At 60.8% G+C, this 200,703-nt stretch carries 198 protein-coding genes (1 of these 198 running past the window's edge); 124 read left to right on the top strand and 74 right to left on the bottom strand.

The features are described from left to right. Together AC0IZS_RS34445 and AC0IZS_RS34440 are read left to right on the top strand one after the other, a co-directional pair. A partial coding sequence (locus AC0IZS_RS34445; RefSeq protein WP_471639799.1) for a VOC family protein occupies window positions 1-456 on the top strand: 456 nt, incomplete at its 5' end. Window positions 457-911: 455 nt separating this feature from the next. Further along, on the top strand, window positions 912-1,223 hold the full coding sequence (locus AC0IZS_RS34440) for a hypothetical protein (protein ID WP_436220327.1): 312 nt from the start codon (window positions 912-914) through the stop codon (window positions 1,221-1,223). A 166-nt stretch (window positions 1,224-1,389) separates the two neighbouring features. Here the strand turns inward: AC0IZS_RS34440 and AC0IZS_RS34435 are convergent, their stop codons facing one another. Together AC0IZS_RS34435 and AC0IZS_RS34430 are read right to left on the bottom strand one after the other, a co-directional pair. After that, entirely contained in the window at window positions 1,390-1,677 is a 288-nt protein-coding gene (locus tag AC0IZS_RS34435; RefSeq protein WP_436220328.1) for an H-NS histone family protein, read from the bottom strand. A 42-nt stretch (window positions 1,678-1,719) separates the two neighbouring features. Then, complete coding sequence (locus tag AC0IZS_RS34430) at window positions 1,720-2,592, bottom strand: PD-(D/E)XK nuclease-like domain-containing protein (RefSeq protein ID WP_436220329.1); 873 nt, start codon at window positions 2,590-2,592, stop codon at window positions 1,720-1,722. Between the two features lie 82 nt (window positions 2,593-2,674). Here AC0IZS_RS34430 and AC0IZS_RS34425 point away from each other — a divergent pair, with 82 nt between their 5' ends. From AC0IZS_RS34425 to AC0IZS_RS34395, 7 genes are all read left to right on the top strand, one after another. Further along, complete coding sequence (locus AC0IZS_RS34425; protein ID WP_471639798.1) at window positions 2,675-3,634, top strand: hypothetical protein; 960 nt, start codon at window positions 2,675-2,677, stop codon at window positions 3,632-3,634. A 45-nt stretch (window positions 3,635-3,679) separates the two neighbouring features. Then, window positions 3,680-4,567, top strand: a complete 888-nt coding sequence (locus AC0IZS_RS34420) for a recombination directionality factor (protein ID WP_471639797.1) — start codon at window positions 3,680-3,682, stop codon at window positions 4,565-4,567. Window positions 4,568-5,692: 1,125 nt separating this feature from the next. After that, window positions 5,693-6,082: a bactofilin family protein gene (locus AC0IZS_RS34415; RefSeq protein ID WP_471639796.1), complete on the top strand. Its 390-nt coding sequence runs from the start codon at window positions 5,693-5,695 to the stop codon at window positions 6,080-6,082. After that, the gene (locus AC0IZS_RS34410; RefSeq protein ID WP_471639795.1) at window positions 6,079-6,909 is read left to right on the top strand and encodes a hypothetical protein; all 831 of its coding nucleotides are present in this window, start codon (window positions 6,079-6,081) and stop codon (window positions 6,907-6,909) included. The genes AC0IZS_RS34415 and AC0IZS_RS34410 overlap by 4 nt, the downstream gene beginning before the upstream one ends. 346 nt (window positions 6,910-7,255) lie before the next feature. Continuing rightward, window positions 7,256-8,158, top strand: a complete 903-nt coding sequence (locus AC0IZS_RS34405) for a carbon-nitrogen hydrolase family protein (RefSeq protein ID WP_471639794.1) — start codon at window positions 7,256-7,258, stop codon at window positions 8,156-8,158. Window positions 8,159-8,255: 97 nt separating this feature from the next. After that, on the top strand, window positions 8,256-9,116 hold the full coding sequence (locus AC0IZS_RS34400; RefSeq protein WP_471639793.1) for a hypothetical protein: 861 nt from the start codon (window positions 8,256-8,258) through the stop codon (window positions 9,114-9,116). Between the two features lie 57 nt (window positions 9,117-9,173). Continuing rightward, window positions 9,174-10,943, top strand: a complete 1,770-nt coding sequence (locus AC0IZS_RS34395; RefSeq protein WP_471639792.1) for an ATP-dependent helicase — start codon at window positions 9,174-9,176, stop codon at window positions 10,941-10,943. A 46-nt stretch (window positions 10,944-10,989) separates the two neighbouring features. Here AC0IZS_RS34395 and AC0IZS_RS34390 read toward each other — a convergent pair whose 3' ends face one another. Beyond that, window positions 10,990-12,129: a hypothetical protein gene (locus AC0IZS_RS34390; protein WP_471639791.1), complete on the bottom strand. Its 1,140-nt coding sequence runs from the start codon at window positions 12,127-12,129 to the stop codon at window positions 10,990-10,992. Window positions 12,130-12,482: 353 nt separating this feature from the next. On the opposite strand from AC0IZS_RS34390, the gene AC0IZS_RS34385 reads away from it, so the two are divergent. The 17 genes from AC0IZS_RS34385 to AC0IZS_RS34305 all read left to right on the top strand — a co-directional run bounded on the left by AC0IZS_RS34385 (window position 12,483) and on the right by AC0IZS_RS34305 (window position 31,606). Then, a complete protein-coding gene (locus AC0IZS_RS34385; protein WP_471639790.1) occupies window positions 12,483-13,760 on the top strand; it encodes an EAL domain-containing protein in 1,278 nt (425 codons plus the stop codon). Window positions 13,761-13,800: 40 nt separating this feature from the next. Further along, window positions 13,801-15,723 (top strand): TraI domain-containing protein, encoded by a 1,923-nt coding sequence (locus AC0IZS_RS34380; RefSeq protein ID WP_471639802.1) that lies wholly within the window; start codon window positions 13,801-13,803, stop codon window positions 15,721-15,723. Then, window positions 15,723-17,663 carry a conjugative transfer system coupling protein TraD gene (gene traD, locus AC0IZS_RS34375; RefSeq protein ID WP_471639789.1) on the top strand — a complete coding sequence of 647 codons (1,941 nt, stop codon included), beginning with the start codon at window positions 15,723-15,725 and terminating at the stop codon, window positions 17,661-17,663. Before AC0IZS_RS34380 ends, traD begins: the two co-directional genes overlap by 1 nt. Before the next feature lie 15 nt (window positions 17,664-17,678). Then, on the top strand, window positions 17,679-18,287 hold the full coding sequence (locus tag AC0IZS_RS34370) for a hypothetical protein (protein ID WP_436220341.1): 609 nt from the start codon (window positions 17,679-17,681) through the stop codon (window positions 18,285-18,287). A gap of 6 nt (window positions 18,288-18,293) precedes the next feature. After that, window positions 18,294-18,935: an IncC plasmid conjugative DNA transfer DtrJ family protein gene (locus AC0IZS_RS34365; protein WP_436220342.1), complete on the top strand. Its 642-nt coding sequence runs from the start codon at window positions 18,294-18,296 to the stop codon at window positions 18,933-18,935. Between the two features lie 415 nt (window positions 18,936-19,350). Continuing rightward, complete coding sequence (locus AC0IZS_RS34360) at window positions 19,351-19,497, top strand: hypothetical protein (protein ID WP_471639788.1); 147 nt, start codon at window positions 19,351-19,353, stop codon at window positions 19,495-19,497. Between the two features lie 81 nt (window positions 19,498-19,578). After that, a complete protein-coding gene (locus tag AC0IZS_RS34355; RefSeq protein WP_471639787.1) occupies window positions 19,579-20,289 on the top strand; it encodes a hypothetical protein in 711 nt (236 codons plus the stop codon). A 14-nt stretch (window positions 20,290-20,303) separates the two neighbouring features. Next, window positions 20,304-21,269: an AAA family ATPase gene (locus tag AC0IZS_RS34350; protein WP_471639786.1), complete on the top strand. Its 966-nt coding sequence runs from the start codon at window positions 20,304-20,306 to the stop codon at window positions 21,267-21,269. 1 nt (window position 21,270) lies between these two features. Beyond that, window positions 21,271-21,948 (top strand): hypothetical protein, encoded by a 678-nt coding sequence (locus AC0IZS_RS34345; protein WP_471639785.1) that lies wholly within the window; start codon window positions 21,271-21,273, stop codon window positions 21,946-21,948. Between the two features lie 62 nt (window positions 21,949-22,010). Next, entirely contained in the window at window positions 22,011-22,961 is a 951-nt protein-coding gene (locus AC0IZS_RS34340; RefSeq protein ID WP_471639784.1) for a hypothetical protein, read from the top strand. Next, a complete protein-coding gene (locus AC0IZS_RS34335) occupies window positions 22,958-23,470 on the top strand; it encodes a single-stranded DNA-binding protein (protein WP_436220348.1) in 513 nt (170 codons plus the stop codon). The genes AC0IZS_RS34340 and AC0IZS_RS34335 overlap by 4 nt, the downstream gene beginning before the upstream one ends. Before the next feature lie 229 nt (window positions 23,471-23,699). Next, complete coding sequence (dnaN, locus tag AC0IZS_RS34330) at window positions 23,700-24,827, top strand: DNA polymerase III subunit beta (protein ID WP_471639783.1); 1,128 nt, start codon at window positions 23,700-23,702, stop codon at window positions 24,825-24,827. A gap of 304 nt (window positions 24,828-25,131) precedes the next feature. Next, the gene (locus AC0IZS_RS34325) at window positions 25,132-27,153 is read left to right on the top strand and encodes an adenosylcobalamin-dependent ribonucleoside-diphosphate reductase (protein ID WP_471639782.1); all 2,022 of its coding nucleotides are present in this window, start codon (window positions 25,132-25,134) and stop codon (window positions 27,151-27,153) included. 204 nt (window positions 27,154-27,357) lie between these two features. Next, on the top strand, window positions 27,358-28,482 hold the full coding sequence (locus AC0IZS_RS34320; RefSeq protein WP_436220351.1) for a DUF3150 domain-containing protein: 1,125 nt from the start codon (window positions 27,358-27,360) through the stop codon (window positions 28,480-28,482). Between the two features lie 8 nt (window positions 28,483-28,490). Continuing rightward, complete coding sequence (locus AC0IZS_RS34315; RefSeq protein WP_471639781.1) at window positions 28,491-30,359, top strand: VWA domain-containing protein; 1,869 nt, start codon at window positions 28,491-28,493, stop codon at window positions 30,357-30,359. Between the two features lie 238 nt (window positions 30,360-30,597). Next, window positions 30,598-31,158, top strand: coding sequence for a primase-helicase zinc-binding domain-containing protein (locus tag AC0IZS_RS34310; protein ID WP_471639780.1), 561 nt, complete (start codon window positions 30,598-30,600; stop codon window positions 31,156-31,158). 16 nt (window positions 31,159-31,174) lie between these two features. Then, window positions 31,175-31,606 carry a toprim domain-containing protein gene (locus tag AC0IZS_RS34305; RefSeq protein ID WP_471639779.1) on the top strand — a complete coding sequence of 144 codons (432 nt, stop codon included), beginning with the start codon at window positions 31,175-31,177 and terminating at the stop codon, window positions 31,604-31,606. A 32-nt stretch (window positions 31,607-31,638) separates the two neighbouring features. Here the strand turns inward: AC0IZS_RS34305 and AC0IZS_RS34300 are convergent, their stop codons facing one another. Continuing rightward, on the bottom strand, window positions 31,639-32,322 hold the full coding sequence (locus AC0IZS_RS34300) for a hypothetical protein (RefSeq protein ID WP_471639778.1): 684 nt from the start codon (window positions 32,320-32,322) through the stop codon (window positions 31,639-31,641). A gap of 198 nt (window positions 32,323-32,520) precedes the next feature. On the opposite strand from AC0IZS_RS34300, the gene AC0IZS_RS34295 reads away from it, so the two are divergent. The 26 genes from AC0IZS_RS34295 to AC0IZS_RS34170 all read left to right on the top strand — a co-directional run bounded on the left by AC0IZS_RS34295 (window position 32,521) and on the right by AC0IZS_RS34170 (window position 60,134). After that, window positions 32,521-33,084 carry a hypothetical protein gene (locus AC0IZS_RS34295; RefSeq protein ID WP_471639777.1) on the top strand — a complete coding sequence of 188 codons (564 nt, stop codon included), beginning with the start codon at window positions 32,521-32,523 and terminating at the stop codon, window positions 33,082-33,084. A gap of 10 nt (window positions 33,085-33,094) precedes the next feature. Continuing rightward, the gene (locus AC0IZS_RS34290) at window positions 33,095-33,769 is read left to right on the top strand and encodes a FlhC family transcriptional regulator (protein ID WP_471639776.1); all 675 of its coding nucleotides are present in this window, start codon (window positions 33,095-33,097) and stop codon (window positions 33,767-33,769) included. Between the two features lie 366 nt (window positions 33,770-34,135). Beyond that, window positions 34,136-35,125 carry a CpaF family protein gene (locus AC0IZS_RS34285; RefSeq protein ID WP_471639775.1) on the top strand — a complete coding sequence of 330 codons (990 nt, stop codon included), beginning with the start codon at window positions 34,136-34,138 and terminating at the stop codon, window positions 35,123-35,125. Next, window positions 35,109-35,456, top strand: a complete 348-nt coding sequence (locus tag AC0IZS_RS34280) for a TrbC/VirB2 family protein (protein WP_436220358.1) — start codon at window positions 35,109-35,111, stop codon at window positions 35,454-35,456. Before AC0IZS_RS34285 ends, AC0IZS_RS34280 begins: the two co-directional genes overlap by 17 nt. A 1-nt stretch (window position 35,457) precedes the next feature. Beyond that, window positions 35,458-35,766: a VirB3 family type IV secretion system protein gene (locus AC0IZS_RS34275; RefSeq protein WP_436220359.1), complete on the top strand. Its 309-nt coding sequence runs from the start codon at window positions 35,458-35,460 to the stop codon at window positions 35,764-35,766. Between the two features lie 15 nt (window positions 35,767-35,781). Then, window positions 35,782-38,331 (top strand): VirB4 family type IV secretion system protein, encoded by a 2,550-nt coding sequence (locus tag AC0IZS_RS34270; protein ID WP_471639774.1) that lies wholly within the window; start codon window positions 35,782-35,784, stop codon window positions 38,329-38,331. Then, window positions 38,324-39,151 carry a hypothetical protein gene (locus AC0IZS_RS34265; protein ID WP_471639773.1) on the top strand — a complete coding sequence of 276 codons (828 nt, stop codon included), beginning with the start codon at window positions 38,324-38,326 and terminating at the stop codon, window positions 39,149-39,151. Before AC0IZS_RS34270 ends, AC0IZS_RS34265 begins: the two co-directional genes overlap by 8 nt. A 30-nt stretch (window positions 39,152-39,181) precedes the next feature. Beyond that, complete coding sequence (locus AC0IZS_RS34260) at window positions 39,182-40,597, top strand: type IV secretion system protein (RefSeq protein WP_471639772.1); 1,416 nt, start codon at window positions 39,182-39,184, stop codon at window positions 40,595-40,597. Between the two features lie 65 nt (window positions 40,598-40,662). Further along, window positions 40,663-42,726, top strand: a complete 2,064-nt coding sequence (locus tag AC0IZS_RS34255; protein ID WP_471639771.1) for an AAA family ATPase — start codon at window positions 40,663-40,665, stop codon at window positions 42,724-42,726. A 592-nt stretch (window positions 42,727-43,318) separates the two neighbouring features. Further along, window positions 43,319-43,702 carry a hypothetical protein gene (locus tag AC0IZS_RS34250; RefSeq protein ID WP_471639770.1) on the top strand — a complete coding sequence of 128 codons (384 nt, stop codon included), beginning with the start codon at window positions 43,319-43,321 and terminating at the stop codon, window positions 43,700-43,702. Window positions 43,703-43,811: 109 nt separating this feature from the next. Continuing rightward, window positions 43,812-44,447 (top strand): VirB8/TrbF family protein, encoded by a 636-nt coding sequence (locus AC0IZS_RS34245; protein WP_436220365.1) that lies wholly within the window; start codon window positions 43,812-43,814, stop codon window positions 44,445-44,447. After that, complete coding sequence (locus AC0IZS_RS34240; protein WP_471639769.1) at window positions 44,447-45,244, top strand: TrbG/VirB9 family P-type conjugative transfer protein; 798 nt, start codon at window positions 44,447-44,449, stop codon at window positions 45,242-45,244. Before AC0IZS_RS34245 ends, AC0IZS_RS34240 begins: the two co-directional genes overlap by 1 nt. Beyond that, window positions 45,241-46,455, top strand: a complete 1,215-nt coding sequence (locus tag AC0IZS_RS34235; RefSeq protein ID WP_471639768.1) for a TrbI/VirB10 family protein — start codon at window positions 45,241-45,243, stop codon at window positions 46,453-46,455. The genes AC0IZS_RS34240 and AC0IZS_RS34235 overlap by 4 nt, the downstream gene beginning before the upstream one ends. Continuing rightward, window positions 46,455-47,621, top strand: a complete 1,167-nt coding sequence (locus AC0IZS_RS34230) for a TcpQ domain-containing protein (RefSeq protein WP_471639767.1) — start codon at window positions 46,455-46,457, stop codon at window positions 47,619-47,621. The genes AC0IZS_RS34235 and AC0IZS_RS34230 overlap by 1 nt, the downstream gene beginning before the upstream one ends. A 218-nt stretch (window positions 47,622-47,839) precedes the next feature. After that, window positions 47,840-48,253, top strand: coding sequence for a TcpQ domain-containing protein (locus tag AC0IZS_RS34225; RefSeq protein WP_471639766.1), 414 nt, complete (start codon window positions 47,840-47,842; stop codon window positions 48,251-48,253). Further along, window positions 48,250-49,908, top strand: coding sequence for a secretin N-terminal domain-containing protein (locus tag AC0IZS_RS34220; protein ID WP_471639765.1), 1,659 nt, complete (start codon window positions 48,250-48,252; stop codon window positions 49,906-49,908). The genes AC0IZS_RS34225 and AC0IZS_RS34220 overlap by 4 nt, the downstream gene beginning before the upstream one ends. Before the next feature lie 55 nt (window positions 49,909-49,963). Continuing rightward, complete coding sequence (gene pilP / locus AC0IZS_RS34215; protein ID WP_471639764.1) at window positions 49,964-50,521, top strand: type IV pilus biogenesis protein PilP; 558 nt, start codon at window positions 49,964-49,966, stop codon at window positions 50,519-50,521. 9 nt (window positions 50,522-50,530) lie between these two features. Beyond that, the gene (locus tag AC0IZS_RS34210) at window positions 50,531-51,838 is read left to right on the top strand and encodes a hypothetical protein (RefSeq protein ID WP_471639763.1); all 1,308 of its coding nucleotides are present in this window, start codon (window positions 50,531-50,533) and stop codon (window positions 51,836-51,838) included. Between the two features lie 9 nt (window positions 51,839-51,847). Further along, window positions 51,848-53,839, top strand: coding sequence for a GspE/PulE family protein (locus tag AC0IZS_RS34205; protein WP_471639762.1), 1,992 nt, complete (start codon window positions 51,848-51,850; stop codon window positions 53,837-53,839). Window positions 53,840-53,844: 5 nt separating this feature from the next. Continuing rightward, window positions 53,845-54,915 (top strand): type II secretion system F family protein, encoded by a 1,071-nt coding sequence (locus AC0IZS_RS34200; protein ID WP_471639761.1) that lies wholly within the window; start codon window positions 53,845-53,847, stop codon window positions 54,913-54,915. Window positions 54,916-54,951: 36 nt separating this feature from the next. Continuing rightward, the gene (locus AC0IZS_RS34195; RefSeq protein ID WP_436220375.1) at window positions 54,952-55,518 is read left to right on the top strand and encodes a type IV pilus modification PilV family protein; all 567 of its coding nucleotides are present in this window, start codon (window positions 54,952-54,954) and stop codon (window positions 55,516-55,518) included. A 219-nt stretch (window positions 55,519-55,737) separates the two neighbouring features. Then, a complete protein-coding gene (locus tag AC0IZS_RS34190) occupies window positions 55,738-56,640 on the top strand; it encodes an ATPase, T2SS/T4P/T4SS family (protein WP_471639760.1) in 903 nt (300 codons plus the stop codon). Next, window positions 56,637-57,128, top strand: coding sequence for a hypothetical protein (locus tag AC0IZS_RS34185; RefSeq protein WP_471639759.1), 492 nt, complete (start codon window positions 56,637-56,639; stop codon window positions 57,126-57,128). The genes AC0IZS_RS34190 and AC0IZS_RS34185 overlap by 4 nt, the downstream gene beginning before the upstream one ends. Window positions 57,129-57,138: 10 nt before the next feature. Next, window positions 57,139-57,849, top strand: a complete 711-nt coding sequence (locus AC0IZS_RS34180; RefSeq protein WP_471639758.1) for a hypothetical protein — start codon at window positions 57,139-57,141, stop codon at window positions 57,847-57,849. Window positions 57,850-57,864: 15 nt separating this feature from the next. Beyond that, on the top strand, window positions 57,865-59,196 hold the full coding sequence (locus AC0IZS_RS34175) for a type IV pilus twitching motility protein PilT (protein WP_471639757.1): 1,332 nt from the start codon (window positions 57,865-57,867) through the stop codon (window positions 59,194-59,196). Between the two features lie 437 nt (window positions 59,197-59,633). Continuing rightward, window positions 59,634-60,134, top strand: a complete 501-nt coding sequence (locus AC0IZS_RS34170; RefSeq protein WP_471639756.1) for a hypothetical protein — start codon at window positions 59,634-59,636, stop codon at window positions 60,132-60,134. A gap of 10 nt (window positions 60,135-60,144) precedes the next feature. On the opposite strand, the gene AC0IZS_RS34165 is transcribed toward AC0IZS_RS34170, so the two are convergent. From AC0IZS_RS34165 to AC0IZS_RS34155, 3 genes are all read right to left on the bottom strand, one after another. Then, the gene (locus AC0IZS_RS34165; RefSeq protein ID WP_471639755.1) at window positions 60,145-61,146 is read right to left on the bottom strand and encodes a tyrosine-type recombinase/integrase; all 1,002 of its coding nucleotides are present in this window, start codon (window positions 61,144-61,146) and stop codon (window positions 60,145-60,147) included. A gap of 322 nt (window positions 61,147-61,468) precedes the next feature. Beyond that, the gene (locus AC0IZS_RS34160; RefSeq protein WP_471639754.1) at window positions 61,469-61,894 is read right to left on the bottom strand and encodes a hypothetical protein; all 426 of its coding nucleotides are present in this window, start codon (window positions 61,892-61,894) and stop codon (window positions 61,469-61,471) included. A gap of 452 nt (window positions 61,895-62,346) precedes the next feature. Then, window positions 62,347-63,171, bottom strand: coding sequence for a hypothetical protein (locus AC0IZS_RS34155; protein WP_471639753.1), 825 nt, complete (start codon window positions 63,169-63,171; stop codon window positions 62,347-62,349). Window positions 63,172-63,603: 432 nt separating this feature from the next. Here AC0IZS_RS34155 and AC0IZS_RS34150 point away from each other — a divergent pair, with 432 nt between their 5' ends. The 9 genes from AC0IZS_RS34150 (at window position 63,604) to AC0IZS_RS34110 (ending at window position 70,968) form a co-directional block, all read left to right on the top strand. Then, window positions 63,604-63,885 (top strand): hypothetical protein, encoded by a 282-nt coding sequence (locus AC0IZS_RS34150; protein ID WP_436220384.1) that lies wholly within the window; start codon window positions 63,604-63,606, stop codon window positions 63,883-63,885. 399 nt (window positions 63,886-64,284) lie between these two features. Next, entirely contained in the window at window positions 64,285-64,572 is a 288-nt protein-coding gene (locus AC0IZS_RS34145) for a hypothetical protein (protein ID WP_436220385.1), read from the top strand. 210 nt (window positions 64,573-64,782) lie between these two features. Next, window positions 64,783-64,965, top strand: a complete 183-nt coding sequence (locus AC0IZS_RS34140) for a hypothetical protein (protein ID WP_436220386.1) — start codon at window positions 64,783-64,785, stop codon at window positions 64,963-64,965. A gap of 390 nt (window positions 64,966-65,355) precedes the next feature. Then, window positions 65,356-67,161, top strand: a complete 1,806-nt coding sequence (locus tag AC0IZS_RS34135; RefSeq protein WP_471639752.1) for a PRTRC system ParB family protein — start codon at window positions 65,356-65,358, stop codon at window positions 67,159-67,161. 212 nt (window positions 67,162-67,373) lie between these two features. Beyond that, on the top strand, window positions 67,374-67,826 hold the full coding sequence (locus AC0IZS_RS34130; RefSeq protein ID WP_436220388.1) for a PRTRC system protein E: 453 nt from the start codon (window positions 67,374-67,376) through the stop codon (window positions 67,824-67,826). A gap of 10 nt (window positions 67,827-67,836) precedes the next feature. After that, window positions 67,837-68,046 (top strand): PRTRC system protein C, encoded by a 210-nt coding sequence (locus AC0IZS_RS34125; protein WP_436220389.1) that lies wholly within the window; start codon window positions 67,837-67,839, stop codon window positions 68,044-68,046. A gap of 106 nt (window positions 68,047-68,152) precedes the next feature. Beyond that, entirely contained in the window at window positions 68,153-69,298 is a 1,146-nt protein-coding gene (locus AC0IZS_RS34120) for a PRTRC system protein F (protein ID WP_436220390.1), read from the top strand. Next, a complete protein-coding gene (locus AC0IZS_RS34115) occupies window positions 69,264-70,076 on the top strand; it encodes a PRTRC system protein B (RefSeq protein WP_436220391.1) in 813 nt (270 codons plus the stop codon). The genes AC0IZS_RS34120 and AC0IZS_RS34115 overlap by 35 nt, the downstream gene beginning before the upstream one ends. A 76-nt stretch (window positions 70,077-70,152) precedes the next feature. Further along, complete coding sequence (locus tag AC0IZS_RS34110; RefSeq protein ID WP_436220392.1) at window positions 70,153-70,968, top strand: PRTRC system ThiF family protein; 816 nt, start codon at window positions 70,153-70,155, stop codon at window positions 70,966-70,968. Window positions 70,969-71,051: 83 nt separating this feature from the next. Here the strand turns inward: AC0IZS_RS34110 and AC0IZS_RS34105 are convergent, their stop codons facing one another. Together AC0IZS_RS34105 and AC0IZS_RS34100 are read right to left on the bottom strand one after the other, a co-directional pair. After that, window positions 71,052-72,443, bottom strand: coding sequence for a PKD domain-containing protein (locus AC0IZS_RS34105; RefSeq protein ID WP_436220393.1), 1,392 nt, complete (start codon window positions 72,441-72,443; stop codon window positions 71,052-71,054). Window positions 72,444-72,493: 50 nt separating this feature from the next. Next, window positions 72,494-73,819, bottom strand: a complete 1,326-nt coding sequence (locus AC0IZS_RS34100; RefSeq protein WP_436220394.1) for a type IV pilus twitching motility protein PilT — start codon at window positions 73,817-73,819, stop codon at window positions 72,494-72,496. Window positions 73,820-73,892: 73 nt separating this feature from the next. Between AC0IZS_RS34100 and AC0IZS_RS34095 the strand changes: the two genes are divergently transcribed. After that, entirely contained in the window at window positions 73,893-74,183 is a 291-nt protein-coding gene (locus tag AC0IZS_RS34095; RefSeq protein WP_436220395.1) for a hypothetical protein, read from the top strand. Window positions 74,184-74,185: 2 nt separating this feature from the next. Here AC0IZS_RS34095 and AC0IZS_RS34090 read toward each other — a convergent pair whose 3' ends face one another. From AC0IZS_RS34090 to AC0IZS_RS34070, 5 genes are read right to left on the bottom strand one after another with little or no spacing between them, the layout of a single operon-like run. Next, entirely contained in the window at window positions 74,186-75,532 is a 1,347-nt protein-coding gene (locus AC0IZS_RS34090; RefSeq protein WP_436220396.1) for a hypothetical protein, read from the bottom strand. A 44-nt stretch (window positions 75,533-75,576) separates the two neighbouring features. Beyond that, a complete protein-coding gene (locus tag AC0IZS_RS34085; protein ID WP_436220397.1) occupies window positions 75,577-76,014 on the bottom strand; it encodes a lytic transglycosylase domain-containing protein in 438 nt (145 codons plus the stop codon). A gap of 4 nt (window positions 76,015-76,018) precedes the next feature. Beyond that, window positions 76,019-76,378, bottom strand: a complete 360-nt coding sequence (locus tag AC0IZS_RS34080; protein ID WP_436220398.1) for a hypothetical protein — start codon at window positions 76,376-76,378, stop codon at window positions 76,019-76,021. Between the two features lie 30 nt (window positions 76,379-76,408). After that, the gene (locus AC0IZS_RS34075) at window positions 76,409-76,792 is read right to left on the bottom strand and encodes a hypothetical protein (RefSeq protein ID WP_471639751.1); all 384 of its coding nucleotides are present in this window, start codon (window positions 76,790-76,792) and stop codon (window positions 76,409-76,411) included. A 1-nt stretch (window position 76,793) separates the two neighbouring features. Next, a complete protein-coding gene (locus tag AC0IZS_RS34070; RefSeq protein ID WP_471639750.1) occupies window positions 76,794-77,939 on the bottom strand; it encodes a ParM/StbA family protein in 1,146 nt (381 codons plus the stop codon). A 1,244-nt stretch (window positions 77,940-79,183) separates the two neighbouring features. Here AC0IZS_RS34070 and AC0IZS_RS34065 point away from each other — a divergent pair. The 5 genes from AC0IZS_RS34065 to AC0IZS_RS34045 all read left to right on the top strand — a co-directional run bounded on the left by AC0IZS_RS34065 (window position 79,184) and on the right by AC0IZS_RS34045 (window position 85,359). Further along, on the top strand, window positions 79,184-80,680 hold the full coding sequence (locus AC0IZS_RS34065) for a tyrosine-type recombinase/integrase (protein WP_471639749.1): 1,497 nt from the start codon (window positions 79,184-79,186) through the stop codon (window positions 80,678-80,680). Window positions 80,681-80,745: 65 nt separating this feature from the next. Further along, window positions 80,746-81,315: a hypothetical protein gene (locus AC0IZS_RS34060; RefSeq protein WP_471639748.1), complete on the top strand. Its 570-nt coding sequence runs from the start codon at window positions 80,746-80,748 to the stop codon at window positions 81,313-81,315. Window positions 81,316-81,365: 50 nt separating this feature from the next. Further along, window positions 81,366-82,985, top strand: coding sequence for a hypothetical protein (locus AC0IZS_RS34055; protein WP_471639747.1), 1,620 nt, complete (start codon window positions 81,366-81,368; stop codon window positions 82,983-82,985). 127 nt (window positions 82,986-83,112) lie between these two features. Further along, window positions 83,113-84,660: a hypothetical protein gene (locus tag AC0IZS_RS34050; RefSeq protein ID WP_471639746.1), complete on the top strand. Its 1,548-nt coding sequence runs from the start codon at window positions 83,113-83,115 to the stop codon at window positions 84,658-84,660. 318 nt (window positions 84,661-84,978) lie between these two features. Then, window positions 84,979-85,359, top strand: coding sequence for a hypothetical protein (locus AC0IZS_RS34045; RefSeq protein ID WP_471639745.1), 381 nt, complete (start codon window positions 84,979-84,981; stop codon window positions 85,357-85,359). Between the two features lie 275 nt (window positions 85,360-85,634). Here AC0IZS_RS34045 and AC0IZS_RS34040 read toward each other — a convergent pair whose 3' ends face one another. Next, the gene (locus tag AC0IZS_RS34040) at window positions 85,635-87,419 is read right to left on the bottom strand and encodes a hypothetical protein (protein ID WP_436220406.1); all 1,785 of its coding nucleotides are present in this window, start codon (window positions 87,417-87,419) and stop codon (window positions 85,635-85,637) included. Between the two features lie 417 nt (window positions 87,420-87,836). Between AC0IZS_RS34040 and AC0IZS_RS34035 the strand changes: the two genes are divergently transcribed. From AC0IZS_RS34035 to AC0IZS_RS34005, 7 genes are all read left to right on the top strand, one after another. Continuing rightward, entirely contained in the window at window positions 87,837-88,625 is a 789-nt protein-coding gene (locus AC0IZS_RS34035) for a hypothetical protein (protein ID WP_436220407.1), read from the top strand. 607 nt (window positions 88,626-89,232) lie between these two features. Continuing rightward, a complete protein-coding gene (locus AC0IZS_RS34030; protein WP_436220408.1) occupies window positions 89,233-89,772 on the top strand; it encodes a helix-turn-helix domain-containing protein in 540 nt (179 codons plus the stop codon). Beyond that, window positions 89,769-91,100: a type II toxin-antitoxin system HipA family toxin gene (locus tag AC0IZS_RS34025; RefSeq protein ID WP_436220409.1), complete on the top strand. Its 1,332-nt coding sequence runs from the start codon at window positions 89,769-89,771 to the stop codon at window positions 91,098-91,100. Before AC0IZS_RS34030 ends, AC0IZS_RS34025 begins: the two co-directional genes overlap by 4 nt. Before the next feature lie 1,235 nt (window positions 91,101-92,335). Further along, entirely contained in the window at window positions 92,336-92,716 is a 381-nt protein-coding gene (locus tag AC0IZS_RS34020; protein WP_471639744.1) for a hypothetical protein, read from the top strand. Window positions 92,717-92,740: 24 nt separating this feature from the next. Then, entirely contained in the window at window positions 92,741-93,478 is a 738-nt protein-coding gene (locus AC0IZS_RS34015) for a GIN domain-containing protein (protein WP_436220411.1), read from the top strand. A 101-nt stretch (window positions 93,479-93,579) separates the two neighbouring features. Next, the gene (locus AC0IZS_RS34010) at window positions 93,580-94,269 is read left to right on the top strand and encodes a DUF6998 domain-containing protein (protein WP_436220412.1); all 690 of its coding nucleotides are present in this window, start codon (window positions 93,580-93,582) and stop codon (window positions 94,267-94,269) included. A gap of 18 nt (window positions 94,270-94,287) precedes the next feature. Beyond that, window positions 94,288-95,280, top strand: a complete 993-nt coding sequence (locus AC0IZS_RS34005; protein ID WP_436220413.1) for a dienelactone hydrolase family protein — start codon at window positions 94,288-94,290, stop codon at window positions 95,278-95,280. Between the two features lie 102 nt (window positions 95,281-95,382). On the opposite strand, the gene AC0IZS_RS34000 is transcribed toward AC0IZS_RS34005, so the two are convergent. The 7 genes from AC0IZS_RS34000 to AC0IZS_RS33970 all read right to left on the bottom strand — a co-directional run bounded on the left by AC0IZS_RS34000 (window position 95,383) and on the right by AC0IZS_RS33970 (window position 101,722). Then, window positions 95,383-95,721 (bottom strand): hypothetical protein, encoded by a 339-nt coding sequence (locus AC0IZS_RS34000; protein ID WP_471639743.1) that lies wholly within the window; start codon window positions 95,719-95,721, stop codon window positions 95,383-95,385. A gap of 118 nt (window positions 95,722-95,839) precedes the next feature. Beyond that, window positions 95,840-96,040, bottom strand: coding sequence for a hypothetical protein (locus AC0IZS_RS33995; RefSeq protein WP_436220415.1), 201 nt, complete (start codon window positions 96,038-96,040; stop codon window positions 95,840-95,842). Window positions 96,041-96,753: 713 nt separating this feature from the next. Next, a complete protein-coding gene (locus AC0IZS_RS33990) occupies window positions 96,754-97,218 on the bottom strand; it encodes a helix-turn-helix domain-containing protein (RefSeq protein ID WP_436220416.1) in 465 nt (154 codons plus the stop codon). A gap of 87 nt (window positions 97,219-97,305) precedes the next feature. Continuing rightward, window positions 97,306-97,608 carry an HU family DNA-binding protein gene (locus AC0IZS_RS33985; protein WP_436220417.1) on the bottom strand — a complete coding sequence of 101 codons (303 nt, stop codon included), beginning with the start codon at window positions 97,606-97,608 and terminating at the stop codon, window positions 97,306-97,308. A 92-nt stretch (window positions 97,609-97,700) separates the two neighbouring features. Further along, window positions 97,701-99,125 carry an Eco57I restriction-modification methylase domain-containing protein gene (locus tag AC0IZS_RS33980; protein ID WP_436220418.1) on the bottom strand — a complete coding sequence of 475 codons (1,425 nt, stop codon included), beginning with the start codon at window positions 99,123-99,125 and terminating at the stop codon, window positions 97,701-97,703. Window positions 99,126-100,017: 892 nt separating this feature from the next. Then, on the bottom strand, window positions 100,018-101,277 hold the full coding sequence (locus tag AC0IZS_RS33975; RefSeq protein ID WP_436220419.1) for a PDDEXK-like family protein: 1,260 nt from the start codon (window positions 101,275-101,277) through the stop codon (window positions 100,018-100,020). Then, the gene (locus AC0IZS_RS33970) at window positions 101,267-101,722 is read right to left on the bottom strand and encodes a hypothetical protein (protein WP_436220420.1); all 456 of its coding nucleotides are present in this window, start codon (window positions 101,720-101,722) and stop codon (window positions 101,267-101,269) included. The genes AC0IZS_RS33975 and AC0IZS_RS33970 overlap by 11 nt, the downstream gene beginning before the upstream one ends. A gap of 478 nt (window positions 101,723-102,200) precedes the next feature. On the opposite strand from AC0IZS_RS33970, the gene AC0IZS_RS33965 reads away from it, so the two are divergent. Beyond that, window positions 102,201-102,914: a hypothetical protein gene (locus tag AC0IZS_RS33965; protein WP_471639742.1), complete on the top strand. Its 714-nt coding sequence runs from the start codon at window positions 102,201-102,203 to the stop codon at window positions 102,912-102,914. 638 nt (window positions 102,915-103,552) lie between these two features. Here AC0IZS_RS33965 and AC0IZS_RS33960 read toward each other — a convergent pair. Both AC0IZS_RS33960 and AC0IZS_RS33955 read right to left on the bottom strand, forming a co-directional pair. Continuing rightward, entirely contained in the window at window positions 103,553-103,906 is a 354-nt protein-coding gene (locus AC0IZS_RS33960) for a hypothetical protein (protein ID WP_436220422.1), read from the bottom strand. A 65-nt stretch (window positions 103,907-103,971) separates the two neighbouring features. After that, a complete protein-coding gene (locus AC0IZS_RS33955) occupies window positions 103,972-105,096 on the bottom strand; it encodes a hypothetical protein (protein WP_436220423.1) in 1,125 nt (374 codons plus the stop codon). A 170-nt stretch (window positions 105,097-105,266) separates the two neighbouring features. Here AC0IZS_RS33955 and AC0IZS_RS33950 point away from each other — a divergent pair, with 170 nt between their 5' ends. Continuing rightward, window positions 105,267-105,791 carry a hypothetical protein gene (locus AC0IZS_RS33950; protein WP_436220424.1) on the top strand — a complete coding sequence of 175 codons (525 nt, stop codon included), beginning with the start codon at window positions 105,267-105,269 and terminating at the stop codon, window positions 105,789-105,791. A 384-nt stretch (window positions 105,792-106,175) separates the two neighbouring features. Then, window positions 106,176-106,883, top strand: a complete 708-nt coding sequence (locus tag AC0IZS_RS33945) for a hypothetical protein (RefSeq protein WP_436220425.1) — start codon at window positions 106,176-106,178, stop codon at window positions 106,881-106,883. Window positions 106,884-107,154: 271 nt separating this feature from the next. Here the strand turns inward: AC0IZS_RS33945 and AC0IZS_RS33940 are convergent, their stop codons facing one another. The 27 genes from AC0IZS_RS33940 to AC0IZS_RS33810 all read right to left on the bottom strand — a co-directional run bounded on the left by AC0IZS_RS33940 (window position 107,155) and on the right by AC0IZS_RS33810 (window position 122,942). Then, a complete protein-coding gene (locus tag AC0IZS_RS33940; RefSeq protein WP_436220426.1) occupies window positions 107,155-107,586 on the bottom strand; it encodes a hypothetical protein in 432 nt (143 codons plus the stop codon). Window positions 107,587-107,602: 16 nt separating this feature from the next. After that, the gene (locus AC0IZS_RS33935) at window positions 107,603-107,869 is read right to left on the bottom strand and encodes a hypothetical protein (RefSeq protein ID WP_471639741.1); all 267 of its coding nucleotides are present in this window, start codon (window positions 107,867-107,869) and stop codon (window positions 107,603-107,605) included. Between the two features lie 56 nt (window positions 107,870-107,925). Beyond that, window positions 107,926-108,222, bottom strand: coding sequence for a hypothetical protein (locus AC0IZS_RS33930; RefSeq protein ID WP_436220428.1), 297 nt, complete (start codon window positions 108,220-108,222; stop codon window positions 107,926-107,928). Next, window positions 108,215-108,337 carry a hypothetical protein gene (locus AC0IZS_RS33925; protein WP_471639740.1) on the bottom strand — a complete coding sequence of 41 codons (123 nt, stop codon included), beginning with the start codon at window positions 108,335-108,337 and terminating at the stop codon, window positions 108,215-108,217. Before AC0IZS_RS33925 ends, AC0IZS_RS33930 begins: the two co-directional genes overlap by 8 nt. Window positions 108,338-108,391: 54 nt before the next feature. Beyond that, complete coding sequence (locus AC0IZS_RS33920) at window positions 108,392-108,577, bottom strand: hypothetical protein (RefSeq protein WP_436220430.1); 186 nt, start codon at window positions 108,575-108,577, stop codon at window positions 108,392-108,394. A 49-nt stretch (window positions 108,578-108,626) separates the two neighbouring features. Further along, window positions 108,627-108,986, bottom strand: coding sequence for a hypothetical protein (locus AC0IZS_RS33915; protein WP_436220431.1), 360 nt, complete (start codon window positions 108,984-108,986; stop codon window positions 108,627-108,629). 104 nt (window positions 108,987-109,090) lie between these two features. Next, on the bottom strand, window positions 109,091-110,023 hold the full coding sequence (locus AC0IZS_RS33910; RefSeq protein ID WP_471639739.1) for a hypothetical protein: 933 nt from the start codon (window positions 110,021-110,023) through the stop codon (window positions 109,091-109,093). A 56-nt stretch (window positions 110,024-110,079) separates the two neighbouring features. Next, a complete protein-coding gene (locus AC0IZS_RS33905) occupies window positions 110,080-110,550 on the bottom strand; it encodes a DUF6283 family protein (RefSeq protein WP_436220433.1) in 471 nt (156 codons plus the stop codon). Next, window positions 110,547-111,230 carry a hypothetical protein gene (locus AC0IZS_RS33900; RefSeq protein WP_436220434.1) on the bottom strand — a complete coding sequence of 228 codons (684 nt, stop codon included), beginning with the start codon at window positions 111,228-111,230 and terminating at the stop codon, window positions 110,547-110,549. The genes AC0IZS_RS33905 and AC0IZS_RS33900 overlap by 4 nt, the downstream gene beginning before the upstream one ends. A 693-nt stretch (window positions 111,231-111,923) precedes the next feature. Further along, a complete protein-coding gene (locus AC0IZS_RS33895; RefSeq protein ID WP_436220435.1) occupies window positions 111,924-112,115 on the bottom strand; it encodes a hypothetical protein in 192 nt (63 codons plus the stop codon). Between the two features lie 533 nt (window positions 112,116-112,648). Next, window positions 112,649-112,882 (bottom strand): hypothetical protein, encoded by a 234-nt coding sequence (locus AC0IZS_RS33890; RefSeq protein ID WP_436220436.1) that lies wholly within the window; start codon window positions 112,880-112,882, stop codon window positions 112,649-112,651. A gap of 21 nt (window positions 112,883-112,903) precedes the next feature. Then, entirely contained in the window at window positions 112,904-113,740 is an 837-nt protein-coding gene (locus AC0IZS_RS33885; RefSeq protein WP_436220437.1) for an HNH endonuclease, read from the bottom strand. A 326-nt stretch (window positions 113,741-114,066) separates the two neighbouring features. Beyond that, entirely contained in the window at window positions 114,067-114,306 is a 240-nt protein-coding gene (locus AC0IZS_RS33880) for a hypothetical protein (RefSeq protein ID WP_436220438.1), read from the bottom strand. Between the two features lie 13 nt (window positions 114,307-114,319). Next, window positions 114,320-114,550, bottom strand: coding sequence for a hypothetical protein (locus tag AC0IZS_RS33875; RefSeq protein ID WP_471639738.1), 231 nt, complete (start codon window positions 114,548-114,550; stop codon window positions 114,320-114,322). Window positions 114,551-114,566: 16 nt separating this feature from the next. After that, a complete protein-coding gene (locus AC0IZS_RS33870) occupies window positions 114,567-114,845 on the bottom strand; it encodes a hypothetical protein (protein ID WP_436220439.1) in 279 nt (92 codons plus the stop codon). Between the two features lie 573 nt (window positions 114,846-115,418). Beyond that, window positions 115,419-115,880, bottom strand: coding sequence for a hypothetical protein (locus AC0IZS_RS33865; RefSeq protein WP_471639737.1), 462 nt, complete (start codon window positions 115,878-115,880; stop codon window positions 115,419-115,421). Window positions 115,881-116,230: 350 nt separating this feature from the next. Then, window positions 116,231-116,701: a DUF262 domain-containing protein gene (locus tag AC0IZS_RS33860; protein WP_436220441.1), complete on the bottom strand. Its 471-nt coding sequence runs from the start codon at window positions 116,699-116,701 to the stop codon at window positions 116,231-116,233. A gap of 83 nt (window positions 116,702-116,784) precedes the next feature. Continuing rightward, window positions 116,785-117,021, bottom strand: a complete 237-nt coding sequence (locus AC0IZS_RS33855; protein ID WP_436220442.1) for a hypothetical protein — start codon at window positions 117,019-117,021, stop codon at window positions 116,785-116,787. A 312-nt stretch (window positions 117,022-117,333) separates the two neighbouring features. Beyond that, complete coding sequence (locus AC0IZS_RS33850) at window positions 117,334-117,585, bottom strand: hypothetical protein (protein ID WP_436220443.1); 252 nt, start codon at window positions 117,583-117,585, stop codon at window positions 117,334-117,336. Window positions 117,586-117,764: 179 nt separating this feature from the next. Further along, a complete protein-coding gene (locus AC0IZS_RS33845; protein WP_436220444.1) occupies window positions 117,765-118,337 on the bottom strand; it encodes a hypothetical protein in 573 nt (190 codons plus the stop codon). Window positions 118,338-118,350: 13 nt separating this feature from the next. Further along, window positions 118,351-118,953, bottom strand: coding sequence for a hypothetical protein (locus tag AC0IZS_RS33840; protein ID WP_436220445.1), 603 nt, complete (start codon window positions 118,951-118,953; stop codon window positions 118,351-118,353). Window positions 118,954-119,058: 105 nt separating this feature from the next. Then, window positions 119,059-120,018, bottom strand: a complete 960-nt coding sequence (locus AC0IZS_RS33835; protein ID WP_436220446.1) for a deazapurine DNA modification protein DpdA family protein — start codon at window positions 120,016-120,018, stop codon at window positions 119,059-119,061. A 91-nt stretch (window positions 120,019-120,109) separates the two neighbouring features. Continuing rightward, window positions 120,110-120,532, bottom strand: coding sequence for a hypothetical protein (locus AC0IZS_RS33830; protein WP_436220447.1), 423 nt, complete (start codon window positions 120,530-120,532; stop codon window positions 120,110-120,112). Next, a complete protein-coding gene (locus AC0IZS_RS33825) occupies window positions 120,529-120,804 on the bottom strand; it encodes a hypothetical protein (protein WP_436220448.1) in 276 nt (91 codons plus the stop codon). Before AC0IZS_RS33825 ends, AC0IZS_RS33830 begins: the two co-directional genes overlap by 4 nt. Window positions 120,805-121,147: 343 nt before the next feature. Then, window positions 121,148-121,837, bottom strand: a complete 690-nt coding sequence (locus AC0IZS_RS33820) for a hypothetical protein (RefSeq protein WP_471639736.1) — start codon at window positions 121,835-121,837, stop codon at window positions 121,148-121,150. A 236-nt stretch (window positions 121,838-122,073) separates the two neighbouring features. Then, window positions 122,074-122,592: a hypothetical protein gene (locus tag AC0IZS_RS33815; protein ID WP_436220450.1), complete on the bottom strand. Its 519-nt coding sequence runs from the start codon at window positions 122,590-122,592 to the stop codon at window positions 122,074-122,076. A 107-nt stretch (window positions 122,593-122,699) separates the two neighbouring features. Further along, on the bottom strand, window positions 122,700-122,942 hold the full coding sequence (locus AC0IZS_RS33810) for a hypothetical protein (RefSeq protein WP_436220451.1): 243 nt from the start codon (window positions 122,940-122,942) through the stop codon (window positions 122,700-122,702). An 871-nt stretch (window positions 122,943-123,813) separates the two neighbouring features. On the opposite strand from AC0IZS_RS33810, the gene AC0IZS_RS33805 reads away from it, so the two are divergent. Beyond that, a complete protein-coding gene (locus AC0IZS_RS33805; RefSeq protein WP_436220452.1) occupies window positions 123,814-124,056 on the top strand; it encodes a hypothetical protein in 243 nt (80 codons plus the stop codon). 65 nt (window positions 124,057-124,121) lie between these two features. Here AC0IZS_RS33805 and AC0IZS_RS33800 read toward each other — a convergent pair whose 3' ends face one another. Then, complete coding sequence (locus tag AC0IZS_RS33800) at window positions 124,122-124,463, bottom strand: hypothetical protein (RefSeq protein ID WP_471639735.1); 342 nt, start codon at window positions 124,461-124,463, stop codon at window positions 124,122-124,124. 173 nt (window positions 124,464-124,636) lie between these two features. Between AC0IZS_RS33800 and AC0IZS_RS33795 the strand changes: the two genes are divergently transcribed. Together AC0IZS_RS33795 and AC0IZS_RS33790 are read left to right on the top strand one after the other, a co-directional pair. After that, on the top strand, window positions 124,637-125,362 hold the full coding sequence (locus AC0IZS_RS33795; protein WP_471639734.1) for an ERCC4 domain-containing protein: 726 nt from the start codon (window positions 124,637-124,639) through the stop codon (window positions 125,360-125,362). Continuing rightward, a complete protein-coding gene (locus AC0IZS_RS33790) occupies window positions 125,359-126,591 on the top strand; it encodes a hypothetical protein (RefSeq protein WP_471639733.1) in 1,233 nt (410 codons plus the stop codon). Before AC0IZS_RS33795 ends, AC0IZS_RS33790 begins: the two co-directional genes overlap by 4 nt. 251 nt (window positions 126,592-126,842) lie before the next feature. On the opposite strand, the gene AC0IZS_RS33785 is transcribed toward AC0IZS_RS33790, so the two are convergent. From AC0IZS_RS33785 to imuA, 4 genes are all read right to left on the bottom strand, one after another. Beyond that, on the bottom strand, window positions 126,843-129,479 hold the full coding sequence (locus tag AC0IZS_RS33785; RefSeq protein WP_471639732.1) for an AAA family ATPase: 2,637 nt from the start codon (window positions 129,477-129,479) through the stop codon (window positions 126,843-126,845). 150 nt (window positions 129,480-129,629) lie between these two features. Continuing rightward, the gene (locus AC0IZS_RS33780; RefSeq protein ID WP_471639731.1) at window positions 129,630-132,728 is read right to left on the bottom strand and encodes an error-prone DNA polymerase; all 3,099 of its coding nucleotides are present in this window, start codon (window positions 132,726-132,728) and stop codon (window positions 129,630-129,632) included. Window positions 132,729-132,742: 14 nt separating this feature from the next. Then, window positions 132,743-134,059 (bottom strand): Y-family DNA polymerase, encoded by a 1,317-nt coding sequence (locus tag AC0IZS_RS33775; protein ID WP_471639730.1) that lies wholly within the window; start codon window positions 134,057-134,059, stop codon window positions 132,743-132,745. Further along, the gene (gene imuA / locus AC0IZS_RS33770) at window positions 133,998-134,786 is read right to left on the bottom strand and encodes a translesion DNA synthesis-associated protein ImuA (RefSeq protein ID WP_471639729.1); all 789 of its coding nucleotides are present in this window, start codon (window positions 134,784-134,786) and stop codon (window positions 133,998-134,000) included. The genes AC0IZS_RS33775 and imuA overlap by 62 nt, the downstream gene beginning before the upstream one ends. A 416-nt stretch (window positions 134,787-135,202) precedes the next feature. Between imuA and AC0IZS_RS33765 the strand changes: the two genes are divergently transcribed. Beyond that, entirely contained in the window at window positions 135,203-135,451 is a 249-nt protein-coding gene (locus tag AC0IZS_RS33765) for a hypothetical protein (RefSeq protein WP_471639728.1), read from the top strand. 1,372 nt (window positions 135,452-136,823) lie between these two features. On the opposite strand, the gene AC0IZS_RS33760 is transcribed toward AC0IZS_RS33765, so the two are convergent. Continuing rightward, a complete protein-coding gene (locus AC0IZS_RS33760; protein WP_436220461.1) occupies window positions 136,824-137,126 on the bottom strand; it encodes a hypothetical protein in 303 nt (100 codons plus the stop codon). A 626-nt stretch (window positions 137,127-137,752) separates the two neighbouring features. Between AC0IZS_RS33760 and AC0IZS_RS33755 the strand changes: the two genes are divergently transcribed. Together AC0IZS_RS33755 and AC0IZS_RS33750 are read left to right on the top strand one after the other, a co-directional pair. Then, window positions 137,753-138,718, top strand: coding sequence for an SOS response-associated peptidase family protein (locus AC0IZS_RS33755; RefSeq protein WP_471639727.1), 966 nt, complete (start codon window positions 137,753-137,755; stop codon window positions 138,716-138,718). A gap of 514 nt (window positions 138,719-139,232) precedes the next feature. Continuing rightward, window positions 139,233-139,688: a hypothetical protein gene (locus AC0IZS_RS33750; protein ID WP_471639726.1), complete on the top strand. Its 456-nt coding sequence runs from the start codon at window positions 139,233-139,235 to the stop codon at window positions 139,686-139,688. Between the two features lie 84 nt (window positions 139,689-139,772). Here AC0IZS_RS33750 and AC0IZS_RS33745 read toward each other — a convergent pair whose 3' ends face one another. Further along, complete coding sequence (locus AC0IZS_RS33745) at window positions 139,773-140,183, bottom strand: hypothetical protein (RefSeq protein ID WP_471639725.1); 411 nt, start codon at window positions 140,181-140,183, stop codon at window positions 139,773-139,775. 440 nt (window positions 140,184-140,623) lie between these two features. Between AC0IZS_RS33745 and AC0IZS_RS33740 the strand changes: the two genes are divergently transcribed. The 7 genes from AC0IZS_RS33740 (at window position 140,624) to AC0IZS_RS33710 (ending at window position 145,060) form a co-directional block, all read left to right on the top strand. Further along, window positions 140,624-140,875: a hypothetical protein gene (locus AC0IZS_RS33740; protein WP_471639724.1), complete on the top strand. Its 252-nt coding sequence runs from the start codon at window positions 140,624-140,626 to the stop codon at window positions 140,873-140,875. Between the two features lie 461 nt (window positions 140,876-141,336). After that, entirely contained in the window at window positions 141,337-141,843 is a 507-nt protein-coding gene (locus AC0IZS_RS33735; protein WP_471639723.1) for a hypothetical protein, read from the top strand. Between the two features lie 424 nt (window positions 141,844-142,267). Continuing rightward, window positions 142,268-142,528 (top strand): hypothetical protein, encoded by a 261-nt coding sequence (locus AC0IZS_RS33730; RefSeq protein ID WP_471639722.1) that lies wholly within the window; start codon window positions 142,268-142,270, stop codon window positions 142,526-142,528. A gap of 60 nt (window positions 142,529-142,588) precedes the next feature. Then, complete coding sequence (locus tag AC0IZS_RS33725; protein ID WP_471639721.1) at window positions 142,589-143,311, top strand: hypothetical protein; 723 nt, start codon at window positions 142,589-142,591, stop codon at window positions 143,309-143,311. 328 nt (window positions 143,312-143,639) lie between these two features. Next, window positions 143,640-143,840, top strand: coding sequence for a hypothetical protein (locus tag AC0IZS_RS33720; RefSeq protein WP_436180358.1), 201 nt, complete (start codon window positions 143,640-143,642; stop codon window positions 143,838-143,840). Next, entirely contained in the window at window positions 143,837-144,298 is a 462-nt protein-coding gene (locus AC0IZS_RS33715; protein ID WP_471639720.1) for a hypothetical protein, read from the top strand. Before AC0IZS_RS33720 ends, AC0IZS_RS33715 begins: the two co-directional genes overlap by 4 nt. 117 nt (window positions 144,299-144,415) lie before the next feature. Continuing rightward, complete coding sequence (locus AC0IZS_RS33710; protein WP_471639719.1) at window positions 144,416-145,060, top strand: hypothetical protein; 645 nt, start codon at window positions 144,416-144,418, stop codon at window positions 145,058-145,060. 105 nt (window positions 145,061-145,165) lie between these two features. On the opposite strand, the gene AC0IZS_RS33705 is transcribed toward AC0IZS_RS33710, so the two are convergent. After that, the gene (locus AC0IZS_RS33705) at window positions 145,166-145,738 is read right to left on the bottom strand and encodes a hypothetical protein (RefSeq protein ID WP_471639718.1); all 573 of its coding nucleotides are present in this window, start codon (window positions 145,736-145,738) and stop codon (window positions 145,166-145,168) included. Between the two features lie 277 nt (window positions 145,739-146,015). On the opposite strand from AC0IZS_RS33705, the gene AC0IZS_RS33700 reads away from it, so the two are divergent. The 12 genes from AC0IZS_RS33700 (at window position 146,016) to AC0IZS_RS33645 (ending at window position 153,495) form a co-directional block, all read left to right on the top strand. Next, the gene (locus AC0IZS_RS33700; protein WP_471639717.1) at window positions 146,016-146,465 is read left to right on the top strand and encodes a hypothetical protein; all 450 of its coding nucleotides are present in this window, start codon (window positions 146,016-146,018) and stop codon (window positions 146,463-146,465) included. Between the two features lie 176 nt (window positions 146,466-146,641). Then, entirely contained in the window at window positions 146,642-147,109 is a 468-nt protein-coding gene (locus AC0IZS_RS33695; protein WP_436220474.1) for a hypothetical protein, read from the top strand. Window positions 147,110-147,124: 15 nt separating this feature from the next. After that, window positions 147,125-147,625, top strand: coding sequence for a hypothetical protein (locus AC0IZS_RS33690; RefSeq protein ID WP_436220475.1), 501 nt, complete (start codon window positions 147,125-147,127; stop codon window positions 147,623-147,625). Between the two features lie 168 nt (window positions 147,626-147,793). Beyond that, window positions 147,794-148,429 carry a hypothetical protein gene (locus AC0IZS_RS33685; protein WP_471639716.1) on the top strand — a complete coding sequence of 212 codons (636 nt, stop codon included), beginning with the start codon at window positions 147,794-147,796 and terminating at the stop codon, window positions 148,427-148,429. A gap of 26 nt (window positions 148,430-148,455) precedes the next feature. Beyond that, on the top strand, window positions 148,456-148,893 hold the full coding sequence (locus AC0IZS_RS33680; RefSeq protein ID WP_471639715.1) for a hypothetical protein: 438 nt from the start codon (window positions 148,456-148,458) through the stop codon (window positions 148,891-148,893). Between the two features lie 824 nt (window positions 148,894-149,717). Further along, window positions 149,718-149,900 carry a hypothetical protein gene (locus AC0IZS_RS33675; protein WP_471639714.1) on the top strand — a complete coding sequence of 61 codons (183 nt, stop codon included), beginning with the start codon at window positions 149,718-149,720 and terminating at the stop codon, window positions 149,898-149,900. A 106-nt stretch (window positions 149,901-150,006) separates the two neighbouring features. After that, window positions 150,007-150,618, top strand: coding sequence for a hypothetical protein (locus AC0IZS_RS33670; protein ID WP_471639713.1), 612 nt, complete (start codon window positions 150,007-150,009; stop codon window positions 150,616-150,618). Between the two features lie 212 nt (window positions 150,619-150,830). Further along, window positions 150,831-151,520: a beta/alpha barrel domain-containing protein gene (locus AC0IZS_RS33665; protein WP_471639712.1), complete on the top strand. Its 690-nt coding sequence runs from the start codon at window positions 150,831-150,833 to the stop codon at window positions 151,518-151,520. A 401-nt stretch (window positions 151,521-151,921) separates the two neighbouring features. Beyond that, window positions 151,922-152,176 (top strand): hypothetical protein, encoded by a 255-nt coding sequence (locus tag AC0IZS_RS33660; protein ID WP_471639711.1) that lies wholly within the window; start codon window positions 151,922-151,924, stop codon window positions 152,174-152,176. 77 nt (window positions 152,177-152,253) lie between these two features. After that, window positions 152,254-152,496: a hypothetical protein gene (locus AC0IZS_RS33655; protein WP_471639710.1), complete on the top strand. Its 243-nt coding sequence runs from the start codon at window positions 152,254-152,256 to the stop codon at window positions 152,494-152,496. Window positions 152,497-152,721: 225 nt separating this feature from the next. Continuing rightward, window positions 152,722-153,210 (top strand): thermonuclease family protein, encoded by a 489-nt coding sequence (locus AC0IZS_RS33650; protein WP_436220483.1) that lies wholly within the window; start codon window positions 152,722-152,724, stop codon window positions 153,208-153,210. Window positions 153,211-153,219: 9 nt separating this feature from the next. Then, window positions 153,220-153,495 carry a hypothetical protein gene (locus AC0IZS_RS33645; RefSeq protein WP_436220484.1) on the top strand — a complete coding sequence of 92 codons (276 nt, stop codon included), beginning with the start codon at window positions 153,220-153,222 and terminating at the stop codon, window positions 153,493-153,495. 82 nt (window positions 153,496-153,577) lie between these two features. Here AC0IZS_RS33645 and AC0IZS_RS33640 read toward each other — a convergent pair whose 3' ends face one another. Continuing rightward, window positions 153,578-153,907, bottom strand: a complete 330-nt coding sequence (locus tag AC0IZS_RS33640; protein WP_471639709.1) for a hypothetical protein — start codon at window positions 153,905-153,907, stop codon at window positions 153,578-153,580. A 319-nt stretch (window positions 153,908-154,226) separates the two neighbouring features. On the opposite strand from AC0IZS_RS33640, the gene AC0IZS_RS33635 reads away from it, so the two are divergent. The 3 genes from AC0IZS_RS33635 (at window position 154,227) to AC0IZS_RS33625 (ending at window position 157,266) form a co-directional block, all read left to right on the top strand. Then, window positions 154,227-154,670 (top strand): hypothetical protein, encoded by a 444-nt coding sequence (locus tag AC0IZS_RS33635; RefSeq protein WP_436220486.1) that lies wholly within the window; start codon window positions 154,227-154,229, stop codon window positions 154,668-154,670. Between the two features lie 276 nt (window positions 154,671-154,946). Then, the gene (locus AC0IZS_RS33630) at window positions 154,947-155,555 is read left to right on the top strand and encodes a hypothetical protein (RefSeq protein ID WP_436220487.1); all 609 of its coding nucleotides are present in this window, start codon (window positions 154,947-154,949) and stop codon (window positions 155,553-155,555) included. Between the two features lie 112 nt (window positions 155,556-155,667). Continuing rightward, window positions 155,668-157,266 (top strand): Tn3 family transposase, encoded by a 1,599-nt coding sequence (locus tag AC0IZS_RS33625; protein ID WP_471639708.1) that lies wholly within the window; start codon window positions 155,668-155,670, stop codon window positions 157,264-157,266. A 474-nt stretch (window positions 157,267-157,740) separates the two neighbouring features. Here the strand turns inward: AC0IZS_RS33625 and AC0IZS_RS33620 are convergent, their stop codons facing one another. Then, window positions 157,741-157,983 carry a hypothetical protein gene (locus tag AC0IZS_RS33620; RefSeq protein WP_436220292.1) on the bottom strand — a complete coding sequence of 81 codons (243 nt, stop codon included), beginning with the start codon at window positions 157,981-157,983 and terminating at the stop codon, window positions 157,741-157,743. Window positions 157,984-158,142: 159 nt separating this feature from the next. Here AC0IZS_RS33620 and AC0IZS_RS33615 point away from each other — a divergent pair, with 159 nt between their 5' ends. Together AC0IZS_RS33615 and AC0IZS_RS33610 are read left to right on the top strand one after the other, a co-directional pair. After that, on the top strand, window positions 158,143-158,616 hold the full coding sequence (locus AC0IZS_RS33615; RefSeq protein WP_471639707.1) for a hypothetical protein: 474 nt from the start codon (window positions 158,143-158,145) through the stop codon (window positions 158,614-158,616). Beyond that, complete coding sequence (locus tag AC0IZS_RS33610; RefSeq protein ID WP_471639706.1) at window positions 158,610-159,086, top strand: hypothetical protein; 477 nt, start codon at window positions 158,610-158,612, stop codon at window positions 159,084-159,086. Before AC0IZS_RS33615 ends, AC0IZS_RS33610 begins: the two co-directional genes overlap by 7 nt. Window positions 159,087-159,661: 575 nt before the next feature. Here AC0IZS_RS33610 and AC0IZS_RS33605 read toward each other — a convergent pair. The 5 genes from AC0IZS_RS33605 to AC0IZS_RS33585 all read right to left on the bottom strand — a co-directional run bounded on the left by AC0IZS_RS33605 (window position 159,662) and on the right by AC0IZS_RS33585 (window position 168,125). After that, the gene (locus AC0IZS_RS33605; RefSeq protein ID WP_023842651.1) at window positions 159,662-162,628 is read right to left on the bottom strand and encodes a Tn3 family transposase; all 2,967 of its coding nucleotides are present in this window, start codon (window positions 162,626-162,628) and stop codon (window positions 159,662-159,664) included. A gap of 166 nt (window positions 162,629-162,794) precedes the next feature. Continuing rightward, window positions 162,795-164,081, bottom strand: coding sequence for an arsenic transporter (locus tag AC0IZS_RS33600; protein ID WP_023842652.1), 1,287 nt, complete (start codon window positions 164,079-164,081; stop codon window positions 162,795-162,797). A gap of 1 nt (window position 164,082) precedes the next feature. After that, the gene (locus AC0IZS_RS33595) at window positions 164,083-164,556 is read right to left on the bottom strand and encodes a CBS domain-containing protein (RefSeq protein WP_471639705.1); all 474 of its coding nucleotides are present in this window, start codon (window positions 164,554-164,556) and stop codon (window positions 164,083-164,085) included. Window positions 164,557-164,815: 259 nt separating this feature from the next. Continuing rightward, window positions 164,816-167,731, bottom strand: coding sequence for a Tn3-like element IS1071 family transposase (locus AC0IZS_RS33590; RefSeq protein WP_003049965.1), 2,916 nt, complete (start codon window positions 167,729-167,731; stop codon window positions 164,816-164,818). A 118-nt stretch (window positions 167,732-167,849) separates the two neighbouring features. Beyond that, window positions 167,850-168,125 carry a DMT family transporter gene (locus AC0IZS_RS33585; RefSeq protein ID WP_471639801.1) on the bottom strand — a complete coding sequence of 92 codons (276 nt, stop codon included), beginning with the start codon at window positions 168,123-168,125 and terminating at the stop codon, window positions 167,850-167,852. Between the two features lie 301 nt (window positions 168,126-168,426). Between AC0IZS_RS33585 and AC0IZS_RS33580 the strand changes: the two genes are divergently transcribed. Together AC0IZS_RS33580 and AC0IZS_RS33575 are read left to right on the top strand one after the other, a co-directional pair. After that, window positions 168,427-169,683: a 3-phosphoshikimate 1-carboxyvinyltransferase gene (locus tag AC0IZS_RS33580; RefSeq protein ID WP_034127624.1), complete on the top strand. Its 1,257-nt coding sequence runs from the start codon at window positions 168,427-168,429 to the stop codon at window positions 169,681-169,683. Window positions 169,684-169,816: 133 nt separating this feature from the next. Next, window positions 169,817-170,206 (top strand): hypothetical protein, encoded by a 390-nt coding sequence (locus AC0IZS_RS33575; protein ID WP_034127625.1) that lies wholly within the window; start codon window positions 169,817-169,819, stop codon window positions 170,204-170,206. Window position 170,207: 1 nt separating this feature from the next. Here AC0IZS_RS33575 and AC0IZS_RS33570 read toward each other — a convergent pair whose 3' ends face one another. After that, window positions 170,208-170,807, bottom strand: a complete 600-nt coding sequence (locus tag AC0IZS_RS33570) for an NAD(P)H-dependent oxidoreductase (RefSeq protein ID WP_054898696.1) — start codon at window positions 170,805-170,807, stop codon at window positions 170,208-170,210. Between the two features lie 72 nt (window positions 170,808-170,879). On the opposite strand from AC0IZS_RS33570, the gene AC0IZS_RS33565 reads away from it, so the two are divergent. Further along, the gene (locus tag AC0IZS_RS33565; protein ID WP_471639643.1) at window positions 170,880-171,317 is read left to right on the top strand and encodes a TetR/AcrR family transcriptional regulator; all 438 of its coding nucleotides are present in this window, start codon (window positions 170,880-170,882) and stop codon (window positions 171,315-171,317) included. A gap of 42 nt (window positions 171,318-171,359) precedes the next feature. Here the strand turns inward: AC0IZS_RS33565 and AC0IZS_RS33560 are convergent, their stop codons facing one another. Further along, window positions 171,360-172,649, bottom strand: coding sequence for an ISL3 family transposase (locus tag AC0IZS_RS33560; RefSeq protein ID WP_023343400.1), 1,290 nt, complete (start codon window positions 172,647-172,649; stop codon window positions 171,360-171,362). 14 nt (window positions 172,650-172,663) lie between these two features. Then, complete coding sequence (locus AC0IZS_RS33555; RefSeq protein ID WP_032429244.1) at window positions 172,664-172,981, bottom strand: DMT family transporter; 318 nt, start codon at window positions 172,979-172,981, stop codon at window positions 172,664-172,666. A 176-nt stretch (window positions 172,982-173,157) separates the two neighbouring features. On the opposite strand from AC0IZS_RS33555, the gene merA reads away from it, so the two are divergent. From merA to AC0IZS_RS33525, 6 genes are all read left to right on the top strand, one after another. Beyond that, window positions 173,158-174,846: a mercury(II) reductase gene (merA, locus tag AC0IZS_RS33550; protein WP_353366658.1), complete on the top strand. Its 1,689-nt coding sequence runs from the start codon at window positions 173,158-173,160 to the stop codon at window positions 174,844-174,846. A 17-nt stretch (window positions 174,847-174,863) separates the two neighbouring features. Then, window positions 174,864-175,229 carry a mercury resistance co-regulator MerD gene (gene merD / locus AC0IZS_RS33545; protein WP_353364344.1) on the top strand — a complete coding sequence of 122 codons (366 nt, stop codon included), beginning with the start codon at window positions 174,864-174,866 and terminating at the stop codon, window positions 175,227-175,229. Continuing rightward, on the top strand, window positions 175,226-175,462 hold the full coding sequence (gene merE, locus AC0IZS_RS33540; RefSeq protein ID WP_003090697.1) for a broad-spectrum mercury transporter MerE: 237 nt from the start codon (window positions 175,226-175,228) through the stop codon (window positions 175,460-175,462). Before merD ends, merE begins: the two co-directional genes overlap by 4 nt. Continuing rightward, complete coding sequence (locus AC0IZS_RS33535; protein WP_001276635.1) at window positions 175,459-176,448, top strand: DUF3330 domain-containing protein; 990 nt, start codon at window positions 175,459-175,461, stop codon at window positions 176,446-176,448. Before merE ends, AC0IZS_RS33535 begins: the two co-directional genes overlap by 4 nt. A gap of 129 nt (window positions 176,449-176,577) precedes the next feature. Then, a complete protein-coding gene (locus AC0IZS_RS33530) occupies window positions 176,578-177,141 on the top strand; it encodes a recombinase family protein (RefSeq protein WP_019334898.1) in 564 nt (187 codons plus the stop codon). Between the two features lie 338 nt (window positions 177,142-177,479). Next, the gene (locus tag AC0IZS_RS33525; protein WP_471639704.1) at window positions 177,480-179,027 is read left to right on the top strand and encodes a hypothetical protein; all 1,548 of its coding nucleotides are present in this window, start codon (window positions 177,480-177,482) and stop codon (window positions 179,025-179,027) included. A 193-nt stretch (window positions 179,028-179,220) separates the two neighbouring features. Here AC0IZS_RS33525 and AC0IZS_RS33520 read toward each other — a convergent pair whose 3' ends face one another. The 3 genes from AC0IZS_RS33520 to AC0IZS_RS33510 form a co-directional block, all read right to left on the bottom strand. Further along, complete coding sequence (locus AC0IZS_RS33520; protein WP_471639703.1) at window positions 179,221-180,036, bottom strand: NYN domain-containing protein; 816 nt, start codon at window positions 180,034-180,036, stop codon at window positions 179,221-179,223. Between the two features lie 122 nt (window positions 180,037-180,158). Beyond that, a complete protein-coding gene (locus AC0IZS_RS33515; RefSeq protein WP_471639702.1) occupies window positions 180,159-180,815 on the bottom strand; it encodes a hypothetical protein in 657 nt (218 codons plus the stop codon). Between the two features lie 168 nt (window positions 180,816-180,983). Further along, entirely contained in the window at window positions 180,984-185,240 is a 4,257-nt protein-coding gene (locus tag AC0IZS_RS33510; protein WP_471639701.1) for an NACHT domain-containing protein, read from the bottom strand. 348 nt (window positions 185,241-185,588) lie between these two features. On the opposite strand from AC0IZS_RS33510, the gene AC0IZS_RS33505 reads away from it, so the two are divergent. From AC0IZS_RS33505 to AC0IZS_RS33490, 4 genes are all read left to right on the top strand, one after another. Then, entirely contained in the window at window positions 185,589-186,614 is a 1,026-nt protein-coding gene (locus AC0IZS_RS33505; protein ID WP_471639700.1) for a hypothetical protein, read from the top strand. Window positions 186,615-186,744: 130 nt separating this feature from the next. Then, window positions 186,745-187,242: a hypothetical protein gene (locus AC0IZS_RS33500; protein ID WP_471639699.1), complete on the top strand. Its 498-nt coding sequence runs from the start codon at window positions 186,745-186,747 to the stop codon at window positions 187,240-187,242. Between the two features lie 265 nt (window positions 187,243-187,507). Then, window positions 187,508-188,659 (top strand): RpiR family transcriptional regulator, encoded by a 1,152-nt coding sequence (locus tag AC0IZS_RS33495; protein WP_471639698.1) that lies wholly within the window; start codon window positions 187,508-187,510, stop codon window positions 188,657-188,659. Continuing rightward, complete coding sequence (locus AC0IZS_RS33490) at window positions 188,656-189,486, top strand: GSU2403 family nucleotidyltransferase fold protein (protein WP_471639697.1); 831 nt, start codon at window positions 188,656-188,658, stop codon at window positions 189,484-189,486. Before AC0IZS_RS33495 ends, AC0IZS_RS33490 begins: the two co-directional genes overlap by 4 nt. Before the next feature lie 71 nt (window positions 189,487-189,557). Here AC0IZS_RS33490 and AC0IZS_RS33485 read toward each other — a convergent pair whose 3' ends face one another. Together AC0IZS_RS33485 and AC0IZS_RS33480 are read right to left on the bottom strand one after the other, a co-directional pair. Further along, window positions 189,558-191,501 (bottom strand): hypothetical protein, encoded by a 1,944-nt coding sequence (locus AC0IZS_RS33485; protein ID WP_471639696.1) that lies wholly within the window; start codon window positions 191,499-191,501, stop codon window positions 189,558-189,560. Window positions 191,502-192,340: 839 nt separating this feature from the next. After that, window positions 192,341-194,689 (bottom strand): tyrosine-type recombinase/integrase, encoded by a 2,349-nt coding sequence (locus tag AC0IZS_RS33480; RefSeq protein ID WP_471639695.1) that lies wholly within the window; start codon window positions 194,687-194,689, stop codon window positions 192,341-192,343. A gap of 789 nt (window positions 194,690-195,478) precedes the next feature. On the opposite strand from AC0IZS_RS33480, the gene AC0IZS_RS33475 reads away from it, so the two are divergent. The 4 genes from AC0IZS_RS33475 to AC0IZS_RS33460 form a co-directional block, all read left to right on the top strand. Next, window positions 195,479-195,850, top strand: coding sequence for a hypothetical protein (locus AC0IZS_RS33475; protein WP_471639694.1), 372 nt, complete (start codon window positions 195,479-195,481; stop codon window positions 195,848-195,850). 172 nt (window positions 195,851-196,022) lie between these two features. Then, complete coding sequence (locus tag AC0IZS_RS33470; RefSeq protein WP_471639693.1) at window positions 196,023-196,385, top strand: hypothetical protein; 363 nt, start codon at window positions 196,023-196,025, stop codon at window positions 196,383-196,385. Window positions 196,386-199,208: 2,823 nt separating this feature from the next. Continuing rightward, window positions 199,209-199,889 carry an AAA family ATPase gene (locus AC0IZS_RS33465; protein ID WP_436220310.1) on the top strand — a complete coding sequence of 227 codons (681 nt, stop codon included), beginning with the start codon at window positions 199,209-199,211 and terminating at the stop codon, window positions 199,887-199,889. Next, a protein-coding gene (locus AC0IZS_RS33460; protein ID WP_471639692.1) for a ParB/RepB/Spo0J family partition protein crosses the window boundary here: on the top strand, window positions 199,889-200,703 show its 5' portion. Its footprint extends 217 nt past the window's final position; the window shows 815 of its 1,032 coding nt (coding positions 1-815); it begins with the start codon at window positions 199,889-199,891; its stop codon lies off the right edge, out of view. Before AC0IZS_RS33465 ends, AC0IZS_RS33460 begins: the two co-directional genes overlap by 1 nt.

Here is a 200,703-nt window from a genome sequence, read left to right as displayed (position 1 = left end):
GATGCCGAACGCTCGCGCCGATTCTACGAAGACCTGCTCGGCCTGCCACTGACCGACGCATTCGAGATCAGGGAGAGTAAGACTGGGCGAGAGGTGCAGGCTTTGCACCTTTTCTTCGCGCTCGCCGATGGATCCAGCTTGGCGTTTTTCGATGTGCCAGGCATGCCTTTCGAGTTCAAGGCCCAGCACGACTTCGACCTCCACATCGCGCTGGCCGTGGATACAGATGCGCTGCAGCCAATGATTGACCGTGCGCGGGCGATTGGTGTTGAGGTCCGCGGCATCAGCCACCACGGCCGAATGCGATCTATCTACCTGCGCGATCCTGATGGCTATGTCGTCGAGCTCGCTGCCCCAGTGGAAGAAGTAGCAGCGCTAGTGCCGACAGCGGACGCCCGCAAGACACTGGATGCTTGGCAGCAGCGCAAGTCCGAGACCCACCGGCTGCAAACATGAAGGTTGCAGGAGTCGTGTCGGAGGTCCTATCCCCGATGGTCAGGCACGTTGAATCCAACCGAAACTGAACGCTGCTGTGTCGGCAGTGTGAGCAGCACCCCTCAGTCTCGTCGATGGGTTATCAACATTCGATAGGCAGCAGGAATTCTTCCACAGAACAATGAGGGAAGTGACTGCCTATAAGCTTGCCCGAACACCTCAAAGCGCTTGTTGTCGGTGAGCTGATAGTCAAGAATTGGTTTAGCTGATCAGGTTCATCGGTGCGCGCATTCGAGGTCACCGTATGCACGCGCGTCCTCTACGGTCCCCTTGTGGGCCAGGAAAGGCGAGTTGTCGCCCGCGCGAACTGTGCCGTCGCCGGCTCCGGCCGCGGTGCCTAGTCGAGTGCGAATCGACATGCATTTCTTCCATGGCTCGCCCCTAGCGGGCGGCCTTCACACCCAAAGGAGTCTTTCATGAAGTCCATCAAGCGTTCTGCCTTTGCGTTGTCTCTCTGCTGCGCGGCATTTGCCGTTCAAGCTGGCGAGCTCGCACTTCAGGTCGGCATCGTTCGCGTTGCATCCGTGAGCAACGGCGTCCAGCACCTCAAGCTGGCCACCAAAGCTTCCGTCGACAGCCCCGAAACGGTGGTCTCCGTCACGCAGCCATTGCAGTCCCAAGCCAACCTGGCTGCGGGCGACGTGGTGATGCTGGTGGAGTCAGGTGACTCGAAGGTCTGGATCTTGCCCATGGGCGAGCGTACAGGCCCAGGAAGCGCCCGAAACTGATCAGCCCAGTACCCACCCACTACGCGCCATAGGTTCATCCCTATGGCGCGTTTTCATTTCTCCGTTTAACCCCGAACGTTCACGGTATGGGTGGCCCAAAAGTGGAAAAGGGCCCCAAGGGGCCCTTCGGTCCGCCGCATTCAGCAGCGCAACGGGGTTACAGGCCTCAGTCCGCCATTGCGAACTGGGACCGATCCTTATCCTTGATCCATAGTGGCGGCTTGCCACGGCCTGTCCAGGTCGCGCCTGTCGCAGGGTCCTTGTATTTGGGCGCAACCGAAGAACCGGCGGTGGTTCTACGACGAACCGGGAAAACGTCCTCGGAGGTCAGCCCGAACTCGGCAATCAGCGCACGTACTTGCGAAATAGCGTCCGACTGTTCCCTCTTTTTAGCTTCCTGAATTTGCTGATCAAGGCGCGCACGTTGTTCCAGAAGTGTTTTATAGCTGCTCATCGGTTAGAACCAAGTTTTTACGGTATTTCATCTTAAACCATATTAACTGAGCGCTGCAGCTGGTTTGCGCCAGGTTGCAAGCTCTGGTGTGAATGTCTGCCAATGGTGGATATCCATTTCATATTCTCCATCCAGGGATGGCCAGTGGTCGACGTCACTGCAGGCTTTGATCGTTGCAAGCGCGGTTGCATACTTCCTTTCACCGTTGCGGAGAAACTCGTTGCTGCACGGCATGAAATGGACGCCATGGGGGGTCGCCGAATCCACAGGCACCAGGACAAATGGCTTCGCAGTGGGGGTTTGCTCGTAGAGCACCCGGGAAAGTGTGTACATGTAGACCGAAAGGTCGTAATGCAAAGCAATCGCGTCCTTCTGGAACTGGGCTGGGGTGCTATGCCGCGTGGATTTAAGGTCGAACGTGAAATCGGGGTGCAGTAGGTCCAGGCGTGTGCGGCAGGCGATACCCGTGGTCGGGTCGTCAAAATAGAAGCTGGCCTCCACTTCCCCTTCCTCGATGTACTTCCAGAAGGGGCGACCCCGGAATGGCGCTTCCCGCACCTTGTCCGCCATGGCCTTGGCTGCAAAGAAGTCCGCCAGGCTCAGGCACAGCCGGCTCTCATTGATCTTGCGGAACTCCCTGGAAGCGGTGTCCTTGCCGAGCAGGCCGGGGTATAGGGCCACCACCTGGTTGACGGTCTCCGGCTCTAGCACCAGGGCGTGGATGAGGGTTCCAAACAGTTTCTGGGGCGAGGAGGTATTCAGCTCGGTGAGGCTCGCGATGTAGTGAGCGGGGCTGACCAAGGCCGTCTTGAGCATCGTGGATGACAGCACGTCCTTGTCCGCGTGGTACTGGGCATTCGACAGCGTGCGCTTTTCGCAGAGCTGGCGTTTGGTAGTGGTGGTGGCGTTGTGCATGTACTCAAAATACCCTGCATTGCATCCCTGTCCAGTCCCTTTGCGGGGTTGACCGAGCGATGACATGGGCTAGATTAGGGCAATGACCTTTGCACCCAGCCGACGAATTGAAACAACCAACGCAATCCAACTGCCCGAACTCTCGGACCTCCTGGCCGTGTCGCGCGCCGTAGCGCACGCCGACGACGTGACGCTGGAGGAACTGGTAAGGACAAGTCCTCAGCCTGAAGAGGTCTATCACCAAATCAGGCAGACGGCGCCGTTCGCATCGCACGCTTTAGGCAATGTCGACGCGTGCGAACACTCGGCGCTGTGGGTGATCCCCATCATCACCAGCAGGGGCGGCAAGCCCGCATCGCGCCAGGGAACAAACTCGCCGGTCCAGGGCCCGACACTCGTCGCCCAATGGATCAGCGACTGGTTCGGTTTCATGAACCAGGCCCGGTACTTCAACTTCACCCCAACCTACGAAGTCATCGCGCGGCTGACAGCAGGGGAGGTACGCGGTGCACTTGATGTCCTGGTGAGGCCGTCTGCATTCCCCGTCCCCCAGTTCAAAACAGAGGCAGGGGAACAGCCAGATCGATGCGCCGTTCCAGAGCTCGCCTTTCTGTTGGGATCGGTATCTCGCGTGAATGAGTTGCCAATCTTCCCAACGGGCGTAGGGGCTAGGGCACACGCTCTCAAAGAAAAGCTGCGCGGGGATATTGCTTTCCGATCTGCGGACCGTGCCGTCGACATGAATTCGTACTGGGCTGGGACACCGGCAAAATTCTCAGACGGGGTCTTGGAAGGATTGCTCCTATGGATCGCAGCGGTACACGCAGGATTTACGACAGAGGATTTTGATGTGCACCCGAGCGGCTTTGATGACGTAACTCTGGAGTGGACCGTGCGGTGCAATGAGAGCAACCAGCGATTGCTGCTCACGAAGCACCTCAGGTACAGCCAGCTTGGCGCAGACGGGGTCGAGTCGATTATTGCGGCGACGGCGTCCACGGAGCGCTCGGCAATGAAGGCGAGCACCGGATTCAACGGTTGACGAAAGCCCGGAATGTGTTTTCATGGTTTCAAGGAGATTTAATCCATGAACCTTTCAGCTGACAAGATTGGCCCATTCACCGAAGGCCGAGTGCAAATCGTCACACCCGAGGACGACGGTGAGTGCCATTTCGTTATCACTGGCCATGCGCATCAGAAAATGACCGATGGCGAGGTGCCCGCCTACGCTGAGCACCCCGTTGCCGAGAAGGTGGCGCCGCCAGGCGCACGGTTGCGAGAGATCCCGGTGAAGGTGATGTTCGACCAGGTCAACCACAACCTGTTCACCCGCTACGAGGCTTGGAGCCCGGGCGTGCCGGACATGCCTGTGTGCATCGGCGACGGCGCGATTGCGAACGCGGTCAACGTAAGCACCGGGCAACGTCATGCCCACGTCTGCAAGGGCCCATCGCTGTGCCGGTTGATGCTGGACAACAACCTGAACTGCTCGATCAGTGTGCGGATGCCGGTGCTGGTCCAAGGCGTTCCGCTGGAACTCAGGTCCAACGCCGTGAACACTCTTGCCGCCTTGACTGCCAAGCTGACCGAGCTGAGGGCGAGATTTGGTGGCCTGCGCCACCTGTCGCTCAAGCTGCGGATCTGGGAGAAGAGCACCAGGGCGTCGAGCTACCGTCGCTTCGGCTGCGCCACCATTGATCTGGACGCAGACGCGGAGCGAGCCGAGGTATGTGAAAGCACCGACGATCGCAATGACGGCTATGGCGGCGCCATGCAACGCGCGTGGGCGGCGACGTTCGTGCCAAGCGCTGCGGATATGCGTCCAGAGCCGGCATTGTGCCTCTCGGTTCCTGCAGGTGCACCACGCCCTGCTGTGCTTCCCATTAGGACAACACAGGCCCAGGCCGGCCTCGGATCAATGTTTTCTATCCCTTTGGAGACTGCCATGGCCTCCAATCAAATAAGCCTTCAGTAGAGCAATGAATATCGACAACGACGCGATCACCAGGGACATCGTCGGCCAGGCCATTGCGCTGCGATTTGGCCGGCCGCGGAGCACTCTGCGAGGTGCTCTGCTGCAGGCGCTGACAGCGAAGTCGGACCGTCTGTCGCGCGGGGACCAAGGGCGGGGCCTTCGGAGGGTGGTTGGGGCGAGTGTGCTCAGCGCAGTGCTACTGCCGCTGTCGATAGTCGGTGTATCGAAGGTGCTCACTTTTGTCCCTGGCCCGATCGCCAACTCTGTCCAAGGCACCGCTGAGGTGGTGGCTCAAGCTGAGGCGCCACGTAGCGCTGCGTCAGCAACCGAACGGCAGTATTCTGCCTCTGCACCTCAAGCCACGGCGGCGAGCCACACTGATGCGCAGGGAAGTACGGGGCGCCAACCGGTGGCAGCCTCGCAGGGCCCCACGGGTCCGTTACCTTCTTTCGCGCAGAGCCTTGCCGTTGCGCCGCCAGCTCGACCCGCCGCAGCAGCTCTCGCTCCCAGCACGATGCCTGCGCCAGTGCCTGCTTCACTGCGCTCGCCACTTCCGCCTGCGCCACTGCCGGTTGGTGAGTTGGTGGCGCCGCCGCCGGCGAAGCCAAAGTCGCCCGAGCCGGCCGCTGTTGGCAAGGCAGAGTCCAAGCCAGCGACTGAACCTGCCGCTTCTCTAGTTATCGACGTCGGAGAGCGCTCAGCTGCTGGGGCTGCGGCGCAGCCCGCATCGGCACCCGCCAGGACCATTCCCAAGGTGCAGCAGGCTCAGGCTACAGCGCCCCAGTTGCGGTCTGCTCCGCTGCGCGAGGAGTTGGCCACGCTGCCGGTAGTTCAAGAGGGTGTGGGCAGCGGGGTCAGCACTGGCGCGCGCTTTGCGGAGCCTGTTTCTGAGCGCTCGGCGGTGGCCGCTGTACCAGCCACGACGCAGAAGAAGCCAGGGAAGGTCACGATCGTAGACATCGCACCGGACGGCCAGAGCGTCCTGGTCACCGACCCTTCCACGCGACTTCCACTTCGCTTCCTCAAGGGTGACAAGCTACCAAACGGCCAAACACTGCAGGCCATAGATCCCACTGCCGGTCGAATCACGGCCGGCGGTGACGTGATCCGCATGGAGTAAACAGGATGAATGATTTTCTTTCCCTCGACACCGTGAGTGCGAACATCACAAATCGAGTTGCCGCTGGAGGGGTGTTGCGTGGTGATCTAAGCTGGAACGGCGGCCTGCTGGTGCAGGGACACGTCGACGGGTCGCCCCTTGTAGTCCACGGCGCACTCGTGGTGATGGACGGCGCGAGCATTCGAGGTGAAGTCACTGTGCATGGCGATGCCTTTCTCTTTGGCCAGGCCGGTGAGCACGATGTCCAGGGGGGCAATCTGCAGCTGACTGTCCATGGGATTGTGAAAATCGGACCTACCGCCAAGAGCTATGGCCGAATCCAATGCCAGTCCTTCGAGACTTATGTCGGCTCCCAGGTGAACAGCACCATTACAACCAACGTTGCCACGCAATGACCACACCTGCCAACGCGGAGCGCATCTGCATTGTGTTACGGCAGCGCGGCATTCCCGCCGCGTCGGTGCAGCAATACCGCAGCCTCCTCTCTCGGGCAAATGAAGAACTGAAGCTCACCGTTTCGCGGCACCTTGCCAAGGTGGCAAGCGCGGTCGACGATTCCCCAAGCATCAAATGGGTCTCTGCGCTCACCAAGATTGCTCGGGGAGAAGTGGTGGATACAGCGTTGTTCCAGGATCTTGCGCCCCTGGTCCCAGTGCTTGGCGCGCCGGCCTCGCCAGACACCTTGGATCCTTCCGTCGAATCCAATGCTCCCATCATGAAGACCAAGGTTGCACCAAAGAAGGACGCCGAACAGCGAGCGAAGGAGCGCCAGACCATCCACGTGTATGGGGCAAAGGCAGCGCTGTGCCTTGAACTTGACCGCTTGCGCCCCGACGACGCCGGCAGAGAAAAGGCGACCTTGACCATCGAGGCTGCGCTTCGCCGAGAGGACAAGACATATGGCTGGAAGGACAAGGTTGCCGTGCAACTGGGGCTTGCCGAATTGCCGGCGTTCCTAGGGGCCGTTATGGGCTGGGTGCCCGAATGGTCCGTCAAAGCCCACGGCTCTGAACACGACAAGGTGCTGTTTGTCAAAAGCCAGCCCGGTGGCGTTCAGATCCTCGTGGCCCAACGCGCGCTTGGACTTTCAGTGCCCGTGACCTATGCCGACACCTATGCCATTTGCAGCCTTGCCCTGAAAGCTCTCCTTGAAAACGATCCCCACCTCTCCAGTGAAACTGCCCTCCAGCTCTGCCGTCGGGCATGCGGAGGAACGGCCTGAAGCTGTTTCGAGCGCCTGGATACAGAGGTGGGCGTCTCTCGGCCGATACGCACCGCTGGCATGGGCGTTGGTAGGTGGACTTCTGGGAACGCTCGCATGGGGCGGTAAGGGCGCGCCTGCATTGGCGATCCTGGTGCCCGTGGCGGTAGTCCTCGCTCGGTCAAGGCTCGCCGTCTATCTCTACTGGGTGGCCTACCACCTGGCGGTCGTGCGAGCGTTGCCTGCATATGCCGAGGCGTGGTTTGACAGCGCTTGGCCCGGTACTGTGTCCTGGCTGCTGCTCGGACTCGTATGCGCGGTTCCCTGGACGCTGTTTTGGACTCGTAGCCAAGAGCAAGGCCGAACTGTGGTGATGGTCATCCTTGGCTTCCTGATCGCATTGCTGCCACCAATCGCAGCGGTCGCCCCTGGCCATCCGCTGGTGGCTTGGGGCTTCGTGCTCCAAGGGTGGGGGTGGGGCGGTTTGGTGTTTGGGGCCATGTTGACGGGCTACGCGGCCGCGGTGATCCGCACAAAGCAACCGAAGGTGGCATGGGCAATGATCGGTGCCGGTGCGCTGGCCCTGTGGCTTTGGGGAACCACAGTACCTCAGCTTCCAATGCGCAGCGTGGGCATGCTTCACCCCATCGGCACGAAGTTCGGGAAGCCGCCGGCCAACGATGAGGAAATGGTGACGCGCCTGGAAAAGGTCGGGACCATCGTGCGCCGCCTTGCCGCCAATCCAGATTTCGCTGGGTCTGTTCTGGTCTTCCCGGAGACGACTCTCGGTCGCTACGACGATACCTTCGCCCCGATCCTGCGCGGCGAGATCCTCGCCCCGGCACGTGAAGCCGGCATCCACTTGGTGCTCGGCATGGAGGTCAAGAACAAGGCGGGAGAGCGCTACAACGTGGCCACGCTGTTTCGGGCCGACCAGACCATGCAATCGGTGGCACAGCGGCAGCCTGCGGTTGTCTCGATGTGGGCGCCCTGGCGGGCTGGATCGTTCTCTGCTGACTGGACAAGGGATGCCACGCTGCGACTGAACAAGGACATCGACCTTCGGGTGGTCGTTTGCTACGAGGAGTTCCTGCCGTTTGTGCACCTTCTTGATGAGGCGCGAGGGCATTACATCGCCAAGGTCGTCATGTCCAACAACTGGGCGGCCAGCTCGATGGGATTGCCGATAGTGCAGCGGCAGCACACCGAGGGCATGGCCCGGCTGTTTGGGCGAACAGTGGTACGGGCGGAGAACCTGCCGATCAGCTAAAAATTTAGGGAGATACTGCCCGTGGCGGGTCGAATGCCCCCCTTCCGCGCGAGGGTCGGCTTCTACATTGATCGCAGATCATCAGTAGGAGCCAACAGTGGCAAACAAAGCGCAACACCCCTCCGAACTCAACACGACCAGTGATGAGCAACGCCAAGCCTTCATCGAGACGTTCGGTGGGGATTACACCCAGGGTTTTCAAGACCCGCTGATCTTCCGGCCAGCATCGTTCTTCAACCCGGCGGTTCGCCAGCAGTATAAGCATGACTTCAAGGTGCTCTCACGCTGCTTGTTTGCCGAGTACATCTACCGACGTCGCCCAGCGTTCAATCCAGCTGTGCTCGATCATTTCGCGAACCTGTGCACCACGAAGCTCGCCGGCATCAAGAAGCTGCTGACCCTCAACACGACTCGGGTGGAACAGCTCCTGGTCCAGAACGGGTACAAGGCTGACGGCGCTTACCTGAACTGTCAGAACAAGATCGTGCCGATCATTCACGCATCTGCCCTGCAGTACCTGGAAGTCCTTCAGTTACTGGACAAGCTGTACCAGACCACGGGCAGCGCGGTGCTGAACGGCGTGCTCTCCGCAGACCAGCGGAAAGACGCCGAGCTGACCTGCCGAAAGGCCGTGCGGGCTTTCGGATCCATGGTTCGGGCAGAGAGCATCGCCGTGCGCAAGGAAGCGCAGCGTCTTGATAGCACAGGGTCGGACCCCGAGCTGCAGCAGGCGCTTGAGATGCAGGCAAGTGCTGTTGCCGAGGCAGGCGCTGCGAGTGACGCCGAGGAAGCCGCCGACCAGACTCTTGCACTCGGCGGCGCACCTCAGGCGGTGCTTGATGGCTTGGTCGCCACAGGCGTTGCCGCAGGCAAAGGACGCAAGAGCGCTGCAGCTCCGGCGCCTGCGGCCGAGTCACTGGCAGCGGTACCGGAGAGCGCCGCTACAGCCGGTGCCTAAGCCACAAGCCATCCATCTGTTTGAGCACAACGCCCGGTCCCAGCCGGGCTTTTTTCTATGTCGCTGACACCCTCCCAGGTCGCCGCAATCGACTGCGACGAGAACCTCATCATCTTCGCAGGCCCTGGTTCGGGTAAGACGTCGACCTCGATCGCCAAGGCCGAGCGCATCCTCCAAGATCCAGCGCGTCAGCTGATCATGTGCACGTTCACCGTCGAAGCCGCAGGCGTGCTCGGTGAACGCTTGCAAAAGCGCTTCACCTCGTCCGGTGCGGACTATCCGAAGAATCGTGTTCGCGTGGGGACGTTTGACTCGTTGGCACTGTGGCACCTCAAGGACCAGGGCGCGATGAAGCACAAGCTGCTCAGCCCCAAGGCCCAGGGTCCGAAGCTGCGACAGCTAATCTTCGAGCATGGCCTGGGAAGCGCGGAAGAAATCCTGCCTTGGTTCGAGTCCTACCAGGCCACACTGGAACGCGACGAACTGGTGGCAAGAATGCGAAGGGAGATGGAGCCCGCATTCGCTCTCGTGCAGCTGTACTACGAGTGGCTACAGGCGAGTGCCATGGTGGACCTGGCAACTGTAAAGCGAACATGCGCGCTGGGCGTGTCTACCGGGCAATTCAAACTCTTTCCGTGCACCGACCTGCTGGTGGATGAGGCCCAGGACAGTGACGAGCTGCAGATGCTGATGGCCCGATCCCATGGTAGCCGGGGCGTGTGCACCACCCTGGTTGGCGACGACGATCAGACGATCTATGACTGGCGGGCGGCAACGGGCTACAAGGGTATGAAGAGGTTCGTGGAGGAATGCGGAGCGCAGATCGTTCGACTTTCCGAGAACTTCCGCTCGCATGCAGAGATTGTCGAGGCAGCGACTCGGTTGATCGCCTTCAACAATCCAGACCGGGTGGACAAGCAACAGATTGCTGTGAAGGGCACAGGCGGAAGTACGGGCGTGATGTCCTTCGGCACGCTGGAGGCCGAGTGCGAGTGGGTTGCAAAAGACATCCTGGAACGCCTGGTCGCACCCTATGACTGCGCGGTGATCGCCAGGCGCAATAGGTCGCTCAACGAAGTGGAGGTAGCGCTGACCTCTGAGGGTATCCCGCATCACAGGCCTGGCACGTCACTTTGGGACCGCGACGATATCGCGAGCTATCTCGCGCTGATGCGTTTTTTGGTCGAGGGTGCTTTGGATGGGCTGAGTCTGGCGCTCGGCTTCATGTCGGTTCCCAACGCGACGATCAATGAATTACTGTACGCACTGAGGGAGGACCCCGGCGGCTTCGCACAGGGCAGCCTACCCTCGCTGGGAACTGCGTCGCAGGAGGTTTTGAAGGTGCTCAAGCAGGTGGCTACGCAGTGCGCTCGATGGCGCAGGCGACTGGCCCAGGGCCAGCTGGTGGCGCTCATCGGTGAATCGGCTGGAGAGTATGCGATCTGGGTGCAGACGCTGGAGAACAAGGACGACAGCAAAAAGGTGAAGCGGCTGCGCGAAGGGTTGGAGTACGTGACAGCTGCACTCAATCGTCTAGAGGGAAAGATGTCCGCTCGGCTGCGCGCGCTGCTCGACCAAAAGAAGCGGGAGCCCGGTCCTGGCGTTGTGCGCTTGATGACGATGCATGCCAGTAAGGGCCTGGAGTTCGACAACGTCTACCTGGTGGACTGTGCTGAGCGGGAAGACGACACCACCCTCACGCAGGCACCGGCAGAAAGGCGCGTGCTTTATGTCGGCATGACCCGAGCGCGGCAGCACCTGCGCATAACCTACGGTGGACCACTTCCGCACTTCTTGATGGAGGCGGGATTCCAAGTCGCCAAATAGCAAAGGCCAGCCACATCAGATGTGGCTGGCCTCGCATTGTTGGATTTCAGTAGCGGAACATTCGCGGCACGTAGCCGTCAAGCATCTCGTTGCTCACGCTTGCCATCGCCGCGGCGGCGTAGGCTTCCTGGCCGGCGCGCTTGGCTCGCCGTAGCTCTTCGGAGACCGGAACATTCAGGTCTCCGAGCACCTCGTCAATCTCCGAAACGCTCAGTCGCTTTAGAAACTCTCTGCTCATCGAGGAGTAGTCCTGCAGCTTCACGTGTAGCGCTCGCAGCATTTCGCCGACCTGATGTGCTGGTGCACCTGCGACAAGCTTGCCGGCCGCCCCAGCGAGATGTTCGATCAGCTCGCTCTCGGCCATGGACAACCAGCGCTTGAGGACTCCAGCAGGAGTTGCTTGTTCGTCCAAGTCGGCGGCAGCTCGCAAGTCCCTGGGCGCGCTCCATCCACACGAAAGCATTGCCATCAGAACCGCGCGGTTCGTGGCCCGTGGCAGAAGAGACAGGTGCTGTACGAGAGCGGCCCGCCAAAGCCGGTCGCGCGAGGCCAGAAGGCCGTCTTTCCTTGCCAGCTCCACCTTCTGACCATGGCATGCCATGTTGGTGCAGACGTCCTCAAGGACGTAGGTGGGGGTGGAAACTGTTCCGCACAGCACGGCGCCGAATTCTTGGCATTCTTCTCGACAGGCCCTGGCCTGCTCCTGACCGAGGCCAAAAGGTCCCTCGGGCACGACGGATCGGAAGTGCTCGTGCTGGCTCACCGGAGCGATCCTGATGATGCGGTGCTTCGCGGCGAGTTGCTCTCGCTGTTGTTCCAAGTGGGTTTCCCATTTTGAGGTGGCGCACTCGGAGTTGACGCACATGCCCGGCTCGATGGATGTACCGAAGAGCTGAGCATGATTCGTGCTGTTGAAGCGGCATTTGCCGCAGTCGTCTTGGTTGAATGCGGCTTTTGACAGTGCTACTGCTTTCGCCTCGATGCCGCGCATCAGGTCCTCTACTCCAGGGAGCGAAGGTAGTGCGAGCAACGCTTTGAGGGCACCTTCCTGCGTCCCTGGGCGTAGAGCGCAAAGGAGGCTGGCGTGACCGCGAGAAATAGTGGCTGCGGCCATGGCGGCCAGCACACCTTCGGATGCGTACATCGCCATGCCAGGCGGCGCATCGGTTGACAGATAGTGGCCCATAAATTCCTTCGAATCGGATAGGGCCACCCATCAGGGTAGGCCCTGAGGAGGATGTTGGATGCTGCAATGGCAGCGAGGTTGAGTGCGCGGAAGTTAGCACGACTGGCCTCTTTGGCCAAGCCAATGCAGTGCTGGCCAGGTCAGAGGCAAATGCTGCCCGAAGCGGGCGGATCTGGGCCCTTGAGTCGTTGACTGCGCATGTAGTCTGGGCGGAGTAGGGAACCCAAATGCATCTTCACGACCCAGCCAGCCCGACCCCGCGCGCAGCGCGGCCAGCCACTACGCATGCAAGCGGCGTACTGTGGGCGCCGCAGGGTGGATGGGCCAGCGCTGCCGGCAGTCTCAAGCGCTTGATGGACCAGCACGGATCTGCTGCCCTCTGCCTCGTGCATCTCGACGCATCCGGGTTGCAACGCGTGCAGGAGCTCGTTGGAAGTGACTCCGGAGAAATGGTTCTAGCGGAACTCGTCTCGCGAGCTGCTCGCGCATCGCAAGCCGGCCCGTGGATAGCGTTGATGGTGGCGCGAGTTGGCCGGCACGAGTTCGTCGCTCTGTTCGGGGCTGACAGCGCGCACCTTGGCGTGGACGACCTGTTGAAGGTCATGGGCCGCCCTATTGACGGCGCAGTGCTGGGGTCGGACGCGCTGCTGACGCTGGGGTGTGCCTTTGCTCCTCCAGGCCAACCGACAGACTTGGTGGCAAACGCAAGGGCAGCTCTGGAAGTCGCCAGGCTGCGCGGACCTGGGTCTGGGTTGGTCTTTGACCCCAGCAGGACCGAGTTGTACTGCCGAACAGAACGCATGGAGGGACTGCTCGCTACGGCCATCAAAACTCGGGTCGGCCTCTCAATCGACTACCAGCCCGTGGTGGCTCGAGCCGATGTGCCGGGCGGGCCTGGCTACACCTTGCACGCGGTTGAGGCATTGGCCCGCTGGCGTTGCGCCGAGTTGGGCAAGGTCTCGCCAGCAGAATTCATTCCAGTTGCTGAGTCGGCTGGGCTGATATCTCCTCTCGGTCGCCAGGTCATGGACGGGGCGTGCAACTTCTTCAAAGTCCTGGAGCGGCTACCAGGCGCACCGGTGCTGCTGTCTGTGAACGTGTCGGCCGCCCAACTCACCCACATGGGCGTCGTCGCAGACTTCGTCGGCATTGTTCGAACTGCTGGCTTGTGGCCGAAGCAGGTGCAGCTGGAGATCACGGAAAGCATAGCGGTCCGCGGTCTAAGGGCGCGGGATCTGCTCTGTGCTTTCAAGGCGGCCGGGTTCCGTATAGCGCTTGACGATTTCGGGACCGGCTACTCATCGCTCGCCTATCTGAACGAGCTCCCGATCGACACCGTGAAGATTGATCGTTCCTTCGTCAGTGAGATCGAGTCGAGCCCATACCACCGCGCGATTGTTGAGTCCACGATCAGGCTGGCAGCTGTGCTTGGCCTGGACACCACGGCCGAGGGAGTGGAGACGGAGTTCCAGGCTGAAGTGCTCACTGAACTCGGCTGCAAGCACCTGCAGGGCTCGCTGTTCTCGATGCCTCTTTCAGAGCCAGCGATGCGGTTGTGGTTGGCAGGTGTTGCTTTGCGTGGCCTCCAGACTGGAAAGGACCCCCATACAGACCGAAACGGGCAGGTTTAGGCCACTGTTTGCCGCAGTCAGCCGTCAACAATAAGTGAACATGTCGATCTTCAATCTCTTCAAACGCGCCTCTGCGCCTGCGACAGCTCAGCACGCACCGCCTGCGGCCATCACGCCGGCTAGGGGGATGTTGGCCACGCCAGGCGCCGTGCAGTACCCACCTCACGATCCTGGTCTGCCGATAGCTCCTGTCGCAGAGTTGATGGAGGCGCAGCAGCCACTTATTCGGCGACTAAAAGTCCATGCCGCGCAAGACGCAAAGCTGTTCCAAACGCGGTTCCTGGAGCCGTTGTCCCGCGTCGCCGGCTATGTCTCCAACCTGCCCGCCGGCCCGGAGGGGATCTACTCTGGGCCAGGGGGCCTCTTCCGCGCCAGCGTGGAGCTGGCGTTCGGCGCGTTCCAGGCCGCGGACGGCCGGATCTTTACCGGTACGCTTGGGGTGGAAGAGCGTCATCGGCTTGAGGTGCGTTGGCGCTACGTCTGCTTTTTGGCCGGGCTACTGTGGCCGCTTGGCCGGACGTTGGAGCAGATCAAGGTGACAACCGCTGCGGGAGAGGCGTGGCCTGTGCGGGCGATGCCAATGGAGCAATGGCTGGCCCAGGTTCATGCCGATCGGGTCTACTGCGCCTGGCCAAGGGCTGGTGTGACGCCGGGTCCCGCGTCGACGAGCGCTGCGCTTGTGCTTGCCATTGCGGGCGACGCGCCATTCCGCTGGATAGAGGAGGGATCGCCCCAGTTGGCCACCGCGCTGCTGTCTATCGTCACAGGGGCTAGGACGGAGCAGAACGGGAATGCGTTTGACGTCGTGGACGGGATGTGGCGCAAGATCTGTGCTGCAGAAATCGCACGACAGCCCCAGAGCTATGGTCGCCTGCAATTTGGTACCCACGTGGGCCCGCACCTCGTGGACGCAATGCGCACCTTGTTGGCGGATGGCAAGTGGACCCTACAGAAGGCGCCGCTGTTCGTAGATGCGAGCGGGGTGTACCTTGAGTGGCCGCGGGCCGGTGAGGACATCCTACTGCTGCTGCAGAAGTCGGCGCCTCAGGTGGCGACGACGCTTGGCGGGCTGCTGCTTCATCTTGAAGATGCAGGCCTGATCCAGGTCTCTGCGGGTATGGGCCCGTTCTCGGAGATTGCCGACGAGGATGGCGAGGTGGTAGCTGCGGTTCGGCTTGCCAAGGCTGATAGCCTCATCGATGGATATTTGCCGAGCGACTTCTCAAAGTCGCGACCAGTGGCGATGTCCGTCGTCCGGCGAGACGATCCGCTGCCCCCTGTAGCCAGCGCGCCAGCGCCGCCCGCGGCGCCCAGAGTGGCGGATGGCCCTCCACCGCTGCAGGCGCCGAAGCCACCGGCGCCCGGTATGAGCATTCTGGAGTCTACGCTTGCAGTGGCAGCCCCGGCCGTCGCCAAAAGCCAGGATGAGGCGGTTGGGACTGCTGGCGATCCGGTGGATGCCAAGGTGGGTGAGGGACACGGCACCGCGAGTAGAGCTGGTGCGGCTACCAGTTCGGCACCCCAGACTGGCAACGTGGCCACGGACAAGCAAGTCAACCAACTCGCTGCGCCCAAGCCGCCAGCCCAGGACTCTGGAAGCGGGGGCGGCGGGGTGCCCGAGGGCGCTGAGGTGCGCCATGCTGAATCCCTTCCGAAGGACGTTCGTGCCGTCCTCAAGCCCTATATAGCCGAGCAGCTGGCCCAACTCGTGGCCCTGTGCAAGGTGTCGCAGGGGCAGACCCGAACTATGACTACCGGTGTCGCGGTGCCCATGGCAATGCTTGCCGAGGTCGTGGCGAGGCCGCCTGACTTCCTGCAGGCCTTGGTCAGTGCTGGCTTTCTCCATGTTGATCCGTCCACACCTGGACGCTTGGTTCAAGACATCGTCATACCGGAAGGCACGGCGAACAAGGCCGTGTGCTTCATCCTCTCGACTATCCTGACGAAGAAAGTAGGCCTCTGATGGCGAAGCCAAAGGAAATCGAGTCGCTGCTGCGGCCAGTGTTCGAGGCCCGCTCTTCCTTGCTGTGGAGTTTCGCATTCGTCTGGTGTGTGCTGGTGGGCGCAGTCTTTCAGCTGGGCTGGTTCGCTGTCGCCGGGCTGTGCCTTGTCACTGGAATGATGGCGCTGCGGCGGGGCGTCGTGGCCAGGACTATGGTGGTGAAGCAACTGGCGCTCATCGGCAGGCCGGTCGAGATCATGCCCGTGCGCAATCTACTGGACGCGATGCCAGCGATCGGGAACAACCTGTGGCTTGGCCGGGGATGGCGGTGGGAGCCGAGCCATACAGCGCTGGCATATGAGGTTAGCAAGCGCGATCTTTCTGAGATCTACCCGGAGCGCTGGATGCTGCGCTTGCTCGGCATCAAGCGGAACCCTGCTGACGAACGAGGCCTGCAGTGGATCCACGGGTTACATCCGGAGGAGAGCGATGTGACCGTGTCCATGGATGCTTTGAAGGGGCACTGCGCCATCATTGCAACGACCGGAGCCATCAAGACCAGGCTGGCGGCGCTATTCATCACCCAGCTGATCGCAAAAGGTGACGTGGTCATCGTCTTTGACCCGAAGGGCGACCATGAGCTGCGCGAGATCTGTCGCTTGGCTGCGGAGTACACGGGCATACCTGACAAGTTCATGATGCTGCACCCGGCTTTCGCGAGCAAGTCCATCAGGCTGGATATGCTCAAAAACTGGGATCGTGTGTCGCAGGTCGCATCGCGGATCTCCATGGTGTTGGGCAGCCAAGAAGGCGATTCGTTCAAGGAGTTCTGCTGGAACGCGGTGCACCGCATCACAAACGGCATCAAGTACGTCGGCCGGCGCGTGAATCTGCTCACGCTGAAGATGGCGATGGAATCCCGTACCTCAGTGGAGCGCCTGGCATACGAGGCGCTGAAGAAGTTCTTCACCGAGGAAGCTCCCCAGTTGCGCGATCGCGTCACTCAGGAACTCAACAAGTTGGCCGGGGAGAGCAAGCGCCCGCCCAAGAAGGGCGCTATCGAGACGGGCTCGCCGGAGCTCACCGCCATGATCATGGTCTTCCTCGCAGATGTGCCGGAGAGTCCGGCGGAGTCAGAGCGCGTCGGAGTCCCCATAAAGCCCGAGGAGGTGTCCGGGCTCGTGAACATCCTTGAGGCCAACAAGGAATGGTTCGGCAAGATGATCGTGTCCATCCTTCCAATGCTGACGAAGCTGACGACAGACGATCTGCGCGGGTTGCTGTCGCCGGACTACGAAGACCTCACCGACGAACGGCCGATCATGGACATGAAGCGCATTGTCGAGGGCAGGCACGTTCTGTACATAGGCACTGACGCCCTGGCCGATCCCTCGGTGGGGAAGGCGCTGAGCGCAATGTGCATGGCCGACCTGGCATCGGTTGCGGCGGAAATCTACAACCACGGGCTTGAAGGGGATGATGGAAGTTCTCCGCGGCGCATCCACCTGGTGGTCGACGAGTGGGGCGATGCAATGTGCGAACCGCTTGTGCAGCAGGCCAACAAAGGCCGCGGGGCTGGGGTCTTCATCTGGGCTTTGGGTCAAACGTTCTCGGACCTGGTGCATGCATTCGACGGCGATACAGCATCCGCCAAGCGCTTCATGGGCAATATGAACAACCTCATCATTGGCGCTATTCAGGACCCGGACACCCAAGAAATGGTCAGCGAGAAGTTCGGCCTGACCAACATCAAGGTCTTTGGCGAGTCCAAGGGCGTGGGGAGCAAGACCGAGGACACCGGCATGGAGTTCTCGGCAAACCATGGGCTGAGCGCGAGTGACAAGGAAGTGCCGCTGATCCCCCCTGAACTGCTGCCCCAGATGCCAGACCTTCAGTATTTCGCGCTGCTCAACCGGTCTTTCAAATTCAAAGGCCGGATTCCGGTCGTGCAACTCCAATAGACGCAATTCCAACCCATGGCAGTTATCCCACTACGCCCAGCAGCAGAACCATCCGACGTCGCCCAACTAGGCGCGCCTCTGACCCTCAAGGGATGCGACCGGATCTACGAGTTCGACGTCGATCGCCATATACCCCTCGATCTCCATGCAATCACCGAGAGCAGCGAAATGAAGAAGGCAATTCGGCTCCACTGGGTGGTGTATCCAAACCTCAAGGCAGCGTCCGAATCGATGGCCCGTACCGCGGGTGCGCAGTGGGGCAGGCAGCTAGGTGTGCCACTCCTGGTGGAAGGGTTCGAGGCCGCCACGCGAGAGGCGGTGCGCGCCGTGGGCGAAGGTGAGGGGCACCGGGCGGTGTTCAGTTCGTACTTGAACGCGCTGGCAGGCACCCTGAGCCAGTTGGCGGTGCATTCGACGATCGGAGAGTCTCCACAGGGAATCCTTGAGTGGGATCCACTGGCCGTGGGATTCGATGACTGGGTTGCCGGCGGAGCGATTACCAGGGTGTGTGTGTATGGCGCTCACACCGTGGATCGGGACATGCTCGCGGGCTTCAAGGTAAAGCTCCTGGCAATGGCCTGTTCTCCCAAGGATCTGGGAATCGCTTTGCGCTCGATGAGGTAGCACGCAATGGATACGAAGTCCCACATCCGCATTTGGCTTGCGCTGTTTCTCATCAGCCTGTTCATCAATCCATTCGTCCGCAGAGGTGACTCGATGGAGAAGTTTGTCGTGAGCGAAATCGAGGCTACCCAAGATGCTTTTGGGCCCAGGGTCGGAGGGTGGATCGTCAGCCAGGCTGATCTGCTCTTCCGTGACTCGCCGGTCAAGTACGCGGCCAATCTGGCGCGCGCAGGCACTGTCACCGGAGACGAGAAGCGGCGCCACGAGAAACAGATGGGCGACGGCGCAAAGGTTCTGATCGGAGTGGCTAACGGGATATTCACGGGCTTCTTGCAGTCGATGTACGTGGTGTGCCTGCGGTTCATGATCATGCTGATCTGGTTCGGAGTGCTGGCCCCCGTGCTGATCGCCGCAGTAGTGGACGGGTTTGGGCAGCGCGCGGTGAAGCGCTATACGTTCGGCTCCATGAGGCCGGCGGCCTTCTCGCTCCTGTCGATGATCATCGTGCCGTTCCTCTTCGCTCCCCTGTTCTACTTGTCCGCGCCCTGGGGCGTGGACCCTTCCATCGTTCCCATTTGGGTGCTTATCGGCTGCGTTCCTCTCGCGCTGCTGATTGCGAACACACAGCCTGTTTTTGGGAAACACTGAACTGCAGCACTTCATGTGGTTGACAGTTGCTTCATGACGGGAATAATTGAATCGTTGCAGGGCGAAGGCTCTGCAACCTTGCAGCTGGAACAAGCCACATTTCGAGCTCAACATTGCCAGGGTGCGACGGCGCCGGGCGCCACGAAAGTGAATACCACCCGGGTCCAATGGACCTGAACGCGGGGTAGGGAGCTGCACTAGATTGCTCCCTTACTTCCTTTTCGGTGAAAACGAAAGCGGTCACCCTCAAGACCACTTCCGTTTTCATCGCTGATGCGACGAACTAGGCTTCGTGCCTTCCCAACAGTGACGCCCTCCGGCGCTCCACCCCCCGACGTTTGACGACGTCATCACCCCTTGCGGTTCAGTACCGCAAGGTGGCTGCACCGCATTTTTTTCTTCCTTGGAGTTAAAAATGAAGTTCTTCGTAGCAGCCATCATTGCCGCAGCATCCTTTGCCACGGTCCTGTCCAACGCAGCTCCTGCAGTTGCAAAGGGCAAATCCGACCTTTCCAACCGCGCTCAAGCGGTCGAGAAGGCGATCGACGAAGCAGCGAAGTAATACTTCGCAGCTTCCAAAAAACATGGGGACCCACTTGGGTCCCCAGTTTTTTTCCAACACATCCCAAGATTGGAGCCTGTCATGGTGAATCCCATGCATGGCAGCAGCGTGATGCACCAAGCCCAGTTCTCCTTCTTCACAGACGAGGACGCCAAGGTGCTGAACGCACGGCTGCAAAGGCGAGGTCAAAATGCCGCCGCGCGACAACTTCGCGTGGTCTCTCCTCGCGTAGTTTGGGTGGATCCGCTGCAAGAGCAGCTGGAACTGCTCGAAAGGCCGCTCTACGAGGGCCCACCACCCGTCGATGTTTCCCCGGCCCTGAGAGATCTTCAGGAAAACCTGGGTGACGCCTATGGCGCCGGAGCGCCAAACATCCACTCGGACGCAGCTGATGCTGATGAGCCACTCCAGGCCGAAGAGGGTCGCGTGAGCGATCAGTTCACGGATCACGGCGTAGCGATCCTGCACGTGGGTTTGCTCGAGCACAGCCTTGCTGTGCTCGCCGGCAGAGGCAATCCGATGGAGAAGGCCGAAACGCTTCGGTGGTTCTTCCTTCCTGACATTCGTTATTGGGTCGAGAACAAGGTGAAACCCGACGAGGAATCGGCAACACCTCGCCCACCTCGGCCAATGCTCAACTCGGTTGCGAAGTACCGGCCGGTACACGCCTCCGAACTTCCGTTCACGTTCCAGCGTTGCTGCGCCTATGCAGGCGTCAGCCACGAATTGGTGCTTGAACGGCTTCGTCACATCCTGCGCAAAGCAGGGCTCGGGCAGTACATGCCCGCTTGAAAATGGAAATCCCCATGCACAACAACCAACTTCCAGTTCGCGAACTGGTGAAACGCAGCCTTGCTGCAGAGTTCAGTCTCGACGTGCCTCCTGAGGCCATGTTCGTAGGTGGACCAGACGATACACCGGACGTTCCGGCCAAGAAGTTCTATGCGTTCGAAAGGGCGCGACTCAAGGACCTCATGGTCTTTTGGGATGCCAAGGAGCCTGCACTGAAGCTCATCGGTGACCCAGCGGCGGGCAAGACATCGCTGATCGAGCAATTCCATGCACGCATGCGCTGGCCGCTCTACCTCATGTCCTGTTCTTCGGACACGCAGCCGTATCACCTCAACGGCCAACTCATGCCCCAATTGGACGGCAGCCTCAAGTGGGTTGATGGCCCGGTGATCAAGGCGGCTCGAATCGGTGCCTCGGTGCTCCTGGACGAGTACAACACGCTTGCGCCGAGTTCAGCGACGTCTTTGAATGCGCTGCTCGAGGGCTATAGCATCACCATCCCAGAAACGGGAGAGGTGATCAAAGCCGCGCCGACGTTCCGGGTGTTCGCGACTGAGAACTCCATTCACAGCCGAGTTGCCGTTGCGGGTCGCAACGTGCAGGACGCAGCGAACGACGAGCGTTGGATGGTGGTCGAGGTTGACTACCTCCGGCCCGAGCTCGAGCTTGCCATCGTGAAGGAAACGCTGATGAAGCGGGGTACTACCGAGGCGGATGCTCAACTCGTAGCCGACATCATCGTCAAGACTGCAATCCAGACGCGGACCCTGTATCGGCAAGAAGATCCCAGCATCGAAAAGCCAATGTCCACGCGCGTTGCGCTACGGTGGGCGCGCCTCCAGTGCGCTTACCAAAGTGTGCGAGCCCAGAATCTTTCGCCGCTGCACTACTCATTGAGTCGTGCCTTTCACACCCCATCACCCGCAATGCGAGCGAAGACCTTCGAAGTTTTCAAGAGCGTGTCCGGGCTAGATCACTGAGATGGTCAAAGTCTTCAATGTGTACGCGCGCCAGACTGCAAACGGCGTGGAACAGTGGGGTCTTGAGACGTCTGGCGCCAAGCGCCAAGCTATCCACGTAAAGGCTGGCACAGTGGTCGATGACCGGCTGATCGCACTCGGTGCGATTGGCCAACATATCGGGTCTTGGGCCAGGTCTGGCTTCAGGTGCTCGGAGGTCGCTTGCTTCTTCGATGAAGCGACGGGTGTCTTCGATGCAACCCATCCAGACTTCAGGGCAGACCCGGCCTACTTGGTCTTCAGCGAGCCCGTCGACGTTGAGCGAGCAGTGGCTGATCTTGAGACGTTGCTTGCGCGGGCCGCTGTGCAAGCCGGTGTGCCCCAGGACTATCTCCGCAAATGGCTCAGCCGCCAGGATCTGCACGCGCAGTACCTGGTGGCGACGGCCGAACATCCAGTGTTCGCGCTGGCAGTAAGCGAACAGGCGATCAACTCGGGTTGGGAGCTGTTCGGCCGCTATCCGGGTCTTCCCGAGCGGCCTCCTTCCGCTGCGCCCCTTGAGTGGGTGCAGTGGCTCTCCGGCAGCTTTGCTGAACCCCAAATCCACGAGGCCCAGAAGGCACTTGGAGGGGGAGTAGCAATGCTGCTAGCTAACCAATCTCCGGTCGCCATCGGCGCGCCGGCTTCACACTACCTGTAGGGTATTCAATGACTCAAAATTCAATCGTGGTGGGAGGCGACAAGCCTCCAATCGCAACTCGCATGGCCAAGCTGGCCATAAAAGGCCTGGCAGCTGGCTTCGCCCGATTCCTTGGCAGCAACGCTGAGCGGCCACAGCATTTCGAAGTTGAGCCTGCTCGGGAGGTCGGTCGTGCAGAGTTCCGCACAGCGAAGCTCGAACCTGGTAACGCGGTGTTTTGGCGTGCCGGCGAGATCGAAACAATGCCCGCCTCGCGGGTGGTTATTGTTCCGCTGGAGGCAGCTAAGAATGTCTCCGTGGGGAGGGTCTGGCTGTACCTGTATCCAGAGAAGCAGATCATTCGCCGTGTCTTTCGCGTGGAAGATCCGCAGGTGCGCGCGATTCTTCGCATGCGCAAGAGCAGCTACTACATGACGGACGTCAAATGGGATCCCGCGGACGACGATCACGCCATCGAGCGAATTCGTCACCAGGCCGCAGATGACGTCGTGCGCCTGGTTTCCGCTGCGTCCAACGAACGCGATACCAAGGACTCCAGGGGGAGCGTGTCGCGTACACGCAAGGTCACGCCTGCAATCTCGATCGCTCCACCGGCCCCGGCCGAAAGGGAGGTGGTCAAGGCCGCTGTGGCGGAAGCTCTGCCTCCGAAGGCGCCTGAGCCTGAGCCGCAAGCACCGGTTCCGCATCGCGTCCCTGCGACTCCAGTGCCTGCGCCGGTGCCAACTCATCCAGTTGCTGGTGAAGCGCGGGAGGGTGTGATTGTCGAGATGGGCAAGACACCTCGTCAGGGCAATGGTGGCACCTACGAAGCGTTCTGCGTGAAGCTTGAGGTGAACGGTGTTCATATTCCCTACTACGGTGTGGAACTCGAGCGTGAAGTGTTCGAGCGCCAAGCAAAGCCCGGCGATCGCGTCAGGATCACTCTGATGGACCGAATGGCCATAGGGCAGGGAAGAACAAAGAACCTGTTCAAGGTGGAGATGCTGCGTAAGGGCGCAAAGGGCGTTCAATGATCACCATCACCGCTAGCGGCTTTTGTCCTCGGCAGCCGGACCTCCGGCCGATCAGGGAAAACCTTTTCAAGTGCGAGTTCGACATCTGTTCGAGGCGGAACACCAAGGTCGACGGCGCGTGGACGTCAGTCGTCGAGTCGGTGACATTTGTTGCCTGGAATGACGAAGCGCGCAGACTCGCAGAGCATCTGACTGCAGGCAGCGAGATCACGGCCGTGGGGTCTCAAGAGACCTCGACCTGGGAGAAGGATGGTGTTCAGAAGACGCGAGTCCTCTACAAGCTGCTTTCCTACGATCTCAAGCGTTCGGGTAACTCCGGCGGCAAAGTGGGTCGTAACGAAGGCTCCCATGCGGGCGACTCCGACAGCCGCCGGCGCGAGCCTTTGAGGCAGGCCGCTTCGGAAGGTGTTGGCGGTCGCAGGACCGAGCCGGTACCGCAGCGTGCTCAAGCTCAACGCGAGAGCGCGAGCAGGCCCGCGCAAGATGCGGTGCCGAAAGTGGTCTACTAGACCCGTCAAGTGAACGCCCCTGGTCTGCGAAAGCAGCAGGGGCGTTTTTCATTGGGGACGCAGATGCTTGCGCTGAGCGCCCTGGCCTGCTCAAATGCCCTATCTCGCTCGCAAGCGGATCGGTGCCTCTGCGGTACCACCAACTTCATCGGCCGTGCGATCTGCACGGTCGTCTTCTATCCTTCGGGTACTTCCCGAGGGGAGGTGCCCGCCCATTTTGGGACCTCTTATGGAAACAATCATTTCGGCTTCGCAGGAGACCATCCTGGCCTGCGTGAAGGCCTCAGTCGGCGGTATTGACCGCAGGAGTGCGGACCCAGTGTCGGGCCTCTTCCTCATCGAAAAGCGTGGCGCCCTGGTGTCCATTACTGCCAGCAACACAGAGAGTCAGACCACCAGTACAGCCACCCTTGGCCCGCCGCGGGGCCACACCTCCCTTGCAATCGACGCAAGGAAGCTGGTGGAAATCATCCGCTCGGTTCCTGCTGACCAAGTCGTGACGGTCAAGTCGCATAGCGGCAAAGCCGTCATTCGCGCCGGGCGCAGCGAGTTCAAGCTGCAGACGCGCCCGGGAGAGGACTTTCAACTGTTCGTCCCTGACCCATACCTCGGCACCCTCACTATGCCCCAGCGCCTGCTCGCCGAGCAGCTGGAGCAAGTCACCTACGCAATGGCCGGCGCTGTCGATCATCGGCCGTACCTGCAGGGGGCTTTCATCCGCAGCGAGAAGCTTGGCATGTGTATGGTTGCATGCGACTCCCATCGGATGGCGTTCGCCGACCGGTTGGAGGTGCTCGTTACGGGTGCGCCTGGTGCCTTCGTATTGCCTCGCAAAGTTGCCCTTGAGCTTAAGCGGTTGCTCACCGTGTCGGATGATCCTGTGCTCATCTCTGTCGGTAGGCGCCAGGTAGAGTTCAAGTTCGCTGACGTGGTCATCATCAGCAAGCTCATAGACGGCTCACCCCCGGACTACCGGGCGGTGATACCCAAGGCGGTTGACGTCGAGGTGGTCGTGGAGCGGCGCGTGCTGGCTGATTCGCTGGCTCGAATGGCCGTGATGGCGGGAAGCAGCCCCCTGGGCGTCAACATGGCTTTGCAGAGCGGCGTGCTCGCTCTGGACCTTGCATCCGACAACGGTGAAGCACATGAGCAGGTCGACGTTGAGTACGCCGGTGCCGACGAGCAGTTCGCCTTCAACGTGCATTACCTGACGGCAACCATGGCGGCGATCCCTGCCGACCAGGTCGAGCTGGGCTTCAGCACGAAAGGTGGACCGCTGCTGGTGCGTAGCGTGGACAAGACCGGCCCGGTGCACCTGGTGATGCCTACGCGAGTTAGCAGCACCGCAGACAGTTGACAGGCGGGCACGCAGGCATATAGTCCAGTCGTCCAGAGGTACCTAGCCTCCAGTCAAGTAGCTGCGCTTTATTGCAGCCCCTTCAAAGCCGTTCAGTTCTTGCCCCTCGGGTGCATGAGCTGGACGGCTTTTCCATTTCTCTTCCGCTCCGTCCCTGTGCCGGTGCGCGCATCCCCATTGCTCCCAGACCTGGGCAGCACATCACGAGCTTTTCGGACCCTAGGGGCCAGCCTTTGCTTGCTCCCTCGGAGTTGGCAAAGGCGGGCGTCTGCCCGCTTTTACACAACTCAGGAGAGTCCTCATCATGAAAGTCGAAACGAATTTCGCGCCTGAACTGCAGGCGCTCAGTCAATCGCTGCTGCTGGAAAAGTACGCCCAGCAGGGGGAGTCCAGCGTAGCCGCAATCCAGGCACGGGTGGCCAAAGCGCTCGCAAGCGATGAACATCAGGAACGCAGGTTCCAGGAAACAATGCGGCTCGGGTTCGTCCCCGCCGGCCGAATCAACCGTGGTGCCGGTGCAGATCTCGCGGTGACGCTGCTGAACTGCTTCGTGCAGCCGGTCGCAGACACGATCTCAGGCCATATCGATGGTCAGCCAGGCATTTTCGAGGCATTGCGCGAGGCGGCAGAGACCATGCGCAGGGGTGGTGGCGTGGGCTATGACTTCAGTGGCATCCGTCCCGCCGGCGCGCGGGTTTTTGGCACCGCCTCCGATGCCTCGGGGCCCCTCAGCTACATGAGGGTCTTCGACAAGATGTGCGAGACCGTCAACAGTGCAGGCAATCGCCGCGGTGCCCAGATGGGCGTGCTACGCATTGATCACCCGGATATCGAGCGGTTCGTGGATGCGAAGAAGCTCCCTGACCTTGCGGCTCTTGGCCTCGACGAGAGGAGCTCGGAGCTAGTCCTGGGGCTGCTTCGCGACCAACCAGCCTTTGCGTGGGCGTTCAGGGGTGCCTTCGCGACCTTGAGCAACTTCAATCTCTCGGTTGCGGTCACCGATGAGTTCATGCGGGCCGTGGAGAGCGATGACGACTTTGACCTGGTTCACTCGGCACCGCCGAGTCACGAATGCGCCACTAAAGTGCTCGCCGATGGCCGCACGGTCTACGTGTACCGGACAGTGAAGGCCAAGGTGCTCTGGGAACAGATCATGACCAATACCTACGATGGCGCAGAGCCTGGTGTGGTGTTCATCGATCGCATCAACTGGGACAACAACCTTCGGGCCGTGGAAACGATCAGTGCCGTCAACCCCTGTGGTGAGCAAGGGTTGCCTGCCTACGGTTGCTGCGACCTTGGGTCGATGCACCTGTCGCGCTTCGTGCGCGAGCCGTTCACCGGTGAGGCCGCCTTTGATTACCCGGGCTTTCGTCGGGCCGTGGCCGGAGCTGTGGAGATGCTGGATCGTGTGCTTGACGTCTCGAGGTGGCCATTGCCGGAACAGCAGAGCCAAGCGCGGTCCAAACGACGTATCGGGGTGGGCTATTTCGCCATGGGAGACGCCCTGGCGATGCTGGGGCTGCGCTATGGGAGCGAGGCGTCGGTTGCCTTCGTAGACCGCGTTGGCCGCGAGATGCGTGATGCTGCCTACGAGGCCTCGGTGGAGCTGGCGCGCAAGTTCGGTGCATTCCCTCTGTTTGCAGCTGAAGAGTTTCTGGCCGAAGGCACCTTCGCAAGCCGCCTACCGGCACGCATGAAGGACATGATTCGGGAACACGGCATCCGCAATAGCCATCTCCTGAGCCTTGCTCCTACGGGAACGATCGCGCTGACGTTCGGCGACAACGCGTCCAGCGGCATTGAGCCGATCTACGCATTGAGCCAGGTCCGCAGTGTTCGCCAGAAGGATGGCTCGCGAGTGGAAAGCACAGTGTTCAACGCTGCCTATCGTGCGGCGCAGAACGCGCTGGGCCCAAAGGTTGACCCCACTGCGTTTCCAACGGTGGCCGATCTGACCGTCGACGATCACTTAGCAGTTATTGCGGCAGCTGCTCCGTTGATCGATGCCGGGATCAGTAAGACGGTCAACGTGCCAGCGAACTACCCGTTCGCCGACTTCGCCGGCGTCTACCTGCGGGCCTGGAAGGCTGGGCTCAAGGGCATCACTACCTACCGGGAGAACAACGTTCTGCTGGGATCGGTCATCGCAGCTGGTAGTCTGCCTGCGGCTGCGCCACCGGTGACTCAGTCAATGGTTCCCCAGGAGAGCGGCGCTTACTCGGCGATGGAACGCCGGTGCCCTTCGTGCAATGCGATGACATTGGTCAAGAAAGCCGGGTGCGACGGATGCGATTGCGGGTACTCGGCCTGCGATGTGAGTTGAGCAACAGCTTCTTCTCTTGCCCCCCATTACCGGGGGCTTTTTTTTTGCCCGCATCCGCTTGCCACAAGACAGCGGATCAATAGAATGGGCCCACGAATGCGCTTGCCGCATCCCCGGTGCACACCTGTGCACTACCAACAACCCCGAAGGGCATCACTGCCCTTTGGCGGTGGTGCCCTTTTTGACTTCCAAGAAGGCACCTCAATGAACTCCCAAGTCAAGCAAGTCGACGCAGCCAATCTGGTGTGCGTTGCACTGGATATCCACCTCTGGGGTGGTCGCCAGGCGCTCAAGCGCGAACATCTGCAGCAGTACGACAGCCAGATGGCTAACCTGCCCCCCTCAGCGTTGGCGTCGATGGGCAGCATCAAGATCTGCGATCCCGAAGAGGTTCGCAAATTCGCACGGATCAAGAACGAAGCCATTCGGCTGCTCGAAGACAACGGCCTGCCCCTCGTAGGTGCGATGGCCATTCCGAAGGACCGACTGGATGCGGTGACGCTCGAACTGGGCAAGTTGAAGGCAAAGTTTGACCACTGCGCCAATGACCTGTTCATGCGCTTTGACAACGAGATCACCGCATGGCGCAGAAAGTGGCAGCTCGAGAATCCTGGCAATGCGACGCTTTTGAAGCGCGTGCCGGATGCAAAGCAGGTGTATGGGAAGCTCAGCTTCGCTTTCCACCTGTACGCCGTGACAGCTCCTGTCGCCGGTGACGAAAGTCACCATGCGAACGGTGGCTACCACGGGCAGCTGCGCGGGCTCAAGGGCGAGCTGTTCAAAGCGGCAGCGGCCGAAGCGCACGATCTGCTCACAAAGTACCTGGTTACCACTGACCCGAACGGTGCCACTTCGAACAAGGATGTGATAACGCAGAAGACTCTGCGGCCACTCAAGCGGGTAGTAGCCAAGCTGCGCAGCTTTAGCTTCGTGGATCCTTCCGCTGGGCCTCTGGCCGATGTGATCGAATGGTCGCTCGACCAGCTGCCGGCAGAGGGAAAGATCGACGGCAAGGGGCTAGTGAGCATCTGGTCCCTGGCCCGCCTCTTGGCGAATCCTGATGAGGCGGCCAGGATCGCGCAGGTCTCGCTCGCAAACGGTGCAGAAGCCGCTTGGGTTGCAGGAACAGGCGCAGGCGCTGTGGCGGTTGATCTGGTTGGTGTGGTAGCAGCCCCAGCCACAGTCGCGTTGGAATTCGACGATTCCACAGGCACGAGCCCTCCAGCAGTGCAAGGAGGCGACCTGAACTTCGGCCTCGCGCTCGAAGGCAGCATTTCCATCGCCGCTGCTGCCGCAGCAGCGCCAGCTAACATGAGCTCGTGGCTCTGAGGTACAGCATGAGCAGTACCGTCAATCACGCTCTGATCGAAAGTCTTGCTTTGACGGCACAGGGGCGAAAGCCTCTGTTTTGCTGGGAGCAAGTTCCCTTCGGTGTACACCCAGCAGCAGAGGGCCTTGCAGAAGGCCGCCTGGTGCTACCCGCCCTGGCCGGCACCGAGCAGCAGCATGAGCTGCTCTCACGCACCGGGTTTGCCTTGGTGATGGCCAGTCTTGAGTCGGGCATGGATCCCACCGCCTGGCCCTCGAATCGCGAGGCTCGCATGGCAGCCGCGGCAATGGAAATCGGCGCCGCCGCTAGTCGGCGAGTTCAGGAGCTTTTCTTTCACGAACCCCACGTCGTGACGTTCCTGCAGGAGCTGGAAACGCGCCTGCAAATCCTGCGCGAGACAGGCGACCCGCTCCGGGGCGCCGAGGGCGTGGCCAGTCTCTTCTTCGCGGCTTCCGCACGGTCTGCATTGACCAACGCTGGAAGAGTTGAGGGGGAGTTGCTGAGCGTGCTCAACGCGATACTGGATGGATTTGCATGCGATGCAGAGCTTGCCGAACTGGCAGAGCACGTCAGTACGGAAATCCCGCATTGCAGCTGTTGGGCTGACTATGCGCGACTCGCCAGTAGCCTCTGGCCTGATGCGGCCGAGGAAGCTCCCACTAAAAAGGAGGCGAGCAACCAGAGCCAGCCTCGCGGCTCATGCGCTGGGCAGATATCCCCCGCTTCAGAACAGCGTGCACAGGATGGCGCTGAGGGCGAGCAAGAGCTTGCAAGCAAGGGCGCAGCGGGAACCGCAACAGGCGGTCAGCCAGGTGAAGGTAGCAGCGCTGCCGACGACGCGAAGTCTGACGCAAGCGAACCGGCAAAGGACGAATTGCACGAGGTTGGAGAGGACCTGGCGAACCAGGCTGATCACGGTAGTGCCATGGGGGCAGCCGACGAGATCACCGGCGAGGGTGAGGCTGCTCAGATCGATAGCAGCCGCGCCCCTGACGTCGAAGAGGTCCCGAGCCATTCTGAGTCGGCCAATTCGGTTGGTAGCGACGAGATCATTGCAGCGGTTCCTGTAGAGGACGAAGGTCCTGCGGGTGATCCCACGCTGCTAACCCTGGCTATCTCGGGCCTTGCCGGTGGCAGCGGCTTCGCCGGCGAAGCCGCTGGTCAGCAAGATCTGGTGTATGCAACCGATGGCCGGCTCATTGCTTCGCTGATGCGGGTGTTTCAGGAGCAGCGCCGGGCTCCAGTGGCCTTGGCGGCAGCTGGTGCGCGGGTGGCGACACCGCATTTCTGGCGCCTTCGTGCGCTGGGTGATGTGCGAGTGTTCCAGACGCCATCGCTTGTGTCGGGGGTGGATGTTGGTGTTCAGATCCTTCTCGATCGCTCCGGGTCGATGCGACACATTCTCCAAGAAGCGAGTCGGATCTCGCTTGCTTTGGGCGATGCGCTCAGACGCGTCACCGGCATCAGGTCGGCTCTAGCAGCCTTCCCTGGTACGTGCAGCGTGGTGCAGCCGCTTTTGGACTTTGGAGGTCAACTCAGTGCCGCCAGATCGGCGTTGCGCGGGCTGAAAGCAGACGGGGGTACCCCACTTGGTGGAGCCATGCAGGATCTACTCCCAGGGCTTGATGCCTTGGCCACCCGGCAGAAGTTTCTGATTGTGATCGGTGACGGAAGGCCGGACGACCATGCGCTCACGCAATCGATGCTCGTGAAGTACCGGGAGCGTGGCATTGAGGTGCTTGGTATCGGCATTGGTGAAGAGAGCCGCGACCTCAAGCTCTACATACCGCGGTGCGCGATCGTTGACGACGTGCGCGGCTTGCCCCCGGCAATCGAGGACTTGTTCAAGGCGCATGTCCTAAAAAAGGCTGCATAGCACCTCCGCTATGCAATCTTCCGTCCTCTTTAGAGGGCGGTTTTTAGAGTGAGTTCTGAGGCATTGAACCCCTTCTAAAAACCGTAACCGCACCCGCGTGACTCCGGGCGCCAGATCGTGCAGACTCTTGGGATCAAAGCGACATTCGCTTGGACGCTGAGCTTTCTCAGCCATTCATTGACCTCAGGGGGTGTCATCCCCAAGGGGTGATGCTCCTTGAATTTTTTAGGAGCATTTCATGCTTGCAACCGATCGCGTGAAGGGTCGTTGGCGCGACCTGTTTATCGCCAGCGGGGTTGATGAGGCCGTGCTGAACGGCAAGCATCACCCTTGTCCAATTTGCGGAGGTACGGACCGGTTCCGGTTTCCCGACAAGGGCACCAGGTTATGGGTCTGTACATCGTGCACTGACAGCAAATACTCCAGCGGGCTGCAGTTTTTGCACCTCTTTCTTCGGCATAGCTCGCTGAAGCAAACTGCGGCGTGGATCCACGACTACTACGATGGAAATCCAGTGGCCGAGGCTGCGATGGCAGTCAACCGCGCAGAGACTCCTGCCGAGATAGCAGCGCGGAACGAGAGGCGCCTCTGGGTGATGAACAAGGTGCTCTCCCAAACGGTGGACGTCAAAAGCGGCGACCCTGTAGACCTCTATCTGCGAAGCCGGGTGAAGGGCTTGCAGGCAATCCCCTCGGGGATCCGCATCCATCCTGGCCTGGAGTATTGGGAGCGGCCCACAGGGTTCTGGCAAGCCTACGCTGGTCGGGGTGTTCCCGGCCATGGTTCTAGCCGGTCGTGATGAGAACGACAGGCTGGTGCAGATTCACAAAACCTATCTCACGCCCGAAGGCGCGAAGGCGCCGGTCAGCAATCCGAAGAAGACCGATGTGGGGGTAGGTTGCAATTCCTATGCGTTCCGACTTCAGGACGTCGAAGGGGACACCCTTGGCGTCGGCGAAGGCGCTGAGAACTCGTTACGCGGAGGGCTGCTCTTCAACGTGCCTGCCTGGCCGTGTCATTGCGCAAGCGTACTGGCCAACTTCACGATCCCGGCGAGGCTGAAGTCAAGGATCCGCAAGCTGTACGTATTCACGGACAACGACCCCAAGGTCCGACCCGACGGCAGCCCATGGAATCCTGGCGCTGAGGCTGGCGCAACCCTAGCTGCTCGAATGCGCGCCGAGAAAATCAAGGTCATGGTCATTCGTCCCGCAAAGGGCGATACGGACATGACAGACCTGGCATAGAGAGGCCCGTCCCGATCGGGACGGGCCTTTCTTCATTGCGGCCAGGTGAAGGTGTGTGACATCCGCATGGTGCCTACGATGGGTCCCAGCGAGAAGATGCCCTCGCGCTTGAGGGTAGCGCTGCTAACTGCGTTGTTGTTCAAGAGCGGCAAGAGAAGATCGCGCGGCTCCTCGCCGGCGTAGTCCTTGAAGACGCCCATCCGGCCGTGGGAGTTCACGCACAGAACGGTTGTGAGCTCGCCATCCCTGTCGAGGACATAGGCGCGATCCTGGACAACCAATGGACTGTCACTCTCTGCATAGACCACAACGTCCGTTCGGCGGATGTTGTCGTGGGGCAAGAGCCCGCCGGACATCCATTTGAGAGATCCAATGGACTGGGGAAGGGTGCCGCCGATTCCATCAGGGGGGCACCAGATGATGTCTTCGCCGCCGGTCGCACCGCGCACCTTCTGGGCCTTGGGGTTAGGTGGTGCGGTCTCGGACGCGTCTAGAAAATATCCTGGCTCGACTTGGTACTTGGCACAGATGGCCGCCAGGACGGTCCAGGTCGGAAGAGAGTTACCAGAAAGCAGGTGGTCTGCTCGCGAGACGTCCACTTCAATATCCAACGCCAAAGCGCGACACATGTCAATCGCCCGGACGGGGTAGTTCAAACTGCGAAGCAGTCCCCGGAGACGGTCGGAGAAGCGCTTCGCTAGTAGAGTCTCATTCATGATCTGTTCTCAGAACGCAACATTCCTGGGGCAAAAAGTTATCCAGAGCGCCCTTCAAGTTGTGGTTTCCAGCACTTGACAATTGGGGGCTAAGTTGAGGTTATTCTTACATGTCGATACACTGCAGCAAAGCCAATTCGGCGATCCCGTTTCAGTAGTTGCGCAATAGTTCACAAAACCGGTCCGCTGCTTCATCCCATGAATCCAACATCCCTTGACCGCCCGATTCGGGAGGAGAACGTAGCTGCTCTTCTACGCCGGTGGCGCCTTGTTTGCCGAGATGAAAAGTTCCGTTTCGACGTCAACCTGGACTTCGATACGACTGCGGTTCTGAGAGCGATGACCGAGGAAGAGGTCAGGCTCGCGGCAAGCACGTTGGTGCCGTTGTTCGGCTTGAGTGTAGATGACTACGGGCTCAAGAACATCCTGGAAGAGCGCAATGGTCGGGAGCTGAGCCAAGTGGAATTGAAGCGGGCGGATGAGACGTTCATGGAGAACGAGGACTTCCTCCTCAATCGCTGGTCGGCGTCTAGGCTCAGCGACAACCGATCACGCATTCGCTACGCGCTGTCTCCGGGGACCGCAATGTTCCTGACGCGAGCGACCATCGGGGATCTGCGCAAGATCGCAGGCAACGGGCATTCATTGTGCAGTCTGCAAGTTCGTCCCCAGTACCTCTGGCAGGCGGGCAAAGCAAAGCACCTTGGGGATGCTCAGCGCGATAGCATGGCATTCAGCGCCAACAAGAAAAACTCAATCTGAGGGCATAGTTGTGGGTGAACTACCGGGACCAGGGAAGGCCAAGGCGTCTGGGAAAAAGACGCTGCGTGATGCGCTGATCGAGACGCGAGATACGCTCGAACAGTTCGAGAACCTTGTGATGATGGGCGCGCGGCCGGTCACGATCAAAACGCTGATGTCTTTGGACTACTCCGACAAAGAGATCCGCAACCAGGTGCGACAGGTTTCTGACCGCCTGGGCGTGCAGAGGGTTCATCAAAAAGGCAAGGTGGTTGCCCCCACCAGCCCTGATTTTCTGAAGAAGCTGATCGACCGCTACCATGCGACCGTCCTGATTGGCATAGCAAAACGTCTCGACCTCATGCAAACGGTGGTGGACGAAACGTACGTAGGGGCGCTGGTGGACATCTACCAAACCTACGTCTCAACTTTCAGGACAAACGTCGACGACGCGAGGCTAAGTTTTGAACTGGCGATCGTCATCCTTGCTGGCTGGCAGGCCGGCGATGTGGGTACAGCACCCTGTGGCAACTGCGGATCGCATTTCGTTGTTCGCGCCCATGATCTAGGGTCTAAGGCAGACTGCCCGGTCTGCAAAATGCATTGCCATCCCAAGCTCGATCTGCAAGAGCTCTGCAGTTCTGGAGAAGAATCACTCCCGAACCATGTCTTCGGCATTCCTTATTCCGCTCGCTTCGGCTCCTAGTTTTTCGCACTTCTGAAGAGCGCGAGGTGTGCAAGACACCTCGATTGGCGGCTGCACCGGCCGTCGCTCTTCGTGCTTCGATCAACTGGCAGGGGCGCTCTGCAGCTTGCAGTCCGCACGCACCGCTGAGCCCTCTCGCTGCCCGAGGGAGCCTAGCTGCAACAGCACATCAGCGGGGGCCCTGGCCGCTCTGCACGGCCTTCACACCGGTGAACTCTCCTTCGTTGCTGCCTCGGCCGTGCGCCGAGTTTCAGGACTACCTGCAGGCCCGCGCCATTCGGCCTTGCCGTAAGTTCTAGGGCGAACAGCCCGAATGGGGGCAGATATACCCCCCGAGCGAACCCTCGCCTCGGTAGATTCACCGGCATGAGTTCGCAGTCCACCTCTTACAACGAACGTTGCCTTGAAAGTGTCATGGCCGCGCTGCATCCCATCCGCGCGCAGCTCGATGACCAGTCCATCAATGAGATCCAGATCAACGGGCCGAGCGACGTGTTCGCTCGGGTCGGCGGAATTGACAAGCGTGTGAATGTGATTCTCTCGGCTGCGAACATCGCGACCGCGATCAGCGTTGTTGCCTCTATGAACAACAAGGAGGTGGGCAATACCAAGGAACAGTACGTGCTATCTGCGCGACTGCCTGGCATGCGCATTGAGGCCCTCTTGCCGCCGGTAGCTATCAACGGGCCAAGCATGTGTATTCGACGCCACGCTTCGCGAGTTGTGACGCTTGAGGAATACGTGCAAGGGGAAGTGATTACTCAACTCCAAGCGAACCTGCTTAAGAAGATAGTGGAGTCGAACCAGAATTTTCTGGTGATCGGAGGAACGTATAGCGGCAAGACAACGTTGGTTAATGCACTGATGAAGTTGATTCCTGATGATCAGCGGCTATTCATTATTGAGCAGGTGCATGAGCTTCGAGTTGAGGCTTCCAATCACGTGATATTGGAGTGCGATCCGGAGCAAGGCGTTACTGCACAGCGGGCTGTAATGGCAGGCATGAGATACAGCCCGCACAGGATCATCTTGGGTGAACTGCGCGGTAGTGAGGCCATCGATTTCCTGAATGCTTGCAATACCGGTCATCCAGGCTCGTGTACGACCATTCACGCAGACTCTGCCCGCGACGGCCTGTCGCGCTTGGAGGACTTAATTCTGCAGGCTGATCGGCTGCCACACGAGGCTATCCAAAGTCGAATCGCCAATTCAATCCAGTGGCTTGTGCATATAAGCATGGTCAAAGGAAAACGCAAAGTAGGGCAGATCGTCCGAGTTAAGGGGTTTGACCGAAATGAAAAGAAGTATGTGTTCGAAGACTTTTCTCAAGGAGTGGAAGATGAAGGTGAAATTTAACGTTGGCTCGTTCGCTAAATTTGCAGCAACGGCGGCCGTAGTGGTATCCCAAGCCGCGCATGCGGCTGCGGAGAATGAGATCAACAGCGAACTGCTGGGCAAGTTCGGCTGCTCGATCTATAACTTTCTTACCGGCCCTCTCGCTATCTGGGCGTTTATCCTCGTGGTGGTCGGAACATTGCTGGTCGGGATGATCGCCAAAATCGACTTTTCCAAAATCATCGTGGTCGTAGTGTTGTTCGCGCTGATTCAGGGGATCGGCACATGGGCAATGGGCGTGGACAGCATTGCCTCGAAATTGGGCACTACTAACTGCCTGACGGCGTCCTGATATGGAAGGCCGGCGCGGAAGCCGATTTCATCCGTCGCTGAATCGCCCAAAGCTTTTTCTGGGTGTCCCGCTCAACGCATTCATGCTGATTGTGTTGGGCGGCAGTTTCGCGTTTGTCGCCCGCATCTATTGGATAGTGCCCGGAGCATTTTTGCTTTGGCTTATTGCGAAATGGTTAACGAAGCGGGACCCAGCGTGGATGGACATCCTGGAACACTATCTGAAGGAAGAACACGTTTACGACAGTGTTCCTCGCGCCAAAGACTACAAACGCAGGCCAGAAGGTTGGGGCAGGGGACTGCCTTGGTGACCAGGGATAATATTTATGGTTAATTTGTCAGACCTTCTCCATCAGCCGCGACGAAGTGCGAGCAGCCTCTCCGAGCTGGCGCCGTGGTTCGGGATGCTGCCTGCAGAGAACATTGTGCTGTGCAACGACGGAAGCCTTTTGGCTGGATTTGAGTTCGAGGGTCAGAGTCTCGAAGGTGTGCAAGACGAGCAGTTGAACGGCCAAATCGATTTGCTTCAGCGCGCCCTCCGGGGTATGTCGGATCGCGTGACGCTGTGGTCTGTGCTTGAGCGCAGGTACATGACAGAGTATGAGGTCGCTGACTACATCTCGGCTGTGCCACGCCGCATTGATGAGGAGTGGGGTGCCAAGGTCTGTAAAACGCCGCACGCGCGTCTGACACATTTAGTTTTCCTGGGCTTCAGGATGGGCGCGCAAACCGATGCGTTTTTCGAGTCAGTGAAACACGAGTTGGAGCAGCCCGGCGGCAACATCGTGAAGGCTCTCTATCGGACTATCAAACGCCAGGTATCAACGGTAGGGACTGTTGCGTCGGTGCGCGGCCATTTGCTTGAGATGGCATCAGAGTTTGAGAAGATCGTCTCCAGCTTTGAATCCATCGCGGGTCCTCATTTAGGGTTTCATCGTCTTGAGGGTGAGAGTTTCCTGGGAGCCCTCTATTCGCGGATCAACCTTGCCTCGCCACCTGGCCCACTTCAGGTTCCGGATCGACTGTCGTACCTCGCTCAGGCGCTGGCCACCGATACCTTGGTGCGCCAAGGCGATCTTTTCGAATTCAGGGGACCGGCAAGGAATCGTTTCGTTGCGGGCCTATCCACTGTTGGAATGCCGGCTGAAAACTACAGTACGCACATTGATGACCTCCTAAGCCTCGGCTGCGAGTTCGCAGTGTGTCAAATGTTCCAGTTTCTGGATATTGAGACTGCTCAGTCTACCATCCAGAAGTCGGAAATGCATTATCGGATGGAGGTGAAAAGTCTCCCTACCCGCGTGGCGGAGAAGCTTCTCGGAAAAGAACTCGACAAGGTTAATACCGGTAACCTGCGTTTGGCGGAGGATGCCCAAGAGGCGCTTGCCGACCTCACCTCTACAGACATCGCATATGGGTACTATGCGATGACTATCCTTGCCTACGGTGACACGGCGATCGAAGCGAACCACTCCGCTGATTTAATCTCAGCGTCCTTTCGCGCTAATAGCTATTCCGTAACCCGTGAGGTTAACGGGCTAATGCCGGCATTCCTCACTACCCTACCTGGAAACACAAAAACAGCGCTGCGGAAATACCTTGCATCTTCTGCAAATGTCGCAGATTTAGTTCCGTTGAGAGGTATCCGTTTCGGAGAGCCTCACCACCGGCTCTTCTCTGATTTGCTGGGTCGGGAAGTACCTTCGTTAATCCAATTTATGACCGCGTATGGGGTGCCTTACCACTTCAATCCACATGAAATGGACCTGGGGCATACTGCGATCATCGGCGGGTCCGGTGCCGGTAAAACAACGCTTATGCATCTGTTCGTCTCGATGTTTCAGAAGTATTTCCCCGCCAATACCTTTCTGTTTGATAAAGACTATTCGATGATGCTGATCACCAAGTTACTTGGTGGCCAACATATCGACATCGCGCCGCAAGAGGGCAAGCGTGTAGGTATGAATCCTGTCCGCAGGATGCTTCAAAATGGCGACGAACTGGCATTGCGTAGATGGCTTGAAGTTCTCATTACCGCCGGATCTCCCGATCAGCCGTTGTCTGGACAAGAGAACGAGGAACTGTTTGCGTGCATCGCTAGGGTCAAGACCCTGGGGAAAGCGCATTGGCGGTTGGGGTCGATCTACACGGTAGTTAAGGGGTCCAACAAAGGACTTGCGATGCGGCTCGCCCCTTACGTAGATCGTAGTGACGATGCCGATGACGTCAGCCAACGTGGTGCCTTCTCCAGCTTCTTTGATAACGACGAAGATGCCTTTGAGTTGTCGTCAATTGTCGGTGTCGAAACCGGGAAATTGCTGGAATTGCCCCAGGTGGCGAGCCCGTTTATGGACTATGCGTTCTACTGTATTGAGCAGCGACTCGACGGTTCAACGCCGACAATGATCTATGTCGAGGAGGCCTGGTACATGCTGAGTAACCCGGTGTTCGCGGCCAAGATGGATGATTGGCTGCGTACCTTCCGGAAAAAGAAGGCCTTTCTGGTTTTTGCAACACAAGCTCTCGATGAGATTTCGCAAATGAAATCAGTCGGCGCCTTTATCTCAAACGTCCCGACGCGAATATTTCTCCCGTCAATCAATAAGAGCGTTGCAGCGAATGCGCATCTTTACAGGTCGATTTTTGACCTGAACGACGTGCAACTGAAGATGCTGAATGAGGCCATCCCAAAGCGGGACTATCTCATAGTGAAGTCGTCTGAGACGAAGTTGGTTTCGGCGGATATGCCAAAGATCATCATAAAAATCAATGAAGCAACCTCCAGATCGGAGGCGCGAGACATGGCGAATCGCATGTCACAGGACGGCGGGACGTATTGGGCAGAGGAATTTATCAAGGAGGTACTACATGCGTAAAAACATCGTGGCCGTCGCGTTTGCGATGGCGCTGGCCGTTGGTTCTTGGGTCATTGCGCCGGCGCCGGCCGTGGCGGGCGGGTCGGGTGGCGGAGCTACCGAGGTTACTCAGCTGCTGAATAACGGTCAGCTGTTGCTGCAAGTGGTTCAGGCCACGGCGACCACTGCAAAACTTTATCAGCAGTATGCGACCCAGCTCGAGCAGTTCAACGTGCAAAAGCTGATGCAGAAGTCCCTGGAGGGGGCGTTCCCCACTGCTGCCATCAAGGCCTCGATCGATGAGGTGAAGAAGATCAAGGAGGCCCGAGACTCCCTGGTCAAGCTGCGTGGCAGCCTTTCGCAGATCGAGACGAAGATGTCGGAGCGCTTTCAGGAAGCCACGCTGGGTGGCCTGTCGTGGGAGAAGTATGTCGAGAATGAAGGGCGCCTTCTGCGAGAGCAGAACAAGCGCGCGATCCTGCGGATGAAAGAGGAGCAGGCTGTGATGGCGGAAGTGGAGAAAGACCACCAGCTGGTCCAGCAGTTCGCCAGCAAGATCTCCAGCACATCGGGTGTGCACCAAAGCGTTTCGTTGCTGAACACGCAGATGAATAGGCTCATTCAAACCCAGTCCCGTGTCTCCGAGATTATGGCCAAGACCGTGGGCACCGATGTGGCGGTGAAAGAGGCCCAGGAAGCCGCAAAGCGAACCAACGACGGGAAGCTGCGCGACGAGTGGAATCGCAAGAACATCGTTGAGCGGGTAGGGCTGGAAGGTGCGTTCGACAACTTCGACCCGAGCAACAGCCCAGGGCTGTCTTCCGAGGCACCAGCCCGCTAGTCCTAGCTGAGCCATTATCCCCCACCCTCCATGCTGAACATTCCACCTCTCGCTGACCTGATCAGCAGCGCAAAGCAAGTGCGCCCATTCGCATGGGTCAAATGGCTCCTCATCGCCGCGGCAATGGTGTTCGTGGTGACGCTCACCAGCGCAGCCACTGATCCCATGGGCAACAGTACGGGAGGCGATGAGCCTCAGTACGATGTCCGGCCAGCTCCAGCTGTCGCTGCAGCGGCCGCTGCCCAACAGGTCATATCTGAGATCGTGAACGTGGTTGGCCAGGCCTTCCGAGCCGTTGCCAGTAACTCGGGCCTGAAAACCATGGGTGAATCAATCACCTACTTTCTCGTGATCACGGTCTTCGCTTGGGGACTGCTAAAGGCAATGGTGGAAGGGGGCGGGATCAACGCGGTTGTCTCGGAGTTGGTGCCACTGATGATGAGCTTCGCGGTCATATACGCCCTGCTCAATCTTGGTGGCATTGGGCACATCGTCGGCTTCATGGATGGCGTCGCTTCAGCCATCGCTGGAGCGCCCATGGGCACTTTCGAAAGTGCTCTCACCAACAGTGCGAGCATGACGTTCAAGATCGTCGCGGACATCTTCTCGATGCCTTCAATCGCGACCAGATTGAGCCTCACAGAACCAGGGCTGTGGGTGCCTATCCTGGCGATGTTTATGCTCCAACTCATCGCCAAGCTTGTAACCGCCTTCTTCGTGGTTTTGGCGCTTGGAATCTACCTTGCCAATATCGTCCTTGCATATGGCTCAATAATGCTGGCGTCGGCGTTGGCCTTCATCATGGTCCCATTCATGCTGCTCCCAGCGCTGAGCTTCATCTTTGAAGGGTGGCTTCGCTTTACGCTAGGGGCGGCGATGACAAAGGTTGTGGGCGCCTTCTTTCTGGCGTTCACCTCGAAGCTGATGGCGGGCATGGTTGTCCTGGCAAAGAAGGTGGTAGTTCCACCCGAGTCTGATTTCACCACCCTCTACGTCGGTAGCTTCATTCTGTACTGCGGACTGATTATGTTGGCCGTGCTGTGTGCTTACTTGATGATGCAGGTGCCAGGGCTGGCCACTGGATTGCTGAGCGGCTCGGCGGGCGCCGCGGGCTTCAAGGGCATGCGCGCGCTGACTGGGGGTATGGCAGGCGGTATCGGGCGCAATACAGCGATCTCAAGCGGGCGAGCTACGTTCGGCACTAAGGGCGCTGATGGCGCAAGAGTAGGAGGGGCGGCCGGCGCTGTGCGCGCTGCTGGAGGGGCACTCGTGAGTAGAGTCCAGAAGAATCCTGTTACTCTGCGCTCCGACCCGGCAAAGACGGTTTCTCAAACGTATGGCAGAACAGGAGCGAAAGTTTTCGGCGCACTGGGTGGCCGGACTGCGCAGCCCACTGTCAAAGCGCCCTCAAAAGATTCTCCAAAAACTCCTCCGCAGAAATCCTGAAGGCCGGCCGGAACTGGCCTTGACGATGATTGGCTTTGGGTTATGGTGAACTCATAGGAGATCGTATGAAGAAGTTCACCAGGTGGCAGATAGGCTGGCAGCGGATACTGGATACCCCTTCGGCAATTTTCGTTGTGTTTGGGATTTGGCTGCAAATTCCGGCGCTCGCCTTTCTCGCGCTGGTTCACGAGGCAAAATTGAAGGTATCTTGGGAGCCGTGGTCGATCGCGGTGCTCATTGTCGGCCTGTATCTCGTGGGTGCGACCAGCAAGGTCATTGGTTGGATTGCTCGGGTTTGGATTTCCCGCTGGAAGGAAGGCGGCAGGTCGGTCGCCTACATCACCGACCAGGATGTGGACTGGCGCAGTTTCGTCTTTCCGGCTTGCGCTGTGGTGCTGGTGCCATTGGTCTACCTCTCCGCCGTGCGGCCGCAAGACGGCACCAAGTTGCTCGCGCTCCCGATCGCGGCAGTTGCTGCGGCACTTTGCGATCTGGCTCTTCGTGTCCTGCGCATCGGCTTCGGCGCCACCGTAAAGTTGGTCAAGTCGGAAGAGTGGTACGTCGCCACTCGTGGGCTGCAGAGCAAGGCTCAGGCTTCACTGGGAAGCGCTGGCGAAGGCAAGTCGGTGGTACGGCCTGCGCGTGCCCGCTATAACTTCGATGCAGTGGACGGGATGCTCCCGCTGAAGCGCAAATTGGTGGAGGCAGGTGCGCCGGTGGTGCGCCCGCAGGTGCACGGCTTCACGGGGCGCAACGGCATCTTGCTGACGGGCGACCCTGGGAATGGTAAGACGTATTTTGCCGAGGCATTGGCAGGGGAGTTGAACGTCGGATTTGTGGCCCTTGACTATGGCATGGTGGTCAGCCAGTGGGTGGGTGAGACGCCAAGCAATATCAGGCGTGCGTTTGAGCAAGCTCGTGCCGTCGCTCCCTGCGTGCTGTTTATCGACGAGATCGATAGTTTCATCGTGAGTCGGGACGACGGCCACAGCGCGACGGCCGAGGCCGCCAACATCGTCAACGTCATGCTCACAGAGCTCGTCAATATCCGCGACTCAGGGGTACTGGTGGTCGCAGCCACCAATCGTCTGGCAAAGCTCGACACTGCGGCCATACGGGAGGGTCGGTTCGACTTCAAGATCGAAGTACCTTCCCCCGATGAGGCAGCACGGATCGCCCTGTTGACCAACTCGCTCCGGAAGCACGTAACGACTCCCTTCGATACAGATGCCGTAGTTGTAGCCGCGCGTCGTTGGAATGGTTTCAGCGTGAAGCGCATCATGGCGGTAGGCGAGCAAATGCCTACCTACCTGCGGCAAAGTCCCGCTGAGCGTATCGGCTATGACCAGTTGATGGGCGCCTTGAGGGCAGTGCAAGGGCGCAAGGGAACTGTGCCTACTGGATCGAAGAAGCTTGATCAACTCGTGCTTCCTGCGATAACCAGGGAGGCTGTCGACATGGTGGCTCATCGTCTAAAGGACGCGGTTCGCATAGAGCGGCTGGGCGGTACGCTTCCGACGGGCGTGTTGCTACATGGTCCTTCTGGCACCGGCAAGACAGCCGTGGCGCGCGCAATGGCTATCGAGTCCGGTTGGGCTTTCGTGGCCGTAGCTGGGCCTGACCTCCTGAAGGACCACACTGCCTTCGAAAAGGTATACCAGGAGGCAAAGGACCTGAGACCTTGCCTGATCTTCATCGACGAGGCTGACGCAGTTCTGCGTGATCGCAGCTACAGCCAGGCCAGTTCGATCACGGACAAGATGCTCTCAGTGCTGGACGGAGCTGGGGACAAGGTGAGGGACGTAGTGGTCATGGCCGCTACAAACAATCCTGATCAGGTGGACGCTGCGATGCAACGTCGCTTCACCGAGAAGATTCCATTCTTTGTCGCCGATGAGCACTCGGTGCGACGCCTTGTAGCTGAATGGGTAGAGGCAAAGGCGGTTCTCTTCGCGACCGAGGTGTCAACCGATGTGGTTGCAACGATGCTGGAGGGGCTAAGCCCAGCAGTGGTCGAGTCAGTGCTTCAGTATGCGCTGAACGCTGCCATCCACAGTGCTACGGGCGACAAGGTGCTGATCGAGCGCCAGCACCTCGACAGGGCATTGACGATCGTCGCCGCGGCCTGATCGAGCAAAAAAAATGCCCCGTGGTCCACCCTTTATTGGTGGCCCTCGGGGCACTCTTCCTGGTGCACGCTACCCATGTGAAGGGTCGTGCTGGAAGTTCGCTGCTCGCTGTCTTGCGAGAAACTCTTCATCCGATTCGTGCAGGCTTCCAGCAGGGTCAACTGGTTGGACCTGCATGGGAGCCGCAGGGACGTGCACAGCTGAGGCGCGACCCGCCGCTGGTTGAACGAGGGGCGAGGCCGCCTCGTCACCGCTGTCCGCCTCTTGCTTTGGCAGACTGAAAATCTTGGCTATGCGCCAGATCACCCATAGTGCAATGAGCAAAAGGGACGCATAGCCGACCGCCTTAGGGGCGAACGCGGCTGCCGCAAGATAGAGTAGGAATGCTAACCACCACATAAGGGTTCTCCGTAGGGGCGGCTCTCCCATCGGGAGAAGCCCAATGGGGTTGATGGGGCGTGACGTGCACGCACAACGCAAAGCGAAGTGAGACGAGTATAGCGAACCGTTTTACGGAGAACTAGCCCGACTCGGGCGCATATGCCCCCGGTTTGTGGGCGACCGCTTGTGAGAATCCTTGCAAGAGGTACCCATGGATTCACCATCTCAACAAGCCCAAGATATCCCCCCTGTCGATCAAACCCAGGATTCGCCAGAGCTCTTCGATGACCCTGAGCTAACTGCTTGGTGGTGGGGAAGCCTGAGCTTTCTGAATCTCGAGACCCGGCTCCTGGTGGTGCGCAGTGCGATCCCGCGCTGCCGCTCTGAGGAGTGCCTGGCAATGCTTCAAACGGTCGAGGCAGACCTCGCCCAGTTGCTTGGGCCGAGACCACTGCTGGAGGTCTTTCTCACCCACCTACGTCCCGTGGTCCGGCAACACCCATTGTTCGCAGGGGCGGTCGGTGTCAGCCTCGTCTACATGCTGATCCGCGCCGGTGGCGGACTCATGGAGCTAGCGCAGCGCTACGGCCAGTAGCGAAGGCGAGCAGCCATTCCTAGAAGTTTTGCATATACCGGAGAAATCAATGAATCCACTAGGCAGGAGGAAGAACGCCGACTTGGCGAGTCTCCCGCAGTCCCAGAACATGGCGACCGATCCGAGAGACGAGTTTGCCGAGATCTACGGCAGCGCCCTGGTGGGCCAGCAGCGCTGGTTCATCGTTTGCCTGATCTTGGGACTAATCACCCTCGTGGCCATTTTCGCCTACTGGCAGGCCTCACGGGACAAGGTGGCCATCCCCTGGCTTGTCGAAGTCAATCCCACCACCGGAGCGATTGCCAGGCCAGTGAAGATCGAGGCCGTCACCCCCAACCAGGCTGTCGTCAAGGCGGAGCTGGCCAAGTGGGTTGAGCAGGCGTTCACCATCGATCCGAAGCAGTCAATGCAGTTCTTGCGCGAGGCTACGAGCCGGACCAATGGCAAGGCCGTGGACCAGTTTCGGGCTTTCCGCGTTGAGCACGACATTGTGAACAAGATCAACAAGGAACCGAATTACTTGCGCTTCGCCAAGGTGGCCACGATCGATCTCTCCCAGCGGTCGCTCGCGTTCGTATACGTGAAGACGCACGAGATCAGCCTCGATGGCAAAGAGGTCAACCCGAAGAGCTTCCGCGTCCGTGTGGACTATGCGCTCACGCCGCCGAAGACCGAGGAGGAGATCTTTGCGAACCCTCTCGGTTTTGTTGTCACCCAGTTCTCGTATACCGCGGAGCGCCAGTAATGCTACGTCTGATTTCCTTCCTGATCGCGGCCGCGCTGTGGTACCTGCCAGCGGCCCATGCCGAGATGGTGGCCACGCCTCTATCCGGCGATGCGCGCCTGGTGACGTTCGATTACGACCCGGACAACACCTACCAGATCCTGAGCAAGCCGAAGGCGGTCACCCACCTGGAGCTGCCGGAGGGAGAAACCATTCAAACGGTGGTGGCCGGCGACACCGCTGGTTGGGAGCTGACGCCCTCACAGAATTTGCGTCACTTCTTCCTCAAGCCAAAGCACGACCAGCTGACCACGAGCATGACGCTCATCACCGAGCGCCGCAGCTACCAGTTCGTGCTGCGCTCGACGGGCGAAGGCTCAAAGTGGTACCAGCGTGTCACCTGGCGCAACCCGAACTCCAAGGTCCTGGACTTCAGTGGGAACGACCGGCATCAGGCTGAAAAGCAGGTATCCGAGGAGCCGACGGCACGTCCCTCCGAGGAAGCCATTCGCCCAGAGGATCTGCGCTTTGACTACACCGTCACTGGGGATGCGCCATTCAAGCCTCTGTCCGTATTCGACAACGGCAAGATGATCTGGCTGCGGATGCCGCAGAACCTGACCGAGCTGCCCGTCGTGTTCGCCGCAGACGGCAAGGACCTTGTGCTGGTGAACTACATTCCCAAAGGAGACTCCCTACTTGTGCAGCGCCTGGCTGCAGAGCTGATCCTTAAAATCGGCAAGACCGAGGTGCGCGTGAAGAAGGCCCAGGCAAAGCGGGGGTTCTTCGACTTCACCTCCGATCGGGGAATGCCGTGACTTCGATCATCAAGCCTGAAGATCCGAACGCGAAGGCTCCGCTCAAGAGGTCGACCATTGCCTCGATAGTTGTACTAGTCCTGCTCTTGATGGGTATCGGGGCGTACATGGTTGGCTCGGGGAAGCCCAAGCAGGCATCGAAAGCCCCTGAGGAGGAAGCTCCTTCGACGGTCCGCCGTGGAACGGCCCGCGACGTGGACGCCGAGTTCGCCAGGGGTGCGCAAACCCCGATGCCAGCACCGATTCCGCAGGATGCAAGGCGATCGGACAGCAAAGCTGCCGGCGTCGAGAATAAGTTCGACCCCGAGGCTGAGCGTAAGAAGGCACTGCTCGAGATGGAGGCGGCTGCCCGTGTATCGAAGCTCATGGTGATCAACGGCGGCAAGGCCCCCAAGGATCCCAGCGAGCCTGAACTGGTGGCCATGGAGCAGACCGTCACGGAAACCGGAGCCGGGGTACCCCCGCAGGCCCCGCCCCCCCAGGCTGTGCTGCCTGCGCAACCCCCTACGGCCCGCCAGGTCGAGCGCAACACAGAGTGGCGCCGCGACATAGCCAAGGAGGCGATCGCGCCGACGCTCAAGCCAAAACTCATCAAGGCGAAGTACGTCCTGACCCAAGGCAAGACGATTCCTGCCGTGCTCCTACGCAACCTCAACTCGGATCTCCCCGGAGAGGTGGTGGCAATGACCTCTGTGGACGTCTACGACTCGTTCGCTGGAACGCACCTGCTGATCCCCAAGGGATCGACGCTGGTCGGGCAATATTCCAACGACATAGCGACCGGCCAGGAGCGGATCATGTTCGCGTTCAAGCGTTTGATCATGCCCAACGGCTACACCTTTGACCTGCCGGGTGCGACTGGGATGGATACAGGCGGTGCCACCGGGATCACTGGTGACGTGAACAACCATTTCTTCAAGATGTTCACGACCTCCTTCCTGGTGGCGTTTCTGGCTGACCGGGTTGAGCGCAATGTCCCAGCGGCTGCTTCGAGTGCGGGTGTCCCGGCGATTCCAGGGATCACGCAAGGCTCGCCAGCAACGGGCGCGCGCACGGCGGCTGGCCAGGTGCTGGTGGACGTGTCGCGCACGGTGCTGGAAAAGAACCGGGTCATACCCCCAACGATCACCGTTGACGCGGGCACGCGCATCAACGTCCAGGTGACCTCCGACTTCGAATTTCCTCAAACATACACAGGCGCGCGCCAATGATGAACGCAATGAAACGAATCTGGACAGTGGATGCGCCGCGGGCCGGTGACAACCTTCGTGCCTTCGCTCTACTGCTGCTGGCGACAGTAAGCGTCGCTCACGCAGACCAGTATGGCCGCTACGACTTCGAATACTCGATAGTGGCCGACCCGCGCGTGCGGCCCATCCAGGTGTTCGACGATGGCACCAGCACCTTCTTTCAGTTCCCCAAGACCGACACGCTTCCCGCTGTGTTCCGTGTCTCGTCGAAGGGACCGGAACTGATGACGCTTCAGTTTGAGGGACCATACCTGAAGGCCAGCGGGGTTGCCGCCGAGTACCTGATCCGCTTGGGCTCTGCGAACGGCAGTGTTGTCTACACGAAGCCGGGAAGGTTCCAGCCGGTTGCGGCGCCAGCCAATCCGCCGCCTTCGCAGTGGACACCTGCGGCCCGGGCAGCTATGCCGTTGTCGCGAGCGATGGAGGAGCAGGGTGCGGTAGCGCTTGAGGCGAACTCGTATGCGACGCCGGTCAAGGGTGACCGTATGGCCTGGACGACGGGTGCTGCAAAGACAGACGAGATCTCGATCACCTTCCCGGCCGGTTCGAGCAAGTTGACGAGCGACCAGCTGCGCAAGATCAAGGCGCTTGCCGTGCGAGTCCAGGGCCAATACAGCGTGCGGATCACCGCTCGCGACGACGATGAACTCAAGGAAGGCGTCGAGCAGGCGCGTGGTGCTGTCATCCGGGCGGCGCTGCTGCAACAAGGGATGAAGGGCGAGGCTATCCGCGTGGAGTATGGCCACGGCGTCAAGGAAGGGCGCATGTGGGCTTCTCAAGTGAGCGTTATCTCTCATGAACTGCAAGCCAGGCAGCGCGATGCTGTAGAGGCAGCGCAGAAGACTGTGGCCGCCGTGTCCACTGAGATGCCACCGGATGGCTTCAGGCTGAGCCAAGCGGATACCACACTTTCGGGCGCAGTCAAGAGGTGGGCATCGGCCACCAACTACCAGGTGGTGTGGGATGCGCCACATGACCCTGTGATCGAGGGCGCCGCCACGCTCAGCGCAAGCTCCATGAAGGATGCCCTGCAGGTGGTCGTCGCAGATATGCGGTCGAAAGGATACGAGGTGGGCGTGACGATTTACGCCAACCGCGTAATTGCGGTCACTGCCTCCGGTAAGTAGCAGTTCCTGTATCCCGCTGAGGCCGCGGCTGGCGCTATTCGCCTGCCGCGGCCTTTTCTCATTGGACATTGCTTGCATAAAGGCTGAAGGAAGACCATCACAACACACATGAGTTGCAGAAAGGGCATTCCATCCCGTGGCGGGCGCTTTGCCCCCTATTTCTAAGTGCCCTCGCTCGTATCGTTAGAGCCATGACGAAATGTAGCCAAGGAGCACTCATGAAGGCAGTTGTGGTGGCGGCGCTGATATGCGCTGCCGGTGGCGCGATGGCCCAGGTCACCGTGTCTTCGGAGTCTTATCCGATGAAGGGTGCTGGAGGGGCACTTCCCATTGCAGGCCCGGCCAAGCAGGCCGCTCCGGCGCCCGCCGCCTACCAGATCGTCAAGGACGAGCCTATCCACTCGCAGATCGAAGCGTGGGCAAAAGGCGCCGGTTGGTCCTTGATCTGGCAGCCATCGGTGTCTTGGAAAGCAGTGGGTGACGCATCGTTCGCCCAGTTCTCTGATGTCACCCTGGCCGTTGCTGAGGTTGTGGGCATCCTGCGAGATGAGGGCAAGCCCATCCGACTCAAGATCGCCGAAGGCAACCGAATCATGGAAGTGGTGAGCAATGAAATTCGAGGTGTCGAATGATGACTGCTAAAAATACAAACAAGCTTCTGGTGGTCTGCACGGCGGCGGCACTCGCTGGCTGCGGGCAAATGCAGTCCACCCAGGAAAGCGTCAACTCGGTCCACAAGACGGCGATGGAGTTGCGAGACCAGAACGTGGCATCGGCGGCGCCGGCATCGGTTTCTCGGACCACGCGTCCTCGCCTGGCAGGCGATGAGATCGTGCTGAAGTCGCAGTCGGCGTTGCCTCCGCTATTCGCGAAGCGGGTTGTCTACGCAACCCAGGGTGCACAGAACCTGGCTGAAGTGCTCGATGCCGTGGGGGCGATGGCGGGAATCGTGATCAACTCCAGTGAGGTTGCCTCCAAGGGAGGTAGCAACCAGGGCGCACAGGGCGCCCAGGATGGTGGCCTTAGTGGGAAGGTCTCTATCGAGTTCTCCGGTTCGCTCAAAGCGCTGTTGGACGAACTGGTGCTGCGCAATGACGCCACCTGGCGCTTCAACAACAAGACCTCCACAGTGGAAGTCTTCCGGTACGAGACACGCACCCTCAATGTGCTCTTGCCGCCAGGCTCCAAGAGTGTCGCAGCATCGATTTCGCTCGCTGGTGTCAGTGGGGGAGGCGGCTCGGGCGGGTCCGGTGGCGGGTCGGGCAGTGGCGCAGGCAACGTGTCGGTCAGCCAGTCGCTGACGGTGAATCCGTGGCAGTCCATCATGACCGGTGTTCAGTCGATTCTGTCTGAGGGTGAGCAGGCGGGCCAAGGCTCGTCAGGCGGGGGCCGCAGTGGCGGCTCGGCCGCTGGTGGCGGTGGGGCAGGGGGTGAGCAGCTTGCTGCCTCTGGACCAGGCGGGCGGGCCGCCGCCACGCCCGAGTTGGGACTTATCACGGTCACTGCGAGGCCGAAGGCCCTAACACGCATCGCCTCGTACGTGGAGTCGATCAACGCTCGGTTCGCGCAGAACGTGCTTATCGACATCAAGGTCTACAGCCTCACTTTGAGCTCAACGGCCTCGGCCGGCTTCTCACTGGACACGATGTATTCGTTCCTCAATCGAAACGGGGTGTCAGTCGTGGGGCCGGCGCCGCTCAGTCCTGAGAACGGTACCCCTGGAACGCTGACGCTGAGCATGGGCGATCCCAACAGCAGGTTGTTCGGGTCGTCGCTGGTTGCCAAAGCACTGAGCCAGTTTGGCAATGTGGCATTGCAGACCCAGGGCCAGGTCCTCGCCGTCAATGGCCAACCGTCCCCAATACAGGTTGCCAATGAAGTGAACTACTTGGCCTCGAGCCAGCTGACGCAGTCACCGAACGTCGGCTCGACCTCGACGCTGACTCCTGGCACTCGCGTGGTGGGCTTCACGGCGAACTTCTTGCCTCTGATTCTTGGGGACAACCGGATCTTGCTTCAGTACCAGATCCAGCTCTCCTCACTGACTGCTTTGACGCAAGCCACAAGTGGGAACAGCACGATCCAAACCCCGCAGATCGCAAGCCAGTCCCTGCAGCAACAGGCCTTCGTGAAGGACGGACAGTCGATCGTCCTCTTCGGATTCGATCAGAACCGAGATACAGCCGACACCGCAATGAGCCTCGGCGGTGCGTCGAAAGCATCGCGCAGTGAGCGCCAGATGGTCGTGATCGTGATGCAGGTGAATGGGGGTAGCAAGAATGGCTAAGTACAACGGATTGCTGCGCAACGCAGCGGCGATAGCACTTGCATGTTGCGCTGGGATGTCCATCGCCCAGACGGTCGTGGACCGCACAGCAGAAATGCAGGCCCAGATCCAGTTGCTTGATCAACAGGCGATGCTCAATCAGGCGCTGCAGCGCGCCGCGGATCCTTTGCTCTCGAACCTGCCAAGGGTGCTCGCCATCAGTGGGATGGAAGGCGATCTGCGTGCGCGCCTGATCTTGGCCAACGGGACGGTCACGAGCTACCGCGAGGGTGATGTTGTGCGTGGCTCCATGACAGTGGCCGCGATCACCCCCCGCACGGTGATGGTCAAAGTGGGCAAGAAGAAGTCGTCCGTGCTCGCACTTGAGTTCGTGGCCGGCGCAACTACTGGCGGCGGAGCCGGTCCTGCCCCTGGCATGGCAGGGCCGGGCGTGCGACCTGGCCAGCCGATGCCCGTGCCAGTCGAGCTGCTTCCGCCTCCTCCGAGGGTGTCGCTGGGAGGTGCCGCTCCAGCGCCAATGACTGGTCCTGCAGGCGCGCCGGCGGGCGCCGCTACGCCCGCGCCCGCCGGCGGCGCAGCCCCGACGGCGCCCGTGGCCGCTCCAGCACGGTAACCACAGCCTATGCTGCTGCCATACAAGAATCGTTCTTACGCCATTGGCCTCACATGGTCGGTGGAGCCAACGAAGGCGAAGATCCGGGAGCGTCTAAAGGAGGCACCTGGTGCATCGTATGTGCGTGTCGACAAGCACTCGAAGGACGCCGATGCCCACCTGGGGCTCTTCAAGGGGCGCATCAAAGGGACTGTGTACTCCGCCGCCCTCGCGATCGCTGCCGTTGAGCCAAGCTGCATCGTGTACGAGTCGATTGCCGACGACACAGTGTGGGTGTGTGTTCTCGTCAATGGACTCCCGCTGCCTGGCCTGGATACCTTGGTCAAACCCGAGGAAGGCCAGAAGATCCTGCACGACCACATTGCGCACGCTGAAGTCATCATCGGTGACGAGGCTGGGTCAAAGTCGACTGTTGCGGACGTGCTGGACCGGTTCGACGCTTACTTGGCCTCGAAGCAACTCTCCCGCAAGCAGCTCGACTCGATCACCCTCAAAAACCAACCGCGCCTGATTGTGCGCTTGATGCTGGCGGCTGGTCTTGCCGCTGGCGCTGTCGCCGTCGCCGGTGGCCTAGCGTATGTGAACCACTTGCGCGAGCAGAACCGTCTGAACGAGCTGAACCTGCAGCGGATTGCACAGTCCGCCGAGGAGGCAGAGCGCGAGAGGCTTGCTCGCGAACGTCGCATTCAACAATTCCGCGATCAGGTGCAGCAGCAGCGCCAGGCGCTTAGCTCGGCGGTGGGCATCGCCGCGCTCCGCTGGAACCAATGGGAAGACCTCCGGCGCAGTTTGCCTGTGTCGAATTTCGGGTATCGCCCTGACACGCTGGAGTGCACTGAAAGCGCTTGTATCGTGACCTGGGTGAGCGGAGGGCACTTGGCACGCAAAACCGATCGGCGGCTACTCCCCGCAGTGGTGAATGCCGATGCGCTTGAAGCCGCGCCCCAAAGCCGCTTTCCCATGGTGCCAGTGGTGGGCAGCCCCGATGGCGGTGGGTATGGAACTGCCAGCGATCTTCGCTTCGCGCTACTACGTGCAACCGAGATCTCAGTGCCGAATGTCCTGGTTGGCGCACCTGTGTCCAAGACGCTGCAAGCACCTCCCGAGCTGAAGCTGCCACCTGAAACCATCGGTGAAGTGGGAAAGATCACCGCGAGCTTTAACGGCATCGCGGCTGCTGTCCACGCAGCAGACGCCATCCAAGTCCTTCGCGCAGCGCCAGTGATCCTGAAAAGCGCGAACTGGAGGGCCCTGTCCTCTACATCGCCCACGATCGACCTTGAGGCTGAGTACGTATTCGTCGCCTCTCGCATGTAAGGCAAGACAATGATTTTTTCGAACAAGCGCCCACCCGCGTCCAAGCTCCAGCCGGTTGCGCCCTCAATGGTGCCGCCGAGCGGGGTCGGCAGCAACGCCCCGCAATCGGCCGGTCGCTCACTGCGATCGATGCTGGTGCCGTCGACGACGGCCGCCTCTGCTCAGCGTGAAATGCTTGCGGCCAATGTGTCTGCTCAAGTGGAGCCTAGGAATGCGCGCGCCGCGGTGGTTGAGCCGCACCGGGTGGCCGCGGCCCCAGTCACTGCACCACGAGCGAGCGCAGCTGAGCTGGCCTTGAAGGAGGCAGCCCCGACCGCGGCACGCCCGCTGCTGGCGCGTGCGCCAGTCGAAATCACCTCGCTCGATGCTGTTCCTGCTGGCAACTACTTGCCCTTCGAGCAGCTGAAGCCGGAGATTCCCGAGAAGGTGGCGGAACACATGGTGTTGCTGAAGACGGGCATCTCCTCGGTGATCGTCTTGCTCACAAATTCCTTTCGTGTTTCGCATCTGTTCTTCGACGCGACAGAGCGTCTGAAGAAGAACGGCCTCACCTACGAAGTTGTCGCGGCCTCTCACCAAGTAATCGCTGCGTTGCACGACCAAAGCCGAGAAGCAGGCAACGATGCGGAAGACGCCACGCGCGATGAGCAATTCGCGTGGGAACTGATCGAGAGTGCCATCCGCAAGCAGGCCTCTGACATCCACATTGAAACCAATGGGGCCCAGGCCAAGGTTCTGTTCCGTATCCATGGAGAACGGGTGCTTCAGCCCAGCATGGCTTCGCGCACCGCAAACGCGATCTGCTCGACGCTCTACAACGTGCACGCTGACGCCCAGAACAAGGACACGCAGTGGGACAGCAAGCAGGTGCAGGACACGGTCATCGACAAGGTAATCGGCGGGGCCGCCTGTCAGATCCGCTTTCACACAGCGCCGATTCATCCCTCGGGGTCGTTCCATTGCGTGATGCGTCTGCTCTTGATGTCCGGGCAGTCCACGAAGCCCATCGAGGAGATCGGGTACACGGACGCGCAGGCCCAGAAGATCAATGAGGCCTTAAGCGGATCCAGTGGGCTCTTTGTCACGGTCGGTGCGGTGAACGCCGGAAAGAGCACCAGCATGCAAGCGTACATCGCACGGTTGCGGGAGCGCCGTGGGCCTTTGGCAAAGATTGTGACGGTCGAGGACCCTGTCGAATATGTGATCCCTGGTGCCTGTCAGATGGGCATTCCAAAGGGCCGCAGCAACCTCGTCGATAAAGACTCTGATTCGATCTACACGACGTTCCTCAAGGCCACGCTGCGCGAGGACACGGACGTAGCCATGCTCGGCGAAATCCGCGGCGTTGACTCTGCGTCGACTGTCAAGGACCTGGTGCTGACCGGCCGCAAGACACTGTCCACGCTCCACGTTTACGAGGCGTTCGCCACGTTCGCGCGGTTGCGCGAGTTGGGGGTTCCAGAGTCGCTGCTCACGACACACGGGTTCATCAGCGCGATCGTCTTCCAGAAGCTCCTGCCTACGCTTTGCCCGCACTGCTGTCTCGAAGCAGGTTCTGCACGTTCGAAGATGGTTCTGCCGCACGGCCTCACCGATCGCCTGGCCGTGATTGGCCGTACCCACAGCTTAGACGGGGTCCGCTTCCGAAATCCGAATGGCTGCTCGCACTGCAGCGATACCGGCATCGTCGGCAGATCGATGTGCGCCGAAATCATCGTGCCCGACGAGAGGTTGCTGTCGATGCTTCGATCTGGTGACCTGGTTGGAGCGAAGGAGCATTGGCTTGGAACCAAGGACCTGAACGTTGAAGGCCTTGGCGTGACAGCCCTTGCACATGCAGCCAGCAAGATGCTCCGCGGAGAAGTTGACCCGCGCGAGGTCGAGAACCAGCTCGGGCTGCTGTCCTTGTTGCAGCCTCATGGGCCAAGCATTGTTCAGTTGCCTGGACACGGGAAGCGGCAGCCTGAGTCCGAAGCGGCGCAACAGAGCTTGGTGGCATAGATCAGATGACGACCGATCTCACATTCATGCAGCGCATGCGAGTGACCGATTCGCTGCGCATCAAGTGGTACCGGACGCTCGCAAGTTTGATGTCCGAAGGGCACAACATCTTCGATGTTCTGGAAGACATGGGGAGGGAGTTCAATCGAGTTCGCAACCCCCTTGGCATCATCGTATCCGAGGTAAAGGCGCGTATGGCTGGCGGTGGAACGCGCGAAGGCCGCCGGGCTGGATCGAGGCGGTCGTTTGGCTCTGAGGTCGCCGGCCTTGTCCCGGATAACGAGGCAAAGCTGATCGAAGCCGGCGAAACGAGTGGATCGCTGAGCAATGGATTCACACGTGCCGCGATCCATCTCGAGTCCATGGGACGTCTTAAAAGCGAGGTGTACGGGCCGCTGCGCGAGCCAGTATTCCTGCTGATCCTTCTGCTGGGCGTGCTGGTGTTCTTTTCGGTAGAGGTACTCCCCGCATTCAATGGCATCGCCCCGCGCTACAAGTGGCCCGTCTACGCCAGATGGTTTGGAGCCGTCGCTGACGCCTCTGTGGTCATCGCAGTGACAGTAGCTGGCCTTCTGTTCGCGGCCGGAGCCTGGTTGCGTTGGGCAGCCGCGCGGTGGACAAACGACTTGCGATACGCGGCCGATCGGCACATCTGGCCGATGACGCTGATCTCGAAGGTGCAGGCAGCCGCGATGCTGACCTCGCTCGCGGGCTTCGTCGCGGCTCGCGTTCCGTTCGCCTATGCGGTGGAGACGATGAAGGAGGGTAGTAGCCCGTACATGCGGCAGGTCTACAACGACCTCCATTCGCTGCTCCGAAATGGTCAGTCACCGGCCGACGCCCTGACTGGGGTTCACATCATTCCTGTCTCACAGCATTGGTTGATCCGCATCAATGGGCGGTCCAAGGACTTTGCCAAGGCGATGGAGTCGATCTCGAACGAAATGATCGAGGCAACCCTTCTGAGCACGCGAGCCGTCTTCGGCGTGATCAATTTGCTACTCAAAGTGCTGGTCGCGGGATTCGTGATTTGGACTCTGGCATCGATGTTCGGTGTAGTGCAGACGGTTCGGTAGTAGGTAGTTTCATTAACCAAAAAGTGGAGTATTTTCATGCGCATTTCTCGTCCCAAGATTCGTTCCTCGAAGGGCTTCGTGCTGACCGAGTTGGTGCTGGGCCTGGCGGTTGTGGCCGCCGTGGTCGCGATCGGGGTCGGCGCCTACACGGTGATTCGTGGTGGCATCTCTGCCGATGACCAAGGCAACAAGATGATCTCGATGGCTGCATCGATCCAGAACAACTGGCGTAACGCGGGCTCTTATGCGACGCTGACTGGCGAGGAACTCAACAAACTCGCACTGATCACTGCGCCCATGAAGTTCGTGACTCCCGATGTTACCGACGGCTGGGGCAATACGATGACCATCAATGGTGGGCCTGCGTCGTTTGTGATGTCGGTCGGCGGCGCTACCGCACCCATCAACAAAGACGCCTGCGCATCCATTGCCAACCGGCTCTCGTCGGTAGCGCAGACCATTCGCATCGGTACCTCTGCAACGGGCGCCGCAGGGGTCGCAACCGGTGGCAACGTGTTCAAGCAAGGCGAGACCTATACCCAGGCCAGCTTGGGCACTGGCTGCAATGAACCATCAACGGTGATCGTGGCGCAGTTCCGCTGATTCAGAATGGTTTCGAACTCCTTCTTCGGTGCGCGGGCCCAGCCTGTGGGCGCTTCGGCTTCAGTCGTAGCGGTTCCGCCTTCTGAGAGCTCCGAGAGCGCTGGCCCCGCTGCGGTACCTGGAGTTGTCCAGATGCCGAGCGCGCCCGCCCTCCTGGCGAGCTCTAGAGGAGCAGCGACGTCAGCGTTCCAGCTGGCGCCCCGCTCTGAGCTTTCCGATGTGCACCTGAAGATGGGGGACCCGGCTGGATCGCTGGTTTATCCCGGTCCCCGGCGGCCGATCGGACCCGAGCTTGCGCTGGCCACTCGCCTCATGGAGGTCGTGGAGAAGGTGTCTCGCAAGGACTTCATGATCGACCACGAAGGTACGTTCTGGCGTGGGCGCAAGGACGGCCAAGCGGTCGATGGCTACTGGGTTCGGCTTCGTCGCATTCAGAGTGAGCCGCCCGAGCTGACTTCGCTACCCACTCCTATGGCCCGCGGGATGGTGGATGCCTTGCTGCATCCCTCGCTGGCCAAAGGCGGGCTGATCTACGTGTGCGGCTCCACTGGAGCGGGGAAGACCACCACGGCATCGGGCATCGTTGTGTCGCGCCTGAAGAAGCTGGGCGGGGTAGCCACCACGGTAGAGGAGCCACCAGAGATGCCGCTTAACGGTTGGCACGGGTCGGGCTACTGCACCCAGACCTGGGTAGAGGGCGACGACTCTGCAGACTGGCAAGAGTCGATGCGCGGAGTGTTAAGAAGCCAGCCGGCTAAGACGCCAGCGATGCTGTACATCGGCGAGGTACGCGACAAGGCCACCGGTCTGGCAATGCTGCGCGCTGCGAACAATGGTTTCCTGGTGGTGGCCACGGGCTTTGGGGCGGACATCAAGTCCGGCTTGGAGTCCTTTTGCAACCTGGTCGGACTGGAGAGCTGTTCGTCGGTTTCGGCTTGCTTGCGCGCTGTCGTGTACCAAAAACTGGACCCCAGGTTCTTCGCACAGATGGTGGTCAGCCCGTCCTTCACATCGGCGCTTGCCATCCAGATTCGCAATGGGAACTTCACCCAGCTCGATACCGAAATTCAGTCGCAGCATGTTCACATGATGCACGGCGGTGACGTCTGGAACACCAAATGATTCTCTTGCTCTTGCCCATCATGTTCGCGGTTGCGCTGTTCAGCTCGCTGTTCCAGGTGCATTCCAACGCAACCACGAACAACCCGAGGACCCAGGAGGTCGCCCACGAAGTGAACATGTACCGGCATTTCATGTTTGCTGCTGCTCAGTACATGCGTGGACCCGGTGCCGCGGTGGCACCTGGTGTGATCGACTGGGCGACTATTCGAACTGCAAAGTCGACTCCGCCAGGTCTGGCCGGACTGTCAATGCCTGTGTCCTGGCGCATCGTGAAGGGGCCGACGGACTGGGTGGCATGTGCCGAGGTACTGCCGGCGACGTCATCGGCGCTCAAGCAGTTGATGCCGAAGTCAGGATCGGCAGACAACGCCCTCAACTCCGTAGTGCTTCAGCCTGCAGCTGTGAGCGGTGGCCACCCAGGCGGCTACGTTGTGATGAAGGCGACCGACGCTGCCGGCGCTGTCGCACTGGCGGCGACCTGTGGATGAAAGGATGGCTATGAAATCGAACCAGCAGGGCAACTTCATGATTGAGGCGCTTCTGGCAGTGCTGATCGTAGGAATGATGGCCGCGGCCACTGTGCCGATGATGCAGGAGGGTCGCATCGAGCAAAACGCGCGGAGCGCGGCCGACGACATGGTCTCTTTCCAGCAGGCAGCTGCACAGCACTTCATCAGCAATCGGTCTGCCTATGAGACAGCGATGAAGGATGGCACCGGAGCGGACAAGCTCTGCAAGGTCGGGATCGATCCTGTCGCGGGCACCGGCGGGATGCAAGCGAACTCTGTTGCTAAGAAGACATGCGCGGTCGATGGCTCGATGCTCAAGTACCTGCTAGCAATGCCCGACGACATGAACCTGAAGAATCGCTACGGCGAATCGTGGGTAGCCATCTACCGGCTCATCTACGACACCGAAACCCCACCGGCGCCAACGGGCGCGGTTGACATGCTCGTCGTCAGCGCCGCGGTCGCTGGCGCGCCGGCGCCACAAGTGGTCCCCGATGGGCAACGGCACAAGGAAAGCCTGGCCGCTGCAGCCATCGTAGGAGGAAGTGGCGGGCTCGTGCCCGACGCTGATCGCGCTACGTGTGTGGCCAGTAAGACTGCTGGCAAGTACGAGGTTTGCGGAAATGGATGGCGTGTGAATCTGAGTGACTTCGTGGACGCTCCAGATCTCGCAGCCTTCGGTGATCGCCTGGCCAATTAACTATCAAGCTCCAATATGCAAGCTCAAATTGAAAGCGGTTCCTCCGCAGAGACCACCCCGAACGGCGCGGCTGACCGGAACCTCTCCGAAATCATTCTCGATATGGTTGAGTTCCAGCGCGAGTGGTCGGATATCCACGTGGAGTGCGACCAGCCGCTTATGCTGCGCAAGGGCGCCAATGAGTGGGATGTCGCTCTCGACCAAGAGGGAAGCCCCATTCAAATCAGTATGGGACAGATCCACGGATTTCTGAACGGCATCTTCGAAGATGAAGAGTCCCCTGTGCTGTTGGACGGCGGAGGCAAGGAGAAGCAGCCGGAATGGCGCGCGCGGCTCAAGAAGGACAACTCGCTGCATCCCGCGCTGTTCCTCGCCCGCGACTCAGGTGTGACGGCGCGTCTGCGCTGCTCGGTCCAGCGCCAGGGAATGGGGTCAGACATCTCCATCGTGATTCGCCACTTGCGCGATGTTCCCAAGGATATGGGCGAGCTCGGCCTTCCTCTTCAGCTGCGCAAGCTGGCCACAGCGCCGGCGGGCCTGCTGCTGGTGACAGGACCGACGGGGTCTGGCAAGTCGACCACCGTTGCGGCGATCATTGATCTGATCAACAGCACGCGACGCGCCAACATTGTGACGGTTGAAGATCCGGTGGAATTTGTACATGAGCGCAAGCTGTCGATCATCAACCAGCGCGAAGTTGGCACGGACGTGGCCAGCTATGCGGACGGTGTGCGGGATGCACTCCGCTTTGTTCCGGACGTGATCGTGATCGGCGAGATCCGCGACAGCGAGACAGCACTCGCTGCGGTACGCGCCGGTGAATCGGGACACCTGGTGCTGGCAACACTGCATGCGCCCACGACCATCGCCGCAATCCGCACCATGTCGAATCTGATCCGTACTCCTACGGACGGCATCGCACTGAGCAACGCCTTGCTCGGTGTGGTCGCCCAGGCGCTGCTGCGTGGCACGAATTCGGGTGGCAAGCACAAGCACCTCGCTTACGAGCTGCTGCATTGCCTGGATAGCAAGGTGCGGGATGCGATTGCGAACAGTCGAGACCCGGGTGCCCTGGATCGCGTGGAGGAACAGCTGCGCACCGGAGATCTCGGTGGCGAGCACATTCCCATGAACCGGGTGCTGACTGAATTGGTTGCGGGCGGGAAGGTGCCAGCGCGGATAGCGGCTACTGCTTCCCACCACAGCGAGGATCGGCTGAAGCTTCTCAGGATGGAGGCCCAAGAAGGACTCGCTGGGCCTAAGCCCGAGAAGGGTCGCAGTTCATTCGCTGGGCAGCCGTTCAACTCAACTGCCACCATGGTTTTCACAGCTCAACCTGCCAAGTAAAGCATCATGAAATTCATCGCTTCAAACTTTCGCGCTCTCGCCCTTGCGGCTTCCGTCGCGCTTGTGGCGCTGTCCGCCATCAGTGGTCCGGTGGTGGTGACGCCCGGGTCCAACTCGGGGTACCTGTATTTTCCTCCGGCGGCTGCGGGTGGTGGCCAAGCTGCGCCCGCTGCCCAGGGGGTGGGGGGGTCACCTACTACAACAGTCAACCTGCTTTGAATGTGACGGTGACGGCGCCTCAGTCCCCGGGATCGAGTTGTCCACCGGGCTGCAAAACAGTGAACTTCTCGACCGGAGCTGGCTTTGCGAAGCTAGTGGCGACCAGGCCTACTAGGTGGACTGATAACGGTGGAAATGTTTATCCAAACTGCGAGGCAGTCCTCGAATGCCAGGTTTGGGTTAACACGAATACCTCCATCATTGTTCGTGGCTACCCCGTGTGCTTTGAGCCAGAAATTGCAGAGAATCACGCGGCGACATGCTCCACCAGTTCCGGTAACGGTGGCAACTCGGTGTATTCCATTACGCTGCAGCGGATAGGCTTCTTCATCTTGGTCGGAGGCAGTCCCCGCACCATAGTTCCGACCGGGCGCTACGCAGCTTATGGTTGCTACGGGATTCCGCTCGGCGCGAATTCCGCGACTGACGGCAAGTTCAACACCGACAAAATCATGGCAGCGAGCTGCAACACTCCAGCCAGTGCGGCGAGCATCTGCGCCAACTGGAGCCCCGCTGGGACTTGGTACTTGCCCACGAATCAGGAACTTGGGGCGGTCAACATGAACATGGTGCCGATGGGCGGCTCGAACCATTGGTCGTCGCAGGAAGCTGGTAACGACTACGCCTACAACTGGAGGTACGACTCCGAGGGAGGCGGCTACAGCATGCTTCAACGCAGCTACACGGGTTACGTTGTGAGCTGCGTTAAAAAGTATTGAATTTAGTCGGTCAAGGCCTGGTTGACTTGCGTAGACGCAGTCGGTCCAGGCCTTTTTCGTTCTTGAGCCCGAGGTAGGGAACAAGGTCTGCCCTCCTCATTCCACCCCGGTACATTTCCACTATTGCTGTATTGCGCAGTACCTGGGGCCCAACCCTCATCGGCTTTTTCAGTTTCCGGTCTTCAATCGCAGGGTCTTGGCTAGCCCGAAGTACCACCGCGCTGACCAAGGTGAAAAGCGCCGGTACCGTCAGCTGACGGCCGCGGCTCGAAAAAAACAGCCAGTCCACCTCGGGCTTTTCCCGCGAGCAGTGCTTGGCTCTGCAGACGAGCCAGGCCTGCAGCGCGGAACTCGCGCCGTGCTCCAGCTGCAGGGTCCGGGACTGGTTGGCGCGCTTGCCGACGATACTGACGGCGCTTGGTGTTGACACCCCGGGTGCGCTGCTTCCGTGGTAAGCAAGATCAGCCGGGCGCAGATTGCGCACCTCCTCAGGCGCCAGCGCCAGTTCATACAGCAAAGTGAGCACGGCGCGATCACGCACGTCGACCAGCTCTTCGCCGGCCGGAAAGTGGGCAGGCAGGAGTTGCCAGAGTTCGGTAGCAAGTACGTGTCCCAGTTGCTCGACCTCGATGGGCGTCTCGCTCTTCTCTACTGCAGCAACTGGGTTGCTGGGCACCCAGGTTTTTGCGAAGGTGTAGATCCGATCAAGCAAGGTGTAGTAGCGCCGGCGCGTCACCATGCTGCGTTGGCGCTCGGTGTTGTGGCTGGAACGCTGTCCTTTTTCAGGCCCTACAAACCTTGCCACGTCCGCAGCCGTCGCGCTTGTCCACGCTGACGTTCTGCAAGCGGCCGCTGCTGTAACAGATTCGGACCGGGGCAGCTTCTTCAGCCAGGCCGTCCAGATGGCCAGGTAGGGCGCAGCAGATTCGACCTTCAGTGGGTCATCCGTTTTGCTGGACTCAACCGCCAGCCACAAATCGAACACTTCCAAACCGTTGGGGACAGCTTCCATTTTCTCTACTCCTAGGACAGCGCTCCGGCGTCGATAACCAACTTACATAGGTTTATTTTACGGCATAGCACCCCCGCCGTCCCCCTCTCCCTCCTGGCGAACTTGGGCCGCGGTTATGGCGCAGGCGGCGGGTGGGCGAGCGGGCCGCAGGGTTAGAGGGGGTCGGAGGGGGGTCGAGGGGGGACAGGTCGGCCAAGAACGGGCAAACCCTTAGAAGAGGGCGGGCGTGAATCAAAAACACCTATGTAAGTTAGATCCCCAAATTCTCGCTCAAGAAAATGCCCCCGGGCCGAAGCACCGGGGCAAAGAGGGGAGGGCTGGATCAGGCGCCGCTGGCCAGGGCGAAGACGTCGACGTCGGGCGCTGGCTGGTCGGCATGGACGAAAACACGCTTGCCGGCACGGATTACCAGCACGAACGTGCCCGGCTTGAGCTGGGTGTACGGTGGTTCCTGGAAGACCACGGCCACCTGCCCGTTGGAGGCGCGCACAGAGATCTCCTGCAGCTCACGCTCAGCGCCCCGGGCAGGGCGGCCGACGTCGTCGAAGCTTTCCGCGGAGACCACCAGGCGGGTGGCCACCACGACACCCTGCACTACAGGGCTTGCAGAACCGCGCGCCAGGTCTTGGGCGCGGGCCTCGCCGGCCAACAGGCCTACGAGGAAGACGAGTGCGAACGCGCAAGCGCGCAGGACGATCTGATCGGGGCGATCAGTTGTGGAGGAATCGGGATTCTTGAGAGTTGCCATGTCATTTCCTTGGGGAAAATAGGGCAGAGCTCTCCCCCAGCAGGTTGAGCCCTGCTGGGTGGTACCGCGTTGCGGTGGACGTGCCTTCGATGGAAGGCGGATGACGGCGCTGGCGCCGGGGGCAGGACTGGCCTGCTGCGAAAAGCCAAGGCAGTCTACGGCCTTTGAGCCCCACCTCCAAGCAGGTGTGGCGCCGCAAGCTGTCCACGGGCATCCCCGCCCGCACATCGCGACTGTGCTGCACGTCGAGAGCGGCCGTCGCGCGTCCGTCGTTCCGCACCGCGAGTAACGGTCAGCAGCCTGACGGCGAACAAGTCGATGTGGCACCTCAGGGCCGGTCGGCTTGTCCACGTCGCGCCCGGAACAGGATCACAGGCAGGGCTTCTCGCGGCACCCGATTCGCTCAGCCCCTGATCACTCGGCATTTTTGGCCGCACGCCGTGATGGGACTGTCAAAACAGATGCCAACTGAGTTTGCCTTGTGCTGTCATGACCACGAGCGCCACGACCAGCGCGCCTGCTCCCACCCTCGTCCAAAAAAGGCGCGCCCTGGCCCCTTCTCTCTCATGTTGCAGCTGACTGCGCTCTTCCTCAAGCTCCGCCAAAGCACGCTTGGCGTCCTCAAGTGCGGCCATGCATTCCAGCAGCCTCTGGACATCCTCGTCGCCGACCTCGACTACTTTGCGGTTGGGGGTGTGCCGCTGGAGCCCGTCAAGGCGTTTTGCCCAGAACGTACCCGAGCCGTCTTCGTTCACCCGGACTTCAAATTTACCGCCCTCGTAGAAACGCCTGCGACGTTCGGAGTTCTCGTCGCCGGCATCGACATGTGACAGCTTGCCACCCTCGACGGTCGCGTCGGGATGAAGACTCGCGACCCAGTCAATGAGCTCGTCTCGCAGATAGGTCCCAAGTCCTTTCGACGTCGGGTCCGTCCGAATGTGGCCGATGGGGCCGAGCCTGGCCACACGGCCCAAGCCATCAGGGTGGGCCGCACTGCGTTCGAGTACGCTGAAATGAAGGCGATTGAGGTCGCGGTCGCGGTCGAGAGCGGAGGTCGTCGGCACCGGAATCCAAGTGCCATTGAAACTCTCGCCCAGGGGCGTAAACCGCACTTCGTACCAGTGCCCATACCCGAGGCGGTCCGGTGGGGCGCTCCATTGGGCGAACTCCACCCAGCCGTATAGCGTGGTGTTTGCATCAATCGGTGCGCGAACGAGGCGGCGGCCAAGGACCTTTGCCGCAGGGCACGCTCGCAAATCAAAATCGGGAATGTGCATTCGCTCAGTTCTCAGGCAATGGATGGCAGCGACTCTTGGAATTGCTAGTGCAGTATGCCCGCCGCTGCATGCGCGAAATCGCATTGGGTGCAGCATCGAGCGCCAGTGTGCCGGCTGCGCGGCGGAAGTCGACTCACCGAGACTGGCCAGTTCGAATGCGTCAGCAGGCCGGAACTCCACTGGGGTTGATATGTATCTCCCGGCTCATCTTGCCCGCTGCACAACTGTCTTCGACCTGCTCGCCGCAGTGCCGCCATACGGACAGCCCCGATACGGCCCCTGCCGGGCCGTTTGCGGGCCTCCCTGAGGCATTCATCTGGCTAATCTACCCCTACCGAAACGAACCTCCATCCCACCATGCTCCGCATTCCATTGTTCCTCGCCCTTGCTGCCTCATCTGCGGCAGCCACCGCCCACGAATGGGAGCCGAGGATGGACCTGCTCACCGCCGGCGCCGCTGCATCCGTGGTGCTTCACCAGGCCTGCTCCGGTGACGGGGCGGCCCAGCGCGCCATGGAGTTCGCGAGCGGCCGGCTGCTCAGTGAGGCCAACGTCACATCGGCACCTGGTGAAGCCTATGGCTACGCGCGCAACGCCTACGCACTGAAAGTCCGCGCGATGTGGCAGAGCAGTTCCTCTGCTGGCTGTGCAGGGATGCAGCGTCTGCGCGAAATCGCTGATGGCACGGGGTTCATCCTGCCGGGGAGCCGGTGAGCGGTGCGGGGCCGGCAATTCTGTCCGGGCAGTCCTTCCGCGCAACGGCCGCAGGTCCCGCTCCAGCACCGCAGAAGGTTGACTCGAAGGCCATTTTTCATACACTGAAGGCTTGATCGCTCTTTGAGCCTTCGTCGCCTTGTGTGACCTATAAATCTCGCAGCACCACGCTGTGACAGCGTCCTTCCGACGCATTCAGATTCCAACTTCTGCTGCATGCGTTCTGTTTGCAGCTGCAACCACGACTTCGAAACGGCGGTGAGGACTGTCCCGCTTCCTGGCGCGTGTTTGCATTGATCGTTTTGACTTTTCCTGGCGGAACTGGCGAAACGCCCTCCACTGGCTTTCTCACGAATGCCAGTCCGGGGCGTTTTGCCTGTTTTTGAAAGGAGAGTCCTCATGATCTACCCCGCTGGCCGTTCGGCCCTGCAATTTCCGGCTCCGCAGGACCTGCAGGGCCCTCAGCGCAGCGCCTTCGCGGCGCCCGCGCATCCCAGTAGCCCCCTGTCGCCAGCGATCCTGGCACAGGCCAAAGTTCCACTGAACGATGCCATGTGGCTTCACTGCCACCCTGGCGCACCGCTGACCGCACGGCTTCAGACCGAGCGCGGCGCGTTGATCCTCAACAAGGTTCGCCAGTTTCTGAACCCAACACAGGCGGATACGCCAACGGCCTTGGCCGCATAACCCTTTGCCCACAAATGCAAAGATGGCCTTCCAGGGGCGGCGCCCCTGGCAGCCAACTTCCCATTGAGAACCCTTCAGCCTGGCCAAGCCAGCCTCAAGTCTTTTCGAAAGCTTTCCCCGCAGCTCACGCTGCAACGAGATGCCGCTGCATCACCAACATCCCACGGGCCCCTACCCGTGGGGAGTGGGCCCTCCACCCAGGAGCAACCCATGCTTGCAGAAGACGTGAAACTCGATGCCATGCGAGCCTGCCTCGCGGGCACATACGAACCCCCACCTGGTATTGCTACCGACCCAGCACTGCTAGCCGCCTGGCGCGATGGCACGCGCACGGTCGACTTCTACCAACTCGATCGCCTTGAGCTCGGGCACCGCACCGAGGCACCTTTGTAAAACTACCCCAGGATCAGCTGTATGGCCCGCACCGTTCGAGAGTTCGCCCTTGGCCTGGAACGAATCTTGATCCTGCAGGAGGAAGGCGAGACAGAGCTGGCCAGGCGCGTCGAAGCCGCAACCCGCAAGGGATGGCAACCCTACCTCGATGGCAGGGACCCGGGAGACCGAACGCACGTGGCATGGCTCATCAAGCCTCTCCAAGCGCCATCGACGCTGACGACACAGCCGCTTGCTCCGCACAGGGCTGCCAACTAGAATCCGCCGCAACTGGACCACGTCCAATCGCGAGCTGGCGCACTCCAGCGCCCAGTCGCACAGCGCGACTTTCAATACCCTACGGGAGCCTCTTCCCGTGGGGAGAGTGCCTCCCATTTTTCGGAAGAAACAATGGAAACAACACTCGCACACCCAACACCGGTCTCCACCGCAGTCGACAGCGTGGTCAATGCTGCCACCGCAGCCGCAGCCGCAGCCGCAGTCGCAGCCGCAGTCGCTGAGAGCGAGGGCATCACGCTGCCGGTCACAAGCATCGTGCGCGGAAACAATCCCCGCAAATCCTTCTGTCCAATTGCGATGGAGGAACTGACCGAGAGCGTACGAGCTCAAGGCATTCTTCAGCCGATCCTGGTGCGCCCCCTGGGCAACGGGGTCTACCAGATCGTCGCCGGCGAACGCCGCTACCGCGCCTTCGTCGCAGTCCACGGTGCGCTCGAAATCAGTCGCATCCCTGTGCTGATCCGGCAGATGAGTGACGAAGAGGCCGAAGCCGCCGCGTTGACCGAGAACATCAACCGCGACAACATGACCGCTGTCGACGAAGCCGAGGGCGCAGCACGAATCCTGGCCGACCACAACGGAGACCGCGCCCGCACAGCAGCATTCCTGGGCTGGAAGGTGCCCTTTCTCGATCGACGCCTGGCGCTGATGAACGCGATCCCCGCGGTGCGCCTGGCACTCAGCGAACGCAAGATTGACATTGGCCACGCCGAACTGTTGGCCGTGCTTCGCGCCGACGCTCAAGAGAAGGCCCTGCCCCTTGTTAGCGGAGCAGTGAACAAGCTCACTGTTGCTGCGTTTAAGGACCAGCTTAACCGGATGGCGCTGTCGCTGACGGCCGCCATCTTCAACAAATCGGACTGCTCGGGCTGCAAGTTCAGCACCGTCAACCAAAGTGCTCTGTTCGGGGAATCGCTCACCGAAGGGAATTGCACCAACAAGACTTGCTACGACAGCAAGACCGAGGCAGAGCTCAACGCGCGAGCCGATGCGCTGCGCGAGGACTACCAGGTCGTGCAAATCGTGCGAGTGGGAGAGAACTACACGGTGACTCCGCTGCTTGCCGACGGCCCAAAGGGCGTAGGGGAGCAGCAGGCTGCAAACTGCCGTTCCTGCAAGGATTTCGGGGCCGTCGTGTCGGCCGTTCCAAACTCGCTCGGGAAGACGTTCAAGGATCTGTGCACCAATGCAGTCTGCAATGTGCAGATGATCGCAGCCCACAAGCAAGCGCTTGCGGCCATCGAGAAAGCCAACGACTCGGCGGCAGCCGAAGCCAAGGGGCCCGGGGACTCCAAAGGCCAGGTCAAAAAGGCTGACGGCGGTAAGGCGAAACAGGCTGGCAAAGCCGCCGCAGCAAAGGACGTTGTCGCATCCAACGCGGTGCGCACGTACAGCGAAGGGGTGTGGCGGTCGATTTTCAGGGGCGTTGTCGAGAAGAGCGATCTGGTGACCAACCGCGCAGTCATGCTCGCACTGGCACTTCACAGGCCATCGACGATCACGACCACGACGCTGGAAGGTTCCCTGAAGGCGCTTGGGGTGGTCGACAAGACCCACAGCCGCCTGGGAGACAGGCTTGCCAGCGTGCTCGATCTGGAAAAGGAGCAGCTGTCGGCTGCTCTGGCGTACATCCCTGCCAGCGCAGCTGGTTCTCTGGAGATCCAGGACATTGTCTCCGTGCTCAAGTGCCTTGAAGTCAAGCTCGAGGACCACTGGGTGATCGACGCCGAGTTCCTGGGGAAGCTCACGAAGAACGAGGTTGACGCGGTCTGCGCGGACCTCGGCATCAAGACCGCCCTGGGTGCCGGCTACGCAAAGCTGCTCGCAGGTAAAAAGGATGATCTGATCAAGGCAGCGGTAGGCATCGAAGGCTATCCGTACCGGGGCAAGATTCCCCGAAGCATGAAGTGGAAGTAAGCCACTAAGTGCCATCAACTGAAAGGCCGGCCGCTCATTGAGCGGCCGGCCTTTTTTGTTGCGTGAGTCGCTGGGAGCCGATACCATTGCCGCACTGACTTTTGTCATGCCCCCTGCAGCTACGCAGGCCCAGCGCAATCGCGCACTCAAACCCCTCGGGAACCAGCTTCCCGTTCGGGTGAGGTGGTTCCCATTTTTTTTGGAACCACCGAATGTTTTTCTCTTCTCTCTTGCCGCTCTTGAACAAGGGCGTCACGGTTCAGCTCATTCTCCAAGCTCACGGCGATCGCATCCTTCTGGATGTGATGCCAACCGGCGAGGCAGGCACTCAGTACGTCCCGAAGCAATTCGCTGGCACGGCTGAAGAGCTCGACGCCGAGATCGTCTCGATCATGGGGGGCTACGCCCAGATCAACACAACGCTCTCGCAGCAACTGGCCGATGCGCAAGCAGTCGCAAACGCAATGGCCAACGATGCGGCAAAGGCGGCGACGTCGACGAAGAAGCCGGGTGCTAAGGCTGAACGTCCACTCCCGCAGTCGACCGACGGTTCACCCGCAGAAGACGGTGAGCCGGATGTTTTGGGCGGTGACCCGCCGAATCCCACAGTGACTGCAGCGGCCACCGCAGCTCCAGCTGACAGCCAGTTCACCTTCAGTCTGTAAGGAGAACAAGATGGCCATTCAGCAACTGAACCTCACCCGCGAGTTCTGGTACAACGGCGCAAAGCTGCACGACCCGGGCATCTCGATGACCGCGGAAAAAGTTCGCATGTTCTATGCGGGCAAGTTCCCGGAATTGACGACTGCTGTGGTCGAGGGACCAGTTACCTCCGCAGGAATTTCTCGCTACACATTCAAGCGCGCCGCCGGCACGAAGGGATGAAGCCGAGATCAATGGTGCAAGCAATGCACCTCATCGCAAATGGACACGCCTCGCCGGAGTCCATGCTGCGCTCCATAACCCCTACTCAACGTGAAGGCAACGCTAAATGCTCTTCGATTTTGCAGGAGGTGGTGTCGAGCAGGAATACGCTTTCTCCCCCGCTTCCAGTACCGCAACACCTGTTCGGGCTCTGGGGCTAAAGAGCTGTGAAGCTGGCCTCTGGACTATTCCAGAGATCAGCTCCGAGGTCCCCCCCATCTTTGAACTTGAAGGGGTGGTCGCCAAGCTCGCGGCAGAGGCGTCTATCACTCTTCACCGCTGCGGCCTTCGGATACCCGAAGGCACATTCACCACTTTGGACGCGGCGCTCGCCGCACAGCTGGTCAACTTGAACGCCACCAAAGGTGTGAGTCCGGACAACCAGCTGCCATTGCAGATCAGCGCCCACATCGACTCCAGCCCTGGCCGTCCCAACCGCCTGGTCATACGTGGACAGCCCGAACGGGGGCTGTCGGTTTTCAAGCTCAAGGCGGACGTCGAGCGAATGAACCAAGAGATGCCCGGCCTTGGCTGGCGCCTCACAGGCGCTCTCGCGAACTGCGGGAGATATGGCCTCCAAACATTTGAGCCTTGCTACCTTGGCTACATCGCCGAATTCGAACTCTTCTACGGCGCCAGCAACGACCGAGACTTTGCGGAAGAGGCTCTCGGCGGCCCGGCAAGCGAGGAAGAAGTCAATGAGTTCCTTGCCGAGTCGTTTTGTACTGTGGCCAGGTTCGTGGAGGCCTTCGGAGGCTATGGCCACCTAGTCAACCTCGGTGAGCCTGCTTCACGACCTGGTCGAGCGCCTGGCAAATCGGCCATTCGCAAGGCCGCCCTCAGCGAAAAGACTGTGAAGATGCTTCATGCCATCTCCCGGTTTGAGCGCTGCGGCGAGCGTGCGCGGGCCTGTCTCGCCGAGTTCATTCCGGACCCGGAGCAAGACGATGAGGACATATACGCCGAGGCGCCCATTCAGATAGGTGCACTGGCATTCGTAGTCTGGCAGGACCTCGAGATGATCGGCGAGATGGTCGAACACTACGAGCAGGGCGTTTACGAGAGCGGCAATGCCGACGAACTGCTCTTTGCCTACGTACTCGACCTCGCCAGGCCAGAGACCTGGCCAAAATTTGTGGAGGGCTACAAGTCGCTGCTTGCTTGCTACGCAGCGCTCTGTGACCTTCTTTCACTTCTTCCACGGGAGGATTGAATTGCTTCAATCATTCGCTTCGACCGGAGCCAGCTCTCTGAAGCTGAGTTCCGCAATCCTGCTCTACAGAGCAAGTTCGGGCAGCAATGCCCATGCCCATGCCACAGTGAACCCCATAGCGGAGCACGAAGGCAGAATGAGCATCCAACCTGGCCGGCTTGTTACCGAAGCAGACCTTGCGTCGCTGGTGAAGGGCCTTTCGCTCTCGCGAGAGATCGGAGGCATTCAATGGCTCGATCACTCGGTTCTCGCCCACGGTGGCGGCCGCACGATTTGGCACACCCCGGCTTGCAGCCGGACTATGTTCTTCGACTGCTCGGAGCACATGCGCAAGCGCTTCAAGAAGGCCGGCACGGCACCAACGCCAGCGCTGGTCTGGATGACCTACAACAACCTGCTGTACTGCTATGCAGTCAAGTCGGCAGGTCGCCCATCACGAGAAGATGCGCTCTTTCAAGCGCCATTCTTCAACGTCTGGAGCAATGGCGGCGTCTGCAGGGGCAGCGCCGACTTTCCCAAGCCGGACGGCGATGAAAGCCCCGAGAAGTGGGTGGACGCGTTCTTCAACAGCGTGTTCAGCCATCCCAACTTCACACAGAAGGACCGCCTGATCCTGGGCGAAGACCCAACGGAATTTTGGGAAGGCCTAGTCAGCGCACCACCGAGGGCGTTTCCCAAAAAGCGCCTCGTTCCTCTTCCTCTCAAGCTCGGAGACCTGCTTGAGCCGGAAATCGGCGAGCGGCTGAGATCGCTCAAGAACGCGACAGGCGAGTTTTAACGCCCAAGCGTCATCACAACATCCCAACACAGCGGCGGCCATTTGGTCGCCGCTTTTTCTTTGGAGAAGGACTTCAATGGAACACTTCATTCACGCCAGACTCCTGACTTCACCTGTAAAGGTGTTGCTCGTGGGTGCAGGCGGCACTGGCAGCCGAACTCTGGAAAGCCTCATGTGCCTTCACAGGGCACTTGTGGCAAAGGGGCATCCTCATGGCCTGGAGGTGACTGTGGCGGATCCCGACAAAGTATCTGCTGCAAACATCGGTCGACAGACCTTCTACGCTTGCGACGTTGGGTTCAACAAAGCAGTTGTACTGACGAACCGAGTGAACATGGCCCTGAACGGCGCTGCAGTTTGGAGGGCTAGCCCCTACCTTCTGGAAGCATCTGACGACCTCACCAACTTCGACATTGTCATTGGCGCAGTGGACAGTCGAGCAGCGCGGGCTGCAATACTCACTGCTATGACCAGGCGCCATGCGAAGGCCGCCTACTGGCTGGACTTTGGCAACAAGGCCGAGGTCGGCCAAGTCGTACTCGGCGAGGTAGAAGGCAGGCACTCGGTTGCGCGAACCGAGCCGCGTCTACCCCACGCCGGCGAGTTGTTCCCCGACCTGGTGGACCTTCAGGCTGACACAGAAGATGATGGACCATCCTGCTCCCTGGCCCAGGCCCTCGAGAAGCAGTCCCTCTTCGTCAACCAGGCGGTCTCGATTCAGGGCATGACTATTTTGTGGAATCTTTTCACCAAGGGCTCCATCGCCAGCCACGGGGCTTTCGTCTCTACGGAGAACTGCGAAGTGCATCCGCTCCTCGTCGAGATCGACGTTTGGAAGCGCTTCGGCTACAAGCCGAAATACCGCCGCCGCCGTGCGGCCGTTCCGGCCTGAAGGGCATCAAATGAAAAACCGCCAGGTCCTGTTCGCACAGGCCTGGCGGTTTTTTCGTTGGGGCTCGCCGATTGGCGCGGTGTTTATGGAGTTACGTTGACCACAGCATCAACGCTGCTGCCGGGGTTGCTGCCGGTGATCGCGGCCGTGCTGGCGCTCACGCGGAACACCAGTACCGTCGGTGCAGTGACGGTGGGTGCCACGAAGCCAGCCTTGGCCGTCTTATTGCCACCCAGGAACACCGGCGTGCCTGAGATCTGCGTCCACGAGTAAAACACCGTGGAGCCTGTGGCAGCACCGTTCACGGAGGCATCCAGGCTCACCGTGGTGCCGCTGGCCACCGACTGAGCCGCGTTCGAGATGCTCAGCTGCAGGGGAGGGGACACCGTTTCCTTGAGCGCGACCTCCACATCAGCTGTGCCCGTGGCGGCGCCGGCAGTGCCGATGGCCTGGCTCGAAACCGTGACACGGAAAAGCAGCTTGGCATCACCGGTGGCAGCAGGCAGGCGAATGGAAGTGGTTGCGGAACCGGGATTGACAATCGTGGCAGTCGGGCCGGACACCTGGCTCCATTGGTAGAAGAGCTGGCCAGCGACATCCTTGCCGTCGACGTCCACCAACTTGGACTTGGAAGCGGCGACCGTGATCAGCGATCCAGCCGTGGCGTCAACCGATGCGCCAGCATCGGCAATTACGGTGGGCTTGGGTGGCGGATTGATGACGATGCTGGCCGACTGAATGCCCGTGGCGTTGGAATCGTCAGTGACACGGCATGCCACGCGCACGGTGGTGGGAACGCGCACGGCCGGGGCAACGAATTTGGTGTCTGCGGTGGAAGCATTGAGCAGGCTGATCGCCAGTCCAGAGGCATCTTCCACCACCCACTGGTAGCGGTAGCGGGAGTTCGCGGCGAGCTCGCCACCAGCGCCGGCGCAGAACAGATCCACACTCGCGCCCGTAGCCGCGTTGCCTGGAGCGGTGACTGTGGCTTGCGGGGTCAGCGATCCACCTTTACCCGTCACGGATACTGTGGATGCGGAGGCCGAGGTGCTGCCATTGGAATTGGTGGCCGTAAAGTTGAAGGTGTAGGTGGCGTTCGCAGCGACATTGGCCGGCACGCGACCGCTCACCTCGCAAGTCCAGTCCGAGGAGGCCAGATTGTTCAGGCGCGGCTGGTCGAATTTCGTGGCCACGGCGCAGTCTTGGTTGGTGAGCGTCAGCGCGGGCGCGCCCGCAGTGGATGTCACGGACCACTTCGCGGAGGTCAGCAGGGTGTCAGGGCTGGTCGCATTCCCGGAGATGGTGAAGGTCTGGCCAGGCTCTGCGTTGAGGCTGGTTCCACCCGTGCCCTTGAAGGCCGAGTGGGTGTTTACCGGAGCGTTGCCGCCACTGCCGCCGCCGCAGGCGGTGAGAGCTGCAGCCACGCAGGCAGATGCGATGATGGTCGGGGACAGGTTGGCGTTCAAAAACTTCATGGGTGCCTTTCGGTTTGGCGGTTGGAAACTGTGAAGAGGGGAAAGCGATCTCAGTAGCCTGAATTGAGGGCCGTACCTACGAGGCGATCAATCCGGCGAGTTCTGACGAGTTCATTGACTGCTGCGACCTTGGGGACGAACGACTCAGTTGCCGTCTTGCTGCTGGTGAGCTTGTCCAACTGGGCCCACTCGCCTGCCTCGATGATTTTTCGAACGCTCTCGTCGGGCATGAGGACGTCGCAGACCATCGTGTAGCCCTGGCCATCGATGTGAGGAGCCAGCGACTGGTGGATTACTGCGAGCAGGCTGCCGGCCAGCACGGACCTCCAAGCCGCGGGCTGAGCCCCGGTCAGAGCGAGTACCTTGCGGAGGGCACCGGAAATACTGCGGCCATGGGTTGTCACGAGCATCAGCGCACCCGACTCGCTCCCGAGAATGGTTGTCTCTGCAGTGTCCTGGTCTCGCACTTCACCGACCAAGATCGCATCGGGCGCCTGGCGCAGCGCGTCGCGCAGCCCGGCAGCAAAGGACTCCACATCCGTACCGACCTCCCGCTGCGTGAACATTGACTGCTTGGAAACCATCGGGTACTCGATCGGATCCTCTACGGTGACGATGTGGCTCGCGGTATGTTCGTTCAGGAAGTCCAGGATTGAGTACGCGGTCGACGTCTTCCCGCTCGCCGTTGGGCCGATGATGGCGATCAACCCGGTTGGGTTCATCTGCAGGCGGTTCATGAGTGCCTGGGGAAGACCGAGACTTTCCAGTCGGGGAGGGGCGGTAGTCACGCGAATCACCATCGACACAAGCCCTCTGTCGGCTTGGAAGAGCGAGCAGCGCAGGTACTGGCCAGATGGAGAGGTGGCCGTGCGATCCACAGTCTTCTTTAGGCGAAACAGGGGCGCTACGTGCTCGGTCCAATAGGCGTCTGCGTCCACGTCGGGTCCGCGTGCATCCATGTAGTAGCAGAAGAAGTTCTTCAGGTCCTGCAGCTCCACCACCAGGTCGGTACCGGGGATACCTGTTTGATCGAGGCGCTGGATGCCGCCAGCAGACTTGAGCATGATTTTCTTGCCCTCGCCCAACATCAGGTCTGTGAACTGGCCAGCGAACTGAAGCGAAGCGTAGATGGCGCTCGCAAGGCGCGAGGCCGGATCGCCGGCGTACTGGAACTCTCCGATTTCCATGCCGTCGAGGCTCGCCCTGCCATCGCTGCTTTCATGACCAGCGTCCAGGCCAGCAGCCACACGGGCATGCGAGACCGCATCGTTGCCGGGCGGCAAGTTGCCGGCGGTTGATGTGGAGGTTGCGGCCTGCTGCAGGCCGTCGCCCACTGCTCCCATGGGAACCTCGAGCGCGGAGAACGGACTATTCATATTTGCTTCCTAGACGTACTTACTTGCACAAAAACCCAGATCAACCAGAATTGAGCTACCTCACCGCCCATCCATGTCAAAACACCGCCACGCCCAATCCATTTACTGCCCCAGTTGCTCTGGGTTGCAGGTCGTAGAGGGCCGGCTTGAGAGCAATCGCTTCTTCCCCAGCCGCAACATCTTTCGGGCCCTGATGGGCAAGCCGGTAGAGATGACGCGGCCGGAAACCTACGCATGTCTATCCTGCGGTCTGACCTGGAACCAGCTCGATCCGAGAGAGCTGGCTGCCAATGCTTCGCGCTTCGGCTTGGCGCCGCACCGCACTGCCGTGATGAAGGCGGTGAAGGTTCCCAAAAAGGCCTAGGCTCACGCTTGGCTCCATGGCCGTCCCGTCGCGGCCTGCGCAACCACCAAGAGGTTCTGCGCCTGTGGCGAACGTGAGATATGCGATGCGACAATGGAACTCACTGCACCCATGCGCCTCCCACTGATATCGCGAGCAATGGTCCGACCTTGGGGCGACTGCTTAGACAGATTCGAGTCCAGTCCAGCCACCTGCTCTGCAGTGAACAGCAAGCCCTTGGAGAGCATCGAGGCGCGGTCCACATTGAACGGGCCTACCGATGCACGCAGGCCACCTGCGGAGTAGTCGTCCGGCGACTCGTCGGTGATGCGCTGCGAAGGGAAGGCCGACTGTTTGCGCGCCAGTGCTTTGGTCGTGTGTGAACCTGGGCGGAACACCACCTCGCGGTCGCTGTCGTTGAGCACCTCTACAGAGGCCTTCAATGGTCCTGTGCCCGTCGCACGCGCTGCAAGAGCGCCTTTGTTCACGGTCGAATAGCCGTAACCCTTCCCGTTGTCCATGCGCTCGCCCGCATCGCGAAGGCGTTGCAGTTCTTGAGCGATGCGCGCGTCGTCGTCGGCGCGCTCCGGTGCGGCACCGGAGGAGCGAAAGCGCTCGCGCCCGGCAGCCCGAGATTTCGCCGCGTGGTACTCCTGAAGGCGCTTGGACCCGCCCGGAACGATCGCGTCAAGCTCGCGCAGGGTGCTTGCCGGCACGGCATCACCCTCTTCGGTGCCCGCAGCCATTAGCGCCCAAACCAGTCGCTGGGCGCGCGCCTGGTTAGGGTCGTTGCGAGACGACGAGTTGGCCACCGCGACCATGAGGTCTTGAAGTTCTGCCGGAACGCGTTCATCGGCCGGCCTGAGCACCAGAGCATCCCCGGCCACCGGCGCCGGCAGCGCCCGGTCCATGCACAGGCCGGTCGTGCTGTACGTGCAGAGGGTCTGGGGAGGGATCACGATCGCGCCGCCTTCGTTGCGCAAGGTGTTACGTGGAGTGGCAGTGGCGAGGGCAGGGGAGAGATCGGACTCAGCCGCAGATCGAAAGGTCGAACTGACCACCCGAGCAAAAGGCACGGCGAAGTCGTTGACCAGGCGGTCGGTGGTCGCTTGCCCCGAAGCGAGAGCGTTGATGTACACACCACGGCGATCGATGTAGTCCTTGAAGACCGCGTTGTTGGTCCGAGGCACGCTCATGACCATTTGCTCCAGCAGCACATCCTGGAACCTGTCGACAGCCACAACCGCGCCGTATTCGTCCTGCCCGGACAAAGCGGCCAACGCCCACCCGGGCAAGGCGGCGGAGCTTGCGGCACCCAGGCCAAGGCAGAACAGGGAGCGGCGATTCAAGGTCATTTGGAAGGCTTTCATGGTCAAAGTTGGATAGGACAAGGGTCTCAGAGGACGTTCACTTGTCAACGGCTTGCACCGCTGTTTTGACCGTACACGATGTCGTGGATGCGCCGGGCGTAGGCGTCTCGAAGAATTGGCGTTTCTGAGTGATATGCCCCAACTGCGGCCCATGTGTTGCCGTGCTTCTTGATCTTTCGTGCATACATCCAGGCGCCAACGTAGTCAGACACGCAGGCATCCAGCAGGTGCTGGGGGGTGATCCCGTATTGCGCGAGCTCCTGCAGGTGCACGCTGTTGGTCTGCATCCTGCCGATATCCACTGTGCCGTTGGAGTTGCGGCCGACTGCCGAAGGATTCATGCGCGACTCATGCCAGGCGATGGCCCTGAGGACCGCCTCGTTCACGCCATGGAACTTGGCTGCTTCCGGGATGCAATCCTGGGCCCGCACAACGGGGCCATGGAGTGTCAGCGCGGCAAGCAACGCAATGGAAGCTCGCACTGGATCAGTCCTCAAGTTCCGCCAAGGCCTGCAGCACCTTGAACTGGGTAGCGATGCGCTCCCAAAACACTGCAGGCAACGGCATCGCATCGATACCTGCGATGCGGCAAGTGCGTTCCAGGTGACCCAGCAGGCTGTCCGCCGAAGAGGGCAGGGAAGCGCCGTGGGCAGCCAGCCGCGTTGCCGTGGCCTGGACCACCAGGTGATAGCAGGCCACATCGGCCAGCACGGGGACGTGGGAGATGGGTCTCACATCGGCGCTCGGCGCAGCCTGCGCTGGATCGCGCATGTCGATGTAGGTTTGGCGGAACTCCCGGCGATCAAATGCGCGCCGGGGCTGAGAGGAGGTGGTGAAGGTAGTCATGCTTTCAAGTTCTCACGTTTCGCATCCCTGTCAAGGCTGCTTTGGGCCAGCAGCAAACTCCGACAGTTCGGATAAGTCGAACGAATCGAGAAACGCGTTTCCACTATGGGCCTGCGTCAAGCGCGGCTCAAGCTCGGACTGAACAGGGGTTTGGCTTCCAGCAGGTGTAGCTTCCAGCTGAGGGTTAGTCGTCAGCCGAGGGGTGGTGCCTTCCTGTCTGCTGGCCATGCCCACAGCATTGGGCGCTGCGCCTGGAACCAGCGCGCCCGCCTTAAGCGCCTCGTACTCGCCAAGCAACGAAAGCAGCACTCTTCCAACGCGGTTGGGAGGCACGTCGACAAGGCGTTGCCAGACGACGGGCAACTCGTTCCGGTAGACGATGATTTGTGAGCGCACGACGACACGCTCTTCCAAGCTAAGAGGTCTTGGCATCGTTCATCTTCTCGCCGAGGGCGTGGAACCCGTAGACGTTCGAAAATACTGGGTCACCGTCCAGCTGCATCGTGTCCTGCCGCTCAGGGAACATCACCGTCATCAGTTCGAACAACCGGCGCGCACCGCCACCTGTGAACAAAATGAGGTCCACGCTCGCCAAATTTTGAACGGACTGCAGCATCCGATCTGCGCATTCCTTCAGGATCGCGAGGACGACTGGCTCAAACGGGGCCATTTGAACTTGCTTGCCGGAGATCAGAACAGTGCTCGCGCGCGTGCGCAGCGCGGTGTCAACGCGCTTGACGATTTCAGCGTCATCCCGCAGTGACTTGTGGATGCGGTCGCACACGGCAAAAGCGCATTCAAGGGTCCCCTTCGGATAGGCGCCGCACCTCTCGTAGTGAACCTTCTTGCCGTGCATTAAGAACCAATCAACCGTTCCCCCGCCCACATCCAGCACCAAAGTGTTTTGTTCTCGGAGATGGGGAATGCTCGCGCCATGGTGAACGAGAGCGCCTTGAGGCTGTGCAAGCACTGTGCATGATTTCACTTCAACCTCCAGGCTTGGGCCGCCCCAAGGCATGGCGGGCACTTTGTGAACAGCCTCCAGAGTCGAGCGCAAGCTGTCCTTCTTCGTGGAGAGCGTGTGCAATGGGAGCCCAACCACCATGCGTTTCACCGTGACCTTAGTGATCGTGCTGAGTGGAGTCAGCAGCTCCCTGCAGATGTAGTGGAGCGCGCCTCTGAACAGTGCGAGGTACTGCTCACTATCCGCATAGGCGTCAGACACCACTCGCGCATTCCGACCTGAACCGCGAATAGCCGAATCTGGGCCGACGAAATATTCGGAGCCGTTGACCTCCACCACGACGCCACTGAGTGCAGAGGTGCCAGCACCGGCACTCACGGCGCCGTCGATCAGTGGACAGAACGACGGAATGCTCCGCGCCAAGATCGGCGAACCCTCCTTTGCTACATCGCGGCCTACGGTGTACTTCGTGGCGAAGTAGCCAACGTCCACTGCAGCGATGTCTATGAGTAGAGGAGGCTGCAGCGCAGGCTCAGGGTGACTCAGTACCTTGGGCAGCGCTGGAACTACGTGGGGGGCTTTTTCGGTGGTTGACAAGGAGCACTCCGGGTGGGGGATGTGCCGATTGTCTGGAGCACGACGGCGCCGCGAGGGGGGCATTCGGCCCCGTTGGGGCAGGTAATGCCATCTTTTACGCTCGCCTCGCAACCACAGGCGCTCATGGTGACCACGAGTTCTCGTCGTAGCTGTGCCGAAACGTTCGCTACCGCGCCGCACTGGGCGCCGCGAAATCTACCTACTCCTTAGGGATCAAGGCCGGCGCAACGCGCTTTGAGAGCCAACACGGGATGTTGGCTGGCAGTTTAAGGATTAACGTGCCACGCTTCGAAAAGCCGCTTAGTTCGAGCGCCATAAGGCGACTGGCTATCCCATTCAATGCCACAACCAGTACATAAAAGCGCACTTAGCATGGGATAGTCTGCCAGCTAATGCCACGGTAGGCTTATTATTCAATCGCGCAGAGGCGGGAATCGCATCGGGACAAATGGGAATAGGGTGGCCCCACTCCAATAGCGTTGCAGCTAGGGCGATTTTGCCTGGAGCGCGGCGGCTTCGCAAGGCATTTTCCGTCGAACTACCGGAAGGGGAAGGTCTACAAAAACGAGGCTGGAACTGGGCTGGCGGGGCGAAAAGGAAAAGCCACCCCGTAGGAGATTCAAAATTCCCCAACGAAGTTGTTGCGCTTCAGGTTTAAACCGAATACATTCTCCTCACTCGGTGAAAACCAGTGGCTCATCTCCATGGAGCCCCAACAGGTCCTCAGTGACCAGGCGCAATGCCACCAGGGATCACATCCCAAAGCCCGATGCAGCTAATGCATGCGGAGCCCCTCGCACAAACGGGGCACCAGTAAATCAACACGGCATGTCTATGCCAGCGGCCTTCGCGCTGCCCGGTTTTTGTTCTCAAGTCCCTCCCATGTGACCCAGCAGCCTACGGGCGTGCCTTGGGGCCCCAGCCAACCCGCCGCTCCTAGGAGCGCCCGGTGACCTGACGGCGGTCCACATGGAACTGCGCGCTGACCCAACGGGCGGCGAATTGAGACACATAGGTTTCCATCAGGAATCCAGGCTGATCACCCAAGCGATCACCACCCTTCCTCCGCGCTCGACCTTGCGCGGATGAACCCTGTCCTCAGGGGGCGCCATGGCTTGAACCACCAATGGCCGCAGGTTGATTTACTAACAGAACCGGTTCACTCACCCCTTTGTTTTTGAGACGCAACCCACCGTGGGGAGCAACTGAATGGGCACGCCCATCCGATTGCTCCTCATCAAGCCATGACGAACCCTTCTGCCGCCTCTTCTTCTGCCACCCCTGAGCTGCAACCCTTTGCGACAGGCGCAACCTTGCCGGCCGAACCGCAGCGCCGGGCCACTCCCCCCACGGCACGGTTTCGCCGCCGCCCTGTCGAATCCAGTGCGCAAGCCGCCATCGCACTGGCCGTCAGCCAACGGCCGGGCGATCCATGGGGACAGCTGGCCGTCTTCTTCAAGAACTTTCGCATCCCGGCCGCCCAGGGGCGCAAACGCTCCGTCAGTGCGGGCACTGAAACCAAGTACGTCCAGTCAATCACCCTCTTGATCCAGACCCTTGCCGCCCAGAACATCCGCATCCAGAACCTGCCCGAGTTGAGCCAGAAACACCTGGTGCTGGTCATGCAGGAGTGGGAAGCCCGCGAATTGAGTGCGTCCTCGCTGGCCACCCGCTTCAGCTGCATCGCGCGGTTCTACGGATGGCTTGGAAAGAACCTCTCGGTGAAGTCCGTCAAGGACACCCTGCAAAACCCCGCAGCTGGCATGCGCCAATACAGCGCGGTCCTGCCCAAGGCCTGGAACAAGGTGGGCGTAGACCTGGTAAGGCTTCTTCCACATGTTGAAGCACAGTGTCGCTACAGCGCCGTGTACCTGGCGCTGGCCCGCGAGTTTGGCCTTCGTGTGCAGGAGGCGGCTGCGCTGCGCCCCATGGCCAACGACATGGGCGTGTACCTGCACATCACCCATGGCGCCAAGGGAGGCCGCGGCCGGGCCGTCCCGATCGAAACACCAGAGCAGCGCCGCGTGCTCGACGTTGCGAAGGAAATGGCCCACCCGCGCAGTGGCTTGCTGCGGCCCAGCGACAGGACGATTAAGCAGGCCATCAAGACCTTCTACCGGGTCATGAACAAGGTTGGCATCACGCGTAAGCAGCTGGGTGTCACCGCCCACGGCCTGCGCCATGAATACGCCAACGCCATCTACGCTGCGCATGCCGGCGTGGACGCCCCAGTGAATGGGGGCTTGGCACCAGACCGGCAGACCGAACTAAACGCCCGCAAGGTGGTGACGGAGAACCTGGGCCACGGCCGCCTCTCAGTGACTACCGCCTACACGGGCTCGCACGCCAACATTGAGCGCCACGAGCTCAAGCGCATGCACCAGGTGCTGGACATGCTCCAAGCCCCGGGCGGCGAGCTGTCGCGGTTCGTCCTGGCCACTGAGGTGGAGTTGAACACCACGCACCGTGCGGAGAGCCCCACTGCGGCTGAGCTTGAGTTGCGCCTGTACGTGATAGGGCCAGAAGCTGAAGGGAAAGGTCCCCACTACATGCCCCTCATGCTGGCGATCCGCATTTGCGACCGTTCGGGGATAGATATCCCCGGGTTTTCCGACCCCCTGCAGGACATCATTACCAAGCTGAGCCCATTGGTGCGTCAGCAAACCGGTCGGATGTGTTTGATCCACGACGCAAGGCTGCTCCCAGCGGACATCCCGCAGCTGGAACTCCTCCTTCGTTGATTCCCGCCCAGATTCCCTCAAACACCACCTTTCGCTCTCACACCAATTTGCCTCTGGAGAAAACCATGCTTGAAACTGTCACCGCCTACTACGAAAACAACGGCCCAGGGATGGAGGTAATCAACCTCTTTACGGTCCTCTTCTCCTTGCGCGGCGGCCAAAGCAGAACCATCAACGAACTGTGCCAGGCCAACAAAGCATTTTCTCGCTCGGATAATGCCGACCTGCGCGACGTCCTGCGCCGGCGCATCAGCAGCCAGCTCACGCGCGCCGCGCGCAACCTCCTGGTCGAGAAAGTCACCAGCGCCGGTGGCTCCAAGAACGGCTTCGTGATCACCGAGCGCGGCCAGCAACACATCCTCTCCGGCCTGGAAGCGCGGGCGTCCTTCATCAAGCAAAAGCCCGACGCCACCCTGGCCCAGGCCTGTGCCGACGCCAGCCTGAACCTGTCCGTGAACACGGCAGAAGTCACCCGGCGCTTCCGCGAGGAGAAAAAGGCGGCTCGCTCGCCCACCGGGACGTCGCAAGGCTCAAAGGCGCGTCCCGTCGTGCAGGACCCGCTGGCCGCGGCCTGGTTCCCCATGCCCCCGGCGCACGTGAGCCTGCATTCCAGCCAGGTCCACGCCGAGGGCTGAGCCGACCACCCGCCTTCCTTCTTCCCTTTCCCAGCACCACAGGAAACCCCATGCACACCACAACCGCCATCCGGGAGCGCGCACGCGAGATCGCTGCGATCACGCTGGCCGACTCCAAGGGCGCAGCGCCCCGCGCCGGCACCCAACCCACCGGCCACACCAACCAGCAGGACCGCCACATGCCGCTGCGCGCAGTCGCCGTGGCGGCCATGGTTCTCACCGCTGGCCAGGCCGCCAATGCGCAGGTCGACGCGCGCAGCGAATACACCCCGTTGGTCACGAGCACCGGGGCGGCCACGGGATTCAAGGACCATTTCAGTCCCTACGCCGGCAACCTGCCCCAGACGGGCGACACCGTGGCGCTCAGCATCCAGGCCCCGGCCGTGCAGTCCCGCAAGTGGCGCGCCTTCCTTCCACCCGGCACCAAACGCCTGTATGCCGACGTGCAGTTCGCCCCGGGCGCCGCCAGCAGCACCATCTCCCTGCGCAGCCGCACGGCACCCACGGGGGGCACCGCTGCGGTGGGGCGCTACTTCGACATCTCCACCACCCTGGAGCGCCTGGCCGGTGGATCGGAACTGGCGTTCTCGGCGCCGGCCGGCAGCAGCTCGCAGGACCTGGCCAGCTCCATCTACGACATCTCCCTGGGCTCGTACACCGCGAGCACCGGCAGCTGGGTCTATGTGAACGCCTCCGGCCTGCCTGCCACGCACCAGGTGCGGTTTCGCGCGGAGGTCCTGTCCTCCTGCTACATGGGCTGGCATGCAGTGGCCAAGTACGACGCCGCAGGAAACCCGCTGCAGAACGCCACCCACACCTGCATCGGCACCACCATCCTGGGCGCGGAGCCAGCGGACACCACCACGCCGCCCGTCACCCCACCTGTGAATCCACCCGTGACGCCGCCGGTACAGGAACCTGATCCCGACTTCACGCTGGCCCACGCCGTCTCGCCCCTGGTGGCCGGCAAGCCCATCCGCGTGACGATCTCGCCTGCGACCGTGAACCTGGCCAGCTGCTCGGCCACCACCAGCGGAGCAACCAACGCCAGCGGCGCGCTCAGCATCGCCCTGGCCAGCGGCGTCCTGGCCGCCACCGGCAATGCCCCGCTGATCGACCGTCCTGAAACCGCGACCCTCCTGAAAGTCACCTGCACCAGCCGGGGCGGCAAGACGGCCAGCATCACCGGCCTCATGGCGCCGGACACCACCACGCCCCCGGTAACGCCGCCCGTGACGCCACCCGTCACTCCACCGGTGCAAGAGCAGGTTGCCAGCTTCAGCGCCACCAAGACGCCCGGCGCCAACGGCACCTTCACGTTCAGCGGCACCTTCAAGCCCGCCACCGCCGGCATCGGCAAGCCCACCACCTTCTGGACCGGCATCACAACGGCCCCGTTCTTCGGCCCCGCCGTCATCCTGGTCAAGAGCGGGCAGGGCTGGTCCCCTTTCAACCCTGCCACCGGACTCGTGCCCGCCAATGCGCTGGCCAGCACCTCGCCCACGGCCGCCGGCCTGCAGCTGGATCTGATCCGCTCGGACCTGACCGAGGGCGAGCTCGCCGCCATCAACTCCACCGTGTACCTGGTCTACCAGGTCAACGGCGGGGACCTGCAGGTGTGGCCCGCGCCGCTCCTGCAATGCAAGAACGGAGCGTGCACCACCCCGTGAGCCCCCATCCGCCATACCTCTGTTCACCAGACCCATGGTTCTCTTCCCACCAGCAGCCCGTGCCGCTGGCTCCCATCACCAGCCTGTGCGCCCCGCGCGCCAGCGCTACATCGAAGGATTCCATCCCATGCGTTCCCTGATCGCAATTGCCCTTCTGGCCGCGAGCACCGTCGCGTCAGCCGGGTCGTTTGTTTCCCTGCACCAGACGCCGCTGCGCATTGCGCTGCCGTCCCTGGGCGGAAGCTACCTGTTTGACAACCCCACGGGCTTCAAGGCCCAGTACGCCCCCGATGGCCTGTCCGGCTGCGCCATCGGTTTCAACAAGACCGACTGCGCCTTCCCCGGTGGCGGTTCTCTCGCGCTGCCCGAGTTCACCGGCTACCAGCTGGGCTACCGTGAATGGCGCTTCTATGTGCCGGCCGGCTCCAAGTCGGTGATGCTCAGCGGCTACGCGCCCCAGCGCGCGATCGCTGCGTTTGCCATGCGCTTTGGAGCCGAGCCCCAGCGCCAGGGCGAACTCGACGGCTGGGAGTACCAGGACGCCCAGGAGAACGAGCACATCGACAGCTCCTTCTCGCGCCTGGTCGCCGGCGACGAAGTGATCGTCGTCCATGACGGCGGCGGCACCGTGCGCTTCATCGGCGGCAACGTGAACGCGCAGCGCGGCGTGCTGGCCGAGGGCGGCTGGATGTACGTGCGCCAGCTCTCCGGCACCGCGCTCTACGACATCCAGGGCGGCGTGGACGTCGACATGCCCAAGTACAAGGAGGCCTACGGCAAGATCAAGTGGACCAGCGCGGCCAACCCTGACCCCGTGGAAGGCAGTGGCGGCGGCGGCACCACGCCTGGCACGGATCCTGGCACCAACCCGGGCACCGACCCGGACCCTGGCACCGGCACGGGCGGCGGCAATACCTTCACCCTGGAGCCGTCGGCCACTTCCATCCGCCCGGGCGAGACCGTGCGCATGGTCGCGTTCCCCACCACGCTGGTCCTGAAATCCTGCACCGGCACTGATGCCAACGGCGCCGCGGTGAACGTGTCCGTGGGCACCACGCTCGGCTTGCCGGTGGCCACCGTGGTCGCGCCCAACTCGGCCAAGGTCAAGGTCAGCTGCACGTCCACCAACGGCAAGACCGCCACCAAGGAACTGACCATCACCGGCGGCACTCCCGGCACCAACCCTGGAACCGGGCCCGGCACCAACCCGGGCACGAACCCAGGTACCAACCCAGGCACGGGCACCGGCAGCGGCACGCCACCCACTGCGTCCAACTCCACCCAGAACACCGGCGTCAACAACGCACTGGGCCTGTCGACCACGCTCAAGCCGGCCACGGCCGACGTGGGCAAGAAGATCACCGTCTGGCTCGCCCTGGAAGTGCGTCCGTTCTGGTCGACCTCGCCGATGTTCTTCATCCTGGACAAGAACGGCGGCCTGGCAGACCTGGCCACCAGCCCGCCCAGCGCGAGCAACGCGGTGGTGGTGGACGCGACGTTCCCGGCCACCGGCATCAACGTGGCGGTTTTCAGCAGCAACCTGCTGTCGGTGACGCCGGGCCAGCTGGGCGAGCTCAAGGCCCGCGTGTTTGGTGCCTACAGCATCGGTGGCGGCGACCTGCAGCTGCTGGCCACGCCGATCTACGACTGCTCGAGCGGCACCTGCGCCCGCTGACGCCTCGCGCGTAACACCCCCCGGGCCGTGCAACGCGGCCCGGGTTTGCAGGAGACCTTCATGACAGAACCTCGCCTCCACCTACCCCTCAGCTCAGCGCCTTCCCTGGTCCAGCGGATGTGCAGCATTCACCAGGAACTGCGGCCCGCGACCAGCGGCTGCGAGATTCGGCCTGGTGTCTGGCTGTGCGCGCAATGCTGGAAGGCCCGGTATGGCGCGATCAGCGGCAGGGTCCATCGAAGCGGCGGCGCGCCGGCGCGCGCACCTGGTACCGGCCAGCGGGGCAGTGCTCTTGGTGGCCTGGTCGCCGGGATCGCGGTGGGGCTCCTGATCGGTGCGGCCGTGGGCATCCCCGTGAGCAAGCTCAAGCACCCCATGGCTGCGAGCGAGTACCAGGTGCCGGGGCTCGACCGGGATGCGGCCGAGGCCGAGCGCAATGCCACCTGGGATCCGAATGCGCCCCTGTACGGCAAGGTGCCCGCGGGCCTGCTGCCGGACCTAGCCGGTGCGAAGGCGCGGTTGTTCAGTGGCACGCAGCAGGCGCGCTTGGGCGCCCGGCGGCCGTCAGACGCAATCGGCGCGTCAGACGACGAGTTTTCTGCCGAGCTGGCCAGGATCGCGGAGATCGCCCAGGAGTCACTGCAGCAGAGCCTTCCTATCCGCGCCAATCCTCATCGCGAAGTCAGCCAGCAGCGCTAGCAACTCACCTGTGGATATTCCCGAATACGCAACGCGGTGAGACTTACCCACAGGGCTTGGCGCATTGAATTGTGGCCTGTGCACATGTGGACAACTACGCCAGTGGCGTCCCTTGTCCTCAAGGCGGCAACCGCGACGAGACGCGGCACACCACCACCATGCACACGACCCGACGGGCAATCTCCGTGACGCACGACACCTCAGGACACCTTCTGGCGCGCCCCGCTCGCCACAGAGCCCACAGTCAGCGCTACGAGTGCTCCCAGCTGGAGTGCTCACTGGACAAGTAGAGCAAGACGCGAATTGCGGAGACTTTGGTCGTAGCCCTCAAGCGCCGAGCAGGCTTGTTGGACGGAGATACACAAGCGCCTGGCGTCGAAGGCGAAGCGCTGAAGCGCTAACTTGTCCTCCCAGACATTTGGAGTGCGCTCAGCCGCTAAACGGACGATCCGAAAAATGGCTAGAAGATACGAGTAGTCGTCCGAATCCGGATCCAACCCAAGATTCCGAAGAGTCGCGTATGCCATAAACCGCAGGTCACGCTGCGCGTGCGATCGATCATGCCTCAGCCCATCTTTGCCGTAGAACGCCAACGCGTAGTCGCCACGCTGCCCCACGGTCAATCCAGTTAGCTCGGGGTAGGTAAGGATTAACTCGCGCCCTGCCGAAGGCATTTCGTAGCTGGCAACAAATCGGTCCTCAAGCCATGCTTCTGATTCCCGAGAACAAACAGGCGTCGCGTTGATGGCGGAACGTGTCATGAGCCAGGAGAGTTCGGCGTCTGGCGATAAATTGTCCAGCCAGTCGCTCTCAAGCATCCTCAATTCGTCGAGCGCGCACCAAAGACGACAAGCTGTTTCGTATGTCGCAAGGTCGAAGGCGTACGGCACCTTGGCCCGCAACCAGGGTACTTCCTCACCCTTGAGGTTGACTTCCTCCATGGTCGGGAGCACGAACCCGAGGACTCCTTCAAAAGCCTCCGGTCGCAAAACGAAAATCTCTCCCGCTCGTGTCCATACCTCGCCGTCAATTTCTTGGAGCTGACCAAGATTTACCTGCGATCCATCTGTGGAGACTATCTCGACTTCGACTTCCGAATAAGAATCGAGGCTGCTATAGCTGTCCCGCATGCTTTCTCGCTCGAATGTCCTCCTGTCCCAAGGATTCTCGAAATGAACCTGTACGAGCGTTGACGGCAGTTCCGTCCTCGCGAACTCCTTTGTCGATTGTCGATTCCACAGAGCGACTGCGGAGTTCTTGAAGTCCAAGTGAGTCTTGAAGACTCTAGAATGTCGCAGTCCAAGCTCTGGCCAAGTCCACCCATAGCCAATTGTTGCGCCTTGTCCATCCGCATATTGGATAGGTTCGAGTCCAATCGGCCAGGGCTCCCCAAAAAACCAACTACGCTCTATGACATGTTGTGGCTCGACTAGGGAGCCATTCCTCAGTTCCTCGTTGAGGACATCGATGCTGATTCCTGACTCATGCGTCCAGCATGAAGAAGCGATTTCAAATATTAATTCAGCCGCCCATCTGATGCGAACTTTCCCAGTTTTCGAATAGCCGACTTTTTCCCAGGCGCGCCATTCGGTTGTCATCCCGATCTCACGTTGGCAGCATTCCCAGATCTGCCTCTCCCGAGTGGTGATCCCCGTAGGACCAAAGCTTCTACGGAGTGACAAATCACTGGCGCTCCATGCGCTGTACACCCCCGTGAATGCATCGAGTACGCTCGCAAAGCCAGCGGCGTAGATTCTCCAAGCGACGACGTCCATCAGCTTGAACTCGGTGCCGGGTAGATCCACACCTTCTGCAATTCGATCCGCCTCTCTGCGCTTTATCGCCTCCCAACTGCCGTAACCAAATCCAGCCGCAAAGCACTCTTGTAGGCGCTCTGGAGAAAATGAGTCGAACGGGTGCTGGCTGCCAAGCTCAGAAAGAAAAATACCAATTTCCCCGGTCTCGAAGTCCTCGGTTGAAACAGGAAGTGCAAGAGGCAGCAGATTGCATGCTGGCACCTGTTCGGGGTGCTGGTGGAAATAGAATTCGTCGTCGCGCATGAATGCCTCACAAACCGCGCCGCCAGGGCGCACACTCAATTCCAAATTGGACCACATAAGTACGATCCAAATTTCTGTCTCTACGACAGGTTTGTGAAGGCTTGTAGACAGCGCGTCAGAGAATCGCGTGATCTCGGAGGCAGAAGTGCTCGAAAACTGACCGCCGGCATGTCCCTTAGGGGAAGGTGGGCGCCAGGCCTGGGGTGCAACTGGCGCCTGAGATACCGACCGCGCCCTAGTTCACCAGCGCGCCACCGAGCAGTGCGGCCGTTGGGAAATGGACTGAATGCACCGTTGCCGGGACCGAATTCGAGCCGGAAGGCCATATCTATACCGGATCGGGCGGTATGACAAGCCTCTAGGGTGCCCTGCCTGGCTAGCATTTCAGGCCATGACCACCGCCAGGCAATGCCAACCATGACAGCCCTTGCCCAATCACCCTCTCAACCTCCTCGCCCCCAAACCCGCGGCCTCATGCACGGGCCAGTAGGAAATGCACGCCAGAAGTACACCAGCGAAGAGGCCAAAGCACGCGCTGCGGAGATACTTGAGGCCATCGAGGACATCAAGCAGCAGCTTGCAGACGCGCGCCAGCAGGCCCGCATCAGCGGCGATCGTTCTGACGGTGACTGGTACAGGAGCGCGGAACGCGCCTTGAGAGAGTATCAGGTGGAACACCAGGAGTTGCTGCTCATGCAGGGTTCGCTCAGATCGCAGGAGTCAGCAGGCTGTGCGCCGGTGAACCAAAGACCATTCGATATTGCGCAGTTCCTCAGGATCAAGGTGAGCGCCCAGGGGATGCAGACGTTCCCCAGCGAGGTGCCCGAGTGTGACGCATTGATGTTGCAGATCGCGCGGGACATGGCATCGATCAAAGACCAGATCTCCCGGGCACAGTACAAAGGGAAATCGACAGGCGTCTACGCGCCCAGCAAATGGTTTGCCAATGCGAACCTCGCCTTGAAGAACAAGCAGGTTGAGCACCAGGCGCTGCAAAGGCACGCTGCAGACTTGCGTCGCGATATCAAACGAGCCCAACACGACGCATCACAAGCCATAGCGACTCCGTTCTCCCGGATGTTCATGCAGGTGGCGCGAGCGAATCTGAGCAAAGAAATTTACGATTCGCTCATAGCGAAGACTCTGCAGCAGCAGGGGACGCAGATGCCGAGCCCGGCCGTTGGCGGCACCCCTGAGCTCCACTAAATCTACGTAACCACCCAGGGAAGACGGCGAAACATGGACGCACAACTCAAGGCTACAGGGCGGCCCACAAGCCCATTGCACAGCTCTAGCCGCACGGCAATCAGCGAAAACACAGACCCGGAAACTGGCAAGGTCACTAGAGTGCTCTGCACTAGCCAACTGACTTTGACATGGATCGGCATTGAGGTGCAGGTGAAGTTCAGAGCCACCTCCATCACCATGGACCCCGACCGTGCAGCTGCACGCCGCAGCATGCGGCGCGGGCGGGGATGAGCGCTGGCCTTCCTAGGCCTCACATGGCCAGGGAGCCGCAGGCCGTCCGATAACACTACCATCCCGGTGTGGGGGACCTTCGCATGCTCATCCAGTGACTGCAGACGTTGTGCCACTGGTGAAGCCCCCCAGGTTCGTGCTCATCGGTCGGGGACCACCTGGTGCGAAGAAAAGGAACGCCCACGCTTGGATAGCGGTATGAAGCGGGACCACCCGGAAGCACCACAACGATATTTAACCAATGTTATGACATTGAACGTTGGTTTTATATTGCCAATCGCGCGGCAAAGCGTTATAAAACCAGTGTTCGCAATCAAAACATTGGTTTACCATCGTGAAATCACTTCGAGACTTCGCTGAAGAGATCTCCCTCCGCCAGAAAGCGCGCCAGCTGACCGCCACTGAACTGGCGGAGAGGACGGGGCTTACTGACCAGTCCGTGCGGGCGATGCTTCACGGTAACGCCGCGCCCAGGTTGACCAACGCCATGGCCGTGGCCGACGCCCTGGGGCTCGAGTTCGTGCTGGTGCCAAAGGCCATCGCGAATGAGATGCGCTCGTCCACCGCAGATCGCTCACCTCGAACAGTCCTCAGCGATGTCGAACGGAGGCTCGGAATGCTCCCTCATGGCATTCAAGGCAACGAGGCAATGCTCGGCAAGGTGAGGGGCATGCGAAGCAACGCTGACCTTCTGATGGGGACACTTCCCGAAGGCCTCCAAAGCGGCGCCGCCGAAAGGATGGGGCGACTACCGGAAGGCATACTGAGCGAAGCGGAACGTCGATTGGCAACCATACCCAGCGAGCGCAATCCCGAAGAGCCTCACGACCAGCCTTCTACCCGTAGGCCGCGAAAATCGGGAGGGAAGTCATGAGATACCGTGCCCTTGCCGTCCACCTTGGCCCACGGCAGCAGTACGTAGGACTGCTTTTTCAGTACGGCGCTGGTCGATCAGCAATCACGCGGCTCGTGCCAGACAACGCCTATTGGATGTCCGACACTGCCCCAGTTCTCTCTCAGCTCGGGCTGGTAGCCGACAGGCAAGCCAGAGCGGCGTTCCTGGCCGAGTACGCAACACAGCCATTCTTCAATGGAGAGGGTGAAGTGCTGCCGTCGTTCTTCCAAAACCTGCTTCCAGAAGGTCCGCTGCGACGCCACCTCGAAGAGCTGGCCAGCTTGGACAAGGATGATCACTTCGGCCTGCTCAGCGTCTGCGGCACGGACCTACCTGGAGCTGTCTACGTGAGCCCCGCGCCCCTTGACAGCCAGAGCATCGCTGACGTGGTGACGCAGAACAACGACGCCTTGGAGATGAGCGTTGTTCCAGTCCCGGTCCCAGAGGCCACTTCCCTGTCGGGTGTCCAGCCAAAGTTGTCCCTCGTACAGTCGGGCGGCCGGTATGTGGCCAGGACGAAAGATACCCAGGGCGTGCACATCATCGCCAAACTCCCGACAGTCGACTACCCTTTGCTGCCCCAGGTGGAAGAACTGTCGATGCGCATGGCCGCGGCCGCCGGCGTGAACGTGGCACACGTGGAGTTGGCGCCGCTGGAGAGCATCGATGTCGACCAGCCGTTCATCCTTGGCGAAGGGAAGCTCTTCCTTGCGGTAAGACGTTTCGACCGGGCCAGCGGCCAGCACATCCACTGTGAGGACTTCGCGCAGATCCTTGGCGCCGCACCGGAGCAAAAGTACACACACCCATTCGCGACGTACGCTTCCATGATGCGTCAGTTGGTGGGCATCCCCGCGCTGGGGACCGAAGCGGCATACGAGCTTCTGCGCCGCATTGTGGTCAATGACCTGCTGGGCAACTTCGACGGGCATGTCAAGAACTATGGTCTGCTCTACCCGGACGGCCGAACACCAGAACTCTCACCGGCATACGACATCGTGGCGTACGCGGCCTACCTCAGTGGTGGGGGGCATGCGCTACGGTTCACTCCTGAGAGCGCAAAGAAGGAGAGAGTGTCACCAGCCGTCATTCGTCAGCTTTGCAATGCCGTTCCTGGCCTCCTGGAACCGAAGGCACAGTTGATCGTTCGGCAGACGGTGCGACAGGCCTACGATGCTTGGCCCGACATGATCGAGGCGTCTTCGTTGCTCGACTCCCAGAAGCAACGGCTGTTGAGACACTTCGAGGCCACTCCGGGCATCGCGTCTCTCCTGAAGCGGGCGGCGCGCCAGAACGCTGCAGCATAAATGCGCTCCCTACTGGTCCTGGCTTTCCGCGTGTCGCTGGGACCAGAGCGTGGTGCCCGTAGCGGGGCTCACGCCTGCAGCAGGTAGACCAAGCCGCGCACGGTGCGGATCGCGTCGGCGCCCACCATGCGGCGCGGGTTGGGCACACGCACTTTGATTGCGCCGATGTGCATCGGCTTGCGTAGAGGGCCCGGTCGCTGCACGAGCAAAACCTTGGGTACCCCGGCGCCGGACGCGCACGCCAACTCCCGCACCCGTTGGAACTCGCGTGCAGACAGGTCCCACACTTCGCTAGAGCGCCGTGCCGGGTGGCGCCAAGGCACGATCACCAGTTCGCCCACCGCCGAGCGCTCGCTGGCCCAGTTCGCACTACTGCAGTGCAGTGCAGAGAGACCTTGCACAATGGCCGCGTGAACCACAATTACGAGAACACCGCGCTCTGAGGCCATTGCACCGGTGGGCCGCGGCGCACTTGGCGCGCCGGGGTGGCGCTGGCCGCTGCCGCCGGCCTTCTGGCCCTGGCCGGTTATGCCGCCGGGCCCACGCACCCGGCGCTAGCCGGAGCGCAGCTGCCCGGGCTCATCCCGGGGCGAGATTCCGTGTCCAGCCTGGAGGGCACGGGCTAGTACCGCGTGTCGCCCGACGGCACCGGGTTAGCCAAGATGGGGGTGGCCGGCCTGCAGCCCGCCTTCTGGGTGCGCACCCTGAGGCAGGCAGATGACCGCGCCCACCCCATCCCAGCGCGCCACTTCCGCTGGACGGCCGCCAACCGCTACCTGGCCGCAATCGTGGCCCCCAATGGCGACGAGATCGCCCGCAGCCAGGCCCTGGCCGTGGACCGCGAGGACGCGGCCGGGTGGACCCTCGCACCGGCCCCCCGCTGTCGTGGCCACCAACCGGGCAAAGTGAGTTCCTCGATCCCGGACCGCCGGGGCAAGCTGCGGGCCCGCGTGGCCGAGGAGGGCGGCCAGGCCACCCTGCAGCGCCCGGAGGCGGAGGCGCCAGGCGGCTGGGGCGATGCGACGCAGGGGAGCCGCTTCGACTTAGCGCGCCTGCTGAAACTGCACCATGGTGCCGAGGATCTGGGCGATACCCGCCTACGGGCGCGACAAAGTAGCCTTGGTGCGCCTGCGTCTGACCGACGAGGCCGAGACCGTGGGGCATGTCATGTACGACTTGGACCTAGACCATGCCTCATCAACCGGAGCGCGCGCCAGCCGCTGGTGGCCGATGCCATGCCTGGCTACCCGTGTCGCGAGGTGTTCGACGCCGCGCTGCGCGAACGCTTGGACACGCTGGCCGGCGGTGAGCCGGCCGAAGTCTCCATCACCAGCATGGACGTCAGCGAGGGCAGCATGACGCCAGTGAATGCCACCGAGCGCGGCCGGCGCAGATGCCTGCTGCCGGCCGAGGGCCCGGCCCAGCTGCTGGGCGAGAGTGGGCCGAGCCTGCTCCGCGGCCAGCTGGCGCGACGCCACCCCACCACCCTGGCCACGCGCGACGGCCTGCAGCTCCACGGCTATCTCACCCTGCCCGAAGGCGTGCAGTCGCGCCAGCTAGCGCCGATACTGCTGGTGCACGACTGCCCGTGGTCTTGCAGTTCGGTGCCAAAATGAACACTGTACGCACTGAGGCGATTGATGAATTTGGATTTCACAGAGAAGCGCGAGGCGCGCGATATTGGCGAGCTCGTTCTCAACGGCCACGTCGAACTGGTATTGCGGCGCGGTCCAGCTCCCACCCTGGTGATCAGAGGCTCCAGCGCCAAGGCTTTGACCCAGGTGCGGACAGAGTTCAAAGGCCGCCGGCTCGAGATCACCGGAGAGGGAAACACGATCTCCTCCAATGGCGGCTCGATCAACATGGTGAACTACACCCCCGGCGCGGTCCAGGTCGGGCATGTGTCAGGCTCAATGCAAGTGTTCCACGGCACTGTAGGGTCGGTGGTGACCGGCGATATCGTGCACCTAGGTCGTCGCTCACGCGATGACAATCAGGACACGCTGGATGCCGCCCAAGTTGAACTGACCCTCCCGCAAGTGGAAGTGCTGCGTGTTCACGGTTCCTGCGAGGTTGATCTCGATGACCTTCGACAGGCGCGCCTGGCGGTGAAGGTCGAAGGCTCTGGGCGCATTGAGGCCACTGGCAAGGTAGACAGCTTGGAAGTCGATGTGTCTGGCTCCGGCAGTCTGCGAATGAGAGACCTGATCGCCAAGGCAGCGGACATCGATGTCAGCGGGGCTGGCCAAGTCAGGGCCACTGCACAGGACCGGGTGCGCGCGTCAGTGTCGGGAGCAGGGCAGATCAAGATCTACGGCAACCCGCCAAACCGCACAGCCGATGTCTCGGGCATGGGCCGCATCAAGTTCAAGGACTGACGTCCAAACCCCAGGAGACCAACATCAAAGAACTCACCACTGCCCAGCTGCGCCTGCTCTACGACCGCTACCTTGAACTGCTCACGCTGGAGGTCGAAGTCATGGGGGTCAGGCCCCAGGAGGCGCGACACCTGATCGGCCGGCTCGGTGAGTTCCATTGCGCACTGCAGGTCGGCGGCACGCTGGCGCACACAACCAACCAGCACGGCTTCGATGTGGTCTGCCCCCGCGGGCGCAAGATCAGTGTGAAGACCACCGCTCAGCTAACGGGCTTCGTGCCGATCGGCAAGACCACCGCAAGCCTGGCAGACGATCTGATGCTGGTGCAGTACCTCGACGGCAGGCTCACCACGCTCTTCTACGGCCCGATGTCGGCTGTCGTCGCCGTAGCCCGGCACTACAAACCAACGAACAACTACGAGTTCGACTTGTCGCGCGCTCGCAGACTCTCGACCACCCTGGCCACTGAGGACAAACCCATGACAGTTGTGACACCTCGCGAGGAATTTGAGGCCGATCTGCAGCCATTTGCATCCAGCCATGGGCTGAGCCCAGTCTGGCACTCGCCGACTCTGCTCAACTTGGAGCCGGTCCCGGGCTCATCCAGCGCCAAGCTGTGCATCTCTTTCGATCCAGGCTACTGGGAGCTGTACGAACAGCGAGACTGCTTCGTGCGTGAACAAGCGCGCGCCAACGTCGTCACCCAGACCGCCATCTATCGCGTGGACTGGCCCGGCCAGGATGCCCAGGAAGTGCACGGGTCCCTGTCAGCTCTCGCCCCATTGTCCTGACCACTCGAAGGCTCCCACATGCGGTTCACCATTTGCAAGCTACTTCTCGCCGGCAGCGCTCTCGCCGGTACCATCGCCCCCCTGCAGGCCTTGGCGGCAACCGACGACGTGATCCCAGTCGAGAAGTTTCAGCCGCCCATCACCACTGAGTTCGCACCCGAGCGCCCCCACGGCTGGAATTTCGAGGGCCCGATGATGCGCAACGGGATGAACCTGTTCGCGGCGAACGTTCCTTCGTTCAACGGCCAGGGCAAGCTCATCTCCAGTTGGAATCCGCGGTTCGGGAAAGTCTCCGAGCGCCCGACTTTCATCATCATCCACGGTGGCCATGGCATTGCTCACGGCAACATCGACACGGCCATCTGGGCGATGAAGACCTTCAACGCCAACGTCCTGGTGCTGGACTCCTACTGGTCGCGCGGACAGATCGAAAACTGGCGGACCTGGAACGAGTTCGGCGCCAACATGCGCACACTGGACCTCATCGCGGCAGCCAGGTTCACCAGGTCCGAGGGCGCCGACCCGAAGAAGACGTTCGTCATCGGCGACAGCCAGGGAGGATGGACGGTTCTGCGCGCATTCTCCGATCACAGTCTGAGCGGCGAAGTGAAAGCGCTGCTGGCCGGTGGCATCGCGCTGTACCCCAACTGCTACGCGAAAGAGTCGTTCTTTAGCTCGGCGCCCAATGGCTCGGCAAACAAGGACTTTGCGCCGCCGCTGGGCAACTACGTCGCGCCCGTGCGCGTCTTCACTGGGACTGCCGACACTGCAACGCCGACCTCGCAATGCAACGTGGAGAAGGCGCTGAAGGGCGCTGAGAAGTGGACCAGCTTCGACGGCGCAACCCACGCCTGGGATTCGCCCAGCGGCGGCATTGGCCAGCCGGCGGTGGATGGCAAATGCACCAAGGCGCTGAACAAGTTCAACCAGTTTGCGATCTGCCGCAGCAACCGCTACACCGACATCACTCGGGAGGAGATCACGGCGTTTGTGGAGAAGCATTCTCGCTAGCGCGTTCTGGAGGTTCGAAGTACAACCGCAGCAGGCTGCGCGGCGGAGGCTTCGGTGGCGACTGCGGCAGGGCCAGGCAAGTGCGGGTAGCGTGAGCAAGGTCTAGCTGGCGGCGTTCACTTGTTCGCCTTCCAGCCGATCACTTGCTTCCGGCCGAATCCAGTGAGTCCAAACACCGCGCACCCAGGCCCCCGCGTAGATGGTCGTCAGCAGGAATACACCCCACTGGCCCGTCCGCCACGATGCCCAGAAGAAGCCCGGTTGAGCCAGTATTCCGAACACACACGCCCACCGCCTCATCCGAAACGTTCGGGCCTGCGACAGCCAGGCTGCACCCGCGCCAAAGACCGCTATGGCGATCTGGTCCAGCTGACCAAGGAATAGAGCCGCGAAATCGACGTCCGCGAAAAATGCCAAAAGGGTGTGAAAGTCAAACTGCATCCCGACAAGATATCCCACTAGTTGGCTTGCATGAAGCAAATGAAGCCTCGCGCACTCAGAAGGGAGGCGGCAACCCAACGACGCCAGCAATGGCAGCCGTCTCGCTCAACGAACGCGGTCAGAACGCCACGAGATCTTGAGCGACCTGGACGCCGTAGTGCTGCTGGATCAGGTTGCAGAACAGCAACCAGTCATCTCTTGATGGCTTGGTGTGCGTGCAGTGCAGGCATTCAGCGGCTCCCTGCAGCTGGTCAGAGGCCGAAGTGTGAACGTCCATGCCGAAGTTTTTTGAAAACCGCCCCAGCGTGGAGCCATCCAAGCCGTGTATCCATACAGTTGCGCCGTCCGCGCTCACCTGAACCTGATCGCACTTCAAACTACATCTCCGGTAGCAAACTCCACCAATCCCGACGGCAAGGATCGCAGCACCACGCTCACCGTCTCACCGACCCAGCCGGGCTCAAGGCCCGGCACAAGCCGGCCAAGTTCTTGCATCAGCGCATTCCACTCGCCACCACCCAGCCACGGCCGAGCGCCCCGATGTATATCAAGCCCGCTGCCAAGGTAGACGGCAGGCACGGGCGCTCCGACACCAGTGTCGAATTGGTCTGAGGTGACATCAAGGACACGCCCGTCAGCGAGGCGAAGAAAGACGTGGTTGCATAGGGCTAGCGTGCTTTCTTCGAGTGAACAATCGACGCCTTTGGCCTGCAGGGCGGCGTGAAGAGGCCCGGAGAGGGCGGCACACATGCGTGAGCTGCTTGCGCCTTTGAGGACCGCGCTCCTGAACCTGGCTGAGTAGGACAGCAGTGCGATGTCACCTTGAAGTTGAGGACTTCGTGAAGATTCTTGTTCCATGCGGATCATGCTAGCGCTCGGAGGTCGAGCGTCAAGAGACCAAGTGCACCGCAGCAGCACGCCGTTGGGGGGTCTTGCCAGCTCTGCAGTGTCAACTGGGCTGCGAGCAGTGTCCCGTCCGCCGCGTAGAGGGTGGTCGGGAGCCCTCGCTGGACTCCGAGTCGACTCCTTCTGTCAGCTGGTCTCAGAAGCCCCCGCGAGCATGGCGCGAGCCTCGCGAGTCCCCAGCGCCAGAACGGCACGGATGCGCTCAAGCTGGGCTGCCCTGGGCATCGCCTTGCCGGTTTCCCATCTCGCAAGAGTGGCGGGGGCGGCATCGAGCAGCTGGCACATTTCCTTGCCCGTAACATGCAGGCTGGCTCGCTTCGCAGTGAGAGCTTCGGGCCGGAACACGAATTTCCTGCCGCCTCGACGCGCGGGCTCAGCCGCTTCGTCAGACTGTTTGGGCGCTGCCGCCTTGCCCGAGGCCTTGACCAACGCATTCACCTGAACGGTGAGCTGCTTCACCTGCTTCTTCAGTGCGACGATGTCACTTCGCTGCGAGGAAACCATCTTGCGCAACGACTCAACGTCGCCTTTGCCTTCTTTGCGAGCGATGCGCGCGACTTCGGACTTGAATGATTCTGCGAACGCTGCCATGTATGGCTCCCAATAGACCCGCGGCAAAAGGCCTGCTCATGCCGCCAAAAAAATCCCAGCCGCACCGCAGCTGGGAAAGACTCCACCTTACTTCGCAGCCTTGCGCGCAGCCGCCTTTGGATCCACTACTGCCTTGAACTTGGCGCCGGCGACGAACTTGGGAACCGTCGTTGCAGGGATCTTGAGCGCAGCACCCGTGGATGGGTTCTTGCCCGTGCGCGCGGCCCGCTTGGAGGCCTTGAAGGTGCCAAAGCCCACCAGTTGCACAACGTCCCCCTTCTTCACTGCCGTTTGAATGGTGTCGATGAGAGTGTCCAGGACCCGCCCAGCGGCAACCTTCGTGAGGTCATTCTTGGCAGCGAGGGTGTCGATGAGATCAGAGCGGTTCATGGTTTTCGAGGTCAAGTTGGAAAGTGCCGTTTATATCGCAAGGCCGAAAACGCCCGGCAAGCACTGTCCACTAGCTCCTGCCGCCGCTGCGCTCAATTGGCGCCGGCCACGTCGTCGAGATTCAGCGGCAGGTCCCGCAACAGACTGGTGGTGACCGAAAAGTAGTTCCCTTCGAGACGTGGCGCGCGGGCGCGGACCCAGGCCTCCGCTTCGGGGCGCATGAGCGCGGCCTCCAGCTGGTCCAGAGACGCCTCTCCAGCGCTCACGATGGTGATGCCATGGTCGACAGGGAGGATGCCGGCCGGCACACGCACAGCGCGCAAGGAATTGGCGATACGCGGGATAAGAAGGCACGGCTGGCCCAGGTCGACGCGCTCGAAGCTCTCTGGCGGCAGCCAGCGCTGGGTTTTGCGAACCTTCGACCGCGCCAGCAAATGCATGTTCGCGTCAAGATGCGCCAGCACAGCGGCCGGTGGCTCAACGTTGCGGAAGGTCCGGATCGCATACTTCATAGGAGCGCTGAGCGTCCCGCCCTTCATGTTGTCGGTATCGACGGCGGGCACCAGCATCTGCGGCGGAATGTTGGCGGCCAAAGCAGTGGCTTTGTCGATCACGAACAGCCCGTGCTTGCCAAGCCAGGGCGCGAGGCTCACCTTGGCCAGCGAGGCCAACGTTCGCTGGCCAACGTAGGCCGCATCATCGGCCTCGGGGTAGATAGGCGCCTCGGTGATGGCGGTGCTGCAAGAAGCGGCGTCGCGCAGGATCACGGCCACCGGGTGGATCCGCGGAGGCTGGCCTGCGCGGCGATTCTTCGGGCGATAGAACGCAGAACTGCAGTCCAGGCGCTCGACATGGTGCAAGCCCATGCGCTGGCCAATGGAGGCGCGCAGATCCGCGGCACACCGTGCGAAAAGCCAACGATCGGACGTCACCAGGGCAATCTCACCGCCGTCGCGCAGAGCGAGGGTGCAGCGGCCTAGAAAACTGTGCAGCATGTCGCCCTGAGAGTGGTCCGGCAGTTCACGCTCGTATTCCGTGCGCAGGATCGAGGGCAGGTGCGTATAGCGAAGAAAGGGCGGATTGCCGACCACAAGATCCCACGTCGGCGAGCAGGGGCCCTGCAGCAAGAAGTCGCCGTGAGTGACCATCGAGGTCGCGATCGACGCGGCCCTCACAGCCGAACGGCCATGTTCAACAAGGATGCGCGCCAAGCGTCGGCGCGACTCGGCGGCGGCAAAGAAGTGAATCTCAAAGCCGTGAATGAGGCCTGCCACCCGGGCGTCATCGACCTGCGGCTCAACCTCCAGTAGGAGCTTCAGCGCTGCGCCCAGGAAGACACCATCGCCACAACTCGTGTCCACAAGCCGGCGGTCGCCGGCGGGCCAATTCACCATCCCCAGCAGCTGCTCTACGATTGGCTCGGCCGTGTAGAAGGACGTCGCGTTGTGCAACTGCTCCACGGCTTCCTCCAGCGCACTGAGTGGAAACAGGTCAAGTTCAATAGGTGGGTCTTGCATCATGCAATTCAGGCTACTGACAAAGCGCCTTGTGTCTAGACGCTTTGAGCCCCACAAGGCCACCTGCGGTAGATCTCGCCTACCCATTGCTGGCAGATCACGCACAGGGTGCCAGCGCGTGGAGGAACTTGCACCAGGTGTGGGTATCGCCAATACACACTGGTGCGACCGCGCCCACGAAGATCCACCAATATGTTCCACCGCTTCCGAGGGGAAGCGCGGCGGTGGAACATTGTGGTCAGCAAATCTGCGCTGAAATGTTCCAGCTGCGGCGGGCAAGGGGACGGCAGTGGATCAGCGATTGCCGGCGGACATGCTGTGGCTGGCTCGCTCTCCAAGCAGGGTATGCTTTTGGCATGCACGAGTCGCCGACGATTCCACCCGATCCCCGATCAGCAGTCCGCCAGCTCGCGGCAGACTATGTGGGGTGGGTGCTCGATTTCGAGGGCAGGTGCATTGCGAGCGGCCGGCCCGCTTCGCGCTACTTTCACGCGCCAGGCCTGGAGCTCTACACACGCTGGTCCCGCTCCAAGGTTGCCACGCAGGGCCGCCCCACCATCGTCCTGGCCAACATCGAAGTCCACGAGCCACTGCGCGGCCTGGGCCTATTCAGCGAGATCATCAAGCGCCTATCCGCCCCAACATGTGCGCTTCGCGCAGAAGCGCTGTACGTGGAGTTGGTGGGCGAGAAGCGACTGGCCGCCTGGCTCCAAAACAATGGATTTCACCGGTGCCCAATAGCAGAGGAGGGGGCTCCCTCGTTCTTCCGCTTCAGGCCTGTCCGGAACGGTGAAGTGCAAGCGCCGGACATTGCTGAAGGCGATCTTGCTCTCGATGCGATGAGAGCAGGCTCAAGGCAAGGGTGATGTTGCAGGCGCGCCGCTCGCCACGATCAGGGTGTTTGGAGAATGGTGAAGGCCGATGCCTCGGCGGCCGCGCGCACGACGGCGTCGACGGCGTTCACGAATCCCACATGAAGGTCTTGCCTCTGCATACCCAGCCAGGGCTCCTCGTCGAAATCCCAGTTCTTTGGCATCGGCTTCCCGCCGGGCTTGCCCAGATGGCTCACGTTCTCGCAGTACCAGAACCAATGCTCGTTGCCTTTGCTGGGCCCGAAGCGCATGCGCAAGCTATCCCTCAGGCGGCCTGCATCTGGATGGTCGACCTGGACATCGACAAGCTTTTCGACGCGGTGAACACCCCAGAAGAGGGCGTTCAAGTCGCCCTGGTAGAACTCAAACCGAACGTAGCCAGGCGCTGTCGGCGAGAGCTTCACGCCGAAGGCGGCACGGGCAGACCTCGCTGAAAGCGCGCCCGTGTCCCAGTACAGCTGAGCACCAAAGCGTTCTTCCAATGGGGCCTTCAACCCCTCGATCAACAGCCTCTGTTTGATCGCCTCCAGCGAACGGCCAACCAGCAGTGCGGCGCGCAGGTTCTCCTGCGATTGCGTCACCACGTCCTTGATGCTCTCGGCTTCAGACATACCTACCTCTCCACAAAGGGACTTGCGAACAAGCTGCTCCAGCTGCTCGATGAACATACGCACCACCGGTGGCTCTGTGCACAGCGCGCACGCACCCAGCCATTCAGCCAGCTGCCTGAAACCCATCACCACCAGGCTGCCATCCGCGAGGTAGCGGCCGAGCAATTCCGCACTGATGCTCCGCACCGTGGGAGCCCCATGGCCCAGGTAGACGAGCCTCCACCCTCCGGGGCTGCAGGTCTGGCTCAGTTCCATTGCATAGTGGGTGAGCTGCAGCGGCTGATCCACGGCCCAGGGCTTGTTCTCGATGACGATTGCGCGCTCCCCCTTCAACCGAATCTCGATGTCGTACCGACGAGCCCCGTTGGCAGGCATTTCAAGGTCCACCACGGCTTCATCGAGGCCCAAGCGCCAAGCTGGGCCACAGTCGATGCAGTCCAGGAACAGCTCCAGATATGCGCTACCCTGGCCGTGCGTTCCGCGAGGATCAAGAAGCGCGGAGATGCACCGGGAAAGCCCCATCTCATCAGTTCGCAGGAAGTCGAAGATCTGGAAGCTCGGCGCCGCCGATTTTGCGACCCGGCGCTCTGCATCCCTGAGAGCACAGTGTTCCGCATCCACAGCGCGCAACAGGTGCGCCGTCTGATCGCTCGCCAGGTCAAACCTCATGCGCGCATCCTTGGTCCTCGGTGGTATGCGAGGACTCACCGAGGGATTCGCCGTCCATCCAGTAGACCTTGGCCGTGTAGGCACTCGTGGCCAAGCGCCCCGTGCACATCTCGCACGTGCATGTGGCAACCAGCCCAGGCCCGACGCGCTCCCTGAAATGCTCGCGCCCAAGGTTGAGGCAGTAGGCCACCGAGGCCTGCCACCGGTCATCCTCGAGCAGCTCTTCCGCGACCAGCATCTCTCGCATGTCCTGGCCGAGGCGATGCGCCTTCTCCACTGCAGGCTCCACCTTATGAAACGGTGATCGACGTCTGTAGCAGCGGTACTTCTCGGCGCACCTGGTGGAGATGCTGAGACAGCGCGACGCTGAAAGCTCGAAGAGCTCTGCGACCTCCCGGGTCGGCACGCCCGCCGCGAGCAGGAACCACACCAGTGCATTGCGCATCTGGGTCTCGCCTGGCCCAGCAGGTAGACGTCGATCGGAAGGCCATATTCGCAGAGGATCCAGCGCCTCCCAGGCAACCGGTGCCGATCTCGGCCGGGGCTGGGCCTCGCGCGCCAGGCGCTTCAACTTCACAGGTGCCCTGAACTCCAGTCCCTCACGTTTCGCGTACCACATCGTGCTCAATCCCCTTTACTCAGCGGATGGGGCTCCTGATGAGCCCGTGCCTCCGCAAGGGTCCGAGTCTGACCTCGACGTCGTTGAAACTCAAGCCGGCCTTGCAGTGGTTGAAACACTCTTACGCCCCATGAAAATGCCGTTGTTTGTCGCCAACAAACGGCCCCCTGGTGACGTCGCGCGCGACCGATCTACAGCTACAACACGGCGCATCGCCGGCGCGCAGCTGTCCCACCCTGTGCGCCTGCAGTTCTGGGGTTGCGCGCGGGAAGAACCCCCGCATACTTGCTGCCAGGAGGAAACCATGAACATTCTCGGCTTCGAGCCCACCCAAGAGCAGATCGAGTTCTGTCTGGCAGCCATGACAGGCCGGTTCACAGCTGCCGCAATAGTGGCGGTAGCCATCGAGCACGGCGTACCTGGTGCCGCTCCAGGCAGAACTGCACCCAAGTCCGGCCAGGCCGATGTGGCAATGCGTCTTGTGGACCGCCTGCTGCAGGCGCAGAAGCGCAAAGGACTCATTGCCTTCGCATCCGGAGCTTGGACTGCCGGCCAAGCGGGGTCATCGCTTGTTGGCGTCGCAGCACCTTCCGCCGACCAAGGCGTGCGCCCCGGCCAGGTGTGGCTCGAGTCCACCCGCCGCAAAGACAAGTCCGAGCGAACGGTACTGAGCGTCGACTCGGGAGCCGCTACGCTCACCGGAGTTCCTGAGTTGGTGGTGCCGGTGGCCACCATGCTCGGCCCGCGCGCTCGGTGGACGTTGGTGAGGGAGCCATCGGCACAGGAGATTGCAGTGCGCGCCCTAGTAGGGCAGGAGGTCGTCTTGCTGCGTGGATCGCGCGGCCGGCTGGACGGTATGGGCCGAGAGCGCCGCGTGCGCGCGCGGCTGGACGATGCGAATGCCCACATGATCCACGCCACTCTCCTGGAAGACGACGCACACGCCAGCTCATCGCCATTCAAGGCCGGGGAGAGCGGTGGTTGGCATGGGCTCTCTTTCGTGGAGCTGCCTGCCTGATGCTTCGCTACAAGCCAGGGACTGGCGCACGGCGCGCAGCACCGTGGCGAGCCCCATGGACCAATCCCAACCCGCACAGCGAATGAGCGAGCCCACGACCGAAGCGAACGGTACCGCCCCAGAGCATTCAAGGCCTTTGCCCAGTTTTGCCGTGCAGTTCGTGACCCGTCCACTGATAAGCAGGATCGGAGCGGTGGAGCCGCGCGAGCTGCTGGCGTGGAACCGAAGTAGCCTCCAAGCGCCGCAACCACGCGTGACCACCGGGAGGTTATCGTCAACGCTCGGCGCAACAGGTTCGGCCCGATCTGGGACTCACCTGTCAACGTCAGGATGCCGGAAGAATGGCGCCTGGCGCTTGAGGACACCGAGCGGCTGCGGCTGCTTCCGATCATCTTGCGCGAAGGTGCCCCCGACAACTTCCCTCACCTGACCGTGCGCGAGCTGAGGAGCGAACTCAGGCTGCCGGTGACAGATGCTTCTGGGGATCCTGGCCAAGATCGAAGCCATCAATAGGATCCCAAAGCTCGGACGAAGCCCCGCCGCAGGATGGGACCACTGGAGGCCCCGCCTGCCGACGTGCACTGGAGGCAGGGGTCGCCCGTGGACCCGCCTCCAACGGCCGATGACATCGCACCTGGCTATGATGCAGCGAGGAATGATTGGAGCTGCTGTAGGAAGGTCTTGTGTGAGATCACCCCTTCTTGAAAGAGATGAAGAGCCCTCGCCGGCAACAAGGCGATGACCTCCTCGTCGACCCTGATCAGCAGTTGCCCAAGCTGCAACGGCTTGCCATCCACCAAGGGCGCAGGCCCTGAAGCCGCAGACAGTGCTCTGGAGAACATTGCCGGTCCGTACCACTGGGTGACCAGCCACTCCGAAAACTGAGCGGCATCCTCCATTGCCGAAGGCGTCTCCAGCATGCGGTAGGACCACTCGAGCAGTGCGGCGTCCCGATCGGTCGCCCACAGCGCCTGGAGGGTCTGCGGGTCCATCTCAGCGTTGCTTCGCATTCAGGCATTTCTCCAGCGTGTTCAAAAGTTGCGACGATCGTTGCATGTTAGCCTCTATACCCACATCCGCACGCGCCGCACGAGCACAGGATCCAGTTGCAATGGGAGCAAGCCAGCCGAATCCCCCCGTCCAGCTTCTGCGAGCAGCTATAGCAGTGTGTGACCCGCCTGGTGACGGCTGTGCGCTGTGCATCCTGGCCAAGCACTCCCCCGTACGGTACACCCAACTCGGACAGCTTTTCCCGGTGCCGGGCGACGGCCTCCGCCTGCTGTAGGTAGTAGGGCAGCTCGGATGCGCGCCACGCCGGCCCATGGGTCTCGAACCAGGCAAGGTATTCCTGCTGCAATGGACCATCAGGTAGGGGGCCTCGGTAAGTACGGATGACCTTGCGCAGGACATGCGGAACGTATTTCACCACCTCCCGCGACCGCTCGTCCCAAAGAAAAACATGAGGACTACCGTCAATCTGCAAATCGGGGTCGTAGAGCAAGCGAGCTCCGTCCAAGTCTCCCACCCATAGCCTGCGCTGTGCGGTCGCCTCCGGCTTTTCAGCGGGTGCGCTGACCGATGCTTCCTGAAGAAATGATTCAGGCCTATCTAGCCGCTGCAGCCCTCGGCCCACGTCCTTCGCCTCCACATCAATCACGAGGGGGCCGCCCGGCCAGCGTGGAGTGGAACCTTCTCGCCTCTCGTCGGCATCGCGGTCTGGTGGGGGTGGGTTTGACCCTGGTGGCTGCCGAGCGTGCGGCTTGCTGGACCCGTCCAACTCCTCCCATAGCATCGTGAGAAATGAGCCGCCGGCGCCAATGACAAGCCAAAGAGGCACCCCAATTGCTCCTCCCAGGGCGGCTATACCCGCCCCTTGGCCTCCTGTTACAACGGCACCAACCACAGCCGTCACGAAACCAACCCGCCACTTGAGACCTCTCTCGGTCCACGCCAGCCGCTTCAACTCCATGGCCAGGGCCCGGACGATGGACATTGCAACGCCGTCGCTCAGCGTCACGGTAACGGCCCTCTTGGCCATGCTGAAGGTCTCACCCCCAGCCTCCCTGATCGCAATCAGCTTGGCGACCCAATCCCGCAGTTGGGCCCGCTCCGAGGGCAAAGTCTGCTCCACAACTACCTTTGCAAGCTGCTTCAGTTCAACCCTCTTGTTTTCATCGGTCATGGCCAAAACTCCCTCGGCAAAAGTGCTGAACCCGCACACGTTACCCAATACCGCGATGCTACTCAAGGAGCCTCGATCGCCCCGCATTCGCAATCGCTGATGCCAAGTGCGCGGCCGCCGGCTCGACGCTTGCCCCACAATAAAGGCGACCACCTCCAGGCGTTCCGACCATGAAACAACTCATTCTCACGGCCTTGTTACTTGCTAGCCTTCAGCAATTCGCTGCTGCCGCCGAACCGCTGGCTGACTTCAAGGTCATCGTGGAAGAATGCAAGGCATCCTTCGCCGCCAAGCCACCTACTAAGGTCGCATTCAACCCCACCACGAGCTCTTGGACCAAGCAGGCAAGCTTGCCTGCAGTCATCACCTTCGACGTCAGAAAGACAGACTCCCTCGTTCGCCCATACTCAGCGTTCATTGAAGTCCTCGAGACGCGCACTGCGGAAAAGGCGTCCGATGAGCAGGCGGCCAACAGTCTGGTCGTCAACGTCGAAGAGGCTGCATCTGCTGTTCGAAACACGTCCCGCATCGACTTTCTGTTTGAGGAAGGCAAGTGGACCATCCAGGGAGGTTCGTACACGACATCCGTGAGGATCCGCGGCGAGAAGAAGTTCGACTCGCCCAGGTCAATTTCGAGCACGCCTGAAAAGATCCGCGCGTGGAGCGGTGAAATTGCCTCCTGCGTGGGCAAGTAGGACAAGTCATAGCGCCCGTGCACACATCCGCGAGCCTGACGTGCCCGTGGCCAACAATTCGCCCCCAGCTGCCAGGCAACCGCTGCGGTCGCTATGACCCGCCTGGTCTGGTGGGCGGAGCGCAACTATAGGTGCACCACACCCGCTTTGTTGCCCCTGGATGAGTCGCTAGAATCACCTCGACACTCGCTGCGTTCGCGAACGCAGCCTTCGTTCCCTCCATGGGAATCCCAACCCGCGGCAACCGAGCGTCAGCCAAAGCTGGCATTGGTCGATGCGCAAGGCTTGCGCAGGCGCGTCACGCGCGCCATTGTCAAAACATTTCAACCCAACGGGGCCCCATGCCCCTATGGGACGGGGCTCCATCCATTTTCCGGAGACCTCATGAATACCAACAACCACATCCATTCGGACATCGCAACGCCGGTGCGCTCCCTCCTATGCTGCTGCTGCGGTGGACGCCTCGAGGGCCGACAGTTCTTCAACCAGGACACTGGACATGGCCTGGGCGACTGCTGCGTCAGCTACGTCAAATCGCGGACCCCTGATGACATGGAACGCACTTACGGAGTCGACGGCGTGCACTACAACCTGGACCCATTGGCCCGTGTGTACAGCCTGTCAACACCAGGAGCATTCGAGACCTGGCGGATCGCCCAGAACCTCACCGACCGCTGGGGAGAGATCAACATGGGCGGGGAGAACGTCAGTACCAAGCTCCTGCTGCAGGCCGATGCCGACCTGTTGGACCGCCTGCAGCTGCAAATGTTCGACGAGGACACCTTTATCGTTCGCAAGGATGGTGTCTGGGGCGTCCTGTTCGAGCTCGAATTCTGCTCACGGGAAAGCGAGGTCAACATCGATACGGCCGAGGAGAACGCCAAGCGACCCGCAAGGGACGTGGTGATCGCCAACCTCATCGCTGATCTACAGGAGCTGCAGCAACAGTTCCCTCGTGTGCATTTCGCGGTACCAGATCCGGTGCACGTTTACGAAGGGCGGCCAGCTACCTGGGCGTTCGTTCCTGACGGCCTCCTCGAGCAGCTGCAGCGGGAGGCCCTGGGCCGAGCGCTACAGTCGATGCATGGCTGATCGCCAAACTTAGCAACCGAGCTGCCGCATTCCGCCCCCGGGCTAAGCTGGGCAGCTCGCAGTGGCGCAGGCATGGCTGCCGCCACAACAAGCCCGCCAAGTGCCCTACAAGGGCCTTGGCGGCGCTTTCCAGAGCTCTCCCGGCAGTAGGGGCAGAGAAGGCTCTGGAAAGTGCTCGCTGCCAGACGTGCACCCGATGAAGCAAAGCAAAGGTGCGCCACCAAGCTCACGGTAGCTGCCCCCTCAGAACCACGTCCGCCCGCGGGCACTTTCAGTCTGCCGCCGCAGCATGCCCAGCTCGCTCCAACCACTCAAGCGCCCTGGGCCGTACTACCTGATGGTTCCCCCCAGCCGTTCGAATCCGCACTTGCTTGCTCGTCGCCCGCACTACGGTGACCTCGACACAGAACTTCAGCTCTCCGCGCTCAACTTTCCGCCATCTGGCGGTGTCACCAGGCGCGAAGTCGTGCTGTGTGGCCAGGGGCACCCACATGCCAGCCTCCTCCACGAGCTTGCAGTGGCCGAATGCGTCTTTTTCCAGTGCGCCGCTCTGCAGCATGGCCTCAATGGGCCGCTGGTCCACCTGGCTGATCTTGCCAAACTGGTCGAGCACAAAGCGCCCTGTCTTCGCATCATGAATCACTCGGCCGCCAGCCTTCATCAGGTCTCCGAGTGCGCGCTGCGCCATGCTCAATTGCTTCATCCTTCTCCACCTCTGCTCAAGCTGGCGCATGGCCGGTGAGCGCTGCGCACAGTTGCGCCACGCGCTTCGCGCCGCGCAGCACTGCAGGTGGTGAATCGTCGGTGTTGCCCTCGGCGTAGAGGTCAGCATCGCCTTTGAGGTACACCAGCTGCACCACATTGGCTTCAACGAGCACTCGTCGCCCAGATCGGCTTACTTCGATTGCCATCTGCGACGGTTCATCTACCGGCGCGCGGTCGCTGTAGTCGTCCCAATAGGCTGCAGGAATACAAAGTTGAGCCATATTCTTCCTATTCTCAAAGCCGCTCCCACGCAGCAACGAAGGCGCGAGCACCCTAGCTACGCAACGATCGTCTCTGCAACGTACAGCGCCCACTTGGCACCGTAGTCGCTATGGCCGAACGCCAAACGCTCAACCGCCGACACCTCTTCGATCGAGGGCGTGCGCAGGCCATTTTGCTGGCCGAAGTCGCTGGCAGCTGTCCACACAGCCTCCACTTCAGCCTGGTGCCACTCATCGACAGTCCTCCCCTTGCGCAGCTGAGCCTCGCGACGAAACGCCCGCTCGATGACTTCGGCCGCATCGATTTTCAGCCTGTGCCGTCGATGAATCTCTGCGAGCTCCCCTTCAGTCATCACGCCCCCCAGCGAGTTCAATGGAGATGACCGTGTCGTCGTGCATCCGGTCGCCATCGGCTTGATCTGCCTGTGCCTGGGCATCCTCCAGGCTCTCGGCCGAAACGCGAACCACTTCGGTGTATTGGATTGTGCGAACGAACCTGAATTCCGGCATGGCAGTGCCCCTCTACGAGTCCAAGCCAAACCGCGCGCGCAGCTCGGCTATACGGTGCTCGCGCTGAATCTCCAGTGCATGGGACTCCGGGCTGGCCAGTTCTGGCCGGCTGGACACCGAAGTGCAGTAGTTCGCGCTCTCACGAACCAGGCGAACGAGCTCGGACAGCTCACGCCGCATGGATTCAAAAATCATCATCAATCACTCCTGTCATTGAATTTTCAGTGGTCCACTAAGGTCCCCATCATCACCCGTAGCGACGGCCCTGCCGCTGCAGTGCGGCGAAGCGCACGCCTTGCCGTATGGCCACGTGGCCAGCAGGAACATCGTCCTCGCCCTCCAGCTCCGCGAAGCGCCGGTCGGCCAAACCTCGATCCTCAAAGCAAAAGCGCTGCGCCCAGCCGCCCCCGGCACAGCCCAACACAATCGCCCGCGTGAACAGCAGGTCTTGCAGTGCCGCCACAGACCCATCCGGGAGGACGCGCGCGGCCATGCATCCATTGCTGGTCACCAGCCAGGTGCACAACGCATCGGCCTCTCGCCTGTTAATCGTCTCAACGTCGGCTCCGGCCAGGCACCCGTCGTCGCCCGCCTCGGGATTTGTCATCAGCACCTCCTGAAAATCGGGAACAGTTTATCGCCCGCAAATGGCAGTACCTTCGGTCCAGTTGCCATCCAGCCGGGGCTGTGGCGACGCCGGCCGTTGGTCGCTTAGCACGACGTGGAGCGGGGCTTCCGCGCCACGATTGCGCCTGGGATGTTCTCCAGTGCCTTAATCCACCCTTCCTTTCCGCCGTCAAGCCCGGCAGTGTCCAGTGGAGGTGCGGGCACTTCCGGGGGAACTTGGCGCGGCACCAAGGCAGGGCCACGGCCGGTACGTGGCTCACTACCCGTAGGCACCGCCTGCTGTTCCCGGCCGGGCTCCTCAGGTTTAGCGGCCGTAGAAGTGACCAGCGCCTCGCGCATGAGCGCCCCAGCAGCGCCGAACATGACCAATCCCATAATGCTGATCAGAAGGCCCCGAGCCAAGCCGTAGGCCATCACCCCTTGCTGCCCAAGAACAGAGGCCGTGGTGGGCCTTGCAGCAGCCTGCAGCTGCGCCATTTCCTTCGCGAGGGGCGCTATCTCACCCTCCACCTTGAGGGCATCACGCAACGCGGACGCCCCCAGGGTGCGCGTCCACGCGTTAGAACTCGCGCTTTGCTGTGTGCCGTTGTCGCGCAAGCTCTGCGCAGCTGCACGACGGGCGTGGATGGTGGCCTGCAGTTCAAGCGCGCGCTGGCTCGATGCTGAGGCCGCAGCCTCACTGGCCTGGTCCAGAGCGCCCTGGGTGGCGTAAATCGTTGCTGCCTCAAACGCCAGCAGCAGAATGCCTGTGGCGATGAGCTTGATGCGCAGGGACCTCAGCTTCTTGGCCGGTAGAAGGGCCGCGAGCCCGAAAGCCGCCATTTCCGTGGCGATCATCAGCATGCCGGTGGCCACGAGCATGCTGCGCGCCATCGGGTCAGGCTCCAGGCGCTCCAAGCCAAGGATGAAGAACTGCGCGGTTACGCCGCAGGCCGCGATGCCAATGGCTGCAGTGATGAACGAGAGGGTCACGTAGGCCCAGCGGGGGAGTTGGAAGGATTCGGGTTCGGGGCTCATAGAGGCTGCATTTTCGTCGTCGGTCTCTATTCAAAGTACCGACTCTCAGTGCCTCGTCAACCCCTTTTGATGTACCTATCTGGTCCAGAGTCTGCTATGTCGACGCAGCCTGCCTCCAACTTCCTGAGAACCTGGCCGTAGTTATCGTGCAGTGGAGGCCACCCAGGCCCCGTTTCAAGTGCCCCCGGCGCGAGGCGGCCATGCAACACAGCAAGGCGAACGTGAGGGTGGGCATGACCAACGGCGGCGAGCCAGCCAGCGCAGGGAATCTCGCTTCCCGACTTCGACTGGTGGCAGGCGAACAGCGCCGCCCCAAAGTCCGGGCCATGGCCACGCTCGTTCGGGCAGGTCGCCACCAATTCCTGCGCCTTGGCCAGGCTGAACTCGGGGATGTCCTGGGCGCCCTGATCAAGGCGCCAGGGGCAACTAGGGCAGGGCTGAGTGAGCGTGCGCCATCCGTCAGTCGAGGCAGCGGTGTTCTGGCGGCCGGTGCCGCACTCTGACGCTTGGCCAATGGGGCAGCTCATGACTGAATAGCTGCATCCAAAGCAGCTAGCCTCGAGGTCATGACGGCGTTGTGCCGGAGAGCAGCGTCGAAAAACGCGGTAGCTTTTCTTGAGTGGACGCGGCCGATCAAAGCTGCCGCGTTGTCGGCCGACCAGTTTGAGGGGGACGTCATGTTGCGTACGGGCATATTCGCGCGCCTGGTCAGCGGTTTGATACGCCTGGCCTCCCCGTCCATAAGCGGCGCCGTGAACGTGGTGCTGGTGTTCAGCTCGGCTCGATCAAACCAGACGGTGTAGCTGAAGTCTCCGCGGCGCTCGCGCCGGGCCGCCATCACTGATGCAGGCTCGTAGCAGTCGGCGGACAGCGTCTTGTGCCGGGCAATTGGGTCCAGAGACAGCCGTTGCATGAAGGTCGCCAGGGGCATCGCCATGACTTTGACCGGCTCCCTCGGAATCAGGTTCATCACATCGACCGCGCTTACCTTGGCCTCATGCCCCCCTGGTCCGGCAACAACCAGCATGCCATCCGCATCAAGATGCTGATAGAACCAGTAGGGACACTCAAAGCGCCAGCCACTGGGGTTGCGGAAGGCCTCCCGCATTACGGCTCGGCTCGCCACCTCGACAAGGGTCAGCGGCGTGAGGTCCAGCAGTGAGTTCAGCAATTTCTGCCCTTTGTACTTGGAATTATCTTGCTCCAAGTATCAGCTGGACCGACTACGCGTCAAGCCCAAAAGGGCGCGCCTCCGAGCCGCTGTGTGAACGCCTTCTCGCCAGGCAGTGACCGCAGTTTCCACGAGTGCCCTTCACTAGCAACCTTCCAGCCTGACTTGAGCGTGGTGAAGCAATCCTGCGAGAGAAGCTGCCGCTCAAACACCACAACCATATTCAGACTTCGTTCACTGCAATTGGGTGAGAGCACCAAAGAAATTCAGGATCAATACGGGAACTGAGAGCATGAAGGCGATGGGCAAAGTGCACGCCAACGCCAAATCCCACCGACCGTGCTGATATGCTAGGCCCAAGGCCTTTTGGCGACATTGGTACCAGATAAACCAAACCGCGCCAACGAAAGTGATCGCGAGTAGAGCCCAGGAAAGCGCAGGGCGCAATCCAAAATACAGCGATCCCCACGCGGCAAAAGACGCAAGCATTGAAGCGACACCGCAATAGTCAAAAAGTCTCGACATAACTTCTCTCAGTCATTCCCTAGCAATGCATGTCGTTCGACAGTGACATTTATATCAGGACTATTGCCCATCCAAGCGATGGTCCACTGCCCGTTCGCGTGAACCATCTCGACGTCGGCCCTCTGATCAGCTGCAAGGGTCTCGTCGAAACCAACCCACTGAAACTGGACCAACTGCGCTCTTAAATCTTCTTGCACGATTTTCCTAGATGACGACTTTACTATCCAGAGTGGAAAGCTCTTTGAGGAGCTCATCCTGCCGGGCAATAGCATCTGCGAACCTTGGATTGTCCATGTGAGCGGATTTAGCCAGCGCCATAACGCGTGTCTGGCCGGCGATATCAGCCAGCTGTTTGTGTATTGGCCAGCAGGCCGCGAAATACTGCTCAGATGTCATGATTCGTTTCCCGTATCAGTCGGTGTAAATCTGCTGCCATTCAATAGCCAGGTACTGGATGCGCCTTGCGGCGATTGAGGGCGTAGAAGGCCATTCTCTTGGCCATGCGCGCTTTGGGCTTGTTGATCTGCATGATCTTCTTTCCTCTCAAAGAGTTCCGGGGAAGTGGCGGTCAAAACTGCCTGCAGGGCACGAACAGATTCCGCACGGCGCATAGGATTGAATGTTGGAAATGTGATCCAGCGCGTCCGCAACTGTGCGAAACGATACCGCAGGGAAAGCCCAGGCCTTGGCTGGATACACGGTTGTGTGTGGCGAAATGCGGGCCATATCTCTTTTCGGGGGGTTGTTGGTGACCACGGTGCTTTCCTCGCCTATTTATGGTGCGCACCATTGACCGCCAAAGGCCCAACAGGCGCCATTCGCGAATGCAATGATGACCAGCAATAGCGCCGCCGGCGCGAACACGATTGCCAGCGAGATGGCCATGCTTTTGGCCAAAAGAACATGCCACATGGAGCTTTCCTTGGTTTCTAAGTAGGCATCGAACCACGACGGGGCGCAACTTTCGACTTCCCCTCTTCAAAGACGATCTTAAACGTTTCACCGAGCTGCTCAGCGATGTTCTTAATCCTGTTGATTTCGATATCGTCACTGTTTGACCCCTTATATTCAGAGTAAAGATGCACGAGTCGCAGCCACAGGATATGGAGCAACGCTTCTATATCGTCGGCCCCCAGTGAGAGATTCTTTAATTTTTCAGGCATATTGCTTTCCTTTAGTTGCAGTTACTTCTTGTAGACATGTTCACGATGGAATGCCAAGTACGGGTCATGCGCTGAATTAGGCTTACGTAGGCGCATCGTGCTGGTAACCCCGAGCGCTGGCCAAGCGTCTTGCAGAAGTCGCGGAGAAATGATGATCGTCCCGCTGTCTTCGAAGGAAATCAGTCCTGCGTCAAATAAAGCGTCCAAACTCGCCACCAACAAAAGGCCGTTTAGTGGGTCAAGACGCTCTTTTGAGTCGCAGGCAGCCCAAGGTTTGATGTGGGATGCGCGCAAGGCTGCTGTCACTTTGCACCCCGTGACTGCGCAGGACTTCCAATGCCTAAGAAGGTCCTTTCGAAAAATGTCCTGCCCCACCCTTGAGGTCACAACGCTCGACCTTGACGTCGCTCGCGTAATGGTCTGCTCAAACCTCTGTGCTTTCAACTTGGCAGCATCGAGGCCGCTTTTCGTGTAATCCTCACACACATCCAAGAACTTATTGGCAGATACCTCGTCAACGAATTGGAATCGCCATCCTTCATACTCGACAAGTTGAGTATGTGGATTCACTTTCTTGGCTACAAAGGCTTCGAATTTCTGGTTTTTTGTGACCCCGCTACGCGAGGCGACAACACCTTTGATAGAGCCTAACGTCTGTGCGAGTTCCGTCAGCGATGCGTCGATGAAAAGCTTGTTCTGTCCTAATTTTCCGTCGCAAGCATAGATTGGCATCTCGGGGGAAATTTGCCATTGCCAGTAAAAGTTGCCTCTTGCCTTTGACTTCTCATAACCACGAGCAGCGAGCAAGTCCCCAAGGCGGTTGAAAATCTCTTGGGGCGACCGTTGTGACTGCTTCATGGGGCGCTCTCTAATTAAGGGCTTGCTAATGTTCACCCCTGGTATGAGGCCTTTGTCTTTCACGTGCATTCCTCGATCAGTTTGGTGTGACTCGGGATCGGTCTGCGATGGGCGTGTACCCAAGCACCTTCCCACCATCTGCGGCATGCTCGATGCGCTCAGGAGCACCAGGCGCTGCCAAGTTGTAGTGGACCAGCACATTGCGGCCGTCCTTTTTGATCAATTCGCCTTCGCAAAGCATGCCGTCCCACAGTAGAAAGATGCAGGCGCCTGTCAGTGGGGGGGAAGTCCGGGCGTCAGGGTAATCTGGAACATGTACTGTCTTCCTACTTGTTTCTGCGGGCAGTTAGAACCTTGCCCTGTTTGTCTACCATGAACTGCACACCGTGAGGTTGCCCATGCTGCGGCAACTGAGCCGCACGGGCGTCCGCCTCCTCCATTGATTCGAAGAGCACGATCGGGGCACCATCGAAAAGATTGCGGTCCGCCAGCCACTCTCCGGACTCCTGCAGGTATTGCATTGATCCCATGCCGTAGAACTGCGCTACTCCCCAGGACTTTGCCATTGAATCATCCTTTTTAGCTTTGCGGCTGGGGCGTCGCACGCCAAACCTTCAACATGTGCGCCATCCACTCAGCCCCAACTCGATCCACCGCGTAGGCAATGGAGTCACCAGGCGCTAACTCCCGCATGCGGCCGGACGCAAGCGCCACGTACAGAAGCTCGCCCGTAGACAGCACACCTGCGCACTCATAGTTGCCATCCCATGCCTGCCGGGCAATTTCATCCAGTCGATCAAGCTCTGCCATTGTCTTTTTTCCTATCTCACTGTGCCAACGCGGCGCCGGTCATTGGGTCAAAGTTGGCGCTGGACTGAACTTCTTCCAAGGAATAGACCACAAGCACATCAGCCCTCTCGGCGTCGCGCGTGTAGTAGCGAAACTGCCCATCTCGCCAGTCCCAGTCATGAAGACGATCTTCAAAGAAGACCGTCTTGTGGTGAACCAATAGCTGGTCCTGCATGAACTCCGCCTCATTGACCAGCGTTGCAACCCGAACAGGTTGCCTCGCCAGCGGGATCTTGTGCAGGCCGCTTGCCTGCACATCGCGAAGAATTTCAAAGTCAGTCGCCTTTTACATGATCTGCTTTCCTTCACTATTCCAGCTCTAGCTTTGCAAGGTCACGCCCAGTTACAGCGAAGTAGCTATCCTTGCAGTTCTCAGGCGTCCATGCGACCCATTCCATACAGTTCTGGAACTCACCTGGCTGCTGAAGCGTTGCTCGCAAATCCTTGCCAGCGTGAGCCAGGCAGAAGGCCCCCACCACAGTAGCGCTGTCCGCACCTCGAAACCAGCTCGATGAATGCTCCGCTACGTGGACCATCTGCATGGTCTCCTCGCAGTAAAGCGTGACACTGTGGCTCATTGGTTTCCTTGATTTCAACTCGAATATGGTTCTTGCACGTTTTTTGCGCCGCAGCGTTCGCAATCACCGAACTTGCCCTGGCCGGTTGTTTGTCGCCAGTGACGTACATCGTGGCCATACTTCGCACAATACTGTGCTGCTGTAAGCGTATAGCGATCCCAAATTTTTCGAAGCACGCCTTGCTCTCCTTCCCTTGTCAGTTCTGGTTGCAGGATCACTACACATTCGTAATCAACTCATTCTTTCCATTGTCAGCGTTTCGCGGCATGGGAGATAGAGGTAGCGGCCACAGACTGCACTGCAGCAACTGCATCAGGCGTCAGTGCCAACAGCTGGCCTCCCACCTCATGCACTTCAAGCTGTTCGTCGGTCGATGTGTTGCGAACCCAGGCCTTGCCCTGCACGTCCAGCATCGCCCTCAAACGAACGTAGCCTGCAACCAATTCCAAGCCACCACCGGTTGCGTTCCTGACGTAGATCGACATGTCGCTTTCCGTGCAGATACGTGAGCCAGCACGGAAGGCTTCGAAGGTCGGAGCCTCCCACTCACCCTGGTACACAGTGGAGAGAGGGGCAACGGGCTGGTGCTCGGCTTTTGCGGGGAGGGCAGCGCGAAGCTGCCTGAGGAAAGACCGACCCTGCGCCTTGCGGCGATTGAGGGCGTAAAAGGCCATTCTCTTGGCCAGGCGCCCTTTGGGCTTGTTGATCTGCATGATCATCTTTCCGCTCAGATTGTTTGCGTCGCTACGAACAGAACGCGGTGGGGCCACCCTGGCAAACCCCGGCCCTCCCGCCAATCGGTATAGCCAATGCAATGCCCTCCATCGTTGCACATGGGCTTCCGATGCTGATGTACTTGGGGCACATCCCGGCCCTCACAACTCTCGATCATTGTTGGCGAAGCGACGGCAAGAACGCGGTGGGGCCACCCCGGCAAACCCCGGCCATACCGCCAATCGGTGTATCCAATGCAATGCCCGCCATCGTTGCAAATGGGCTTCCGATGCTGATGTGATTAGGGCGCATCCGTGCCCTCACAAGTTGCGGTCATGATGCTTTCCTATCAAGCGGCAGCCGCCGCAGCTTCCAGCCGATCCAAGTCGTGCTGGGTGTGGGTAACACCGCCGTAATTCATGCGGCGGTATAGGCCTTTAAGAGTCGCTTCGTCGGTGGTGGCGGGCAATTCGATGCGCGTCAAGACCACCCTGTCAAACCGCCGTAGTTGCTCCGCCCTGGGGATGGCCGCATAAAGCACGCCTTCAAACACCTGCAAACGGCCTTCAATGAACTCTTGAATCGCAGTTACGCGCTGCTGCCCATCGATGAGCCAGTTCGAACCAGGTTTGACGAGGACCTTGCCGTCAGAGCCAGTAGACCAGTCCGGCGCGACAGTGACGATGGCTCCAGGCGGGAATCCCAGAAGGATGCCCTCAACGAAGGCCCGCTGGCGTTCGACATCCCAAACCGACGGGCGTTGCCAGGGCGGCAGTACTAGCGACAGCAACTGGCGCTCCCCAGCGGTGGTCGTCTCCACACGCCCCTCTTCCCATAGGCTGGAGATAGTGCGCGGGCAAGCAGTTCCTGACAGGAGGCGATCTGGTAGCGACATCATTTCTCTCATTGGCTAGACACCAATTCGGCCCGATGGCCTTTCTCAGCGGCACTCTCGAAAATGCGCTCGGCGGTGTCCGTGCGCTCTACCCACACGCGCCAGCCACCCCCGTTGGCAGCAATCTTTTCCGCGCTGGCCAAAGCCTCGGCGCGGGACATTGGATTGCCTGCGTACTTGGTTACCCGCGTGAACATAGCAGGGTTGCCCACCACGTAATTCAAATTCCAAATTTTCTTGGCCACATCCTCGTCCTATCTGCAATATTCTTGCACTGATACTAGGGTACATGTCCACCATGTCAAGAGCCCTTTTGCACGGGGCCGAGGACCATTTTTTCGGTGTCGCCAGTAGCTCGGTGCGCAAACCTTTGAATGGGGCCTATCCAGGCGAAAAGAGAAATGCGCTCTCGACGCGGAGTCGGAGAGATGACCCACTTAGATCCCGCGGTTGAATATCGCCAATGCTGCAAGGAGCTCTCGTTAGAGCCCGTGCAGCAAGGAAAAAGCCCCGCGGCTGATCCTTCGATCAGCGCGGGGCTCTTGGTTGAATTGCAGTCACGCATACCGAACATCAGGCAACTTCTTGCCCAAGTTCAGCATTGCGCGCATAGCCTTCTTGAAGTGATCTTCGCACGCCTTCCGAGCCAGATCGTCTGTGGCGAATTGCCCGATCTTCTTCAGAGGGTGGTCGTCACCTTTGTTCAAAGTGGCCGCTCCCTGCACAGTGGTGTAGACCCATATGCCAGGTCCTTTTTCTCGACCCGGCTGTCCAAGTCGAGCCACCAAATCCGAAATGATTGGAGTCATAGGTGCCATTTTCCTGAACCCTGCAAAGGACGGTACCGGCCCAGTTGGGCAACTGGTGCCCGTCCGAGTGGATGAACTGCAGCCCAGGCACATCTACCGATGTGTCCTGGGTGCATTTATTGGCGCGCGCGACAGGCCCGAAGGCCCGTGGCGTGCACCGTAATTGCTGATCCAGAGGATCAGCTGGCCAGCGCCGCAATGGAGGCCGGCGTGGTGCGGCGCTCGATCGCAAGACGCAGCCGGATGACAACCTCTTCAGCCAAAGCCTCAGGTGATGGCTGGTTCCTGCAAAATTCGCTCCCTGCGATGAGGGATCTGTGCATTCCCCAAAACGGCCGCCCCTGGTCCACCCAGAGGTGGACGGCGAAGCCGTCGTTGTACTGGCGAGAGACTCTCGGCGAGCTTCTCATCGTGGGCCTGTAATGCAGCTCCGGGTGAAAGTAGCGAACCTCCACCTTTAGCTGAGACTCATCGCTGCTGTCGTAGACAGCGCGGCGCCCGAATACGCTGAGCCCTGCGTCTGAGGACAAGATCTCGCAACCCAGATTCCAGTTCAGCTGCTGATCCAGTGCACGGGATGTTGCCTGTGCGAACGAGTGGCCATCAGGCAGCTGGACCTGGCTCATCACCAGGCTGGCAAAGCAAAGGAAGTCTTTGCGGACCCTTGCGCGGCCCTGCTCGAGAGTGAGCGGGGCCTCGCACGTTCCGTAGCAAGCAACGGGCGCAGCGGCGCCAAGGTGTGGATTCACCATGCTCATCCTCCTTTCAGAACAGGGCCGACTGGCCAACACACTCGGACACCGCAGGCAGGGCAGGGGTGTCCACTGGCGGCGCGAAGCCGTCGAAGTCATCCTTGCGGAGCTTCTTCTCGGCGGCGCGGTCGATCGCGTGCTTCACGTTCAAAACGGATACCTCGTAGGTCAAGAGGTGGGAGCCCCGCTTGCATTGCAGCTCAAGCTTCTCTGCCTCCACTTTTGAGATGAAAGCGCCAGTACAGCGCTTGTAGTCGCTGAACACGATCGTGCCCAGCCTCTGACCAACAAACGGGCGCAGTCTTGCGCGCGCATCGTCTTCAGCAGCGTGGACCTTGCGAGCATCCAGGTACCTCCGCGCGTAGTAGCAGTCCATGCCAAAGACGCCGCCTTCTACGCGAAAGTTCTCAAAGTTCGCCTGGTCAGCCTCTTCGGAAAGGCCAATTGCGCGAGCGCAGTGCTCCCGGACTTCGCTGGTGTAGTACAGCCCGGCATCAAGTGCAGACTGCACCTCGGCGATAACCAGCTGCTGGTTCGCGGTGGGGACGAACCCACGCCGCTCACAACCAGACCAGTGGTCGTGAAGAGAAGACCTGCCTTCAGGTAGTTTGTACATTTCGATCTCCATGAGAAATGAAGACGAGCACAAGCCCAATCGGGCCGGATTTGCCCGTCTGGGCTTGAACGCCGGCCACGAGGTGACCGACACAGAAGAATGGACTCAGGCAGACAGCCTGAGAGGCAGCTGCGAGCCCTTTGTTTGCATCACCCGGGCGGCTGCAGCGGACATCCACCGGGTCATCTCCTTCGTCCGATGGGAGAAGGTGTTGGAGTGACCAGCGCTGCGTGCCTTCACGCGCGCTGCGAAGTCCCAGCTCATTGAGTCCACCGAGCCTACCCAGCCCAGCTTCTGCACTTCCTGGAGCGCGGCTCCCTTCACCCCGAACAGGTGAACCTTGGACGCCGCCGGCAACTTCCCGTCGAGCGACCGCAGGACGGCGTAAAGACCGTGCTCTGGATGGTGGAGATCGCGGCGGCATACCGAACCCAGCCCGATTAGGCGAGGCGGTGCCAGCCACGGCTCCCAGCGTTGCCAGACCTGCAACAGAAGATCAAGGCTGCGCTGGTAGTCGCTTGTGGACCACCCTTGAAGGATGGGCACCGGCGGCGGCAGCATGCTCGCCACGGTGTCGTTGGAGCAGGTCTTGGCCAGCTCGTTCTGCCAGGCGTAGATGATTCGCAGCGTTCCTTCAAGCAGCGTTGCTGTTGCTCGAACGCGATAGTCGACCTCCGTCGGGCTCGCGGCGAGCTGCGGCTCCGCGCAAAGGTCAGGTTGGCTGAACCACTCAGGTCGAAGAAGGCCGGCGAGCTCGATGTACTGATGGAAGGTCCAAGGGAACACCCCGGCAATGCCGGGCTGCCGCCCCTTGGCCTGGTACAGCGAGACCGCAACGAAGCCCGCGGAGTCGAGTGCGAACGGAACCTCGTACAGGTCCGAGGCCTCGGGCACAGCGAATTCCCCCTTCTTCGGATTCCAGAAGGCGTTCGCGCTCACCATGGCCGAGTAGCCTTCGTTGAATGCATGAAAAGCCAGCTTACCGCCCTTGTGCGGTATGCCGACGCGCACCAGAAGCCCGTCTTTGACCTGTGCGTTGATTTGCCCCATTGGGACGTTGGACATAGTGCTTTCTCACTTGAAAGAGACGAGCACCCGGCCCGGAAGGCACTTGGTGCCCATCCGGGTGAATAGATTCCAGGACGTCGGTTCGACGCTATCCAGAGGTTGGCTGCGAGGCCAGCTGTTGGGCCTCACGCCACCAGCCCGGCAGCGCCTCAGTGGCCCAGCCGAAGTGTGTGAAGTCGGGAACTCCGCGGTCGGCTATCTCGGCGAGAAAGGCGAACCGCACATTGTTGGCCTCCGCCAGGTCATGGACCTGTCCAAGCGCATCGAGAGAAGCACTGATGCGCCCAGCCCGATCCGCCAGTTCAACGGCCAGAAAGTGCCCGTCTCCGCGGGCGCGCCGCACCCCTGAGAGGGCAGCAGCGATATCGTTCAGCCGGCACATGTGAAGGCCGATGGCCTGCAGCACACGCAGTGGGATGGGTTGGGCCAGGCCGCCTATCGCGCATGAGCTGCTTTCGCAGCGCAGCTGCCGGATGGGCGTCTCCGCGTTGGGTGAAAGTCCCATCGTCATTGGGAGACCACCTTCAGCTTGTCCCCCAGCAGGGCGTCGCACTGAAGGACTTCACGATCTGCCCACTCGTCACCATTGGCATCGCGATCGGCCGAAGTCGGAGAAGCCAACAGGTCGCGATAGCACTGCACAGCGGCCGCAAGCAGCTCCACTTCCGACGGGGTGAGCAGCACCACAGCGGGCTGTATCTCGTCGCCAAGTGGCGAGAGCGCCAGGGCAGGGCGGGATGGGGTAGTGCCGGAGCCATTGCCGGACGGCATGTTGAATTTCATGAACCTATCTCCAAGGGGTTGAAGACGGGCACTGGCCCTGTGGGCACGAATGCCCATCAGGGATTGAATCGCCTCGTAGAGGCTGTTGGCGCTGGATGTTTTCAGTCCCCAGCTGGGACCTTCGTTGACCAGGCAAGCCAGGTCGCGTGAAACTCGCTTTCCAAAAGGCCCAAGTCGGTCGACCTTTTGGAAAGCGGTCGCCCGAGGGCGACGCTTCCATGATTGTGCACCATCGCACGATGCTCCCGCCGTGCTGACAGCATGGAAAGCGGCCTGCACGGTAGAGATGCATGCCCCTGGACCCTAGTGGGTCCGTGACGCACTGGCTAGCAGGCGCGCGAGGTCATGCCGGGGCATAGGACAAGTGGTCGTCGGCGCCGACTATGTCGAGAAGACGCGAGCCGATGGCCACGCCAGTAAGCTCCTCGAGCGTATGGCGGCCCTCGATCACCAGGGTCTCGTCGCGGTCTGGCTCGAAATTGCATTCGAGCACTGCCTCGGCTTGGCCCTGAGTCAGCGCTGCGGGGGCCCACACCACGTAGGTGGACTCACCCTCCCGATGGGTGTGGGTCACAGTGAATGGCTTGAGGCGATCAATCGCTTGAGCTTCCTGCAGCAGGGCCAAGGCTTGAGCCCTCAGCAGCAGCGCGCGGTCGATGTCGCGTTCCAGCTGTGTCGATGGCTCCTGCCCGATGGAAACGCCGGACAGGGGTGAATAGCTGTAGGCCAAGCCGAAGTGATCCGCCAGCACAGCGATGGGCTGGGCCTCGGTCTCGACTGCCACGTCAGTGTTCTTGCAGAAAGCGCTGAAGTAGAACTCGTCGACTGTCACCACCAGCATGTCGCGATCAGTCCGCCGTGGGATCAGATCAGCACCATCCGCAGAGCTGCGCGGGTAGGGCGCCGGATCGTGGCGGAGGAACTGGGCACGATAGTCTGGCCGCTCCAGCTTGTAGACGTGATTCTCGTCCACCACCGCTGCGAGCCTGACACTCTCTCGCGCCAGCTGCTCGTCCACTTCAAAGCGAGCCATGAAAGGAGCTGTGGGTAGGCCTTCGCCACCAGTGACTGCTACGGTGTAGCACTTTGCGGCCCTTGCACAGGCCAGACCCTCGGAGCTCTGGGCTGCGCAAATCGGAGGCGGCTTTGGGGTTGTGTTGGCAATGATGTCCATTTTCAGAATCCTGTTGGCTGAAGATGGGCACTGCCCCACGGGCAGCGCCCGTGGGGGTTGAAGAAAGTACCGTCGCGACTGCGGCGGTTAGGTGCTCAGACCAAGCCGATGCGGTCGACCAGCCAGTTGTAGTCGGCTCCAGTCGGGCACCGTTCCCTTGAAGCCATCTGTTCCTCGTGCTTTCGCAGGTCATCTCGCAGAGCGGTCAACGCTGCCAGAGCTTCAGGGCGCGACGCGGATCCAGGGGATAGCGCCTCGATCGCTTTGTCCAGCACTGCGACGTTTTCTGGTGACCGACCCCGAGGGCTCCGATGACCTAGCAGCATCCTGATTTCTGCACGGTTGCCTTCATGGTCATCGCACACAAAGGTGCCGTCGCTTTCAAATCCGCCGGCGGCTATTCCGCCCTCGGTCAGGATGCATTCGAAGGTGTGCTCGGAATTGGACCAGGTGAAGCGCACAACCTGGTTGTCGCATTCGCCCGAGGCCTGGGCCACGGACCAGGCACAAGTTTGCGCCCCGTTGTCGATGGAGACAGCCGTCGCGCTCGCCAGGATGCGCAGAAAGTCTGCAGTATCTGCAGGCCGGATAGTTGCGGAATTAGTGGATGTCATTGGTCTCTCAATGGCTACGAGAGGCACCGCCACCCGTCGGGCACTAGTGCCCCTCTGGGTTGATGAATATCCTATGCCCAAGACGCCCGTAGGCGCGCAAGGGACGGCTAGAACTTGCCGATGAAGCCCTGCGGAGGATGGCGCTTCAGGCTCGACCGGAGCTCGGGCGCGACCTCGACGGCAGCCTGAATTGCCCAGGTGAGGCCATCGATCAGCTTGCCCTCTGATGCGACGTTCAGTCGTGCCTGCTCTGCAGCGGACAAGTTGCCCAGCCGAGCAGCTGCGCGAATCAGCAGTTCGCCGGCCGCAGCAATGACGGCGGTGGTTGTTCGGCTCTCAGGTTGTTCCAAAGTGCGATCCTTTCGGAATTGGGATGGACCTGGCGCCGGGGGCAACAAGGCCCATCGGGGATTGATTCGCCGAAGGGCGAGGTTGAGCAGGCGGTCTGCGCGCAATCAGTTCAGTTGCGCCTTGCGCATGCGAATCGGACGCCCCGTGAACGGGGGCGGGGGTGCTATACAACGCACCGTCAAGGCCGAAAGCCCTGGGAGACGGAAAGCATAGCGAACTCGTCAGCCTTGGCAACTGTCTGCGTCGCTGCGCGGCCCAAGGCCCCAGGCACTCACCTGCTTGCGAGGGTGGACGTTTCCAGCTAGCCTGCAGCGGTTTCACGGCCTCGCGCTTTGAACGTGCATCCATGTGCACATCCCGCTGCCCGTCCAGGGCGGCCTCAAGAAATCACTTTCACCCCAGGGGCGACACCGCTCCGAGGGACTGGGTCGCCTCGCAAAGTAGGGACCCAGACCATGAGCTTCCAAGCACGTGCATCCGGCACGCGGCCATCCCCCACGCCAGCTTCAGCGCAGGCTTCGCCAGGTCGCGCAGCGAACTCCCTGGCCACCGCCGGCGCTGGCCGCAGCACACCAGGTCAGCAGGAAAGGCGGCTTGCTGCCTACGACAGCCAGTTCCACGCCCTCTACGGCCCACCTGGACGCAGTTCACGACCAGGCCTTCGGCTCTGATCGGGGCCGCCCAGATCGAAGGGAGCACCGCGAGCAGCTGGTGCTTCATCAGATCTACACCAGCACCAAGCCCTGGCGTCACCAGACGCCAGGGCTTTTCTGCTTCCGGCCGGGCACAGCGCTTGATGTTCGGTGGTGAATCTTCTAAGTGCGCGACCTGAAGCTGGGCGAAAATTCTCGCCACATTGAAGGATCACACATGCCATCAGCGATCACCGAGACCCTGTCTGAGGTAATGCCCAACGACCGCTGCAGAAGTCGTTGGCTGGAGCTGCTGGGCAAATTCACGAGCGCCGACAAAGTGGAGCGGGGGGTGTTGGTCAATGAAGGCCTGTACTACGTGTACGGCCTGTACGACCTGGGGCAGATCAGCCCTGTCGAGCGCGACGAACTACGAGGCGTGCTGTTTGCCCACGACCGATTGCCATTGCTCACACCATGACTGCCAGGCGGCTGCGCGGCCGCCAGGTGTTCTGTGACCACCCTTTCGGGCAGGCCGGTGCTACGTCAGCGCCTGTCGTCCACCACGTTGAATTCGAATCGAAACTGAACCGCTACCTTCTCCGGCAGGGATAGCACCAGGCGCGTCTCCACCGGATGCAGCACCGTGGATCCGTCGGCGACCAGGGCCCCCTTCTCGACCGCGAGGACCTCCTCTTTTGAGGTGACGGTCCTGCGGGTTGCGGTCCAGTCGAATTCGCCCGTGCGGACTTTCCGCTTCTGCAGCCAGGACCAGATTGCCACCAGCTCAGTATCAACTTCGGGCACCTGACCTCGGGAGGTAGTGGCCAGCCCGGTGAAGACGTAGCGTTCGCCGCTGAGCGCCCATTTGAAAAGTAGGTGTGCCATCAATCGATCCATGTCTATCGCAGAAACTCGCAACCGGTGAGCATAGCGCCGGCAAACAACGCTCTGCAGGCCGGCCAGGGCACCTGGTGCGCGTGTAACACCAGGCTTTTGTAAGCAGATGCCGGCGGAGCAGCACGGCTGGCACAATGCCAGCCCGGCCAGGAGAAAACCTTATGCCCCACATCATCATCGACAGCCGGGAGAGCCGCTCCCCGGTCTTCGCCGAGTTGCACCGCACGCAGGGGATCACCGTGGAGGTGAAAGAGCTGCCTTGTGCCGACTACCTACCGCATGAGCACTATGGCGTTGAGCGCAAGGATGCTACGGACTTTGTGGCCTCGATCATGGATCGCAGGCTGTTCGCCCAAGTGCGGCGGATGAAGGACGAATACGAGCGTCAATGTTTCATCATTGAAGGCAACCCGTACGCGACCCGCTCCGCGATCGCTCCCGACGCGATCCGAGGGGCGCTGTCCTACTTGATGGCCATCGAGGGGGTATCGGTGGTCACCGTCCCGAATGCCACGGAAACTGCACTGCTTCTGGTCACCCTGGCGCGCCATCTGCAGGAAGGCCTGGGCTATGAGGTCGCACTGCGCGCCAACAAGCCCAAAGATCTGGGAGATTTGACACAATTCCTCGTAGAGGGGCTTCCAGGCATAGGGCCCACGGGAGCAAAGGCCCTGGTGTCGAGGTTCGGCAGCGCGCATGCCGTCTTCAATGCGTCCGTTCCAGATCTCTGCTCGACGCCCGGGGTCGGCAAGAAGACTGCGGAGCGTATTCACCTCGCGCTGCGCGCCGGGGGCCTGATCTCATCAGACGCGCCCCCAGAAGATGCAAAACCTCGCCAAGGGCATGCCCGCAGCAACGGATGGCGTGTGAGCCGGGCTGGGCCATGAACGAGTTCCTGAATGCCTTGAGACGCGCAGCGCTGCATGGCAACCCAGTACAGATTGAGCGGCTATCGGGGGGCTCCGGCAGCTACACCTTCGAGGGCCGGGTGATGAGCGTCGATGCAACGGCAGGAAGCTGCCTCGTACAGCGCGGTGAGGAGCCGGGCCCCCGCCAATACTGGATCAGGTACTTGTTCAGGATCACCGGCCCGGACGGAGTGACGACCCCAAACGCAGAGGCGCTGTCGAAGCATGCGGAGGTCCTCGCCCAGCGGGAACAGCGAGTTGTCGATGGGCAGCGCGCGCTGGTCGACGAGGCCTTCGTTCCTGGGACAACCCATGTCCCAAACAGACCCGTCGGCCGGGTACCTGGAACCCTCGACGGAGAGCCTTGCGAGCTGTACGCTTTTCGAGCTACCAGCGATTCCACTCGACTGGTCATAGTGCACGCTGTCAGTGAAGTACAAGCCGTGCGATGCATGCGCCTCTTGGACGCTGACACCAGCATTTGGGACGTCTTCGCTGTCTACGTGAAGGCGCGCTTTCTGTGGCCTCCCTGGTTGACGCTTAGAAGGGATGCGCGGGCCGTCGCTGAAGGCCTGCGTGCTGGTGCCCCATGTCTGCCGGAACAACCAGAATGGAGTGTCCAGTCTGCGCGAGAGGAGCTATACGCCCGGGGCGGACTCACCTACGCCAACTACAGCCATATCGCGAGCCTTGAGTCGCTGGAGATCGAAGAAGGAGACGTCGAATCGCTGTTTCAGCTCGCAGACCGTGTCCCAGCGACCCTGTTCAACCGGTACCTCTCCGTGTCTTGGAAGTCGAATCAGTTCTTCGATGATCTGGAAGGGGTGAACACCGCTCAGCTAAAGCAGATGATCGAGTTCGGGCTGGCGCGCGAGCGTCCCCCTCCCTCGGCGCAAGAAGCGCTGGAACGCATGGCTATCTCGAAGCTGAGGGAACTCGTCGCACTGGCTGGGACCGGATTCAAAGCCAAGGGAGGAGATGCATTGCGGCACCACCTGCAGGCCCACATGACACCAGAGTTGTCTCGCGAGGCAGTCAGCAGAGCAAAGCGATCGAAGTACGAGATGCTTGCTCCGCCAAACTGGACCTGGGCTCAGTTCCAGTTCTTTAGACAGGACTACCGCAACCAGTTGGAGACGCTTCGGGAGTGGATGTGTTTCGCATCGGCCCCAGCTGAGGCTGCTAAGCGATTTTCTGCGATGGTTTGAGCGCACGTTGGGGAACACCGCAGAAGCTTGCCGAGGCCCTCGCTGTGCGTGTACGATCCTCCCGCCGGTGCTTTCACCGGCCTCCCTCCCTTGCAAGTGCAAGTTGCCCGCCTCGCGCGGGCTTTTTTTTGCTGCCTTGCCTTCAGCTGTGTTTCGCCCCAGCTGAACGACTCCGCACATAAAGACAACGGCATGCTAGGGATCAAAGCGACCACCTGTTGAAGAACTCTGAACGCCCAAGAAACTTGTCGCTAGGCTCCCAGGCCGGCCAGCTTCCTTCGCTCTTGGGTGACCTTGGCGCGTTCCTCCAGCTGCTTCGCATAGGCTGCAAGGGCTTCAACGTCCGCAGCGAACTCAGCAGGCTCAGGTAGTGTCGGAGGGGCTTCGGTTCCACCTTCATGTGTGAACATGGAGCATCGAGTCATGCCGTTGTACACGGCGCTAGCGTCGCCGTCTTCTACCGAAACAGATCGCAGCCGGGTGGTCTCAACCGACACTCGATAGCGCCGCACTGTGCTCTGCAATAAGACGTCCTCTACGAGCTGCTCCCAAGTGTCACGCATACGCCGGTAGCCGTTGCGTACAAGGTCGTTGTATCCTTCGAAATCAGCGCTGGTCTCGAGGGCTGTCTTGGCTCGAGCGGCAAGCGCGCGAAGGTCCTCGATGCGGCCTTTTATCTTCTTGGCCTCGAATGGCAAGTCTTCAGAGGCCAGGCCCTTGCGATTCATATTGGCTGACAGGTGACGGTGTGCGTAACTCACCCCCTGGTCATCAGCGTAGTCAGTCAGTGCCAGTGCAAACGCCAAGTCGTGAGTAAAGACAATGACCTGCCGCTTCTTCGCCTCTACGACCAGCCGTCGTGCGATTCGATCTCTACGGCGGTGGTCAAGTGAAGACACTGGATCATCGAAAATCAGGCCGGAGTTGCCAGGCCCAACACCAATCTCGGCAAGAAACATCGCCAAGGCGACGACGCGCTGTTCTCCCTCGCTGAGAATGTGCGATAGCCGGGTCTTAGAGAACGGCGGAGTGGTTTGCAGCTTCAACTGCTGCAGACGGCCGCCCTTCTGCCCAATCATCTCGAGCAGGATCTGCTGGTTCGGGATGCCTAACACGCCGAGTTCGTTGGTAAACGCGGTTCTCAGCCCCTCAGTAACATGAGCGTCGAACAATTCAGTCGTCTTACGGGTCAAAGCTGCGGTGCTGCAGCTGCGAATTGCCCCCATCAATGCACCATTGCGCTTGTACTGTTCGATGGCCTGGAGAACGAGTGGAAGCAGCGGGCCAAGACGCTCTCGAGAGTCCAGATCTGCGAGCTGTTGAAGCTTCTCCGCGCGCTCCTGTTGAGTCATCGTCTGTTCCAGCGCCAGTGCCACCGCAGTCTTCTGCTCAACCCACGATTCGATTGCCTGAAATGGAGGCTCAGGGAGGGGCTCTAGTGTCCCAATCGTCCTCGAGCTAGCCATCTGGACCACTTTAGCTTTCCGGGCCGCCAACGCCACTGCATAGGCCTCTATAGACGCAGCCAGGTTTGGCTCATCTTCTTCGATCTCATCTAGCAGTGCGGTGTCTGTTGGAAGGGACTCGGGGCTCAAGGCCATGATGGCGCGCAGTATCCGGATGGTGGTTGCGCGCTGCTGCGCGAGCTGGTGCTGGGCATCATTCTCCAGATACTGCACAAAGGACCGCAGTCGGGTGGACGCCTCTTCCGTGAGTGGCTGCTGGCACAGAACGCAATTGGCACCCTGGTCAGGACCTGGAAACAAGTGGCCCGGGTATGCCTGCGTAGACACAAATGTCATCGCGCTTCGAAGCAGCACCTCCCAAGGTTCCGATCCAGTGCCTGCGACTAGAGCGCCATCTGCACGCAACTTGTCGGTTATGAGCTTGGATGCGCCCTCAGCCGCAACGAATGCGGCAAACGCTTGGCGTAGCTGCTGTATCTCGACGTCTTGAAGTTGTTGGGAGCACTCCAAAAGTTCCTGCGTGACACTGGACATCCGCCGCAACAGGCGCCTGATACCTTCCGCCTGCCGGGCGGGATCCTGGTGGTTGAAGAGCTTTCGCAGGGCGGTCTGGGTCTGACGTTCAACTTCCGAAAGACTGGACAGTGCTTGGAACTCTTGCGGCGTACTGCGAGAACTCAGGCGTTCGTATTCCCGGCCCACCACATGCGGCCCAGCGAGGTTGGAAAGCGGGCTGAGGTCCAAACTATCTCCCTGCATCTCAGCCACGAGCCGCCCGTGGATCTCTGTCATCTCCGCTGCAAGCCCATGCATGACTTCCAGACCGCCAGGGACAAATAGGACCTGCGCCTGGCTGTCGAGGAAGACCCTTGCGCAGTTTGAGTCGAATACAGAGATCTGTGACAACGCTGACGGAGCTTCGGTGGCATCAATCCATTGCCCCGTTTTCGGCTCACCGGCTTCCAGCCAATCGATGGTGGCGCTTGGCGTGCCCACTGTCGCCGAAAACGCGTAGACGTTGGGGTACACGGCCTCAACACTGCGAGCTCGGCAGGCTTTTTTAAGCGCGCGCGCGTACCCCGACTTACCGGTGCCGTTGTAGCCGTAAACGACAGTGATCCCTTCGGGCTGGAATGTGAGGCACTGGGAGGAATCTAGGGCATTCAGGTGCTGTAGCTCGCGAAGCGCTCGCAACCGAATGTCTGCGCCTGGTTGCGGGTGCTCGGGAATTGCCGAGAGGTCAATGGGGACTGGCTGTCGGCCCATAGGGTCTGTCAGACCATGGTGGGACTTGACTAGCGCGACAAGGTCGGCCCGGTCTTCATCGGTCAGACTGCCCTGATTGATCAGTCTGCGAGCGCAGTCGCTCAGCCACGCCGGCTGCTCCGACAGCCAAACGGCAATGTCTTGAATTATTTGCATCGGATTCCTCCCAAGGGCTCACACGATACCTCTTGGCGGCCGGCTTCAGCGAGCGCTCTCAGATTCTTTGCCGTGGCCGCAGTTGCCACATCCCTGATGGGTTGCGCGCCCGCTACTGTCCAAAACCTGCGGACGTGTGTCGCGAGAGGACTACTTGAAGTCGCGACTTCCCAATTTTCCCAGCCGTCCGAGCCACGGCGTCAGATCGACCAGCCGATGTGCGATCAGGTTGCACACGGAACCGCGTTTCTGCCACACCCCTTTCACCGCCAAGAGTCGGGACTCCAAGAGCACACTGCGTTGCTCATCGCGCAAGGCCGACCACACGATCACTTGGATCGCACCGAACTCATCTTCCAAGCTCACGAAGACAGTGCCGTTGGCTGTAGACGGCTGCTGGCGCAACGTGACAATGCCGGCCACGCGAACCTCCCGCCCGTCCGGGATATGCCGAAGATCTCGTGACGAAAGCAGTCGCTTGGCGGCCATCCGCGGGCGCAGCAGTGCAAGCGGATGTCGGCGCAAGGTGAGCCCCGTCGAGGCGTAGTCCCACACGATCTCTTCACCCTCGGGTGCGGCCTGAAGCTCAAGATAGTCCTCATCGATCGGTGCGTCATGCAGCAGCTCAGGTACAGCGTGGAGCCCCGCTGCATCCCAGACCTGTTGGCGGCGATGGCCAGAGAGACTGCCCAGCGCGTCTGCAGCGGCGAGCAGCTTCATCTCGTGCTGCTCCAGGTGCGCTCTCCTAGCCAGGTCATCCGCACTGTCGAATGGTGCGACCTCACGGGCTCTCACGATGCTATCCGCAGCGCTCACACGCAGCCCCTCCACCAGATGCATCCCAAGACGCACCGCGGGTACCGCTGGAAGATCCTCTAGCGAAGATTCGACCAGGCTGTGCATGACATCGATTGGGCGGACCTGAACACGGTGCCGACGGGCATCCTGCACGAGTTGAGAGGGCGTGTAAAAGCCCATTGGCTGGCTATTTAAAAGGGCGCAAAGGAATGCTGCAGGCTCGTGTCTTTTGAGCCAGCAACTGGCGTAAACTAGAAGGGCAAACGAGGCCGCGTGAGACATCGGAAAACCGTAGCCGCTGAACCCAAGCATCTGTTGAAAAATGGATTCGGCAAAGGTGTCGTCGTACCCACGGGCCCGCATGCCATCGATGACCCTCGTTCGGTATTTTTCAATCCCACCTTTTCGCTTCCACGCAGCCATTGCGCGTCGCATTTCGTCAGCCTCGCCGGGCGTGAAGCCTGCAACAACGATGGCCATTTTCAAGGCCTGTTCTTGGAACAATGCAACACCCAACGTTGAGCCAAGAACCTCCTCGATTTCGGGGCTCGGGTACGTCACTTGCTCAAGTCCCTGGCGCCGTCGCAAATATGGATGGACCATGCCACCTTGTATTGGTCCGGGCCGCACGATGGACACGGCAATCACAAGGTCGAAAAAGCAAACAGGCCGTAGTCGCGGCAGCATAGACATCTGCGCGCGGCTCTCGATCTGGAACACGCCGACCGTATCCGCACGCGAGACCATCCGGTATGTCTCGCGGTCTTCTGCTGGGATGTCTTGCATCGAGAAATCAAAGCCCCTGCGTTGGCTGACTAGTGCAAGGGCCTTGTTGATAGCGGTGAGCATTCCCAGCGCGAGCACATCAACCTTGAGGATACCGAGCAGGTCCAAATCGTCCTTCGACCACTCAATAATCGTGCGGTCCTGCATGGCCGCGTTCTGCACCGGCACCACGCGGCTGAGCAGCCCCTTCGTGAGCACGAAGCCGCCAGGGTGTTGAGACAGATGCCGTGGAAAGGTCATCAGCTGGGTCGCAATCTCAATGAGCTGCCGGACTGCCAGATCATCCAGCGACAACCCCAGCTCCAGGAATCGCTCAGTGCGGACCTCAGACCCATCCCACCACTGCTGGCCTGAGGTCAGTCCATCAAGTGTGACCTGGTCAAAGCCCAATGCCTTGCCAACGTCTCGAATCGCCGAGCGAGGTCGGTAGCTGATAACCACCGCCGTCAAGGCCGCACGGTCGCGGCCATACCGCCGGTAGAGGTACTGGATCACCTCTTCGCGCCGCTCATGCTCGAAGTCAACGTCAATGTCAGGTGGCTCAGCTCTTTCGCGCGAGATGAACCTTTCGAACAGCATCGCCATCCTGTCGGGATCCACTTCGGTGATGCCCAAGCAAAAACACACCACACTGTTCGCGGCGCTACCGCGACCTTGGCACAGGATGTTCTTTGACCGAGCAAAGGCAACGATGTCGTAGACCGTGAGGAAATAATGGTCGTAGCCCAACTCGGTTATGAGTTCCAGTTCGTGCTCAATTTGGGCCTGGTTCTTCGCGCTGATTCCATGAGGCCAGCGCCGGCCGGCGCCTTCGTAGGTGGCCTGGCGCAGAAAGCTGCTCGGCGTGTGCCCGGCTGGAACAACTTCTTCGGGGTACTGGTAGCGCAGTTCTTCGAGCGAGAAATTGCATCGCTCTGCCACGCGCAGCGTTTCGGCGAGCAGATCCGCCGGATAGGTCTGGCCCAGCCGAAGGCGGCTGCGGAGATGACGCTCCGCGCTGCGCTCGAGCTCGTAGCCGCACTCGGTCAAAGGCTTGCCCACTCTCGTGGCCGTGAGCACGTCCTGCAGTGGCTTCCTGCTGCGCAAGTGCATGTGCACATCGCCCAGAGCCACTAGAGGGAGCGCGGTCAGAGCGGACAGCTGCCGCAAGCGGTGAAGCCAAAGCTCATCATCGATGCGCCGATTGAGGTCCAGCCCTAGCCAGGCGCGGCCAGTGAAGTGCTTCAACGTCCACCGGCCGAGCTCCTCCAGCTGCTCATCGGTGGCAGCCCGCATCGGCGAGACCATCACCAGGCAGTCTGCCAGTGCAGCGCCCTCGATCAAGTTGCGCCGCAGCTCGTAGGTCCCCTTTTCAGATGAGCGCCGCAGGACCGTGATGAACTCGCAAAGGTTTCCGTATCCGTTGAGGTTCTGCGCCAGCACCACCATCACGAAGGGAAGTTCAGCTTGCACATTGAACTGCGATCCTATGAGCAGCTTCATCCCTGCTTCTTTCGCCGCCGTGTGCGCGCGCACGACGCCGGCGAGGGTGCACTCGTCGGTCACCGCGATAGCGCTATAGCCAAGTTCATGCGCGCGCTCCACCAGCTCTTCCGGCCAGCTGGCAGCGGTCAGGAAGGAGTAGTTGGAACGCGCGCGCAACTCGCAATACGAGGGCAGGGACATGGCAAACGTTCGCGTCAGGCGTATTGCCCGTGGAGGAACCAGCCCGTCTCATCACCGGCAAGGCGGCGCTGGAAAACCAGAAGCAGGCCTGCATGGTGGCTGAGGGCCACGAAATAGTCGCGCTGCACGGTTCCCGGCGCCGCCCCCTCCACCTTGCCCTGTCGATCCCACCAGCCACCCTCGACGCGGTCCGGGCCGAGCAGTATCTGCAGCTGCCCCTGGTACATGGGACGGTTGTCTCTTTCGGCCAGGCGCAGGGGCTCCGCCAACAGCCAGCCTGGCAGTGGAAAATGGTGGTCGGTCACGCTGGCGCGCGGTAGTGGCTGCTCGGCTGGCAGCCATTGCTGTATGCATTCAGGACGGTGGTCCTCGACAAGTCGCGGGCGCACTACCCGCTCCTTCCCGAGGCGCGCCTGAATGCGTTCTAGGACCAGCGCGGTAGCCTCACCTTGTCGGATGGTGTCCGGGAGCAGCGACTTGCTCTCTTGCGTGATCGGGATGGTCTCGGTGGCCAGCAGTTCGATGTCGCCCGCCGGTGCCAGCAGCTCGACCTTGGCCAGATGCTCTGTCAGCAGCCGGCCCAGGTGCTCAACTGACTGCGTGGCCTCAGCGGTGCGCACGGTGAGCTCGCCACCTGTGCCGGCAGTCTTCGCCCGCATTGCGTCATGGCACCAGCGGAGAGTAAAGGCGGTGACGCCCATGTGGCGAGCCGCCAGCCAGCCCGACATCTGCAGCAGGAGCCGGCGCGCGCCGAACATCAGCGCCGCGGCGTGCTCCACCCGGAACTGAAACTCCAGGCGGGCCGAGAACGTCTCAGGAAGGGGTACCCACTCATAGACCTCCGGGCGCAGGCCGTATGCCTGGTCCAGCGCTGTCAGAAGCTGCTTGTCAAAGCGCCGGCCCAACCCGCCGCGCGGCAGCTTGCGCACGTCGCCCAGGGTGCGCGATCCCAGGCGGTGGAGCGTCCCCTGGTGGCGCGCCACGGCTGTGATGGTCTCCAGCGGCAACTTGTCAAGGATCGAAGGGAGAGGGCGGGCAAACCCATCCCCTACGCGGCACCTCAGCAACGCCAAGGCGGCGGTGCCGGTGGGGGCCCACGAGATGGCGTCTACCCCCAGCTCCGTCGCCTCCCCCTCGATGCGCTGGCGCAGGTTCTCCAAGCCACCGAACAGGCGCACGCTGGCCCCGATCTCGAGCAACACGGCTTCTTCTTCGGCCATGGCCACCCGCGGCGTGAACTGCAACGCCCAGATAGCCAGCCCCTGAAGATCAATGGCCGTGCAGGAGTCGGGGTTCTTGGAGGGACTCAGTGCGGCCCAGATCCCAATCATGGGAGGCCTCCTGGCTGCGCAGGGGAGCAACAATTTCAATGCCCATGCGGCGCAGGCGCGGGGGCAACACACGGTCAAGGCGATCTGGAACTGCGACCAGGCGCAACACCCCGCTGAAAGGGGTGCCGCGCCGCTTGAGCACAGTCACATCGATGTGCCATCCGGTACCCAATGCTGCCTTGATGCGCAGAGGTGCGGGCGAAGCCTCCCGCTCAGCCGCCAAAGGCCGAAACAGGAAGACTGGGGACTGGCAGGACTGAGCGTGCACCTGCAGGCGACGGATCTGCTCGGCCCGAGCCTGCGGCAACCAGGCAAGCACCGCCCCCTTGGGATTGGATTTGACCAGCTGCTCTGTGGCCCACAAGCGCTCTGCAGGCGTCTTCGCCTGGATCCAGACGAGGCGTTCTGGTGGCAGCCCTAGCTGCTGCAGGCCGCCGGCATGCGGCGGCTGCGGCGGAGCGACGAGCAGGATCTGGCCCCCACCGGCAACGAGCGAGGGCAAAGCGCCCCCCAGCAGGCGCCATTCGCAAAGCGGCGCCTGCGCGGACAGCACCTCGGTGAGCGCCCTGGTTGGCCAACCACTCCCAGGCAGCACCGCGTCCAGCTCTGAAAACCCCGTGGCCACGGTCTCACCTTCCTGGCGACCCATCTCCCCACCGAGCCAAACGGCTTCGCGCACGCCTGGCGGCAGGGCGTGTGGGTCGAAGGAATGAAGAAGGGCTGACATCGGGTGCAAATACTGTAGTTATTTACAGTGTATGGCCGTGCCGCGTTTTCCCATGTAGGGGTGTACCTGGCTGCAGGGTCTTTGGACAGCAAGGTTTGTAGCAAGCTTTCCAGACTTCTCGGGCTCTTGGAAGCCAATCGGCGCCCAAAGATCATCCGATGCCTGTTACAAAATCATCAGCTGGCTGCCGAGATCGGTCGTGCCGGGCTTTACCGGCTGCTACTGCTACCTCTGACTCACCCCCAGCTTGCTGTCGAGGATGGGGCGCCATCCATCCGTCTTCTACAAGCTTGGCAGGTTGTGTACCGTCGGCGGCAGAGGATCCGGCCCCGTCCTACCTGAGCGCAGTGCTACCCTCACCCATGATGGAGCGCAAATGCACAACGTAAACTCGGATTCAATCATTGGAGACACGCATGCCTTCGTATTGCCTGCAGATCATCCCTGACCCTGATAGCGACGAAGCGTTTCGCTGGATTGTCCTTGAGCAGGAAGCGAACGAGGCGCTGGTCTTCAAGCCCCACTCGGCATCGGAATGCGATTTCGACAGCTGGGCGGCGGCACTCGACGCTGGCACTTTGGCACTGGCGGCCGCAGAGGGTCAGCCCTACGAGAACGAGGCAGCAGACCCGGTTGGTGATGCCGACTGTTCGAAGGGTGACTGACGGTCACCCTGCGAATTGCACGGGGTAAGCGATGTGTGGGCCACTCGGAGAACAGCGGCCGCGCCTCGACGTTGTCATGGCAGCGCGTCGCAGCCCGGCTGGGCCTCGAGCCTGACCAAGGTGAGGTGCGAGCACGGTCGCCATTTACCAGCGCCCCCTGGATCGAGCAAAGCCATCGAGACTTGGCTGGATCATCTGCCACGACCCCGGAATAGGACCTGCGTAGCCCAACCCCTTGAGTGTCTTCAGCGCCGAGACAATGTCGCTCACAACAAGCGCGCCTAGGTACTCGTCGGGGGTACCCACCGAGGTCGGGAACTCGGTCTGCCACCCCCGGAATGCTGGCCAGGGCGCCAACGTCTGGAACCTGTCTCGGTGCTCCTGCCGCACCCACTGCTGCCCAGTGGGTGAAGTGAGCAACGCGACCGAGCTGCCCGAGTGCCACGGCCAAGGCCAGCGCCGGCCTGGCGGGCCCAAGTCATCAGAGAATCGAAGGGCAGGGGACGGGGCAGGCGGCTGCCTCGCGGCAGCGGCGTCTCTGAGAAGCTTTTCCTGCTCAAGCGCGGCCTGTCTTTCACGTTCAGTCTCGTCCTCAAACCTGGCGATCAATGCTGCGGTGTTTTCCACCAGCAGGCGCCGCTCCTCCGCCGTGAGCCGGCGGCCTGATCCACCGGAATTGTCATACGCTGGCCTGCCCAGGGCAGAGGACGATCCGTATCGCTTCTCAAAGCACGTGGAGCCCAACACCAGAACGCGCCCCTCATCCCTGACAACGTGGATGGCGGCATAGACCCCGTGATTGCAGGCTGGTTGCTGACACTGCACACGCTGAGACGGCTCCACCGCCACTATGGCCAGAAGGCGGGGGGAAGAGGGGGATGCGTCCATATCTGTTCCGTTCAAGCTGCCCGAGTGCCAGATTCTCGCTGATCAGCCTCGGCCGCAGCACCGCCGTTCGGAACGCAAAAAGCCCCGGGCACGATCGATAGATCACGCCCGGGGCTCATTTTGAAGGTCGCCTATTCGACCGGGTCTTTACGGCCTACTGCGGCGTCAGAGACGAAGCAGAAGGCATCGGTAAGAAGGCCGAGGCGCATGCCAACGACCGGTTGTCAGGGTGGTCTATCGACCACCGGCCGGGCTTGAGCCCAGTCAGCGATGCAGCATGCGAGGCAGCTGCAGGCGTAGCGAAGGCAGCAGTGTTCGTGCCCACAGAAACGGTAAAGCACCCCGCTGCGCTATAGCCGTGAAGCACCGCTGCCTCGCTCGTAGAAAAGGCATAGCCGATCACGTATTCAGTGGCAGCGGTACCAAGCGCATGGCTCTTGGGTCCAAAGTACCTGGCTGGGGCCTGAGTAATGGTGGTGACCATTCAGTGATTCCAATGCCCACGGCCATACCACTGCCCAGCGACCAGTATCCGGTCGCGTGCGTCGATCTTCACAGACTCCTTGGTCCCGTCGGCCCGGAGCACAGTGCAACTGCCGGCGACGCCGGAGCTCGTCGGCACGAAGCCGCAGACATAGAAGCGCCAACGACCTGAACGCCCTTCACGGGCCTGTTGAAAGCCGCGGAAATTGCGCACTTGCCATTCACCGGCGTTGCGAATTTCACCTTCGGCCATGAGTGGTGGTTCGTCCACCGCAATCTCAAAACTCATCTGCTGTTGAGCCATATTGGAAGTCTCCAAAGTGTGGCGAGCAGCTGCCCCAGTCGGGCTGAGCTGCCCGACCGGGTTGATGGTGCCGGCCCTACTGGGACCGGCGTTCCTGCGAAGCGTAGAACGCGCAGGATGTGATGTAGCCGTCAGGTGATGGCGACGTGGGCCATCCCTTGGCACAGGAGCTCGTTTCGCCGGGGCGATAGGAGCAAGCTGAGCATTCGGAGCACAGGTCGTCGTCGCTGATGGACCGCCGGGCACCGCTAGGCGAGCGCGGCTCAGCCCTGGTTGCAATGTGCATGGAATTCTTACTTGGGATTGGAACAGGCTCCATGCCGCAATGGGCAATGGCTTGCCCGTGGGGGATGTTGGGAATCAAGGTCAGCAGACGGAAACCGTTGCGCCCCGATGGTCTGGCCTCGGGAGGCCAGTGGAAAGGCCGGGAGATGCCCAGCGGCTCAGCAAAAATGCCGTGCTGCGCGCATTCTATCGCCGACCACGAAAGCTCGTCAGAGCACCGCGGGGGCAGAGGAAGACGCCATTCACATGCAGAGGTTGCCGGCGAAGCGGTTGGCGGAGCGAACGCGATACCATAGCAAATCACTTCCCGAAGACCACCACCAACGATAGGAGTTCGGTCTATGTGCTACAGCGCGCAAGTTTGGGCCGACTACAGGCGCTACACGCGAGCGTACGGTGTCGACCTCGATATCCGCGAGTTCTACCGGTTGTTCGTCCGCAGAAGCAGCGGAGCAAAATTTCCGGTGCCCAAAGGCCTCGAAGACGCTGTTCTCAGCGACCCTGATCCGAAGATGGCGGAGATCGCCGCGCTAATCCGTCAGCACCGTGAGGCAGAAGCCTTGCGGCTGCAACAACTCGTTTTTGAACAAAAGGCGCGCCTTGCCGAGGCCGATCGCCAGCTGGTCCAGAAGCTCACCAAGAAGTGGAGCGAAGAGCGGCGCATCGCCACGGACAAGATCGAGGGAGCCCTGCAGAAGCTCGCGCACTTGAACCGGGCCCAGCCACGCGATAGCGACTCACGGATCTACCCCGGCTACTACCTCCCTGTGATGATCTGGGAAGACGGACGCCGTGTGCTGAGGCCGATGCGGTACTTGTGCCGGCCGCCGGGTAAGCCCGAGGCGAACGATCACCGCTTTCCTGGTACGTACAACGCAAGAATGACCTCCCTGGAAGGCTACTGGTCCGGCGTATTTGGCATCACCCATGGAGTCGTTCTCGCCAGCGCCTTCTACGAACACGTCAACAGGCACCGCGCAGAGCAGCGCTCACTCGCAGAAGGCGAGAAGGTTGAGGACGTGATCCTGGAATTCAAACCAAGGCCTGAACACAACATGCTGCTGGCCTGCGTGTGGGCACACTGGACGGCCCCTGGAAAAGAGGACCTCTACTCTTTCGCGCTGGTAACCGACGATCCGCCACCGGAGGTCAGCCAGGCGGGGCACGATCGGTGCGTGATCCCCATCGATCCTTCCAATCTGGACGCTTGGCTGCAGCCAGACCGCAACAACCTGGCAGAGAGCTATCGCATCCTGCGCGCAAAGGAAGCGATACGGCCTTACTACGAGCACCGGATAGCAGCGTAGGGCACAGCTGACACCGCCAATGGAGCATGGCAAAACTCCACTCGGCCGCAAAGGAGATGCAGGGCCTTGACGCGGCCGCCATTGGGCGAATACTGGACTCGTCGCACCACGGAAGCCCTTATGCCCTCACTATCCCCAGCGCACGGCCTTTCGGCCAAATCAGCGCAGTTCCTCCACACGCAGCATGGTCGCCCGCCCGAGGGCCATCGCAAACTTCAGCCGGGCGGCTCAGACGCCCTGCGCAAGCTCTACCAGGTCCGCCACCATGGAAATGGGGGCCTGCTTAGCGGGCGACAGGTCGGGCACAAGGCGCGGCTATTGCCTCGCGCCGCTGCCTTCCGCGTGGCCAAGCGCCTACGCCAAGCCGGGCTCTATGTGACCTGCGATCCAATCTGCGTTCGTGTGACCCACAGTCAAGCTATTGAGCTACATCGTCGATATGCGCCCCGCGTAGCGTTGCGCCAAAGCCGCGCGTAAGCCGGCGCGGATCGTTTCTCGCAAGACAGTTCGAACGATGACCAACGCCCCCCAACCACAGTGCGTCACCATCGACACCGCGGCGGGCTCGCACCGGCTGCCGATCGCAGGCGCAAAGTACATTGCGGGCCTGACCCCGGGCATGAGCCTCCAAATCCTTGGAGCCCTGGGAGCTATCGGGCACGAGGAGACCGCCAGATCCTGGCTCTGGGCATTGGACCACCATGGTGGTGTCGCCTTGCAGCTTGAGCTACTCGCGCAACCGCAGCGCGAAGGAGAGGGCTCACAGACTGAAAGCCATCAGAGCCCCTTCATGCCCTCCTCTGGAGGCCCAGAGAACCCGGCCAATGCGAGCTACGAAAACCTACTTGAAGAGCAAGATCGCGCTCGTGCACATCTTGCGCGCACCTGGGCCAGGGTCGAGGAAGTCATCGCCACATCGCGCGCGGCCGTGGCAAATGCCGAAGGCAGCTGCCTTGATACAGCACCGTGAGCAGCCCATCAATCTCGCACAAGCCTGCGGCTACACGATAAATGTCTGTGAGTTCAAGGGGCAGCCGCCTCATGGGCGCTGGACTCAGGTCGGCGAGCCGCCGTCCAACTTCGAGTGGCACTCCACCGAGGGATCTAGCTCCTGTGAAAATGGGCTGCTCATGTCCACGGGATCCTTGCTGAGAATCTTTACGTCTCGGCTGGGGACGCGCTGCGCCGCTAACAGATCAGACCTTCTAGCCGCCATCCGACTGGCCAGCGAACTCTTCTTCTCATCAGAGTACAAGGTTGTTGCTGTGGAGCGCTGCTTTGCAGAGGCCTGTAATTTGATCTCGGCCCGAATCTCTTCGAGCGGAGTTCCATCCAGTTCCATCTTTCGCAGCTTTACCAATCCGGCTACGGCTGGATTCGTTACTTCTAGCGCCTGCATTTGCTCTGGCGTCAGCTCCATTGCGAGCCTATTTAGCCGGGCATCGTATTGTTCAGACTCCGTCATGAGATGTACTTTCGTGCGAGGCTGCGTAGTGGGGGTGTCCACCGAAACGACCTGTTTAAATGCATGGCCCATACAATTTTCTTACGAATGGCCACAGTCGGCAACGGTGAACTTGCGCGGCTGGGGTGCGGGAACTGACATCCAGTGTCAGAACGTGGAGGCCAACACCTCATAGGCTTGCAACGTGTGCTGCACGGGTCCACAATCCGCCCACGTACGCTTAGGCGTCGACCTGCCCCCAAAGGGCAGCCCAATACCAGCGGCCTGAGCAACAGGCCTCAATCCATTCACCCACACGGGCACTGCCCTTGTGGTGGCGCTCCGTCAGAAGCCCCAATGGAAACTCTAGATCTCTTCGCATACGCCGCCGAGGGGACTGAATAGTCCCCCCTACATCGCGGGCTCAACTTCATGGCCGATGAGCCTGATGCACGCATACTTTGAAGGGCCCTCACAAAGGGGCTCTCGTCGCGAACTACGAGAATGGCTACCGATTCGACGCCAACCTCGAAGGCGCTTCGGACTTCCTCGGCTGCCAGGCCGATGACTACATCGAGCGCCATTGCCACATGGACTATGGCGACTGGACCGAAGGCCATAGGACTAGATTGCGCATGGGCGTCATCACCATCGCGAAGGTCCTGAGCCGGTCCACCGACGAAATCCTGCGCCGCACCCAGTTGCGCCAGTAGCAGGGCCTCCACGGCCAGCAGAACCTGCAGGACCTCATCGCTCGATGCACGGTCTTGTACCAGCGCCAACAGCAGCTGATCTGACGGCACCGCCGCCAATCGGTCGGGCTGCGAGCGCTAGAACTCGGCCGCCAGGCCACAACGCAGCGAAAGCTGCACTTCCGTGAAATAAGGCACACACCAAGTGCATTCACACGGGCTGGATTGTCATCGCCGGACAGCGATTTCAAGTTGATTTTGAAACGCCTATCGGAGCCTCCAAGGAGGCGACCGATCTGGCATTCCTAGCCGCACTGAACGAACCTTTTCCGCTGGGCCATCTGAGCCTCTGTACCGCATAGACGGGCAGGGCCACAGCCAGCCAACACCTCGCGAGTCCCCTTCGGGAACTCGCACCACTATCCACTGTTCCTGCCCAAAGGCAGAACGCAGCAAGAAAGCTAAACATGAGCAGTCACGACATGTCCATTCGCACCCACACCAACCTTCAAGTGAAGGAAGGCGTGACACTGCAGCAGATCCTCTGCGCCTTCGCACCGTTCCTCATCGAATTCGGTGTGGTGCTCGCGGAAGCTGCACCTGGTGAAGCCACCGGCGAGGCCTCGGAAGACATGGGCGAGTCCCACGTTACTCTGGAATCCGATGGCAAGATCATCTTCAACGTCTCCTGCGAAGGGGGCGGCCATGGTGACAAGCCCGAGAAGTTCGACGCCCTCTGCGACGGCCTGCGCCCACTCATCCAGGCCGGCGGCGTGATCGAAATCGTCGACCACGACATCAGCCCGTCCAATGCAGAGTCCGTCAGCCGCGTCTACCTGGCCCCAGCAGGGCAGGAAGCCGCGAACGATGAACTGGAGATCGCGCTGGCCCTTTGCGCAGTTGAGCTCCATCCGGTGCTCGGCACTGCCGGTGTAGAGGTGATCCAGGCGCAGATCCGCGCCATGGCCACACGAACCGCGGTAGCCTAGCCGCCGCGGCCGCTCTTTCGGCCAACCCATACCATCCCCGGTGCGCCTGACGGCGCCCCGGGGATTTTCTTTTGGCGACACCGCATGCGCTTGCCCGCCCCGAGGGTGCCGGCTACCATGCGTCCACGTTCGCTTCTGCGATTCGCGCACCTCTTGGTGCAACCCCTCCGTGGATGGCCGGCACCCGCACCGCCTCCCACGGAATCAGCGGTATCGGCAATCTGTCCGAACCAGCAGTGCAGGTCAGCCGTCGGCCACGCCCTTGCGGCAAACCTGTTACCCATCCAACACCAGCTCGCTGGGACTCGACGTCCCAGCACGGGAAGTCTGTCCTGACGCGACAACGCTCGCAGCCATGACTCGAATCATCCTTCCCCAATCCGACCGCCCAATGGCGGACCGGATCACGCTCCGGGAGAAATCCATGAGCACGACACAACACTACTTGGAGATCTGCCTGGACGGGCACCGTATCGACTCCGTTCATTGGTCAAGGCGGGATCCGGACTTCACAGCCGCGAACCCGTGGAAATGCGACCTCACCGAAAGGAAGGAAGCAGAGATCAAGACCTGGTTTGTACAGCGGTACCTCTGTTTCACGATAGCCCGCCTCGACTCCGCGTACGCCCCGCGCTACGACCAAGAACGGGCCAACGCCTGCCAGACCTACCCGGCTGTTTGCTAACCGCAACCACCAACACCGCCGCACCCCAGCTTGGACTGGAAAGGCAATCGAAAGACACACATGACACCCACCCAACAAGAAGCGCCCAAGACCTGCGCGGTCACCCTGTCCGTATGCCGTACAGCCTATGCCCACAAGGACGTGACCGTGGAGGTGCCGATCGGCGCCAGCGAGTCCGAGATTGAGGAGGCCGTCCTGGACGCCGCCTACAACCTGGTGTTCAAAGAGCAGCATGCCGAATACGCCCTGTCGTTTACCGACCCGGAGTACGAGGCGGAGCAAGCCCGTAGAGATGCCCTGTTGCACCTACTGCAGGGCCTCGCGAACCTGGGATTCGGTACCGATGGCCACATTCCCATCGACGCGATCGATAGCGTTGCCGCGCTCCTCGACAGTACGCTCAAGCAGCTCAAGCCAACCGGCGCAATTCCTTGCAGGCTGATCCACTCCGAATCCAAAGACGGCTTCTGGAACCAGTCGGTTTATGAGTGGCTCGGAGAGGAAGGCACCTACCATTTCCTCCCCTCACTGCCGCCCGACATGCCGGAGGATGCGCGTCTGGTCGACCTCGACCTGAAGCACACGTTCGGACACGCAAACGTGTGTCCGCCCGGCGCCACCCTGGACGTGGCCCAAGCCATCAGCCAGGCCAAGGGCGAAGGTAGCGAGAGCGACTTCTGCAGCATCGCGGGCGCAATCGCCCACCTGGAACAGCGGATCGATTCCGCCGACTCCGAACGCGACCGGGAGGCCCTGCGCACGCTGCGTCTCCTGAACATTTAGGAAACCGAAACGCCCTGGCCATCGCCGGGGCGTTTTCGTCTTCGGTGGACGGCTCAGACCGGCGACAGGCAGCCCAACACTTCATCGGCTTGCCAGGCTAGATCCCCGCGGCTAGCATGGCCTGGTTCGGCCTCAGTGCTGCCAACCCGGCGATTGCCGGCACCCATCAAACGCCTTTACGGCGACGACCTCATAGGCCAGTCACAAGGACCACCCGCTTGCGGCGGACCCAGACTGGTCAATTCAAGCGCTTCAGCGCGCATCCAACCACACGGTCGGGCTCCTTGCCCACCGGCGGGGAGTTCCACCCATTACCTGGGAGACTCAATTGAATCCACAGAACACCCAGCGCCTGCGAGAAGTCGAGGCTGAGCTGGCCGGCATGGGCCTTGGCATCCAGGGCTCGCTTGCGAGCATCGATGGCGATGGCGATGCCCTGTTCGAACTCGCGAGCGGTGAACTCGTCGATCCGCCGAACGACCAGGCGCTCCAGCTCGCCATCGAGTGGACGGAGCTGACGACGCCATGAGATTCACTCGCTACGCACGCTACGAGGACTTTGACTGGACGCCACGCAAGCTTGCAATGGCGCGGTCGAAGCCTCAGCGGCTGAAGAAGAAGGTCGAGGAGCAGTTCCCGCTTCTAGCCGCTTTGCTGCCACCGCCGCCTTCCTTTGACGAGGAAGGTGAGCTCACCCGGCGCCGCGAGCGCAATCGCAAGACTGAAATTGATCAGCGCGCGCGCCTCGCGCGCCTCTGGAGGGACTGCAGGCGCGACTTCTTCGCGGCTACCGAGGAACAGAAGGAACTCATCCGGAAGGCCTGGGCCGAATGGAGAGGACCCACCACTGCGTCCTATCTGCGATATGTGGTGGACCTACACACGGGAGTCTACGAAGCGAGATCAGTGCTGTTCCGCCAGCGCGAGGAGCGAAGTCGGATCGAACTGCTGAAACGCCTCAGAGCGCAGGCGACCCTGGAGCTGTAACGCCCAACGCATAACAAGGTCCGGCACTTGCCGGACTGGTCCAACAAACAACCCCAGATGGGCACAAGATGCCCACTGGGGCGGTGCCTGTCCTCTTCAAACTGGAGACTGAACCGAATGCACAACGGACTTTCCGAACAACAGAAGCTGGGCCAGTTGGTCCATGCCGCCTACTTGACCAAGGGCTTCTTGCAAACGGGCCCGCTGAGCCATCAGGAGCTCGCGCACTACGGCGGCGAGCTGAGCGCATTGGCGGAGGTGGCAACGTTCACTCGCTACCTCAGCACTGCGGCGACGCGGGCGCAAGGCCTTGGACTCGAAGGCCCTACAGTCTTCGAGTACGAGATCAGCGAGGGAATGGGAGCCTGGCTCCGGTGCAACCACCTCGCCGACGCAGCCGCCTTCCAGGTGGAGCTCGTCACCAGACTCACACGGCACTTTGGGCGCCACCACCCAGGGCTCGTCGACCTGCAGGCGGCCGCCAGCCTGCCACCTGCTGGCCCGCCGCAGGACTGGACGCCGTCCTTCAGCCCGTGGCGACATGGCGGGTGGTACGTCGACAACGTGCAGTACGCCAGCGGTGCGATCGGGTGCGTGAGCAGGAACTATGAAGACCGCAGATGGCGAATCGTCTGCGATCCTCGAAGGGAGTCCCTGGGCTCCCCGGGTGACTTCACGTTTGGCTCGCGGCTCGAAGCTGCCCGCGCTGAATACGTCCTCGCGGCGCAGAGCGAACAGGCGTCGGGAGGAGATATCCATTGAAAGCGCACTAGTTCACACCGGAGGAATCTGCGCCACCCCTTGTGGGGCGAGCAATCAAGAAGGGCCCCATGCCAGCGCATGGGGCCCTTTTTCGATCCAGCCAGATCAAACGTACCCTGCTGGCGTATCGAAGAACGATGGGCCGGCACTTGCAGGTTCAACGGTGAAACGGTAGCCGTAATCATCATCGTGGTCCTCGCCCACCAGGTCGCCGGCGCGCAGCCGTTCCAGCACCCCTTCAAGCTGGCTGATGATGTCTTCACGGTTGCTGTGCCTGGTACCTTGAAGGTGCACGGTCACCTTTTGAAGTGGGTAGGCGTTGTCGATCCATCGCTGGCTCGGCGTAGCTGGCACGATTGGCATACTGTCCTTCGCAGATGAAGTGCAGCTTTCAGGCCAAGTGCGGGGAAATCCCGGGCCCGCAGCAAATTGCGGGTTGTTTGCACCCAGTGACGTGGCCAAGCGTCCTAACGCAGTGAAAACCTCGTCGTTGCTGCGCAGCCAGTCTTCGGCCCAGGGAAACTCCTGAAGCAGCGCAGGAGCCTTCTTATGCAGCAACTCCACCAGTTCACGGTTCTCATCCACTCGCTTGTGCACTCCTCCACCTACTTTTTCGAGCACCATCACCAGACCGTGTTGAGCTTCCGGCCGGAATAGGGCCAAGACCTTACGTAGCATTTCGTGTGTTCCTTGTATTGCGTCGAGCGTGCCTCTTCACCCCTACGGGAAGCGGTGTCTGGATGATTTCATAGCGAGCTCAATGACCAAGGGCCCGATGCGCCCGCTACGGGACGTAAAGCCGGTGCTTGTCACGGGGGCAGTACGTACAGTGCAGCTGCTGAGCGGCTACACCAAAGGCATCGGACACACACCGAGCAGATCGGCAACGCCGCACTGAACCAGCCGGCGCGATGCCTCCTTTCCTCTCTGTCTCCGCCACCCCAAAGGGCCCTACATGAACACACTCGAAAGAACGATCGTCGCGGCCGCGCACAGAGAATTGAAGCGCCTGCGCGCGCCGATCTCCACGGCCGAGGACCACGAGGACGCCCACACTGCCTTCAGATCCTTGAGCACGCTATCCAGCCTGGCGCATATCGAATGCGGCGGGCTGGGCAGCACTGCCAGGGCTGAACTTCTCGCCGTGGAAAATGAGGCGGCCAAGTCTCTCAAGAGCCTTAAGCGAGAACAGGCGCTTCCAACCATTGCCCAGCTGCTCGGGGCCTTTGATGTATCTAACTGGCTGAAGTCCGCCTTGGCATCCGCAGTCAACCGGGACGCAGTTGATGCAGCACAAGACGCAGAGTTGCTGCACCTGGTGCTGGCCGCTCGCGCAAGCGCCTTGATCGATGGACATGTCCGTGCGACACCAGCGGCCGGCAGGGAAGGGGAGCCTCGCTTCTAATCCTCGCTGCGGTCCCATATCAAAGCCCCCCACATCAGCGCCAAATTCCTGTGGCGACGGCCACCGGCGTCACCTGCAGCTACTCGGGGCCATTGACGCGGATGCGAGCTCCCGTACAGTAGCCATTGAACCGCGTGCCTAACTGGCGCGCATCGAAGAATGAGGAAAGGCCACGGATGGGAATTCGCAAACTGAGCGAGGCACAGCAAAGTCTCTTGGACAAAGTCACTGGCGGCGCACAGCTGCGTTTCGTGGGCGAGTCCGGTCTGTACCGTCTAAAGGAAGAGGCGCGCGAGCGCACCGTCTTCCCGAACACGGTTCAATCGCTCCTCAAGGCCGGACACCTATCCATGGATCTCAGCGGGCGATGCGTGCTGTCTACTTCCAATGCCGCGAACCAGACCTTCGACGGAACGCCTCCGCCAGATTTCCCGGCCCAGGTCGTCATCATGGATCGCGCCTTCGCACGGCGTCACCCAGCAAAGGGCTTCTACCTCAGGATCGGTACGCCTCAAGGGCACGTTGAAACCGTGCGCCTAGACAATGAAGCGACCCCAGTGGGCGCCCGCCGTGCTGCCGAGGCACTTGGCTACCAGCCCACCCATTGGATGGACGTTGGCGACGGCATCTTGTGCACTTTCTGAGTAGGGGACCCGCGCATGAATACGAGCATCTGGGGTAAGGTGATCCAGGCACATTCGGCGCTCGCACCCGAGGTGCGCGACGTGGAGTGGGTGAGCAACTGCGGCAGTGAGATTCACATCGACGACACAACAGGGAAGAGCCTTCGCATTGGCCACTTCCAAGGCGACGCGAAGCTATCAGAATTCGCGGTAGCCGCCCACCAAGCAACACTCCGGGCGTCGCGAGATACTGGCCTGCATGACCAGGGGAGCCAACTTTTCAGGGACCGCACCCCAGAAGCGGCGGCAGTACAACTCGGCACCGTCCTGGCCTGGCTGACCGAACAGCAGCTTGAATCCCTTGAGCAGCTGGAGCGTGCGGTGCGGACACCAAAGTCCGCCCTTGCGCGGCAGCGAGGGATCTGCGACACGGCGGTCAAGCAATGTGCGGAACTGGGAGTGACGCCCCTGGGGCTCGCCGGGGCCCGGTGCACCAGACTAGCGGCTCGCCTCGCCGCATGGCCTGGACAGCAGTGACGACAACGCCGATTGAGTGCAGGTCAAAGAACCTTGCGTGACCGCGTTCCCGTGCTACCTTGAATTGATCAAAGCAACTCTGCAAGCAATGCCAGCGAACCGCTCCCCTTGGCCATCAAGCCTGCTTCCAGGCTCACGGCGCACCTTGTGCTTCTGCAAACCACCCCTATGCGCGATCTGAGCACCCCCACAGATCGGCGCATCGTGGCCGCATGCAGAGGCAGGCTCGCGCGCTTGCCGTTCGCTGGCCATCCTGCTCTGCGATTCGACCCCTGGCTTGAAGGCTATCGGAACTACCTCTTTGGCGCGAGGGCAGGCCCGAGCATTTCGGTATCAACCCTGTTTCATGAACTTGGCCACGCGAGCCAGTTCGGGCCTGAGTCCTTTCGCACGCGAGCGACAGACGAGGGATACCACTTCAGAATGCGGAAAGTGGTGTTCAACGATGTGCCATACGACGAGCCTCGAACCAACCGTGCCACCGTGAGGGAGCTTGAGGCCTTCGCTTGCCAGTTGCACCTGATGCGCGCAGCTGGCATCAAGGTGTCGGACAGAGAGTTCACTACCTACTCCGGCAAACTGATGCATTACATGGCCGACTCGTACTTTGTGCCTGGCAAGACCGACGCCGCGAAAGCCCGCTGGTGCACGGACAGGATTTCACGAGAGTACGGCCGGCGCTCGCAAGCCGAGGTCCTGGACAGGCTTGAAGCCTGGCTCGACGCTACGCAGCGCCGCTGGAAGCGAAAACGCCTCACGCTCGCTGACATCGGGGGCTACAGCGTGGCACCCTGCACCAACTGACCGACTCCACCTCTGGAATCCCCAACATGAAGATTGAATTGACACTGCGGCACCGCGCAGCCCTGCAGAGCCTCCTTGATCGCCAGGGTCAAGAGCCGTTCCGTCGCTCGGACCTCATGGCCCTGATCTTCCCCATGACAAACCCCCGTAGCAGGGACCGCGCGAACGATATCGCCGACCTACTGATCCAGGAAGCCGCGAAGGCAGGAACTGTCGCGCGACACGGGCACTTGCACTGGGTCAAATTGAGCGCAGAGCGCAAGCTACTGTCAGGTCGCCAGGTCGCTGAGCTCGCCGACAATGTGAACCTCACTTTGACCACCAAGTGCCCCACGAAGTGGATGGCCGTGGACTTGGAATCGGGCGAGATCTGGACAGGCACCAACGACGGTAGTTGGACCCGAGCCTCATCTGACCTCCGAGCTGAAGTGGCGGCCGCTGCCAAGGGCAAGCGCGGGGCATAGGCTCACACCGCATCTACTGGCGCTTGAGCAAGCCTTGAGGTAGGCTCCAGCCTGATTTCGCCTCGCGCGCAATAGAGTGTTCGCACTCATCAAACAACCGCACCGTTCTCGCGTGCATTCACCCACTGGGCCATCCCCAGTGGGATGGCTCCATTCCAAAGGAGCCGGCAATGCCTACCCCTGGCGACATAGTCATGGTACGGTTTCCATTCGCCGAGAAATTGGCCGATTCACTGCACCCAGCCTTGGTCCTCGAAGTCCTTGGCGAGAGCCGCTACGTCCTCGCGTATGGAAGCTCCCAGCGCGTGGACAAAAGCAGCCCTCCAGCAAACGAAGTCGTTGTGTCTGATCCTGTTTCACTGGCCGCTTGCGGCCTGAACCGGCCCACACGCTTCGACCTCGCGATCAGGGCTCAGATGTTTGCCACCCAGAGGCACGTCTTGGGCCGCCTGCCGGCGACCGAGATGCCCAAACTCTACCGAGCCGCAGTCCACTGCAAGCTCATCTGACCTTGAAAAACCCGTGCATCTTGGTAAGCTATCCCCAATAGCTCACAGGAGAACGCACATGCCTAAACGGAGCACCAAAATCCCAAAGACAACTCCCGGCCCGATCAAGTCCGGCCATCAGGTCCCGCCTGACACACAGTACGAAGGGCTCAAGCAGCTCTTTCAAGCCAACGGCCTGGTCGATTCGACCGGCCGCCCAACCGCCGCTGGACGACGCGCTCTCGCGCAATAGGCGGCAGCTGGCCCCCAGCCCGGCCAACTCCTTGCGCCCATTCACTGCTTGCCAGTGAGTGGGCGTTTTCACTTGTACCGGAAATGACCAACTCCCTCGACGATCAGATCCTCGCTGCCGTGCGCGCTGGCCACGCCAGCCGCGCGCAGCTCATGGCCATCGAAAGCCTGCGCCTCATGACATGGGCTGCGGTCAACGAACGCCTCAAGGCGCTCACCAAAGCTGGCAGCCTGGTGTCCACCAGTACCGGCTGGCGCCTGGCCTGACTGCGCCCCAGCGACTGCACAGCGCGGTAACGCTCCATCAAACGCAAGCCACCACGTGGCTGCATGCCTCGCCACCACACGGCGATGTCCTATTCAGAAAGAACACATGGAACTCTCCAACTCAACAGGGGGGCGCAGCAGCGCGTCCACCGACAACACCAAGCTCACCCGCGAAAGGGTGCAGGCCATGGCGGACGCACCAGAAATGATCGCGACTGCCAACGCCGTGGCTTTCTGCATGGCAGATGTGGCCGTCAAGACGCCGATCGTCGAAGCCTACCAGCGCCAGCTGCTCGCCAAGGGCCAGTGGTTGATGGCGCAGGCGTTCGTGGATTCGGGCGAGGAACGGCCCGTCATCCTGGATCCGAAGCTCAGCTACCTCCTCGAGGAAGAGGACGCGAAGACCTTCCAGGCACAGTGCGCGGCCCAAGCCGCTGCGGCAGGCCTGGCAACCAGGATCCCGGGCAATTGTCCGAAGACAGAAAGCGATCATCAACGATATGTCCTCGAGCTGCACCTGCTGAAACTGGCTCGCCAATACACCGGCGTGGACCCCATGTCGATCTACCAGCCAGCAGATCGCAAGTCCTACGTGGAGACGCTGATGCGATTCCTCGGCCCTCAACTGAAGTCTCAGCTGACCGCGGACTTCCGCTACGTTGAAGGGGTCATGGCTGCGCACCGCGCTGGAACTGGAGCTGATCGCGCACACGACTGATGCCTCGGCATGCACATCACCCCAGAGCCTCCTGCCTGCGAGGAACGTGCCACCGTCATGAACTGAATCCCCGCGCGCCAGCGGCGCCGGGGTATTTGGTCGTAAGCCGGTAGCTGTGGAAGGCCTGGGCGCCAACAACCGGCCGCACCGCAGTAGCATCGGCACGTCCGGTTGTCGCTGCGCTTGGACCACCAATCAAGAAGAATCTCACCATGAATACAGTCAACGTCTGGGCGGTCATCCATCACCTGAATGGACCGCTCACCCTCGAACAAGCACACCTCGCCCTCGATGCGGGCGTGTACGGCGTCTTCCTCATCAGCCACGAAGGCGCTGACCACGAGCTGCCGTCACTGGCCACGGCCATCAAGAGCGTGCGCAGTACCGATGGACGCTCTCTGTGTGTCGGGATCAACCTGCTCACCGAGAAGGACCCCACCGCTGCATTCGAGCTGGCAGCAGCCAATGCACTGGACGCAGTGTGGATCGATGAACCCGGCATCGTCGCAGGAGAGGCGAGGGCGCCCGCGCTCAAGCTGGCCCGGGCGCGCGATGTCTTCCCGGGCAGCGCGAAGCCGCGGGTCTTCGCGAGCGTGGCCTTCAAGTACCAGGCCGAGGATCCCACCCCCGCCAAGTCAGCCCGTGCCGCCCGTGCGCTAGGTTTCACACCAACCACAAGCGGTAAAGCCACCGGCCAGCCGCCAACGGTGGAGAAGATCCAACTGATGCGCGGTACAAGCTCCCAGGGCCTTGCCGTGGCAAGCGGCATGAGCCCGGAGAACATCGCGAGCTACAGGGGATTGCTCAGCGACGTGCTGGTGGCCACTGGAGTCTCGCTCGACGAACATCGGTTCGACTACGAGAAGCTGCGGGCTTTCGTCCACGCCGCAAGTGGCACCTGACCCGGGCGCCCATCTATAGGCATTGCCCCTGTGGCCACCCGGCGCTTCAAGTCGCCAACCATTGGCCACAGCTGCAAGCCCCGGCTCTAGGGGTGAGCAGGCGCTACCGCGACGCAGATGCTTGCTGCCGGCCAGCAGGTCGAATATGCTGCCGCGATGCTTCGAGGATCACACCCTCGGCAGGTGCACCAGGTTGCACCCGTGGGCTGACACTGCTCTGCCCAACACCGGTCTTCTGACCATCGCCAACTGCTGCTGTCCATCGGCACGCACCTCAGATTGGCCAAGCGGCCTATGCCAGGGTGCCCAGCACCTGTCATGCCGCCTTGGTGAACCAACATCTTCAACCCGATCGGGGCTCTACCCGATAGGGAGGCTCCGACCACATTTCTGGAGCCGATATGAAGGCAGAACAAGCCGAAGTGCAAATCCGATTGACCGTCGACGTGACCTACTCGCTCAATGGGGAGACTGCTGCCACCATGGCAGCGCTGCTCCCAAGACTGTGCGAACAGGCCATCGGGGACGGAATGCTTACCGGGGGCACCTCCGCGACCGTGGAGAGCCACGAGGTGACCACGAAACTCTTGCCGGCGCTGATGAGCGAAGAGGCAGTGGCGGACGCCTGGGCCGGGCGATCGCCGCCAACGCCCTGATCGAGCTGCCACATTCTTCAAACCCTGCCGGGGACTCCCCGGCGGGGGCTCCTACGGCACCACCGATTGGAAGTCACATGAAACACCAACTGTCTCAGCCGAAGGCAGGCCGGAAGTGCTCGGCCCAGCCGCGTACCTCGGCCGCACAACTCGAGGCGGCGCTCAAGGCCCTCAACTCGCTGATTGAATGCGGCCACGAGTATCCCGACGCTCACACAAAGGTCGCGCTCACCCGGGGCGTCGATGGCGACGCGCTTACCGCGGCCTACGATGCCCAGGGCGCGCGCCCGTGCGGCCAGTGGGCGCGGGCGCCGAGCTGACCCACGCATCCAACCAACAAGGTCTAGTCGCGCGCCGGTGCGCGTCTGACCAACATGCGAGAGAACTGTGGGCCAGCGGCCCACAGCGCTTTCCAAAGCTGCCCATGGTGGATAGGGCGCCTTTGGAAAGAGCTGACACAGTCCGCGAATGGGCTTGACCGATGAGGCGAATCTGGCAAATTCATCTTCAACAACCCCGCCACACATCACACACTTCAGACACTCATGAAACTTCACCGCTTCCTCGTCGTCCTCGCCGCATGGGCCGTACTGGGCACCGCCTATGCTGACATCACCGGCCGGGTCGTTGGCGTGCTTGATGGCGACACCATCGACGTGCTGGTCGACCACAAGCCAGTCCGCGTGAGGCTGAGCCAGGTCGACGCCCCCGAGTCCCGCGCTGAGTTCGGCACGCGCGCCAAGCAGGCCCTGTCCAAGGCAGTGTTCGCGAAGGTGGTGCACGTGAAGACCAGCGGCACCGACCGTTACGGTCGCACCATCGGAACCGTCCTGGTCGATGGCCAGGACATCAACCGCCTCATGGTGGCGCAGGGGATGGCCTGGGTGTACCGCCAGTACCTCACCGATCAATCACTGCTGGATGTTGAAGCCAAGGCGCGCCAGGGCAGGGTAGGGCTGTGGGCCGACCCCAATCCAGTGGCTCCATGGGAATGGCGCGCGCAGCGCCGAGGCCATGCCTCATCTGGCTGGTAGGCTACGACGATGTCCAAGACACCATCAACGGACGCCCCGCTGCCGGCGTACGGGACTATCCATGGCGGCAAGTTCGATGGTTGGGCCTATTCGTTTGTGGCATTCCTTACCCACCCCACCAAGCCCACCCTGGTGCGCCTGCGCGCCACGCCGCCAGGTTGGCCGTTCCCCTCGACCGTCGACATGCCCTACCCGTTGAGTGCAGTGACGTTTATGCCAGCGGCTGGCGCAACAGCTCCTTCAGCTGGCGCGCTGGCTCGCCTTCAGAAGGCCGCAGCCAAGTAACTGGCGGCCAGCACCCACCTTCACGTGCACACGCCTCCGGCGGCGTAAAAGTTGGAGGTGCCAAGCGCAAGCCACAGGTGGCTCACTTCTTCAGGCGGCACTCGGCTGGGTTGCCATTGACGGCAGTTATTACCCACTTGTCGCCCTGCTTGTGAAGAAGGGCCGACCCCCACCCCATATATTGGCCGGTCGTACCCTTCGAATCGAACATCAAGCATGCCGACTTACCATCGGCTGACTCGATTACGTCACCAAATTTGGCGGACTCCGGATTGACCAACTTCTTACGGAGATCGGCTTGAATATCGCTGTCTTTCGACACGGCATTTTCACTTGTGCTTTGACTGCAACCTGCGAGAGCGACAGCCACAACAAGACCTAGAGCATATTTCATTTTTTCTTTCATACCCAATTATATACTCCTACCCGTTCGCGTAAATGACCCACCATGCGCAAACCGGTGGCAGTTTGGGCTCGCTGGCTACATTGACTGTTGGCGAGCATTGGAAAACGATACCTAGGACTCATTCAATGCTGGGGCTATCAGGGGACCTCGGCTATGATCGCTGGAGAAGAGGCATGGCCTACACCCGTTGTTGTTGAAAAAATTTACCTAGGGAGATGCTGTTATGCGAAGTTTGGTGAGTGCCTTATTGATAGCAGCCACAGCCGCTGGCTTTGTCGGAAACAGTGCCGCTCAAGCTACGTCGAATGAGCGCAAGGCTCAAGCTATGACCGAACTACTCTTGGAACAGAAGGTCCAAGAGGAACGGGCAGCTATTGAAAAAGCAAAAAACGAGCTGGTCAGATCCAAAGGCACCTCCCCATCTAATTCAACCGAGGGCACGGGTGGTATTCCGTTGCCGCTACAGATTGTGATGTGGATCACGATCCTCATATTAATAATCTATCTACTTCTCAGACGCGAGTCGAGAAAGGACGCCAGCCGAAATGTCTCTAGTTCAGATTTGACCCGATGGGAAATTGTTGCTCGCCGGCGCATGGAAATTTACGATGCCGATCCTGAGAGCGTTAAGGTAACCAAGCGAAGGCAACTGAGATGGTTCGAAGAGTTCAAGACGAAAATTATACAAAGCCCGAACGGTGTTGCGTATCAACAGGCGGAAACTGAATACTCCAAGAACATAAGAAACTATTTTTTTAATCGTCCATGACTCTACGGCCGATCAAGAACCGGCAGTTCATTCCTTCAAAACGTGCTTGAACTCTGCCGGGAGCTTACGCACATGGCCTGGCTCGTTTTACGACAGGGCTTCCGATGAAATGGTTTGGCTGGGCGTGTGATGACTGGACACCCACGAAGTGCAGGGCGCTGCCGCAGCACTCGCAAAAGTGCCCCAACCGGGATCAATGGTCGGGCCGCGCGATGAACAAATCGGATCAAATCCTCTGCACAGGCATCATCAAGGGCTAAAGCAGAGGAGCAACACATGGCGATCTGGTTCGTCGCCCGAAACAAGGAAACTGGAGAATGGTCGGGCGGACCGAGCCCCGTGGACTTCGAATACGCTCCAAGGAAGGTCTACGCCGTTCTTGCCGATGGTCAACAGGAAGCACTCGACGCTGTCAAGAATTGCGGTCCCGAACTGGAAGTCTTGTCTCCGTTGGAGCTGGGGCTGCTGACAGCCCTCGCAAAGAATCCCGGGTGGACCACCGTCCGTGCGAGCCTCTGCGCTCACGCGCTACGTCTCCGCACCAAGGGCCTGGTGGAGCTCTCCGACGCAGGGCAGTTCAGACTTGCCACGGCCGCCATCGCCACCTCGCCACCGCCAGCGGCTTCAGCACCGGATAGCGCGGCCGCATCGACCTCGCTATCCGTGATCGACATCTTGGCAAGGGCGAGCGCTGGGGCCGCAACAGCATCGACTGGGACGGTGGCGGACCAGAACGCTTGCCGCTTTCCCGTGACAGTAGCACCACAAACTCGCGCGTTTCTGGACAGTCAGGCCTTCGCGCACAATCAGTCGCTCGCTGGCCTGTGCGGACTTATCCTGGACGAGGTCGCCCGGGAAACGCTTCGGCGGGCGTCGTCGTTCTGAGCTGGTGCGACTATTAGCGGATCAGCACGATTTCCCTGAGGCTCGGTGCCGGTCGCATCGCGGTAGGAGCTAGGGGCAGGCGGCACTCAGGGCTTTTGAAGGTTGCGCATTAATGCGCATCAGCAAGGGGCTGCGGGGAGGAAGCCTGTATGTGAACCACAGCGCTACCTACCAGAACAAGGCGAGTTTGCTGATTCCGCAGGACGAGTGGGAGCGCGACAAAGTCGCGCTCTGCGAAGCCTATGGTCTGGAATTGGATCCGCGCAAAGCGCTTGACCTCCAGTACGAGTTGCTGCGTGCCGGCCTTGCCGATGTGGAGGTCGGACTCGAAAAAGGCCTGCTTGAGATCGATGAAGACGGCTGCGTGCGTATACCGGCGATTCGCGCCGCGGAGGAAGACCCGGAACTTCGACACACGAATCAACGCCTGAGCGACTTGATTGGCGCAACCCAGCTGCCGGACGTCATTTTGGAGATCGACAGTCGGACCCAAATCAGCACCATGCTGCTGGGCCGCCAGCCGGAAGACGCCGAAGAACTCATCGCACTGTATGCGGGCTTGCTCGCGCACGGCACAGAGATCGACGCCAAGGCGGCAGCAGCCATGATTCCCGGCGTGCCCGTCAGCCGCGTATCGGCCGCCATGCGCATGCTCGAGGCGCCTGGCCGGCTGCGCTCAGCCAACGATAGCGTGGTGGCATTCCAACAGCGGTTTCCGATCGTAAAGCTGTGGAGCGATGGGAAGAAGGCCTCCTCGGACATGATGGCGCTCGACGCAACTCGCCACCTGTCCATTGCCCGCACCGATCCTCGTCGCAAGACCGCGGCGGCAGGCATCTACACCCATATCCTGGGCAGCTACCCGGTCATCTTTGACCAACCCATCGTGCTGTTAACGCGCCAGGACGCGCCGGCAGTGCATGGGATCGAAGCCTACAACTCGCACAGCGAAGACCGCATCAAAGTCGACCTTTTGGCGGTGGACACCCACGGCTATACCTACTCAGGCATGAGCGTGGCCAAGCTGCTGAAGTTCGACTTGTGCCCCCAGTTGGCCGGCCTACCAGACCGCAAGATCTGGACACCCCGCTCGATCAAGGTGTCCGAGGCCCTCGAGCAAATCACCATACCAGCCATCACCGAAAAAGCTATCCGGGAAGGCTGGGACCAGACCATGCGCCTTATTGCCTCGATCAAGTCTGGCCGCGTGAGCGTCGCTTGGGCGCTGGCCCGCCACGGGAGCGCAGCGGCCGGGGATGACGTTCGCCGCTGCCTGGACCAGTACGGCCGCCTGCTGCGATCGGTGTTCCTGTGCGACTATTTCACCAACGACGTCTTCCGGCGGGAAATCCACACTTTGCTCAACCGCGGTGAGTCGGTGCACCTCCTTCAGCGGGCCATCTACTACGGTCGAATCACCGCCGAAAGAGGCCGCCGCCGCGACGAGCTCAAGTCGATTTCGGGATCGCATGCGCTCTTGACGAACGTCGTGATCGGCTGGAACACGATGAAACTGCAGGAAACCGTAGATCGTCTGAAGTCCAGCGGGCAACGCATTGACGACAGCATCCTGCGCCGAATCGGGCCGGTCCACTTCGGGCACATCAACTTCCGGGGCACCATGAGCTTCAGTGTTGCCCGGTATGCCAGCGTGCTTTTGAAGGGAGAAATGACCTCGAAACGCACTCCCGCAAAACGCGCCGAAAAATAACCCTATTTCGTGCTTTTGCATTTCCGTCTGCAAAATCGGAAAGCTGCTCTATATAAATCAACGACTTAGCACGCCCGTGCATTTCGCCATTTCATTTATTCCGTGCAAAAAAGGAAATACCCGACTAATTAAGTAGGCTATTGGGGGCTCGGCGGAGAAGTCGTTCGGGGCGCAAATTATTCCGTTGGCGGCCCAACGTCTACCCCCGCTTGCGCCAGTTGCCCAAGTGTCACCAGCTCAGAAGGCATGTGGAGCACCCGGATGTTGGCGAGCGCCTGTATCGCGTCGCGCTTGGACCAAATGTCTGTCTTGTCGCTTGTGAGGAAAACCGAACAGCCAGCCTTGACCGCCGAATAGAGATGCTGTGCATCGACCTGGGCGCCCATCAACTTGCGTAGCGGTTCGAGGAGCGCGGAAGGCTTGTAGTCGTTCCAGGTTCCGGGAGCCTCTTTCCAACTCAGATTGCTCTGCAGCCTAGTGACGAAGCCTCATGTCCATCGTCGCGTCAGCTGCGGCCGCCACCGTACCGTCCGCTTCAAGGACACCTGCCAACATCAGATCCACAGCGGTCTTTGCCGCATCGAGACTTGGGTACTGGGTCTCCTCCGTTGCGCCGGCTCCGAAAAGCGCAGTGGCCCAGGTGAGCTTGAGAATCCGCAGGCCTTTTGGTGTGAGGGTCACGGTGCCGTCGGGAGAGGTGCTGATTTCTTCGGTCATGGTGTCAATTCCTGGTGATCTTTCGTACAAGCCTACGCCCGAACGAGAAGGCGTCAAGTCGCGAAAAAGGGGAGATGCTCCCCCGGTCGGGTCGTTTAGGGGGCCAACGGGGAGGCCTGGCGCGATATGGTGGAAACGTCATCTGCCTCAAGACAATCCATGCCCTCCGTACGAAGCCCATTCCACAATCGCATCTGGCATTCGCCGACCTTTCTCACCGCTGCAAAGCGCGAGTCCATCCACACCGCCTACGCGGTCGCGATCGTAGCCGCTGCCACCGCATCCGCATCTCTCGCAGGCGCCGATTTGTATGCGTTCAAGACGCAGACCGCGGTGGTCGTGAATGGTTTCGCGGGAACTGGGCTGCTCTGGACCCTTTTGACGGCCAAGACCGGCGCAGGGCAGGAAGGGGGGCTCGCGCGGCAACGCGCAAACCTGCTGTTCGCCTACATGGCGCTGCTGCGCGTGCCCGCGCTGATCGGCTGCATCCTGTTTGCAGTGGCTACCCGGCGCACGTGGTCGGATCCGGTGGTGGACATGCCCGCAGTGGTGCTGATCGCATCGGTCCTCGTCATCGCAGGCCTGTACGGCGCGCAGCGCGTGGTGTTGACCAAGGGGCGCAAGGCATGCTGAGCACCGACTACGAACTTGAGGGCAGGGCAGCGCTCGTGAGCCTCCCCGTGGGCCCTGCCGGAGCCATGGAACGTGTTCTCGTGTGCATTCACCAGAGCGACGGCGCCACGCTGGTGGTGCTGAACGATGCCGGCGGCATCGTGACATCGCTCGCGATCTTCGGCGACATCTCGGAGAACTTGCCTCGGCAAGTAGCGTTCAGGGAGGTCGGTGAGTTCGCGCCGCTTTCGCGCTCCCAGTCCGGCCTGTTATTGGGCAGCCTCAGTGCTGGAAAGCACGGCCCACTGACCATCGCACGCGCAACCCTTGCGTTGGGGAAGGGCGTGAGCCACGTGGCCGCCCTCGAACATGCAGTCAGCGTGTCGAGGGCCTGCTCCGCGCTGGCCAACTCGCTCCCAGGCCTGATCCAGATGAGAGGTTTGAACGACCACGCAATCAACAACGTCGGCTATCAGCTGGCCGCAGCCTGACCGAAGGTGCCAACAGCCGCGCCGACCAAAGTGACATCTATGCCCACCAAGTATCGGCCCATGGACCGCACACTTCTCCGTCTGGCCGCTCTGCGAGCGATGCTTCACAGCGGCTATGCGGTCACAGGCTTCATCGCAGCGGCCGCACTCGTCTCGCCGTATCGGCTGGGCCCGTTCGGATTCTGGGTCCAAGTGTGCATAGTCTTCATGGGCTATTGGATTACCTCGAATCTGTTGGCATATTGGGCAGCGCGAACCGTGTACCGCCAGATTGGCACCAGACACCCTCTTCGGGCTGAATTGCTTGTAGCGCTCATGAAGCTTTTCAGAGTACCAGCGCTTCTTGGCTGCGCGGGCATCGCTCTTGCATCTTGGCAACGCTGGTCGGAACTTGCTTTGGAGGCGCCGGCCTCTGTATTGCTGACTGCGCTTGTGGCATTTGGAAGCCTCTATTGGGCTGAGCGCAACATGATTTGCGATGGGCCTTAGATAGTGCCCGAGAACTACTTACTCCAGCCGAGCATGCGCTGCATGCACACCTTGGGGTCGTCTCAGAAAACGGAAAATAAAGCACGTTAAGCTGGCTGCAGCGGCCGTAGCGGCCTGAACTTGCCCGCGCCGATCTTGGCGTTGCTGCGCCAGAGGTAATCGCCAGTCAGGTTGATGTGCTCCCAACCCAGCGGCGACAGATGCTGCAATAGAGAGTCATCAACGGGCTTGCCGTGGCCACGCAGGGCATTCGCGGCCCGTTCCAGATAAACCGTGTTCCACAGCACGATGGCTGCCGTCACCAGGTTGAGGCCGCTGGCCCGGTAGCGCTGCTGCTCGAAGCTGCGGTCACGAATTTCGCCCAGGCGGTTGAAGAACACGGCGCGAGCCAGCGCGTTGCGCGCCTCGCCTTTGTTCAGCCCGGCATGCACGCGGCGACGCAGCTCGACGCTTTGCAGCCAGTCCAGGATGAACAGCGTGCGCTCGATGCGGCCCAGCTCACGCAGAGCCACGGCCAGGCCGTTCTGGCGCGGGTAGCTGCCGAGTTTCCGCAGCATCAATGAGGCGGTCACCGTGCCCTGCTTGATCGAGGTGGCCAGCCGCAAAATTTCGTCCCAATGGGCGCGGACGTGTTTGATGTTGAGCGTGCCGCCGATCATCGACTTGAGTGCGTCATAGGCGGCATCGCCCTTCGGGATGTAGAGCTTGGTATCGCCCAGGTCGCGGATGCGCGGCGCGAAGCGGAAGCCCAAGAGGTGCATCAGGGCGAAGACATGATCGGTGAAGCCCGCCGTGTCAGTGTAGTGCTCCTCGATGCGCAGGTCGGATTCGTGGTGCAGCAAGCCATCGAGCACGTAGGTAGAGTCACGGACGCCGACGTTCACGACCTTGGTGTGGAACGGCGCGTACTGGTCAGAGATGTGGGTGTAGAACGTCCGCCCTGGGCTGCTGCCGTATTTAGGATTGATATGGCCGGTGCTCTCGGCCTTGCTGCCGGTGCGGAAATTCTGCCCGTCCGACGATGACGTGGTGCCGTCGCCCCAATGCTCGGCGAAGGGGTGGCGGAATTGCGCGTTGACCAGCTCGGCCAGTGCCGCCCCATAGGTTTCATCTCGGATGTGCCAGGCTTGCAGCCATGCCAGCTTGGCATAGGTTGTTCCGGGGCACGATTCCGCCATCTTGGTCAGGCCCAAGTTGATTGCGTCGGCCAGGATCGTGGTCAGGAGCAGGTTCTTGTCCTTGACCAGGTCGCCCGATTTCAGGTGCGCGAAGTGCCGGGTAAAACCTGTCCACTCGTCCACCTCCAGCAGCAGTTCGGTGATCTTGACGTGCGGCAGGATCATCGCCGTCTGGTCGATCAGCGCCTGCGCGGTGTCGGGCACCGCCGCGTCGAGTGGCGTGATCTTCAGTCCCGATTCGGTGATGATGGCATCCGGCAACTCGTTGGCCAGCGCCATGCGGTTTACGGTGGTGAGCTGCGTTTCCAGCAGCGTCAGCCGTTCATGCAGGTACTGGTCGCAATCGGTGGCCACAGCCAGCGGCAATTCGCTGGCCTGTTTGAGGCTGGCGAATTTGGCCGGCGGCACCAGGTAGTCCTCGAAATCCTTGAACTGGCGGGAGCCTTGCACCCAGATGTCGCCGGAGCGCAGTGCGTTCTTCATCTCCGACAACGCGCACAGCTCGTAGTAACGCCGGTCGATGCCGGCGTCGGTCATCACCAGCTTCTGCCAGCGCGGCTTGATGAAGTCGGTCGGCGCGTCGGCAGGCACCTTGCGGGCGTTGTCGCTGTTCATGCCGCGCAGCACCTCAATGGCGTCGAGTACGTCCTTGGCGGCAGGCGCGGCCCGCAGCTTGAGTACGCCGAGAAATTCCGGCGCGTAGCGGCGCAGCGTGGCGTAGCTCTCGCCGATGCGGTGCAAGAAATCGAAGTCCTCGGGCTGCGCGAGCTTCTGCGCTTCGGTGACGCTCTCGGCGAAGGCATCCCAGGACATGACGGCCTCGATGGCGGCGAACGGATCGCGGCCTGCTTGCTTGGCCTCGATCAGCGCCTGACCGATGCGCCCGAACAGCCGCACCTTGGCGTTGATCGCCTTGCCGGACGCCTGGAACTGCTGCTGATGCTTGTTCTTGGCGGCGTTGAACAGCTTGCCCAGGATGCGGTCATGCAGGTCGATGATTTCGTCGGTGACGGTGGCCATGCCCTCGATGGCGAGCGCCACTAGGGTCGCGTAGCGGCGCTGCGCCTCGAACTTGGCCAGGTCCGCGGGCGTCATCTGACCGCCCTCGCGGGCGATCTTGAGCAGCCGATTCTGGTGAACCAAGCGCTCGATGCCCGAAGGCAGGTCGAGCGCCTGCCACGCCTTGAGGCGTTCGATGTGTTCGAGCATGTGCCGCGAATTCGGCTTGGCCGGTGACTGGCGCAGCCAAGCCAACCAGGTCGTCTTGCCGTTGTCCCGGCGTTTGAGCAGATCGTCGAGGCGGCGGCGATGCGCGTCCGATAGCGGTTCGGCCAGGGCATCGTAGATGCGCCGGTTGGCGCGGGTAATCGCTTCGGCGGTCGCTCGTTCGACGGCGTTGATGGCAGGCAGAATGACCGACTGCCGCCGCAGATGATCAACCAAGGCGCTGGCCAGCACGACGCCCTTGTCGGTTTGCATTGCCAGCTCGGTCAGCCACTGGACGGCCTGCCGGTAGTGGCTCATCGTGAAGGGCTGGAAGCCCAACACCGTTTGCAGCTCGACCAGGTGCTCGCGCCGGGTCTGTTCCCGCTGGCCATACTCGCCCCAGCGTTCGACGCCAACCTTGAGCTGGTCAGCGACCAGTTTCAGCAAAGGCGGAAACGGCGGCTCATCGACGCCAAGGATGACACCGGGAAAGCGCAGGTAGCAGAGCTGCACGGCGAAGCCCAGCCGGTTGGCCGGACCGCGCCTCTGCCGGATGATGGACAGGTCGGTGTCGCTGAACGTGTAGTGACGGATCAGCTCTTCCTTGGCGTCCGGCAATGCCAGCAGGTTGTCACGCTCGGCAGTGGACAGGATCGAACGGCGTGGCATGGATGCTCTTTTTCTTTCTATGGCCGAGTAAATCCAGTTCCGCTAAAAAGGCGATATAGAGCGGTATCCCGATGACCGCACTCAAAAGAATAGCCATACGCCAAGCCGCTCACCCTTCTTTACTCCAATACATGCATGCATGTCCGCAAACAGCGCTCCGCTCGCATTAAGCGAGACTCAGGCGCAATGCCAGCGCAGCCAGGGTCGCCGCGAGTACGGGGACGGTCAACACAATGCCCACCTTGAAGTAATACCCCCATGTGATTGTCATTCCCTTGCGCGCCAGCACATGCAACCAAAGCAGCGTCGCCAGCGAGCCGATGGGGGTGACCTTCGGCCCCAAGTCACTACCGATCACATTGGCGTAGATCATCGCGTCTCTCACCACGCCCGTTGCGTTTGTGGCATCAATTGATAGTGCGCCCACCAGTACCGTAGGCATGTTGTTCATGGCCGAGGACAGCAGCGCTGTGAGGAAGCCAGTTCCAAAGGCGGCGCCCCATACGCCGCCTTGTGCGAAGTAATCCAGCAGCCTTGCGATATGCTCCGTCAGGCCTTGGTTACGTAACCCATAGACCACGAGATACATTCCCAGCGAGAAAACGACAATTTGCCAAGGCGCTTCACGGATCACCTTGCGAGTGCTGATGACATGCCCGCGCGCAGCGACGACGAGCAACAGCAGGGCGCCTGCGGCAGCCACGGCGCTAACCGGCACGCCTAGCGGCTCAAGGCCGAAGAATCCGACCAGCAGCAGGGCCAGAACCACCCAGCCGAAACGAAACGTAGCCACATCGCGAATGGCCTCATTCGGCTGTTTCAACTGATTCACGTCGTAGCGTGCGGGGATGCTGCGGCGGAAATAGATCGACAGCACGGCCAGAGAGGCAATGATGGCGACAATATTCACTGGAACCATCACCGCAGCGTAGTCATTGAACCCGATATTGAAAAAGTCGGCAGAGACGATGTTGACCAGGTTGGATACGACAAGCGGCAGGCTGGCGGCATCTGCGATGAACCCTGCCGCCATGACGAACGCGAGCGTTGCCGCCGGACTGAACCCCAGTGCCAACAACATGGCCATGACGATTGGCGTGAGAATCAGCGCTGCGCCATCGTTGGCAAAAAGCGCGGCGACGGCTGCACCAAGCAAGATGATCAGCGCAAACAGCAGACGTCCTTTCCCTCCGCCCCAGCGTGCGACGTGCAAGGCTGCCCATTCGAAAAAGCCAGCCTCATCGAGTAACAGGCTAATGATGATGATGGCAATGAATGCGGCTGTGGCGTTCCAGACGATCTGCCAGACGACAGGAATGTCACCGATGTGAACGACACCGGACAGTAATGCCACGACAGCGCCAAGCGTCGCACTCCAGCCAATGCCCAGCCCGCGCGGCTGCCAGATCACCAGGGCGATAGTGGCAAAAAAAATCAGTAGTGCGGCAATCATGTCAATTCCCTCCTTTCAGCGGGTTTTCGAGTTCTTTAAGAAGGCTCAAGAGGTCAATCCGGGAGATGACGCCGATCACTTTCCCATCCTCCACGACAGGAAGGGATGTCAAGTGATGATCCACCATCAGCCGGACTGCAACGGACGGATGCATGACAGGCGCGACGCTGTGCACTTCCGTGGTCATTACCTCTGCGGCAGTACGCCCCTCGGCCTTGTCGCGCTGTGTCCCCTTTGGGCCAAGAAAGGAAATCCAGGAGTTCTCCTTCCAAATCGATTCGCGGGGTTCAAGCCGTTCGTCCGCTCCCCGGTGAATCAAGTCCTCCGCAGTCACAACGCCGATCAGCCGAGCAGCGTCGTCGACCACCGGAACGCCGTTGATGCGATGGGCAAGCAGCAGCCTCGCGATGTCCTCAACCGGTGTTTCAGGTTGAATGGTTACCGGATCGGGCGTCATGTAATTCCGGATCAACATGGTCGATCTCCTTGGTTTGGTGCTCAGGTTGCTCGGTTTGCCCATCGAGCAGGAATACAGGCTCTTTGTCCGCAGGCATTTCTGCGAGTTCTTCATCGGTCAGGAGGGCGTAAATCGGGGTCTCCTCGTTTTCAGTGCAATAAGTGACGGTACGAAAAGCTAGCACTGGCGCGGAGGTGGTGTTGGTAGATCGTTGATTTCATTGACTTTCCTGTTCACTTTCAAATCTGCGATTCGTGGCGTCAAACCGTGGTCGGTTTCATCCATTGGTGCCAGTTATCGATGCATTTGGCCGCGAAGGCAGGATTTGGTCAGCATAGCGGTCAACCGGGAAGCGAAACACACCCCGCAAGTTGATGCTCTCCAGCCTGGTGGGCGCAATCTTCCCGATCAGTTCCGGTGGAATGACCTGGCGGCGGTTCGACCAGCGATCCAGGACCGCCTGCATCTGTGAGGTATTCCACGCCATCACGATGTTGGCCATCAGGCTCAACGCATCGGCCACAGCCTGCATTTCATCGACACGTTTGGCCTGCGCCGGGCTGATCCGGCCGGTATAAATGGCGCGCTTGAGGGCGTTAACAGCCTCGCCCCGATTGAGCACCCGGCGCAACTCGTTCCTGAAAGCGTCCTTGACAAAGTAGTCAGCCAAAAACGCCGTACGCAGCAACCGCCCCAATTGCACGCCAGCCTCATAGATTGGATCGCCCTGGGCGGCAGAACCGAACCGCGCAAGAGCTGCCACCGCACTGGCATGTCCGCTCATGACCGAGGCTGCCAGGTGCACCAGACTATCCCAATGCTTTTCGATCAAAGCGACGTCGACATTGGCTTCGCACACCGCAGCGATTTCTGCGGGCACTTTGGTGCCGCGTGGCACAAAGAGGTGGCGCTGTTTGAGTTCCTTCAACCGCGGGCAAAGATCAAAACCAAGCAAACGGGCATGTGACATGGCAAAGTCGGTGTAGCCATGGGTATCCACAGCAAGCTGGCTGGTCTCCAGCTTTTCTTGGCGGATGACACCTTCAATGGCCACGCCCGCCTGGCGCTCATTGAGCACAAAGGGCTGCGCATGGAAGATGCCCCACCGGTCTTTTACATGGGAGTAGATTCCAATGGAAGGTGTGTTGCGCCGAGGATCAAGCCGGGCTTGCCACACCCGTTTGGTGGTCTCCATGCTCATCATGTCAGAAGATGCCAAATCGGACCGCCCCCAGGTGGCGGCAATCGGGTGTCGCTGCATGAATTCCAGCACAGCCTGGCAGGCCTGGCTCAGACGCCGTTCGTCCCGCGCCCAGCGCATGGCCTGGCGAATGCTGGTGGCAGACAATTGCGGAATCATGCGCGCGCATTCGACCGCAGTCAGACTGGTGCCGTGGGCCATGATGCCGGCATAGACCATCAGCAGCTCGTCGGTAGAGCGCGGCTCACGTCCGAGCATGATCCAGCTAAAGCGCACCTGGGCGTCAACGGCCAGAATCACTTCCGGCAATTGAACCTCACCGATGCGGTGATCCAAAGCCGCGCGCAGCTTGGTCACTTCTGGGTCTTCGTCCTCTGCGGGCAATGGCGACAAATGGAGTTCATCATCCACGCGCAGTACGCCACTGCGGGCTGCAGCGGCCACCGCATCGACACCGGCAGTTACTCTGGCCAGCAAAGGCTTCAAGAAAGTGGCAGCCTTGCTGGGTAACGATAGACGGGCATAGTGTTTCTTGGACTCTGCCTGCCAACGCTCGTCCGTGAAGAACAAGCGCGCACGACCCCGAAAGCTCAGGCTGTGCTCAATCCAGACCGAGCCATTGCGCACCGCGCGGCGCAGGGCAAACAGGGTGGCCACCTCCAACGCCTGAAACGCCCGTTCCCGGTCTGGGCTGGAGATCGAAACCTGCCAGATCATTCCCAGACTTGGTGCCACCACTTCAACTGGCAGCTTTCTGGATCCTTTGAGATATAAAGCTTGCAGCTTGGCAAGGTACTCGATGGCAGGATGCTCGCCGGTGGCCTGCCAGGGCAGCTTTGCAATGGCGACGAGCAACGACCGCACGGGGCGAATTCCATCAATCAATCCCTCGCGGACCAGGGAGGCCCTGCTCGGTGGTTTGCGTTTCTGGGTTTCGGTGATCAAGGCTTCAAGACGGGCACGCAACTCAGCATCTGGCACCGCACCTTGCGCGCTCAAGGCAACAAGTTCGCCGAGCAGCGTTTTGTACATTGCGGCCCAATTGACGGTAGCGGGGACATCGGCGGCAGCCTGACGCCACAGATCGGCGATCCGGCGCTGCACCATAAGGATCAACTGGTCTGTGGTGGTGAACAGGCAATACCGAAGAAAGCATGCGACCTCCACGGTGCGCGCTGGCTCTTTGATCTTGGCTCCGGCTGAGGGCGGCCTGGAGACAAGTCGGCGCGCGTAGCGGCGCAAGATGAGATCGGGGATGTCTGCCAGGTGCTTATGAACGTCCAGCGTGTAAAGCAGGTCGATGCGCTCCAGTACCTCGCTGATTTGGCGGGTTGAGTGTTTCGCCGGTGCAGCCCATAGCCAACTCTGCTGGGTTTGTCCATCTGGGCGCAGCTCTGAAACTGAGGCTCGCCAGCGATCAAGTGTTGCTGGATCAACGCTGGCGGCGATGGCGGTGCCTGTTTCAACTTCAAGCTGGGCAAGTGCCGCCGCAATCAGTGTCCGAATTGCCCGCTCGTGCACGATCACCAGCTTGTTCTTGTACAGCCATTGACGCGCCCGCACGAGTAGCTGATCGCGGTCGGCGCAGCGCGCCACTTCGTCGCGCAGTTCACGTACCAGTGAGCGGCGCTGGTGCTCGCTCATCCACTGGAATCCAAGGACCGTGCAGGCTACTTGTTGGTGATCGAATAGCGTGCGCCCGCGTTCATACATGGCTCTCAGCGAGGCGACTTCTGGTGCTGCAATGCCAAGCTCGTTGCCAAGGTGGCGCCACAAGGCTACTGGAATTACCCGAAAGGCACCGAGCAAACGCCCACTCATGCGCAGGAAACCAATATGGAGCGCCAGACCAAGCTTGTGGGAATCACCTCGGCGTGCATTGATTGCGTCGCGCTCGGCACCATCGAAGGTGAAAAATGCCTTCATCTCGAAGTCGCTGATATCGCGGGGGAGCCCACGCATCCCCAAAAACGTTGTGTGCCAACCCTGCATCGTGAACCTCAAAAGTGGGAGGCCACCATACCCGTTTACAAAGCGAACAGGAAAGTCAATGAAATCAACGGTCTACCCAGACCACCCCCGCGCCAGTGCTAGCTTTGCGTACCGTCACTTATTGCACTGAAAACGAGGAGACCCCATTAACCGGTTCAGCCAAAAATGCGATTCCGACAAGAAAAGCGCCTACAGCTCCTATTCCCGTCCAGATTGTGTAGGCAGTTCCGAGTGGAATAGTTCGCATGGCGACTGCTAACAGCCAGAAGCTGGCCACCATTGTAGAAATCGTGATGATCGATGGTAAGAGCCGACTGAAGCCATGAGATTGCTTCATTGTGTAAGCCCACACAATCTCAAGGACACCGGCAACGAGAAGATATACCCAAGGCATTGACCCCTCCGAAATATAACGGGGCCAGGTCGTCCTGGTCATTACTTCCCAAGGTGGGGGAGGTCGTCCTCCTATAGATGGACTGATACTAACCCGCGAAGGGAGGCTGATCAACCATATTCTCCGGTGAGAAAGTGGGAATTACAGGCTGCCAGCAAAGGAGATATCAACCAGATATTCCGGTTACCCTAAAATACGCAGATCACCCACTCACTCGACAAGCATGGCGTGTTTGCCTGATGATTCGGGTCCGCACGTCGGCCACTCCACGCCACCTCGCCTTGACCAGGAGCCTTGTACCTTGAGTTCGCAGAAAACCGTGACCGTTACACCGCCCAACTTCCCCCTCACTGGCAAGGTCGCGCCCCCCGGCTCCAAATCCATTACCAACCGTGCTCTGTTGCTCGCGGCACTGGCCAAGGGCACCAGCCGTTTGAGCGGCGCGCTCAAAAGCGATGACACACGCCATATGTCGGTCGCCCTGCGGCAGATGGGCGTCACCATCGACGAGCCGGACGACACCACCTTTGTCGTCACCAGCCAAGGCTCGCTGCAATTGCCGGCCCAGCCGTTGTTCCTCGGCAACGCCGGCACCGCCATGCGCTTTCTCACGGCTGCCGTCGCCACCGTGCAAGGCACCGTGGTACTGGACGGTGACGAGTACATGCAAAAACGCCCGATCGGCCCGCTGCTGGCCACCCTGGGCCAGAACGGCATCCAGGTCGACAGCCCCACCGGTTGCCCACCGGTAACGGTGCATGGCGCGGGCAAGGTCCAGGCCAGGCGTTTTGAGATTGACGGAGGCTTGTCCAGCCAGTACGTATCGGCCCTGCTGATGCTGGCGGCGTGCGGCGAAGCACCGATTGAAGTGGCGCTGACCGGCAAGGACATCGGCGCCCGTGGCTATGTGGACCTGACCCTCGATTGCATGCGTGCGTTCGGGGCCCAGGTAGACATCGTGGACGACACCACCTGGCGCGTGGCCCCCACGGGCTATACCGCCCATGATTACCTGATCGAACCCGACGCTTCCGCCGCCACTTACCTGTGGGCCGCAGAAGTACTGACCGGTGGCCGTATCGATATTGGTGTAGCCGCGCAGGATTTCACCCAGCCCGACGCCAAGGCACAGGCCGTGATCGCGCAATTCCCGAACATGCAGGCCACGGTGGTGGGTTCACAAATGCAGGATGCGATCCCGACCCTGGCGGTGCTCGCCGCATTCAACAATACCCCGGTGCGCTTCACTGAACTGGCGAACCTGCGCGTCAAGGAATGTGACCGCGTGCAGGCGCTGCACGATGGCCTCAACGAAATTCGCCCGGGCCTGGCGACCATCGAAGGTGATGACCTGCTGGTTGCCAGCGACCCCGCTTTGGCTGGCACCGCCTGCACCGCACTGATCGATACCCACGCCGACCATCGCATCGCCATGTGCTTTGCCCTGGCCGGGCTGAAAGTCTCGGGCATTCGCATCCAAGACCCTGATTGCGTAGCCAAGACCTACCCTGACTACTGGAAAGCGCTGGCCAGCCTGGGCGTTCACTTGAGCTACTGACACACAAACCTGTGGGAGCGAGCTTGCTCGCGAAAAACGTTAACCAAAACGCGTGTTTGCTGAATGAATGCGGCGCCTGTGAGTTTTTCGCGAGCAAGCTCGCTCCTACAACTGAACCTTGCCGGGAGCGTCAATGACCCTTCGCCAACCCTGCCCACCCGGCGCCTGTGTCTGCAACCGTGAACAACTGCTGGAAGCTCCCGGCGCTGATCTGCGCATTCTGCAACTGACGCGACAGCAGGAAAAAATCCTGCTGGAGCGCCTGGAAAACCTCAAGAGCCTGCAAGACCTCGAACACTTGCAACAGCGGATGTACGACCAACTCGGCATCCGCGTCCACATCGCGCCCGGGCATACCGAGGTCAAAAGCATGCGCGGGATCCAGATCGTCATCGACGAACTGCCGGGCATGTGCCGCAAGACCCGCCAGTCGATCCCCGCCTCCATTCGCCGTGGCCTGGAGAAAAACCCAGAGATTGCCTACCGCTTGCTCGACGCCCACGACCTGTTTCGCGACGCTTGAATTATCCCGCGATGGCCTCACGCTCAAACAACCCCTGCCCCACGGTCCGGGCCTTGTGCAAATGCGCCTGGGCCGTGCCACTTTCCGAGTCCAACAACAACTCGGAAGTGAGTACCCGCGCCCCGCAATAATCAAAGATGCCGTAGTCGATCTGGGTATTCATGGCCTTGGCATAACCGTGTCGATCGAAGGCGCTTTCGTCAGCCGCCCCCAGGGCCAGCACATGTACGTGCAAATGCCTGAGTTTCTTCTGCACCGGTGTATCGGGGCCGTAATCAATCGCCCAGCCATTGACGAATACGCGGTCGACCCAACCCTTGAGCAACGCTGGCATTGACCACCAGTAGATGGGGAACGCCAGCACCAGCGCGTCGGCGCGGTCTATGCGGGCCTGTTCGGCCTGCACGTCGGCTGGCGGCGTCGCCCGAGTACGGTGCACCCGATGGTCGGCGATGGTGTAGCGTGGATCGAACCCTTCAGCGGCAAGGTCGGCTATTTCAAAGGTGTGGCCAGAGGCGGTCAAGCCCGCGCCCACCTCGGCGGCCACACTGTGGGTGAGAGATTGCGGGTCGTGATGAGCAACTACGATCAGTGCGTGCATGACTTTGACTCCATTTGAGCTTAATCTACTTTTAGTAAGTTACGTCGAATAAGTTACTTTTGGTATATAAGCATGTCAAGCAGTGAATCCCCTGCCCCACGTCGTCGTTTGTCCCGTGAAGATCGCCTGCGCCAGTTACTCGACGTGGCCTGGCAATTAGTGCGTGACGAAGGCACCGACGCCCTGACTCTGGGCCGCCTGGCCGAGCTGGCGGGCGTCACCAAACCAGTGGTTTACGACCACTTCGCTACACGCGCAGGGTTGCTGGCCGCGCTGTATGCAGACTTCGACGCGCGCCAGGACCAGGTATTTGCCGATGCCATCGCCACCAGCAAGGCGACCCTTGAGGACCGCGCGTGGGTTATCGCGTCGTCGTATGTCGATTGTGTGTTGTTGCAAGGTCGGGAAATACCCGGGGTGATTGCCGCCTTGAGCGGTTCGCCGGAGTTGGAAGCATCCAAGCGCGAATACGAGGCGATCTTTCTCGATAAATGGGGTATCCGGATTTAATGGTTGATGGGGCTCCTTCACCCCACCAACCTTATACCACCCTCAGATGGTTGATAGATCGACCCCGTAATTGAGTTCCTCTGCGAAATCCGACAGTCCGTAACAGATGGTTTTCTTGTAGAATGGAGAGACCTTCGCAGTTGAGGCCTTCTTCTTGTGCTTCGTGGTGTAGAGCATTCGTGCCCGCATCACCTCGAAGGAGTAACCACGCCCTTCACGGTTCTTGTCCTTGGCCAGTCGGTTGATGGATTCCGTGTAAGCATTGGTGACGGGCATATCCGTCTCGAAGTAGGTCATGATCTCTTCGCGCCAGTTGCCCACCGCTCTGACCAGATCGCTCCAGATTTCCTTCTGGCCTTTCGGGACGGTGGCTATCCACTCGTCCAGGGCGGCTTCTGCCTGGGAGCGCGTGATGGCATCCCAGATGCCGTAGAAGTGCTCCTTGTGCTCGTAGGCGGCCAGCAGTTGCGGGAATGCGCCTGTCCAGGTCTCCATGATCAGCCGCTCTCGGTCTGAGACTTCGTGAGCGCGTTTCAGCAGGATTTTCCGGTCTCCCTTGAGGGTTCGGCTCTGGGAGGGTTTCAGCTCCTTTCTTAGGCCCTTGCGCACCTTCTCCAAGGCATCATTGGCCATGCGCACCACATGGAATTTATCGACCACGATACGGGCCTGTGGTAGCACCGTCTTGACCGCCGTACGGTAGGGGTTCCACATGTCCATGCTGACGATCTCGACCTTCTGCCGGTCTTTCAGCTTCATCAGGTAGTTGGTCACCAAGTCCTGCCGGCGGGTGGTCAGCAGGTCGAGCAGGGTTCTCTCCTCGATGTTGGTCAGAATGCAGCGGTAGCGCTTGTTCAGGTACAGCTCGTCTATACCCAGAATGCGAGGCGTCTCGAATCGGTGCCAGCGCCCCAGGAACTCGGCGCGAGCGCTGAAGATGTCGCGTACCGTCTTCTCGTCCAGGCCAGTCTGCGCCGCCACGAAGGTGTAGGGGTGGTTGAAGGATTCTTTCTCCACGTACTCATGCAGCCGCCGCGTCATGCGGAAGCCGTCCACCATCTCCGGTAGCTGGGGCCTGAAGGAGGTCTTGCAGGCCCGGCAGGTGTACCGGCGACGAACCACCCAGAGGGTGACCCGCTTGCCGTGGATGGGCAAATCACGATAAGGAACATCACGCTTGCCGAACCGCACGATTTCACCCTGCACGCCACATTTCTCGCACGCGATGGGATCGGGTGCGTCCACCTGGAAGTGCATTTCGTCGTCTGTCGACTTGGAGTCCCTGACCTCATAATTTGAGAGGTTAATAAGGCCAGTAACGAGACCCATCATTAATAACCTCGATGTCAGGCGCTGGATAGTTTCATTAACACCAACCCTGAAACAATGAGGATCGCAGCAATGATTCTCGCTGCATTAACCGGTTCAGCCAAAAATGCGATTCCGACAAGAAAAGCGCCTACAGCTCCTATTCCCGTCCAGATTGTGTAGGCAGTTCCGAGTGGAATAGTTCGCATGGCGACTGCTAACAGCCAGAAGCTGGCCACCATTGTAGAAATCGTGATGATCGATGGTAAGAGCCGACTGAAGCCATGAGATTGCTTCATTGTGTAAGCCCACACAATCTCAAGGACACCGGCAACGAGAAGATATACCCAAGGCATTGACCCCTCCGAAATATAACGGGGCCAGGTCGTCCTGGTCATTACTTCCCAAGGTGGGGGAGGTCGTCCTCCTATAGATGGACTGATACTAACCCGCGAAGGGAGGCTGATCAACCATATTCTCCGGTGAGAAAGTGGGAATTACAGGCTGCCAGCAAAGGAGATATCAACCAGATATTCCGGTTACCCTAAAAATCACCGGCATGACCTGCGACTCGTGCGCGGCGCACGTCAAGGAAGCGCTGGAAAAAGTACCCGGCGTCCAATCTGCCATAGTGTCCTATGCCAAGGGCGCGGCCCAGCTCGCCCTTGATCCAGGCACAGCGCCGGACGCACTGACCGCCGCCGTGGCTGGCCTGGGCTACAAAGCGATGCTCGCCGATGCCCCGCCGACCGACAACCGCACTGGGCTGTTCGACAAGGTGCGCGGCTGGATGGGTGCCGCCGACAAGGGCAGCGGCGGCGAGCGCCCGTTGCAAGTCGCCGTGATCGGCAGCGGTGGAGCCGCGATGGCGGCAGCACTGAAGGCCGTCGAGCAAGGCGCGCAGGTCACGCTGATTGAGCGCGGCACCATCGGCGGCACCTGCGTCAACGTCGGTTGTGTGCCGTCCAAGATCATGATCCGCGCCGCCCACATCGCCCATCTGCGCCGGGAAAGCCCATTCGACGGCGGCATGCCACCCACACCGCCGACGATCTTGCGCGAGCGGCTGCTGGCCCAGCAGCAGGCCCGTGTCGAAGAACTCCGTCATGCCAAGTACGAAGGCATCCTGGACGGCAATTCAGCCATCACCGTTCTGCACGGTGAAGCGCGTTTCAAGGACGACCAGAGCCTTATCGTTAGTTTGAACGAGGGTGGTGAGCGCGTCGTGATGTTCGACCGCTGCCTGGTCGCCACGGGTGCCAGTCCGGCCATGCCGCCGATTCCGGGCCTGAAAGAGTCACCCTACTGGACTTCGACCGAGGCCTTGGTCAGCGACACCATTCCCGAACGCCTGGCCGTCATCGGCTCGTCGGTGGTGGCGCTGGAACTGGCGCAAGCCTTCGCCCGGCTGGGTAGCCAGGTCACGATCCTTGCGCGCAGCACGCTGTTCTTCCGCGAAGACCCTGCCATCGGCGAGGCCGTCACAGCCGCCTTCCGTGCCGAAGGAATCAAGGTACTGGAACATACGCAAGCCAGCCAAGTCGCCCATGTGGACGGCGAATTCGTGCTGACCACTGGACAGGGCGAAGTGCGCGCCGACAAGCTGCTGGTCGCCACCGGCCGGACACCGAACACGCGCAGCCTGGCATTGGAAGCGGCGGGGGTAGCCGTCAATGCGCAGGGGGCCATCGTCATCGACAAGGGCATGCGCACCAGTAGCCCGAACATCTACGCGGCCGGCGACTGCACCGACCAGCCGCAGTTCGTCTATGTGGCGGCAGCGGCCGGCACTCGTGCGGCCATTAACATGACCGGCGGCGACGCCGCCATCAATCTGACCGCGATGCCGGCCGTGGTGTTCACCGACCCGCAAGTGGCGACCGTGGGCTACAGCGAGGCGGAAGCGCACCACGATGGCATCGAAACCGACAGCCGCACGCTGACGCTCGACAACGTGCCGCGTGCGCTCGCCAACTTCGATACCCGCGGCTTCATCAAGCTGGTCATCGAGGAAGGCAGCGGACGGCTGATTGGCGTACAGGTGGTGGCCCCGGAAGCGGGCGAACTGATCCAGACGGCTGTTCTCGCCATTCGCAACCGCATGACGGTGCAGGAACTAGCCGACCAGTTGTTCCCCTACCTAACGATGGTCGAGGGCTTGAAGCTCGCGGCGCAGACCTTCAGCAAGGACGTGAAGCAACTGTCCTGCTGCGCCGGATAAGGAAAAGGAGGTGTTCGATGAACGCCTACACAGTGTCCCGACTGGCCCTTGAGGCCGGGGTGAGCGTGCATATCGTGCGCGACTACCTGCTGCGCGGATTGCTGCGGCCAGTCGCCTGCACCACGGGCGGCTACGGCTTGTTCGATGACGCCGCCTTGCAGCGGCTGTGCTTTGTGCGGGCCGCTTTTGAGGCGGGCATCGGCCTGGACGCATTGGCGCGGTTGTGCCGGGCGCTGGATGCGGCGGACTGCGATGAAACAGCCGCACAGCTTGCCGTGCTGAGTCAGTTCGTCGAACGCCAACGCGAAGCGTTGGCCGATCTGGAAGTGCAGTTGGCCGCGATGCCGACCGCGCCGGCCCAGCAAGCGGAGAGTCTGCCATGAACAGCCCCGAGCGCTTGCCGACCGAGACACACAAGCCGTTCACCGGCTACCTGTGGGGTGCGCTGGCGGTGCTCACCTGTCCCTGTCATTTGCCGATTCTCGCCATTGTGCTGGCCGGCACGACGGCCGGCGCGTTCATCGGCGAGCACTGGGGTATTGCAGCCCTCACGCTGACCGGCTTGTTTGTCCTGTCTGTGACGCGGCTGCTGCGGGCCTTCAGAGGTCGATCATGAGCGCTTCCCAGCCAATTGAATGGACAGTGGCGCAACTGGCGCAGGCGGTCGAGCGCGGGCAGCTTGAGCTGCACTACCAGCCGATTGTCGATTTGCGCAGTGAGCAGATTGTCGGCGCGGAAGCCCTGTTGCGCTGGCGTCATCCGACGCTCGGACTGTTGCCGCCGGGCCAGTTCCTGCCCGTGATCGAATCGTCCGGCCTGATGCCGGAAATCGGCGCATGGGTGCTGGGCGCAGCCTGCCGTCAAATGCGCGACTGGCGGGTGCTGGCATGGCAACCGTTCCGGCTGGCCGTCAATGTTTCGGCGAGCCAAGTGGGGCCAGATTTCGACAAGTGGGTAAAGGGCGTGCTGGCCGATGCCGGGTTGCCCGCCGCGTATCTTGAAATTGAGCTGACCGAATCGGTTGCGTTCGGTGATCCGGCGATCTTCCCCGCCCTGGAAGCTTTGCGACAGATCGGTGTGCGCTTCGCCGCCGACGACTTCGGCACCGGCTATTCCTGCCTGCAACACCTGAAATGCTGCCCCATCAGCACGCTCAAGATCGACCAATCGTTTGTCGCCGGACTCGCCAACGACCACCGCGACCAGACCATCGTGCGCACCGTGATTCAGCTTGCGCATGGGCTTGGCATGGAAGTAGTGGCCGAAGGCGTGGAAACATCGGCGAGTCTTGATTTGTTGCGACAAGCGGACTGCGACACAGGACAAGGCTTCCTGTTCGCCAAGCCGATGCCGGCGGCGGCATTCGCCGTCTTCGTCAGTCAATGGAGGGGTGCCACCATGAATGCAAATGATCCGACTGCCACCAGTTGCTGCGTGTGCTGCAAGGAAATCCCGCTCGATGCCGCCTTCACCCCGGAAGGCGCGGAATACGTCGAGCACTTCTGCGGGCTGGAGTGCTATCAGCGCTTCCAGGCGCGCGCCAAGACCGGGAGCGAAACCGATGCCGATCCGAACGCCTGCGACTCATCACTGTCAGACTGAGGCATGCTCTAACCTGACGTCAGGACAGCCTACCCAAAAACGTCCGGATAGACTCCATCGCTTAATTTATTGACACAAGCTGCGCGAGGCCATAGATTTCTTCCTGACACTTTTCTATTTGGAGGCATCTTGCAAGGCCAACGTATCGGCTACGTCCGGGTCAGTAGCTTCGACCAAAACCCGAAGCGGCAACTGGAACAGGTCGAAGTCGGAAAGGTATTCACCGACAAGGCATCGGGCAAGGACACCCAGCGCCCAGAACTTGACTCGCTGCTGGCCTTCGTGCGCGAAGGAGATACGGTGGTGGTGCACAGCATGGATCGCTTGGCTCGCAACCTCGATGACCTGCGCCGCCTTGTGCAAAAGCTGACCAGGCGCGGTGTGCGTATCGAGTTCGTCAAAGAATGCCTGACCTTCACCGGCGAGGATTCGCCGATGGCAAACTTGATGTTGTCGGTCATGGGCGCGTTCGCCGAGTTCGAGCGAGCATTGATCCGCGAGCGGCAGAGGGAAGGCATCGCGCTCGCCAAACAGCGCGGAGCATACAGGGGCCGCAAGAAAGCGCTTTCGCCCGAACGCGCCGCTGAACTTCTGCAACGCGTCAAGGCCGGCGAGCAAAAGGCAAAGCTGGCCCGTGAATTTGGCATCAGCCGCGAAACGTTGTACCAGTACCTGCGCGAAATTGGAGCTTAACGTGCTTTATTTTCCGTTTTCTGAGACGACCCCACCTTAAGCGCTAGCACAGTCCCCTGCCTCGATCGTAGAATGCTGGTCAGCGTCACGTACCCCGTGAAGTAGCGCATGTTTGCGCACCCCGACCGCACCTGGGCCACCAAGTCGCAGTCAACACTGCTGCCCTTTGGGCAGATCTGACCCCGTCGGATATCCCATCCCCACGTCGTTCTGACTGGCCCGCCGCAAGCTGGTCCTTTCACGTTCCCGAGCTGCCCCTGTCTCCAGGCGCGCGGCAAACCACCACCCATTGGGACCTGTCCCATGGGCCAGGTCCCTCCATTTTTTGGAGAACCTGCATGCGTCCTCAGTTGGACCTCATTTCTCAAGCGACCCACGGCATTTCCGCGATTCTTGCGGTCGAGTCTTTGGTTCCTGGCAGCTACGGCTACGAAAACGATGACGTTGGCTGGCACGTGGAAGCTGATCCTGGCGTCGAATCCCGAACGCTGCTGGTCGATGGCCAAGCAGTGCTCCGAAGCGTTCGCACTGGCGCGGAAAGCATGACCGTCTCGGTCTTGGCGGACCTGCCGCCCGACATTGCCCTGGTGCTGCAGGCCCTGGGCCAGGAAGCAGATCAGCTCACCCTGACCGAAGAGGAGTTCGACCATCGGACTTCCTGCCTCGACGGAATCTGGTGCACCTGGTCACGCTTCAACCGCGCACGGCCGGGAGAGGCGACTGCACTCACATCAGAGGTGCTCGCACTCGCGCAAGAGTGGGATCGCGCCCGCCTGGCCTGCTTCAATGGCTCGGCCAATGGCGCAGTCCTCATGGTCGCGCTTGAGCAGCGCCTAAGCAAACTGGTCAGCAGCGGGCGCGGGCTGACCAAGGTCATTCTGCATCCGGACCCCCGCGGTTCGGCTTTCACCATCGAGGTGGAAGGCGTCGAGCACCCAGCAGAGGTGAGGGCGCTTGGGCGCAGTTGGTCGGTGGGCAGCAAGCCGCCTATGGGCCCGGCTGCGACCACCGCAGAAAAGCGTGGTGTGCCCAAGGTGCGCGCTTCCAAGTACGCGGTGCGGCCGGCCAAGGTCGACCCCGCTGTTCGCGATGCTCTCGCGGATGCGAGCATCGATGGCACGGAGGTCCGACTCGCTGGGCAACTCGACAGCCGGCTCTACGCCAAGGTCAATGCCTTGCTCATCGAGCTCGGTGGACGTTGGCATACCGGCAGGCAAGCGCACGTCTTCGACCATTCGCCGAAGGACAAGCTTGCCGCCATTGCAGAGACAGGCACGGTGCTCACACGCAAGTGCTACGAGTTCTTCTGGACGCCACCGGAGCTCTCATCACGCCTGATCCAGCTGCTGGACCTCAAGCCTGGCATGACCATGCTTGAGCCGCACGCAGGGCAGGGTGCTCTGGCCATGGCCGCAGCCGAAGTCTTGGGCAAGGATGCGATCACCTGCTACGAGCTCATGCCAGAGAACGTGTCGCACCTGCAGCGCCTGGGTTTCAGCATCGAAGGCCCGGCAGACTTCCTGGAAGTCAAGCCGGGCAAGCTGTACAGCCGGATCGCAGCGAACCCTCCGTTTTCAGGAGGGAGAGACGCGGCCCACATGCGGCATGCTTTCCAGTTCTTGGAGCCCGGCGGCCTGTTCGCGGGCATCACGTCAACGCACTGGGTCAAGGCCAAGGACGCATCGAGCAGGGGTTTTGCACAGTTCGTCGAGGAGCATGCTGTCCACGTCGAGGAAAGGCCTGCAGGGGAGTTCTCTGCGGCCGGCACGGATGTGCCGACCATGCTTGTGCTGCTCAAGCGGCCGAACGAAACGGCCCACGCCTCGGCGAAGGTGACCACCGCTCTCCGCTTCGAGCCAGCCGATCAGCTGGCGCTCTTTGGCTGACAAGCCAGATCAGAAATGCCCGGGACTCTCGCAGTCCCGGGCTTTTTTTTCGGCAACTCCAGCTTGTCCCGACGGCGGCTGCTGCCGCCGACACCGCCATCAAAGGTACTAGCGGAGCAGCACGATCACCTTCACTGGCGCCGGCAGAAGGCACCCCGAACAGGGGCGCCAGGTATGCCAGGCCAGGGCGCCGTTACCCGCGTTTGGCTCTGACGTAGAGCTGCTTGAGCCCGGGGCCCGACGGTGGACGATCCTCCAGCTCGAGAACGTCGCTCATGGATCGGACCAAATCGGAGAGCTTCTTGAAACCATACAGGCGCGAGTCGAAGTCCGGCTGCAGTTTCGAAAGATATCCCCCAAAAGCGCCCAGGTGAGCCCATCCAGCGTCGTCGCTGGTCTGCTCAAGGGCAGTCAGGAGGAATTGCTTGGGCACCTCGGGCTTTGGCACGACCTGGTCGACCACGATGGGCTTGGTGGCGGGCACGGACGGGGCCTCGCTCTCCGCGGCCGCAGCCGGCGGTACCAGGTCATTGCCGGGCCGCAGGATCTCGGTCAGCACGAAGCGGTGGCAGGCGTTCCGGAAGGCCTCCGGTGTCTTGCTCTCACCAAAACCGATCACCTGTAGGCCTTCTTCCCTGATGCGCATGGCCAGGCCGGTGAAATCGCTGTCGCTGGTCACCAAGCAGAATCCATCGAAACTTCGGGTGTACAGCAGATCCATGGCGTCGATGATCAGCGTGCTGTCGGTGGCGTTTTTGCCCGTGGTGTACGCGAACTGCTGCACTGGTTTGATCGCGTGGCGCTGAAGCACTTTCTTCCAGGCTGCGCTGTGCGGAGACGTAAAGTCGCCGTAGATCCTCTTCACGACTGCCTCGCCAAGGCCTGCCACCTCGGTGAGCAGGCCCTCGATGACGGCAGCCTGCGCGTTGTCCGCATCGATCAGTACCGCCAAGCGCATGGAGTGGTTGTCTGCCTCGTGCTTGGCCTGGTTTCGGTGCTGATGGGTCATGGCGCATAGTGTCTAGATGTGGCTCTCAGCGCCACTCTACTGCACCCCTAGTAGCAGCAGCCCGTTCCACCCAGGCCGTCATGACCGACTTGGCCAATGAGATCTCAGCAGGCAGGCAGGCTTTAGTCGATCGGCTTCCACGGCGGAATTTCTGGAGGTGGAGCTGGTGGCGGGGGTGGCGGTGGTAGCGTAGGTATGCGCGGTGGCGTAGTCGGGATTGGTAGTACGTCCACAGGCGGCAGCTCAGAAACATGTACCTGTATCCAGCGAAGTACGATGGAGGCACTGTCTGCCATTGAAAGCGCCTTTGAATATTTCGTCAGATCGAACTGAAGATGCAGGTTCTGGATGCTTTTCTTGTAATTCAGGGTGGCGACAACAAATCCGAAGTGGGGGTTGTACTCGGGGTCCGGATCGATGTCGTTCTCCACTTCAACGCCTAGATGGGCACGATAGGGCCGTCCCTCATCAAGAATTCCGCCAGTGCGCTGCATGTTCGCCAAGTGCGCAACCTTCAAATCAAGATGACACGGCGTATTCTGGAATGAGTCCCAAATTTTCACCTGTGATCCAACCCAGTGGAAATGGTGCGGCTCATATGCAGGAATGTCCCATTCAAACAGCAGCGTCGGCTCCGTCGGGGGAGCCCAGGGCGTTGGGCCATTTGGCAGGTCCTCCTGATCAGACCCGGACTGCAAAATCGCTGGGCCAGGCCGAACCTTCTTGAGCCTGATGCGCGTACCGGTGTAAGGTGCGGAGTCGCAAGTCAGAATATTCATGGCGTCATCCCTCACTGGTCTGATTTAACATAAGAAACATCGTATCTATTGATGTAGCAGAATAGATAGATTTTAACAAACGAGCCAGCCTGGTGCTTCCGCGCACCAAGCACGATCGAAGCCCAGTTATCTGGCTACGCTAAGAGGTCGCGCCGTTTCCGCGTTGGTCTACGTTGTTGTCACCAACGTGGTCGGAGACTTCCCAACCCGCTCCCCACGCTTCGACAGATCGATGCCAATCACTTGAATTTCTTCAACGCCCGGATGCGTGTCGGCCACGGACTTCCAATGCGTCTGCAGCGCTGCGATCAGCGTCGGGAAATCCACGAAGCTACCGTCAGGCAGTGCCCATCTCTGCTTCACTCCTCGCCACACCAACAGGTAGATTCCGAGGCTGGCCGCCTTGTCCCGCAAATAGTCACCAGCGAGTTGCCCTTCAAGCCGCTCAAACAACTGCGGGCCCGTCCAGTTGTCGGCAATCTTCAATTCAGTCGGGACAGCGCCCGTGAACGTCGAACAAGTCCACCGCAGGTCGGGACGTTTACCGTCGGGCAGTTCGTGCTCCTGCGGAATATCGAAGCGGCCGTGAGCGTGCTGGCTGCACCACCCTGCGATCCAGATACGCAGTTGCGTCTCCCGCTCCGTGAGGATGACCACCAACGCGAGGCTGTGGTCACCGTCCTCCGTCTCGCTTTTCAGGTCGATCAGACGGCTCACCGCCAGGTCGAACAGCTCGCGGTGGCTGGCCGGTGCACGGTCGTACTTCTCAGCAAACTCGCGCACCTGCGCTTCGTTCCATGCGTCACGTTCGCTGTCGGCTTGAGCTTTAGCAATCGTCTCTCGCGCCATCCACATGCGGTACTCAGCACGCGGATGCTCTTGAGCAAGGCCGTCCAGCGCCAAGAAGGCCTCGCGCCCAGGAATTTCTTTGAGCAGCCGCACGAGGTCCTCCCTGGCTTCCTGGGCGTCATCGCGAATGGCGGGTGAGTAAACCCCCTTTCCCGAGCGGTCGATATCGTCGTCAGCCCGCACATGCTCATGGACTATCAGGTACAGCCGCTTCAGCACCTTCGGCGACCGGTACGCGCCGCGCATGCGTGACAAGGACCGCCGGTTTCCCAGCAGGTGGGACACATACTGCATCGCGAATTCGGTCCGCTGTGGTGCGTCGCCCATCAGCTTTAGGTGACGCTCAACGGCGTCAATAGCGGGGGTTGGGTCTGCACTGGTCCACGCTGCTGCCCACAGAGCGCGGTGCAAGGGATTGCCAGCGCCCATTTGATGCTGGGCCAATGCCGCGATGGCTTCATCGGGAAGATCCGACACCTGGAGGGTTGCCAGCAGATCTTCCAGCAGCTCAATGCGTCCCGGCGATTGCCTGGACAGCAAGTCAAAAATGTCCTGCGCCAAGTAGGGCGCAAGCCACTCTCTGCAGTGGCGAACGCGAGCAATCACATATTGGTTGGCAGCCTCCGTACCCATCATCTGAAGTTCAAACTCGATCTCAGCAACCAACATGCCTGTAAGGGCTTGCGGGTGGACAGCAAACAGCGTGGGAAACCAATCCGGGAACCCATTCAACTCCTTCAAGGCGTATCGGAAAGCCACCTGCGCCTCTGCTGCGGAGAGCGACTCCATACACGCCTCGGCCTCTGTCGCGTAGACAGTCAGACCTGCCAAGCCGAACAGGTCAGCACTCGGCATTCTGTTCACCTCTGCACCTTCAGATAGCAGCTGTGGCACATGCTTGCGCCAAAACGCTACCATGCCATCCCGGAACGCAAGGGCCACGGCCGCGCCGAACTCGGCCTCCAGGCAGCGCCAGTCAGCTCGCGTCCAGCGCGAGTGATTGCCCTGTTCCGTCTCGCGCATCACCTCGAGCAGGAACTCCTGCTCCTGACTAACGTGGGAAGGATCGACTCCACCCGCGTTGCACAACGATTCCAGTTGGCTGTTGAGCCATGCTGCATTTTCGCGGCGCTGCTGCCGGGCCAGTTCCGCTCTCTCCATTTGGCGCTCTGTCCACTCGGAATTCTGCCGTTCCAGCTCTTGAAGCGCTGCGTCTGGTTCGGGCGGTGCCTCAAGCTGCTGCAGGCGCGTCGCGAGCACCTGGTTGTCATAGGCGACTTTCTCCAACCGCTCTTGCAGAGCTTGAGGCCGCCCAGCTTGCACAAACAGCGAGTAAGTGAGTTCCAGTGCCATTTTCTGGTCCTCAACGATCTCACTTTCGAGAATGGCGCCAGTGCCCCCATCAAAGTCGTGCGCGTCCCATCCTACCGGGTGCATCAGCGCCCGGGCCATCCAGGTGTCCACAACCTTGCGTTCTGACCTCAGGCGTGCCACAAGGTGCCAGAACCACGCCCATTTAAGGTCCGGCCAGGTCGTCACCAGCTGCGGCAGATTCATCTCTCTTACGCCTGAAACCTCGTTGTCGTAGTGGGTGTCCAGTACAAGCACGTGCAAGGCCCCTACTGCACTCGGTCTGAGCGCAGTCTCATGACGTTCTTGGATAAGCCGCTTCAGCAAAGCTCCTACGGGCCGGCGCAGCCACCGGTGGCGGATCGAGAGGCTGTAGTCGCTCCGATCGAACAACGGAGGTTCGATCACCAGCTCGTATAGCCGATCGAGCGCACTTGGGATCAAAGCCAAGTCAATTCGCTCAAAGAACTGTGTCGTTGCGCCCGCCAAGCCCGTGGTGCGCTGCTTGTCGGTATCTGCCAGACGAGGAATGCAGTCCATCAGCCATTGAAGAGTTGCGGCGTCAGGCTTTGCCACGAGGCTCACCAATTCGGCCATACAACGACGGTCCAAGCCACTACCCTCCGAGGCGAATTCGCTGCGAACCAGTGCCATGTCACTCACGGTTCCGACCGCATCCACCGCCCGAAAGGCCGCGCGGCGAGCACCCGAAGGAGCTTCGGCTGACAGAGCGATCTCAAGCGCCTCGGGAAGAGCGGCATCAATTCGCCCCTGCCACACCATGCCCATGAGAAAACCGGCGACCTCCTCCCGACCCTTGTACTCCCTGGCCAGCCTTCGCACTGTCTCGGAAACATCCGAGGACGCAAAACGCTGGATGGCGCTGAAGGTGGCTGGCGTGTGGTTGGATAGACCGGCAGCCAGCTGATTGCATACATCAGTCAAGACCGCGCTTCGCACGGCGGTCGGGAGCTGCACCGGATCCCCGCCTTCGAACAAGATCTCAGGAGCAATCTGCTGCACGCGCGCAAGGATGCGCCGGTCGGATATGGCCAGCCAAGGCAAGAGGGGACGCAGCGAGGGCGCAACTACCTGAAGCCCGTATTGAACGCGAAAGAAGAGATCTTCGACCCGGCGGCGGGATACCTCTTGCTGAAGCAGCCTGCGGAACCACTGCGCAGCCAGATACTCCAGGACAGATCGGTGATGGAAGCGGACGGTGCCGTAGACGTCCGGGTCAAACAGCGAAAGCTGCAGCAACCCAGCGATTTCTCCGGCATCCCATCCCAGCACGTCGCGAGCGTTTAGCCCTGAACCGGACCGATGCCCATCGGGAACCTGGATGTTTTGCTTGCGCGTGAGCACAAGGGCGGCCGCGAGCGTCTCCACCCCCTCTTGCGCGCGGGCTTGGGCAAGAGGGCGCGCTACCTCGCGGTCCTGGCTGTCCTGCAAGCGACGCTGAACGCTTGAGGACATGAGTTCCAACCGCGAGCCAATCCGCCCCTTCTCCTTCCAGAAACCCACCAGCTCTTCCAGGTCTTGAGGGCGCTGGGTGAAAGACCATGCATCAGCCCGTTGGATGGCCTCTAGGAACGGAGTGATCTCCCCGATTCCCGCTGCGGCAGAATAGACCTCCACTTGTGAGGAGGTTAGTGGCTCCAGCCTGACCACCTTGAAGTCATCAGTTGACTCCGTGGCCTGGCCGGGCTGCACGCCGTGATTTTTGGAGTGAGCGAACAGTCGATTGCACAGGTCAAGATCCGACCTTGGACGCCACGCCGACGGCCGACCCGTCACCACAATGTGCGTGCGGTCCAACGCCTTGGCGGCCTTCGCACTGACCTTGCGCACCGCCCTCTCGAAATCCTGCGGTGAGCGCAGCCGCGACTCGTCGACAGAGTCGAGCAACAACCAGCCGGGCTCCTGGGTTGCCAGCCATGCTTCGAAATCGTCGATGTGTCCGACGTCGAGGGCAGTCTCGAAGCCGTCGGCCACATGCTCAAGTCTGAGAAAGAACGCCGCCCTGCCCTCGCCGCGCAGCCGGCGTGCTACCTCCTGCAGCTCCCAAGTCTTGCCCGAACCTCCCTCCGCCAGCATGACTACCCGGCGGCACTCAAGCAACGCGGACAGATTCAGGGTCTCACTACCGGCCTGAAGTACGTAACCATCGCCACCCCGCCCAGGCGCTTGAAGTTCTCGGAAGGTGCGATGCAGTTCAATGTACATACGTCGCAAGGATAGCGAGGGCAAGCCAGGATCCGGCTGAATTTCGAGCCAACACCTCACAGGCTTTGGCCAACCGCAGCGCGCCGATAGAATGGCCGGGCATTTCTCACGGTCTCGACCGAGGGAGTCTCCCAGCTGAGGAGCAAAAACAACCAGCGCCCTGCCCTCGCCTTCGCGGGAGCTTCACTACCAGGCAGCGGACTGTGGTCCACCTGGTCGACATCGAAGCATCAGGCTTGATCGCCTGCAGTCGACGTCACCTTGGGCCCCAGGCCTACTCATTCAAACCCACCGGGACACCAGATCCCGTGGGGATGGTGCTCTCGGTACACCTTCAAGGAGAGCACCATGGGTGCAACCGTCAGTACGGGCAAGCAAGCCTTTGCCTTCACCGCGACCGATAGCGGAGAAACCATCTACGTGCTCCACGAGCAAACCTACGAGAAGAACGTGTTCCCGCACACTCCTCGCTGGTCGTGCATTTCGATCGGCCCCATCGCAACGGTTCTGCGCCGGATCTTCGGCATGGCTGCAAATTGCGTCAGCGGAGCCCTGCAGGTGCGTGGCGGCCGCGACGCACCGGAGCAATACATCGCGGACTGGCTCAAGCAGCTGGCCTGCCCTCTCCAACAAGAGGACCAACCGGTCCAGCTGCGCATTGCCAAAGGATGGGATCAAAGCATCCCGTCCGACGACGCGCCCAATGTGCTCGCCCATCTCGTCGCAAACGGACGCGGTGAGTTGGCACAGGATCTTGAAGCCGGCCTGTGCTTCCTGAGCACACTCCACGCTGAAAGCAAGCTCGTTTCCTGCATCTACGGGGACGGGCCACTTTCGCCCTGGCGGATCATCACTTCCATGCGCGCGGGCGGCCCGCGGCCGGATCTGGGCTACTCCCCTGCCCTTCAAGGACCTGCGGCTACCTCGCGGATCCCGGCATTCCTCAAGGTCGATGGCGACACCCGCCTGGTCCAGCAGGATGACGGCAGCTGGCGCAGCGGCGGTTGGGAGTACCAGCTCTTGGGCCAGTTCGTGGAAAGCCTCTGGGCCACAGAGCTGACACATCCCGGCAGCTACGCCCGCTCCATTCGGCGGTTTCGCGAAGCAATCCAGTCGGCTCCCATGGTGCCGCCTGGAACCAAGGTCATCGTTGACCTCTCGGTAAAGCTGGACAGCGTGTATCAGCGCCAGTGCTGCGAAGAAATCGGGAATCACCTTCCCGCAAAACGCACAGGGTCCACGCTCGAGGTGGACCTGCCGTCGCAGGCGTCAGAACTGTGGCGCCTGACCAGGTTGCCAAGTGCGTGCGCCACCTGGCTCCCCGGCAACTTCAAGCCGGTGCTGCAGGTGCAGGGCGATCTCTTGGCGGCCTGATCGACGCAAAGATGACTGCCGTTGTGGCAGTCGCGTAGCTGCCTCATGGAGGCCGCAAATTCAACACTTACGAAGGGCACCTCCTGCCTTACCAGGAGGGCGCCCTTCGTCCTCCACGGAGAACATTCACATGAAATTAGGCAAGATGTACCCGCGCGAGTGGGGCTCGGTCAACGGCCTCCCTAGCATCGTTTGGCAGCGGGCTGGGGTGCCCGCGCTAGGCGAGATGGCAATGGTCACCGAAACCCGCGTCTACGAGAGCGAGGAGGCCAGGCTTATTGCCTACGATGGCCCGGTAAAGTTGTTCGCCAAGTACGGCACGCTAGCTGGTGTCTTCTACTGCAAGCCCTCGACGCGGCGCGGGGCCGTCATGAGCATCACCATTCTGCCCAAGCAACACCCGGCGCATTTGCGCACCTGTGTGATGGTCACCGGCGCCGACTTCAACAAGGCCTACGCCAGGGTGGTGAAAACCATACTGGAGGCATATCGATTGCCGGTAGATGGCGAGACGCATTCGGCGATGCTGGCGACGGCTCCGCTGTTCTTGAAGAAGAACCACCTCAAGCTCATCGAAGTGCGCTACGAAACGGCTGTTGAGGTTGAAGACGCTGCACCATCGCAGTAGTCATCAGGAATCAAGCGAGAGCGATTGTGGAGCCTGTGGGTTCCACAACGCTTTCCAGAGCTGCGCTATCGCACACCAGTGCATAGCGGGCTATGGAAAGCGGAGACGCCAACCCCACAGCACAAGCTCCGTTAAACATGCGCGTGTTAGTAAACACGCCCATGTTTACTAACACGCCCATGTTTGCTAACATGGGCGTGTTTAGCAAAGGTTGCACATGCCAAGCCATCTTCACAGTACGCGAGCGCTCCACGCACACTCAAAGGTGGCCAGTTTCTTCAGGAAAGAGGGACTTGATTTCACCGAGCCCTCCCAGGCACCTGGTTACGCCGATATTGATGGTCAGGTGATCAAAGGCGGCCGGCGATACGTGGCCGAGATCAAGACTCTGTCTGAGGGTCGCTCTGACCGCGTGATCCCCCTCCTCTCACAAGCCATCATTCAGGCGCAGCGGTACGCAGCAGACAACGCAAACAGCAGGCCTCTGGCTGTGCTTTACGTTGAACATGCACCCGCTTCAATGTTTGGAACCGTCGCTCGCTTCTTGGATAAATACCGGCCGGACGCGGCAATAGCCGTCGTCACGCCTGAAGGGTTGGGCCTGTTGCGCTGGGAGGACGGGAGCCAGGTTTCGACGGGAGTGGCCCCGGGCGAACAGGTAACTTCTCAGAACCTAAGGCGGCACTCGGGTGCGATAGGATCTGCGCCCACAAAACCTTTCAACTTGTTTTCGGACCTCAACCAGTGGATGCTCAAGGTGCTCTTGGCGCCAGAAATCGAGGCAGAACTGCTCGATGCGCCACGGCAACAATACAGCTCGGGAACTGAACTGGCGAATGCCGCAAACTGTTCGCAAATGAGTGCATCGAGGTTTCTGCAGCATCTACGGCAGGAAGGGTTCCTCGATGAGCAGCATAGGTCACTTCGACTTGTGCGCCGCGCTGAGCTGTTCGAGCGATGGCGCGCTGCGAACATGCGAACGCTACCAGAGTTGCCAATGCGGTTTACCGTCCGCATCGGCATTCAGCAGCAGTTGAAGAGGCTTCTGAGCGCCGAGACTGTGCAGACCTGTCTAGGCCTGTTTGCGGCTGCGGATGCCCTGGGAATGGGACATGTCAGCGGCGTGCCGCCCTATGTGTATGTGCCAAAACTGCCCGGTTTTGCCAACAACAGACACAACCCAGCTTGGGCAGGGGTGACTCTTTTACCCCCAACAGACGCTCCAGACTTCATAGTGCGCCAGCCCATAGCGCCCGACTCGACGTTCAAGGGCGCCGTTCACCGCGACGGCTTTCGCTGCACGGATGTGATTCAAGCCTGGCTGGATGTCTCAAGCCACCCCTCACGCGGACAAGAGCAGGCGGACCACATTTTCCAAACTGTCCTGCAGCCCCTCATTGGTAAGGCAGACAAATGAACGACCTCGAATCCTTTGCAAAGCTGGTCCAGGCGTTGGACCCCTGGCGTGCTCATCTGATCTTCGTGGGGGGTTGGGCACACCGCTTGCACACCCTCCATCCGAACGCAAACAAGCTGGATTTTCAGCCGATTTTTACCAGGGACACCGATCTAGCTTTCGAGAACAGCGTGCCATTGGCCGGGAGCATCAAGGCGGCTTTGCTTGACAAGGGGTTCAAGGAAGAATTCTCCGGAGAGGCCAGGCCACCCGCAGCCCACTACAAGTTGGGCAGTGAGGCCAGCGGCTTCTACGCAGAGTTTTTGACTCCAATGGTGGGCAGGGGCACCAGACGCGGCGGGGAGCCAGACACCACTATGACGGCCGCCGGGATTTCAGCGCAGAAAATTCGTCACCTGGGTATCCTTCTAGTGGATCCATGGGTGGTGACAGTGGGACCAGTCAACGGCGTACCCCTGGATGCTCCGGTGGATCTGCAGGTGGCTAATCCACTTTGCTTCATGATGCAAAAATTCCTCATCAAGAAGAAACGTGCTCCTCGCAAACATCACCAAGACCTTCTCTACGTGTTCGACACGATCCAACTGTTTGGCCACATGCTCCCCCAATTCAAAGAGAGCTGGGAGAAGGTCGTGGCCCCGGCTCTCGACGCCGGCGAACAAAAAACAGTGCTCCAGGAATGCACTGAATCGTTCGCTACTGTCACCGACGCGATTCGGGGCGCTGCAAGCATCCCCCAGGATCGGAAGGTGTCTCCCGAAGAACTACGAGCGACATGTGAGTTTGCGTTCCAGCAAATTCTTGGCGACAGTGCTCGAAAAATCTGAGCTGCATCAGCTCCGCCAATCGGTAGATGCGAAGGGACCTGAGAAAGACGACGCTTCTACGTGACCTTCTCTCATCCTGGCCGGCGGCCGACGCTTTGCGCACAGGTGCCGTCAGACCCTTGGACCAGTTCAAGCCTCGATTGCGAGGAACTTTCGAGCTCGTCAAGGAGTGATGTGGCTTGCCTGTAGGCAGACCACAAGCGCCTGGCATCATCGGCCAGCTGCTCTCGCATGACGCCATCGCTCCAAAGGTCCGCTGACTCGCCTCCACCCATTCTCACCAAACGAAACACGCCCAGCGTGGAACCGTACGGAGCAACATCGGGATCTAATCCCATGTTTCGCAAAACGCAGTAGGCCATGAACCGGAGGTCTCGGCGCAGGTGCTTTCTGCCGTGACGCAACCCGTTTTTGCCATAGAAGGCAAGGGCATATTCACCCCGAACCAGATTCGAAAGTGAACGCATCTCCGGGTAGGTGGCTTGCATTTCCTCGCCCGCCTCTGGCATCTCACGCACACGTACAAATTCGTCGTAGAACCAGCCCTGAGAGGCGCTTGCGACAACAGGGGTGGCACTTGCGCAAGATTGCTTCAGTATCCAAGAGATCTCTGCATCGGGCTCACATTCATCAAGCCACGCTGATTCCAGGGCGTTCAGCTGATCAATCGCCGCCCACAGCCGGCATCCGGTTTCGAAGCTTTCCATGTCGAGAGCGAATGGAACCTTCGATCGGAGCCATGGAACGTCATTGCCCTCCGCTTCGACCTGCGTGAACGATGGCAACGCCAGCCCAACCAAGCCCTCGAAGTCACTAGGTCGGACACAGTTCACCGGCCGAGTCCAAGGTTCGCCGTCGACCTGCAAGTTCACGCCCAGCGCCAAGCGATGGCCATCGGTTGCAACCAGTTCAACCGAAAGATCTTGCCTACCCTCCGAGAAGAGACGGTAGCGATACCAGGAAGGCGCGTCCTCTGCCGCACAGCGGTCCGGGTGCGCGGCTTCTGTGCGAACCCCAAGTCCGGCCTGGCGACTCCAAGGATTGCGGAACTCGACTTCCACCAGATTCTGAGGGAGTTCCTTCATCGCGAAATCGTTCGTACTGGATCGGCTCCAAAGTGCGAGCGCTGATGCCTTGAAGTCGCTTGTTGATCCGAAAACGAGCGCATGAGCCAGGCCCACTTCCGGCCATCTCCAGCCATAACCCACCAGAGCACCATCGGTGCCCATGAACTGCGTAGGGCGAAGCCCAACAGGCCATGGGTGAGGGAAAAACCAGCTGCGATTTACTAGCAACTCGGTCTCCATGACAGCGCCTGCGATGACCTCTAGCTGCAATTCGTCGAAGCTGACTCCTGATTCAGCTGTCCAGCATGACGACGCCACGTCGAATGCAATCTCGGCAGCCCACTTGATCCTGATCCGACCCTTGTCGAGAACAGTAATATCGTCCCACTGGCGCCACGCTTCCTCCAGCCCAACACTGCGTCTGGTGCTCCAGATTTTCAGTTCTTCCCTATTAGATTTGCCGAGCTGGCTGAGAGAAGTGCGCAGCGACATTGAAGTACCGACCCAGGCCGCATACACGCCGATGAATGCAGAAAGCAAGCCAACATAGCCGGCGGCATACATCCGCCAGGCGATGACACCAAGCAGGCGCCAGTCCGAACTAGGTAGATCGCCTTCAGTGGCCATGCAACCACCTTCCCGGCTCAGCACCGAACGCCACGAACCGTAGCCGAAGCCCACGGCGAAGCATTCTTGGAGCCGCGCTTCGTCCATTTCGGCAAACTCGGGTTGCGACGCGAGCTCCAACAGGAAGTTTCCTACCTCCCCATTGCTGAAGTCCTGCGCAGATATGGGCAATGCTTTTTCAAGCAAAGGCAGCGCCGGCACCAATATTGGATGCTGTACCAGTAGAGGCGTTCGAAGAGGCATGATCAAGACAGTGTAGCGACGCCACTCCAATCCCGAAAGCGGTCTGAAACCGCGTCGTCCAACATCCATCTGGCGCATCACAAAAGAATGAAAGAGGGTGAGTCAAGCTAGGCAGGCTGCTGCACACATTGCGAGCCGGCCGCTTGTACACTGACTTCATGTCCCCTCCGCGCTCCCGCCCTCCTTCGTCCACTAAAGCGCCTTCAGGTGAGTCGCCCTGGGCAGCGGCCGCAAGGGAGCTGGCGAGCAACCCTGATAGCCCCCAATCACTACGGATACGTTCGGCATTCAACGCCGCGCTCGCACCACGGGAGAAAGCCATCCAGCAGCTGGTGGACGTGCTTGAGGCCCAGCTGGAATCTGCAACCCCCAACCCGGCCCAGGAAGCGGCTGTCACTGCTGCCATCGCGCACTGGCAAAAGGCGTGCGGCGCGCAGATGGAGCCGGCCCTGCTGGAAGACCTGCGCGCGCAGGCCACCCGCCAAGCGACACAGAAACGAAACCGCCCCCCGCAGATGAACGCCATCCTGAACCCGATGCCGGCGGCCACGGACGTCGGTTACCAGCTCGGGATCCACCTGCAGGGGCTGGAGGGAACTTGGCACAGGCTTCTGGGGCATTCTGAGTTTCACCTACCAGTTCGGCGACGATCCCGACCTCGATTCCGGCTGCCTGGAAGTGCGCCAGCAGTTCGAGAAGGTCCTGGGCCGCCAAATCCGGCAGCAGGAGTGGAGCGCCCTGCTCGACAGCGCCCGTGCCCACGCGAACCGCAGGGCTTCACCTGGCGAAGGCGAATGAGAGATAGCTTGGGTGTCGCACGCCCGTGCCCGGCAACCCAGGGCGCTTTGTCCACTCGCCCCCCTGCCCTACTCTGACACGGCGCCGGCAGGTGCCGCCAGAAGCAGCTGGCCGATGGATCAGCCAGGCCCCAGTGCGGACCTGATCGCCCCCACGGCAGCTATGGTTTCTTTCTGGTCCGCCTTCACGTAGATGGCCGTCGTCGCCATGGACGAATGGCCAAGCACCTTCTGGACGATCGCCAGATTCTTGTCGGTCACCCGCAGCAACAGGTGCGCAAAGGTGTGGCGCATCCAGTGCGTGGAGGCCTTCGAGAAGCGCGCCTGCTGGTCGGTATTGCGGCTGGCCTGGCCGCACAGCGCAAAGAACCGCTTGAGCTCCGCATAGATCGCCGGCGCCGACAGCTCCCCGCAGACACCAGTCTCGGTTTCTGCTCCCCCAGGCGTTACACCTTGGAGCCCTGCCCCACCCCCAGCTGCAGCACCTGGTGGCGCCTCTCCTCGCTTGTTGCTGCGCCGCTCGTCAAGAACCCCGATCAGGGGGAGTTCGCTATCTGGCACGTTCCCATAGCGCTTGAGCACGCCGCTGGCGAGCAGCGCGCGCCGGTCCCCGCGGTGTGCCTCCAGCGCCCGCATGGCGTCCACATGGATGGGTACCTCACGCTTCTTGTTCCCCTTGCCCACCACCGCCAGCACCCAGTGGTCGCTATCCCGGCCATCCACGCGGGCGCGCGAGAGCGCTCCCCAGCGCGCGCCTTCCAACTCTGCACGGCGCAGGCCGGACGTCTCCAGCAACTGCAATATGGCAGCCAGCCGCCGCTTTCCGGGCCCATCGGGCAGCTGCTGGAAAGTGATGGCCACGAGCTCCATGTCCTGCTCCGACAATGAACGGCTGGTGTCCAGGGTGGCCTCCTCCCGGCCTGGTCCGGTGGGTATGCCCTCGGCAGGATTGGCGGACAGGTAGTTGGCCGTGCGCCAGGCCGAGTACATCGAGCTGATCGCCGCAAACGTCAGGTTCAGACTGCCTTGCTTCAAGGGGCCGCGCAGTGGCCGCCAAGCGCCACCGTCGTTGCGACGTGTGCCTGTATTGGAGTTCATCCAGTGCTCGGGCGGCTTCACCAGGAAATCCCGGAACTCCAGCAGATCCATGCTGCTCAGCGAGGACAGAGCAGTCTTCTTCTCGTGCACGGCCCACATGACCAGCCGTTCGATGCCGCGCCGGTAACCTGCCTGGGTGGCCGGCGACCTGCGCTGGATGAGCTTGAACCAGGCCTGCACGGCATCCAGGTCATCGTTCGCCTGCAGGGTATTGGCACTCTGGCTCCTGTACACGCCCTGCTCGCCCCGCAAATGGCTGGGCCAGGTCGCCTGAGTCACCGGCGCCGGCCCGCGCTGCACCGGAACGAGCCCTTCGGGCTGTGTGGCCACCGCCAGGGCTGTGGCCTTGGCCAGCTGCAGCCCAATCTTCGGCAGGCCCTGTGCCGGTTGCAGACGCCATTTGAGGAGCCAGGCCTCCAGCGCCCGGGCACGGGCAACGCCGTAACGCGGGACCCCTGTGAACCAGCGCTCCCCGCGCAGCGCTATCCAGTCAACCAGGTTGCCCAATGTGATCAGACCTGCCGAAGCCAAGGCCTGCTGCTGGTCGGCATTGAGCCGGATCCACTGCACGATGGGATGTCCCAGTTCGGGCACGACCGACAGGCGCGCTCCCAGCCAGTCAATGGCGCCCAGCAGCACCTCGATGCGGGCAGCAGCGCTTCCCTTGGCCAGCGTGGGTGACTGCCTCGCAGCTGCGGCCAGGGGCCCGCCCTCCCCTTGCGCCGGTTCCAACGGCAATTGCAATGCTGGCGCCGGGGGCGCGCCGACAGTGGCCACGCCGCCGGGGTATTCGGCCTCGTACATTTCGATCAGCTCGGCCTCGCCGTACATATCCTCGTCGAACTGGCTCGCAAACTCTTCCAGCGTCGGCACCGCGGCCGCCGGCTCCAATGCGGGTGGGGATGAGGGCGCATCGGGGCTGGACAGAAGAGGTGGCGCCGCGTCGGCGATCTCCTGGACGGTGGGTAGTTGACTCTTGCCCACCGCGAGCAGTGCCAGCAGATCCTGCACCATGGCGCGCGCCGTGTCGCTGTCACCCAGGGTCACCGCCCCCGCGGCTACCCGCTGCAGCAGCTGGCGGTTGAACTGCTCAAGCGCGGCCCGCTCCGGCATGCGTCCAGGCCACAGCAGGTACTGGCGCGCGGCCACCGTCAGGTCCACGCCCTGGGCCAGCGCACGCAGAAACGCGAACTCGTCTGCGGTGACGTGTCCATGCTCTGTGCGCGTCTTGGAGCCAAGCGGGCGTCCCCGCCGGCGCTTGGGCCGGGCGCCCGGCGCGGCCAGCGCGCCGCCAGGCGCCGCCTCGTCATCGAGCAGCACGGGGCGGTGGTGCCGCACGCCTGGCAGGTCGGTCGAGTTTTCAGGGGACATGAGATCGATTTCCTCGGCGTGCCAGGACTAGAGCCAATGGTGAGCTTGCACGGGGACCTGCTGCGAGGGCTGCGTTTGGTAAGTGGTATCTGATGTTCCGCGCGGAACACCGCCCTCCTCTACCTCGCTTTGACCCTCCGCACGCCTTCAGGCTGAGGCGATTTCCCGTCGAAGAAGGAAATACGCTCAACTAGCAAGCGATAAGATCATAAGCGGTAACTCAAAAGGCTCAAAATTAATTGTAGGCGGTGCAGATGGCCCCCAAAAAAGTGGCCCTTGCTCGCCTAAGCTGTTGATTTGCAATGGCTGGGAACGATTTTTTTCCCATTGAGTTTTGTACTTTTCTCACTAAGTCTTGTACCGGTTTCCCTGTTAGGCCAACTTCGACAGCCTAAAAAAAGAGCTACAGACAGGCTTTTTGTCGGGCGCATGAGCGCGTGGTTGCCTGACGAACACTGCGCCGTATGCTTAAATTTCAGGCAAGCGAGCGCATACCTGCGGGGTCTCGCCTACTCCCACCAGGCGGCAGACTTTGGCCAGTGTGCAGGGACCGCGAATCCCTCTGACGACGAAACTTGGCTCCCCTGGTCAGTCGCTACCGCACCGTGGCCACCAAGTGCTGCACCGCAACCAGCGGTCAGCACATGCACTCGGCCGTTCACGACGACCGGGTCTCACGGTTTACGAATCCGCTCGTCGGCCCGTCTTGAGGCTAGGTGTCGAGCTGTTTCTCTGGACATCGCCAGCAAAGTAAACCACTATCAACGGCAATGGATCTTGGGAGGGACCATGCCTGCCGATAACGACTATGTGAAATCTTTGTACGAGAAGCAGGACAATGAAGAACTGCTTGCATTGCATGGAAATGGCACGCTGACCGACTCGGCCTATGGCGTCCTCGAGGACGTGCTCAGGGCCCGGGGTGTAGCGGTGCCAGCGCGCCCACAAGAGGCTGCGGTGACGGCAAGATCACCTTCGGAGCCCATGCCCAAGTGGGTTTTGGTGTGCTTGTTTATTGCCGCCGTTTTGGCGCTGCATTTTATTTGGGTCGCGTTTATCCAGCACTACGTCAGGGGAGCAATCCCCCAATTCCTGTTCACGGTATGGCCCCTGTTCTTCCTGAAGGGCAAACTATTCCCCAAGAAGAAACAAGCGGCGTAGCCCGACGACTCAACGCCTGTCTCCGGTACAGGAGCGAGTCGGCAACTCCGGCTGGGCAGTGTGCGCATGCGCAAAATGGGGGCACCACGGGGCTTGGTGCGCGAGGTTCTCACAGCACCGTATCGTTTGAAAACTGCACTGATATAAATCAGGAGCCTCTTAGACTCGATCCATGACCTCAAGTACAGATAGAAAGTATCTGAAGGACGCCCTTCCACGCTTCTACGAGGACATGGAGGACACCCTGAAATGCGATTGGCCCGAGTTGCTACCACAGCTGTCTCGCCTCTACATCGTGAGCCGTTGCTCGTGCAAGGACTCCACATGCAGATCGTTCACCTGTGAATCGGACGATGAGCGGTTTGCGCCGATCAGCGGTCGCCGGCCGCTTTCGTACTCCATCATGCGCGTTAATGGCCGTTATATGGTGTCCCATGACAACGTGCTTTCTGGGTTCGAGATCCTCGATGATTACCACGACAACTCAATAGAGCGTGACCTATCGGCGGCGGGGTTTCCTTCACCCAAGGGCTGAATGATGCACTGCGGAGGGAGCGACGATTGTTGTACCTCCCACCAGGAAGGCGTGACCCCTTGTTCCGCGCGGAACACTCCGCTCCATGCCTTCTGTTTGTCTCAGCAAAGTTAACACGACATCGTTCGCTGGGCGATTGGATGAAGCGGCTCAGGCAACTCGAATGCCACAGACAAACAGCGGGCCGATCAAACCGGAATGCCTCTCAACGTCCCACGGGTGAGTTGGAGGAGCTTCCGCCGCGTGAACTGTCCACCCCGTGGGCGCTATCGGAATGGGTAGGGCAGCCGCGCTTCGTGAATGGTGACCAACAAAGATATTCCATTGTCGGATAGATCGATTCGCCGAAAGTGTGTTCCGCGCGGAACACGTTGTCTCCTGCCCTGCGCTCAGCGTGTGGGCAAAGCTGCAATCGCAACGGCCTGCAGGCCAGCCATTTCTCTCAGCGACGGCGGGAGCATCGAGTGTTCCGCGCGGAACACTTCGCACCTCAGCCATCTCTGTACCCATCCGTCCGTGGAAGGATCACTGGTTACTGTCCGCCTGAACGGCCGCTACGCCGCTGGAGATCATCGCCCCTCTGAAGGTTGTGCTTTGCGACTTCACCGGGCGCATGCCATGCCACTCATGAATCGTCCCGAGTGTCTTTAAGGGGCGCGATGTGGGCTTGATGGGTGTTCCGCGCGGAACATGCGACCTCGAGCGCACGCTTCAGTCTATGGACAAAGCTGCAATCTCGGCGGTTCCGTAGCCGGCCGATGTAAGCTTGCTGCGGGAGCAACCAGCCCATGTGTTCCGCGCGGAACACTCCGCATCACCGCCTTCCAACGCGCCTCTGGAAGTACAAGATCCTCGTTTTCCGTTCGTCTCAACGAAACGCCTTCGAAGTCGCGTACGCTAAAGGCCAACATCGACCTCTGTGAACGAGTTCCCTGTCTAACCCTCAATCTTAGGGCTGACAGCGTTTCGATTGCCCCTCATACTCCTGAATGGATGTCCCGCGCGGAACAGTTCGCGGGCGGCCGATATTCGGGATCAGGTGGCGGCCACCATTACATGCTCGAGGGCTGCCCGCGATGCCTTTTCTTAAACCACGACCCGGTAGACATGCAATGTGTTCCGCGCGGAACACCGCGCAAGAGGCCCTGGCCAGATCCCCTATGCAACAGCCTGACGGCCAACTGGACTCTGCGATATGACGCCACAGACACCCACAGCACCCCGCCAACTTTAGCCCACTGACCGGCTCGAGTTGCGATGTTTCAAAGGCATCTGGTTTAGTACGGCTGGCGAATCAATTGCGCTGCCTAAAGTGCCACTGCCCATCTGCCCCGCACCATGTCAACATGTCAACATGTTCCGCGCAGAACAGCTGCCAAATCTTCTTTGTGTGGGATCTTAAATGCACCTGGGCCGAGCGGACCCGCCCTAGTTGAGGGCAGTAACTCGTTGACAGCGTAAACGACAAATGAATGCGAGTGTTCCGCGCGGAACATTCGAAGTCAGTTCGCTTCGTTGTCATAGCTTTAGCACCTTGATACGCACCTTCAAGCGCCGCAGGACAGCTGTAGATTGCGATCAAAGTTAAAGGGCCTCAGTCGGTAATGACAGGAGCAACACGTGGGGGGTACGAAAGCTATCCGAACAGCACGTAGCAAACTGCACCAGCTCTCCAGGGAAGGTCGAGCAGGCAGCAGCCTGAGTGTTCTGCGCGGAACATGGCGCCGGCGGATCACGTTTAGAGGGTGGTCAAACCAGAAAGCGTGTTCGCTTACTAGCTTGCTTTCTCTTGCCACGACCGGTCCACGCGGCAATGTGTTCCGCGCGGAACAGTCCGCAGGGCACGCTAGCCATGCCCCTGTAAGTGACAGCTTGACCGCAACTTGACCCTGAAACTGTCCGCCCTCTGAAGCGGGCTGCACACAAGACGCCATTCGGCTCCGAACCTCTAGCTACGCGAGTGTTCACGGGCATATGGCCTGGTTCGTTTGGCACATCAAATACGCAGTTACTGTTGCCCGTTCCCCTTTTGGCCCAGCGAACGGTAAGCTGTTCCGCGCGGAACAGGCACCAAGTGTTGGTGTGTGGGGAAAATTCCACCGCCTCCAGGTCGCCATGACCTGGTCGGGGACAATGACTCCAAGTTCCCGCAAACTATACATAGAGGTGGACGTTGCTGTTCCGCGCGGAACATTCGTCCCCGCTACGATGCAAGCGCCCCGTCGATAGGTGGTGAAGCAGGAAGCTGGCGGCTGCGATGTGCACCAAACACAGCGCAGGTGCCACCAGGCATAGGCGACCGAGCTCGCACAGTGTTCCGCGCGGAACTCTAGCTTGCCTAGATGAGCGCGATTCTCCTCAAGCAGTCGGGCTCCCAGAATCACGCAGAACGCCACCACCCTGTTCCGCGCGGAACACTCTCAATCAGTTCAGGTTGCGCTCAGCACTTTCGCCGCTCAGTTCCAAGCTTAGGTCCATAGCCGCAAGCCAGCTGCTTGAGCTCGCTAGTAGCAGCTTGCTTCAGTCGTTACTGGCAGGATCGCCACAACAGCAAAGGTCGAGAACGCGTCAGGTGACTGTTCCGCGCAGAACACTCAGAACACTGGCAGCGGGTTTTTGTTGAGCAATGAAGCTGTCACGACTCTTAGCGTAGGACTTAAAAATGATCCCCAATCTCCGAGCACCGACAGAATCGGCTCGGTTACTCGACATAAACCGACTAGACGGCCAGAAAAAGTTATTGACACGGTAGTGGCATGAACGACAATAAGAAATAGCAGTGTTCCGCGCGGAACACCCTTTCTTTCACACCCGGGGATATCAATGAGCCAAGCAACCATCATCACGGTCTTCAACGAAAAGGGCGGCAGCGGTAAGACAACAACGGCATGCCAGCTCGCCGGGGCACTTGGTCTACGAGGATTCGACGTGTTGGTGGCCGACTTGGACGCTCAAGGGACAGCATCGCAGTGGCTCTCGGCGAAGGACGGGGCTAACTTCAAAGCAACCTTGTGGAGCGGTAGTGGCTACAAGGGCGGCGTTACAAACGAAATGGCCAAGCTGGCGGGCAAGTACGAAATCATCGTCGCTGACTGCGCGCCATCGGTTGACCAGCCCTCCACCTGGGGAATGCTGCTTATTTCGGACCTCATCCTTATCCCTACGAAACTGTCTCCACCGGATATTTCCGCACTCAGCACTGCAAAAAAGCTAGCACGAAAGGCCATTGAGACTGCGGGGCATGACATCCCTGTTCGGGTGATCCCGACCGCAGCGCGGATGCACCTGGCCGACGACAAGCAATTTCTTGAGTTGCTAAAGCGCGATAAGGATTTCCCACCATTGAGTTCCCATCTGAGCGACCGTAAGCCGTTCTCCCGCTCAATGCTAGCTGGCACCACCACCCATGGTCTGGGTAAAGGCGCTGAGGACGCGACAAGGGAATTGGAGGCGCTTACCGATCAAGTGCTGAAGCTGGTCAAGCGACAAGGAAAGGCAAAATAATGGCCAAGAAATTTGACCTTACCAGTGACATGTCGGCATTTATGACCGACTCCGAAAACCGCGCTGGTGACAGATTTGCGCACGCTGCGGCCGTTTTGCAGACCCAGCCTTCTGGCACCTCTGCTGCCCTTGGCAAGTCCCTTGAGTCCACTTCGCCGCAGAAGGAAGACTTCGCTCATGCACACTCAGTAGGCAGGGCAGGGGCGTCGATCTTCGCGCCAATCTCGCACGTCCATGACAACCCGTTCAATGCGCGCCGGTTCTACGATCCCGACACATTGAAGGAACGAGCGGCGTCACTGGCCAAGGATGGTCAGATGACGCCGGCCCCTGCCGTAAGGCACCCCGAGCGCCCAGGTCACTACATATTGTTGGGGGGCCACTACCGCAAACGAGGACTGCTGGCGATCGGCAAGGCGGACATTGAGCTCAAATTACTTGAGGCGCCAACCGACTTGGACATGTATCGGCTCAGCTATGCGGAGAACGACCAGCGAGCCGACGCCACGCCCATGGATGACGCCTTTGCATGGAATGAGTTGATCGAGAAGAACATTGTTGGCTCCCACGAGGACATCGCCCAGGTGACGGGAAAGCCGCGCACGACAATTTCCAAAACGATTTCGCTCCTCAAACTCCCGCCGACCGTCCTTGAAGTGCTCAAGGAGCACCCGAGGCAGTTCTCTCTCACCGCCGGCTACCTGCTGACGCTCCTGGCAGAGAAAGTGCCAGTCGCCATGCTGGAAAAGCACGCTAGAGCGGTGGCCGCTGGCGACATGTCGACCCGGCAGTTAGAAAGTCTGAAGGCCAAGCT

The sequence above is a fragment of the Acidovorax sp. AC410 genome, from assembly GCF_979253235.1.
This window is presented reverse-complemented; position numbering and strand designations above follow the sequence as displayed.

Excerpts from the sequence above, each read along its gene's own strand:
- AC0IZS_RS34440 (WP_436220327.1), top strand. The coding sequence starts at position 912 with ATGAAGTCCATCAAGCGTTCTGCCTTTGCGTTGTCTCTCTGCTGCGCG.
- AC0IZS_RS34435 (WP_436220328.1), bottom strand. The coding sequence starts at position 1,677 with ATGAGCAGCTATAAAACACTTCTGGAACAACGTGCGCGCCTTGATCAG.
- AC0IZS_RS34430 (WP_436220329.1), bottom strand. The coding sequence starts at position 2,592 with ATGCACAACGCCACCACCACTACCAAACGCCAGCTCTGCGAAAAGCGC.
- AC0IZS_RS34425 (WP_471639798.1), top strand. The coding sequence starts at position 2,675 with ATGACCTTTGCACCCAGCCGACGAATTGAAACAACCAACGCAATCCAA.
- AC0IZS_RS34420 (WP_471639797.1), top strand. The coding sequence starts at position 3,680 with ATGAACCTTTCAGCTGACAAGATTGGCCCATTCACCGAAGGCCGAGTG.
- AC0IZS_RS34415 (WP_471639796.1), top strand. The coding sequence starts at position 5,693 with ATGAATGATTTTCTTTCCCTCGACACCGTGAGTGCGAACATCACAAAT.
- AC0IZS_RS34410 (WP_471639795.1), top strand. The coding sequence starts at position 6,079 with ATGACCACACCTGCCAACGCGGAGCGCATCTGCATTGTGTTACGGCAG.
- AC0IZS_RS34395 (WP_471639792.1), top strand. The coding sequence starts at position 9,174 with ATGTCGCTGACACCCTCCCAGGTCGCCGCAATCGACTGCGACGAGAAC.
- AC0IZS_RS34390 (WP_471639791.1), bottom strand. The coding sequence starts at position 12,129 with ATGGGCCACTATCTGTCAACCGATGCGCCGCCTGGCATGGCGATGTAC.
- AC0IZS_RS34385 (WP_471639790.1), top strand. The coding sequence starts at position 12,483 with ATGGACCAGCACGGATCTGCTGCCCTCTGCCTCGTGCATCTCGACGCA.
- AC0IZS_RS34380 (WP_471639802.1), top strand. The coding sequence starts at position 13,801 with ATGTCGATCTTCAATCTCTTCAAACGCGCCTCTGCGCCTGCGACAGCT.
- traD (WP_471639789.1), top strand. The coding sequence starts at position 15,723 with ATGGCGAAGCCAAAGGAAATCGAGTCGCTGCTGCGGCCAGTGTTCGAG.
- AC0IZS_RS34370 (WP_436220341.1), top strand. The coding sequence starts at position 17,679 with ATGGCAGTTATCCCACTACGCCCAGCAGCAGAACCATCCGACGTCGCC.
- AC0IZS_RS34365 (WP_436220342.1), top strand. The coding sequence starts at position 18,294 with ATGGATACGAAGTCCCACATCCGCATTTGGCTTGCGCTGTTTCTCATC.
- AC0IZS_RS34360 (WP_471639788.1), top strand. The coding sequence starts at position 19,351 with ATGAAGTTCTTCGTAGCAGCCATCATTGCCGCAGCATCCTTTGCCACG.
- AC0IZS_RS34355 (WP_471639787.1), top strand. The coding sequence starts at position 19,579 with ATGGTGAATCCCATGCATGGCAGCAGCGTGATGCACCAAGCCCAGTTC.
- AC0IZS_RS34350 (WP_471639786.1), top strand. The coding sequence starts at position 20,304 with ATGCACAACAACCAACTTCCAGTTCGCGAACTGGTGAAACGCAGCCTT.
- AC0IZS_RS34345 (WP_471639785.1), top strand. The coding sequence starts at position 21,271 with ATGGTCAAAGTCTTCAATGTGTACGCGCGCCAGACTGCAAACGGCGTG.
- AC0IZS_RS34340 (WP_471639784.1), top strand. The coding sequence starts at position 22,011 with ATGGCCAAGCTGGCCATAAAAGGCCTGGCAGCTGGCTTCGCCCGATTC.
- AC0IZS_RS34335 (WP_436220348.1), top strand. The coding sequence starts at position 22,958 with ATGATCACCATCACCGCTAGCGGCTTTTGTCCTCGGCAGCCGGACCTC.
- dnaN (WP_471639783.1), top strand. The coding sequence starts at position 23,700 with ATGGAAACAATCATTTCGGCTTCGCAGGAGACCATCCTGGCCTGCGTG.
- AC0IZS_RS34325 (WP_471639782.1), top strand. The coding sequence starts at position 25,132 with ATGAAAGTCGAAACGAATTTCGCGCCTGAACTGCAGGCGCTCAGTCAA.
- AC0IZS_RS34320 (WP_436220351.1), top strand. The coding sequence starts at position 27,358 with ATGAACTCCCAAGTCAAGCAAGTCGACGCAGCCAATCTGGTGTGCGTT.
- AC0IZS_RS34315 (WP_471639781.1), top strand. The coding sequence starts at position 28,491 with ATGAGCAGTACCGTCAATCACGCTCTGATCGAAAGTCTTGCTTTGACG.
- AC0IZS_RS34310 (WP_471639780.1), top strand. The coding sequence starts at position 30,598 with ATGCTTGCAACCGATCGCGTGAAGGGTCGTTGGCGCGACCTGTTTATC.
- AC0IZS_RS34300 (WP_471639778.1), bottom strand. The coding sequence starts at position 32,322 with ATGAATGAGACTCTACTAGCGAAGCGCTTCTCCGACCGTCTCCGGGGA.
- AC0IZS_RS34295 (WP_471639777.1), top strand. The coding sequence starts at position 32,521 with ATGAATCCAACATCCCTTGACCGCCCGATTCGGGAGGAGAACGTAGCT.
- AC0IZS_RS34285 (WP_471639775.1), top strand. The coding sequence starts at position 34,136 with ATGAGTTCGCAGTCCACCTCTTACAACGAACGTTGCCTTGAAAGTGTC.
- AC0IZS_RS34280 (WP_436220358.1), top strand. The coding sequence starts at position 35,109 with ATGAAGGTGAAATTTAACGTTGGCTCGTTCGCTAAATTTGCAGCAACG.
- AC0IZS_RS34275 (WP_436220359.1), top strand. The coding sequence starts at position 35,458 with ATGGAAGGCCGGCGCGGAAGCCGATTTCATCCGTCGCTGAATCGCCCA.
- AC0IZS_RS34270 (WP_471639774.1), top strand. The coding sequence starts at position 35,782 with ATGGTTAATTTGTCAGACCTTCTCCATCAGCCGCGACGAAGTGCGAGC.
- AC0IZS_RS34265 (WP_471639773.1), top strand. The coding sequence starts at position 38,324 with ATGCGTAAAAACATCGTGGCCGTCGCGTTTGCGATGGCGCTGGCCGTT.
- AC0IZS_RS34260 (WP_471639772.1), top strand. The coding sequence starts at position 39,182 with ATGCTGAACATTCCACCTCTCGCTGACCTGATCAGCAGCGCAAAGCAA.
- AC0IZS_RS34255 (WP_471639771.1), top strand. The coding sequence starts at position 40,663 with ATGAAGAAGTTCACCAGGTGGCAGATAGGCTGGCAGCGGATACTGGAT.
- AC0IZS_RS34250 (WP_471639770.1), top strand. The coding sequence starts at position 43,319 with ATGGATTCACCATCTCAACAAGCCCAAGATATCCCCCCTGTCGATCAA.
- AC0IZS_RS34245 (WP_436220365.1), top strand. The coding sequence starts at position 43,812 with ATGGCGACCGATCCGAGAGACGAGTTTGCCGAGATCTACGGCAGCGCC.
- AC0IZS_RS34240 (WP_471639769.1), top strand. The coding sequence starts at position 44,447 with ATGCTACGTCTGATTTCCTTCCTGATCGCGGCCGCGCTGTGGTACCTG.
- AC0IZS_RS34230 (WP_471639767.1), top strand. The coding sequence starts at position 46,455 with ATGAACGCAATGAAACGAATCTGGACAGTGGATGCGCCGCGGGCCGGT.
- AC0IZS_RS34225 (WP_471639766.1), top strand. The coding sequence starts at position 47,840 with ATGAAGGCAGTTGTGGTGGCGGCGCTGATATGCGCTGCCGGTGGCGCG.
- AC0IZS_RS34220 (WP_471639765.1), top strand. The coding sequence starts at position 48,250 with ATGATGACTGCTAAAAATACAAACAAGCTTCTGGTGGTCTGCACGGCG.
- pilP (WP_471639764.1), top strand. The coding sequence starts at position 49,964 with ATGTCCATCGCCCAGACGGTCGTGGACCGCACAGCAGAAATGCAGGCC.
- AC0IZS_RS34210 (WP_471639763.1), top strand. The coding sequence starts at position 50,531 with ATGCTGCTGCCATACAAGAATCGTTCTTACGCCATTGGCCTCACATGG.
- AC0IZS_RS34205 (WP_471639762.1), top strand. The coding sequence starts at position 51,848 with ATGATTTTTTCGAACAAGCGCCCACCCGCGTCCAAGCTCCAGCCGGTT.
- AC0IZS_RS34200 (WP_471639761.1), top strand. The coding sequence starts at position 53,845 with ATGACGACCGATCTCACATTCATGCAGCGCATGCGAGTGACCGATTCG.
- AC0IZS_RS34195 (WP_436220375.1), top strand. The coding sequence starts at position 54,952 with ATGCGCATTTCTCGTCCCAAGATTCGTTCCTCGAAGGGCTTCGTGCTG.
- AC0IZS_RS34185 (WP_471639759.1), top strand. The coding sequence starts at position 56,637 with ATGATTCTCTTGCTCTTGCCCATCATGTTCGCGGTTGCGCTGTTCAGC.
- AC0IZS_RS34180 (WP_471639758.1), top strand. The coding sequence starts at position 57,139 with ATGAAATCGAACCAGCAGGGCAACTTCATGATTGAGGCGCTTCTGGCA.
- AC0IZS_RS34175 (WP_471639757.1), top strand. The coding sequence starts at position 57,865 with ATGCAAGCTCAAATTGAAAGCGGTTCCTCCGCAGAGACCACCCCGAAC.
- AC0IZS_RS34165 (WP_471639755.1), bottom strand. The coding sequence starts at position 61,146 with ATGGAAGCTGTCCCCAACGGTTTGGAAGTGTTCGATTTGTGGCTGGCG.
- AC0IZS_RS34160 (WP_471639754.1), bottom strand. The coding sequence starts at position 61,894 with ATGGCAACTCTCAAGAATCCCGATTCCTCCACAACTGATCGCCCCGAT.
- AC0IZS_RS34155 (WP_471639753.1), bottom strand. The coding sequence starts at position 63,171 with ATGCACATTCCCGATTTTGATTTGCGAGCGTGCCCTGCGGCAAAGGTC.
- AC0IZS_RS34150 (WP_436220384.1), top strand. The coding sequence starts at position 63,604 with ATGGACCTGCTCACCGCCGGCGCCGCTGCATCCGTGGTGCTTCACCAG.
- AC0IZS_RS34145 (WP_436220385.1), top strand. The coding sequence starts at position 64,285 with ATGATCTACCCCGCTGGCCGTTCGGCCCTGCAATTTCCGGCTCCGCAG.
- AC0IZS_RS34140 (WP_436220386.1), top strand. The coding sequence starts at position 64,783 with ATGCTTGCAGAAGACGTGAAACTCGATGCCATGCGAGCCTGCCTCGCG.
- AC0IZS_RS34135 (WP_471639752.1), top strand. The coding sequence starts at position 65,356 with ATGGAAACAACACTCGCACACCCAACACCGGTCTCCACCGCAGTCGAC.
- AC0IZS_RS34130 (WP_436220388.1), top strand. The coding sequence starts at position 67,374 with ATGTTTTTCTCTTCTCTCTTGCCGCTCTTGAACAAGGGCGTCACGGTT.
- AC0IZS_RS34125 (WP_436220389.1), top strand. The coding sequence starts at position 67,837 with ATGGCCATTCAGCAACTGAACCTCACCCGCGAGTTCTGGTACAACGGC.
- AC0IZS_RS34120 (WP_436220390.1), top strand. The coding sequence starts at position 68,153 with ATGCTCTTCGATTTTGCAGGAGGTGGTGTCGAGCAGGAATACGCTTTC.
- AC0IZS_RS34110 (WP_436220392.1), top strand. The coding sequence starts at position 70,153 with ATGGAACACTTCATTCACGCCAGACTCCTGACTTCACCTGTAAAGGTG.
- AC0IZS_RS34105 (WP_436220393.1), bottom strand. The coding sequence starts at position 72,443 with ATGAAGTTTTTGAACGCCAACCTGTCCCCGACCATCATCGCATCTGCC.
- AC0IZS_RS34100 (WP_436220394.1), bottom strand. The coding sequence starts at position 73,819 with ATGAATAGTCCGTTCTCCGCGCTCGAGGTTCCCATGGGAGCAGTGGGC.
- AC0IZS_RS34095 (WP_436220395.1), top strand. The coding sequence starts at position 73,893 with ATGTCAAAACACCGCCACGCCCAATCCATTTACTGCCCCAGTTGCTCT.
- AC0IZS_RS34090 (WP_436220396.1), bottom strand. The coding sequence starts at position 75,532 with ATGAAAGCCTTCCAAATGACCTTGAATCGCCGCTCCCTGTTCTGCCTT.
- AC0IZS_RS34080 (WP_436220398.1), bottom strand. The coding sequence starts at position 76,378 with ATGACTACCTTCACCACCTCCTCTCAGCCCCGGCGCGCATTTGATCGC.
- AC0IZS_RS34065 (WP_471639749.1), top strand. The coding sequence starts at position 79,184 with ATGACGAACCCTTCTGCCGCCTCTTCTTCTGCCACCCCTGAGCTGCAA.
- AC0IZS_RS34060 (WP_471639748.1), top strand. The coding sequence starts at position 80,746 with ATGCTTGAAACTGTCACCGCCTACTACGAAAACAACGGCCCAGGGATG.
- AC0IZS_RS34055 (WP_471639747.1), top strand. The coding sequence starts at position 81,366 with ATGCACACCACAACCGCCATCCGGGAGCGCGCACGCGAGATCGCTGCG.
- AC0IZS_RS34050 (WP_471639746.1), top strand. The coding sequence starts at position 83,113 with ATGCGTTCCCTGATCGCAATTGCCCTTCTGGCCGCGAGCACCGTCGCG.
- AC0IZS_RS34040 (WP_436220406.1), bottom strand. The coding sequence starts at position 87,419 with ATGCGCGACGACGAATTCTATTTCCACCAGCACCCCGAACAGGTGCCA.
- AC0IZS_RS34035 (WP_436220407.1), top strand. The coding sequence starts at position 87,837 with ATGACAGCCCTTGCCCAATCACCCTCTCAACCTCCTCGCCCCCAAACC.
- AC0IZS_RS34025 (WP_436220409.1), top strand. The coding sequence starts at position 89,769 with ATGAGATACCGTGCCCTTGCCGTCCACCTTGGCCCACGGCAGCAGTAC.
- AC0IZS_RS34020 (WP_471639744.1), top strand. The coding sequence starts at position 92,336 with ATGCCTGGCTACCCGTGTCGCGAGGTGTTCGACGCCGCGCTGCGCGAA.
- AC0IZS_RS34015 (WP_436220411.1), top strand. The coding sequence starts at position 92,741 with ATGAATTTGGATTTCACAGAGAAGCGCGAGGCGCGCGATATTGGCGAG.
- AC0IZS_RS34010 (WP_436220412.1), top strand. The coding sequence starts at position 93,580 with ATGGGGGTCAGGCCCCAGGAGGCGCGACACCTGATCGGCCGGCTCGGT.
- AC0IZS_RS34005 (WP_436220413.1), top strand. The coding sequence starts at position 94,288 with ATGCGGTTCACCATTTGCAAGCTACTTCTCGCCGGCAGCGCTCTCGCC.
- AC0IZS_RS34000 (WP_471639743.1), bottom strand. The coding sequence starts at position 95,721 with ATGCAGTTTGACTTTCACACCCTTTTGGCATTTTTCGCGGACGTCGAT.
- AC0IZS_RS33990 (WP_436220416.1), bottom strand. The coding sequence starts at position 97,218 with ATGGCAGCGTTCGCAGAATCATTCAAGTCCGAAGTCGCGCGCATCGCT.
- AC0IZS_RS33985 (WP_436220417.1), bottom strand. The coding sequence starts at position 97,608 with ATGAACCGCTCTGATCTCATCGACACCCTCGCTGCCAAGAATGACCTC.
- AC0IZS_RS33980 (WP_436220418.1), bottom strand. The coding sequence starts at position 99,125 with ATGCAAGACCCACCTATTGAACTTGACCTGTTTCCACTCAGTGCGCTG.
- AC0IZS_RS33975 (WP_436220419.1), bottom strand. The coding sequence starts at position 101,277 with ATGAGGTTTGACCTGGCGAGCGATCAGACGGCGCACCTGTTGCGCGCT.
- AC0IZS_RS33970 (WP_436220420.1), bottom strand. The coding sequence starts at position 101,722 with ATGCGCAATGCACTGGTGTGGTTCCTGCTCGCGGCGGGCGTGCCGACC.
- AC0IZS_RS33965 (WP_471639742.1), top strand. The coding sequence starts at position 102,201 with ATGAACATTCTCGGCTTCGAGCCCACCCAAGAGCAGATCGAGTTCTGT.
- AC0IZS_RS33960 (WP_436220422.1), bottom strand. The coding sequence starts at position 103,906 with ATGGACCCGCAGACCCTCCAGGCGCTGTGGGCGACCGATCGGGACGCC.
- AC0IZS_RS33955 (WP_436220423.1), bottom strand. The coding sequence starts at position 105,096 with ATGACCGATGAAAACAAGAGGGTTGAACTGAAGCAGCTTGCAAAGGTA.
- AC0IZS_RS33950 (WP_436220424.1), top strand. The coding sequence starts at position 105,267 with ATGAAACAACTCATTCTCACGGCCTTGTTACTTGCTAGCCTTCAGCAA.
- AC0IZS_RS33945 (WP_436220425.1), top strand. The coding sequence starts at position 106,176 with ATGAATACCAACAACCACATCCATTCGGACATCGCAACGCCGGTGCGC.
- AC0IZS_RS33940 (WP_436220426.1), bottom strand. The coding sequence starts at position 107,586 with ATGAAGCAATTGAGCATGGCGCAGCGCGCACTCGGAGACCTGATGAAG.
- AC0IZS_RS33935 (WP_471639741.1), bottom strand. The coding sequence starts at position 107,869 with ATGGCTCAACTTTGTATTCCTGCAGCCTATTGGGACGACTACAGCGAC.
- AC0IZS_RS33930 (WP_436220428.1), bottom strand. The coding sequence starts at position 108,222 with ATGACTGAAGGGGAGCTCGCAGAGATTCATCGACGGCACAGGCTGAAA.
- AC0IZS_RS33920 (WP_436220430.1), bottom strand. The coding sequence starts at position 108,577 with ATGATGATTTTTGAATCCATGCGGCGTGAGCTGTCCGAGCTCGTTCGC.
- AC0IZS_RS33915 (WP_436220431.1), bottom strand. The coding sequence starts at position 108,986 with ATGACAAATCCCGAGGCGGGCGACGACGGGTGCCTGGCCGGAGCCGAC.
- AC0IZS_RS33910 (WP_471639739.1), bottom strand. The coding sequence starts at position 110,023 with ATGAGCCCCGAACCCGAATCCTTCCAACTCCCCCGCTGGGCCTACGTG.
- AC0IZS_RS33905 (WP_436220433.1), bottom strand. The coding sequence starts at position 110,550 with ATGAGCTGCCCCATTGGCCAAGCGTCAGAGTGCGGCACCGGCCGCCAG.
- AC0IZS_RS33895 (WP_436220435.1), bottom strand. The coding sequence starts at position 112,115 with ATGACATCTGAGCAGTATTTCGCGGCCTGCTGGCCAATACACAAACAG.
- AC0IZS_RS33890 (WP_436220436.1), bottom strand. The coding sequence starts at position 112,882 with ATGCCTGAAAAATTAAAGAATCTCTCACTGGGGGCCGACGATATAGAA.
- AC0IZS_RS33885 (WP_436220437.1), bottom strand. The coding sequence starts at position 113,740 with ATGAAGCAGTCACAACGGTCGCCCCAAGAGATTTTCAACCGCCTTGGG.
- AC0IZS_RS33880 (WP_436220438.1), bottom strand. The coding sequence starts at position 114,306 with ATGGCAAAGTCCTGGGGAGTAGCGCAGTTCTACGGCATGGGATCAATG.
- AC0IZS_RS33875 (WP_471639738.1), bottom strand. The coding sequence starts at position 114,550 with ATGGCAGAGCTTGATCGACTGGATGAAATTGCCCGGCAGGCATGGGAT.
- AC0IZS_RS33865 (WP_471639737.1), bottom strand. The coding sequence starts at position 115,880 with ATGCAGATCAACAAGCCCAAAGGGCGCCTGGCCAAGAGAATGGCCTTT.
- AC0IZS_RS33850 (WP_436220443.1), bottom strand. The coding sequence starts at position 117,585 with ATGACTCCAATCATTTCGGATTTGGTGGCTCGACTTGGACAGCCGGGT.
- AC0IZS_RS33845 (WP_436220444.1), bottom strand. The coding sequence starts at position 118,337 with ATGGTGAATCCACACCTTGGCGCCGCTGCGCCCGTTGCTTGCTACGGA.
- AC0IZS_RS33840 (WP_436220445.1), bottom strand. The coding sequence starts at position 118,953 with ATGTACAAACTACCTGAAGGCAGGTCTTCTCTTCACGACCACTGGTCT.
- AC0IZS_RS33835 (WP_436220446.1), bottom strand. The coding sequence starts at position 120,018 with ATGTCCAACGTCCCAATGGGGCAAATCAACGCACAGGTCAAAGACGGG.
- AC0IZS_RS33830 (WP_436220447.1), bottom strand. The coding sequence starts at position 120,532 with ATGACGATGGGACTTTCACCCAACGCGGAGACGCCCATCCGGCAGCTG.
- AC0IZS_RS33825 (WP_436220448.1), bottom strand. The coding sequence starts at position 120,804 with ATGAAATTCAACATGCCGTCCGGCAATGGCTCCGGCACTACCCCATCC.
- AC0IZS_RS33820 (WP_471639736.1), bottom strand. The coding sequence starts at position 121,837 with ATGGCTCGCTTTGAAGTGGACGAGCAGCTGGCGCGAGAGAGTGTCAGG.
- AC0IZS_RS33815 (WP_436220450.1), bottom strand. The coding sequence starts at position 122,592 with ATGACATCCACTAATTCCGCAACTATCCGGCCTGCAGATACTGCAGAC.
- AC0IZS_RS33805 (WP_436220452.1), top strand. The coding sequence starts at position 123,814 with ATGCCATCAGCGATCACCGAGACCCTGTCTGAGGTAATGCCCAACGAC.
- AC0IZS_RS33800 (WP_471639735.1), bottom strand. The coding sequence starts at position 124,463 with ATGGCACACCTACTTTTCAAATGGGCGCTCAGCGGCGAACGCTACGTC.
- AC0IZS_RS33795 (WP_471639734.1), top strand. The coding sequence starts at position 124,637 with ATGCCCCACATCATCATCGACAGCCGGGAGAGCCGCTCCCCGGTCTTC.
- AC0IZS_RS33790 (WP_471639733.1), top strand. The coding sequence starts at position 125,359 with ATGAACGAGTTCCTGAATGCCTTGAGACGCGCAGCGCTGCATGGCAAC.
- AC0IZS_RS33785 (WP_471639732.1), bottom strand. The coding sequence starts at position 129,479 with ATGCAAATAATTCAAGACATTGCCGTTTGGCTGTCGGAGCAGCCGGCG.
- AC0IZS_RS33780 (WP_471639731.1), bottom strand. The coding sequence starts at position 132,728 with ATGTCCCTGCCCTCGTATTGCGAGTTGCGCGCGCGTTCCAACTACTCC.
- AC0IZS_RS33775 (WP_471639730.1), bottom strand. The coding sequence starts at position 134,059 with ATGATTGGGATCTGGGCCGCACTGAGTCCCTCCAAGAACCCCGACTCC.
- imuA (WP_471639729.1), bottom strand. The coding sequence starts at position 134,786 with ATGTCAGCCCTTCTTCATTCCTTCGACCCACACGCCCTGCCGCCAGGC.
- AC0IZS_RS33765 (WP_471639728.1), top strand. The coding sequence starts at position 135,203 with ATGCCTTCGTATTGCCTGCAGATCATCCCTGACCCTGATAGCGACGAA.
- AC0IZS_RS33760 (WP_436220461.1), bottom strand. The coding sequence starts at position 137,126 with ATGGCTCAACAGCAGATGAGTTTTGAGATTGCGGTGGACGAACCACCA.
- AC0IZS_RS33755 (WP_471639727.1), top strand. The coding sequence starts at position 137,753 with ATGTGCTACAGCGCGCAAGTTTGGGCCGACTACAGGCGCTACACGCGA.
- AC0IZS_RS33750 (WP_471639726.1), top strand. The coding sequence starts at position 139,233 with ATGACCAACGCCCCCCAACCACAGTGCGTCACCATCGACACCGCGGCG.
- AC0IZS_RS33745 (WP_471639725.1), bottom strand. The coding sequence starts at position 140,183 with ATGACGGAGTCTGAACAATACGATGCCCGGCTAAATAGGCTCGCAATG.
- AC0IZS_RS33735 (WP_471639723.1), top strand. The coding sequence starts at position 141,337 with ATGTCCATTCGCACCCACACCAACCTTCAAGTGAAGGAAGGCGTGACA.
- AC0IZS_RS33730 (WP_471639722.1), top strand. The coding sequence starts at position 142,268 with ATGAGCACGACACAACACTACTTGGAGATCTGCCTGGACGGGCACCGT.
- AC0IZS_RS33725 (WP_471639721.1), top strand. The coding sequence starts at position 142,589 with ATGACACCCACCCAACAAGAAGCGCCCAAGACCTGCGCGGTCACCCTG.
- AC0IZS_RS33715 (WP_471639720.1), top strand. The coding sequence starts at position 143,837 with ATGAGATTCACTCGCTACGCACGCTACGAGGACTTTGACTGGACGCCA.
- AC0IZS_RS33710 (WP_471639719.1), top strand. The coding sequence starts at position 144,416 with ATGCACAACGGACTTTCCGAACAACAGAAGCTGGGCCAGTTGGTCCAT.
- AC0IZS_RS33705 (WP_471639718.1), bottom strand. The coding sequence starts at position 145,738 with ATGCTACGTAAGGTCTTGGCCCTATTCCGGCCGGAAGCTCAACACGGT.
- AC0IZS_RS33700 (WP_471639717.1), top strand. The coding sequence starts at position 146,016 with ATGAACACACTCGAAAGAACGATCGTCGCGGCCGCGCACAGAGAATTG.
- AC0IZS_RS33695 (WP_436220474.1), top strand. The coding sequence starts at position 146,642 with ATGGGAATTCGCAAACTGAGCGAGGCACAGCAAAGTCTCTTGGACAAA.
- AC0IZS_RS33690 (WP_436220475.1), top strand. The coding sequence starts at position 147,125 with ATGAATACGAGCATCTGGGGTAAGGTGATCCAGGCACATTCGGCGCTC.
- AC0IZS_RS33685 (WP_471639716.1), top strand. The coding sequence starts at position 147,794 with ATGCGCGATCTGAGCACCCCCACAGATCGGCGCATCGTGGCCGCATGC.
- AC0IZS_RS33680 (WP_471639715.1), top strand. The coding sequence starts at position 148,456 with ATGAAGATTGAATTGACACTGCGGCACCGCGCAGCCCTGCAGAGCCTC.
- AC0IZS_RS33675 (WP_471639714.1), top strand. The coding sequence starts at position 149,718 with ATGACCAACTCCCTCGACGATCAGATCCTCGCTGCCGTGCGCGCTGGC.
- AC0IZS_RS33670 (WP_471639713.1), top strand. The coding sequence starts at position 150,007 with ATGGAACTCTCCAACTCAACAGGGGGGCGCAGCAGCGCGTCCACCGAC.
- AC0IZS_RS33665 (WP_471639712.1), top strand. The coding sequence starts at position 150,831 with ATGAATACAGTCAACGTCTGGGCGGTCATCCATCACCTGAATGGACCG.
- AC0IZS_RS33660 (WP_471639711.1), top strand. The coding sequence starts at position 151,922 with ATGAAGGCAGAACAAGCCGAAGTGCAAATCCGATTGACCGTCGACGTG.
- AC0IZS_RS33655 (WP_471639710.1), top strand. The coding sequence starts at position 152,254 with ATGAAACACCAACTGTCTCAGCCGAAGGCAGGCCGGAAGTGCTCGGCC.
- AC0IZS_RS33650 (WP_436220483.1), top strand. The coding sequence starts at position 152,722 with ATGAAACTTCACCGCTTCCTCGTCGTCCTCGCCGCATGGGCCGTACTG.
- AC0IZS_RS33645 (WP_436220484.1), top strand. The coding sequence starts at position 153,220 with ATGTCCAAGACACCATCAACGGACGCCCCGCTGCCGGCGTACGGGACT.
- AC0IZS_RS33635 (WP_436220486.1), top strand. The coding sequence starts at position 154,227 with ATGACCGAACTACTCTTGGAACAGAAGGTCCAAGAGGAACGGGCAGCT.
- AC0IZS_RS33630 (WP_436220487.1), top strand. The coding sequence starts at position 154,947 with ATGGCGATCTGGTTCGTCGCCCGAAACAAGGAAACTGGAGAATGGTCG.
- AC0IZS_RS33625 (WP_471639708.1), top strand. The coding sequence starts at position 155,668 with ATGCGCATCAGCAAGGGGCTGCGGGGAGGAAGCCTGTATGTGAACCAC.
- AC0IZS_RS33620 (WP_436220292.1), bottom strand. The coding sequence starts at position 157,983 with ATGACCGAAGAAATCAGCACCTCTCCCGACGGCACCGTGACCCTCACA.
- AC0IZS_RS33615 (WP_471639707.1), top strand. The coding sequence starts at position 158,143 with ATGCCCTCCGTACGAAGCCCATTCCACAATCGCATCTGGCATTCGCCG.
- AC0IZS_RS33610 (WP_471639706.1), top strand. The coding sequence starts at position 158,610 with ATGCTGAGCACCGACTACGAACTTGAGGGCAGGGCAGCGCTCGTGAGC.
- AC0IZS_RS33605 (WP_023842651.1), bottom strand. The coding sequence starts at position 162,628 with ATGCCACGCCGTTCGATCCTGTCCACTGCCGAGCGTGACAACCTGCTG.
- AC0IZS_RS33600 (WP_023842652.1), bottom strand. The coding sequence starts at position 164,081 with ATGATTGCCGCACTACTGATTTTTTTTGCCACTATCGCCCTGGTGATC.
- AC0IZS_RS33595 (WP_471639705.1), bottom strand. The coding sequence starts at position 164,556 with ATGTTGATCCGGAATTACATGACGCCCGATCCGGTAACCATTCAACCT.
- AC0IZS_RS33590 (WP_003049965.1), bottom strand. The coding sequence starts at position 167,731 with ATGCAGGGTTGGCACACAACGTTTTTGGGGATGCGTGGGCTCCCCCGC.
- AC0IZS_RS33585 (WP_471639801.1), bottom strand. The coding sequence starts at position 168,125 with ATGCCTTGGGTATATCTTCTCGTTGCCGGTGTCCTTGAGATTGTGTGG.
- AC0IZS_RS33575 (WP_034127625.1), top strand. The coding sequence starts at position 169,817 with ATGACCCTTCGCCAACCCTGCCCACCCGGCGCCTGTGTCTGCAACCGT.
- AC0IZS_RS33570 (WP_054898696.1), bottom strand. The coding sequence starts at position 170,807 with ATGCACGCACTGATCGTAGTTGCTCATCACGACCCGCAATCTCTCACC.
- AC0IZS_RS33565 (WP_471639643.1), top strand. The coding sequence starts at position 170,880 with ATGTCAAGCAGTGAATCCCCTGCCCCACGTCGTCGTTTGTCCCGTGAA.
- AC0IZS_RS33560 (WP_023343400.1), bottom strand. The coding sequence starts at position 172,649 with ATGATGGGTCTCGTTACTGGCCTTATTAACCTCTCAAATTATGAGGTC.
- AC0IZS_RS33555 (WP_032429244.1), bottom strand. The coding sequence starts at position 172,981 with ATGCCTTGGGTATATCTTCTCGTTGCCGGTGTCCTTGAGATTGTGTGG.
- merD (WP_353364344.1), top strand. The coding sequence starts at position 174,864 with ATGAACGCCTACACAGTGTCCCGACTGGCCCTTGAGGCCGGGGTGAGC.
- merE (WP_003090697.1), top strand. The coding sequence starts at position 175,226 with ATGAACAGCCCCGAGCGCTTGCCGACCGAGACACACAAGCCGTTCACC.
- AC0IZS_RS33535 (WP_001276635.1), top strand. The coding sequence starts at position 175,459 with ATGAGCGCTTCCCAGCCAATTGAATGGACAGTGGCGCAACTGGCGCAG.
- AC0IZS_RS33525 (WP_471639704.1), top strand. The coding sequence starts at position 177,480 with ATGCGTCCTCAGTTGGACCTCATTTCTCAAGCGACCCACGGCATTTCC.
- AC0IZS_RS33520 (WP_471639703.1), bottom strand. The coding sequence starts at position 180,036 with ATGACCCATCAGCACCGAAACCAGGCCAAGCACGAGGCAGACAACCAC.
- AC0IZS_RS33515 (WP_471639702.1), bottom strand. The coding sequence starts at position 180,815 with ATGAATATTCTGACTTGCGACTCCGCACCTTACACCGGTACGCGCATC.
- AC0IZS_RS33510 (WP_471639701.1), bottom strand. The coding sequence starts at position 185,240 with ATGTACATTGAACTGCATCGCACCTTCCGAGAACTTCAAGCGCCTGGG.
- AC0IZS_RS33505 (WP_471639700.1), top strand. The coding sequence starts at position 185,589 with ATGGGTGCAACCGTCAGTACGGGCAAGCAAGCCTTTGCCTTCACCGCG.
- AC0IZS_RS33500 (WP_471639699.1), top strand. The coding sequence starts at position 186,745 with ATGAAATTAGGCAAGATGTACCCGCGCGAGTGGGGCTCGGTCAACGGC.
- AC0IZS_RS33490 (WP_471639697.1), top strand. The coding sequence starts at position 188,656 with ATGAACGACCTCGAATCCTTTGCAAAGCTGGTCCAGGCGTTGGACCCC.
- AC0IZS_RS33485 (WP_471639696.1), bottom strand. The coding sequence starts at position 191,501 with ATGCGCCAGATGGATGTTGGACGACGCGGTTTCAGACCGCTTTCGGGA.
- AC0IZS_RS33480 (WP_471639695.1), bottom strand. The coding sequence starts at position 194,689 with ATGTCCCCTGAAAACTCGACCGACCTGCCAGGCGTGCGGCACCACCGC.
- AC0IZS_RS33475 (WP_471639694.1), top strand. The coding sequence starts at position 195,479 with ATGCCTGCCGATAACGACTATGTGAAATCTTTGTACGAGAAGCAGGAC.
- AC0IZS_RS33470 (WP_471639693.1), top strand. The coding sequence starts at position 196,023 with ATGACCTCAAGTACAGATAGAAAGTATCTGAAGGACGCCCTTCCACGC.
- AC0IZS_RS33465 (WP_436220310.1), top strand. The coding sequence starts at position 199,209 with ATGAGCCAAGCAACCATCATCACGGTCTTCAACGAAAAGGGCGGCAGC.